213 protein-coding genes, 4 tRNA genes, 1 pseudogene and 2 riboswitches (2 of these 220 cut by a window edge) are annotated in these 225,334 nt (G+C 66.6%); of the genes and pseudogenes, 110 read left to right on the top strand and 108 right to left on the bottom strand.

The window, feature by feature from the left end; genetic code table 11:
- Both OLX02_RS11240 and OLX02_RS11245 read left to right on the top strand, forming a co-directional pair.
- On the top strand, window positions 1-160 hold the end of the coding sequence (locus OLX02_RS11240) for a calcium-binding protein (RefSeq protein ID WP_319641242.1). The gene continues 953 nt to the left of window position 1, outside the view; the window shows 160 of its 1,113 coding nt (coding positions 954-1,113); its start codon lies off the left edge, out of view; it ends in the stop codon at window positions 158-160.
- A gap of 78 nt (window positions 161-238) precedes the next feature.
- Window positions 239-691: a PaaI family thioesterase gene (locus tag OLX02_RS11245; protein ID WP_264422860.1), complete on the top strand. Its 453-nt coding sequence runs from the start codon at window positions 239-241 to the stop codon at window positions 689-691.
- Between the two features lie 13 nt (window positions 692-704).
- Here the strand turns inward: OLX02_RS11245 and OLX02_RS11250 are convergent, their stop codons facing one another.
- The 3 genes from OLX02_RS11250 to OLX02_RS11260 all read right to left on the bottom strand — a co-directional run bounded on the left by OLX02_RS11250 (window position 705) and on the right by OLX02_RS11260 (window position 3,805).
- The gene (locus OLX02_RS11250) at window positions 705-2,327 is read right to left on the bottom strand and encodes an NAD(P)/FAD-dependent oxidoreductase (RefSeq protein WP_264422862.1); all 1,623 of its coding nucleotides are present in this window, start codon (window positions 2,325-2,327) and stop codon (window positions 705-707) included.
- Between the two features lie 40 nt (window positions 2,328-2,367).
- Window positions 2,368-2,682 carry a PilZ domain-containing protein gene (locus tag OLX02_RS11255; protein WP_264422864.1) on the bottom strand — a complete coding sequence of 105 codons (315 nt, stop codon included), beginning with the start codon at window positions 2,680-2,682 and terminating at the stop codon, window positions 2,368-2,370.
- 79 nt (window positions 2,683-2,761) lie between these two features.
- Entirely contained in the window at window positions 2,762-3,805 is a 1,044-nt protein-coding gene (locus OLX02_RS11260) for an aldo/keto reductase (protein ID WP_264422866.1), read from the bottom strand.
- A gap of 133 nt (window positions 3,806-3,938) precedes the next feature.
- Between OLX02_RS11260 and OLX02_RS11265 the strand changes: the two genes are divergently transcribed.
- The gene (locus tag OLX02_RS11265) at window positions 3,939-5,156 is read left to right on the top strand and encodes a dipeptidase (protein WP_264422868.1); all 1,218 of its coding nucleotides are present in this window, start codon (window positions 3,939-3,941) and stop codon (window positions 5,154-5,156) included.
- A gap of 1 nt (window position 5,157) precedes the next feature.
- Here the strand turns inward: OLX02_RS11265 and OLX02_RS11270 are convergent, their stop codons facing one another.
- Together OLX02_RS11270 and OLX02_RS11275 are read right to left on the bottom strand one after the other, a co-directional pair.
- Window positions 5,158-6,633, bottom strand: coding sequence for an exopolyphosphatase (locus OLX02_RS11270; protein WP_264422869.1), 1,476 nt, complete (start codon window positions 6,631-6,633; stop codon window positions 5,158-5,160).
- A gap of 18 nt (window positions 6,634-6,651) precedes the next feature.
- A complete protein-coding gene (locus OLX02_RS11275) occupies window positions 6,652-8,832 on the bottom strand; it encodes an RNA degradosome polyphosphate kinase (RefSeq protein WP_264422871.1) in 2,181 nt (726 codons plus the stop codon).
- Window positions 8,833-8,976: 144 nt separating this feature from the next.
- On the opposite strand from OLX02_RS11275, the gene OLX02_RS11280 reads away from it, so the two are divergent.
- From OLX02_RS11280 to OLX02_RS11315, 8 genes are all read left to right on the top strand, one after another.
- Complete coding sequence (locus tag OLX02_RS11280) at window positions 8,977-9,156, top strand: hypothetical protein (RefSeq protein ID WP_264422873.1); 180 nt, start codon at window positions 8,977-8,979, stop codon at window positions 9,154-9,156.
- A gap of 346 nt (window positions 9,157-9,502) precedes the next feature.
- Window positions 9,503-10,531 (top strand): sulfate ABC transporter substrate-binding protein, encoded by a 1,029-nt coding sequence (locus OLX02_RS11285; RefSeq protein WP_264422875.1) that lies wholly within the window; start codon window positions 9,503-9,505, stop codon window positions 10,529-10,531.
- A 42-nt stretch (window positions 10,532-10,573) separates the two neighbouring features.
- Window positions 10,574-11,437: a sulfate ABC transporter permease subunit CysT gene (cysT, locus tag OLX02_RS11290; protein WP_264422877.1), complete on the top strand. Its 864-nt coding sequence runs from the start codon at window positions 10,574-10,576 to the stop codon at window positions 11,435-11,437.
- Window positions 11,434-12,270 (top strand): sulfate ABC transporter permease subunit CysW, encoded by an 837-nt coding sequence (cysW, locus tag OLX02_RS11295; RefSeq protein WP_264422879.1) that lies wholly within the window; start codon window positions 11,434-11,436, stop codon window positions 12,268-12,270. Before cysT ends, cysW begins: the two co-directional genes overlap by 4 nt.
- Complete coding sequence (locus OLX02_RS11300; RefSeq protein ID WP_264422881.1) at window positions 12,267-13,238, top strand: sulfate/molybdate ABC transporter ATP-binding protein; 972 nt, start codon at window positions 12,267-12,269, stop codon at window positions 13,236-13,238. The genes cysW and OLX02_RS11300 overlap by 4 nt, the downstream gene beginning before the upstream one ends.
- Window positions 13,239-13,285: 47 nt before the next feature.
- Window positions 13,286-13,462, top strand: a complete 177-nt coding sequence (locus tag OLX02_RS11305; protein WP_264422883.1) for a YezD family protein — start codon at window positions 13,286-13,288, stop codon at window positions 13,460-13,462.
- Between the two features lie 101 nt (window positions 13,463-13,563).
- A complete protein-coding gene (locus OLX02_RS11310) occupies window positions 13,564-16,020 on the top strand; it encodes a TonB-dependent receptor (protein ID WP_264422885.1) in 2,457 nt (818 codons plus the stop codon).
- 165 nt (window positions 16,021-16,185) lie between these two features.
- Window positions 16,186-17,388: a CHAD domain-containing protein gene (locus OLX02_RS11315; protein ID WP_264422887.1), complete on the top strand. Its 1,203-nt coding sequence runs from the start codon at window positions 16,186-16,188 to the stop codon at window positions 17,386-17,388.
- Between the two features lie 27 nt (window positions 17,389-17,415).
- On the opposite strand, the gene OLX02_RS11320 is transcribed toward OLX02_RS11315, so the two are convergent.
- Window positions 17,416-19,167 carry a cation:proton antiporter gene (locus tag OLX02_RS11320; RefSeq protein WP_264422889.1) on the bottom strand — a complete coding sequence of 584 codons (1,752 nt, stop codon included), beginning with the start codon at window positions 19,165-19,167 and terminating at the stop codon, window positions 17,416-17,418.
- A gap of 163 nt (window positions 19,168-19,330) precedes the next feature.
- On the opposite strand from OLX02_RS11320, the gene OLX02_RS11325 reads away from it, so the two are divergent.
- A complete protein-coding gene (locus OLX02_RS11325; RefSeq protein WP_264422891.1) occupies window positions 19,331-19,630 on the top strand; it encodes a hypothetical protein in 300 nt (99 codons plus the stop codon).
- 39 nt (window positions 19,631-19,669) lie between these two features.
- Here OLX02_RS11325 and OLX02_RS11330 read toward each other — a convergent pair whose 3' ends face one another.
- The 7 genes from OLX02_RS11330 to OLX02_RS11360 form a co-directional block, all read right to left on the bottom strand.
- The gene (locus tag OLX02_RS11330) at window positions 19,670-20,146 is read right to left on the bottom strand and encodes a PaaI family thioesterase (protein WP_264422893.1); all 477 of its coding nucleotides are present in this window, start codon (window positions 20,144-20,146) and stop codon (window positions 19,670-19,672) included.
- An 87-nt stretch (window positions 20,147-20,233) separates the two neighbouring features.
- Window positions 20,234-21,097 carry a TorF family putative porin gene (locus tag OLX02_RS11335; protein WP_413630195.1) on the bottom strand — a complete coding sequence of 288 codons (864 nt, stop codon included), beginning with the start codon at window positions 21,095-21,097 and terminating at the stop codon, window positions 20,234-20,236.
- Window positions 21,098-21,343: 246 nt separating this feature from the next.
- A complete protein-coding gene (locus OLX02_RS11340; protein ID WP_264422895.1) occupies window positions 21,344-22,876 on the bottom strand; it encodes a SulP family inorganic anion transporter in 1,533 nt (510 codons plus the stop codon).
- Window positions 22,873-23,568: a carbonic anhydrase gene (locus OLX02_RS11345; RefSeq protein ID WP_264422897.1), complete on the bottom strand. Its 696-nt coding sequence runs from the start codon at window positions 23,566-23,568 to the stop codon at window positions 22,873-22,875. Before OLX02_RS11345 ends, OLX02_RS11340 begins: the two co-directional genes overlap by 4 nt.
- A gap of 133 nt (window positions 23,569-23,701) precedes the next feature.
- Window positions 23,702-25,012: an ATP-binding protein gene (locus OLX02_RS11350; protein WP_264422900.1), complete on the bottom strand. Its 1,311-nt coding sequence runs from the start codon at window positions 25,010-25,012 to the stop codon at window positions 23,702-23,704.
- 10 nt (window positions 25,013-25,022) lie between these two features.
- Window positions 25,023-25,751, bottom strand: a complete 729-nt coding sequence (locus OLX02_RS11355; RefSeq protein ID WP_264422902.1) for a response regulator transcription factor — start codon at window positions 25,749-25,751, stop codon at window positions 25,023-25,025.
- Window positions 25,752-25,840: 89 nt separating this feature from the next.
- On the bottom strand, window positions 25,841-26,119 hold the full coding sequence (locus OLX02_RS11360; protein ID WP_264422904.1) for a hypothetical protein: 279 nt from the start codon (window positions 26,117-26,119) through the stop codon (window positions 25,841-25,843).
- Window positions 26,120-26,315: 196 nt separating this feature from the next.
- Between OLX02_RS11360 and OLX02_RS11365 the strand changes: the two genes are divergently transcribed.
- Window positions 26,316-27,464: a CaiB/BaiF CoA transferase family protein gene (locus tag OLX02_RS11365; RefSeq protein WP_264422905.1), complete on the top strand. Its 1,149-nt coding sequence runs from the start codon at window positions 26,316-26,318 to the stop codon at window positions 27,462-27,464.
- 99 nt (window positions 27,465-27,563) lie between these two features.
- On the opposite strand, the gene OLX02_RS11370 is transcribed toward OLX02_RS11365, so the two are convergent.
- Window positions 27,564-27,743, bottom strand: a complete 180-nt coding sequence (locus OLX02_RS11370) for a rubredoxin (protein ID WP_264422907.1) — start codon at window positions 27,741-27,743, stop codon at window positions 27,564-27,566.
- A gap of 16 nt (window positions 27,744-27,759) precedes the next feature.
- Window positions 27,760-29,028 carry a cytochrome P450 gene (locus OLX02_RS11375; RefSeq protein ID WP_264422908.1) on the bottom strand — a complete coding sequence of 423 codons (1,269 nt, stop codon included), beginning with the start codon at window positions 29,026-29,028 and terminating at the stop codon, window positions 27,760-27,762.
- An 84-nt stretch (window positions 29,029-29,112) separates the two neighbouring features.
- On the opposite strand from OLX02_RS11375, the gene OLX02_RS11380 reads away from it, so the two are divergent.
- Window positions 29,113-29,709 carry a TetR/AcrR family transcriptional regulator gene (locus OLX02_RS11380; RefSeq protein WP_264422911.1) on the top strand — a complete coding sequence of 199 codons (597 nt, stop codon included), beginning with the start codon at window positions 29,113-29,115 and terminating at the stop codon, window positions 29,707-29,709.
- 143 nt (window positions 29,710-29,852) lie between these two features.
- Window positions 29,853-30,890: a hypothetical protein gene (locus tag OLX02_RS11385; protein ID WP_264422913.1), complete on the top strand. Its 1,038-nt coding sequence runs from the start codon at window positions 29,853-29,855 to the stop codon at window positions 30,888-30,890.
- A 52-nt stretch (window positions 30,891-30,942) separates the two neighbouring features.
- Here the strand turns inward: OLX02_RS11385 and OLX02_RS11390 are convergent.
- A tRNA-Arg gene (locus OLX02_RS11390) sits at window positions 30,943-31,019 on the bottom strand.
- A gap of 61 nt (window positions 31,020-31,080) precedes the next feature.
- Between OLX02_RS11390 and OLX02_RS11395 the strand changes: the two genes are divergently transcribed.
- The gene (locus OLX02_RS11395; RefSeq protein ID WP_264422915.1) at window positions 31,081-31,884 is read left to right on the top strand and encodes a queuosine precursor transporter; all 804 of its coding nucleotides are present in this window, start codon (window positions 31,081-31,083) and stop codon (window positions 31,882-31,884) included.
- Between the two features lie 69 nt (window positions 31,885-31,953).
- Here OLX02_RS11395 and OLX02_RS11400 read toward each other — a convergent pair whose 3' ends face one another.
- Together OLX02_RS11400 and OLX02_RS11405 are read right to left on the bottom strand one after the other, a co-directional pair.
- Window positions 31,954-32,181, bottom strand: a complete 228-nt coding sequence (locus OLX02_RS11400; protein ID WP_264422917.1) for a PspC domain-containing protein — start codon at window positions 32,179-32,181, stop codon at window positions 31,954-31,956.
- The gene (locus tag OLX02_RS11405) at window positions 32,178-32,324 is read right to left on the bottom strand and encodes a hypothetical protein (RefSeq protein WP_264422919.1); all 147 of its coding nucleotides are present in this window, start codon (window positions 32,322-32,324) and stop codon (window positions 32,178-32,180) included. The genes OLX02_RS11400 and OLX02_RS11405 overlap by 4 nt, the downstream gene beginning before the upstream one ends.
- A gap of 482 nt (window positions 32,325-32,806) precedes the next feature.
- On the opposite strand from OLX02_RS11405, the gene rimP reads away from it, so the two are divergent.
- From rimP to infB, 4 genes are read left to right on the top strand one after another with little or no spacing between them, the layout of a single operon-like run.
- Complete coding sequence (rimP, locus tag OLX02_RS11410) at window positions 32,807-33,391, top strand: ribosome maturation protein RimP (protein WP_264422921.1); 585 nt, start codon at window positions 32,807-32,809, stop codon at window positions 33,389-33,391.
- A 3-nt stretch (window positions 33,392-33,394) separates the two neighbouring features.
- Window positions 33,395-35,041: a transcription termination factor NusA gene (gene nusA / locus OLX02_RS11415; RefSeq protein WP_264422923.1), complete on the top strand. Its 1,647-nt coding sequence runs from the start codon at window positions 33,395-33,397 to the stop codon at window positions 35,039-35,041.
- Window positions 35,022-35,759 carry a DUF448 domain-containing protein gene (locus tag OLX02_RS11420; RefSeq protein ID WP_264422926.1) on the top strand — a complete coding sequence of 246 codons (738 nt, stop codon included), beginning with the start codon at window positions 35,022-35,024 and terminating at the stop codon, window positions 35,757-35,759. Before nusA ends, OLX02_RS11420 begins: the two co-directional genes overlap by 20 nt.
- A 5-nt stretch (window positions 35,760-35,764) precedes the next feature.
- Window positions 35,765-38,395 carry a translation initiation factor IF-2 gene (gene infB / locus OLX02_RS11425; RefSeq protein ID WP_264422928.1) on the top strand — a complete coding sequence of 877 codons (2,631 nt, stop codon included), beginning with the start codon at window positions 35,765-35,767 and terminating at the stop codon, window positions 38,393-38,395.
- A 96-nt stretch (window positions 38,396-38,491) separates the two neighbouring features.
- Here the strand turns inward: infB and OLX02_RS11430 are convergent, their stop codons facing one another.
- Window positions 38,492-38,860: an RcnB family protein gene (locus tag OLX02_RS11430; protein ID WP_264422931.1), complete on the bottom strand. Its 369-nt coding sequence runs from the start codon at window positions 38,858-38,860 to the stop codon at window positions 38,492-38,494.
- Window positions 38,861-39,029: 169 nt separating this feature from the next.
- On the opposite strand from OLX02_RS11430, the gene OLX02_RS11435 reads away from it, so the two are divergent.
- From OLX02_RS11435 to pnp, 8 genes are all read left to right on the top strand, one after another.
- Window positions 39,030-39,566 carry a DUF1697 domain-containing protein gene (locus OLX02_RS11435; protein ID WP_264422933.1) on the top strand — a complete coding sequence of 179 codons (537 nt, stop codon included), beginning with the start codon at window positions 39,030-39,032 and terminating at the stop codon, window positions 39,564-39,566.
- Between the two features lies 1 nt (window position 39,567).
- Window positions 39,568-39,963 carry a 30S ribosome-binding factor RbfA gene (rbfA, locus tag OLX02_RS11440; protein ID WP_264422935.1) on the top strand — a complete coding sequence of 132 codons (396 nt, stop codon included), beginning with the start codon at window positions 39,568-39,570 and terminating at the stop codon, window positions 39,961-39,963.
- 18 nt (window positions 39,964-39,981) lie between these two features.
- Window positions 39,982-40,557 carry a thymidine kinase gene (locus OLX02_RS11445; protein ID WP_264422937.1) on the top strand — a complete coding sequence of 192 codons (576 nt, stop codon included), beginning with the start codon at window positions 39,982-39,984 and terminating at the stop codon, window positions 40,555-40,557.
- On the top strand, window positions 40,554-41,105 hold the full coding sequence (locus OLX02_RS11450) for a GNAT family N-acetyltransferase (protein ID WP_264422938.1): 552 nt from the start codon (window positions 40,554-40,556) through the stop codon (window positions 41,103-41,105). The genes OLX02_RS11445 and OLX02_RS11450 overlap by 4 nt, the downstream gene beginning before the upstream one ends.
- Complete coding sequence (locus OLX02_RS11455) at window positions 41,102-41,803, top strand: site-2 protease family protein (protein ID WP_264422940.1); 702 nt, start codon at window positions 41,102-41,104, stop codon at window positions 41,801-41,803. Before OLX02_RS11450 ends, OLX02_RS11455 begins: the two co-directional genes overlap by 4 nt.
- Window positions 41,804-41,805: 2 nt before the next feature.
- Window positions 41,806-42,720 carry a tRNA pseudouridine(55) synthase TruB gene (truB, locus tag OLX02_RS11460; RefSeq protein ID WP_264423272.1) on the top strand — a complete coding sequence of 305 codons (915 nt, stop codon included), beginning with the start codon at window positions 41,806-41,808 and terminating at the stop codon, window positions 42,718-42,720.
- Window positions 42,721-42,725: 5 nt separating this feature from the next.
- Window positions 42,726-42,995, top strand: a complete 270-nt coding sequence (gene rpsO, locus OLX02_RS11465) for a 30S ribosomal protein S15 (RefSeq protein WP_264422943.1) — start codon at window positions 42,726-42,728, stop codon at window positions 42,993-42,995.
- Window positions 42,996-43,160: 165 nt separating this feature from the next.
- Complete coding sequence (pnp, locus tag OLX02_RS11470) at window positions 43,161-45,464, top strand: polyribonucleotide nucleotidyltransferase (RefSeq protein WP_264422945.1); 2,304 nt, start codon at window positions 43,161-43,163, stop codon at window positions 45,462-45,464.
- Between the two features lie 116 nt (window positions 45,465-45,580).
- On the opposite strand, the gene OLX02_RS11475 is transcribed toward pnp, so the two are convergent.
- Window positions 45,581-47,011 (bottom strand): sigma-54-dependent transcriptional regulator, encoded by a 1,431-nt coding sequence (locus tag OLX02_RS11475; RefSeq protein ID WP_264422947.1) that lies wholly within the window; start codon window positions 47,009-47,011, stop codon window positions 45,581-45,583.
- 214 nt (window positions 47,012-47,225) lie between these two features.
- On the opposite strand from OLX02_RS11475, the gene OLX02_RS11480 reads away from it, so the two are divergent.
- The 14 genes from OLX02_RS11480 (at window position 47,226) to gcvPB (ending at window position 60,251) form a co-directional block, all read left to right on the top strand.
- Window positions 47,226-47,348: an aa3-type cytochrome c oxidase subunit IV gene (locus tag OLX02_RS11480; RefSeq protein WP_264422949.1), complete on the top strand. Its 123-nt coding sequence runs from the start codon at window positions 47,226-47,228 to the stop codon at window positions 47,346-47,348.
- Window positions 47,349-47,354: 6 nt separating this feature from the next.
- Window positions 47,355-48,485 carry an NAD(P) transhydrogenase subunit alpha gene (locus OLX02_RS11485; protein ID WP_264422951.1) on the top strand — a complete coding sequence of 377 codons (1,131 nt, stop codon included), beginning with the start codon at window positions 47,355-47,357 and terminating at the stop codon, window positions 48,483-48,485.
- Window positions 48,486-48,496: 11 nt separating this feature from the next.
- Window positions 48,497-48,781 carry an NAD(P) transhydrogenase subunit alpha gene (locus tag OLX02_RS11490; protein WP_264422953.1) on the top strand — a complete coding sequence of 95 codons (285 nt, stop codon included), beginning with the start codon at window positions 48,497-48,499 and terminating at the stop codon, window positions 48,779-48,781.
- Window positions 48,781-50,226, top strand: coding sequence for an NAD(P)(+) transhydrogenase (Re/Si-specific) subunit beta (locus OLX02_RS11495; protein ID WP_264422954.1), 1,446 nt, complete (start codon window positions 48,781-48,783; stop codon window positions 50,224-50,226). Before OLX02_RS11490 ends, OLX02_RS11495 begins: the two co-directional genes overlap by 1 nt.
- 13 nt (window positions 50,227-50,239) lie before the next feature.
- Window positions 50,240-50,563 carry a hypothetical protein gene (locus OLX02_RS11500; RefSeq protein ID WP_264422956.1) on the top strand — a complete coding sequence of 108 codons (324 nt, stop codon included), beginning with the start codon at window positions 50,240-50,242 and terminating at the stop codon, window positions 50,561-50,563.
- Window positions 50,564-50,612: 49 nt separating this feature from the next.
- Window positions 50,613-51,827 (top strand): parallel beta-helix domain-containing protein, encoded by a 1,215-nt coding sequence (locus tag OLX02_RS11505; protein ID WP_264422958.1) that lies wholly within the window; start codon window positions 50,613-50,615, stop codon window positions 51,825-51,827.
- Window positions 51,824-52,828, top strand: coding sequence for an SO2930 family diheme c-type cytochrome (locus OLX02_RS11510; RefSeq protein ID WP_264422960.1), 1,005 nt, complete (start codon window positions 51,824-51,826; stop codon window positions 52,826-52,828). Before OLX02_RS11505 ends, OLX02_RS11510 begins: the two co-directional genes overlap by 4 nt.
- Window positions 52,829-52,920: 92 nt before the next feature.
- On the top strand, window positions 52,921-53,613 hold the full coding sequence (locus OLX02_RS11515; protein WP_264422962.1) for an aspartate/glutamate racemase family protein: 693 nt from the start codon (window positions 52,921-52,923) through the stop codon (window positions 53,611-53,613).
- A complete protein-coding gene (locus OLX02_RS11520) occupies window positions 53,613-54,779 on the top strand; it encodes a deoxyguanosinetriphosphate triphosphohydrolase (RefSeq protein ID WP_264422964.1) in 1,167 nt (388 codons plus the stop codon). The genes OLX02_RS11515 and OLX02_RS11520 overlap by 1 nt, the downstream gene beginning before the upstream one ends.
- Window positions 54,772-55,446: an NAD(P)H-binding protein gene (locus OLX02_RS11525; RefSeq protein WP_264422966.1), complete on the top strand. Its 675-nt coding sequence runs from the start codon at window positions 54,772-54,774 to the stop codon at window positions 55,444-55,446. Before OLX02_RS11520 ends, OLX02_RS11525 begins: the two co-directional genes overlap by 8 nt.
- Before the next feature lie 74 nt (window positions 55,447-55,520).
- Window positions 55,521-55,638: riboswitch (glycine riboswitch) on the top strand.
- 1 nt (window position 55,639) lies between these two features.
- Window positions 55,640-55,759, top strand: a riboswitch (glycine riboswitch).
- A 53-nt stretch (window positions 55,760-55,812) separates the two neighbouring features.
- Entirely contained in the window at window positions 55,813-56,958 is a 1,146-nt protein-coding gene (gene gcvT, locus OLX02_RS11530; RefSeq protein WP_264423274.1) for a glycine cleavage system aminomethyltransferase GcvT, read from the top strand.
- Window positions 56,958-57,329, top strand: coding sequence for a glycine cleavage system protein GcvH (gcvH, locus tag OLX02_RS11535; protein ID WP_264422968.1), 372 nt, complete (start codon window positions 56,958-56,960; stop codon window positions 57,327-57,329). The genes gcvT and gcvH overlap by 1 nt, the downstream gene beginning before the upstream one ends.
- Window positions 57,330-57,333: 4 nt before the next feature.
- Entirely contained in the window at window positions 57,334-58,692 is a 1,359-nt protein-coding gene (gcvPA, locus tag OLX02_RS11540; RefSeq protein WP_264422970.1) for an aminomethyl-transferring glycine dehydrogenase subunit GcvPA, read from the top strand.
- Window positions 58,689-60,251, top strand: coding sequence for an aminomethyl-transferring glycine dehydrogenase subunit GcvPB (gcvPB, locus tag OLX02_RS11545; protein WP_264422972.1), 1,563 nt, complete (start codon window positions 58,689-58,691; stop codon window positions 60,249-60,251). The genes gcvPA and gcvPB overlap by 4 nt, the downstream gene beginning before the upstream one ends.
- An 80-nt stretch (window positions 60,252-60,331) precedes the next feature.
- Here the strand turns inward: gcvPB and OLX02_RS11550 are convergent, their stop codons facing one another.
- Window positions 60,332-60,469, bottom strand: coding sequence for an entericidin A/B family lipoprotein (locus OLX02_RS11550; protein WP_264422974.1), 138 nt, complete (start codon window positions 60,467-60,469; stop codon window positions 60,332-60,334).
- 166 nt (window positions 60,470-60,635) lie between these two features.
- Between OLX02_RS11550 and OLX02_RS11555 the strand changes: the two genes are divergently transcribed.
- Window positions 60,636-62,195 carry a long-chain-fatty-acid--CoA ligase gene (locus tag OLX02_RS11555; protein WP_264422976.1) on the top strand — a complete coding sequence of 520 codons (1,560 nt, stop codon included), beginning with the start codon at window positions 60,636-60,638 and terminating at the stop codon, window positions 62,193-62,195.
- Window positions 62,196-62,270: 75 nt separating this feature from the next.
- Here the strand turns inward: OLX02_RS11555 and OLX02_RS11560 are convergent, their stop codons facing one another.
- The 4 genes from OLX02_RS11560 to OLX02_RS11575 all read right to left on the bottom strand — a co-directional run bounded on the left by OLX02_RS11560 (window position 62,271) and on the right by OLX02_RS11575 (window position 67,664).
- Entirely contained in the window at window positions 62,271-63,167 is an 897-nt protein-coding gene (locus OLX02_RS11560; RefSeq protein ID WP_264422978.1) for a DMT family transporter, read from the bottom strand.
- 97 nt (window positions 63,168-63,264) lie between these two features.
- Window positions 63,265-64,809 (bottom strand): CpaF family protein, encoded by a 1,545-nt coding sequence (locus OLX02_RS11565; protein WP_264422980.1) that lies wholly within the window; start codon window positions 64,807-64,809, stop codon window positions 63,265-63,267.
- A gap of 172 nt (window positions 64,810-64,981) precedes the next feature.
- Entirely contained in the window at window positions 64,982-66,478 is a 1,497-nt protein-coding gene (locus tag OLX02_RS11570; RefSeq protein ID WP_264422982.1) for an MFS transporter, read from the bottom strand.
- A 151-nt stretch (window positions 66,479-66,629) separates the two neighbouring features.
- Entirely contained in the window at window positions 66,630-67,664 is a 1,035-nt protein-coding gene (locus OLX02_RS11575) for a LacI family DNA-binding transcriptional regulator (protein ID WP_264422984.1), read from the bottom strand.
- A 336-nt stretch (window positions 67,665-68,000) separates the two neighbouring features.
- Here OLX02_RS11575 and OLX02_RS11580 point away from each other — a divergent pair, with 336 nt between their 5' ends.
- From OLX02_RS11580 to OLX02_RS11635, 12 genes are all read left to right on the top strand, one after another.
- Complete coding sequence (locus tag OLX02_RS11580) at window positions 68,001-70,796, top strand: TonB-dependent receptor (protein WP_264422986.1); 2,796 nt, start codon at window positions 68,001-68,003, stop codon at window positions 70,794-70,796.
- Between the two features lie 93 nt (window positions 70,797-70,889).
- On the top strand, window positions 70,890-72,410 hold the full coding sequence (locus OLX02_RS11585) for a tryptophan halogenase family protein (RefSeq protein WP_264422988.1): 1,521 nt from the start codon (window positions 70,890-70,892) through the stop codon (window positions 72,408-72,410).
- Entirely contained in the window at window positions 72,407-74,230 is a 1,824-nt protein-coding gene (locus OLX02_RS11590; RefSeq protein WP_264422989.1) for an alpha-amylase family glycosyl hydrolase, read from the top strand. The genes OLX02_RS11585 and OLX02_RS11590 overlap by 4 nt, the downstream gene beginning before the upstream one ends.
- Complete coding sequence (locus OLX02_RS11595; protein ID WP_264422991.1) at window positions 74,227-75,858, top strand: alpha-amylase family glycosyl hydrolase; 1,632 nt, start codon at window positions 74,227-74,229, stop codon at window positions 75,856-75,858. Before OLX02_RS11590 ends, OLX02_RS11595 begins: the two co-directional genes overlap by 4 nt.
- Window positions 75,859-75,863: 5 nt before the next feature.
- Window positions 75,864-77,921 carry a glycoside hydrolase family 97 protein gene (locus OLX02_RS11600; RefSeq protein WP_264422993.1) on the top strand — a complete coding sequence of 686 codons (2,058 nt, stop codon included), beginning with the start codon at window positions 75,864-75,866 and terminating at the stop codon, window positions 77,919-77,921.
- 218 nt (window positions 77,922-78,139) lie between these two features.
- Entirely contained in the window at window positions 78,140-79,588 is a 1,449-nt protein-coding gene (zwf, locus tag OLX02_RS11605; RefSeq protein ID WP_264422995.1) for a glucose-6-phosphate dehydrogenase, read from the top strand.
- Window positions 79,581-80,204: a 6-phosphogluconolactonase gene (locus OLX02_RS11610; protein ID WP_264422997.1), complete on the top strand. Its 624-nt coding sequence runs from the start codon at window positions 79,581-79,583 to the stop codon at window positions 80,202-80,204. The genes zwf and OLX02_RS11610 overlap by 8 nt, the downstream gene beginning before the upstream one ends.
- The gene (gene edd / locus OLX02_RS11615) at window positions 80,204-82,024 is read left to right on the top strand and encodes a phosphogluconate dehydratase (protein ID WP_413630208.1); all 1,821 of its coding nucleotides are present in this window, start codon (window positions 80,204-80,206) and stop codon (window positions 82,022-82,024) included. Before OLX02_RS11610 ends, edd begins: the two co-directional genes overlap by 1 nt.
- A gap of 26 nt (window positions 82,025-82,050) precedes the next feature.
- Window positions 82,051-83,019, top strand: a complete 969-nt coding sequence (locus OLX02_RS11620; RefSeq protein WP_264423001.1) for a glucokinase — start codon at window positions 82,051-82,053, stop codon at window positions 83,017-83,019.
- Between the two features lie 100 nt (window positions 83,020-83,119).
- Complete coding sequence (locus OLX02_RS11625) at window positions 83,120-83,911, top strand: enoyl-CoA hydratase-related protein (RefSeq protein WP_264423003.1); 792 nt, start codon at window positions 83,120-83,122, stop codon at window positions 83,909-83,911.
- A 55-nt stretch (window positions 83,912-83,966) separates the two neighbouring features.
- Complete coding sequence (locus OLX02_RS11630; RefSeq protein ID WP_264423005.1) at window positions 83,967-84,338, top strand: tRNA-binding protein; 372 nt, start codon at window positions 83,967-83,969, stop codon at window positions 84,336-84,338.
- A gap of 40 nt (window positions 84,339-84,378) precedes the next feature.
- Window positions 84,379-84,819: a DUF488 family protein gene (locus OLX02_RS11635; RefSeq protein ID WP_264423007.1), complete on the top strand. Its 441-nt coding sequence runs from the start codon at window positions 84,379-84,381 to the stop codon at window positions 84,817-84,819.
- On the opposite strand, the gene aroB is transcribed toward OLX02_RS11635, so the two are convergent.
- Together aroB and OLX02_RS11645 are read right to left on the bottom strand one after the other, a co-directional pair.
- Window positions 84,816-85,922, bottom strand: coding sequence for a 3-dehydroquinate synthase (gene aroB, locus OLX02_RS11640; RefSeq protein ID WP_264423009.1), 1,107 nt, complete (start codon window positions 85,920-85,922; stop codon window positions 84,816-84,818). The genes OLX02_RS11635 and aroB overlap by 4 nt on opposite strands.
- On the bottom strand, window positions 85,913-86,518 hold the full coding sequence (locus tag OLX02_RS11645) for a shikimate kinase (RefSeq protein ID WP_264423011.1): 606 nt from the start codon (window positions 86,516-86,518) through the stop codon (window positions 85,913-85,915). The genes aroB and OLX02_RS11645 overlap by 10 nt, the downstream gene beginning before the upstream one ends.
- Before the next feature lie 99 nt (window positions 86,519-86,617).
- Between OLX02_RS11645 and OLX02_RS11650 the strand changes: the two genes are divergently transcribed.
- The 5 genes from OLX02_RS11650 to OLX02_RS11670 all read left to right on the top strand — a co-directional run bounded on the left by OLX02_RS11650 (window position 86,618) and on the right by OLX02_RS11670 (window position 92,052).
- Window positions 86,618-86,755 (top strand): hypothetical protein, encoded by a 138-nt coding sequence (locus OLX02_RS11650; RefSeq protein ID WP_264423013.1) that lies wholly within the window; start codon window positions 86,618-86,620, stop codon window positions 86,753-86,755.
- A complete protein-coding gene (locus OLX02_RS11655) occupies window positions 86,752-88,602 on the top strand; it encodes a hypothetical protein (RefSeq protein ID WP_264423015.1) in 1,851 nt (616 codons plus the stop codon). The genes OLX02_RS11650 and OLX02_RS11655 overlap by 4 nt, the downstream gene beginning before the upstream one ends.
- A gap of 7 nt (window positions 88,603-88,609) precedes the next feature.
- Window positions 88,610-89,491, top strand: coding sequence for a tyrosine recombinase (locus tag OLX02_RS11660; RefSeq protein ID WP_264423017.1), 882 nt, complete (start codon window positions 88,610-88,612; stop codon window positions 89,489-89,491).
- A 32-nt stretch (window positions 89,492-89,523) separates the two neighbouring features.
- A complete protein-coding gene (locus tag OLX02_RS11665; protein ID WP_264423019.1) occupies window positions 89,524-90,468 on the top strand; it encodes an acetyl-CoA carboxylase carboxyltransferase subunit alpha in 945 nt (314 codons plus the stop codon).
- Between the two features lie 114 nt (window positions 90,469-90,582).
- The gene (locus OLX02_RS11670; RefSeq protein ID WP_264423021.1) at window positions 90,583-92,052 is read left to right on the top strand and encodes a M48 family metalloprotease; all 1,470 of its coding nucleotides are present in this window, start codon (window positions 90,583-90,585) and stop codon (window positions 92,050-92,052) included.
- 102 nt (window positions 92,053-92,154) lie between these two features.
- Here OLX02_RS11670 and OLX02_RS11675 read toward each other — a convergent pair whose 3' ends face one another.
- From OLX02_RS11675 to OLX02_RS11685, 3 genes are all read right to left on the bottom strand, one after another.
- The gene (locus OLX02_RS11675) at window positions 92,155-92,325 is read right to left on the bottom strand and encodes a Flp family type IVb pilin (RefSeq protein WP_264423023.1); all 171 of its coding nucleotides are present in this window, start codon (window positions 92,323-92,325) and stop codon (window positions 92,155-92,157) included.
- A 481-nt stretch (window positions 92,326-92,806) separates the two neighbouring features.
- Window positions 92,807-92,977 (bottom strand): Flp family type IVb pilin, encoded by a 171-nt coding sequence (locus tag OLX02_RS11680; protein ID WP_264423023.1) that lies wholly within the window; start codon window positions 92,975-92,977, stop codon window positions 92,807-92,809.
- A 98-nt stretch (window positions 92,978-93,075) separates the two neighbouring features.
- Complete coding sequence (locus OLX02_RS11685; protein WP_264423025.1) at window positions 93,076-93,258, bottom strand: Flp family type IVb pilin; 183 nt, start codon at window positions 93,256-93,258, stop codon at window positions 93,076-93,078.
- A 96-nt stretch (window positions 93,259-93,354) separates the two neighbouring features.
- On the opposite strand from OLX02_RS11685, the gene OLX02_RS11690 reads away from it, so the two are divergent.
- The 5 genes from OLX02_RS11690 to OLX02_RS11710 all read left to right on the top strand — a co-directional run bounded on the left by OLX02_RS11690 (window position 93,355) and on the right by OLX02_RS11710 (window position 96,783).
- Window positions 93,355-93,756, top strand: coding sequence for a (deoxy)nucleoside triphosphate pyrophosphohydrolase (locus tag OLX02_RS11690; protein WP_264423027.1), 402 nt, complete (start codon window positions 93,355-93,357; stop codon window positions 93,754-93,756).
- Window positions 93,757-93,798: 42 nt separating this feature from the next.
- Window positions 93,799-93,875, top strand: a tRNA-Arg gene (locus OLX02_RS11695).
- A 62-nt stretch (window positions 93,876-93,937) separates the two neighbouring features.
- A tRNA-Arg gene (locus tag OLX02_RS11700) sits at window positions 93,938-94,014 on the top strand.
- 251 nt (window positions 94,015-94,265) lie between these two features.
- Entirely contained in the window at window positions 94,266-95,387 is a 1,122-nt protein-coding gene (gene pdhA, locus OLX02_RS11705; RefSeq protein WP_264423029.1) for a pyruvate dehydrogenase (acetyl-transferring) E1 component subunit alpha, read from the top strand.
- Between the two features lies 1 nt (window position 95,388).
- A complete protein-coding gene (locus OLX02_RS11710; protein ID WP_264423031.1) occupies window positions 95,389-96,783 on the top strand; it encodes a pyruvate dehydrogenase complex E1 component subunit beta in 1,395 nt (464 codons plus the stop codon).
- Between the two features lie 46 nt (window positions 96,784-96,829).
- Here OLX02_RS11710 and OLX02_RS11715 read toward each other — a convergent pair whose 3' ends face one another.
- The 6 genes from OLX02_RS11715 to OLX02_RS11740 all read right to left on the bottom strand — a co-directional run bounded on the left by OLX02_RS11715 (window position 96,830) and on the right by OLX02_RS11740 (window position 102,397).
- A complete protein-coding gene (locus tag OLX02_RS11715; protein WP_264423032.1) occupies window positions 96,830-97,504 on the bottom strand; it encodes a TadE/TadG family type IV pilus assembly protein in 675 nt (224 codons plus the stop codon).
- Window positions 97,501-98,097: a TadE/TadG family type IV pilus assembly protein gene (locus OLX02_RS11720; RefSeq protein ID WP_264423034.1), complete on the bottom strand. Its 597-nt coding sequence runs from the start codon at window positions 98,095-98,097 to the stop codon at window positions 97,501-97,503. Before OLX02_RS11720 ends, OLX02_RS11715 begins: the two co-directional genes overlap by 4 nt.
- On the bottom strand, window positions 98,094-100,049 hold the full coding sequence (locus OLX02_RS11725; RefSeq protein ID WP_264423036.1) for a pilus assembly protein: 1,956 nt from the start codon (window positions 100,047-100,049) through the stop codon (window positions 98,094-98,096). Before OLX02_RS11725 ends, OLX02_RS11720 begins: the two co-directional genes overlap by 4 nt.
- Before the next feature lie 112 nt (window positions 100,050-100,161).
- On the bottom strand, window positions 100,162-100,626 hold the full coding sequence (locus OLX02_RS11730; protein ID WP_264423038.1) for a TadE/TadG family type IV pilus assembly protein: 465 nt from the start codon (window positions 100,624-100,626) through the stop codon (window positions 100,162-100,164).
- The gene (locus OLX02_RS11735) at window positions 100,623-101,084 is read right to left on the bottom strand and encodes a TadE/TadG family type IV pilus assembly protein (protein WP_264423040.1); all 462 of its coding nucleotides are present in this window, start codon (window positions 101,082-101,084) and stop codon (window positions 100,623-100,625) included. Before OLX02_RS11735 ends, OLX02_RS11730 begins: the two co-directional genes overlap by 4 nt.
- Window positions 101,081-102,397 carry a TadE/TadG family type IV pilus assembly protein gene (locus OLX02_RS11740; RefSeq protein ID WP_264423042.1) on the bottom strand — a complete coding sequence of 439 codons (1,317 nt, stop codon included), beginning with the start codon at window positions 102,395-102,397 and terminating at the stop codon, window positions 101,081-101,083. Before OLX02_RS11740 ends, OLX02_RS11735 begins: the two co-directional genes overlap by 4 nt.
- Window positions 102,398-102,557: 160 nt before the next feature.
- Between OLX02_RS11740 and OLX02_RS11745 the strand changes: the two genes are divergently transcribed.
- Both OLX02_RS11745 and OLX02_RS11750 read left to right on the top strand, forming a co-directional pair.
- The gene (locus OLX02_RS11745) at window positions 102,558-103,184 is read left to right on the top strand and encodes a hypothetical protein (protein ID WP_264423044.1); all 627 of its coding nucleotides are present in this window, start codon (window positions 102,558-102,560) and stop codon (window positions 103,182-103,184) included.
- An 89-nt stretch (window positions 103,185-103,273) separates the two neighbouring features.
- Complete coding sequence (locus OLX02_RS11750) at window positions 103,274-103,744, top strand: hypothetical protein (protein ID WP_264423045.1); 471 nt, start codon at window positions 103,274-103,276, stop codon at window positions 103,742-103,744.
- 43 nt (window positions 103,745-103,787) lie between these two features.
- On the opposite strand, the gene trmFO is transcribed toward OLX02_RS11750, so the two are convergent.
- The gene (gene trmFO / locus OLX02_RS11755; RefSeq protein ID WP_264423047.1) at window positions 103,788-105,158 is read right to left on the bottom strand and encodes a methylenetetrahydrofolate--tRNA-(uracil(54)-C(5))-methyltransferase (FADH(2)-oxidizing) TrmFO; all 1,371 of its coding nucleotides are present in this window, start codon (window positions 105,156-105,158) and stop codon (window positions 103,788-103,790) included.
- Window positions 105,159-105,236: 78 nt separating this feature from the next.
- Here trmFO and OLX02_RS11760 point away from each other — a divergent pair, with 78 nt between their 5' ends.
- Window positions 105,237-105,893, top strand: coding sequence for a lysoplasmalogenase (locus OLX02_RS11760; protein ID WP_264423049.1), 657 nt, complete (start codon window positions 105,237-105,239; stop codon window positions 105,891-105,893).
- Window positions 105,894-105,902: 9 nt separating this feature from the next.
- On the opposite strand, the gene OLX02_RS11765 is transcribed toward OLX02_RS11760, so the two are convergent.
- Window positions 105,903-106,256: a DUF952 domain-containing protein gene (locus OLX02_RS11765; RefSeq protein WP_264423051.1), complete on the bottom strand. Its 354-nt coding sequence runs from the start codon at window positions 106,254-106,256 to the stop codon at window positions 105,903-105,905.
- The gene (gene gyrA, locus OLX02_RS11770) at window positions 106,253-109,015 is read right to left on the bottom strand and encodes a DNA gyrase subunit A (RefSeq protein WP_264423053.1); all 2,763 of its coding nucleotides are present in this window, start codon (window positions 109,013-109,015) and stop codon (window positions 106,253-106,255) included. Before gyrA ends, OLX02_RS11765 begins: the two co-directional genes overlap by 4 nt.
- A gap of 310 nt (window positions 109,016-109,325) precedes the next feature.
- Here gyrA and OLX02_RS11775 point away from each other — a divergent pair, with 310 nt between their 5' ends.
- Window positions 109,326-110,648 carry a hypothetical protein gene (locus OLX02_RS11775; protein WP_264423055.1) on the top strand — a complete coding sequence of 441 codons (1,323 nt, stop codon included), beginning with the start codon at window positions 109,326-109,328 and terminating at the stop codon, window positions 110,646-110,648.
- Window positions 110,649-110,753: 105 nt separating this feature from the next.
- Here the strand turns inward: OLX02_RS11775 and OLX02_RS11780 are convergent, their stop codons facing one another.
- Window positions 110,754-111,407: a carbonic anhydrase gene (locus OLX02_RS11780; protein WP_264423057.1), complete on the bottom strand. Its 654-nt coding sequence runs from the start codon at window positions 111,405-111,407 to the stop codon at window positions 110,754-110,756.
- A gap of 65 nt (window positions 111,408-111,472) precedes the next feature.
- On the opposite strand from OLX02_RS11780, the gene lipA reads away from it, so the two are divergent.
- On the top strand, window positions 111,473-112,432 hold the full coding sequence (lipA, locus tag OLX02_RS11785; RefSeq protein ID WP_264423058.1) for a lipoyl synthase: 960 nt from the start codon (window positions 111,473-111,475) through the stop codon (window positions 112,430-112,432).
- A gap of 7 nt (window positions 112,433-112,439) precedes the next feature.
- A complete protein-coding gene (locus OLX02_RS11790; RefSeq protein WP_264423060.1) occupies window positions 112,440-112,886 on the top strand; it encodes a type II toxin-antitoxin system RatA family toxin in 447 nt (148 codons plus the stop codon).
- A gap of 16 nt (window positions 112,887-112,902) precedes the next feature.
- Here OLX02_RS11790 and OLX02_RS11795 read toward each other — a convergent pair whose 3' ends face one another.
- Genes OLX02_RS11795 through OLX02_RS11805 form a run of 3 tightly spaced genes read right to left on the bottom strand, consistent with a single transcriptional unit; the run spans window position 112,903 to window position 115,172 of the window.
- Entirely contained in the window at window positions 112,903-113,424 is a 522-nt protein-coding gene (locus OLX02_RS11795; RefSeq protein WP_264423062.1) for a CinA family protein, read from the bottom strand.
- 15 nt (window positions 113,425-113,439) lie between these two features.
- On the bottom strand, window positions 113,440-113,979 hold the full coding sequence (locus OLX02_RS11800) for a hypothetical protein (RefSeq protein WP_264423064.1): 540 nt from the start codon (window positions 113,977-113,979) through the stop codon (window positions 113,440-113,442).
- Window positions 113,976-115,172: a bifunctional 2-C-methyl-D-erythritol 4-phosphate cytidylyltransferase/2-C-methyl-D-erythritol 2,4-cyclodiphosphate synthase gene (locus OLX02_RS11805; protein WP_264423066.1), complete on the bottom strand. Its 1,197-nt coding sequence runs from the start codon at window positions 115,170-115,172 to the stop codon at window positions 113,976-113,978. Before OLX02_RS11805 ends, OLX02_RS11800 begins: the two co-directional genes overlap by 4 nt.
- A 109-nt stretch (window positions 115,173-115,281) precedes the next feature.
- Between OLX02_RS11805 and dusB the strand changes: the two genes are divergently transcribed.
- The 7 genes from dusB (at window position 115,282) to hflX (ending at window position 124,820) form a co-directional block, all read left to right on the top strand.
- Window positions 115,282-116,319, top strand: a complete 1,038-nt coding sequence (dusB, locus tag OLX02_RS11810; protein WP_264423068.1) for a tRNA dihydrouridine synthase DusB — start codon at window positions 115,282-115,284, stop codon at window positions 116,317-116,319.
- A gap of 10 nt (window positions 116,320-116,329) precedes the next feature.
- Complete coding sequence (locus OLX02_RS11815; RefSeq protein WP_264423070.1) at window positions 116,330-117,484, top strand: two-component system sensor histidine kinase NtrB; 1,155 nt, start codon at window positions 116,330-116,332, stop codon at window positions 117,482-117,484.
- Complete coding sequence (locus OLX02_RS11820) at window positions 117,481-118,914, top strand: sigma-54-dependent transcriptional regulator (RefSeq protein WP_264423072.1); 1,434 nt, start codon at window positions 117,481-117,483, stop codon at window positions 118,912-118,914. The genes OLX02_RS11815 and OLX02_RS11820 overlap by 4 nt, the downstream gene beginning before the upstream one ends.
- Window positions 118,915-119,009: 95 nt before the next feature.
- Window positions 119,010-121,244, top strand: a complete 2,235-nt coding sequence (locus OLX02_RS11825) for an ATP-binding protein (protein ID WP_264423074.1) — start codon at window positions 119,010-119,012, stop codon at window positions 121,242-121,244.
- Between the two features lie 23 nt (window positions 121,245-121,267).
- Window positions 121,268-122,653 (top strand): sigma-54-dependent transcriptional regulator, encoded by a 1,386-nt coding sequence (locus tag OLX02_RS11830; RefSeq protein WP_264423076.1) that lies wholly within the window; start codon window positions 121,268-121,270, stop codon window positions 122,651-122,653.
- 222 nt (window positions 122,654-122,875) lie between these two features.
- Complete coding sequence (gene hfq, locus OLX02_RS11835) at window positions 122,876-123,460, top strand: RNA chaperone Hfq (protein ID WP_264423077.1); 585 nt, start codon at window positions 122,876-122,878, stop codon at window positions 123,458-123,460.
- A 10-nt stretch (window positions 123,461-123,470) separates the two neighbouring features.
- The gene (gene hflX / locus OLX02_RS11840) at window positions 123,471-124,820 is read left to right on the top strand and encodes a GTPase HflX (RefSeq protein WP_264423079.1); all 1,350 of its coding nucleotides are present in this window, start codon (window positions 123,471-123,473) and stop codon (window positions 124,818-124,820) included.
- Here hflX and mazG read toward each other — a convergent pair.
- The 10 genes and pseudogenes from mazG to OLX02_RS11890 all read right to left on the bottom strand — a co-directional run bounded on the left by mazG (window position 124,807) and on the right by OLX02_RS11890 (window position 133,829).
- Window positions 124,807-125,580, bottom strand: a complete 774-nt coding sequence (gene mazG, locus OLX02_RS11845) for a nucleoside triphosphate pyrophosphohydrolase (RefSeq protein ID WP_264423276.1) — start codon at window positions 125,578-125,580, stop codon at window positions 124,807-124,809. The two genes, hflX and mazG, sit on opposite strands and share 14 nt — an antisense overlap.
- 80 nt (window positions 125,581-125,660) lie before the next feature.
- Window positions 125,661-125,831, bottom strand: a complete 171-nt coding sequence (locus OLX02_RS11850) for a hypothetical protein (RefSeq protein ID WP_264423081.1) — start codon at window positions 125,829-125,831, stop codon at window positions 125,661-125,663.
- Complete coding sequence (locus OLX02_RS11855) at window positions 125,828-126,595, bottom strand: MBL fold metallo-hydrolase (RefSeq protein WP_264423082.1); 768 nt, start codon at window positions 126,593-126,595, stop codon at window positions 125,828-125,830. The genes OLX02_RS11850 and OLX02_RS11855 overlap by 4 nt, the downstream gene beginning before the upstream one ends.
- On the bottom strand, window positions 126,592-127,368 hold the full coding sequence (locus OLX02_RS11860) for a TatD family hydrolase (protein ID WP_264423084.1): 777 nt from the start codon (window positions 127,366-127,368) through the stop codon (window positions 126,592-126,594). Before OLX02_RS11860 ends, OLX02_RS11855 begins: the two co-directional genes overlap by 4 nt.
- Window positions 127,368-128,951: pseudogene (gene metG / locus OLX02_RS11865) on the bottom strand (methionine--tRNA ligase); the annotation flags it as partial. The gene OLX02_RS11860 and the pseudogene metG, both read right to left, overlap by 1 nt.
- 10 nt (window positions 128,952-128,961) lie before the next feature.
- On the bottom strand, window positions 128,962-129,927 hold the full coding sequence (locus tag OLX02_RS11870) for a DNA polymerase III subunit delta' (protein WP_264423086.1): 966 nt from the start codon (window positions 129,925-129,927) through the stop codon (window positions 128,962-128,964).
- A complete protein-coding gene (gene tmk, locus OLX02_RS11875) occupies window positions 129,924-130,547 on the bottom strand; it encodes a dTMP kinase (RefSeq protein ID WP_264423088.1) in 624 nt (207 codons plus the stop codon). Before tmk ends, OLX02_RS11870 begins: the two co-directional genes overlap by 4 nt.
- A gap of 8 nt (window positions 130,548-130,555) precedes the next feature.
- A complete protein-coding gene (locus OLX02_RS11880; RefSeq protein ID WP_264423090.1) occupies window positions 130,556-131,722 on the bottom strand; it encodes a D-alanyl-D-alanine carboxypeptidase family protein in 1,167 nt (388 codons plus the stop codon).
- Between the two features lie 48 nt (window positions 131,723-131,770).
- A complete protein-coding gene (locus OLX02_RS11885) occupies window positions 131,771-132,760 on the bottom strand; it encodes an SPOR domain-containing protein (RefSeq protein ID WP_264423092.1) in 990 nt (329 codons plus the stop codon).
- Window positions 132,744-133,829, bottom strand: coding sequence for a lytic transglycosylase domain-containing protein (locus tag OLX02_RS11890; RefSeq protein ID WP_413630216.1), 1,086 nt, complete (start codon window positions 133,827-133,829; stop codon window positions 132,744-132,746). Before OLX02_RS11890 ends, OLX02_RS11885 begins: the two co-directional genes overlap by 17 nt.
- A 96-nt stretch (window positions 133,830-133,925) precedes the next feature.
- On the opposite strand from OLX02_RS11890, the gene OLX02_RS11895 reads away from it, so the two are divergent.
- Window positions 133,926-134,015 (top strand) — tRNA-Ser (locus OLX02_RS11895).
- Window positions 134,016-134,384: 369 nt separating this feature from the next.
- On the opposite strand, the gene OLX02_RS11900 is transcribed toward OLX02_RS11895, so the two are convergent.
- The gene (locus OLX02_RS11900) at window positions 134,385-135,662 is read right to left on the bottom strand and encodes an HD-GYP domain-containing protein (RefSeq protein WP_264423095.1); all 1,278 of its coding nucleotides are present in this window, start codon (window positions 135,660-135,662) and stop codon (window positions 134,385-134,387) included.
- A gap of 96 nt (window positions 135,663-135,758) precedes the next feature.
- Window positions 135,759-136,523, bottom strand: a complete 765-nt coding sequence (locus OLX02_RS11905) for an IclR family transcriptional regulator (protein ID WP_319641245.1) — start codon at window positions 136,521-136,523, stop codon at window positions 135,759-135,761.
- A gap of 88 nt (window positions 136,524-136,611) precedes the next feature.
- Between OLX02_RS11905 and OLX02_RS11910 the strand changes: the two genes are divergently transcribed.
- The 6 genes from OLX02_RS11910 to OLX02_RS11935 are packed head-to-tail and all read left to right on the top strand — an operon-like array spanning window position 136,612 to window position 143,597.
- Window positions 136,612-137,529, top strand: coding sequence for an SDR family NAD(P)-dependent oxidoreductase (locus OLX02_RS11910; RefSeq protein WP_264423098.1), 918 nt, complete (start codon window positions 136,612-136,614; stop codon window positions 137,527-137,529).
- A 13-nt stretch (window positions 137,530-137,542) separates the two neighbouring features.
- Complete coding sequence (locus OLX02_RS11915) at window positions 137,543-138,724, top strand: acyl-CoA dehydrogenase family protein (protein ID WP_264423100.1); 1,182 nt, start codon at window positions 137,543-137,545, stop codon at window positions 138,722-138,724.
- A gap of 7 nt (window positions 138,725-138,731) precedes the next feature.
- A complete protein-coding gene (locus OLX02_RS11920; RefSeq protein ID WP_264423101.1) occupies window positions 138,732-139,940 on the top strand; it encodes a CoA transferase in 1,209 nt (402 codons plus the stop codon).
- A gap of 5 nt (window positions 139,941-139,945) precedes the next feature.
- A complete protein-coding gene (locus OLX02_RS11925) occupies window positions 139,946-141,157 on the top strand; it encodes an acetyl-CoA C-acetyltransferase (RefSeq protein WP_264423280.1) in 1,212 nt (403 codons plus the stop codon).
- Window positions 141,157-142,743: an acyl-CoA dehydrogenase family protein gene (locus OLX02_RS11930; RefSeq protein WP_264423103.1), complete on the top strand. Its 1,587-nt coding sequence runs from the start codon at window positions 141,157-141,159 to the stop codon at window positions 142,741-142,743. Before OLX02_RS11925 ends, OLX02_RS11930 begins: the two co-directional genes overlap by 1 nt.
- Window positions 142,743-143,597, top strand: a complete 855-nt coding sequence (locus tag OLX02_RS11935; RefSeq protein WP_264423104.1) for a MaoC family dehydratase N-terminal domain-containing protein — start codon at window positions 142,743-142,745, stop codon at window positions 143,595-143,597. Before OLX02_RS11930 ends, OLX02_RS11935 begins: the two co-directional genes overlap by 1 nt.
- 13 nt (window positions 143,598-143,610) lie before the next feature.
- Here OLX02_RS11935 and OLX02_RS11940 read toward each other — a convergent pair whose 3' ends face one another.
- Window positions 143,611-144,531 carry a LysR family transcriptional regulator gene (locus OLX02_RS11940; protein ID WP_264423106.1) on the bottom strand — a complete coding sequence of 307 codons (921 nt, stop codon included), beginning with the start codon at window positions 144,529-144,531 and terminating at the stop codon, window positions 143,611-143,613.
- Between the two features lie 125 nt (window positions 144,532-144,656).
- Here OLX02_RS11940 and OLX02_RS11945 point away from each other — a divergent pair, with 125 nt between their 5' ends.
- Both OLX02_RS11945 and OLX02_RS11950 read left to right on the top strand, forming a co-directional pair.
- Entirely contained in the window at window positions 144,657-145,355 is a 699-nt protein-coding gene (locus tag OLX02_RS11945; protein ID WP_264423108.1) for a pirin family protein, read from the top strand.
- Window positions 145,356-145,428: 73 nt separating this feature from the next.
- A complete protein-coding gene (locus tag OLX02_RS11950) occupies window positions 145,429-145,725 on the top strand; it encodes a hypothetical protein (protein ID WP_264423110.1) in 297 nt (98 codons plus the stop codon).
- Here the strand turns inward: OLX02_RS11950 and OLX02_RS11955 are convergent, their stop codons facing one another.
- Entirely contained in the window at window positions 145,726-146,559 is an 834-nt protein-coding gene (locus OLX02_RS11955) for an HWE histidine kinase domain-containing protein (protein ID WP_264423112.1), read from the bottom strand.
- 234 nt (window positions 146,560-146,793) lie between these two features.
- Complete coding sequence (locus tag OLX02_RS11960) at window positions 146,794-147,027, bottom strand: hypothetical protein (protein ID WP_264423114.1); 234 nt, start codon at window positions 147,025-147,027, stop codon at window positions 146,794-146,796.
- Between the two features lie 206 nt (window positions 147,028-147,233).
- Between OLX02_RS11960 and OLX02_RS11965 the strand changes: the two genes are divergently transcribed.
- The gene (locus tag OLX02_RS11965) at window positions 147,234-147,641 is read left to right on the top strand and encodes a PilZ domain-containing protein (protein WP_264423115.1); all 408 of its coding nucleotides are present in this window, start codon (window positions 147,234-147,236) and stop codon (window positions 147,639-147,641) included.
- A gap of 55 nt (window positions 147,642-147,696) precedes the next feature.
- A complete protein-coding gene (locus OLX02_RS11970; RefSeq protein WP_264423117.1) occupies window positions 147,697-148,080 on the top strand; it encodes a winged helix-turn-helix domain-containing protein in 384 nt (127 codons plus the stop codon).
- On the opposite strand, the gene fdhD is transcribed toward OLX02_RS11970, so the two are convergent.
- The 23 genes from fdhD to OLX02_RS12085 form a co-directional block, all read right to left on the bottom strand.
- Window positions 148,077-148,859, bottom strand: a complete 783-nt coding sequence (gene fdhD / locus OLX02_RS11975) for a formate dehydrogenase accessory sulfurtransferase FdhD (protein ID WP_264423119.1) — start codon at window positions 148,857-148,859, stop codon at window positions 148,077-148,079. The two genes, OLX02_RS11970 and fdhD, sit on opposite strands and share 4 nt — an antisense overlap.
- Window positions 148,849-149,061, bottom strand: coding sequence for a formate dehydrogenase subunit delta (locus OLX02_RS11980; protein ID WP_264423121.1), 213 nt, complete (start codon window positions 149,059-149,061; stop codon window positions 148,849-148,851). The genes fdhD and OLX02_RS11980 overlap by 11 nt, the downstream gene beginning before the upstream one ends.
- Entirely contained in the window at window positions 149,058-151,901 is a 2,844-nt protein-coding gene (gene fdhF, locus OLX02_RS11985) for a formate dehydrogenase subunit alpha (RefSeq protein WP_264423122.1), read from the bottom strand. The genes OLX02_RS11980 and fdhF overlap by 4 nt, the downstream gene beginning before the upstream one ends.
- Window positions 151,891-152,421 carry a molybdenum cofactor guanylyltransferase gene (locus OLX02_RS11990; protein WP_264423124.1) on the bottom strand — a complete coding sequence of 177 codons (531 nt, stop codon included), beginning with the start codon at window positions 152,419-152,421 and terminating at the stop codon, window positions 151,891-151,893. Before OLX02_RS11990 ends, fdhF begins: the two co-directional genes overlap by 11 nt.
- Complete coding sequence (locus tag OLX02_RS11995) at window positions 152,418-153,884, bottom strand: NADH-ubiquinone oxidoreductase-F iron-sulfur binding region domain-containing protein (RefSeq protein ID WP_264423126.1); 1,467 nt, start codon at window positions 153,882-153,884, stop codon at window positions 152,418-152,420. Before OLX02_RS11995 ends, OLX02_RS11990 begins: the two co-directional genes overlap by 4 nt.
- Window positions 153,881-154,294, bottom strand: coding sequence for an NAD(P)H-dependent oxidoreductase subunit E (locus OLX02_RS12000; protein WP_264423128.1), 414 nt, complete (start codon window positions 154,292-154,294; stop codon window positions 153,881-153,883). Before OLX02_RS12000 ends, OLX02_RS11995 begins: the two co-directional genes overlap by 4 nt.
- A 77-nt stretch (window positions 154,295-154,371) precedes the next feature.
- Window positions 154,372-155,205, bottom strand: a complete 834-nt coding sequence (gene fghA / locus OLX02_RS12005; protein ID WP_413630221.1) for an S-formylglutathione hydrolase — start codon at window positions 155,203-155,205, stop codon at window positions 154,372-154,374.
- 5 nt (window positions 155,206-155,210) lie between these two features.
- Window positions 155,211-156,323 carry an S-(hydroxymethyl)glutathione dehydrogenase/class III alcohol dehydrogenase gene (locus tag OLX02_RS12010; protein ID WP_264423130.1) on the bottom strand — a complete coding sequence of 371 codons (1,113 nt, stop codon included), beginning with the start codon at window positions 156,321-156,323 and terminating at the stop codon, window positions 155,211-155,213.
- 105 nt (window positions 156,324-156,428) lie between these two features.
- Entirely contained in the window at window positions 156,429-157,187 is a 759-nt protein-coding gene (locus OLX02_RS12015; RefSeq protein ID WP_264423132.1) for an SDR family NAD(P)-dependent oxidoreductase, read from the bottom strand.
- A gap of 73 nt (window positions 157,188-157,260) precedes the next feature.
- Window positions 157,261-159,684: a TonB-dependent receptor gene (locus tag OLX02_RS12020; protein ID WP_264423133.1), complete on the bottom strand. Its 2,424-nt coding sequence runs from the start codon at window positions 159,682-159,684 to the stop codon at window positions 157,261-157,263.
- A gap of 178 nt (window positions 159,685-159,862) precedes the next feature.
- A complete protein-coding gene (locus OLX02_RS12025) occupies window positions 159,863-160,558 on the bottom strand; it encodes a TetR/AcrR family transcriptional regulator (protein ID WP_264423134.1) in 696 nt (231 codons plus the stop codon).
- A gap of 89 nt (window positions 160,559-160,647) precedes the next feature.
- Entirely contained in the window at window positions 160,648-161,619 is a 972-nt protein-coding gene (locus OLX02_RS12030; protein ID WP_264423136.1) for an ABC transporter substrate-binding protein, read from the bottom strand.
- Window positions 161,594-164,194, bottom strand: a complete 2,601-nt coding sequence (locus tag OLX02_RS12035; protein WP_264423137.1) for a TonB-dependent receptor plug domain-containing protein — start codon at window positions 164,192-164,194, stop codon at window positions 161,594-161,596. The genes OLX02_RS12030 and OLX02_RS12035 overlap by 26 nt, the downstream gene beginning before the upstream one ends.
- 111 nt (window positions 164,195-164,305) lie before the next feature.
- Complete coding sequence (locus OLX02_RS12040) at window positions 164,306-165,238, bottom strand: ABC transporter substrate-binding protein (protein ID WP_264423139.1); 933 nt, start codon at window positions 165,236-165,238, stop codon at window positions 164,306-164,308.
- A 1-nt stretch (window position 165,239) separates the two neighbouring features.
- Entirely contained in the window at window positions 165,240-166,094 is an 855-nt protein-coding gene (locus OLX02_RS12045) for a TauD/TfdA dioxygenase family protein (RefSeq protein ID WP_264423141.1), read from the bottom strand.
- 17 nt (window positions 166,095-166,111) lie between these two features.
- The gene (locus OLX02_RS12050; RefSeq protein WP_413630223.1) at window positions 166,112-167,446 is read right to left on the bottom strand and encodes an LLM class flavin-dependent oxidoreductase; all 1,335 of its coding nucleotides are present in this window, start codon (window positions 167,444-167,446) and stop codon (window positions 166,112-166,114) included.
- An 87-nt stretch (window positions 167,447-167,533) separates the two neighbouring features.
- Window positions 167,534-168,859: a dicarboxylate/amino acid:cation symporter gene (locus OLX02_RS12055; RefSeq protein WP_264423143.1), complete on the bottom strand. Its 1,326-nt coding sequence runs from the start codon at window positions 168,857-168,859 to the stop codon at window positions 167,534-167,536.
- Between the two features lie 131 nt (window positions 168,860-168,990).
- A complete protein-coding gene (locus OLX02_RS12060; RefSeq protein WP_264423144.1) occupies window positions 168,991-169,803 on the bottom strand; it encodes a class II aldolase/adducin family protein in 813 nt (270 codons plus the stop codon).
- 14 nt (window positions 169,804-169,817) lie between these two features.
- Window positions 169,818-170,906 carry an LLM class flavin-dependent oxidoreductase gene (locus OLX02_RS12065; protein WP_264423145.1) on the bottom strand — a complete coding sequence of 363 codons (1,089 nt, stop codon included), beginning with the start codon at window positions 170,904-170,906 and terminating at the stop codon, window positions 169,818-169,820.
- A gap of 29 nt (window positions 170,907-170,935) precedes the next feature.
- Window positions 170,936-172,168 carry a rhodanese-like domain-containing protein gene (locus OLX02_RS12070; protein ID WP_264423147.1) on the bottom strand — a complete coding sequence of 411 codons (1,233 nt, stop codon included), beginning with the start codon at window positions 172,166-172,168 and terminating at the stop codon, window positions 170,936-170,938.
- On the bottom strand, window positions 172,165-172,788 hold the full coding sequence (locus OLX02_RS12075; RefSeq protein ID WP_264423149.1) for a cysteine dioxygenase: 624 nt from the start codon (window positions 172,786-172,788) through the stop codon (window positions 172,165-172,167). The genes OLX02_RS12070 and OLX02_RS12075 overlap by 4 nt, the downstream gene beginning before the upstream one ends.
- On the bottom strand, window positions 172,785-173,579 hold the full coding sequence (locus tag OLX02_RS12080) for an ABC transporter ATP-binding protein (RefSeq protein WP_264423150.1): 795 nt from the start codon (window positions 173,577-173,579) through the stop codon (window positions 172,785-172,787). The genes OLX02_RS12075 and OLX02_RS12080 overlap by 4 nt, the downstream gene beginning before the upstream one ends.
- 26 nt (window positions 173,580-173,605) lie before the next feature.
- Complete coding sequence (locus tag OLX02_RS12085) at window positions 173,606-174,376, bottom strand: ABC transporter permease (protein WP_264423151.1); 771 nt, start codon at window positions 174,374-174,376, stop codon at window positions 173,606-173,608.
- A gap of 301 nt (window positions 174,377-174,677) precedes the next feature.
- Between OLX02_RS12085 and OLX02_RS12090 the strand changes: the two genes are divergently transcribed.
- Entirely contained in the window at window positions 174,678-175,511 is an 834-nt protein-coding gene (locus tag OLX02_RS12090; RefSeq protein WP_264423153.1) for a LysR substrate-binding domain-containing protein, read from the top strand.
- A gap of 129 nt (window positions 175,512-175,640) precedes the next feature.
- Complete coding sequence (locus tag OLX02_RS12095) at window positions 175,641-176,306, top strand: peroxiredoxin-like family protein (protein WP_264423155.1); 666 nt, start codon at window positions 175,641-175,643, stop codon at window positions 176,304-176,306.
- A gap of 79 nt (window positions 176,307-176,385) precedes the next feature.
- Here the strand turns inward: OLX02_RS12095 and OLX02_RS12100 are convergent, their stop codons facing one another.
- From OLX02_RS12100 to OLX02_RS12110, 3 genes are read right to left on the bottom strand one after another with little or no spacing between them, the layout of a single operon-like run.
- A complete protein-coding gene (locus tag OLX02_RS12100) occupies window positions 176,386-177,336 on the bottom strand; it encodes an NAD(P)-dependent oxidoreductase (RefSeq protein WP_264423157.1) in 951 nt (316 codons plus the stop codon).
- Window positions 177,333-178,538, bottom strand: a complete 1,206-nt coding sequence (locus OLX02_RS12105) for an acyl-CoA dehydrogenase family protein (protein ID WP_264423159.1) — start codon at window positions 178,536-178,538, stop codon at window positions 177,333-177,335. The genes OLX02_RS12100 and OLX02_RS12105 overlap by 4 nt, the downstream gene beginning before the upstream one ends.
- A 2-nt stretch (window positions 178,539-178,540) precedes the next feature.
- Window positions 178,541-179,560: an ABC transporter substrate-binding protein gene (locus OLX02_RS12110; protein ID WP_264423162.1), complete on the bottom strand. Its 1,020-nt coding sequence runs from the start codon at window positions 179,558-179,560 to the stop codon at window positions 178,541-178,543.
- Window positions 179,561-179,803: 243 nt separating this feature from the next.
- Between OLX02_RS12110 and OLX02_RS12115 the strand changes: the two genes are divergently transcribed.
- Window positions 179,804-180,388 (top strand): nitroreductase family protein, encoded by a 585-nt coding sequence (locus tag OLX02_RS12115; protein WP_264423164.1) that lies wholly within the window; start codon window positions 179,804-179,806, stop codon window positions 180,386-180,388.
- Between the two features lie 37 nt (window positions 180,389-180,425).
- Here OLX02_RS12115 and epsC read toward each other — a convergent pair whose 3' ends face one another.
- The 5 genes from epsC to OLX02_RS12140 form a co-directional block, all read right to left on the bottom strand.
- Window positions 180,426-181,382 (bottom strand): serine O-acetyltransferase EpsC, encoded by a 957-nt coding sequence (epsC, locus tag OLX02_RS12120; protein ID WP_264423166.1) that lies wholly within the window; start codon window positions 181,380-181,382, stop codon window positions 180,426-180,428.
- A 97-nt stretch (window positions 181,383-181,479) separates the two neighbouring features.
- The gene (locus OLX02_RS12125; RefSeq protein ID WP_264423168.1) at window positions 181,480-181,980 is read right to left on the bottom strand and encodes a RidA family protein; all 501 of its coding nucleotides are present in this window, start codon (window positions 181,978-181,980) and stop codon (window positions 181,480-181,482) included.
- A 65-nt stretch (window positions 181,981-182,045) separates the two neighbouring features.
- A complete protein-coding gene (locus tag OLX02_RS12130) occupies window positions 182,046-184,607 on the bottom strand; it encodes a TonB-dependent receptor plug domain-containing protein (RefSeq protein ID WP_264423170.1) in 2,562 nt (853 codons plus the stop codon).
- 148 nt (window positions 184,608-184,755) lie between these two features.
- Window positions 184,756-186,153 (bottom strand): FAD/NAD(P)-binding protein, encoded by a 1,398-nt coding sequence (locus tag OLX02_RS12135; RefSeq protein WP_264423172.1) that lies wholly within the window; start codon window positions 186,151-186,153, stop codon window positions 184,756-184,758.
- 79 nt (window positions 186,154-186,232) lie between these two features.
- On the bottom strand, window positions 186,233-187,159 hold the full coding sequence (locus OLX02_RS12140; protein ID WP_264423174.1) for a LysR family transcriptional regulator: 927 nt from the start codon (window positions 187,157-187,159) through the stop codon (window positions 186,233-186,235).
- 207 nt (window positions 187,160-187,366) lie between these two features.
- On the opposite strand from OLX02_RS12140, the gene OLX02_RS12145 reads away from it, so the two are divergent.
- The 9 genes from OLX02_RS12145 (at window position 187,367) to mprF (ending at window position 196,476) form a co-directional block, all read left to right on the top strand.
- Window positions 187,367-189,241 carry an FUSC family protein gene (locus tag OLX02_RS12145; protein WP_264423175.1) on the top strand — a complete coding sequence of 625 codons (1,875 nt, stop codon included), beginning with the start codon at window positions 187,367-187,369 and terminating at the stop codon, window positions 189,239-189,241.
- On the top strand, window positions 189,238-189,450 hold the full coding sequence (locus tag OLX02_RS12150) for a DUF1656 domain-containing protein (RefSeq protein ID WP_264423177.1): 213 nt from the start codon (window positions 189,238-189,240) through the stop codon (window positions 189,448-189,450). Before OLX02_RS12145 ends, OLX02_RS12150 begins: the two co-directional genes overlap by 4 nt.
- Window positions 189,451-189,455: 5 nt before the next feature.
- Entirely contained in the window at window positions 189,456-190,427 is a 972-nt protein-coding gene (locus OLX02_RS12155; RefSeq protein ID WP_264423180.1) for an HlyD family secretion protein, read from the top strand.
- A complete protein-coding gene (locus tag OLX02_RS12160) occupies window positions 190,424-191,851 on the top strand; it encodes an efflux transporter outer membrane subunit (RefSeq protein ID WP_264423182.1) in 1,428 nt (475 codons plus the stop codon). The genes OLX02_RS12155 and OLX02_RS12160 overlap by 4 nt, the downstream gene beginning before the upstream one ends.
- A 66-nt stretch (window positions 191,852-191,917) precedes the next feature.
- Window positions 191,918-192,301, top strand: a complete 384-nt coding sequence (locus OLX02_RS12165) for a group III truncated hemoglobin (protein ID WP_264423184.1) — start codon at window positions 191,918-191,920, stop codon at window positions 192,299-192,301.
- A complete protein-coding gene (locus tag OLX02_RS12170; protein ID WP_264423186.1) occupies window positions 192,301-192,606 on the top strand; it encodes a DUF1971 domain-containing protein in 306 nt (101 codons plus the stop codon). The genes OLX02_RS12165 and OLX02_RS12170 overlap by 1 nt, the downstream gene beginning before the upstream one ends.
- A gap of 76 nt (window positions 192,607-192,682) precedes the next feature.
- Window positions 192,683-193,411 carry a virulence factor gene (locus OLX02_RS12175; RefSeq protein WP_264423188.1) on the top strand — a complete coding sequence of 243 codons (729 nt, stop codon included), beginning with the start codon at window positions 192,683-192,685 and terminating at the stop codon, window positions 193,409-193,411.
- 102 nt (window positions 193,412-193,513) lie between these two features.
- Window positions 193,514-193,864 carry a DUF2147 domain-containing protein gene (locus OLX02_RS12180; protein ID WP_264423190.1) on the top strand — a complete coding sequence of 117 codons (351 nt, stop codon included), beginning with the start codon at window positions 193,514-193,516 and terminating at the stop codon, window positions 193,862-193,864.
- Window positions 193,861-196,476 (top strand): bifunctional lysylphosphatidylglycerol flippase/synthetase MprF, encoded by a 2,616-nt coding sequence (mprF, locus tag OLX02_RS12185; protein ID WP_264423192.1) that lies wholly within the window; start codon window positions 193,861-193,863, stop codon window positions 196,474-196,476. Before OLX02_RS12180 ends, mprF begins: the two co-directional genes overlap by 4 nt.
- A gap of 14 nt (window positions 196,477-196,490) precedes the next feature.
- On the opposite strand, the gene OLX02_RS12190 is transcribed toward mprF, so the two are convergent.
- The 4 genes from OLX02_RS12190 to OLX02_RS12205 are packed head-to-tail and all read right to left on the bottom strand — an operon-like array spanning window position 196,491 to window position 198,466.
- Window positions 196,491-197,033: an rRNA large subunit pseudouridine synthase E gene (locus OLX02_RS12190; RefSeq protein WP_264423194.1), complete on the bottom strand. Its 543-nt coding sequence runs from the start codon at window positions 197,031-197,033 to the stop codon at window positions 196,491-196,493.
- 13 nt (window positions 197,034-197,046) lie between these two features.
- The gene (locus tag OLX02_RS12195) at window positions 197,047-197,421 is read right to left on the bottom strand and encodes a reverse transcriptase-like protein (RefSeq protein WP_264423195.1); all 375 of its coding nucleotides are present in this window, start codon (window positions 197,419-197,421) and stop codon (window positions 197,047-197,049) included.
- Window positions 197,418-198,107: a spermidine synthase gene (locus tag OLX02_RS12200; RefSeq protein WP_264423197.1), complete on the bottom strand. Its 690-nt coding sequence runs from the start codon at window positions 198,105-198,107 to the stop codon at window positions 197,418-197,420. Before OLX02_RS12200 ends, OLX02_RS12195 begins: the two co-directional genes overlap by 4 nt.
- Before the next feature lie 23 nt (window positions 198,108-198,130).
- Window positions 198,131-198,466: a DUF6481 family protein gene (locus OLX02_RS12205; RefSeq protein ID WP_264423199.1), complete on the bottom strand. Its 336-nt coding sequence runs from the start codon at window positions 198,464-198,466 to the stop codon at window positions 198,131-198,133.
- A 388-nt stretch (window positions 198,467-198,854) separates the two neighbouring features.
- Between OLX02_RS12205 and OLX02_RS12210 the strand changes: the two genes are divergently transcribed.
- Complete coding sequence (locus OLX02_RS12210; protein WP_264423201.1) at window positions 198,855-199,055, top strand: hypothetical protein; 201 nt, start codon at window positions 198,855-198,857, stop codon at window positions 199,053-199,055.
- Entirely contained in the window at window positions 199,052-199,282 is a 231-nt protein-coding gene (locus OLX02_RS12215) for a hypothetical protein (protein ID WP_264423203.1), read from the top strand. The genes OLX02_RS12210 and OLX02_RS12215 overlap by 4 nt, the downstream gene beginning before the upstream one ends.
- 50 nt (window positions 199,283-199,332) lie before the next feature.
- On the opposite strand, the gene OLX02_RS12220 is transcribed toward OLX02_RS12215, so the two are convergent.
- From OLX02_RS12220 to OLX02_RS12230, 3 genes are all read right to left on the bottom strand, one after another.
- Complete coding sequence (locus OLX02_RS12220) at window positions 199,333-202,374, bottom strand: hypothetical protein (protein ID WP_264423205.1); 3,042 nt, start codon at window positions 202,372-202,374, stop codon at window positions 199,333-199,335.
- Window positions 202,375-202,528: 154 nt separating this feature from the next.
- Entirely contained in the window at window positions 202,529-203,845 is a 1,317-nt protein-coding gene (locus OLX02_RS12225) for an Hsp70 family protein (RefSeq protein WP_264423207.1), read from the bottom strand.
- A 56-nt stretch (window positions 203,846-203,901) separates the two neighbouring features.
- Entirely contained in the window at window positions 203,902-204,774 is an 873-nt protein-coding gene (locus tag OLX02_RS12230) for a rhodanese-related sulfurtransferase (RefSeq protein WP_264423209.1), read from the bottom strand.
- A gap of 184 nt (window positions 204,775-204,958) precedes the next feature.
- On the opposite strand from OLX02_RS12230, the gene OLX02_RS12235 reads away from it, so the two are divergent.
- Both OLX02_RS12235 and OLX02_RS12240 read left to right on the top strand, forming a co-directional pair.
- The gene (locus OLX02_RS12235; protein WP_264423211.1) at window positions 204,959-205,981 is read left to right on the top strand and encodes a phosphotransferase family protein; all 1,023 of its coding nucleotides are present in this window, start codon (window positions 204,959-204,961) and stop codon (window positions 205,979-205,981) included.
- Window positions 205,978-206,397 (top strand): hypothetical protein, encoded by a 420-nt coding sequence (locus OLX02_RS12240; RefSeq protein WP_264423213.1) that lies wholly within the window; start codon window positions 205,978-205,980, stop codon window positions 206,395-206,397. Before OLX02_RS12235 ends, OLX02_RS12240 begins: the two co-directional genes overlap by 4 nt.
- 308 nt (window positions 206,398-206,705) lie before the next feature.
- On the opposite strand, the gene OLX02_RS12245 is transcribed toward OLX02_RS12240, so the two are convergent.
- The 5 genes from OLX02_RS12245 to OLX02_RS12265 all read right to left on the bottom strand — a co-directional run bounded on the left by OLX02_RS12245 (window position 206,706) and on the right by OLX02_RS12265 (window position 212,027).
- Complete coding sequence (locus tag OLX02_RS12245; RefSeq protein WP_264423215.1) at window positions 206,706-208,976, bottom strand: TonB-dependent receptor; 2,271 nt, start codon at window positions 208,974-208,976, stop codon at window positions 206,706-206,708.
- 83 nt (window positions 208,977-209,059) lie between these two features.
- The gene (locus tag OLX02_RS12250; RefSeq protein ID WP_264423217.1) at window positions 209,060-210,133 is read right to left on the bottom strand and encodes a zinc-binding dehydrogenase; all 1,074 of its coding nucleotides are present in this window, start codon (window positions 210,131-210,133) and stop codon (window positions 209,060-209,062) included.
- 75 nt (window positions 210,134-210,208) lie between these two features.
- Complete coding sequence (locus OLX02_RS12255; protein ID WP_264423219.1) at window positions 210,209-210,940, bottom strand: helix-turn-helix transcriptional regulator; 732 nt, start codon at window positions 210,938-210,940, stop codon at window positions 210,209-210,211.
- Window positions 210,941-211,132: 192 nt separating this feature from the next.
- Entirely contained in the window at window positions 211,133-211,849 is a 717-nt protein-coding gene (locus OLX02_RS12260; RefSeq protein WP_264423221.1) for a GntR family transcriptional regulator, read from the bottom strand.
- Between the two features lie 10 nt (window positions 211,850-211,859).
- Window positions 211,860-212,027: a hypothetical protein gene (locus OLX02_RS12265; protein WP_264423222.1), complete on the bottom strand. Its 168-nt coding sequence runs from the start codon at window positions 212,025-212,027 to the stop codon at window positions 211,860-211,862.
- A gap of 248 nt (window positions 212,028-212,275) precedes the next feature.
- Here OLX02_RS12265 and OLX02_RS12270 point away from each other — a divergent pair, with 248 nt between their 5' ends.
- A complete protein-coding gene (locus tag OLX02_RS12270) occupies window positions 212,276-212,614 on the top strand; it encodes a hypothetical protein (RefSeq protein ID WP_264423223.1) in 339 nt (112 codons plus the stop codon).
- Between the two features lie 138 nt (window positions 212,615-212,752).
- Here OLX02_RS12270 and OLX02_RS12275 read toward each other — a convergent pair whose 3' ends face one another.
- From OLX02_RS12275 to OLX02_RS12285, 3 genes are read right to left on the bottom strand one after another with little or no spacing between them, the layout of a single operon-like run.
- Entirely contained in the window at window positions 212,753-214,450 is a 1,698-nt protein-coding gene (locus tag OLX02_RS12275; RefSeq protein WP_264423224.1) for an N-acyl-D-amino-acid deacylase family protein, read from the bottom strand.
- Window positions 214,451-214,472: 22 nt separating this feature from the next.
- Complete coding sequence (locus OLX02_RS12280; RefSeq protein WP_264423225.1) at window positions 214,473-214,718, bottom strand: hypothetical protein; 246 nt, start codon at window positions 214,716-214,718, stop codon at window positions 214,473-214,475.
- Window positions 214,719-214,721: 3 nt separating this feature from the next.
- Window positions 214,722-214,955, bottom strand: coding sequence for a hypothetical protein (locus OLX02_RS12285; RefSeq protein ID WP_264423226.1), 234 nt, complete (start codon window positions 214,953-214,955; stop codon window positions 214,722-214,724).
- Between the two features lie 243 nt (window positions 214,956-215,198).
- Between OLX02_RS12285 and OLX02_RS12290 the strand changes: the two genes are divergently transcribed.
- Window positions 215,199-216,251, top strand: coding sequence for an NAD-dependent epimerase/dehydratase family protein (locus tag OLX02_RS12290; RefSeq protein WP_264423227.1), 1,053 nt, complete (start codon window positions 215,199-215,201; stop codon window positions 216,249-216,251).
- Between the two features lie 204 nt (window positions 216,252-216,455).
- On the opposite strand, the gene OLX02_RS12295 is transcribed toward OLX02_RS12290, so the two are convergent.
- The 3 genes from OLX02_RS12295 to OLX02_RS12305 form a co-directional block, all read right to left on the bottom strand.
- Entirely contained in the window at window positions 216,456-217,577 is a 1,122-nt protein-coding gene (locus OLX02_RS12295; RefSeq protein WP_264423228.1) for a hypothetical protein, read from the bottom strand.
- Between the two features lie 376 nt (window positions 217,578-217,953).
- Entirely contained in the window at window positions 217,954-219,489 is a 1,536-nt protein-coding gene (locus OLX02_RS12300) for a thiolase C-terminal domain-containing protein (RefSeq protein ID WP_264423229.1), read from the bottom strand.
- A gap of 249 nt (window positions 219,490-219,738) precedes the next feature.
- Window positions 219,739-220,533 carry a DUF2889 domain-containing protein gene (locus OLX02_RS12305; protein WP_264423231.1) on the bottom strand — a complete coding sequence of 265 codons (795 nt, stop codon included), beginning with the start codon at window positions 220,531-220,533 and terminating at the stop codon, window positions 219,739-219,741.
- A 203-nt stretch (window positions 220,534-220,736) separates the two neighbouring features.
- Here OLX02_RS12305 and OLX02_RS12310 point away from each other — a divergent pair, with 203 nt between their 5' ends.
- Window positions 220,737-222,116, top strand: coding sequence for a spinster family MFS transporter (locus tag OLX02_RS12310; RefSeq protein WP_264423233.1), 1,380 nt, complete (start codon window positions 220,737-220,739; stop codon window positions 222,114-222,116).
- Window positions 222,117-222,431: 315 nt separating this feature from the next.
- Here the strand turns inward: OLX02_RS12310 and OLX02_RS12315 are convergent, their stop codons facing one another.
- Window positions 222,432-223,508 carry a MaoC family dehydratase N-terminal domain-containing protein gene (locus tag OLX02_RS12315; protein WP_264423234.1) on the bottom strand — a complete coding sequence of 359 codons (1,077 nt, stop codon included), beginning with the start codon at window positions 223,506-223,508 and terminating at the stop codon, window positions 222,432-222,434.
- Window positions 223,509-223,762: 254 nt separating this feature from the next.
- Here OLX02_RS12315 and OLX02_RS12320 point away from each other — a divergent pair, with 254 nt between their 5' ends.
- Window positions 223,763-224,545 (top strand): SDR family NAD(P)-dependent oxidoreductase, encoded by a 783-nt coding sequence (locus tag OLX02_RS12320; RefSeq protein WP_264423235.1) that lies wholly within the window; start codon window positions 223,763-223,765, stop codon window positions 224,543-224,545.
- Between the two features lie 334 nt (window positions 224,546-224,879).
- Window positions 224,880-225,334 carry the beginning of a zinc-binding dehydrogenase gene (locus OLX02_RS12325; protein WP_264423236.1) on the top strand. Its footprint extends 646 nt past the window's final position, so 455 of the gene's 1,101 nt are visible here — the first part of the coding sequence; the start codon lies at window positions 224,880-224,882; the stop codon falls past the right edge of the window.

The following is a 225,334-nucleotide window of genomic DNA, read 5'->3' on the forward strand; positions in this document are numbered from 1 at the left end:
TCATCCGGCGGACAAGGCTGCGCAGCACCTGATCTATGACAGCACTTCCGGCGCGCTCTACTATGACCAGGACGGTGCGGGCGGGACCCGGGCCGTGCAGATCGCCACGCTGACCGATGCTCCGGCGCTGACCGCCGCCGATTTCCTGCTTATCGGGTGATAGTCCGGCGCTTGACAGGGCGCCGCAACTTCCTGCTTAGCCTATCCCGAAACAAGAATGGATCGGGAAGGGGAATTCATGGCGCGCGCGGACACCGCACCTGTGGAGATGCTGCAAACACTTGGTCTGCAACGGATCGTGGCGATGGAAGGGGGCCGGGCGGCGCTCGAATTTCTTGCCGGGATGCACATGTGCCATTCGGGAGGCGTGGTGCAGGGCGGCTTCGTCAGCGGCTGGATCGATGCTGCGATGGCGCACGCGATCATCGGGCTGCATCGAGACCAAGGCAACCACGACGTTGCGCCAATCTCGCTCGAACTGAAGATCAGTTTCTTCGCGCCCGCCCGGCCGGGCCTCGTCCGTGCGGAAGGCTGGATCGAGCAGGGCGGCAAATCGACCTGTTTTGCCGAAGGTCGCCTGCTGGACGCCGCGGGCAAAGTGCTCGCCAAGGCCAGTTCCACGATCAAGCTGCTGTCGAACGCCAAGATCGAAGCCGGCTCGCGCGCGGCGCTGTCAGCGCAAGGCGGCTGATCCTCGGGCTGCGTCAGCCGACCAGATCGAGCGCCAGCGCTTCGGCCACCCGGATGCCGTCGACCGCTGCGGACAGGATGCCCCCCGCGTATCCCGCGCCTTCGCCGGCCGGGTAAAGCCCCGCGGTGTTGAGGCTCTGCAGGTCAGCCCCCCGGGTGATCCGCACGGGGGAGGACGTGCGCGTCTCGACGCCGGTCAGGATCACGTCGGGGTGATCGTAGCCCGGCACCTGACGCCCGAACACCGGCAGCGCCTCGCGGAAGGACTGCATCACGTAGTCGGGCAGACACTGTGAAAGGTCGGTCAGGTGCACGCCGGGCTGGTACGAGGGCACGACCGAGCCGAAATCGCCGCTCGATGCCTGTCCCGCCAGCAGGTCGCCCAGCTTCTGGCCGGGTGCCTTGTAGTTCGATCCGCCTGCGGTGAAGGCCAGGCTTTCCCACTTGCGCTGGAATGCGATTCCCGCCAGCGGCCCGCCCGGATAGTCGCGGGCCGGGTCGATATCGACGACAAGGCCGGAGTTGGCGTTGAATTCGGCGCGGGAATACTGGCTCATGCCGTTGGTCACGACGCGGCCTTCTTCGCTGGTGGCGGCGACAACGCGGCCGCCCGGGCACATGCAGAAGCTGTAGACCGTCCGTCCGGTGGACTTCGCCTGGTGCGAGATGGAATAGGCAGCCGGCCCGAGGATCTTGTTGCCGGCGAAGGGGCCATAGCGCGCCGTGTCGATCCAGCTTTGCGGATGCTCGATGCGCACGCCGATGGCAAAGGGCTTCGCCTCGATATGCACGCCCCGGTCGTGGAGGACGTGGAAGGTATCGCGCGCCGAATGACCCACCGCCATCACCACATGGCTGGCAGGCAGGAACTCGCCGGTGGACAGGTGCAGGCCCTTGAGCTTGCGGGTGCCGCCCGTCTCCTCGATCTCGAAATCCTCAACCCGCGTCTGGAAGCGGTATTCGCCGCCCAGTTGCTCGATCGTCTCGCGGATCGACATGACCATGGTCACCAGCCTGAACGTGCCGATGTGGGGGTGCGCTTCGGTCAGGATGTCGTCGGGCGCGCCGGCCTTGACGAATTCGACCAGCACCTTGCGCCCAAGATGGCGCGGATCCTTGATCCGGCTGTAGAGCTTGCCGTCGGAAAAGGTGCCCGCGCCGCCTTCGCCGAACTGCACGTTGGATTCCGGGTTCAGCACCGAGCGGCGCCAAAGCCCCCACGTGTCCTTGGTCCGTTCGCGCACGGCCTTGCCGCGTTCGATAATGATCGGCTTCAGGCCCATCTGCGCCAGGATCAGCGCGGCAAGCAGACCGCACGGACCCGCGCCGATCACAACCGGGCGCTGCCCCTGCCAGCCTTCCGGCGCCATCACCGGGAACCTGTAGGCGGTGTCGGGAGAAGGGCGCAGATGCTGGTCGCCAGCATGTCGGGCGAGCACCGCCGCCTCGTCGCGCAGGGTCACGTCAATCGCATAGACCAGCTTGATAGCGGTCTTCTTGCGGGCATCGTTGCCGCGCTTGGCCACGGCATAGCGGACAAGGTCGCCCGGCTCGATCTCCAGCCGTTCGCAAATGGCGCGGTCGAGATCCTCGGGGGCGTGGTCGAGGGGGAGCTTGAGATCCGTCAGGCGAAGCATTGCTTGCCCCTACCCGGTGCGCCCGCGCATGGAAAGCCGCTCAGCGCTGCGCGCGGGCCACAATCGCGTCAAACACCGCGGGATGGAGCGGATCGGTGAACGCGCAGCCGGCGGTGAAGTCCTGGCACCATATCACGGTCGCGCGGCGCGGTTCGATGCCGGGCAGCGTCACCCACACGGTTTCGCCCACCGGCAACCGTTCGGCTCCGGAAAGGCGCAACCCCTCGACCGACAGGTCCAGCACATTGGCGCCCATACGGACCACCTTGCGCCGATATTGCACACGCACGTTGATGCGCCGCCGCTCGGAGCGGCGCTGAACGGTGAAGCGGTCGGGTACGGAAAGCAGGGACATTGCACCTCCGGCGCGCAAAAATGCGCCCCGGACACGATAGACTCCGGACTGCTGTCAATGCGTTAACGCACAAGGCTGCTTACGGGCACGGATCCGGCCAGGTGCGATAGGCCTGCTCGATGGCGTCGCGCACGTCCTTCTCCAGCACGAGATCGGCGGTGCCCAGCGCCACCTTGAGCTGCGCCATCGACGTCGCCCCGATGATGTTCGATGTCACGAACGGCTGCGCGGTGACGAACGCAATCGCCATTGCCGCAGGATCCAGCCCGAATGCGTGCGCGATCCCGACATAGCGCGCGACCGCCTCGTCGCGGTGGGGCGTTTCGTAGCGGGTGAACTGGCTCGCCACATCCATGCGCGAGCCCTTGGGAATGATCCCGCCCAGGTACTTGCCCGTCAGGTAGCCCGAGGCCAGCGGCGAATAGGCCAGCAGCCCCACGTCTTCACGCAGCGCGAATTCGGACAGGCCCACTTCGAACTGGCGGTTGAGCAGGTGGTACGCGTTCTGGATGCTGGCGACGCGCGGCTGCGCCTTCTCGCGCGAGAGGCGCAGGAATTCGGCGACGCCCCACGGCGTTTCGTTCGAGACCCCGAACGCGCGGATCTTGCCCGCCTTGACCAGATCGGCCAGCACGTCGAGCGTTTCCTCGATCGGGGTGGTATCGTCGGCGTCGTTCAGCCGGTTCAGGCCGCGTCCGCCGAACATCGGCACGGTGCGGTCGGGCCAGTGAAGCTGATAGAGATCGAGGTAGTCGGTCTTCAGCTTGGCAAGGCTGTCGTCGATGGCGATCTCGATGTTGCGACGGTCCAGGTGGTTGTTGCCGCCACGCAGCGGTTCGTAACGCGACGGGCCGGAGACCTTGCTGGCCAGCACGATCTGGTCGCGCTTGCCGTTCCTGGCGATCCAGGTGCCGATGTATTCCTCGGTCCGCCCGCGCGTCTCGCGCGTGTTGGGCGTCACCGGATACATCTCGGCGGTGTCGAGGAAGTTCACCCCTTGGTCGAGCGCATAGTCGATCTGTTCGTGCGCCTCCGCCTCGGTGTTCTGCGAACCCCAGGTCATCGTGCCAAGGCAGATAGCGCTCACGGAAATGTCGGTACGGCCAAGCTTGCGGTATTCCATCGGTGCAATGCTTCCTTCGTTGGGTCGGCGCTTCGGTATGGAGCGGGCGCGGCGGGCGCAATCCTGAAATCGTGGCTGACAAAGGCGAACAAGTCATTTGACAGGCTCCGCATGGTCGGGTGGACTTGGCGCCATGTCCCGTCGTCTCCGCACCTTGCTGCTGCTCGCCCCGGCCTTGCTCGCCATTCCTGCCGTTGTCGCACGCCCGGCGGCCCCATCCCCTGCGCATGAGCGGCTTCTCACGCTCGATACCCATCTGGATACGCCGGCATCACTGGCGTTTCCGGGCTGGTCGATCGCCGATCCGCACGCGGGCGATTACACGCAGGTCGATCTGCCGCGCATGAAGAAGGGCGGCCTCGATGGCGGCTTCTGGGCGATCTACACTCCGCAAGGCCCGCTCGATGCCGCGTCCACGCGCAAGGCCCGCGACTTTGCCCTGAAGCGGGCGGTGGCGATCCACGCGATGGTCGCTGCCAACCCCCGCGATTTCGCGCTAGCCGACAAGGCGGAAGATGCCGCGCGCATTGCCGCGCAGGGCAAGCGGGTGGTCTACCTTTCGATCGAGAACGCCTGGCCGCTGGGCGACGATCCCACGCTGCTCCAGTCGTTCCACGCGCTCGGCGTGCGCATCGCCGGCTTCGCGCATTTCCGCACCAACCAGTTCGCCGACAGTTCGACCGACAAGGCCAAGTGGGATGGCCTCAGCCCACTGGGCGTGCAGCTTCTGGCCGAGATGAACCGCCTGGGCGTGGTGCCCGATCTGTCCCACAGTTCGGATGCCGCGCTGGCCGATGCGCTGCGCCTGTCCAAAGCGCCGGTGATCCTGTCACACTCGGGCTGCAAGGCGGTCTACGACCACCCCCGCAACGTCAGCGACGACCAGCTGCGCGCACTGGCAGCGCAAGGCGGAGTCATCCAGATCAACTCGGTCTACCTGAAAAAGGGCGCGCCGAATCCGCAACGTGAAGCGGCGATGAAGGCGCTGGAGGAACATTTTCCCGAAGACGCCGCGCTCACCCCCGATGCCTACGCGCGGATGCTGGCCGAGCGGCACGAGATCGACCGTCGCTTTCCGCAGACCGACCGCGCCACGTTCGACGATTTCATGGCCAACCTGCTCCATGCGCTCAAGGTGGCGGGCACCGACCATGTCGGCATCGGCGCGGACTGGGACGGCGGCGGCGGGGTCGTCGGCATGGAAGACGTGACCGCGCTGCCGCGCATCACGGCGGCATTGCTCGCGGCCGGATACAGCGAGGCGGACGTGGCGAAGGTTTGGTCGGGCAATGTCCTGCGCGTGCTGGCCGCCGCCGAAGCGGAAGCTGCACGCGAGGCTGCGGGAAGCTAGTTCAGCGCACCACGGCCTTGAGGCCCATGTGCTGGGCCAGCGCCTTGAGATCGCGCTCCACCCCGTCGTTGACCAGCACCGCCAGATCCGGCGCCACCTCCAGCACGGCGGCGTTGCCTTCGATCCGCAGCGCGCTGCCCGTCAGGCCCTGTGCGCTGCATCCGCTCAGCCGGCGGCACAGCCGGGTGGCGAGGCCCCATGCCAGCGCCTCGCGCAAGTGGCCCTCGTCCGCGATGCGCGCGAGTTCGGGGGGCAGGTCGGTCTTGCCGTTGTTGCCCACCATCGCCGCGGCCAGCATCGCGCGTGCGCGTGCGCTCGCCCCGATCCAGCGCTTGCGAAGCGCCCAGTTGCGGGAAAGATCCGGGCGCAGATTCGGTTCGACCGTGGCCGAGGCGAGGCACAGCATCGTCGCCGCGAGCCTTAACCGCTCGCGCCGTTCGGAGACATCGCCCCGCGTGGCGCTGGCGGTCCAGCCCGCAACCATCGTCGCGGTGCCGGGCGAAACGCCTTCGTCACGCACGAAGTTGGAGACACCGGCCACAAGCGGGTCCTGCGTCCGCACGAACGCGGGCATGGAATCCCACAGCACCCCTTCGCGCAGGCCCCATGCGGAAAAGACCAGCTGCGAGGGCTGCAGGTTCTTGATCAGTGTTGCGATCAGCGCGGCGGCATCGGGCAACCCCGTCAGCCGCGATCCGGAAATGCCCTGCACCGGCGTCAGCATATCGCCTTTCATCCGGGCCAGCGCCTTCGCCAGCCGTTCGGCGGTGACTGCGTCGATCGCGAAACCATGCGGATCGTCGATCGGCCACTGCGTCTCGATCATGGCGTGGCGCGCGAAGGCCCGCAGCGAGCCGCCCACAAGGTAAAGCGTGCACCCCGGTTCGGCGCTCCACTGCGCCTTGTCCAGCGCCTTGCCCACGCGCTGGGCGAAGGCCGCATCGCCTCCGGCGCGCAGAGCGGGGAGGCGCAGCGTGCCCAGCGGCATCGAGACGCCGTGCGTGCAGCTTTCGCCGTCAATGTCGACCAGTTCCAGACTGCCGCCGCCAAGATCGCCGACCACGCCGCGCGCGCCGGGGAACGCCGCGATGACACCATGCGCGCTGGTCACTGCTTCCTGTTCGCCCGACAGCAGGCGCGGCGCAAAGCCGATCTCGCGCACTGCATCAAGGAACGCGGCGCCGTTTGTGGCATCGCGCGCTGCCGCAGTTGCCACCACGTCAACCTGATCCACGCCTTTCAGCCGCAGCAACGCGCGGTAGCGCGCCAGCGAGGCCAGCGCCATCGCGCTCGCCTTGCCGGACAGCAGGCCGTTTTCAGCCACGCCCTTGCCCAGCTTGGCGGTGACTTTCTCGTTGTGCAGCACTTCAGGCGCACGCAGTGGCCCGCCGTAGATGACGAGGCGAACGGTGTTGGAGCCGATGTCGATAATCGCCCGCGGCGGGACGACGGTGGGTTTCTTGCGGTTGCTGGGCATGATGCTTTCTGACCGCCCTCAGTCGGGCTTGGTCGTGGCGCCGCCGCGGCGCAGTGCGAGCTTGGGCACCTTGCGCCCCTTGGTCAGCGCGGCACCGCGACCCGAGAGCGACGGGTTGGTCATGAAATAGCGGTGCAGGTTGAACGGCTTGGGGCCAGGGTCCATGCGATGATACGTCCCATCGGGTTCGAGCCGCCAGCTTTGCTCCGTATCGAGCAGATTGGCCAGCATCACCTGATCGAGAACCTGATCGTGCACCGTCCGGTTCCGGATGGGGACAAGCACTTCGACCCGTCGATCGAGATTGCGGCTCATCCCGTCGGCCGAGGAAATGTAGACCCGCGCGCGCCGGTTGGGCATTTCCGCGCCGTTGCCAAAGGCCCAGACACGGCTGTGTTCAAGGAACCGGCCGATGATGGACTTCACGCTGATCCGTTCGGACAGGCCCGGCACGCCGGGACGCAGGCAGCAGATGCCGCGGATCACCAGCGTGATGTTCACGCCCGCCTCGCTCGCGGCATAGAGCCGGTTGATCAGCTGGCTGTCGGTCAACGAGTTGAGCTTGGCCCAGATCGAGGCGGGCTTGCCGGCCTTGGCAAAGGCGATCTCGCGCTCGATGCATTCATAGAGCGTCCGGCGCAGCCCCAGCGGCGAGAGCGAGAGCATCTCGGTGCGCTTGGGCTCGATGTAGCCGGTGATGAAATTGAACAGCTGCCCCGCATCGCGGCCAAAGCGCGGGTCGGCGGTGAAGAACGACAGGTCGGTATAGATGCGCGCGGTGATCGGGTGGTAATTGCCCGTGCCGAAGTGGCAATAGGTCCGGTAACCGTCGCCCTCGCGGCGCACCACCATGGAGACCTTGGCATGGGTCTTCCAGTCGACGAAGCCGTAGATCACCTGGACGCCGGCGCGTTCCAGCTGGCTGGCCCACATCAGGTTCTGTTCCTCGTCGAACCGGGCCTTCAGCTCGACCACCGCCGTCACCGACTTGCCGGCCTCGGCCGCCGCGATCAGCGCGGCGATCACGGCTGATTGCTTGCCCGCACGGTACAGCGTCTGCTTGATCGCCACCACGTCCGGGTCGGACGCGGCCTGGCGCAGGAAGTCGATCACCACCTCGAAACTCTCGTAGGGGTGGTGGATGATGATGTCCTTGTCGCGGATCGCGGCGAAGCAATCCCCGTCCTGTTCGCGCACGCGTTCGGGATAACGCGGGGAATAAGGCTCGAACTTCAGTTCGGGCCGCTCCTCCTCGACCACGGCGGCAAGCCCGGTCATGGAGAGCAGCCCCGGCGATTTCAGCACCAGCGCATGGTCGAGCCGCAGTTTCTCGCGCAGCATGTCTTCCGCGGCAGGATCGAAGTTTTCCTGCAATTGCAGCAGGATCACCTTGCCGCGGCGGCGGCGTTGGATCGCGGTGCGGAAGTGGCGGACAAGATCCTCGGCGTCTTCCTCGATTTCCATGTCGCTGTCGCGCAGCACGCGGAAGGTGCCGTGGCCATGGATGCGGAAGCCGGGAAACAGGCGCGATCCCTTGCGCCGGACAAGGTCCTCGATACCGATCCAGCACGCGGTGCCTTCGCCCGGCAGCCGCACGAAGCGGGGCAGGGCGGGCGGGATCAGGATCATCTCGCGCACTTCGGCGCCATCGGCGATGCGGACGAGCGAGAACAGCACGCCCGTGCCTTGGTTGGCGATGAACGGGAACGGATGCGCCGGGTCGATCGCCTGCGGGGTCAGCGCGGGCAGCACGTGCCGCTCGAAATATTCGCCCAGCCACTCGGCTTCGTGCCGTTCCAGCTTGCGATCGCCGATCAGGCGGATGCCCACCTCGTCAAGCTTGCCGGCAAGATCGGACAGGATCGCGTGCTGTTCGCGGACGAGGTCCTCGATCGCGCGATAGATCGTCTGGAGCTGCTGTCCGGCGGTCAGCCCGTCGATCGACGTTTCCACGATCTGGCTGCGCAGTTGCCCGGCCAGCCCGGCCACGCGCACCATCATGAATTCGTCAAGGTTGCTGCCCGAGATCGAAAGGAACCGCAGCCGCTCCAGTAGCGGATAGGTCTCGTTCTGCGCTTCGGCGAGCACGCGACGGTTGAATTCAAGCCAGCTCAATTCGCGATTGAAGTAGCGTTCCGTCGATGTCGAACTATCCGCGCCGGGGGCCGCCGATGCACCCGCGCTGCCATTCGTCCGCATCGAAACTGTCCTTGCCTTTCGTGATCCCTGACCGGGGCCATGGTGTGGTCATGTTACAATCAGATTGCAGCGCCCTTGAGTGCCAGCGTGCAGGGGCGCTTGGCAACCCCTGAAGGTCATCAGTTCACAGCGAGGACAACCGCAATGGCAATCATCGGCGCGCGCCGTCCGGCCGCACGCGTGGTGGTCGTTCTCGACATCGGCCACCTCTTCCGCCGTGGTCGGCAGCGGCTCTGCGGCGAGGGCAACAGCGATGGCGTGGCCGACTTCTGGATATGCATGACCGGTCAGCCTGCCTCGAAGGCAACCGACTGCGTGCTCTGATTCGTTCGAAATCCAATGCCGGCGGGGCCGGAACGGAGACGTTCCGGCCCCGTTTTCATGATGTGCGTGATGGTCGCGTGAAAACTCTACTCATTTCATCGAGATTATCGTTCGCTTCGTCGCCCGGCCATTATCTACAAATCAGGTTGAGTTAACCTCATGACACCGTGCCGAGGGTTCCCGATTCGGTGCGGCAATCGGGCGGATGGCGGGATCAGGGCCAGCGCATGGGTCCTGTCCCGTCATCCCGGCTCGAAAGCTGCACTTTAGCGGGGTACAGAACTCCTATAATGTCTACTCATATGATTGAGTATATCCCGTCGGCACCAACAGGGGAGTGCATACCATGAATCGCCGCGCCTTCGCCTCGGCTACCCTCGCTTTCGGTCTTGTTCTCGGGCCGGTTTTGGCGGGATGCTCGGGCAAGTCCGCCAACCCGAATGCGATCGAACTGACCAACGTGTCCTACGATCCCACTCGCGAGCTGTATCAGGCGATCAACCCCGCCTTCGCCGCCTACTGGAAGCAGAAGACCGGCAAGGACGTCACTTTCCGCATGAGCCATGGCGGTTCGGGCAAGCAGAGCCGCGCGATCATCGACGGGCTCGAAGCCGACGTCGCCACGCTCGCGCTCGCTTATGACATCGACGCCATCGCGCAGAAGGGCAAGCTGCTGCCCGCCGACTGGCAGAAGGCTCTGCCCGACAATTCCGCTCCCTATACCTCGACCATCGTGTTCCTTGTCCGCCAGGGCAATCCCAAGGGCATCAAGGACTGGGCCGATCTGGTGAAGCCGGGCGTCCAGGTCATCACGCCCAATCCCAAGACCAGCGGCGGCGCGCGCTGGAACTTCCTCGCTGCATGGGCCTATGGCAAGAAGGCGGGCGGTTCGGACGCGGCAGCCGAAGCCTATGTCAGGAAGCTGTTCGCCAACGTGCCGGTGCTGGACAGCGGCGCGCGCGGTGCCACCACCACCTTCGTCGAACGCGGCATCGGCGATGTGCTGATCTCGTGGGAGAACGAGGCCTTCCTCGCCGAAAAGGAACTCGGCAAGGGCAAGTTCCAGATCGTCGCTCCGTCGATCTCGATCCTTGCAGAGCCCCCGGTCGCTGTCGTCAGCGCAAATGCGAAGAAGCACGGCACCACCGAAGTCGCCGACGCCTACCTGCGCTATCTCTACACCCCCGAGGCGCAGACGGCGATCGCGCACAACTTCTACCGCCCGCGCGATCCCAAGGTCGCCGAGCAGTTCAAGTCGCAGTTCCCGGACATTCCGATGGTCACCGTCGACAAGGAATTCGGCGGCTGGGGCAAGGCGCAGAAGACCTTCTTCGATGACGGCGGCGTTTTCGACCGCATCTACACCAAGAAGTAAGCGCGCCCTTTCTCCACTCCGGATTCGAGCAGGCCACTGCAGATGTCGACGACAACCCTATCCCCGCCGCGTGCGGCCCGGCGCTGGCGCAAGCCATCCGTGCTGCCCGGCTTCGGGCTGACCTTCGGGTTCACGCTCGGCTGGCTTTCGCTGATCGTGCTGATCCCGATCGCGGCGATCTTCCTCAAGGCGGCCGGCATGGGCTGGAGCCACTTCCTGGAAGTCGGCTTCTCCTCGCGCGCGCTTTCCGCCTATCGCCTCAGCTTCGGCACCGCCGCGGCGGCAGGCCTGGTCAACGCGGTGTTCGGGCTGCTCGTCGCCTGGGTGCTGGTGCGCTATGTCTTTCCCGGCAAGGCCATCATCTCCGCACTGGTCGACCTGCCGTTCGCGCTGCCCACTGCGGTGGCCGGCATCGCGCTCACCGCGCTTTATGCGCCGAACGGCTGGGTCGGGCAGTTCCTCGATCCCCTGGGGATCAAGGTGGCCTTCACGCCGCTTGGCATCACCATTGCGCTGGTGTTCATCGGCCTGCCTTTCGTGGTTCGCTCGGTGGAGCCGGTGCTGGCCGATCTGGGCAAGGATGTGGAGGAAGCCGCCGCCACCCTGGGCGCGACCCGCTCGCAGACCTTCCTGCGCGTGATCTTTCCCGCCATCGCCCCGGCGCTGCTCACCGGCTTCGCCATGGCCTTCGCGCGCGGCGTCGGTGAATACGGCTCTGTGATCTTCATCTCGGGCAACATGCCCGGCAAGACGGAGATCGCGCCGCTGCTGATCGTCACCCAGCTGGAACAGTATGCCTATGAAGGCGCGACCGCGATTGCCGTGGTGATGATGCTCGTCTCGTTCACCATCCTGCTGGGCATCAATGCGGTGCAGGCGGCTGGCCGCAAGAGGATGGGGGCATGAAGCTGCGCGCCACCACCGAAGGGCGGCTGACCCAGTTCGCCCTCATCGCCATCGCGCTCGCGTTCCTGGGCTTCTTCCTGCTGCTGCCGCTTGTCGCGGTGTTCAGCGAGGCGCTGAAGCAGGGGGCAGGGGCCTTCATCGCCGCGATCGAAACGCCCGATGCCTGGGCTGCGATCAAGCTCACCCTGATGATCGCCGCGATCAGCGTTCCGCTCAATGTCGTCTTCGGCATTGCTGCGAGCTGGGCCATCACCAAGTTCAGCTTTCCGGGCAAGAGCCTGCTGATCACGTTGATCGACTTGCCGTTCTCGGTTTCGCCGGTCGTCTCGGGCCTGATCTTCGTGCTGCTGTTCGGCGCCAACGGGCTGTTCGGCGCGTGGCTGCAGGCGCATGACCTGAAGATCATCTTCGCGGTGCCGGGCATCGTGCTGGCAACGGTGTTCATCACGTTCCCGTTCGTGGCGCGCGAACTGATCCCGCTGATGATGGAACAGGGCAAGGACGACGAGGAAGCTGCGCTCTCGCTGGGCGCCAATGGCTGGCAGACGTTCTGGCACGTCACCTTGCCGAACATCCGCTGGGGCCTGCTCTACGGCGTGCTGCTGTGCAACGCCCGCGCGATGGGCGAATTCGGCGCGGTCTCGGTCGTCTCCGGTCACATCCGGGGCGAGACCAACACGATGCCGCTGCACGTCGAGATCCTCTACAACGAATACGACTTTGTCGGAGCCTTCGCCGTGGCCTCGCTGCTGGCTTGTCTCGCCCTGGTGACGCTCGTCGCCAAGAGCGTGCTCGAATGGCGCTTCGACCTCCACTCGGGAGCTTCCCATTGATCAAGGTCCAGAACATCACCAAGCGCTTTGGCGACTACGCCGCGCTTCACGGCATCGATCTGGAGATCGAGGACGGCGAATTCATCGCGCTGCTGGGGCCGTCCGGTTCGGGCAAGACCACTTTGCTGCGCATCATTGCCGGACTTGAATTCCAGGACAGTGGCGAGGTTTTCTTCAATGGCGACGACGTCTCCACCAAGAAGGTCGCGGACCGGCAGGTCGGCTTCGTGTTCCAGCAATACGCGCTGTTCCGCCACATGACCGTGGCCGAGAACGTTGCGTTCGGCCTCACCGTGAAGAAGCGCCGCGACCGTCCGTCGAAGGCGGCGATCAAGGAGCGGGCCGAGGAACTGCTGCGGCTGGTCCAGCTCGAAGGGCTGGGACAGCGCTATCCGGGCCAGCTTTCGGGCGGCCAGCGCCAGCGTGTCGCGCTCGCCCGAGCGCTCGCCATCGAGCCAAAGCTGCTGCTGCTCGACGAGCCGTTCGGCGCACTCGATGCCAAGGTCCGCAAGGATCTGCGCCGCTGGCTGCGCGATCTGCACAAGCAGATGGGCCTGACCTCGATCTTCGTCACACACGATCAGGAAGAGGCGCTGGAACTGGCCGACCGCGTCGTGGTCATGGACCACGGCAAGATCGAGCAGATCGGCACGCCTGAGGAAATCTACATGAACCCGGCCACGCCGTTCGTGTCGCACTTCGTCGGCGAAACGAACCGCATCGCCGGCAATGACGGCGAAATCCACTTCCGGCCGCACGATGTCGATGTCGTCACCGAAGGCGGTGAGGCGGTGCTGGTGGACAACGTGTTCCGCAAGGGCGGCTGGTGGCGCGTCGAAGGCGTGCTCGCCGAAGCCGGCCTGGTCGTCGAATTCGACGTCGATGCCGGGTTCCCGCAGCCTTCGCCGGGGGACACCATCCTGATCCGTCCCCGCCGTTCCCGCCTGTTCAATCCCGAGAAAGACTGATGTCAGACTCTCACTCCGCCCCCACTCTCGACCCAAGGAGCACAGCCATGAACACCTCCCCCGCTGCGCCCCGCAACGAGGCCGAGCGCCACCTGGACGAGTCCCTCGCCAGTGTGCGCGAAGCCCTTGCCGGCCTCCGCTACGGCAACGTCTCGCTGACCGTCCACGAAGGCCGCGTGGTGCAGATCGACGTCACCGAGAAGAAGCGCTTCAAGCCCAACTGAACCGGCCGCCATTGCGGCCCCCCTTTTCAACAACACCATAGTTCACACTGCCAACCGGACCACTGGAGGCGTCGTGACCCTGACCTGAAGGATCACTCAAGATGTCCCGTGTCCTCCTGCTTGCGGGGGCTGCGCCCGCTGCGCTGCTCGCCGTTTCCGTTCCCGCCTTCGCCGCTGACGCGCCGGTTGCCGATGCCGATCAGACCACGTCTGTCGGCACCGGCCAGTCCGACAGCGACACCATCCTCGTCACCGCCCGCCGCCGCCAGGAAACGGCGCAAGACGTGCCGCTGGCGATCTCGGTGGTCGGCGGGGATCACATCGATTCCACCGGCAGCTTCAACGTCGGCCGCCTCCAGCAGCTGACCCCGACGCTCCAGTTCTACAGCTCGAACCCGCGCAACACCTCGGTCAACATCCGCGGTATCGGCGCGCCGCTCGGCCTGACCAACGACGGCATCGAACAGGGCGTGGGCATCTACGTCGACGACGTCTATTTCGCCCGCGTCGCCTCCAGCACGTTCGACTTCCTCGACGTTGCGCAGATCGAAGTCCTGCGCGGTCCGCAGGGCACGCTCTATGGCAAGAACACCACCGCCGGCGCGATCAACATCACCACGCGCCAGCCCACGTTCGATTTCGAAGGCCGCGCTGAAGTCTCGGTAGGCAACCTCGGCTTCAAGCAGGCGAAGGCCGCCGTCTCCGGCCCGCTGTCGGACAAGCTCGCCGCACGCCTTGCGCTGTCGACCACGCACCGCGACGGCACGATCACCAACGTCGCCAACGGGCAGAAGGTGAACGAGCAGGACAACCTGGGCCTGCGCGGCCAGCTGCTGTTCCAGCCCAACGACAAGGCCAGCTTCACGCTCGCGGGCGATTTCAGCCGGCAGGATCCCTCGTGCTGCGTCCAGGTCTATGTGCGGACCGGTTCCACCCAGCGCTCGCTCGACCGCCAGTATGCCGCGCTTGCCGCTGCCCAGGGCTATGCCGTGCCCAGCACCAATGCGTTCGACCGGCTGACCGACGTGGACGTGCCGCTCGCAGCAAAGAACAAGATCGGCGGCGTCTCGCTGCGCGCCAAGATCGATACCGACATCGGCACGTTCACCTCGATCACCGCATGGCGCTTCTGGGACTGGAACCCGTCGAACGACCGTGACTTCCTCGGCCTGCCGATCACCACCAAGTCGAACAACCCGTCGAAGCAGGACCAGTACACGCAGGAGTTCCGCCTTACCGGGGAAACCGGCCGTCTCGGCTATGTGCTGGGCGCGTTCGGCTTCTACCAGAAGGTCCGCACCAACGGCATCCAGCAGCAGGGACCGGCGGCTTCGGCCTGGCTGATCAGGCCGTCCGATCCGCTGTCGAAGAACCCGGCAGTTCTGAACGGCCTCACCGCTACCAACGACATCAGCCTGAAGAACACCAGCGCAGCGCTGTTCGGCCAGTTCACCTACAAGGTGACCGACGCGTTCTCGATCCAGCCGGGCTTCCGCGTGAACTACGACAAGAAGGTCGGCGACTACAATTCGGTCGTCACCAACGGCGCGGGCCAGCTCGTGGTGTTCAAGACCGCGGCGCAGGGCGGCAACACGTCGATCGAAAAGGCCCAGCTCGCGGTGCTGGCGCCGCAGGCGTTCAACGTGAAGTTCTCCGACTGGAACTTCTCGTACGACGTCACCGCCTCATACGATCTGTCGTCCGACATTCACGCCTATGCGACCTACGCCAAGACCTTCAAGTCGGGCGGCGTGAACCTCAACGGCGTGCCGGCCGATACTGCGGGCGTGCCGCTGCTGGTGGCCGCCACGGTGAAGCCGGAATCGGTCAATCACTATGAAGCGGGCATCAAGACCCAGTTCTGGGACCGCAAGGCCACGCTGAACCTGTCGATCTTCCGCACCGACATCGGCAACTATCAGGCGCAGGTCACCAACGGCTCGCTCGGCGTGCTGCGCGGTTACCTCGCCAATGCCGAAAAGGTCCGCACGCAGGGCGTCGAGGTCGACTTCTCGGCGCGTCCGAGCGAGCGCTTCAACGTCTATGGCAACGGTGCCTACACCGACGCCAAGTATCGCAAGTTCGTCGATGCGCCGTGCCCGCCGGAATTGTCGGGCGGCACCACCGTCGCCGCCGGCCAGACCGCTGGCGCGGCCGGGGTTCCCGGCGGCCTCAGCCCGGAATCGTGCGACATTTCGGGCCAGCGCCTTCCCGGCGTGTCGAAGTGGTCGTTCTCCTACGGCGCGGAGGCCAATGCGCCGGTCTCGCTGCTGGGCAAGGATGGCCTCGTCTATGTCGGCTTCGACGGCAACTACCGCTCGGCGTTCTCGTCCAACCCGTCGCCTTCGGCCTATACCCAGGTCGATGGCTATGCCCTGTCGAACTTCCGCCTCGGCTTCCGCACAGATGCCGGGTTTGACATCTACGGCTGGGTCCGCAACGCATTCGACGTGCAATACTACGAACAGCTCGCCGTTGCCTCGGGCAACACCGGCCTGATCGTGGGCCAGCCCGGTGACCCGCGCACCTGGGGCTTCACGGTCAAGACCACGTTCTAAGCATCCACCCCGGCTGTCCGGGCACTCGAAAGGGCCGGCGGAGCGATCCGTCGGCCCTTCTTTTTCGCCCGCAACGAGCGCGAACGGGTGATGGACGCGTGGCCGCAAAGTCCTATCGTGCCGTGGCTGGGAGTCCGGTTGGGCCGGCGCGCGGCGGAGGCAGGAATGGCAGCAGGGCCGGGCAGGACCAAAATCACGTTCGCGGCGACAGGCGCGATGCTCACCGCACTGCGGGCATATCCCCGTCTGGCGGGCTCGGGCGAGGCCGCCGGGCTGGACAGGCGGCGCATCCATTCCGCCGGATCGACCATCGACGTGAGCTGCGGATCCTCCGCCACTTGCGAGCTGAAACTGGAACTGGTCGAAGGCCGCCCATCGGACCTCATCGCATTGGCACGCGCCCTGCCGATCGGTCCGGAATTGCAATGGGTCGCGCCCGGCAGTGCTGCAGCATCAACCGCGACGGTGCCTCCGGTCACGTCCGCGATGGACGTGGCCCGGGGTTTCCGCACGATCGCGTGGAATTGCCTCGAACACCTCATCGCCAACTATCCGGCGGTGATTGCTTCCGGCGATGCCGAAGCCGTCCACCAATCGCGCGTGGCGCTGCGGCGTCTGCGCGCGGCTTGCAGCCTGTTCGGCAAGGTCGTGGGCGACGAGGCCGCACCCGCCCTGCGGGCCGAAATGAAAGCCGTATCGGGCGTTCTGGGGGAGGCGCGGGATCTGCACGTGCTGCTGGACCGCACTACCGCCTGCGCGGATGACGCGGAGACGGCTGAAGTTCTGGCTGCGCTTGGTGCCCGGCGCGATGCCGCGACCCGGTCCGCGCAGGAGTTGGTGGCCAGCGCGCCGTTCCAGGAAATGCTGTTCGCGCTCGCCGCATGGATCGAGGACGGCGCGTGGCTGGCCCGTGCCCAAGAGACGGGCGGCACGGCGAATCTTCAGCGCTTCGCGGCGCACTTGCTGGCGCGGCGGCGGCGCAGGCTGCGCAAGGCAGGCCGCCGTCTGGCGCGATTGACGGTGGCGGAGCGGCACCGGCTGCGTATCAGCGCGAAGAAGCTGCGCTATGCGTCCGAATTCTTCGCCCCGCTGTTCCACGCCCGGGACACGATCAAGGATCGGCATCGTTTTGCACGCGATCTCCGTCGCTTGCAGGACAGCCTGGGCGAATTGAACGATGCGGCGATGATGCAGGCGCGGCATCCGGATCTGTTCACCGGGCCGGACAAGATCACGGCCGCCCGCCTGGCCGAGCGACTGGAAGGCATGGTCGCGCTCGATGAAACGAAGCAGCGCCGCTTGCTCAGGGGCGCGGGCCGGGCGCTGGAGGGCGTCAGCGACGCGCCGCCGTGGTGGAAGGCCGGATAAGCGTCAGCCGTCCTTGCCGGCCGGCTGCTACGTCTCGTTCACTTCCGTGATGATCCGGTCGCGCGCGGCGCGCACATCGCCGGCGGCGATCTGAAGGTCGAGCCGCTCGCGGTCCCGCGCGCGGAAGAAGTCCTCGGCGCGATTGATCGCTTCCTGGTTCAGCCCGAAGCCGTCGAGCGCCGCGCGGGCCATGACCACCGCCGATTCCATCACCTCGCGCACCACCAGCGTGGTCGGCGCATCGCGCAGGCGCACCAGCGCGCGCCGATCATAGGCGCGGACGTAGATCGCGGCCTGCGGGAAAGCCTCGTGCACCGCTTCGATCAGGTCGGCGCCAAGCTGGTCGCCGTCGAGACAGAACAGGATCATCTCGGCCTCGGCCGCGCCTGCCTGGCGCAGCATGTCCACGCGCGTGCCGTCGCCGAAATAGACCTTGGCCCCGAACTGCCCGGCAACGTCGATCATCTCCACGTCGGTGTCGATCAGCGTCACCGCTATGTCGCTGGCCAACATCATCTGGCCGACGGTCTGGCCGAAGCGACCATAGCCCACGATCAGGGCGCCTGCGCGCTCCCCGGTCGGGCCTTCGCGTTCCTGATCGGCGTCGGCTGGGGCTTCGCGGAAGCGCCGCGTGGCCATCATCAGGAACGGCGTGGTCGCCATCGACAGCGTGACCACCGCGCCAAACACGCTGGCCGCCTCGGGCGCGATCAGCAGCGCGTGCTGTGCCTGCGCGAACAGCACGAAGCCGAACTCGCCGCCCTGGCTCAGCAGCAGGCCCAGCGCCAGCGCCCCGCGCCACGGCATACCGAACAGCCGCGCGATCAGGAACATCACGCCCGCCTTCACCGCGATCAGCGCCGCCGCCATCGAAAGGACGAACACCGGGTCGCGGGCAATCGCGCCAAGGTCGAGCATCATCCCCACGGCGAGGAAGAACAGCCCCAGCAGGATCGAGCGGAACGGCTCGACATCGGCCTCCAGTTCGTGGCGATAGGGCGTATCGGCCAGCATGACCCCGGCGATGAACGCACCCAGCGCGGTCGAGAGGCCCAGCAGTTCCATCACCGCGGCAGAGGCCATGACCGTGAACAGCGCCGCCACGACGAACATCTCGCGCTCGCCCAGATTGCCGATCAGCCGGAACAGCGGCCGGATCAGGAAGCGCCCGGCCAGCACCAGCCCGGCGATCGCGCCCAGCGTTTCCAGGCCCAGCAGCCATCCCGGTGGTCCGCCTGCATCCGCCGGATTGCGGCTCATGGCGGTAATGATCGTGATCAGCGGAATGATCGAGAGATCCTGGAACAGCAGGATCGAGAACGCCCGTTCGCCAAAACGCGTCCGCAGCCGGCCCGAGGATTGCAGCATCGGCAGGACCTGCGCGGTGGACGACAGCGCCAGCGGCAGCCCCAGCGCAAGCGCGGCGGCGCCGCTGAACCCGGTGAACGCATAGATCACCCCGGCCACCGCCAGCCCGCAGGCAGTGACCTGCAAGGCGCCCAGCGCGAGAATGTCCTTCTTCATTCGCCACAGCCGTGCCGGATCGAGTTCCAGCCCGACGAGGAACAGCAGCAGCGTGATGCCCAGTTCGGCAATGCCCAGCTTCTGCTCGGCCTCGCCTACCAGGCCCAGCACCTGCGGGCCGACCACCGCGCCGGCCAGGAGATAGCCCAGCGTCGCGCCCAGTCCGAGCCGGCGGAACACCAGCACGAAGGCCAGCGCGAAGCCCAGCAACAGGAAGCCGTCGTGAAGAATGGAAGTCGAACCCGCGTTGCTCACTGGCCTGCTTTCTGATGCCGCCGCGGGGCGGCAGCGGGAAGGGGGACGATATGGCGCAGGGGCGTTCCGTCAACCCTCTGCCCAAATGATGTCAAGCGATAGGATTGGCGTTGACACCTCTGCCGGTTGCGCCAAGATCGGTGCCGATAACAAGGAGGATGCCATGTCCGTTGCAGGCACTTACGAATGCGTGACGAAAAGCCCCATGGGTGACCAGAAATCGACTTTCACCGTGAATGTCGCCGGCGACACCTTCACCGGCAGCAATTCCGGGCCGATGGGCACCGCCGAGGTCAGCGACGGCAAGGTCGATGGCAACAGCATCACCTGGACGATCAAGCTTACCTCGCCGATGCCGATGACGCTCGAAGGCAGCGCCACCGTCGATGGCGACGATTTCAATGGCCAGGTCAAGGCCGGCGCGTTCGGCACGTTCCCGATGGTGGGCAAGCGGGTCGCCTGAAGTTCCGGCGGCGTCCCCGCATCATCGGGGGCGCCGCATTCAGTGCGAGACGAACTTCGTTTTCACGCGCTTGATCGTGCCCGAAAAGGCGAGGACATTGCGGCCCTCGCACGTGATCATTCCGCGCGCGAAGATCAGGCCGCCGCCCTTGCGGACGATTTCGCCCTGCGCCAGCAGCGGGGTGCCTGCGGGTGCGCCGCTGACGAATTCCGAACTCATCGTCACCGTCACGCCGTGGACGACCTCGCCATCCTCGGCCGCGATCATGAACAGCGCGAAGTCGGCAAAGGTCATCAGGCAGCCGCCGTGCACCATGCCGTGGCCGTTGAGGCTCTTGGCCTCGGGCATGAAGCCGCAAAGGATGCGGCCCGTTTCATCGCGCTTGACGCTGAAGGGACCGGCCAGACCCTCGAACGGGTCTTCCGGGCGCCACTGCCACCACCCGGTGAAAGGTCCATCGGCGACCTGCCGCAAGTAGCCGCCGTCGAATGGAGGGGATGCTTCGTTGCTGCTCATCCCTGCCGGGTGCCGTGCGTCGGGGCCTCCGTCAACGTGAAAAAAGTCCCCCCGCCTCGCACGGGCGGGGGGACAGTCGCGTCAAGCTCAGAAGGCTGCGGTCACCGAGAACACCACCTGCGCCCCGGAGATCGGGGAGCCGTCCTTGGTCGAGGAGAAGTTGGGCTGGAGATAGGCCGACTGCGCGGTGGTGATGTCGGTATCGACATAAGCCACGCCCAGCGTCAGCGGACCGAGCGCGTAGTCGGCGCCGATCAGCCAATCCCAGTATTTGCCGGTGGGCGCCACGCTGGTGCCGTTGGGGCCAAGTCCGGCATTGCCGTCGGAATAACCGATGTGCGCCTTCACCGTCAGCGGCGTGTTCGGGATGCCGGCGCTGGCATCGCCCCACAGGTAGAGGTTGTCGGACTTGGCGCCCGGCTTGTCGGGCGTGCCGGTGCCATAGGACGCGCCGCTCAGATACCAGCGGCCAAGCGCTTCCTGCTTGGGCGCATAGGCAACGCCCGCCAGCAGGTTGACCGGGCCGGCGGTGCCGGACAGCTTGACGTAAGGCTCGGCGAAGTCGGTGATGTCGGCGCCGCCCGGGTACATGTACCACGTCAGGCCCACGTCGAGCGTGCCGCCGCCGACGGGGATCTTGTAGCCGCCGTAGATGTCCAGCTCCATGTTGGAACCGCCAAAAGTGCCCCAGCCCGCAAGGTTCGAGGCCCAGGTGCCGACATAGGCGCCGCTTTCGTGAGAGACGGTGAACCCGCCCTGGATCGCCATTTCCTCGTCGGTCTGCGACACCCCGCGGAAGCGGTAGTCGGAGACGAGCGCGGCGCTGCCCGAAACGGTGATCGGCTTGGTTTCTTCCTGCGCGAACGCGGGCGCCGCAAGGGGCGCACCGAGCGCGATGCCGAGCGTCATGGCGGTAAGGGTGATGCGGCGCGCGGCCAGACGGGTCTTCATGTTGGAACGTCCTCCCGGGATGTTGGGTGTCCGTTCCGCCTGCGTCCGTAGCGCGCGGCCTCTGTCACAAGGCGTGCCGCGTCGCGCCGGCCCTTTCGCTTCTATGCGCGCAGCGTGTCCGCTCTCTTGCCTGATCATGACGAAGTGTTGCCATGTTCGCATATGCAAAAAAATGGCCGGGCGGGCGTTCATGGGGTGAACGGCCGCCCGGCCAGCAGAGTGCCGGAAGGGGGTATTTCCGGCGCCTCAGGCGTGGGCCAGAGGCCTGAGGATGGGATCGGGGCCGGTCACGTGGACGCTGTTGCCGCGCTGGCGGTGGCGGTTCAGCCATTCGCCCAGTGTTTCCGCGGTCGTATGGTCCATCACCCGCAGGCCGTGCAGGTCGAGATGCACTTCCTTGTCGCGGTGGATGCGCTCCAGCACCGAAATGAGACGCGCCAGCCCAAGGAACGTCGCTGCGCCCTTCAGTTCGACGCGCGTGGTATCGGCCGTTTCCTTTTCGCCGACATGGAGGCGCAGGTTGCGCGCATGCGGCAGCAGTTCGACCAGCGACAACGCCAGGCCCACGAGCACGCCGGTCAGCAGGTCGGTCGCGACCACCAGCACGAAGGTCGCCGCCCAGATCAACGCGGGGAGGGGGCCATGGACCTTGAACAGGTGCCGCACATGCTTGAGGCTGACGAGCTTCCACCCGGTCACCACCAGCACGCCGCCCAGTGCGGCCATCGGCACTTCGCGCAGCAGCCAAGGCAGCAGGGCGACGAAACCGAGGATCCACGCGCCGTGGAGGATCGCCGAAAGCCGCGTGGCTGCCCCCGCCTGCACGTTGGCCGAAGAGCGCACGATCACGCCCGTCATCGGCAGTGCACCGAACACGCCGCACAGCAGGTTGCCCACGCCCTGCGCGCGCAGTTCCTTGTTGTAATCGGTGCGGACGCCGTCATGCATCCGGTCCACCGCGGCGGCCGACAGCAGCGTTTCCGCACTGGCGATGAAGGCGATGGCCAGCGCCGAGGCGATCAGCGCAGGATTGCCGAGCGGGGCAAAGAACCCGCCACTTGGCAGCGCAAAAGCCGCCGCGATCGATTCCGGCACGACGATGCGCGCGACGTCGAGCGAGAGCACCGATGCGGCCACGGTCGCCGCCACCACGCCCAGCAGCGCACCGGGCACCAGCGCGAGCTTCGCCGGACGCAGCTTTTCCCAGCCGATCATCGTGGCGATCGTCAGCAAGCCCAGCATCAGCGCCATTTCGGTCGAGCGGATATCCGAAGACAGCCCCAGCACCCGCGCCGGCATCGCGGCAAGGTTCTCGAGACCGCTGGACAGTGGCTTGCCATCGAACAGGATGTGGAACTGGCCGACCACGATCAGCGCGCCGATGCCGGCGAGCATACCGTGGACCACTGCCGGGGAGATCGCGCGGAACACGCCGCCCAGCTTGGCTACGCCGGCCACGAACTGGATCGCGCCGGCCAGCAGCAGCACAGGGCCGAGCGCGGACAAGCCGTTGTCGCGCACGAATTCGAACACGATCACCGCAAGGCCGGCGGCCGGGCCGCTCACCTGCAGCGGCGATCCCGCCAGCAGGCCGACGACGATCCCGCCGATAATGCCCGTAACCAGCCCCTTTTCGGGCGGGACGCCGGACGCGATCGCGATCCCCATGCACAGCGGCATGGCGACAAGGAACACGACGATCGAGGCGGTGAAATCGCGCAGCAGGAACCCCGGCGGCCCCTTGCCCGCTGTAATGTCGGTGGTGGCGGAGGTGGTCATTCCGCGGCCTCCGCGAGATCGGCATCGCGCGCGAAGCGCTGGGCGGCGTGCAGCGCGACGGGCAGGGGCGTGTCTTCACGCAGCGGCACGAACTGCCCCGTGTCACCGTCGAGGCCGAGCACCTGGCCCGCAGAGATATCGACGAACCAGCCGTGCAGCGCCATCTCGCCGCGCGCGATGGCTGCGGCGACCGAGGGGTGGGTGCGCAAGTGGGCGATCTGCGCGATCACGTTCTCCAGCGCGATGGCGCGCACGCGCTCCGCTCCTTCAAGGTGCGGCGAACAGCTCGACACGACGTATTCCGCCGCGGCGCCGTGGCGCAGCCAGGCGACCACGTTGGGCATGCCTTCGGGTGCTTCGGGGGCGGCCAGTGCCTTCATCGCACCGCAGTCCGAATGGCCGCAGACGATGATGTCGCGCACGCCCAGCGCCACCACGGCATATTCGACGGTGGAGGAAACGCCGCCGTTCATTGTGGCGTAGGACGGCACCATGTTGCCGGCGTTGCGGCACACGAACAGGTCGCCGGGCTGCGCCTGCATGATCTGTTCGGGGACGATGCGCGAATCCGCGCACGAGATCATCAGCGCCTTCGGCTCCTGGCCTTCGGAGGCCAGCTTGCCGAACAATTCGCTGCTGTTGGGGAACACGGTCTTCTCGAAGCTGAAGACCCGGCCGATCAGTTCGTTCACGAGTGTGTCTCCTATATCCTTGGGGATCAGGCGACCGCGGCTGAATACCGCGACTGCAAACGTAATCTAGGGCGCGTTACTTGTCTGTGTCGGGCGCGCCTGTAACGAAATATTTCGTTGCAAAGCGCTGATTTCAGACGATCGCACCGGGAAGGCGGATCATCACGGAAAGCCCGCCGCCGGGCCGATTGAGCAGATGCAGCGAACCGTTTTCCAGCTTCACCGCACGGCGCACGATGGGCAGGCCCAGCCCCATGCCGGGGGTATCGCGCGACCGCGCGTTGTCGAGCCGGACGAAGGGTTGCAGCACGTCGTCGAGCCGTCCTTCGGGAATGCCCGGTCCGTCATCCTCGACCATGACAACCGCATCACCCTCGGCGCGCGTCACCGAAACACGGACCCGTTCGCCATAGTGCAGGGCGTTGTCGATCAGGTTCGACAGGGCCCGGCGGATAGAAACCGAACGGACCATGATCTCCAGGCGATCGTCGCCAGAATATGTCGCGTCACGGCCGGAATCGACCGCGGTGTCGACCAGCGTGGCCGCCATCGCGGCAAGGTCGATCCGCTCGGGCGGGATGCGGCTGCCGCCGGTTTCGACGAAGGCTTGCAGGCTTTCCAGCAGGTTGCGCATCTCGGCGATGTCGCCGTCCATTTCCCCGCGCGTTTCCTCGTCGATCACGGCGTTCTCCAGGCGCAGCTGCAACCGGGCGAGGGGAGTCCGCAGGTCGTGGCCAATGGCGAGCATCGACTGGGTTCGCGCCAGCAGCGAGCGGTGGATGCGCTGCTGCATCTGGTTGAACGCGCGGATCAGCAGACGAACCTCGTCCGGGCCTTCCTCGTCCAGCGGCCGGGGCGCGCCCGACCCGACCCGGCGCGATGCTTCCACCAGACGTTCCAGCGGCCGCAGCGTGGCGTGGAACAACGCCCAGGCGAGCACCGCGAGCACCAGTGTCGGCAAAAGGTAGCTGACGATCCGCCCGGCGTTCAGCGTCCAGGCGCCGCTTGCGTTGGTTTCGAAGCGCAGCAGGCTGCGGTCCGTCAGCACCATCGATCCCGCGACGTTCCCGCCGCCGGGCAGCGAGCGCAACCCCAGTTGCAGATCGCCATGCGCCAGTTCGGGCGCGAATTCGAGAACCTGCCCGCGCAGCGTGACAAGCCCCAGCGATCCTGCGGCGCGGTTGTCGCGCTCTGACCATGTGATCGAAAAGCGCGGCGTGCTCAGGTCGCGGGCCACCTCCGGCCGATCCTTGGGTGCCGTGCGTTCGATGGCGCGGCTTGCCACCACCAGCGTTTCCGCGATCCGCGCCGCGTCGTCCTGCCGCAGCGCGAAAGCGCTCGCACGGTCGAACAGCAACGAATTCGTCGCGAAATCGATCAGCGCGACCAGCAGCAGGATCGCCAGCAGCCGTTCCGGCAGCCCGAACCGGCGCAGCATCTTCATGGGCGCGCCATCACGCGCGTTCGATCTCGGACTTGAACATATAACCGACACCGCGCACCGTGATGATCGGCGCGCTGCCGCCTGCCGAGGCCAGCTTGCGACGCAGGCGGCTGACCAGCACGTCCACGCTGCGATCCGAACTGTCGCCAAGCCGGGTGCGCGAAAGTTCGATCAGGCGTTCACGGCCCAGCACGCGCTGGGGCTGGCCCACGAACGTCGCCAGAAGATCGAACTCCGCGCCTGTCAGGTCGACCATCGCTCCGGTCGGCGAATGCAGTTCGCGCCGGGCCATCGAAAGCGTCCAGCCGTCGAAGCGGATTTCGCTGCCGCGCTTGCCTGCGGCTTCCGCGTTTTCGTCAGCGTTGCCGTTGCTTTCGGTCCGGCGCAGCACCGCGCCGATGCGCGCGACCAGCTCGCGCGAGCTGAACGGCTTGGCGAGGTAGTCGTCCGCGCCCAGTTCCAGCCCCAGCACGCGATCTTCCTCGCTCCCGCGCGCGGAAACGAAAATGATCGGCACGTCGCTCTGGCGGCGCAGTCGGCGGAACAGCTCGATACCGCTGGTGCCCGGCAGCATGATGTCCAGCACCACCAGGTCCGCCGGCTCGCTTTCCAGCGCCACCCACATCTCGGCGCCGGTGGCGGCGGTGCGCACGACATAGCCGTGCTCGCGCAGCGCCCGGGCCGTCAGGGTGCGCAGGGGGCCGTCGTCCTCGACAAGCACGATCGATGGGGCGAGCATGGGTCTCCAGCAGGTCGGAAGGAACAGTCAGGACGATTGATAGGTAGCACGTGGTCATCCATCAATCGGGATGACCACGTTTTGTCCAATCAGCGGCGGGCGGCGTCGCTCTGGGCTGCTTGCGCGCGCAGGGCAAGGGCGTCTGCATGGGGGTGCTCGCGGGTGCAGCCACGGTTCTTGCTGGGATCGGGATGGCAGAACTGGCGCGGGGCATCGGCGACGCGCTTGCCGGCTGCGGGAGCGCTCTGGTCTGCAAGACCGCTACCGCAATGCTGCGGGCGCGGGCCGCTCGGGTTGCAGGCCAGCGCGCCGGCATCGGCAGGCAGGGCAGGGCTGGAAAGGGCAAGCAGCAGGGCAGAGAGAATCATCGCGGGGCACTCCGGGTCGGTTGGGGTATCCGCGATGTGATGTTTCCGGCTTTTCCGGCGCTGTGCGCAATCGTGAGAAAGTGTTGCTCGGTGTGGGAATCGTGGCTGTGGGCAAACCACAAAGCCGATTGCCACCGCCGTGCGGAGCGTTTAATCGATCGATTAATCCTGCAAACCGCAAAAGCGAGGACATTTCATGGCCGGACCCAGGCTGCTCGAAGGGATGCGTGTCGTCGATCTTACCTCGATCGTGTTCGGTCCCTATGCGACCGAGACGCTGGCCGATCTCGGCGCGGAAGTGATCAAGGTCGAAAGCCCTACCGGCGATCTGTTCCGCTATGCCGGCAAGCCCGCCGCGACCATGGGCATGGGCGCCTGCCACATGAACCTCAACAAGGGCAAAAGCTCGGTCGCACTCGACCTGAAGAGCCCGGAAGGCAAGGCGGGGCTGGAAAAGCTCCTCGCCGATGCCGACGTGTTCATCCACAACGTGCGGCTGAAGGGCATCGAGCGGCTCGGTTTCGGGTATGAGGCGGTGAAGGCGATCAAGCCTGACATCGTCTATGTTCACTGCGTCGGCTTCGGCTCGGACGGGCCGTACCGCGATCTCCAGGCCTATGATGACGTGATCCAGGCCGCCACCGGCACCGCCACGCTGCTGCCGCGTGCGGACGGCAACCCGCGCCCGCGCTTCCTGCCCTCGCTGATCGCGGACAAGGTTGCGGGCCTGCACGGCGCCTATGCCACCCTGGCCGCGATCATCCACCGCCTGCGCACCGGCGAAGGACAGTTCGTCGAAGTGCCGATGTTCGAAGCCTTCACCCATTTCATGATGCTCGAACATCTCTACGGCAAGACGTTCGTGCCGCAGACCTATCCTGCCGGCTATCCGCGCCAGATCGATCCCGAACGCCAGCCTTTCCCCACGGCCGATGGGTGGATCAGCATCGTGCCCTACACCGACGAGACGACCGTGCTGCTGGCGAAGGTCATGGGCGCGGACGACGTGCTGGCGGACGACCGCTTTTCGACGCCGATGGCGCGGCTGACGAACATGACGGCGTTCTACGCCGAAGTGGGCAAGCGCACGCCCGCGAAGACCACCGCCGAATGGTGCGACATTTTTGCCGAGGCGCAGATTCCGGCGATGCCGGTCCGCGATCTGGAGGACATGACCGCCGACCCGCATCTCGAAGCCGTCGGCTTCTTCCAGCAGCGCGAGCATCCCACCGAAGGCGGCTACCTCCACATGCGCGCGCCGGTCACGTTCTCGGTCGGCCTGCCCGAAACCGGCCCCGCGCCGACCATCGGCCAGGACAACGCCGCGCTGCTCGGCAAGGGGTAAGGGGGCAACCCATCATCAAAAAAAGACCGACCGGAATCCCGGTCGGCCCATGGCAGCAAGGTGCCCCGGCGCGGGGAGAGGTCCGCGCCGGTGGCTCCGTCAGATTTCTTCCATGTCGTAGTCTTCCTTGCCCACGCCGCATTGCGGGCAATAGTAGTCCTCCGGCACGTCTTCCCACCGCGTCCCCGGGGCAATGCCCTCTTCGGGCAGGCCCAGTTCCTCGTCATAGACGAAGTTGCAGAAGCGGCAGCGGTACTTGCGATATGGGCGCTCGGACATCGTCGCGCTCCTTCGCTCAGGCGACCGTGAAGCGGATCGGCACGGTCTTGGGACCGCACACGAAGGTCGACTGGGTCAGCTTGGGCTCGCCCGCCAGGCTCACTTCGGAAAGGCGCGGCAGCAGTTCTTCCCAAAGGATACGCATTTCCATGCGCGCCAGATGCTGGCCAAGACACACGTGCGGACCCGAGCCGAAGGCGACGTGCTTGTGGATCGGGCGGTCGATCTTGAACGCGAACGGATCGTCGAACACGTCCTCGTCGCGGTTGGCGCTGTGGTAGGACAGCATGACCCAATCGCCCTTCTTCACCTGTTGGCCGGCGACTTCGGCGTCGGCGATCGCGGTGCGCATGAAGTGCTTGACCGGCGAGGCCCAGCGGATCGTCTCCTCGACGAAGCCGGTCATTGCTGACGGATCTTCCTTGAGCTGGCGCAGGACCTCGGGGTTCTGTGCCAGCGCCCACATCGCCGCGCCGGTGGTGTTGGCGGTGGTGTCATGGCCGGCCGTCGCGGCAATGATGTAATAGCCCATCATCTGGCGATGGGTCAGGTATTCGCCATCGATCTTGGCATTGGCGATCAGGCTGTTGATGCAGCTTTCCGGCTTGGTGCGGAAGGTCTTGGTCACTTCGCCGAAGTAGGCTTCCAGATCCAGCATGGTCTGCTGGAGCAGGTTCATGGCCTCTTCGCCGGTCACTTCCTTGCCGGTTCGGTTCATGTCCGGATCGTTCGGCCCGAACAGTTCCTGCGTCAGCTTGAGCATGAAAGGCTCGTGCTCTTCCGGCACGCCCAGCACCTTCATCACCACGCGCAGCGGGTAGAGGAAGGCGACGTCGCGGGCGAAATCGCATTCCGGCGCCTTGGCGATCATCGCATCGACGAACTCGCGCGCAATGCCCCGGATCTGCTCTTCCAGCGCCTTCAGTGCCTTGGGCGTGAACGCGGGGAAGGTGATGGCGCGAAGGTCCTTGTGCTCCTTGCCGTCGATCTGGACGAGCGAGCGGACCAGGTTCGGCTCGCCCGTCACCGCGTGGACAAAGGCGTTGGCGGCCTTGTCCGCCAGCGTGGCCGATCCGGCGCCGTTCAGGAAAACGTCGGCGCGCTTCTCGATCTCAAGCACATCGGCGTGGCGGGTGGCGACCCAGAACGGATCGAAGCCATCGGCTTCGGCCACCTCGAACGGCGCGTCCTTGCGCAGCGTGGTGAAGGCCGCATCGATCCGCGCGAGGTTGGCGTAGGCGCGGGGATCGACAATGGTGTTGGCAATTTCCTTGCTGATCGACATTTTTCCACTCCCATGGTTTGACCTGACAATGATGCAAACTTAGTATATGGTCAACCAGCAAGTTAAAAATACGACGGGGGAAATGTGAAGACGCGCAGAACGCAGGCGGAGCGCCGCCAGCAATCCGAGCAGGGCCTGCTCGTCGCCGCCGCGGAGGTCATCCTCGAACACGGCTACAACGGCGCAACCTTCGACAGGATCAGCGAGCGCGCGGGCTACAGTCGCGGCCTCGTCACGCTGCGCTTCGGGTCGAAGGACGGGCTGGTGGCCGCGATGATCGAGTTTCTCGGTTCCCGTCTCGAAGAAGCCTACGCCGACCGGCTCAAGGAGGCGCGCACCGGCCGGCAGAAGCTGGTCGATTTCGTCGACGTGTTCGTGCTGCGCCTGGAGGACGATCGGCTCGCCAATGCTTACTTTGTGCTGCTCGCCGGTGCTCTCGGCAATGTCCTGCCGCAGTCGCACTATTTCCTCGAACAGCATGAAGCGGTGAAGCTCCGTCTCGCCGCCTTCGTCCGCGAAGGAATGGAAGACGGCACGATCATGCCCGGCATCGATCCGGTGGTGGCGGCGACCGCTCTCGGCTGCTTCCAGCTCGGCCTTGCCATGCAGCACCTGCTCGATCCGCAGATGTCCGTGGGCGATATGCGGCAGTTCGTGCGCATCTTCGCCGGGCGGCACTGAGAGGGCCCGTCGCGAATTCATGCGTATTGAAACCGAACCGGTGCTTGTGACACGTTGTTGTCATCAAGTCGCCTCAAGGACCGGACCATTGCCAGCCTAGGGATCTTTGCGTAGATTTGGGCAGATCAGGCGGGGGAACAGGCGTGACTAGCAGCGACACTTTCCAGATCGGCGCAGCCGTTACCGCCCCGCAGAAGACGGGCGGGCGTCGTGGCCGGCGCATGGCAATGCACCTGATGCGTTTTGCATCGGTTCTGGTGGGCGCAGGCCTGCTGTTCCGTGTCGACGCCGCCGAACGCGCGGTATCGGCAGTCGAGGAAGACCGTTCGCCCGGCACCCTGCCATCCGCGCTGACCGCCCGCACGATGCCTCATCCGGCATTTGGCCGCGCGAACACGGCTGCCCCGATGGTCACTCACGCGGCGCCCGCAGCGATGGCCCACATCGTTCAGCCGTCGCCCGCGCCGTCATTCGCGCCCGGCCGTGGTCCCGCGCTTGGTGACGCCCTCCGCCCCGAGGCGGCGCTGATCGCGCAGGCGCACCGACGCACCGACGCGCCTGCGCCTGCCGCGCTTGCTGCGCCGCTTGGCACTTCGCCGCGCCTTCAGGCCCACGCCCCGCTCGCGTCCGCACTCGTGCCGATACCCGCCATGACTCCTGCCGCCGCTCCGGCAGCGCCCGTTGCTGCGCCCATGGCGCTTCCGGTCTCTCAGGCGCACCGCGCTGGCCTGCGTACGACGCCGGTGCCCAGCCACACCACCGATATCGAGGCGGAGATGCGCCGCCCTGCGTCGGCGTGGGACTATATGGAAAATGTCGCGCCGGAATACCGCGCCGCGCCCAGCGCCGCGCAGCCGCGCGTCGACCTCGCCCCGCGCCCGGCAGCACCCGCTTCCGCCCCGGTCGTTCACGCCGCGCAGGCTGCCGCCGCGCCCGTGGCAGCGCTGACGGTACCGTCGCTTGCACCCGAAATCGTTGCTCCGCAGGACAGTGGGGAAGCGGGGGCGGATGCTCAGGAATCGGCCTCGCTGCGCCCCGAAAACAATATCGCGCCGCGTGCCGTGCGCCGTGATGCGCTGGCCGAACTCGCCGCCCTGGCCGCGCGCACCAGCCCGACCAATCCGGTCGCCACGGCTTCGGCTCGCAATGCGGTGGATCGCTATCCCCAACCGCGCTTCTGAAGCGGGGCTTGTGAAGGCGAGGCGGCCGAAAGCCCATCCCCGGCGAGGTGATTGGCGCGCCCTACAGGAATCGAACCTGTGGCCTCAAGATTAGAAGTCTCGCGCTCTATCCAGCTGAGCTAAGGGCGCGCGCCGGCGTTCCCTTAAGCACGCTTTGCGCGCGCTGCAAACCGCGTTAGCAAGCAAGTCCATGAGCGATCCCCAATCCGATCTCACCCACCTCGCGCGAATCGGCGGTTCGGCCGGCGCGCGGCGCCACTTCCGCTATTTCGACTACATGATGGCGGCATTTGTCGCGATCCTGCTGCTGTCGAACCTGATCGGGGCGGCCAAGCTGGCCACGCTGGACGGAATAACCTTCGGCGCGGGCATCCTGTTTTTCCCGGTGTCCTATGTGCTGGGAGACGTGCTGACCGAGGTCTACGGCTACGCCAACGCGCGGCGCTGCGTGTGGATGGGCTTCTTCGCGATGCTGTTCATGGCGGTGATGAGCTTCGTGGTCGTCGCCATGCCGCCGTCGCCCGATTGGGGCTGTGCCTCCAGCGGCGATCCGCTGTTCGCCGATCTGGTGGCAAAAACGTCGGCGGGAACGGTGTGCCAGACCACCTATGTCTCGGTGTTCGGCAGCACCTGGCGGATCGTGCTCGCCTCGATCGCCGCGTTCTGGGCGGGCGAGTTCGTCAATTCCTTCGTGCTCGCCCGGATGAAAGTGCTCACCAACGGCAAGCATCTGTGGACCCGCACGATCGGCTCGACGATTTTCGGGCAGGCCGTGGACAGCGCGATCTTCTATCCCGTCGCTTTCCTCGGCACCTGGACGACGCAGGCGGTGCTGACGGTGATGGTCACCAACTGGGCGATGAAAGTGGCGTGGGAAGTGCTGCTGACGCCCGCGACCTATGCCGTGGTCGGTTTCCTCAAGCGGCGCGAAGGTGTGGACGTGTTCGATACCGACACCGATTTCTCGCCTTTCGCCAAGACGCGCTCGGTCTGAAGCGCTCCGGGTGGGCGGCTTGCCCCTCCCCGGACATGGGGGAGGGGCGGCGCGCAACCCGGCTCCAGATCAGTCGGCGATCAGGCCGATGGCCAGGTAGATCAGGATCAGCGATCCGAAGCCGATCAGCGTTCCGGCGATCCAGGCGACGCGGACGAACGTGACGTCGATGTCGAAATAGTCGGCGATGCCGGCGGACACGCCCATGATCTTGCCGCGCTGCTTGTTGAGGCGGAAACCGCGACGGGGGCTCTCGATCGGGCGCACCGACGATTCTTCAAAGCGCAGTTCGCTCATGCGACGTACTCCACGCTGGTGGCGACCGAGGTGGGCAGCTGCGACTGGGGCACCGAAACCGTGCCGGAGATCATCAGGGCCGAGAGCGCGAGCGCGGCGGCGGCGCTGACGATGTGGGCGGAAAGATTGCGGATGGCAGTCATGTCGAGATCCTTTCGGGTTGCGATGCTTTGGCCGAACCAGGTGTCCGGCCCGATGCACCCAGCTTTGCAGAACCCGTGCCAAACCGGCGGAATGGCGCATTTTCGCGCTTTGACCGGCCGCATCCTTCCCGTGAACGATGGATGAATGCTAAATATTGGCGATATTCACCGATGCTTTGGTAGAGCAATTTTCACACCCCTCCAACGCGGGGCGCGGCGCCGGAATCGGCACTGCACGGCGCGGAGGCGGGCAGGGAGCCGGTCGTTTCCCCCTTTTCGACAGGCGGCGGTGCGTGGGTCAGGATCGCCGCCGTTTCCGGAGCAATCCGGCGGCTCCCTGGCCCCGGCTTTCCGCTTGCAATTTCGGGAGGGTGTGCGTATTTGCCGCTCATCCCGACATTGTGAAGGCAAAGTCAGGGCTGGCGCCGAAAGGGGCCGGCACCAAACCCCTTTGCCTTTCCTGCCGGTGCTGTGGAGATTGCATGACGGATATTGCGCGGATCATCGAGGTTGTAGAGCCGGAGGCAAAGGCCCTTGGCTTCGATCTCGTGCGCGTCCGCTATTTCAAGGGCGGCGAGATCGGCGACGAGGAGCATACGCTCCAGATCATGGCCGAGCGCCCCGCTACCGGCCAGTTGGTGATCGAGGATTGCGCCGCGCTCTCGCGCCGCGTTTCCGATGCCTTCGACGCGCTCGAGGAAGCCGGCGACGTGCTGATCGAGGAGGCCTACCGGCTTGAAGTCAGCTCGCCCGGCATCGATCGTCCTCTGACCCGCCCGAAGGATTTCGCGGCGTGGACCGGCCACGAAACGCGGATCGAGCTGACCGAACTGCTGGACAACCGCAAGCGCTTCCGCGGTGATCTCATTGGCTTCGATGCCGAAACCCAGACCATTTCCATCGAGGATGACGGCACCGTCTACCACGTGCCGTTCGCCCTTGTTGCCAACGCCAAGCTGATCCTTACGGACAAGCTCATCGCCGCTTCCCGGCCGCTCGACACTTCCGGTGCAGAAGAAGAAGTTGTTGGCGGCGCGGACGAGAACCTCGAAGAACAGGAAGACTGACCCATGGCCAGTGCGATTTCCGCCAACCGCGCCGAACTGCTCGCGATCGCCAACTCGGTGGCCGCGGAGAAGATGATCGACAAGTCGATCGTCATCGAGGCGATGGAGGAAGCGATCCAGAAGTCGGCGCGCAACCGTTATGGCGCCGAAAACGACATTCGCGCCAAGCTCGATCCGCGCACCGGCGATCTTCGCCTGTGGCGCGTGGTCGAAGTGGTCGAGCACGTCGAGGACTACTTCAAGCAGGTCGATCTCAAGCAGGCTGAAAAGCTGCAGAAGGACGCCAAGATCGGCGACTTCATCGTCGATCCGCTGCCCCCGGTCGATCTCGGTCGCATCGACGCGCAGTCGGCCAAGCAGGTCATCTTCCAGAAGGTCCGCGACGCAGAGCGTGACCGTCAGTACGAAGAGTTCAAGGACCGCGCCGGCGAAGTCATCACCGGCGTGATCAAGTCGGTCGAATTCGGCCACGTGATCGTCAACCTCGGCCGCGCCGAAGGCGTCATCCGCCGCGACCAGCAGATCCCCCGCGAAGTGCCCCGCGTGGGTGAGCGCGTTCGCGCGCTGATCATGAAGGTGGAGCGCCAGAACCGCGGTCCGCAGATTTTCCTCAGCCGTGCGCACCCGGACTTCATGAAGAAGCTCTTCGCGCAGGAAGTGCCCGAAATCTACGACGGCATCATCGAGATCAAGGCCGCCGCTCGCGATCCGGGCAGCCGCGCCAAGATCGGCGTCATCAGCCGCGACGGCTCGATCGACCCCGTCGGCGCCTGCGTCGGCATGAAGGGCAGCCGTGTCCAGGCCGTGGTGCAGGAGCTTCAGGGCGAAAAGATCGACATCATCCCGTGGAGCGAGGACACCGCGACGTTCGTGGTCAACGCGCTTCAGCCGGCGACTGTCAGCCGCGTCGTGATCGATGAGGAAGAAAGCCGCATCGAAGTGGTCGTGCCCGATGACCAGCTGTCGCTCGCGATCGGCCGTCGCGGCCAGAACGTGCGCCTTGCCTCGTCGCTGACCGGTTCCGCCATCGACATCATGACCGAGGCCGAGGCTTCGGAGAAGCGCCAGAAGGAATTCTCCGAGCGCTCGAAGATGTTCGAGGAAGAACTCGACGTCGACGAGACCCTGTCGCAGCTGCTGGTCGCCGAAGGCTTCAGCGAGATGGAAGAAGTCGCCTACATCGACGTGGCCGAACTGGCCGCGATCGAAGGCTTCGACGAGGAGCTGGCCGAGGAACTCCAGAGCCGCGCCACCGAAGCGCTCGAACGCCGCGAAGAAGGGCAGCGCGAACAGCGCCGTGCGCTCGGGGTCGAAGATGCGCTCGCCGAACTGCCGCACATCACCGAAGCGATGCTCGTCACGCTCGGCAAGGCCGGCATCAAGACTCTCGACGATCTCGCCGATCTCGCGACCGACGAACTCATCGCCAAGAAGCGCGGTAGCGAACAGCGCCGCCGCAACAACAACAGCCCGGACAATCGCCGCGAACGCAGCGAACGTAGCGAGCGTCAGGAAGACAAGGGCGGTGTTCTTGGCGAATACGGCCTGAACGAAGAGCAGGGTAACGAGATCATCATGGCCGCCCGCGCGCACTGGTTCGACGACGAACCGCAAGCCGAGGAGGCCGCCCATGCGGAATCCTCGCAATGAGCCGCTAAGCGCCGCAAGGCCGAAGACACGCGCGGCGGGGGAAACCCCGCCGGAGCGCAAGTGCATCCTCACCGGTCGTCATGGCGACCGGGACGATCTCGTGCGCCTTGCCATTTCTCCCGAAGGACTGGTCCTGCCCGATCCGCTGGCGCGTGCGCCGGGGCGCGGTGCGTGGATCGGTATTTCGCGCGCCGACCTTGAAAAGGCGGCTGCCAATGGCAAACTTAAGGGTGCATTGGCGCGCGCATTCAAGGGCGCGCCCCTGACCATTCCCGAAGACCTCGGCCAGCGAACCGAATCCGGGCTGGTCCGCGCGCTTACCGATCGCCTCGGCATCGAACTGCGCGCCGGCAACATATTGCTCGGTACAGAGAAAATCGCGCAGGGCTGCCGCTCGGGCGCGGTCCGCTTTCTGGCGCACGCGTCGGATGCGGGCAGCGATGGACCGAACAAGCTCGCACAGGCCTGGCGCGTGGGCGAGCAAGCCGAAGGCTCCGGGCTGAAAGGCGTCATCTTGCCGCTGGACCGTGCGGCGCTGTCTGTGGCATTGGGCCGCGACAACGTCGTTCACCTGGGCATTACCGATGCCGCCGCGACAGAGCGAGTCGCTGGCCCGCTTCGGCGCCTGATGCGTTTTCTCGGGCACGAGACCGATGCCGCTGTCGAACCGGATTCCGGTGAGGCCGCGAACGACGATATTGATACGAAGGGCGAATAAGTTCGATGAGCGATAGCGACAAGAAGCCGACACTGGGCCGTAGGCCGCTGGGTCTGAAGACCTCGGTGGAGGCTGGAGAGGTCAAGCAGACCTTCAGCCACGGTCGCACCAACAAGGTGGTGGTCGAGGTCAAGCGACGCAAGCTGATGCCGCGTCCCGGCGAAACCGCGCCTGCCGCCGAAGCACCTCAGGCCGAGCCGCGCCCTGCCGCGCCGCCGGCTCCCGTCGCGCGTCCCACTCCGCCGCCGCCGCCGCCGGTCTCGCCCGCCGCTTCGCGCGAAACGCGTCAGGAGCTTCAGGCCCGTCTGCTGCGCGAAGCCGAGGAAGCCCGCCTCGCCGCGACCGAAGCCGCGAACCGCCGCGAGCAGGAAGACCGCCTGCGCGCGATCGAGGAAGAGCGTCGCCGCGCCGAAGAAAACCGAGCCCAGGAAGCTGGCAAGGCTGCTGAAGCAGCGAAAGCGCCCGAGCCTGTGGCCGCGCCCGAACCGGCACCGGTGGCAGAAGCGCCAGCACCCGCCGCCGAAGCGCCCAAGGCAGAGCCGGCCGCCGCCCCGGTCGAAGCGTCCGCCGAAGCCCCGGTCGAGGCCAAGGCTGCTGCGCCTGCGGAGGCCAAGCCCGCTGCCGCTCCGGCAGCGCCTGCGCCGCGCCGCTTCACGCCCGTTGCCCCGATCAAGCGTCCGGAACCGGCTGCCAAGAAGCCCGCGCACAACCCGCGCGACAAGAACGCCGGCGATCGCCGCCAGGCGGGCAAGCTGACCGTCACCAAGGCGCTCAACGAGGACGAGGGCGCGCGCGCCCGTTCGCTCGCCGCGCTGAAGCGTGCGCGTGAAAAGGAAAAGCGCGCCCACTTCGCCGGCCAGTCGCAGCCGCGCGAAAAGCAGGTGCGCGATGTGATCGTGCCTGATGCGATCACCGTGCAGGATCTCGCCAACCGCATGGCCGAAAAGGCCGCGGACCTGGTGAAGGCGCTGTTCAAGATGGGTATGATGGTCACCATCAACCAGACCATCGACCAGGACACTGCCGAACTGCTCGTCACCGAATTCGGCCATAACATCCAGCGCGTGAGCGACAGCGATGTCGATATCGACACCGCGGCCGACGTCGACGCCGAGGGCACGCTGAAGACGCGCCCGCCGGTCGTGACCATCATGGGCCACGTCGATCACGGCAAGACCTCGCTGCTCGACGCGCTGCGCGGCACCGACGTGGTGCGCGGCGAAGCTGGCGGCATCACGCAGCATATCGGCGCCTACCAGATCAAGACCAAGGGCGGTGACTTCATCACCTTCCTCGATACGCCGGGCCACGAAGCCTTCACCGAAATGCGTATGCGCGGTGCCAACGTCACCGACATCGTCATTCTGGTGGTCGCGGGCGACGACGGTCTGATGCCGCAGACGATTGAGGCGATCAACCACACCAAGGCCGCCGGCGTGCCGATGATCGTGGCGATCACCAAGGCCGACAAGCCGGAATTCAACCCGCAGAAGATCCGCGAGCGCCTGCTCGAGCACGAGATCCTCGTCGAGGCGATGTCGGGCGAGGTTCAGGACGTGGAAGTCTCCGCCAAGACCGGCGCCGGGCTCGACGACCTGATCGAGAAGATCCTGCTCCAGGCCGAACTGCTCGACCTGCGCGCCAACCCCGATCGCGCCGCCGAGGCGACCGTGATCGAGGCCAAGCTGGACAAGGGCAAGGGGCCGCTGGCCACCGTCCTCGTCAACCGCGGCACGCTCAAAGTGGGTGACATTCTCGTCGTCGGCACCCAGTCGGGCCGCGTTCGCGCCATGCTCGACGACAAGGGCCGTCAGGTGAAGTCCGCGCCGCCGTCGCTCCCGGTCGAAGTGCTCGGCATCGGCGGCGTGCCGATGGCCGGTGACACGCTCACCGTGGTCGAGAACGAGGCCCGCGCCCGCGAGGTCGCGACCTATCGCCAGGAGCTCGCCACCGCCAAGCGCACCACGACGGCGCCGGCCAGCCTCGAGAACATGTTCTCGGCGCTTGCCGCCAAGCAGTCGGTCATCGAATACCCCATCGTCATCAAGGCCGACGTGCAGGGTTCGACCGAAGCGATCGTCAACGCGCTCAACCGCATCTCGACCGACGAGATCAAGGTCCGCATCCTCACCTCTGGCGTGGGCGCGATCACCGAAAGCGACGTGACCCTGGCGCAGGCCAGCGGGGCGCCGATCGTCGGCTTCAACGTCCGTCCCAACGCCAAGGCGCGCGAGCTGATCGAGCGCAACAAGGTGCGGATGAAGTACTTCGACGTGATCTACCAGCTCACCGACGACATCCGTTCGGAAATGGCGGGCGAGCTGGGTCCGGAGCGCATCGAAACCGTCGTCGGCCGTGCCGAGGTCAAGGAAGTCTTCCCCGCGGGCAAGAAGGACAAGGCTGCCGGCCTGCTCGTCGTCGAGGGCTACATCCGCAAGGGCATCAACGCGCGTCTTACCCGCAACGATGTCATCGTCTCGCAGACGGTCATCCACTCGCTGCGCCGTTTCAAGGACGACGTCGCAGAAGTGCGCGCCGGGCTGGAATGCGGCGTGGTCTTGCAGGACACGAACGACATCAAGCCGGGCGATCACCTCGAAGTGTTCGAGGTCGAGGAACGCCAGCGCACCCTGTAAGGGGTCGCGGCAACGCCAACGAAAGAGGGGCGACCTGCACCAGCAGGCCGCCCCTTTTCATTGGTCGACAGGCGGCTCGGCCTGTCGCTCATGCGGTCAGAACAGGCCGCGCACCACCGAGCGCACCAGCCCGCTGCGCAGGCTTACCAGCAGCGCGTCATCGCCCGATCGCACCCAGTGATAACCGCGCGGCGGCGCGCTCAGGCGGTGGTAGCGGCGATATTCCACCACGCGGTAATGCGGCGCGCGGTTGGAGTGGAACCGTTGCCCCTGGCGGAACGGATTGGCGTGCGCGGCCACGCGTACGTCCGCCCCGTGGTTGCGCGAACCGGGGCGCACGTCGGCATGGGCCGCCCCGCGCACATCATTGCCGTGGTTGCCCGGATGATCGTTGCGCGCCAACGCCGGCGTCGCGGCGGGGAGGGCGAGGGCTAGGCCCAGGAAAGCGGCGGTCAGTTTCTTCATCATCATTCTCCGAACTGTACTGTCGGAGGTAGAACGATGCTGGACGCCGCCGGGTCCGCAGGAAAGTGTCCTCAAATGTCGCAGGCCCGGTACGGCGCAAGCCGAACCGCTTTGCGATTGGCGCGAATCTGGTAGGGCGAACGCGCATTTTGGCGAGGAACGGGAATACATGACACGCTATGTCGCCCTGCTCGGCTCGATCAACGTCGGCGGTAACCGGCTGACCATGGCCGATCTGCGCTGGGCGTTCGAGCGCGAGGGGCTGGAAGGGCTGGAAACGGTGATCGCCAGCGGCAACCTTCTGTTCGATTACGACGACCGCCCGCTCGAAGGATTGGAGGACCTGTTCGCGCATGTGATGCGCGACCGTTTTGATATCGACAGCTTCGTGGCGGTGCGCGACCGGGCCGCGATTGCCGAGGCGGTGGAAAGCAACCCCTTTTCCGGCGAAGGCGCCGGCGACCGCGTCCACACCATGTTCCTCGAACGCCAGCCCGATCCGGCCGCGTTCGAGAAGCTGGCCGCCGACCATGCGGGGCGCGGACCTGAAACCCTCGCAATTGGGAACCGGGCGCTCTATATCGATTTCGTCGATGGGGTCGCGGGCAGCCGCCTGACCAGCGCTTTCATCGAGCGGCGCCTTGGCTGCCGCGGCACCGCGCGCAACGTGCGTTCGATTGCCCGTATTCTTGCAAAGATGAGTTAAATTGGCCCGTCAACAGACCACTCCCGAAGCCCGTTCCGTCCGCCTGCTGAAGGTGGGCGAACAGGTGCGTCACGTCATTTCCGATCTGCTCACGCGCTCCGTCGTGCATGACGAGGTGCTTACCGGACACACCGTCTCCGTCACCGAAGTGCGGATGTCGCCCGATCTGCGGCACGCCACCGTCTTTGTGAAGGCGCTGCTGGGCCAGGACGAGGACATCGTCCTGAAAGCCCTGCGCACCCACACCGCATTCTTCCAGAAGGAAGTCGCGGGCAAGCTCAAGCTCAAGTTCGCAGCGAAGGTCAAGTTCCTCGCGGACGAGAGCTTCGACGTGGCAGGCCGGATCGACGCGCTGCTGTCCGATCCGCGCGTGGCGCGCGATCTGGCAGAGGACTGAGACCGGCCGCCGCCACCGATGGCCAAGCTCTATTTCTACTACGCCAGCATGAACGCGGGCAAATCCACCACGCTGCTTCAGGCGGACTTCAACTACCGCGAGCGCGGCATGGCGACCATGCTGTGGACCGCCGCGGTGGACGACCGTGCGGCCGAAGCGGCAATCGCCAGCCGGATCGGGCTGGGGGCCGACGCGCACCGCTTCGCTGCCGACACCGACCTGTGGGCGAAAGTCGGCGCGGCGCACGCGGTACAGCCGCTGGCCTGCGTGCTGGTGGACGAAGCGCAGTTCCTGACGAAAGCGCAAGTGTGGCAGCTCGCCCGGCTTGCCGACGAAGCGGGCATTCCCGTGCTGTGCTATGGGCTGCGCACCGATTTTCGTGGCGAGCTGTTCGAAGGTGCAGCGGCACTGCTCGGCATCGCGGATGCACTGACCGAGTTGAAAGCCGTCTGCCACTGCGGACGCAAGGCGACGATGAACCTGCGTGTCGATGCCGAAGGCGGAGCAGTGCGGGCCGGGGCGCAGACCGAGATCGGCGGCAACGACCGCTATGTGGCCTTGTGCCGCCCTCATTTCAGCGAGGCCATGCGGTGAACGACGCGGCTCTCTACGTTCCCCTGTCAGACGGAGATCTCTCGCTCGAACCGCTGGCCGAGGCGCACCGCGAAGCCTTGCGCGCCGCCTGCGCTCAGGATGCCCACATATGGGAGATCTATCCCACGTCGTGGGAAGGTGCGCATTTCGATCCGCAGTTCGATGCCGTGCTGGCCGGTGCGCCGCGCCGCCGGGCCTATGCCGTGTGCCACCAGGGCACGGTCGCCGGCATGACCGCATGGATCGAACAGGGGCAGCCGGGCTGGTCGATCGAGATCGGCAACAGCTACATCGTGCCCGCCTTGCGCGGCACCGGCTTCAACACACGCCTCAAGCACCTGATGATCGGCCATGCCTTCGCCTGCGGGCTGGAGCGCGTCGGCTTCAAGGTGGACGCGCGCAACACGCGCAGCCAGGCCGCCGTGCTCAAGCTGGGCGCGGTGCGCGAAGGCGTGCTGCGCCACGAACGCCGAACCTGGAACGGCCATGTGCGTGACACGGTGTCCTTCAGCATCCTGCGCCGCGAATGGAGCGCCCGCACCTCATGAACGCCACCATCTACGACGTTGCCACGCTCGTCCTGCCGCTGATCTTCGCGATCGTGTTCCACGAGGTCGCGCACGGTTGGGCGGCGCGTCTGCTCGGCGATCCGACTGCGTGGGAGCAGCGGCGGCTCAGCCTCAATCCGCTGCGCCATGTCGATCCTGTGGGCACCATCCTGCTGCCCGGCGCGCTCAAGCTGATGGGCCTGCCCGTGTTCGGCTGGGCCAAGCCGGTGCCGGTGAACTATGCGCGGCTCAACAATCCCAAGCGCGACATGGCGTTCGTCGGCGCGGCGGGACCGGTCTCGAACTTCGTGCTGGCGCTCCTCGCCGCGCTGGGGCTGGGGCTGCTGGTGCGTCTGATCGACGTGCGGGTGGAGCCCGGCCTGTGGGTCCGCTTCATCGCGGACAATCTCCAGAACTTCATCCTGCTCAATGTCTTCCTCGGCGTGTTCAACCTGATCCCGCTGCCGCCCTTCGACGGTTCGCGCATCCTGCGCGGGCTGCTGCCGATGGGCGGGGTCAGGGTGCTCGACCGCATCGAGCCCTATGGCATTCCGGTGTTCATGCTCGTCTTCATCGTGCTGCCGTGGCTGGTGCCGGGGCTGCATCTGGTTGACCGGCTGATCCTGCCGCCCGTGGGCTGGATGATCGAGCAGTACCAGCACGTCGCTTCGTGGGCCGCCGGACCGGAGCCGATCTGACCATGGTCGATGGCTGGATCATTCTCGACAAGCCGCTGGAGCTTGGCTCGACGCAGGGCGTCGCCGCGGTCAAGCGCAACCTGCGGCAGGCGGGTTACGGCAAGGTCAAGGTCGGGCACGGCGGCACGCTCGATCCGCTGGCCACCGGGGTGCTCCCGATCGCGGTGGGCGAGGCGACGAAGCTGGCCGGGCGGATGCTCGACGCGAGCAAGGAATACGCCTTCACCGTCCGCTTCGGCGAGGAGACCGACACTCTCGATCTGGAGGGCAAGGTGGTTGCGGTCAGCGACGTCCGGCCTTCGCTCGATGCCCTTCAGGCGGCGTTAGGTGCCTTTCAGGACACCATTGAACAGGTGCCGCCCGCCTATTCCGCACTGATGATCGACGGACAGCGCGCCTATGACCGCGCCCGCGCCGGAGAGGACGTGGAAATGCCCACGCGCACGGTCACGATCTATGCGCTTGTCCTTGAAGGCACCGAGGGACCGGGCGAGGCGCTCGAATCCGCGACCCTGCGCGCCCACGTGTCGAAGGGCACCTATATCCGCAGCCTCGCGCGGGATATCGCCCGCGCGCTGGGCAGCGTCGGCCACGTCACCATGCTGCGCCGCCTGCGCGCCGGGCCGTTCGGCTTGGAAAACGCGATTTCACTGGACAATCTCAACGATGTCGGTAAAGGCGCGCCCCTTGAACACGTAATCTTGCCGCTGGAGGCAGGGCTGGTCGACATCCCGGCTCTTGACCTTGATCCCGAGCAGGCGAGGGCGGTCCGACAGGGCCGCGTTCTAACGGGATTGCCCTGTAACGACGGGCTTTTCTGGGCGCGAAACGGCACTGTGCCGGTCGCGCTCGTTGAGCTTTCAGGCGGAAGCCTGACCGTGGTGCGGGGGTTCAACCTTCCGGATGTCGCGGAGTAAATAATATGTCGATCAGCGCTGAAAAGAAGCAGGAAGTCATTCAGGGCAATGCCCGCGCCGAGGGCGACACCGGTTCGCCGGAAGTCCAGGTCGCAATCCTGACCAGCCGCATTCAGACGCTGACCGAGCACTTCAAGAGCCACCACAAGGACAACCATTCCCGCCGTGGCCTGCTGATGATGGTGAACAAGCGCCGTTCGCTGCTCGACTACCTGAAGAAGAAGGATGTCGACCGGTACAACGCGCTGATCCAGAAGCTCGGTCTTCGCAAGTAACCAAGCGGAAGCGGCCCCATTGTGGGCCGCTTTTTGCATCGGGCCCGTCATGCAATTCGGCAGCGGACCCCTGGGGCCAGGAAAAATGCCCCGCACCGGACCGGGACGGTATCCCCGGCAGCAAACCCCGCGGAGCAATAGGGCGCGCGGGCTGAAGGAAACGAAATGTTCGACGTCAAAACCGTATCGCTGGAGTGGGGCGGAAAGACCCTCACTCTCGAAACCGGCCGCATTGCCCGTCAGGCCAATGGCGCGGTTCTCGCTACCTACGGTGAAACCGTGGTGCTGTGCGCAGTCACGGCCGCCAAGTCGGTGAAGGAAGGCCAGGACTTCTTCCCGCTGACCGTCCACTACCAGGAAAAGTTCTCGTCGGCCGGTCGTATCCCGGGCGGCTTCTTCAAGCGCGAGCGCGGCGCGACGGAAAAGGAAACGCTGGTTTCCCGCCTGATCGACCGCCCGGTTCGTCCGCTGTTCCCCGAAGGTTTCTACAACGAAATCAACGTCATCGCTCAGGTTCTGAGCTATGATGGCGAGACTGAGCCTGATGTCGTCGCGATGATCGCCGCCTCGGCCGCGCTGACGATCTCGGGCGTTCCGTTCATGGGCCCGATCGGCGCCGCGCGCGTCGGCTTCAAGGACGGCGAATACCAGCTCAACCCGTCGCTGTCGCAGGCCGCCGAAGGCCGCCTCGACCTCGTCGTGGCCGCGACCGACAACGCCGTGATGATGGTGGAATCGGAAGCCAAGGAGCTGACCGAAGACGAAATGCTGGGCGCCGTCATGTTCGCGCATGACGAGATCCGCAAGGTCGTCGGCGCGATCATCCAGCTGGCTGAAAAGGCCGCGAAGGAGCCTTGGGACGTCGACCTGTCGGACAACACCGCCGACATCAAGAAGAAGCTCAAGGACATCGTCGGCAAGGACGTTGCTGCCGCCTACAAGCTGACCGACAAGTCGGCCCGCTCGAACGCGCTCAACGAAGCCCGCGCCAAGGCGAAGGCCGCGTTCTCGGACGAGACCCCGCAGACCCAGATGGTCGCCATGAAGACCATGAAGAAGGTCGAGGCGGACATCGTGCGCACCGCCATCCTCAAGGACGGCCAGCGCATCGACGGTCGCACCACCACGCAGGTCCGCCCGATCGAATCGATCGTCGGCTTCCTGCCGCGCACGCATGGTTCGTCGCTGTTCACCCGCGGCGAGACGCAGGCGATCTGCACCACCACGCTGGGCACCAAGGACGCCGAGCAGATGATCGACGGTCTGGACGGTCTGTCCTACCAGCGCTTCATGCTGCACTACAACTTCCCGCCCTACTCGGTCGGTGAAGTGGGCCGCTTCGGCGCGCCGGGCCGCCGCGAAGTCGGCCACGGCAAGCTGGCATGGCGCGCCCTGAACCCGGTGCTGCCTTCGAAGGAAGACTTCCCCTACACGATCCGCGTGCTGTCCGACATCACCGAGTCCAACGGCTCGTCGTCGATGGCCACGGTGTGCGGCGGCTGCCTTTCGATGATGGACGCCGGCGTTCCGATCGAGCGTCCGGTTTCCGGCATCGCGATGGGCCTGATCCTTGAAGGCGACGAGTTCGCCGTTCTTTCGGACATCTTGGGCGACGAGGATCACCTCGGCGACATGGACTTCAAGGTGGCGGGCACTTCGGCCGGCATCACCACGATGCAGATGGACATCAAGATCGCGGGCATCACGCGCGAGATCATGGCGCAGGCGCTGCGTCAGGCGAGCGAAGGCCGCGCGCACATCCTGAACGAGATGACCAAGGCTCTGGGCTCTGCCCGTACCGAGCTGTCGGCTCACGCTCCGCGCATCGAGACGATCCAGATCGACAAGTCGAAGATCCGTGAAGTGATCGGCACCGGCGGCAAGGTCATCCGCGAGATCGTCGCGGAAACCGGCGCCAAGGTGGACATCGATGACGAAGGCCTGATCAAGATCTCGTCGTCCGACACCGCGCAGATCGAAGCCGCCAAGAAGTGGATCCTCGGCATCGTCGAGGAAGCCGAAGTCGGCAAGGTCTACGACGGCAAGGTCGTCAACATCGTCGATTTCGGCGCATTCGTGAACTTCATGGGTGGCAAGGACGGCCTCGTCCACGTCTCCGAAATGCGGAACGAGCGCGTCGAGAAGCCGACCGATGTGGTCAAGGAAGGCCAGGCCGTGAAGGTCAAGGTCCTCGAGATCGACCAGCGCGGCAAGGTTCGCCTGTCGATGCGCGTCGTCGACCAGGAAACCGGTGCAGAGCTGGAAGACACCCGTCCCGCCCGCGAACCGCGCAGCGACCGTGGCGATCGTGGCAGCGACCGTCGTGGCCCGCGCCGCGATGGCGACCGCGGCCCGCGCCGTGAAGGTGGCGACCGTGGTCCCCGCCGCGAAGGCGGCGATCGTGGCCCGCGCCGCGAAGATGGTCCGGCTCCCGACCACATGCCGGCGTTCCTCAAGTCCGACGACTGAGGACGGCCGACAGGTCTGAAACAGGAAAGGGCCCGCAGCGATGCGGGCCCTTTTCTTTTGGTCGATGTGCTGTTTGCCTGCCCGCCGGCCAAGGACCGCGCCGCCGACCGGGCAGTTCAGGCCGCGCGTTCGGGCGCGTTCTCGATGCCGAGTTCCGACAGCTTGCGATAGAGCGTCGAGCGACCGATGCCGAGGCGGCGCGCGACTTCGGTCATGCGGCCGCGATAATGGCCAATGGCAAGGCGGATCACGTCCGCCTCGATTTCCTCCAGCGGGCGCAGGTTGCCATCGGGCGTGAAAAGCATGACCCCGCCGCCTTCGCTGACCGGCGGGGCGGCGCGTGCCGTATCGCCCACCATCGACGAGAGATTGGGGAAATCCTGTGCGGTGAGCATCTCGCCGTCGCAGAACACCGCGGCGCGGAACAGCGTGGCCTGCAACTGGCGGACGTTGCCGGGCCAGTCGTAGGCACCGAGCAGCGCCAGCGCGCCATCGGTCACGCCCAACGGACGCAGGCCCGGCTGCTCGCCGATGCGCGCAAGGAAATGACGGGCCAGCGCAGGAATGTCGCCCGCGCGCTGGCGGAGCGGCGGCAAGTGGACGATCAGTCCGGCCAGCGCATCGGCCAGGCCGGTGTCGAACAGGTCCGCCTCGGCCAGATCGCGCAGCGCCGCGTTGCTGCAGAGCAGCAGGCGGACATCGACGCGGAAGCTGTGGCGCGCACCGATGGGCTGGACGTCGCCCCGGGCCAGGAATTCTGCAAGGCGTTGCTGCACGTGGGTGGGCAGGCGGTCGATCTCGTCGATCACCAGCGTGCCGCCATCGGCGTGCTGGAGCGCGCCGACGTGGCGCTCGAACGCGCCGGCGAAGGCACCCTTTTCATGCCCGAACAGCACCGATTCGATCTGGTTGGCGGGAATTCCCCCGGCATTGACGATCCGCAGCGGCGCCTTGGCGCGCGGGCTGGCCGCGTGCATCGCGCGCACCAGCATTTCCTTGCCGGTGCCGCTTTCGCCCTCGATCAGGACGGTGGTCTGCGTGCGGGCCGCCTTGGCCGCGATCGCCAGAGCAGCGCGGAAGGCCGGTGCCGCGCCGATCATCGAATCGAAATCGAGCGTGGTGTCGAACTTCTCGGTCAGCGGCTGCAATTCGGCATTCGGCACTTCGCGCGTGGTCGCGGCGCGCAGCGCCTGGAGCAGGCGATCGGGCGAGACCGGCTTGATCAGGTAATCGGTCGCCCCCGCGCGCATCGCTTCCACGGCGAGCAGCGGCGAGGAACTGGTGGTGAGCATCAGGATCGGCAGCGCGGGGCGGCGTGCCTTCAGTTCCGCGATCAGCGTGCAGGCATCGTCGCCCGGCACCCACTGGTCGAGGATGATCGCCCCCAGTTGCATTCCCTGCCGCGTGCCGAGCGTGGCGATCGCGGTTTCGGTGTCGCGGGCGATGATCGTGCGCCAGCCTTCGCGCGCGGCGAGAGCCGAGACGAGACGGCTTTGCGCCGGTTCGTCGTCGATCAGCATCAGCAGGCGATCTTCGGGTTCGGTCATGGTCTCCCGGACTTTCGCTACCAGCGTTCTTCCAACTGCACCCCGTCATTTGGACAGGCCCGGTCTTTTGAACAGGAGCCTGAATAGACGGTTCGGGTAAAGAGGCGATTAAGCGCAAGGCCCATGTTTACGTCCAAGCGAATGCTTGAGCGGGGAATAGGCTGCGGCTAGAGCAAGCGCGCGCGCACAAGCGCGTGCCTCAAGGGGTTTGAAAATGGCTTCTGCAAACGACATGAAGGCCGCAAATGCGACCTATGCCGGCTTCATCAACATGATCAAGTACTCGATCCCGGTGATTGCCGTGATCACCGCCTTTGTCGTCCTGATCATCCAGTAATCGCACGTGACAGGGGCAACGAAAATCGCCGTCCTCAAAGAGAGGGCGGAAGGGGAGAACCGGGTTTCGGCGACGCCGGAGACGGTGAAGAAGTTCATCGCTTTGGGCGCGTCGGTCCGGGTGGAAGCGGGGGCCGGTGCCGGTGCCTCGATTTCCGACGAGGACTATCGCACGGCCGGGGCCGAAGTGGTCGCTGATGGCGCTGCTTCGGGCGCGGACATCGTGCTGGGCGTGCAGGGTCCGGAAACGGACGTGCTGGCCGGTGCGAAGCCGGGCGCATGGGTCGTCGCCAGCCTCGATCCGTTTGGCAAGCGCGGGCGCATCGACGCCTATGCTTCCGCCGGATATGAAGCTTTGGCGATGGAGTTCATGCCGCGCATCACCCGTGCGCAGTCCATGGACATCCTGTCCTCGCAATCGAACCTGGCCGGTTACAAGGCCGTGATCGTTGCCGCTGACCTTTACGGTCGCGCGTTTCCGATGATGATGACCGCCGCGGGCACGGTTTCCGCCGCCAAGGCCTTCATCATGGGTGTGGGCGTGGCCGGCCTTCAGGCGATCGCCACCGCGCGTCGCCTGGGGGCGCAGGTTTCCGCCACCGACGTGCGCTCCGCCACCAAGGAGCAGATCCAGTCGCTCGGCGCCAAGCCGATCTTCGTGGAGAGCGTGAAGGGCATCGAGGGCGAAGGCGCCGGCGGTTATGCCACGGAAATGAGCGAGGAATACCAGAAGGCGCAGGCCGAGCTGGTATCGTCGCACATCGCCAAGCAGGACATCGTCATCACCACCGCGCTGATCCCGGGGCGCGCTGCGCCGCGCCTGATCACCGACGCGCAGATCGCCTCGATGAAGCCCGGTTCGGTCATTTTCGACCTTGCCGTGTCGCAGGGCGGCAACGTCGAAGGCTCGGTGGCCGATCAGGTCGTGGTCAAGCACGGCGTCAAGATCATCGGGTATTCCAATACCGCGACGCATCTCGCCGCCGACGCTTCGGCGCTGTTCAGCCGCAATCTCTACAACTTCCTCTCGGCCTTCTGGGACAAGGAACAGGGCAAGCCCGTTCTGGACGAGGAAATCGGCAACGCCATCCGCCTGACGCAGGGTGGCAAGGTCGTGAACGAACGACTGCTCGGCTGAGGGGGGCTGACATGGACTTCATTGCAATTCTCTCCATCTTCGTGATGGCCTGCTTCGTGGGCTATTACGTCGTGTGGTCGGTGACGCCGGCGCTGCACACGCCGCTGATGGCGGTCACCAACGCGATTTCTTCGGTCATCGTGGTCGGCGCGCTGGTCGCGTCGGCGGCTGAAGGTTCTGCCGTTTCCAAGTGGCTGGGCCTCGGCGCGGTCGTTCTGGCCAGCGTCAACATCTTCGGCGGCTTCGCCGTGACCGAGCGCATGCTCGCGATGTACAAGAAGAAGGAGCGCAAGTGATGAGCTTCGCACTCCTTTCCGAAGCCGCGGCAGATGCCGTGCACGCAGCCAGCCCCTGGGCGGCGCTCGCCTACCTGATTTCGGGCGTGCTGTTCATCCTCGCGCTGCGCGGGCTGTCCAGCCCTGCAACGAGCCGCGCGGGCAACCGTTACGGCATGGTCGGCATGACCATCGCGGTCGTGACCACGCTCTACACGCACTCCATTGCCAGCCTGCCCGAGATCATCGGCGCGCTGGCGATCGGCGGCGGCGTGGGCTTCGTCACCGCGCGCAAGATCAAGATGACCGACATGCCGCAGCTTGTGGCAGCGTTCCACTCGCTGGTCGGCCTTGCCGCCGTGCTGGTCGGCCTTGCCGCCTACCTCAACCCGGTGGCGTTCGGCATTGCCGGGGCTGACGGCGTGATCGAACCGCAGAGCCGGATCGAGATGGGCCTTGGCATTGCCATCGGTGCCATCACGTTCTCGGGCTCGGTCATCGCGTTCCTGAAGCTGGCGGGCAAGATGAGCGGTTCGCCGATCATGCTGCCAGGCCGCCATGTGCTCAACCTGGGCACGCTGGTCGCCATCGTCGGGCTGGTTGCCTGGTTCACGCAAGACCAGAGCCAGTGGGTGATCGCCACGATCACCGTGCTCAGCTTCATCATCGGCTTCCTGCTGATCATTCCGATCGGCGGCGCGGACATGCCGGTGGTCGTCTCGATGCTCAACTCGTATTCGGGCTGGGCCGCGGCGGCGATGGGCTTCACGCTGCACAACACCGCGATGATCATCACCGGCGCGCTGGTGGGTTCTTCGGGTGCGATCCTGTCGTACATCATGTGCAAGGCGATGAACCGCAGCTTCCTGTCGGTGATCGCGGGCGGTTTCGGCGCGGCGCCGGAAGCGGCCAGCGGCGGTGCCAAGGAGCAGCGTCCGTGGAAGCGCGGCTCTGCCGAAGACGCTGCCTACATGATGAAGGAAGCCGAAAACGTCATCATCATTCCGGGCTATGGCATGGCGGTGTCGCAGGCACAGCACGTGCTGCGCGAGATGGGCGACCAGCTCAAGGCGCACGGCGTGAACGTGAAGTATGCGATCCACCCCGTTGCCGGGCGTATGCCGGGCCACATGAACGTGCTGCTGGCCGAAGCCAACGTGCCCTACGATGAGGTCTTCGAACTGGAAGACATCAACGGCGAGTTCGCGCAGGCCGACGTGGCGTTCATCATCGGCGCCAACGACGTCGTCAATCCGGCGGCCAAGACCGACAAGTCCTCGCCGATCTACGGGATGCCCGTGTTCGACGTGGACAAGGCCAAGACGATCTTCTTCGTGAAGCGCTCGATGGGCGGCGTGGGCTATGCAGGCGTCGACAACGACGTGTTCTACATGGACCAGACCATGATGCTCCTCGCCGACGCCAAGAAGATGGTGGAGGACATCGTCAAGGCGCTTGCGCACTGATGGTATCCCATTGATGAAATACGCGAAATGGCCCGCCGCCGTGCTGTGCATGGCGCTGGCGGCGGGCTGCGTATCCAAGCTCGCAGAGGGCCGGGTTCGCTCGGCCCTCGTCGATTCCGGCCTGTCGGATGCCAATGCCGCGTGCATGGCGGAACGGATGACCGACCGGCTCTCGATCCTGCAATTGCGCAAGTTGCAGGCGCTCCAGGGGCCGAAACGCTCGCTGGCGGAGTGGACCCGCATGGTCCGGCGCGTCGACGATGCCGAACTGATCGGCGTGACGACCAGCGCGGCGGCGCTCTGCGCCATGGGGCTGGCCCCGGAGAAGCGCCGCTGATCGGCGGTTGACTTACACGGATGTAAGCGCATTCTCGGCACCCATGAGGATGCCAGAAAAGAACATCGCTGCGGCGGGGGCGCTTGTCCTTGCCGCTTTTTCCACATTTGCGAGCGCCAGGACCATCGCGGTCGCAGCGGGCGATGGCGCGCAGGCCCGCTTGCAGGAGGCGCTGATCGCCGCACAGCCGGGCGACACGGTCCAGCTTGGGGCAGGGCGCTACATGCTGGACGACGGGCTTTCCCTCGATGTGGACAACGTGACCGTCCGCGGCGCAGGCATGGAAGCCACCGTGCTCGACTTTTCCCGCCAGAAGGGCGCAGGCGAGGGGCTGCTGGTCACCTCCGACGACGTAACGTTGCGCGATTTCGCGGTCGAGGACGCGCATGGCGACGGCATCAAGTCCAAGGGTGCAGACCGCATCGTCTATCGCCGGGTGCGCGTGACATGGACCGGCGGGGCGAAAGAAACCAACGGCGCCTATGGCATCTATCCGGTCGAAAGCACCGGCGTGCTGATCGACGGCGCGATGGTGCGCGGCGCGTCGGACGCGGGCATCTATGTGGGCCAGAGCCGCGACATCACCGTGCGCCACTCGCTGGCGATGGGCAACGTCGCCGGGATCGAGATCGAGAACAGCCGCAACGCGCTGGTCACGGCCAACACCGTGACGGGCAATACCGGCGGGATCCTGGTGTTCGACCTGCCCGGCTTGCCCGTGATGGGCGGCGGCAATACCGTGATCGAGAAGAACCTCGTCATTGCCAACGACACGCCGAACTTCGCGCCCAAGGGCAATATCGTGGCCGGCGTGCCGCGCGGCACCGGCGTGATGATCATGGCCAACGACGGGGTGCTGATCGAGGGCAACACGCTCGAGGACAATCCCACAGCGCAAGTCATGGTCGTCGCCTATCCCAAGCCGTTCGAGGACAAACGTTACAACCCCTTTCCGCGTAACGTGACGGTGGGCGCCAACGCGGTGTCGGGCGGCGGAAACGATCCCCAGCTGCCGGGGGCCGCTGAACTGAAGGGCGCGTTCGGCGGTGCCCTGCCGCCAGTGCTGTGGGATGGTCTGGGCAAGCCGGGCGAGGCGCTGTCGGTCACGGGATCGCTGCCGGGCCTCTCGCTCAACCTGCCGGCGCAGGGCGCATCGCCCGAACTGGCCAGGCCGGCGCTGCTCAAGGCCGATGCACCGGTGCGCAAGGTGGACCGCAAGACCGTGGGCGCGCCCGCTGCGCTGGAGGCGCGGATCGCGCGATGAAGCGTCTGCTGCTTCTGGCGGCCGCCGCGCTGGCCTTGGCCGCCGCCAATGCGCCGGGCGCGGCCACGCCGGTCAGCGATGCGGCGATCCTGGGCGACAGCTTTCCGCAAACGCTGGGCGCCTTTGGCTTCTTCGCCGATGGCGCCGCGCAAAAGCCCGCACCGGGTGTGGTGCCTTATCGCCTGAACACGCCTCTGTGGTCCGATGGCGCGGAAAAGCTGCGCTTCCTCTACCTGCCGCCGGGCACCAAAGCGCTGGCGCGGGGCGAGGGCTTGCTGGACCTTCCGGTGGGGGCCGCGCTCATCAAGACCTTCGCCTTTCCGGTGAACGGCAAGCGGACCTTGATCGAAACGCGGGTCCTGCTGCACCGCGCCTCTGGCTGGGTCGCGCTGCCCTATCGCTGGAACGAGGCGCAGACCGAGGCGCGACTGGTGCTGGCGGGCGACCGGGTGACGCTGACGATACAGGGCGGGCAGGTCATCGACTATGCCGTGCCCAACAAGAACCAGTGCAAGGAGTGCCATGCGCTGTCCGGCGTCGTCACGCCGATCGGGCCGAAGGCGCGCAACCTCTCGGCCACCTGGCTGGGCACGCTTCAGCGCGCGGGCAAGCTCGATGCCGTGCCGGCGGTGGCGCAGCGCGTGCCTGTGTGGGAGGAGCGCGAGAAGGCGCCGCTGGCGCTCGCGGCCCGCGGCTATCTGGAGGCGAACTGCGCGCATTGCCACAATCCGCAAGGCTCGGCCTCGAACTCCGGGCTGGACCTGCGCTGGGAGCAGGACGACGCCTATCGCTACGGCGTGATGAAGCGCCCGGTTGCGGCAGGCCGCGGGGCTGGGACGTTCGAGTTCGACGTGGTGCCGGGCGAGCCGGCGCACTCGATCCTGCCCTACCGCATGGGCAGCACCGAGGGCGGGATCGCGATGCCCGAACTGGGCCGTTCGGTGATCGATCTGGCGGGATCGGACATCGTGACCCGGTGGATAGCCGCGATGAAGCGATGACCGCGCGCCTTCGGCCGCTGGACGCCCCGGATTTCCTTGCGTAAGGCCCGCCCCCACAGGGGACCGACCATAATCCCGCGGGAGAATACACGTTGCGCAAGATCGGCCTGATCGGCGGCATGAGCTGGGTTTCGACCCGCACCTATTACGACCACATCAACAAGCTGGTGCAGGCGCGCACGACAAGGCTCGCCAGCGCGCCCATGCTGATCGAGAACCTCGATTTCACCGACCTGGTCCGGCTGTCCACGCCCGAGCAGTGGGCCCACGCGGCGCAGGTGCTGGAGGACAGCGCCCGGCGTCTGGAGCAGGCGGGCGCCACCGCCATCCTGATCGGCGCCAATTCGATGCACAAGGTCTATGACCGCGTTGCCGGCGCGGTTTCGGTGCCGGTGATCCACATCGCCGATACCGTGGGCGCGCGAATGCAGGCGAACGGGGTGAAGACCGCCGCGCTGATCGGCTCGCGCAACGTCATGGTCGAAAGCTTCTACCGCAAGCGGCTGGTGGAACACGGCGTCACGCTGCTGCCGCCGGTGATGGACAACGTCGCCGAGATCGACCGCATCATCTACGAGGAACTGATGCAGGGCCGCGCCACCCGCTCGGCAGAACGCACGTTCAAGACCATGGTGACCACGATGGGGCAGGCGGGCGCACAAGCGGTGGTGCTGGGCTGTACCGAACTGGACATGGTGATCGATGTCGATGCCAATGTCCTGCCGATCTACGACGGCACCCGCATCCATGCCGAAGCGGCCGTGGACTGGATACTGAACGCCTGATGGAGCGCGCGCGGTACGCATCGGACCCGGCGCGGACGCGCGGGCGCGAGTTCGGGCTGGAGCCGGAGACGGCTCGCGGCCCCCGCACTGCGTTCCAGCGCGACCGCGACCGCATCATCCATTCGATTGCGTTCCGCCGCCTGCGCCACAAGACGCAGGTGTTCATCGCGCCCGATGGGGACCACTACCGCGTGCGGCTGACCCACAGCCTGGAGGTGGCGCAGATCGGCCGCGTGATCGCGCGCACGCTGGGACTGGACGAGGACCTGACCGAGGCGCTGTGCCTGGCGCACGACATCGGCCACCCCCCGTTCGGCCATGCCGGCGAGGACGCGCTGGAGGCGGCGATGGCCGGCCACGGCGGGTTCGATCACAACGCCAACACGCTGCGCGTGCTGATGCGGATGGAAAGCCCCTATTGCGGGCACGAAGGACTGAACCTTTCGTGGGAGATGCTGGAAGGCATCGCCAAGCACAACGGCCCGGTTTACGAGCCGACCTGGGCGCTGGCCGAACTCGATGCCGCGTTCCCGCTGGACCTTGCCAACCACGCCTCGCTGGAAGCGCAAGTCGCGGCGATTTCGGACGACATCGCCTATGACAACCACGACATCGACGATGGCCTGCGCGCCGGTTTCCTGACGCTCGACGACCTGATGGAGCTGCCGTCGATCCGCGACCAGTGGCGCCGCGTGGAAGATCGCTTTCCCGGCGCCCCGCGCGACCGGCTGCTGCGCGAACTGGTGCGCGGCCAGATCGGGCGCATGGTCAACGACGTGATCGCCGAAACGCAGGCGCGCGTGAAGGCGGCGGGCGTGGAAACGGTCGAGGACGTGCGTGCGGCCGGCCGTACGCTGGCGCATTTCTCCCCCGCGATGGCCGAGGAGGAGCGCGCGCTCAAGCGGTTCATGTACGACCGGCTCTACTATCACCCCGAACAGCTGGCGACCGCCGAGCGCGCGCGCGATGTGATCGCCCGCCTGTTCGAGGCCTATCGCGAAGATCCCGCGCAATTGCCCGATGGCTGGCGTGAGACGCTTCCGCCGGGCGAACCCGGCCGGAGCCGCCACATTGCGGATTTCATCGCGGGGATGACCGACCGCTACGCCGCCGACTGCCACGCACGGCTGTTCGGCACACCGCCGGAGGGCTTGCGCAATGTATGAGGTCCAGCGCGTGGTGCTGGTGGGCGCGACCGGCATGGTCGGGCAGCAGGTGATGGCCGCCGCCGTCGGACGCGAGGACATCCGCCTCACCGCCGTGGCGCGGCGCGAAGTGCCGCTGCCGCCGGGCGCGCGGATGGAAATGCTGCTGTCCGATACCAGCCACTGGCCGTACGCGATCGCGGTGGGCCGGCCGACCACGGTGGTGATCGCGCTCGGCACCACGATCAAGGCGGTGGGCGGCGACAAGGCCGCGTTCCGCGCGGTGGATCAGGAACTCGTGCTCATGTGCGCGCGCGCGGCGAAGGAAGCAGGGGCCCGGCAACTGATTGTGGTGTCCTCGGTCGGGGCGGCGCTGTCCTCGCGCAACTTCTATCTTTCGGTGAAGGGCGAGGTGGAGGACCAGCTGGCCAAGCTGCGTTTCGACCGGCTCGACATTCTGCGCCCCGGTCTGCTGCGCGGCCGCCGCGAAGGGCCGCTGCGGATGGGCGAACGGATCGCCATGGTCCTCAGCCCGGTGCTCGACCTGCTGATGCTCGGCGGCCTCGCCAGATATCGCTCGGCACGCGCCAGCGATCTGGCGCGGGTGGTCGTGAGGCTCGTCGGCGCGAGGCCCAATGGCCGTTTCGTCCACCACCACGACGAATTTCGCCGCCTGTTCCGCCGCTGAGCGACGCTGTTTCGACGGAAATTGCGCGTCGGGCGATTGACCGGCATTGCTGCATACGCGAAAAGGCCCGCGTCGCTGACCGCGCGGGAGAGTTCCTGCGATTCGGGCATCCTGCAAGGGGTGCCGGCTTCGCAGGACGCCGAAGGAGCAACCGCCCCGGAATCTCTCAGGCTTCAGGACCGCGAATGGTCAATAGCGACGCTCTGGAAAGTGCCGGCCCGGCAACGGGAAGGCCGCCGAAGGGGTAACCTTGTTCGGGCTGCATGGCCTGCGCGGGGGAAAGCTCTCAGGTTTCCGTGACAGAGGGGGCACCGAATGGTGCCACAATTGCGCGCGGAGTCCTGGTTAGTGAGCGATTTAAACGACATTCCTGCCGACGAGTTTGAAGACTCGGACGTGCCTGCCGGCCCGCTGCTGCTGCCGCTCGATGCGTGGCACCGTGCCAAGGGCGGCCGCATGGTCGACTTCGCGGGCTATTCCATGCCCGTGCAGTACGAAGGCATCATGGCCGAGCATCTGTGGACGCGCACGCACGCCGGCCTGTTCGACGTGTCGCACATGGGCCAGCTCTACATATCGGGCGAGGGCGTCGAAGCCGCGCTGGAAGCCGTGCTGCCCATCGACCTTTCCACGCTTCCGCTCGGCGGCGTGCGCTATTCGCTGCTGCTCGACGAGACCGGGGGCATCCTTGACGATCTCATGGTCACGCGCTGGGCCACGGGTTTCTACCTCGTGGTGAACGGTGCGACCAAGTGGGACGACATCGCCCACCTGCGCGAGCACCTGCCCGATGCGGTAACGATCAACCACCTCGATGAAAGCGCGCTGCTGGCGCTGCAAGGCCCGCAGGTGGCCGAAGCGCTGGCCCCGCTGGTCGAAGGCGAACAACCGCTTTCGGCGCTCTCGTTCATGCGCGGCGCGGCGTTCAAGCTGGGCGGCGTCGATGCGTGGATCAGCCGCTCGGGTTATACCGGTGAGGACGGTTTCGAAATCTCGATCCCGGCCGAAAGCGCCGCGGCCGTGGCCGATCTCATCGCCGCGCAGCCGCAGGTCCGCCCCATCGGGCTGGGCGCGCGCGATTCCCTCCGGCTCGAAGCGGGACTTCCGCTCTACGGCCACGACATGACCGCCGAGATGGAGCCGGTCGAGGCCGGCCTTGCGTTCGGCATCAACAAGCGCCGCCGCACCGAAGGCGGCTTCCCCGGCGCCGAGCGCGTGATCGAGGCGCTGATGGAAGGCCCGTCGCGCCGCCGCGTGGGCCTTGCCATCGAAGGCCGCATGGCCGCGCGCGAAGGCGCGCAGGTGCTGGTGGGCGAGACCCCGGTCGGCATCGTCACTTCGGGCGGCTTCTCGCCCAGCCTCGAACGGCCCATCGCCATGGCCTATGTCGAAGCACCGCATTCCGCCGAAGGCACGCGCCTGTTCATCGACGTGCGCGGGCGCAAGCTCGCCGCCACGATCGTGCCCATGCCCTTCGTCCCCCATCGCTACCATCGCAAAGGAGCCGCCTGATGCCCCGCTATTTCACCAAGGACCACGAGTGGATCGAGGTTGAGGGCGACACCGCCACCGTCGGGATCACCGACTATGCGCAGAGCCAGCTGGGCGACATCACCTTCGTCGAGCTGCCCGATGCCGGCGCCAGCGTGGGCAAGGGCGACAGCGCGTCTGTCGTGGACTCGGTGAAGGCGGCCAGCGACGTCTATGCCCCCGTCTCGGGCACCGTCACCGAAGGCAACGGCGCGCTCGAGGAAGAACCCGAGCTGGTCAATTCCGACGCCGAAGGCGCGGGCTGGCTGTGGCGCATGACCCTGTCCGACAGCGGCGAACTGGCCGACCTGATGGACGAGAACGCCTACAAGGCCTTCGTCGCGGAGCTTTGACCGGATGCGTTATCTTCCCCTGAACGATGCCGACCGCGCCGGAATGCTCGGCACGATCGGCGCGGCGAGCGTGGACGACCTGTTCGTCGACGTGCCGGCCGAAGCGCGTCTCGCCGGACCGGTGCCCGGCCTGCCGATGCACGCCAGCGAAATGGCGGTCGAACGCCACATGGCCCGCCTTTCGGCCGAGAGCCTGACCGCCGGCCAGGTGCCGTTCTTCCTCGGCGCGGGTGCCTATCGCCACCACGTTCCCGCCAGCGTCGATCACCTGATCCAGCGCGGCGAGTTCCTCACCGCCTACACGCCCTACCAGCCCGAAATCGCGCAGGGCACCTTGCAGGTGCTGTTCGAGTTCCAGACGCAGGTCGCCCGGCTGCTGGGCACCGATGTCGCCAATGCCTCGCTCTACGATGGATCGACGGCGTGCTGGGAAGCGGTGGCGATGGCCGGCCGCATTACCAAGCGCAAGACGGCGGTGCTCTCGGGCGGGCTTCATCCGCACTACGTCGAAACCGCGAAAACCATGGCGAAGTTCACCGGCGACACGCTGGTGACGCGCCTGCCCGAACTCTCGGCCGAAGCCGACGATGATGCGGTGATCGCCGCACTGGGCGCGGAAACCTCGTGCGTGGTGGTCCAGTATCCCGACGTTCTGGGCCGCATTCCGGACCTCGCGAAGATCGCCGCAGCCGCACAGGCCGTGGGGGCGCTGCTGATCGCGGTGGTGACCGAACCGGTCGCGCTCGGCCTGCTTGAAAGCCCCGGCGCGCTGGGCGCGGACATTGTCGTGGGCGAGGGCCAGGCGCTCGGCGTCGGCCTCCAGTTCGGCGGGCCGTATCTGGGCCTGTTCGGATGCCGCGAGAAGTATCTGCGCCAGATCCCCGGTCGCCTCTGCGGCGAGACGGTGGACGCGGACGGGCGGCGCGGCTTCGTGCTGACGCTGTCCACGCGCGAACAGCACATCCGCCGCGAGAAGGCGACCAGCAACATCTGCACGAACTCCGGGCTGTGCGCGCTGGCGTTCTCGATCCACCTCACGCTGCTGGGTGGCAAGGGGCTGGAACAGATGGCCAGGGCGAGCCACGCGCGCGCCGTCGCCACCGCGAAGCGGCTGGCGCAGGTGCCGGGCGTGTCCGTGGTCAACCGCGCCTATTTCAACGAATTCGTCGTCACCCTGCCGCGCGATGCCCGCACCGTGGTGCGCGAGCTGGCCGACCGGCAGGTGCTGGGCGGTGTTTCGCTCGGGCGGCTCTATCCGGGGGCGGATGGCCTTGGCGGCGGGCTGCTGGTCGCGGCCACCGAATGCACCACGGCGGAGGATATCGAGACCTTTGCCGCCGCGCTTGAGGAGGTGCTGGCATGAACGAGATCAATCGGTCGGGCTGGCGTCCCGCCATGGGCGAGGCTGGCGCTGCGGCGGACGGCATCGTCACCACCACCGGCAACCGCGGGCTTCAGCTTGAGGAAGGCCTGATCTTCGAGATCGGCAATCTCGACCACTGCGGCGTCGATTTCGACGACGATGACGGGGGGGAATCCCTGGAAGGCCTGCCGTTCCGCCGTTCGGCGCCGGTCGACCTGCCGGGTCTGTCCGAACCCGAAGCGGTGCGCCACTACACCCGCCTGTCGCGGCAGAACTATGCCATCGACCTCGGCCTGTTCCCGCTGGGCAGCTGCACGATGAAGCACAACCCGCGCCTTGATGAAAAGGTCGCGCGGATGCCCGGTTTTGCCGACGTCCACCCCTTGCAGCCGCAGCAGACGGTGCAGGGCGCGCTCAAGGTGATGGAAGAGCTGGCGCAGTGGCTCATCACGCTCACCGGCATGGCCGGCGTGGCGATGACGCCCAAGGCCGGCGCGCATGGCGAACTGTGCGGACTGCTGTGCATCCGCGCCGCTCTGGAAGCGCGCGGCGATGCGCGCGAGGTGATCCTGGTGCCCGAAAGCGCGCACGGCACCAATCCCGCGACGGCGGCCTTTGCCGGATACCGGGTGGAGAACATCCCGGCGACGGCAGATGGCCGGGTCGACGTGGCGGCGCTGACGGCGCGGCTCGGGCCGGACGTGGCCGGGGTGATGATCACCAACCCCAACACCTGCGGCCTGTTCGAGCGCGATCTCAAGACCATCGCCGACGCGGTCCACGCGGCGGGCGGGTTCGTCTATTGCGACGGCGCGAACTTCAACGCCATCGTCGGCCGGGTGCGCCCGGGCGATCTTGGCGTCGATGCGATGCACATCAACCTGCACAAGACCTTCTCCACCCCGCACGGCGGCGGTGGTCCGGGCTCAGGCCCGGTGGTGCTGTCGGAAGCGCTGGCGCCCTTCGCGCCGCTGCCGTTCACCACGCGGCTGGCCGATGGCTCGGTGCGGCTGATCGAGGAAGAGAACGCGGGCGAGGATCATCCGCAGGCGTTCGGGCGGATGTGCGCGTTCCATGGCCAGATGGGCATGTATTCGCGCGCGCTGGCCTATATCCTCAGCCACGGCGCGGACGGGCTCCGGCAGGTTTCGGGCGATGCCGTGCTCAACGCCAACTACGTTCTGCGCAGCCTCGAGGACGTGCTCGACGCGCCCTTCGGCGCCGCCGGACCGTGCATGCACGAAGCTCTGTTCAGCGATGACGGCTTTGCCGACGGGTTCTCGACGCTCGATCTTGCCAAGGGCCTGATCGACGAGGGCTACCACCCGATGACGGTCTATTTCCCGCTGGTGGTCCACGGCGCGATGCTGGTCGAACCGACCGAGACCGAAAGCAAGGGCGGCCTGGACCAGTTCATCGGCGCCATGCGCTCGCTGGCCGAAAGGGCGAAGGCGGGCGATCCGATGCTGAAGTCCGCGCCGCACCTCGCCCCGCGTCGACGGCTGGACGAGACGCTGGCCGCGCGCAAGCCGAAGCTGGTGTGGCCGAAGCAGGCCTGAAACCGGCCGGCTTCAAGCCTGAAATGACAAACCCCGCGCCGGTCGCCCGGCGCGGGGTTTTTCTTTGCCTTCAAAGCGGATCAGCGGCGGTGGATCGCATCCGAACCGGCCTGGCCCACCGACTGGATGTCACGGCCAGCACCCTTGACGGTGTTGCAGGCCGAAGCGCTCAGGACGAGGGTGCCCATCACGGCGGCAAAAAGCATCTTGCGTACCATCGGTTTTACTCCTTTAATCGCACAATTAAGAGCGGCGGCGAGGGAGGCAGGTTCGGCTTCCAGCGGTGACCGCTCTTGATCCATGTCGCGGATCTCGAGTTTCGACGAGGCAAGAACGATTGCGGCGCGCGCGGGTTCCGCCGACGCCGGGGAAGAGGACTGACTGATGAGTGAAACTGCCGATTTCCTGACGCTCGACGAGCATTTCCGGTTCTGGGCCAAGGACCGGCCTGATGCCATCGCGCAGGAACAGGGCGAGCGGCTGACCACCTATGCCGAGCTTGAGGTGATCTCGCGCCGGGTCGCGGCCTTCCTCGAATCGAAGGGCCTGAAGAAGGGCGACCGCATCGCCTGGATCGGCAAGAACGACGATCTCTACTTCCAGCTGCTGTTCGGCGCGGGCCGCGTCGGCGTGGTGATGGCGCCGATCGGCTGGCGACTGGCGCCGGCGGAAATGGCGTTCATCCTCAACGACACCGGAACCAAGCTGGCCGTCGCGGGCGAGGAATTCCTCGACATCGCGCAGGGGCTGAAGGCAACGTGCCCCGCGCTGGCGCACGTGCTGGGCGAAGCACAGGCGCGCGCCGAGATCATGGCCACGCCCCCCGCCGAAACGATCGAGGCGGCCGGGCCGGATGATGCCATGCTGCAACTCTACACTTCGGGCACCACGGGCAATCCGAAAGGCGCGGTGCTCTGCCACCGCAACATGTTCGGGCTGCGCCGCCCTTCGCTCGATGCCGGGCTGCCCTGGGCCGAATGGGACAAGGACGAGGCGATCCTCGTGTGCATGCCCTGCGCGCATATCGGGGGCACGGGCCTTGGCACGATGGCCTTCGGCGGCGGCGTGCGGGCGATCATCCATGCGGAATTCACCGCGGAAGGCGCGCTGACCGCCGTCGGGCAGGGAATCACCCGGTTCTTCATCGTGCCCGCGGCCTTGCAGATGCTGATCCAGCATCCGCTCGCGGCCAACACCGATTTCAGCAAGCTGAAGTACGTGATGTATGGCGCGGCGCCGATCCCGCTCGAACTGCTGCGCGAGGCGGTGCAGACCATTCCCAACGCCGGTTTCATGCAGTGCTACGGCATGACCGAGACGACCGGCACGGTGGTTTCGCTGGTGCCCGACGATCACGATCTCAATGGCTCACCCAAGATGCGCTCGGCCGGCCGCGCCAATCCCGGCGTGGAAGTGCGGATCGTGGATGCGCAGGGCAACGAAGTGCCGCGCGGCACGGTGGGCGAGATCGAGACGCGCAGCTCGAACAACATGCTCGGCTACTGGAACCTGCCCGAGGCGACGGCCAAGACGCTGAGCGCCGATGGCTGGGTCCGCACCGGCGATGCCGCCTACATGGATGACGAGGGCTACATCTACATCCAGGACCGCATCAAGGACATGATCATCTCGGGCGGTGAGAACGTCTATCCCGCCGAAGTGGAAAGCGCGATCTACGGTCACCCGGATGTTCTGGAAGTGGCCGTGATCGGCGTTCCCGATGCCAAGTGGGGCGAGGCGGTGAAGGCCGTCTGCGTGCCGAAGGAAGGCCATGTCGTCGATCCGGCGAACGTCATCGCCTGGGCGCGCGAACGCATTGCCGCGTTCAAGGTGCCCAAGTCGGTCGACGTGATCGACGCGCTGCCGCGCAATCCCACCGGCAAGGTCCTGCGCCGTTCGCTGCGCGATCCCTATTGGGAAGGCATGGATCGCCAAGTGAACTGAACGAACGAGTGAACTGAACGAACGCGTGAACTGATCGAAAGCGGGGACCGGGCGGGCCGACAAGGCCTGTCCGGTTCAGGCGTTCAGCAGGGCCATTCGCTGCCGCGTGAGCACCTGCTCGCGCCAGGCGATGACCAGCCCGGCTCCCACGATCAGCGGCGCGCCCAGCAGCGTGGTCGCGGGCGGCAGGTGGGCGAAGAACAGCACGCCCCACAGCGTGGCCCATCCGAACTGCGAATAGTCCATGACGATCACGCTGGCGACGCTGCCGAAGCGGAGCGCGGCGGTCATCAGGATCTGCGCGAACAGGCCGGTGATCCCGATGCCGAGGATCATCAGCCAGCCCGCCGCGTCATGGCTCGCGCCCGATTTCAGCAGGAACAGGGCCAGGAACGGCGCGCTCATCGCCGAGAACCAGAACACCACGGTCAGCGGTTCCTCGGTGCGGCCCAGATCACGCAGCTGGATCGACACGAGCGCCACCATGAAGGCCGCGCCGATGCCGACGGCCAGTCCCAGCAGCGGCAGGTGCGCCCGGTCCGGCCCGGCAATGACGACGATCCCTGCCAACCCCAGCAGAACCGCCGCCCAGCGCCACGGCCCGACGTGCTCCTTCAGCAGCAGCGCCGAAAGCACCACGGCAAAGATCGGCGCGGTAAAGCCCAGCACCGTCGATTCGGCGAGCGGCAGGATCTGGACCACGCCCAGCGTGAGGAACATTCCCGACGTGCCGATGAAGGCCCGGCGCGCATGGATCCACGGGCGTGCGGTCTTGAGCCGGCCCAGCTGGCCGCGTGCGGCGAGCCACCCGAAGATGCCCAGCGCGGGAATGAGCTGGCGCCAGAACATCGTCTCGGGAAGCCAGATCCCGCGCTCGCCGGTCAGCTTGACCAGCAGCAGCATGACCGACAGCATCAGCATGGCGCCAAGGCGCAGGCCAAGGGCCAGCATCGGTCTGTGGTAGGTAGGCATCGGCTGCGAGCCTTAGGGCAGGGACGGGCGCGATCAAGCCCCTTGCCGCGCCTCTGCCTGCGCACACCCCCGCAAGGCGGGGATGGGCATCAGCGGATTACAGGCACGCCTCGAGATAGGCCTGGTCGAACCCGAACTGGCGCGCCTTCTCCAGCGTGTAGGGGCGCAGGCCCGATGGGCGGAACTCGCCGATGATCTTGCCGTCCTCGGTTTCGTCCAGATACTCGAACTTGAACAGTTCCTGGGTCACGATCACGTCGCCTTCCATCCCGATCACCTCGGTGATGTTGGTCGTGCGGCGCGAACCGTCGCGCAGGCGCTTCACCTGCACGATGAGGTCGACCGATTCCGCGATCTGGCGGCTGATCGCTTCCTTCGGGATCTTGATGTCGCCCATCAGGATCATGTTTTCCATACGGCCCAGGCATTCGCGCGGGCTGTTGGCGTGGAGCGTGCACATCGAGCCATCGTGGCCGGTGTTCATCGCGGCCAGCAGGTCGAAGCACTCGGCGCCGCGGATTTCGCCCAGGATGATGCGGTCAGGACGCATACGCAGGGCGTTCTTCACAAGGTCGCCGATGGTGATGGCACCCTGGCCTTCCAGGTTCGGCGGGCGCGTTTCGAGCGGCAGCCAGTGGGGCTGTTGCAGGCGGAGTTCGGCGGCGTCCTCGATGGTCAGCACGCGCTCGCCGGGGTCGATCATCTTCGACATCGCGTTGAGCATGGTCGTCTTGCCCGAACCCGTACCGCCCGAGATGACGATGTTCATGCGGCACGCGCCGGCGATTTTCAGCGCCGTCGCCATCTTGTCCGACATTGAGCCGAAATCGCGCAGCATGTCGATCGTGATCGGCTTCTCGGAAAACTTACGAATCGAGATCGCCGTGCCGCGCAGCGACAGCGGGGGCACGATCACGTTGACGCGGCTGCCATCCTTGAGGCGGGCGTCGGCCAGCGGCGTGGTCTGGTCGACGCGGCGGCCGACCTGGTTGACGATGCGCTGTGCGATCTGGAACAGGTGGCTTTCGTCGCGGAAGCGGATCGGGGCGAGCACGAGCTTGCCCTTCTTTTCGATGTAGGTCTGCTCCGGTCCGTTGACCATGATGTCCGACACGTCGGGATCGTTGAGCAGCTCTTCCAGCGGACCGAAGCCGAGCAGTTCGTCGATCAGCACCTTTTCCAGCGCGAACTGCTCGCGACGGTTGAGCGTGACCTTCAGCTCAGCCAGCACTTCCATGATGATCGGGCGGAACTCTTCCGAGAGCTCTTCCTTGGTCAGCGTGGCGGCGGCTTCGGGATCGACACGTTCGAGCAGGCGCGGCAGCACCTGTTCCTTGATCTTGTGGACCGACGCTTCGAAGCCTTCGGCCTGATACTGGTTGTCGACCACGGCGTTGGCGCGGTCGGCCAGCCGGGTCATCGCGTCGGCCTTGAGCGTGGCGGCGTTCACCGGCTGGTCGCCCATGTCCATGGGGGGTAGCGGCGGGAACTGGTCGCCGCCGCCCAGCGGTACGGCGGCAGGTGCCGGCGTCGGGGTGGGGGCGGCATTCTCGCCGCCCTTCATCGGGCGGGCGACGCCGAAAGAGGGTCGCATCGCGGGGCTGCTGCCACCAAGTCCGGGTTTGCGGCCAAATGCGCTCATCAACAAACTTCCCGTGTTTCCAACCTTTGCGATGGCCTCGTTCTGGTCATCGCCACGTATCCGGACATGGTGAATAGAGCGGAAACCTTCAGACTTTCCTAAGACGAGCCCCAAGAAGCGAGAATGACGTCATTATCCCATGCCCTCCGCGCGCGAACCGCGCCGAGGCGTCTCAGGCCGCATCCTCGCGCACGCGCAGCGTGGCCAGCGCGGCGGCAACCATGACCAGTGCGGCCACGAGCATCGTCCACTTCGGCTCGGTCGGGAAGAAGCTGCGGATCACTCCGCCCATCACCGTCGCCACCATCAGCTGCGGGATGACGATGAAGAAATTGAACACCCCGATATAGATGCCGAACTTGCGCGGCGGCAGCACGCGGGTGAGGATCACGTAGGGCATTCCCAGGATCGAAGCCCAGGCCACGCCCATCAGCGCCATCGGCACCAGCAGCAGCATCTTGTCGCGGATCACCAGCATCAAGGCGAACGCCACCGCGCCCGCGAGCAGGCAGGCCATGTGCGTGCGCACGTTGCCGATTCGCGCCGCCAGCACCGGCAGCGCGAAAGCGGCGAGCGCGGCCACGCCGTTATAGAACGCGAACATCACGCCCACCCAGTCCGCGCCGGCGTTGTAAGCCGCGCTGGCGGTGTCGGTCGATCCGAACACGTAGCGGGTCACGACCGGCGTGGTGTAGATCCACAGGATGAACAGCGCGGTCCAGGTAAAGAACTGGGCGAGCGCCAGTTGCTTCATCTGCACCGGCATCTGCGCCAGATCGCTGACGATGTGGGCCAGCGCCCCGGTGCCCCGCCGCGCCCGGACAGCGACCTGCACCAGTCCGAATGCCGCCAGTCCGCCGCCCAGCACGAACAGCTGCTTGTCCAGCCCGGTCACCGCGACCAGCGCCAGAAGCACCGCGCCCGCCGCGATCCAGAACGGTCCCCGCGCGGGATATACCAGCGGCTCGTGCGTTTCGTCCTGAACGTCGCGCCCCTCGAAGCAGGCCATGTCCTCAGGGCTGTATTCCCGCACGCGCAGCACCGTCCAGCCAACGGCCAGCACGATGGCGAGCGCCCCCAGGTAGAAGCTGTAGCGCACCGACGGCGGCACGACGCCCGCGGGCGCGGTGTTGGCAATGCCGAGCGCGCTGAAGATGGCCGGGGCAAGGCTGCCCACGACTGCGCCGGCGCCGATGAACCACGTCTGGAGCGCGAAGCCCTGCGCGCGCTGACTGCTGGGTGTCATGTCGCCCACAAAAGCGCGAAATGGTTCCATCGCCACATTGAGCGATGCGTCGAGCAGCCACAGGAAAGCGGCGGCGAGCAGCAGCAGGCCGGTGTTGGGCAGACCCAGCAGCGCCAGACCGGCGAGCAGCGCGCCCGCGAGGAAATACGGCCTGCGCCGGCCAAAGCGCCCCCAGGTGCGGTCTGAATAATGGCCGATCAGCGGTTGCACGATCAGGCCGGTCACCGGTCCCGCGATCCACAGGAACGCCAGGTCATCGACACTGCTGCCGAGCGACTGGAAGATCCGGCTGACATTGGCGTTCTGCAGCCCGAACGCGATCTGGATGCCGAAATAGCCGAAGCTGATGTTCCACAGGCCCAGGAAGCTCTGGCGCGGCTTGGTCGCGGCGGGAACGGCTGATGTCGCGGGGCTTGCTGTCATGGGTCCTCTCGGCGGGGACAGGCGGCTTTGCGCACCTTTCGGGGGCCCCGGAACTGCCTTCGGGTCGCACGTTCGCGCGGTTGCGGCAATCGCATTGCATACGAATACGATGCGCGGCGCCACCGCGAAATGCAGCGCAAAAAAGCGGGAATCAGCCCCCTGTGCTGCCGCGCACGACCAGCCGCGTGGGAAGGACGGCAACGGGCAGGGGCTTATCCTCGGTCTGCGCCAGCACCGTCTCGACCAGTGCTGCGCCGGCCTGGCGCATATCCTGCATCACGGTGGTGAGCGGCGGGCTCGTAAGGCTCGCGGCGGGCAGATCGTCGAATCCCACCACCGCGACATCGCCGGGCACGTGCAGGCCCGCTTCGGCCAGCGCGCGCATCGCGCCGATGGCGATCAGGTCGCTGGCGGCAAAGATCGCATCGAACGGCTTCCCGCGCGAAAGCAGCGTCCGCGCCGCGTCATAACCGATCTGCTCGGACGAGATCGCATCGACGACAAGATCGGCGTCCTGCGCGATTCCCGCAGTTTCCAGCGCGCGGACAAGCCCTGCGTAGCGACGCTCGAATTCGGGATAGTGCGAATCCGCCTGCCCCAGGAAAGCGATGCTGCGCCGCCCCCGCGCCAGGAGATGCTCGCCCACCAGGCGTCCCGCGCCGAAATTGTCCGATCCCACGGTCGCGCCGATCATGCCGTCGTCCACCGATCCCCACCGCACGAAATGCGTGCCGCTGCGCACCAGCTGCCGCAACCGGCTCTCGTAGATGGTGTAGTCGCCGTATCCGAGCAGGATCAGTCCGTCGGCGCGGTGGCTTTCCTGGTATTTCTTGTGCCAGTCGTCATCCAGTTTCTGGAACGAGATCAGCAGGTCCAGCCCGTGCGCCGCGCATTGCCGCGTGATGGAGCCGAGCATCGACAGGAAGAACGGGTTGATGTTCGAATCGTCGGGCGTGGGGTCCTCGAAGAACAGCAGCGCCAGCGTGTTCGACCTCTGCGAGCGCAGCGACGACGCGTTCTTGTCCACCGTGTAGTCGAGCTGGCGGGCGATCGCCTCGATCTTCTGGCGGGTGGCGAGACTGACCGACTTGCTGCCCCGCAAGGCGCGGCTGACGGTCGGTTGCGACACACCGGCGAGATAGGCGATGTCGAAACTGGTCGGTTTGTTGGATGGCCTGCGGCCCATGCATCGACTCCCCCCGGCCAGTGTCGCCCCCAGCCTGGCCAGCAGCCTACGCGGATGGGCAACCCTCTGCAATCACGACCATAGTTGGTTCCATTTCGGTACCAACCGGTTAACCACGACGCCGCAAAACCGTTGCGAAAGTGCAGCACCTTCAATGGTTTGCGCCGCATCGGAATGCATAGTATACGTATGCTATATTCGCCTTCGACGATGATAGGCGTAGCTCCACGGACAACGGCCCACCGGCGCATTCTTTCCCGGCGGTCGTGACAAGCCGGCAACGCCGGACAGGGTTCAGGCCGGCCAACGGCCGGTTGGGGGAGTGAAACACAGATCATGGCACACCACGCATCTTCCGCGGGCCGCATCGGCAGCTCGCTTTTCGCGCTTTCGGTTGCGCTGCTCGCCGCGCCGTCGTTCGCACAGGACGCCGCTCCGCAGGCCGACACCGCTGCAGCCGCCGATGAAGGCGGCATCGTCGTCACCGGTATCCGCGCCTCGCTCAATGCCTCGGCTGCGATCAAGCGCACCACGCCGTCGATCGTCGAAGCGATTTCGGCCGAAGACATCGGCAAGCTGCCCGACGTCTCGATCGCAGACTCGCTGGCGCGCCTGCCGGGCGTGACCTCGCAGCGCCTCGAAGGCCGCGACCAGCGCCTGTCGATCCGCGGCCTTGGCCCGGATTTCTCGACCACGCTGCTCAACGGCCGCGAGCAGGTCACCGTCGGTGACAACCGCGGCGTCGAGTACGACCAGTATCCGTCGGAGTTCTTCAAGAACGTCGTCGTGCACAAGGCGGCCGATCCCTCGCTCGTCGCGGCGGGCATCGCCGGCACCGTCGACCTGCGGATGCTGCGCCCGCTGTCGCAGGCCGATCGCATCGTCTCGGTGCAGCTGCGCGGCCAGATGAACGGCCTCAAGAAGCTCAATCCCGATGGCAGCCGCTATGGCTACCGCGCCTCGGCCGCCTATGTCGACAAGTTCGCCGACGACACCTTCGGCATCGCCATCGGCGTCTCGGCCACCGATGCGCCCTCGCAGAACGAGCGCTACAACGCCTGGGGCTTCCCCAACTCGGTCGCGACCGGCGGTGCGCTGCTGCTTGGCGGCGCCAAGCCCTATGTCCAGTCGAACAAGCTGCAGCGCTACGGCGCGGTGGCCACGCTGGAATACCAGCCGAGCGACAACTTCCACTCGACGCTCGACCTGCTCTATTCGAAGTTCAAGGAAACGCAGCGCCTGCGCGGCATCGAATTCCCGATCGCGCCGGACTGGGGTTCGGGCGCCACGGTTGAGCCGGGCTACACGGTGAACAACGGCCTCGTCACCGATGCCACGGTCAGCGGCGTCCATGCCGTGCAGCGCAACGACTACAACAAGCGCGATGCCGACAACTTCTCGGTGGGCTGGAACAACGTCATCGGCCTGGGTGAGAAGACCCACCTGACGCTCGACGCCAGCTACAGCCACGCCAAGCGCACCGACTTCCTGCTCGAAACCTACACCGGCACGGGCTACGGCGCGACCGGCGCGTCGGACACGCTGCACATCTCGGCCAACCAGAACGGCACGTTCGATATCGTCCCGACGCTGGACTACTCCGACGCTTCGCAGTTCGGCATCACCGATCCGCGCGGCTGGGGCTATAACGGCACCACCGCGGTCGTGCAGGCGGGCTTCCTCAACCGTCCCAGCTTCAAGGACGACCTGCTCTCGCTGCGCGCCAGCCTGGACGGCGAATTCAACGCCGGCATCATCAAGGGCTGGGAAGTCGGCGGCAACTACAGCCACCGCAAGAAGACCTCGGCCTTCAAGTCCTACTTCCTGTGCCCCACCGGCACCGGCACCAACTGCACTGTCGCCAGCGGCACCACGCAGTTCGCGCCGATCCCGTCGGAAGCCATCGTCGGTTCGACGCCGCTGGGTTATCTCGGCGTGCCCGCGATGCTCGCGATCAACCCGCTCTATCTCTACAACAACAGCCTCCAGGGCGTTTACGACAACCGCCCGGTCTCGCTGGTGCGCGACAATTCGGTCACCGAAAAGGTGTGGACCGCCTACGCGATGCTCAAGCTCGACGGCAGCGTCGGTGGCCGCAACGTGACCGGTTCGATCGGCGTGCAGGCCGTGCACACCGACCAGAGCTCGGACGGTTCGATCTCGAACTTCTCGGGCGGCGTGGTCAGCATCTACCCGGCGACCGGCGGCGACAAGTACTGGCGCGTCCTGCCCAGCGCCAACGTGGCGATCGAGGTGGCCGATGCCAGCTACCTCAAGCTGGCGTCCTCGCTCACGATGGTGCGTCCGCGCCTCGATCAGGAGCGCGTGAACCAGGAATTCGGCATCGACCCGTCGAAGCTCGGTTCCAGCGATCCCGCGAACAGCGTGTTCAGCTCGAACGGTGGCAACTCGCGCCTGCGGCCCTACAAGTCGTTCAACGTCGACGCTTCGCTCGAACACTATTTCCCCAAGGGCGGCTACGTCTCGCTGGCGGGCTACTACAAGCGCCTGACCGACTACGTCGATCCGAGCGCCAGCTTCATCTATGACTTCAAGGATGCGGCCTCGTCGCTTTCGCCGGACCAGCAGGCCGCGCTCGGCACCACGCTGGGTCTGGTCAAGGCGCCGAACAACGGCGGCAAGGGCACGCTCAAGGGCGCGGAACTGACGCTGTCGCTGCCGTTCTCGCTGCTGTCGCCGTCGCTCGACGGGTTCGGCTTCTTCGGTTCGGGTTCCTACACCAAGAGCGAGATCGAGCTGGCCAGCAACCCTGGCTCCACGATCACCCTGCCGGGCCTGTCGGCCTGGGTGGCGAACGCCTCGGTCTATTATGAGAAGAACGGCTTCCAGCTGCGCGCCTCGTATCGCTACCGCTCGAAGTTCCTTGCCGAAGTCGCGGGTCTGTCGGCCAACCCGACCTACCGCACGGCCAAGGCGGAAGGCATCCTCGACGCACAGATCGGGTATGAATTCCAGGAAGGCTCGTCGCTCGCCGGCCTGTCGATCCTGCTTCAGGCGAAGAACCTCACCGACCGTCCGTTCATCACCTACCAGAACGACGATCCGCGCCAGGTGATCGACTACCAGCGCTACGGACGCGACTACTACATCGGCCTCAGCTACAAGTTCTGAGGTTCGGGTCGCAGGGCCGGGCGGGACACACAGAATGGTCCCGCCCGGCCACACCCGCCAGTATTCGGGGCCAGTTTAGCGGGGAGAGTTGCCGTGGGTGAGGCAGGACCGGTTTCCATCGTCATCGTCGGAGGCGGCACCGCAGGCTGGATGACCGCCGCCGCGTTCGGCCACTTCCTCGACCAGGGCTTTTCGGTCCGCCTGATCGAATCCGAGGCGATCGGCACGATCGGCGTGGGCGAAGCCACGATCCCCCAGATCCGGATGTTCAATCAGGCGCTCGGCATAGACGAGAATGCTTTCATCCGCGCCACGCAGGCGACCTTCAAACTCGGCATCGAGTTCGTCGACTGGCTGCGGCCGGGCAGCAGCTACATGCACGCTTTCGGCGACGTTGGCCGCGCGGTGGGCCTGTGCGGGTTCCATCACTACTGGTCGCGCGGGCGGCGGCTCGGCTTTGCCGGCCCCACGCACGATTACTGCCTGAACGACATCGCGGCCAAGCAGGACCGGATGCACCGGGGCGCCCCGCTCACCGCGCAGACCGTGCCGCAGATGCCGCACGCCTTCCATTTCGACGCCTCGCTCTATGCCGCCTTCCTGCGCGAATTCGCCGAAGCGCGCGGCGTGGTCCGCACCGAAGGCATGATCGACGAAGTCCAGCGCGACGGGCTGAGCGGCGACGTCACCGGCCTCCGCCTGCAATCGGGCGAGATCGTGACGGGCGACTGGTTCGTCGATTGCTCGGGCCTGCGCGCACTGCTGATCGGGCAGGCGCTCGGCTCAGGCTACCAGGACTGGACACACTGGCTGCCCTGCGACCGTGCGCTGGCCGTGCCGAGCGAACGTGTCGACCATTTCACGCCCTACACCCGCTCGACCGCGCACGCGGCGGGTTGGCAGTGGCGCATTCCGTTGCAGCATCGCACCGGCAATGGCCGCGTCTATTGCAGCGCCTTCACCAGCGACGACGAGGCGGCGGACAGCCTGCTGGCGCATCTCGACGCGCCCGCGCTCGACACGCCGCGCCCGATCCGTTTCACCACCGGCCGCCGGCAAGAAGCGTGGAAGCACAACGTGATCGCGGTGGGGCTTTCCAGCGGTTTCCTCGAACCCCTGGAATCGACCTCGATCCACCTGATCCAGTCCGCGATCTCGCGCATCCTCAAGTTCATGCCCGGCAAGCACCAGGTCCAGGCCGAGCGCGACGAATACAACCGCCAGTTCGTGTTCGAAATGGAGCGCATCCGCGATTTCATCGTGCTGCACTATGCCCTGAACGAGCGCGACGAGCCGTTCTGGCGCGCCTGCCGCGAGATGGAGCTTCCCGGCAGCCTTGCCGAACGGATCGCGCTGTTCCGCGAAGGCGGCCACATCTTCCGCGATGCCGACGAACTGTTCAGCGAAGTGGCATGGTTCCAGGTCATGGCCGGGCAGGGCATCACCCCCGCCAAGAGCCACGCCATGGCCGAAGCCATCCCCGAGGCGGACCTGAAAGCCTACCTCGAAACGCTGAACGCGCTCTATCTGCGCGAAGCCGCGCGCTACCCTTCGCACGCCGATTTCATCGCCCGGCACTGCGCCGCGCCCGCATTCCGGATGGCCGCCGCATGATCTTCCGTTCCCTCGCGCTCCCGGTCCTTCTGGCCGCGATCCCTCTCTCCGCACAGGCGCAGGAGTACCGGGAGCGCACCCCTGCGGGCGAAACGGTCTATTTCGTGCTGCCCGACCGCTTCGAGAACGGCGATCCGAAGAACGATCGGGGCGGGCTGAAGGGCGACCGGCTCAAGACCGGGTTCGATCCCGCGTCCAAGGGCTTCTACCACGGCGGCGACATCAAGGGCCTGATCGCCCGGCTCGATTACATCAAGGGCATGGGCACCACCGCGCTGTGGGTCGGCCCCGTGTTCAAGAACAAGCCGGTGCAGGGGCCGAAGGGCCAGGAAAGCGCGGGCTACCACGGCTACTGGATCACCGATTTCACCCAGGTCGATCCGCACTTCGGCACCAATGCCGGTTTCAAGGCGCTGGTCGATGCGGCGCACGCGCGCGGCATGAAGGTCTACATGGACATCATCGCCAACCACACCGCCGACGTGATCGAGTACCGCGAGGGCGCGGCAGACGGTTACAAGTATCGCGGCCGGGCCGACTATCCCTATTCGCGCTCCGGCGGGCTGGCCGGCAAGCCGATCAACCCCGGTTTCGCGGGCGACGAGGATTCCTCGCCCGCCAACTTCGCCCGGCTGATCGATCCTTCGTTCGCCTATACCCCCTATGTGCCCAAGGGCGAGGAACACGCGAAGGTTCCCGACTGGCTCAACGATCCCGCATTCTACCACAATCGCGGCAATTCGACCTTCACCGGCGAAAGCAGCCGCTTCGGCGATTTCGTGGGGCTGGACGACCTCTTCACCGAGAACCCGAAAGTGCGCGACGGCATGATCGCGATCTACGCGAAGTGGATCGAGGATTTCGGCGTCGACGGTTTCCGCATCGACACCGCGCGCCATGTCGATCCCGGCTTCTGGCGGGCGTTCATCCCGGCGATGCAGGAAACCGCCCGCAAGCGCGGCATTCCCCATTTCCACATCTTCGGCGAAGTGGCGCACGAAGGGCCGGACGCGGGCTATATCGCGCAATATACCCGCCGCGACGGCTATCCGGCCGTGCTCGATTTCGCGTTCCAGGGCGCGGTGCGCGCCGTGCTGGGGCAGGGCAAGGGCACCAGCGTGCTGGCCGAGATGTTCGACGGCGACGTGCTCTACGAAGGCGGCGAGGTGGCCGCGCTCGCGCTTCCCACGTTCCTCGGCAACCACGACATGGGCCGCTTCGCCACCCTTGTTCGTCAGGACCGCCCCGGCATCACCGATAAGGAGTTGCTAGACCGCGTGATGCAGGCCCACGTCATGCTCATGACGCTGCGCGGCTCCCCGGTGATCTACTACGGCGACGAGCAGGGCTTCGTCGGCGACGGCAACGACCAGGACGCGCGCGAGGACATGTTCGCCAGCAAGGTGGCGACCTACAACGACAACCATCTGCTCGGCTCGGACCGCACCACCGCCACCGAGAACTTCCGCGCCGATCACCCGCTCTACCGGCTGATCGCCGCGCTGGGCGCGCTCCGGGCGAAGCATCCCGCGCTCGTCGCCGGGCGGCAGGTGGTGCGCAGCTACAGCGAAGCGCCGGGCCTGTTCTCGGTCTCGCGCTTCGATCCCGCGACGGGCGCGGAATACCTCATCGCCTTCAACACCAGCGACCAGCCGATCCGCGCCGCGAGCGTGATCGGCACCGGCGCCGCAGGGCTGCAAAGCCTGTTCGGCGCCTGCCCGGCCAGCGTTTCCGCGCCGGGCTCGGTCATGCTCGATCTTCCCGCCTTCGGCAGCGTGGTCTGCCGTGCCGATCCCTCCCCGGAACACCAAGGTTCATGAAGCACCCCCAGACCGAAGACCTTGCCGTCCTGCAGGCCGACACCCCGTGGTGGCGCGGCGCGGCGATCTACCAGATCTATCCCCGCAGCTATGCGGATTCCAACGGCGACGGCGTGGGCGACCTGCCGGGCATCACCGGCCGGCTCGATCACGTGGCGCGGCTCGGCGCAGACGCGATCTGGATCTCGCCCTTCTTCAAGTCGCCGATGAACGATTTCGGCTATGACGTTTCGGACTATTGCGACGTCGATCCGATCTTCGGCACGCTGACGGACTTCGACGCGCTGGTGGCGCGGGCGCACGAACTGGGCCTCAAGGTCACCATCGACCAGGTCTATGCCCACACCTCCGACGAACACCCGTGGTTCGTGGAAAGCCGCCAGTCGAAGGACAATGCCAAGGCGGACTGGTATGTCTGGGCCGATCCCAAGCCCGATGGCTCGCCGCCGTCGAACTGGCAGTCGGTGTTCGGCGGCCCGGCATGGCGCTGGGACGCGCGGCGCTGCCAGTATTACCTGCACAATTTCCTGTCGAGCCAGCCCCAGGTCAACGCGCACAACCCGGCCGTGCAGCAGGCGCTGCTCGATGTCATGAAGTTCTGGCTGGACCGCGGCGTCGATGGCTTCCGCATCGATGCGCTCAACTTCCTGATGCATGATCCCACGCTGCGCGACAATCCGCCCGCGCCGGAGGACGGCCGCCGCCGCACGCGCCCCTTCGATTACCAGCTCAAGATCTACAACCAGTCGCACCCGGATATCGTCAAGTTCATCGAACGCATCCGCGCGCTGTGCGACGATTACGGCGCGGTGTTCACCGTGGCCGAAGTCGGCGGCGACTTGGCCGAAACCGAGATGAAGGCATTCACCGCCGGCAACACGCACCTGAACAGCGCCTACGGCTTCGACTTCCTCTATGCCGATGCGATCACCCCGGCCTTCGTCGAAAAGGCGCTGGCCCGCTGGCCCGATACGCCGGGGCTGGGCTGGCCGAGCTGGGCGTTCGAGAACCACGACGCCCCGCGCGCCGTCTCTCGCTGGAGCAAGCCCGAACACGCCGAGCGCTTCGTCCGCATGAAGGCCGTGCTGTTCGCCTCGCTGCGCGGCAACATCATCGTCTATCAGGGCGAGGAACTCGGCCTCTCGCAAGTCGAAATCCCCTTCGAACTGCTGCAAGACCCCGAAGCCATCGCCAACTGGCCGCTGACGCTTTCGCGCGACGGGGCTCGCACGCCGCTGCCGTGGCAGGTCCAGCACGAACAGGGCGGCTTCACCACGGCGACGCCGTGGCTGCCGGTGGGCGCGGAAAACCTGTCCCGCGCGGTCGATCGGCAGGAAACGGACCCCGCCTCGCTGCTCAACCTGACCCGGCTGCTGCTGCGCCTGCGCAAGGATTCGTCCGCGCTGCGCCTCGGCAGTTTCACCGTGCTCCACGCCGGCGAAACGGTGCTGGCGCTGCGCCGCGAACACGAGGGCCGGCAGGTCATCGGCGTGATCAACATGGGCGCAAGCGCGGCGAAATGGCCGGCCGGCATCCCTGAAACTGGCAAGGAAATGGTGTCGGTCAACGACGCCGCGATCGGATCGCTGCCGCCTTTCGGCGCGGTCCTGTTCGAACCGGAGGACTGAAAGACATGGCAAGCCTGTTCACCCGCGCCCTTCTGGCGCTGGCCCTTCCTGTTGCCTGCGTTCCCGCAGCCATGGCGCAGGATGCTCCCGCCACCGCCACGGCAGCATCGCCCGACGGCAGCCTCATCCTGACCGTCTCGACCAACAACGACGGCCGCCCCACGTGGTCGCTGTCGCGCAAGGGCAAGCTGCTGGTCGGCGCCTCCACGCTCGGCTTCATCCTCACCGATGCGCTGCCGCTCCAGCGCGGCTTCCGCATCGTCGGCTCGGACAAGGCTGCGGGCAAGGAAACCTGGGAGCAGCCCTGGGGCGAGCGCCGCTTCGTAACCGACAACCACAACGAACTGCTCGTCCGCTTCCAGCAGAGCGCCGACAACGGCAGCCGCCTGATGAATGTGCGCTTCCGCCTGTTCGACAACGGCTTTGGCCTGCGTTACGAGATGCCCGAGCAGCCCGGCCTCAAGACGATGCACATCGCCGAGGAACTGACCGAGTTCGCGGTGGCGCAGAACGGCACCGCATGGTGGATTCCCGGCGGCGAATGGAACCGCTACGAGCAGGTCTACCAGAAGACGCCGATCGACGGCGTTTCCACCGCGCACACGCCCATCACCATGAAGCTGGACGACGGAACGCACCTCGCGTTCCACGAAGCCGCGCTGGTCGATTATTCGGGAATGTGGCTGAAGCGGATCACGGGCACCACCTTCCGCTCCACGCTCTCGCCGTCCTCGCGCGGGCCGAAGGTGACGCGCGACCTGCCGTTCAACACCCCCTGGCGCACGATCCGCATCGCCGACAACGCCGCCGGCCTCGTCGAGAACGACCTCGAACTGAACCTCAACGAGCCGAACAAGATCGGCGACGTCAGCTGGTTCAAGCCAATGAAGTATATCGGCATCTGGTGGGGCATGATCCGCGGCGACTGGTCCTGGGCCGAAGGTCCGAAGCATGGCGCCACCACCGCGCGGACCAAGCAATACATGGACTTCGCGGCCAGGCATCACTTCGGCGGCGTGCTGGTCGAAGGCTGGGACAAGGGCTGGAACGGCAACTGGTTCGGCCACGGGCAGGATTTCAGCTTCACCGAGGCGGTGCCCGATTTCGACCTCAAGGCGGTAACCGCCTATGGGCGCAAGAAGGGCGTCGAACTGATCGGCCACAACGAGACCGGCGGCAACATTGCCAACTACGAAGCCCAGCTGGACGACGCGATGAAGCTCTACCACTCGCTGGGGATGCACGCGGTCAAGACCGGCTACGTGGCCGATGCGGGCGGGATCATCGCGCCCGGCGATGCCCCCGGCGAAACCCGCATGGAATACCATGACGGCCAGCGGCAGGTGCAGCACCACCTCAAGGTCGTGGAAACCGCCGCGAAGTATCAGATCGCGATCAATGCGCACGAGCCGGTGAAGGACACGGGCCTGCGCCGCACCTATCCCAACTGGATCGACCGCGAAGGCGCGCGCGGCATGGAATACAACGCCTGGGGCCAGTTCGCCAACGGGCCGGACCATGAACCCACGCTGGTCTATACCCGGATGCTGTCCGGCCCGATGGACTTCACGCCCGGCGTGCTGAGCCTCGAAGGCCACGACCACGTGCCGCTCGCGTCCACGCTGGCCAAGCAGCTGGGCCTCTATCTCGCGCTCTATTCTCCGATCCAGATGGCGGCGGACTTCATCGAGAACCTGGCCAAGTATCCCAAGGAGCTGGACTTCATCTCGAAGGTGCCGGCCGACTGGTCCGAAAGCCACCTGATCGCGGGTGAAGTGGGTGACTACGCGATCTTCGCGCGCAAGGACCGCAACAGCACCGACTGGTACGTCGGCGGGGTGAACGATGCAACGGCCCGCGACGTGACCCTGCCGCTCAATTTCCTCGAGCCCGGCAAGCGCTACACCGCAACCATCTACAAGGACGGCGAGGGCGCCACCTACGAAACCGACGCCCGCCACCGCATCGCCTATGAAACCCGCACGGTGAGCAAGGGGGACACGCTCAAGCTGTGGCTCGCCCCCGGCGGCGGCGCGGCCGTCCGGCTCCATCCGGCGAAGTGATTCCCGGCCCGGTTCGTCATTCCTGCGCAAGTGGAGGTGACGAACCGGGCGTCTTGGAACGCCCATTGCCCCGGCCGATACCGCAGTGCAAAAGTATGCACGCGGCCGGGCCCCCTCCTTGCATACTTATGCGTGCTGAACCCGCGCGAAATCGGTTCTAGGGCAGGGGGGACAAAAGGGCCGGGGCCGCACCCGGAACGATAGGGAGACCCGCGTCGATGGCCGAATCCAGCTGCTCCGCCCTGCTCCTGTTCGGAGCGACCGGCGATCTTTCCCGCAGGATGTTGCTGCCCTCGCTCTATGCCTTGCACGAGGACGGGCTGATCGACCCGACTCTGCGCATCGTGGGCACGGCCCGCTCCGAACACGACGATGCCGAATTCCGCGAATTCGCGCGGCAGGCGCTCGAAGAATTCCTGCCGGCGGACCGCAAGGACGACGCCAAGCTCGGCACTTTCCTCGACCGGCTCGAATACCAGACGCTCGATGCCTCCAACATCGACGGCTTCGGCGCGCTGGCCGAAAAGCTGGGCGATACCTCGTGCGGCCTCTCGATCTTCCTGTCGACCGCGCCCGCGCTGTTCGAGCCGACCATCGAAGGGCTGCGCCGCGCCGGGCTGGCCCATGGCCACGTGCGGATCGGCCTTGAAAAGCCGCTGGGCAACGATCTCGCCTCCAGCGCGCGGATCAACGATGCGGTCGCCGCCGGCTTCGAGGAGAAGCAGATCTTCCGCATCGACCATTATCTCGGCAAGGAAACCGTGCAGAACCTGATGGCGCTGCGCTTTGCCAACATGATGTTCGAGCCGTTGTGGAACAGCGCCGGGATCGACCACGTCCAGATCACGGTCAGCGAAACGGTCGGGCTCGAAGGGCGCAAGGGCTTCTACGACGATACCGGCGCGCTGCGCGACATGGTGCAGAACCATATGCTCCAGCTGCTCGCGCTCACTGCGATGGAACCGCCGAACGACTATGACGCCACCTCCATCCGCGACGAGAAGGTCAAGGTGCTGCGCGCCCTGCGTCCGGTGAAGGCCGAGGAAATGGTGCGCGGCCAGTACCGGCCGGGCGCGGTGAAGGGCGAAAGCGTCGGCGGCTATGTCGAGGACCTGGGCGAGGCCTCGGACACCGAGACCTTCGTTGCGATCAAGGCGCATATCGAGAACTGGCGCTGGCAGGGCGTGCCCTTCTACCTGCGCCACGGCAAGCGCATGGCCGAGCGGCGCAGCGAGATCGTCGTCGAATTCAAGCAGGTGCCGCACAACATCTTCTCCGAACGCGGCGGAAAGCTGCGCGCGAACCGTCTCGTCATCCGCCTCCAGCCAGAGGAATACGTGCGGCTTCAGGTCATGGCCAAGGAGCCGGGACTGGACCGCGGCGGCATCGTCCTGCGCGAGGTGAACCTTGACCTGTCGCTCACCACCGCGTTTGCCAAGGCGCGCAAGCGCATCGCCTACGAACGCCTGCTGCTCGATCTGATCGAGGGCGAACAGACTCTGTTCGTCCGCCGCGATGAAGTGGAAGCACAGTGGAAGTGGACCGACGCGATCCGCCAGGTCTGGGCCAGCGGCGACATGGAAGTGAAGCCCTATGCCGCCGGATCGTGGGGGCCGAATGCCGGCATCGCGCTGACCGAGCGGGACGGGAGAAGCTGGAATGACTGACGCCCCCGCCAGGGTGCGCTGGGCCGAGCCGGGCGATGCCGCGGCAGTCGCCGACCGCATCGCCGCCGAACTGGCGCAGCCCGGTCCCAAGCGCATCGCCTTCACCGGCGGCTCCACCCCGATCAAGGTGCTGGCGCTGCTGGCCGACCGCCCGCTCGACTGGTCGAAAGTCACCATCGCGCTCACCGACGACCGGCGCGTGCCCGACGATCACCCCGCGTCCAACTTCGGCAAGATCCACGCCGCGCTCGGCGCATCGGGCGCCCGGTTCGAGCGCCTGGTGGAAGGCATGGAGGTCGCCCCGTTCGATCTGGTCTGGCTGGGCATGGGCGAGGACGGCCACGTCGCCTCGCTGTTCCCGCACATGCAGGCGCTGGTGCGCCCCGGCCCGACGGTGATCGCCACCACGCCGATCCCGCTTCCACCCGAAGCGCCGTTCGACCGGCTCTCGCTCAACCGCAAGGCGCTGAAGGCGACGAAGGAGATCATCCTCGTCGTCACCGGCGCATCGAAGAAGGCGCTGCTGGACCGCGTGCTCGCCGGTTCCGACGCCTATCCCGTATCCGATTTCCTGCGCGGCTACGGCCCGCCCGTCACGATCTACTGGAGCGAATGATGGCCCTGAACCCGACCGTCGCCAAGGTGACCGAGCGCATCGTCCAGCGCTCGAAGGACAGCCGCGCCGCCTATCTGGACCTGATCGGCCGCCAGCGCGATGCCGGCGTCAACCGCCCGGTTCTGTCATGCGGCAACCTGGCCCACGGCTTTGCCGCGGCGGGCGAGGACAAGGCCGTGATCCGCACCGGCCAGGCGATGAACATCGGCATCGTCACCGCCTACAACGACATGCTCTCGGCGCATCAGCCCTATGGCCGCTACCCTGAACAGATCAAGGTCTTCGCGCGCGAGAAGGGCGCCACCGCGCAAGTCGCGGGCGGCGTTCCGGCGATGTGCGACGGGGTGACGCAGGGCCAGGATTCGATGGAACTGTCGCTGTTCAGCCGCGACACCATCGCCATGGGCGCCGCCGTCGCGCTCAGCCACGGCATGTTCGAGGCCTCGCTGCTGCTGGGCATCTGCGACAAGATCGTGCCCGGCCTGATGATCGGTTCCTTGCGCTTCGGCCATCTGCCCACGATCCTGATCCCGGCCGGACCGATGCCCTCGGGCCTCGCCAACAAGGAGAAGGTCCGCATCCGCCAGCTCTATGCCGAGGGCAAGGTGGGACGCGACGAACTGCTCGAAAGCGAGAGCGCCAGCTACCATTCGGCGGGCACCTGCACGTTCTACGGCACGGCCAATTCCAACCAGATGATGATGGAGATGATGGGCCTGCACATGCCCGGCTCCAGCTTCGTCCTGCCCGGCACCAAGCTGCGCCAGGAACTGACCCGCGCCGCCGTCCACCGCGCCACCGAAATCGGCTGGGCCGGCGACGATTATCGTCCGCTGGGCCGGTGCGTGGATGAAAAGGCCATCGTCAACGCCATCGTCGGCCTGCTCGCCACGGGCGGCTCGACCAACCACGTGATCCACCTGCCGGCGATCGCGCGCGCGGCGGGCGTGCAGATCGACTGGGACGACATGGACGAACTGTCGCGCGTCGTGCCGCTGATCGCCAGCGTCTATCCCAACGGCGCGGGCGATGTGAACTATTTCCACGCCGCCGGCGGGATGCCCTACGTGATCCGCGAACTGATCGGTTCCGGTCTGGCCCATGCCGATATCCTCACCGTCTATGGCGACGGGCTGGACGATGGCGCGCAGGAACCGGTGATGGACGGCGAGACGCTGCGCTGGAAGCCCGCCCCGCACAAGAGCGGCGATGACGCCATGCTGCGCCCCGTTGCCGCGCCGTTCCAGCCCGAAGGCGGCTTCCGCCTGCTCAAGGGCAACCTTGGCCGGGGCACGATCAAGCTGAGCGCGGTGGAGCGTTCGCGCTGGACCATCGAGGCGCCCTGCCGCGTGTTCTCCGACCAGAACGACGTGCTGGCCGCGTTCAAGGCAGGCGAGCTGGAACGCGATGTCGTGGTCGTCGTCCGCTTCCAGGGACCGGGCGCGAACGGCATGCCCGAACTTCACAAGCTGACCCCGCCGCTGGGCGTGTTGCAGGATCGCGGCTTCAAGGTCGCGCTCGTCACCGACGGGCGCATGTCGGGCGCCTCGGGCAAGGTGCCGGCCGCCATCCACGTCTCGCCCGAAGCGAAGCTGGGCGGCCCGCTGGCCAAGTTGCGGGACGGCGATGTCGTCCGCGTCTGTGCCGAGACAGGCGTGCTTGACACCGCTGTCAGTCCGGAGGAATGGGCAGCGCGCGAACACGCACCGGCACCGGCCGAGGCCATGGGAGTCGGGCGCGAACTGTTCGCATTGATGCGCCATCACACCGATCCCGCCGAACGCGGCGGATCGGCGATGCTGGCCGCGGCCGGTCTTTGACCGGCAGACGGAAGGGGTAGGGGACAATGCAACTCGTTGCCGTCGATATCGGCGGAACCCACGCGCGTTTCGCGTTGGCGGAAGTGGCCGAAGGCCGCGTCGTCTCGCTGGGCGATGCGATCACGCTCAAGACCGCCGAGCACGCAAGCTTCCAGCTCGCCTGGCAGGAATACGAACGCATCGTCGGCACGCCGCTTCCCCGCGCGACCGCCATTGCCGTTGCCGGGCCGGTCGGCGGCGAGATCATCAAGTTCACCAACAATCCGTGGATCATCCGCCCCGCGATGATTGCGGAAAAGCTGGGCGTCGACCGGTTCGTCGTGGTCAACGATTTTGCCGCCGTGGCGCACGCGGTGGCGCAGGCCGAACCCGCGCATTTCCAGCACCTTACCGGGCCTGACGAAGCGCTGCCCCAACACGGCACCGTCAGCATCGTCGGTCCCGGCACCGGGCTGGGCGTGGCGCAGCTGTGGCGCGACGGAGCGCGCTATCACGTGCAGCCGACCGAAGGCGGGCACATCGATTTCGCCCCGCTCGACGGGATCGAGGACGCAATCCTCGCCCGCCTGCGCAAGCGCCACCGCCGCGTTTCGGCCGAGCGCGTCGTCGCCGGCCCCGGCATCGTCGACATCTACGAAACGCTCGCCGTGATCGAAGGCCGCGCCTTCACCCCGCGTGAGGACAAGGAACTGTGGGCGCTCGGCACCTCGGGCGAGGACAGTCTCGCCGCCGCCGCCGTCGACCGCTTCTGCCTCTCGCTCGGCAGCGTCGCCGGCGATCTCGCGCTGGCGCATGGCGCATCGGCGCTGGTCATGGCCGGCGGCCTTGGGCTGCGCATCAAGGATACCCTGGTGCGCTCTGGTTTTGCCGACCGTTTCCGCGCCAAGGGCCGCTTCGAGGGGATGATGGCAGCGATGCCGGTGAAGCTCATCACCCATCCCCAGCCGGGCCTGTTCGGCGCCGCAGCCGCTTTCGCGCAGGCCCATCACGTTTGATTCCGAGTTGATGCCCGGTTGCGCTTGGCGCTTGCCAAGCGGCTTCGGGTGGCATAACCCTTCGAGTTAATCATTCGATTAAATCAGGAGAGGGTGCCCCATGGAATTCGAAACCATCCGCCTTGAGCGCGTCGGCGCGGTCGCCAGGATCGTGCTCAACCGTCCGGAGCGGCTCAACGCCTGCCCGCCGCACATGGCGGTAGAAATTGCCGATGCGCTGACGCTGATGGGCAAGGACACGCGCGCACTGGTCATCACGGGCGAGGGCCGTGCCTTCTGTTCGGGCGCAGACCTTGCCGCCCGCGGCGACCGTCCTTCGCCGATCACCGGCGGCGCGGGCAGCTACAAGGCTCTGACCGAAGCCTACAACCCGATGGTGGCGAAGCTGGCCAAGCTCAACGTGCCGATCATCACCGCGGTCAACGGCCCTGCGGCGGGCGTCGGCTGCTCGATCGCGCTTGCGGGCGATTTCGTCGTCGCCGGTCGCAGCGCCTATTTCCTCCAGGCTTTCGTCAACATCGGCCTCGTGCCCGATGGCGGTTCCAGCTGGATCCTGCCGCGCCTGATCGGCAAGGCCCGCGCCACCGAAATGATGATGCTGGGCGAGAAGATCGGCGCCGAAAAGGCCGAAAACTGGGGCATGATCTACAAGTGCGTCGATGACGACAAGCTTCAGGACGAAGCCATGGCGCTGGCCGAACGGCTCGCAAGGGGCCCGACCGTCGCGCTCGGCATGATGCGGCAGAACCTGCTCAAGGCGCTGGAATGCGACCTGTCGGGCGCCCTGCTCGCCGAAGCCGAAGGCCAGCTCAAGGCCGGCGACAGCGAGGACTCTCGCGAAGGCGTCCTCGCCTTCCTCGAAAAGCGCAAGACCAACTTCTCGGGCAAGTAAGCCCGTCCCGTAAAAGGCAATTGAAGCCGCGCGCGGGTCGTGGTCTGGATGCGCCATGCATCTCGACCACGATCCCGCCGCGCCTGCCGCCGATGCCATCGCTTTCGACGATTTCCTGAAAGTCGATATCCGCATCGGCACGGTGATTTCCGCCGAACCCTATCCCGAAGCGCGCAAGCCCAGCGTGAAGCTCCAGATCGATTTCGGCCCAGCCATCGGCGTGAAGAAAAGCAGCGCGCAGATCGCCGCGCTTTACGATCCCGCCGCGCTGGTCGGCCGGCAGGTGGCCGCCGTGGTCAACTTTCCCCCACGCCAGATCGGCAAGATGATCTCCGAAGTCCTGACGCTGGGCTTTGCCGATACCGAAGGCCGCGTGGTGCTGTTCGCACCGGACACCCCCGTGCCCAATGGCTCGCGCCTGTTCTGACGCCCTTGCAGCGGAGGGGCCGCATCCCCACCAAGGGATGATGGCACATCCCGCGATCTGGACCATCGGCTACGAACAGACCACCATGGCCGCGTTCATCGCCGCCTTGCAGGCCGCCGGGGTGGAGGTCGTGGCCGATGTGCGCGCGCTGCCGCTCTCGCGCCGGCCTGGCTTTTCCAAGTCCGCGCTGGCTGCCAACCTGGCCGAAGCCGGCATCGCCTACCGCCATTTCAAGGCACTGGGCACACCGCCCGATGGCCGCGCCGCCGCGCGCCGCCACGATCTTCCCGCTCTGGAGCAGATCTACGCCGGCCAGCTCGAACTCCCCGAGGCGATAGCCGCGGGCGCGCAGCTTGCCGATCTGGCCGCCACGCACCGCACCGCGCTGCTGTGTTATGAGCGGGAGGCCTGCGGCTGCCATCGCACCCTGCTGCGCAAGGCCGTGCTCCCCGGTTTCGAACCCGTCGATCTGGTGCCTTAGCGCGCCAGTTCGTCGTCGAGGAAGGCCGCCACGTGGTCCAGGTTCACGTCCTTCGCCAGGAAGGTCTGGCCGATCCCGCGCATCAGCAGGAAGGGCAGGGTGCCCGCGTCCATCTTCTTGTCGTGCAACATATGGTCGGCCAGCCGCCGCCCGTCGCAATCGAGCGCCAGCGCCGCCAGCGAGGCGGGCAGCCCCACCGCGCCGATATGGGCGGCCACGCGCTCCGCGTCCTGCCCGTTCATCAATCCCTGCCGCGCCGAAAAGCGCGCCGCCAGCACCATGCCCAGCGCCACGCCCTCGCCGTGGAGCAGCCGGTCGGAAAAGCCCGTCTCCGCCTCCAGCGCATGGCCGAAGGTGTGGCCAAGGTTGAGCAGCGCGCGCACCCCGGCGGTTTCCTTCTCGTCCGCCGCCACGATGCGCGCCTTGGCCGCCACGCTGCGGGCAATCGCCATTTCGCGCGCTTCCGCATCGCCGGCCAGCAGCTTGTGCCCGCTCGCCTCGCACCATTCGAAGAACGGCGCATCGTCGATCAGGCCATACTTGACCACTTCGGCATAGCCGGCGCGCGTGTCGCGCAGGGGCAGCGTGTCGAGCGCGAGCGGATCGGCCAGCACGAGCGAAGGCTGGTGGAACGCGCCGACCAGGTTCTTGCCCATCGGCGTGTTGATCGCGGTCTTGCCGCCCACGCTCGAATCGACCTGCGCCAGCAGCGTGGTCGGCATCTGGATGAAGCCGCAGCCGCGCTTGACCATGGATGCGGCAAAGCCCGTCAGGTCGCCGATCACCCCGCCGCCCAGCGCAATCACGTTGTCCTTGCGCTCCACTTCCTGCCCCAGCAGGAAATCGACCGTCTCGGCCAGGTACTGCCACGATTTGGTGCCTTCGCCCGCCGGCAGGATCAGCCATTCCGAGACGATCCCTTCCGCCGCCAGCGAAGCTTCGACCACCGCGCGCCAGTTGGCCGCGACATTGTGGTCGGTCACCACCGCCACGCTGTTCTTGCGGATGAAGGGCCGGCAATGGGGGCCCGCCTCGGCCAGAATCCCGGCCTCGATGCGGACTTCATACGGTGCGCCGGCGATGGCGACAGGGATTACAACCATGCGTCGATAGCCTTCAGGATCTTGTTCGCGGTGACGTGATGCGGCTGCTGGCCGCTGGTGATGTGAATGGCCGCCTGCTCGTAATGCGGGCGGCGCTCGTCGCGCAGGCGAGTCAGGATCTCGCGCGGGTCGCCCTGCTTCAGCAGCGGGCGGTTGTCCTTGCGCCCCACGCGCTCGATCAGCGTGTCCACGTCGCTGTCCAGCCAGACGGAGATCGCGCGGTCGAGGATCAGCCCCCGGGTCTGCGGATCGACGAATGCGCCGCCGCCCGTCGCCAGGATCTTGCGGTCCGCCGCAGAGCCTTCGCCGACAAGGCGCGCGATCACCCGCCGCTCGCCGTCGCGAAAATAAGGCTCGCCGAACTGTGCGAAGATTTCGGGGATGGTCATGTGCGCGGCGCGCTCGATCTCTTCGTCGGCATCGACGAAGGGCAGGTCCAGCATCGTGGCGAGCCGCCGGCCGACGGTGGTCTTGCCCACGCCCATCATGCCGACGAGCACGATCGGCCGGTCGATCCGGGCTGCGATCCGCGCCACGTCCGCCGGGTGGAGGCCGGCGATCGGGGCCGAAGGAGGGGGCGTCGCGTCGTGCTCCATTGCCGCGCCGCCTATACTTGCGCTACTGCCCAGCGCAAGCGCCGTGGCCATGCTCGATGGACACGGGGCAAAGGTTCGCGTCGCAGCCGGTGAGGTCGCGTGAAAAAACATTTGTGGGTGGCGGGTGTGGCACTGGCGGTGCTCGTCGCAGTTCTGGTGGTGGCATGGATCAAGGGCGGGACAAGACCGACAGGCTGGATCGAGGTGCCGGTGACCGGCCCGGTCGTCCGCCGATGATCCGCGCGCGTCACCTCTTGCTCGCCTGCGCGGCCATCGTCGGCGCAACCGGCATGGTTGCGGCGCAGGAATCGCTGCTGCCGCCCGGTTTCGACGACAAGCCCGCGCCCGCCGCGCCGCGCTCCGCCGCGCGTCCGGCCCCGGCGCCTGCATCCGCGCGTCCCGCACCGCAGGCGTCCGCGCCTGCTTCTTCCGCGACATCGACCCCGGTGGTCCAGCCCCTGCCGGCAGACACCGGCGCCCCCGTCGCTGCGGCGGCGCCCGAGCGCGATCCGCTGGCCGGAATCGATCCGGCGCTGATCGACCAACTGGTCGAAAAGGTTCGCCCCAAGTACGATATCCCGCCCGACGCCCAGCGCAGCCTCGCCCGCGTGGGCGTGCTGGCAGAGCAGGACGGCGGCTTTCCCGCCGTATCGTCGCACTATCTCAACGGCGCTTTCGTCGAAGGCGTGATCGGCCAGATGCGCGGGCCGCTCGTCTCGCGCTGGGGTCACATCCTGCTGCGCCGCGCGCTTGCCAGCCGGCTCGATACGCCGGTGGGCATGAACGGCGCGGACTGGGCCGCGCTGCGCGCCCAGCTCCTGCTGCGCATGGGAGAAGCCGACACCGCCCGCGCGCTGGTGCAGGAAGTGGACAGCGGCGTTTTCACCCGCAGCCTGGAAGATGCGGCGATGGCCGGCTTCCTCGCCACCGCCGATCCCGTGGGCCTGTGCCCCATCACCGCGCTCACCGCCGCCGGCCGTCCGGGCTGGGACTGGGAACTGGCGCGCGCGATCTGCACCGCGTTCACCGGCGACGGACCGCCCGCGATGGCCCAGCTTGACCGCGCGCTGCGCCGGGGCACAGGGCAGAAGATCGACATCCTGCTCGCGCAGAAGTTCGCCGGTGCCGCCGCCAATTCGCGCCGCGCGGTGACCATCGAGTGGAAGGACGTCGACGCGCTCACCCCGTGGCGCACGGGCATGTCGCTCGCCACCGGGCTGGAACCGCCCGAAGAGCTTCGCAAGAAGGCCGGCCCCGCCTACGCCTATCTCGCCGCCCGCGCGCCGATGCTGCCGCTGGCAGCGCGCGCCGAAGCAGCCGACCTCGCCGCTGGGACCGGCATTCTGTCCAGCGCGGCGATGGTCGACCTCTATTCGCAGATCGCCGCGATCGAGGACGGCGACGCCACCTGGTCACCGCTCGCCGCGCAGCTGCGCACGGCCTATGTCGCCCCGGACGAATCCGACCGCCTGGCCGCAATCAAGGGCCTGTGGGGCGATGGCGCCGATCCGGCCAAGTCCTATTCGCGCCTCGTGCTCACCGCCTACGCCGCGGCGCGCATGGTGCCCAACGAATCGCTCGCAGACGATGCCACGGGCCTCATCTCCTCGATGCTCACCGCCGGACTGGACCGCAACGCCATGCGCTGGGCGCCGTTCGTGCCGGCGGGCAGCGAGGGCTGGGGCCTGCTCGCGCTCGCTTCGCCCAACAAGCTGGCGGCGGTTGGCGCCGACACGCTCGATACCTTCCAGTCCAACGACAGCAGCAGCGGCGCCCTGCGCTCGCGTTTCCTGCTGGCGGGGCTGATGGGCCTCGGCCGGATCGACGCGGAGACGGCACGCACCTTCGCGGGCGAGCTCAAGGTCGATCTTGGCCGCCAGACACGCTGGACCCGCGCCATCGATTCGGCCGCGGAATCGAACAATCCCGCGCTCGTCGCGCTGCTCGCCGGATACGGGATGCAGGGTGCGAGCTGGGACAAGATGACCGCCGTCCATCTCTACCACATCGTCTCGGCGCTGCGCCGCGTCGGTCTCGACGGCGAAGCACGCATGATCGCGGCCGAGGCGGTCTCGCGCGTCTGACGGGACCGTGCCCGATGATGCCGTCGCCGCTTTTCTCGCCATGCTGGCGGCGGAACGCGGCGCGGCGGCCAACACGCTGGATGCCTATCGCCGCGACCTGAAAGGCGCGCGCGAGCAGATCGGCGACCTTGTGCGCGCGGACAAGGACGATCTCGCCCGGCTTGCCGCCGCCTGGCAGGATCTCGCGCCGTCCAGCGTCGCGCGCAAATCGTCGGCCCTGCGCCAGTTCTACACATTTCTCCAGGACGAGGGCCTGCGCGCGGACGATCCTTCCGCCGCCCTGCCGCGCCCCCGCGCGCGCCGTCCCTTGCCGCGCCTGCTCGATCACGCCGAAATCGCGCGGCTGTTCGCACTGGCCGAGGAGGATGCCGTGGGTGGTCGGCCAGAAGCGGTGCGGATGCTGGCGCTGCTCGAACTGCTCTACGGTTCCGGCCTGCGCGCCACCGAGCTTGTCTCGCTCCCGCTTGTCTCCGTTCCCCGCGACGTGCCGTTCCTGACCATCACCGGCAAGGGCGGGCAGCAGCGCATGGTGCCGGTGAGCGCGCGGGCAGGGCGTGCGCTCACCGCGTGGCTCGATGTGCGCCCCGGCGGCGGGCGCTTTGTCTTTCCCAGTCCGCGCGGCGGGCACCTGTCCCGCGTGCGCCTGTTCCAGCTGCTGCGCGATCTGGCCGGGCGAGCCGGGATCGATCCCGAAAAGGTCAGCCCCCACGTCCTGCGCCACGCCTTCGCCACGCACCTGCTCGAAGGCGGCGCTGACCTGCGCGTCCTGCAAACGCTGCTCGGCCATGCCGACATCGCCACCACGCAGATCTACACCCATGTCGATTCGGCGCGGCTGGTGGCGCTGGTGAATGCACGCCATCCCCTGAGAGATATCGCTCCCGGTTGACCGGAGCCGCGCGCGCCCGTAGCGCGGGAACCATGATTTCCTATCTCGAATTCGAAAAGCCGGTCGCCGCGCTCGAAGCCCGCATCGCCGAACTTCGTGACACGGCCGCCACTGGCGAACTCGACATCACGGCCGAGATCCGCCGCCTCGAAAGCAAGTCCGCCGAGCTGTTGGCCAGCACCTACCGTGCGCTGACGCCCTGGCAGAAGACGCAGGTCGCCCGCCACCCGGCGCGCCCGCACTTCAAGGACTATGTCGAAAAGGCCTTCACCGACTTCATGCCGCTCGGCGGCGATCGCCTCTATGGCGAAGATCAGGCCATCGTCGGCGGCTTCGCCACGCTGAACGGCCGCAAGGTCATGCTGATCGGCCACGAAAAGGGCAACGACACGCAAAGCCGCATCCGGCACAACTTCGGCATGGGCAAGCCCGAAGGCTACCGCAAGGCGGTCCGCCTGATGGAAATGGCCAGCCGCTTCGGCCTGCCGGTGGTCACGCTGGTCGATACTTCGGGCGCGTTCCCGGGGGTCGAGGCCGAGGAACGTGGCCAGGCGGAAGCCATCGCCCGCTCGACCGAGGCCTGCCTCGCGCTCGGCGTGCCGATGGTCGCGGCCATCGTGGGCGAGGGCGGATCGGGCGGCGCGGTGGCGCTGGCCAGCGCCGAACGCGTGCTGATGATGGAACACGCGGTCTATTCGGTCATCTCGCCCGAAGGCTGCGCCTCGATCCTGTGGCGCACGTCGGAAAAGGCACCCGAAGCGGCCGAGGCGATGAAAGTCACCGCGCAGGATCTGCTCGGCCTTGGCGTGATCGATCGCATCGTGCCCGAGCCGGTCGGCGGGGCTCACCGCGATCCCACCGCCGCCGCGCTGGCGCTCGGCAAGGCCATTGGCGAGGAACTGGACGGCCTTGCGGGCAAGGACGCACAAACGCTCCGCACCTTGCGCGCCGAACGCTTCCTGCGCATCGGCGCCTGATTCGGCGCGGCGGTCCGCCCCGAAAACGACGTCCATTGCGGTTCGGCACGCTGGTCTGCGGGAACCGCCTTTGGCACAGACGTGTTCGTTACGCGAAACGTCTGGGAGACCGCCATGCCACGCCGACTGACCACTCCGATTCGCGCGCTCGGCGCCGCCACACTGGCGCTCGCCGTCGGTGGAGCGCCCGTTGCCACTTCCGTCGGCGCGCAGCCGGTCCAGGCGATCAGCGCCGCGGACAAGCAGGAAGGGGCCAAGGCGCACCCGCAGCTGCTCCAGGAATTTGGCGGCGCGATCACCAGCCCGCAGGCCAGCTATGTCGAATCGGTCGGCAAGACGATCGCGGTCCAGTCCGGCCTCGGCAACGCGCGCAGCGATTTCACGGTCACGCTGCTCAATTCCCCGGTGAACAACGCCTTCGCCATCCCGGGCGGCTATGTCTACGTCACCCGCCAGCTCGTCACCCTGATGAACAACGAGGCGGAACTCGCCGGCGTGCTGGGGCATGAAGTCGGCCACGTCGCCGCGCGCCACGCCGCCAAGCGTGAAAGCGCATCGACGCGCAACGCCATCCTCGGCGTGCTCGGCACGGTCCTGTCGGGCGCGATCTTCGGCAATTCTGCCATCGGCCAGCTCGGCCAGAAGATTTTCTCGACCGGCAGCCAGCTCCTCACGCTCAAGTATTCGCGCACGCAGGAATCCGAGGCGGACACGCTCGGCATCACCTATCTGCGCCGCGCCGGCTACGATCCGCGCGCGATGTCGAGCGTGCTGCAAAGCCTCGCCAACCAGAACGCGCTCGATGCGCGGCTCAAGGGATCGACCGACCAGACGCCCGAATGGGCCAGCACGCACCCCGATCCCGCCTCGCGCGTGCGCACGGCGATGGCGCAGGCGAGCACCAACGCGCGTGGCATCACCAACCGCGATACCTTCCTCACCCGCGTGGACGGCCTGATGGTGGGCGATGATCCGAAACAGGGCGTGGTCGATGGCCGTTCGTTCGTCCACCCGGGCTTCCGCATGGCATTCTCGGCACCGGCCGGATACTATCTGGTCAACGGAACCAAGTCGGTCGCGGTCTCGGGCGGCGCGGGCAAGGGCGAGCTTTCGTCCGCGGCCTTCGACGGCAATCTCGACAATTACGTCCGCATCGTTTTCGCCGGCTTGGCCGAGCAGCGCATCGAACCCGATTCGATCCGCACCACCACGGTAAACGGCATTCCCGCCGCGTGGGGTTCCAAGCGCGTGACCAGCAACGGCAGCCCCGTGGACGTGGTCGTGTTCGCCTATGCCTGGGGGCCGCAGCAGGCCTTCCATTTCACCACGATCAGCCAGCCCGGACAGGCAGGGCAGTTCGACGCCATGTTCCAGTCGATGCGCCGGATCAGCGCGACCGAGGCGGGCGCGGTCAGGCCGCGGCGGCTCTCGGTCGTCACGGTGCGCTCTGGCGACACCCTGCAATCGCTGTCCAGCCGCATGGCCTATACCGACAGCAAGCTTGACCGCTTCCTCGTCCTCAATGGCCTCTCCGCCACGAGCCGCCCGGTGCCGGGCCAGAAGGTCAAGCTGGTCGTCTATTGAAGGCAACCGGGCGGGGCAGGGCGCTGTCCGTCCGCGTGCCGCGCACAAACGAAAACGGGCGGGGAAAACCCCGCCCGTTCGCTATCTCACTGCGTCAGGGGCTTAGTTGCCCTTGGCGACTTCCGTCGAGACCTTGTCGAAGGTGCCCGAGAGCGAACCACCCAGCGAGGTCATCGCGGTGATTGCAGCAACGGCGATGAGAGCGGCAATCAGGCCGTATTCGATCGCGGTGGCGCCGTCTTCGTTGGCGAACAGGTCACGGAAAAGCTTCATGGTCGGTCTCCTGTTGGTGTCTTCTTGTCCCGTCCCGCTCCTGTTTGTCCCCGGAGCGGGCATCTGCATTTCTACGCAGCAATCCTTAAGAACGAATTAGCGCCAGACCGCGCGGTTGCGAGGCGCCCCGTCAACGGAAAATTCATATAACGCATTGATATAATGACACATTTTTCGGAAAATTAGCGTGCCGATATGGCACTTGGGTTTGGTTCAAAATGCAGAAAGCCGCTGCGGCACTGCAAAAATGAATCGGGCGGACATTAAAAAACCCGCCGTGAAGCGGGCTGATTCGGCGGTGGGCCGTGGGCAGGTCGCTGTCGCTCTTGCATCGGGCACGCTGGCCATCGGCGCGCGCCCGCTTGCACGCATCCTGCGCCAGCTCCGGAAAAGTGGTCGGCGCCAGGGCAGGCGATTCAGGCGCGCAAACGAAAACGGGCGGGGAAACCCCGCCCGTTCGCTATCTCACTGCGTCAGGGGCTTAGTTGCCCTTGGCGACTTCCGTCGAGACCTTGTCGAAGGTGCCCGAGAGCGAACCACCCAGCGAGGTCATCGCGGTGATTGCAGCAACGGCGATGAGAGCGGCAATCAGGCCGTATTCGATCGCGGTGGCGCCGTCTTCGTTGGCGAACAGGTCACGGAAAAGCTTCATGGTCAGTCTCCTGTTGGTGTCTTCTTGTCCCGTCTCGCCCCAATTTTTGTCCCCGGAGCGAGCATTCGTAGTAATACGCAGCATTGCCTAAGAAGGGATTAATGCTGCCCCATGGCTTGGACGCCCTTGGCCTCGACGATATTCCAGAGACCGCCAGCACCGACCGCCATGGATTTCAGTCCGAAGATGACGAATGTGGAGAACACGGCCAGCAACAAGCCATATTCGATGGCCGTTGCCCCCACTTCGTCACGCAGCAATTTGCGCAAGGTCTGTTTCACCGTCTTATCCTGTGCATTTCGGCAATTTCACGTATTAAGACAGCAATGCTAACAAATCCTTGATCCTGTTCACAAAGCGCAAGTGGCTGTAATTTCATGATTCTAATGGTCGTTGCGCTCGCCCTGCTGGACGGGGAAGGGCGCGTACTGATGCAGCGACGCCCCGATGGTAAGGAACATGGCGGCTTGTGGGAGTTTCCCGGCGGCAAGATCGAGTCGCACGAGGATGCGGAAGAAGCCCTCGTGCGCGAGATCGCGGAAGAACTGGGCATCGCCATTGCGCCCGAAAACCTGTTCCCGCTAACCTTCGCCACGAGCGGGGCGGGGGCTGCCCGGCCGGTCGTGCTGCTGCTCTACACTTGCGACAACTGGCAGGGCGAACCCGTTGCGGAACCCGGTGCGGCCATCGTCTGGTGCGACCGCGCGTCGCTTGCCGAACTGCCCATGCCGCCTCTCGACGTGCCCCTCGCGGCAGCTGTCACAAAAATGCTGAAATGACTTGCCAACCCTGAATCGGCCTCCTAAAGGCGCGTCTCCCCGGCGCCCGTAGCTCAGCTGGATAGAGCATCAGACTACGAATCTGAGGGTCGGACGTTCGAATCGTTCCGGGCGCACCATTCTCTCCCAAGGGAGATTTGGTCGGGGAAATGGCCGCTGAAAGGCGGCATGAAATGGTAGTGCGCCCGTAGCTCAGCTGGATAGAGCATCAGACTACGAATCTGAGGGTCGGACGTTCGAATCGTTCCGGGCGCACCATTTCCTTCCATCCCGCCTTTGCCAGAGATCGTCCTTCCGCTGCGGCGGAACCGTGCGACATTCTCGCCTTGGTTGCACAATCCCGCAAAAAGAACCAAACCGGCACATAATCGGCCTTGGCTCCCGAATAGGTATCCGAAGCTGTGCGCGGGCGGGGCTCCGGCGTTGCGGAATGCGGCGCACAGGTCCTATAGGATCAGTGACTTTCGCAACCAATGCGAAGCGAGGCTGCCAGAAAAGGAAACCCAGACTTGGCAAAACCCGCCGGGCCGCGCGCCGCCCGAAATTCCACCTCCGCCAAGGCTGCCCCCGCGGTCAAGCCGAGCGAGGCCATCGCCGCCGAGGACGAAGCGACGTTCGCGCTTCGCAGCCTCCAGCAGGCCCATGCCAACAACAAGCGTTTCGACGCCACCGACGAACAGCTGCTCAAATTCTACGAGCAGATGGTGCTCATCCGCCGCTTCGAGGAAAAGGCCGGCCAGCTTTACGGCCTCGGCCTGATCGGCGGCTTCTGCCACCTCTATATCGGGCAGGAAGCGGTCGCGGTCGGCCTCCAGTCGGCGCTCAACGAAGGCCACGACAGCGTGATCACGGGATACCGCGATCACGGCCACATGCTCGCCTACGGCATCGACCCCAAGGTGATCATGGCCGAGCTGACCGGGCGCGGCGCAGGCATCAGCCGCGGCAAGGGCGGCTCGATGCATATGTTCAGCACCGATCACAAGTTCTACGGCGGCCACGGCATCGTGGGCGCGCAGGTGCCGCTCGGCGCCGGCCTTGCCTTCGCGCACAAGTATCGCGGCGATGGCGGCGTGTGCATGGCCTATTTCGGTGACGGCGCCTCCAACCAGGGCCAGGTCTACGAAACCTTCAACATGGCCGCGCTGTGGAAGCTGCCGATCATCTTCGTGGTCGAGAACAACGGCTATGCGATGGGCACCGCGGTCAAGCGCGGCTCGGCCGAAACGCATTTCTACCGCCGCGGCACCGCGTTCCGCATCCCCGGCATGGACGTGAACGGCATGGACGTTCTGGAAGTCCGCCAGGCCGCCGAAGTCGCGCTCGAATATGTGCGCGCCGGCAATGGCCCGGTGCTGATGGAGCTGAACACCTACCGCTATCGCGGTCACTCGATGTCCGATCCTGCCAAGTATCGCAGCCGCGAGGAAGTGCAGGAAATGCGTGACAAGCACGATCCGATCGAAGCCGCCAAGCAGGAACTGCTGAAGCGCGGGATCACCGAGGACCGGATCAAGGACATCGACAAGAAGATTCGCCAGAAGGTGGTCGAAGCCGCCGACTTCGCCGAAAGTTCGCCCGAGCCTGCGCCCGCCGAACTTTATACCGACGTGCTGGTGGAGAAGTATTGAGATGGCCATCGAACTGAAGATGCCCGCGCTCTCCCCGACGATGGAGGAGGGCACCCTCGCCAAGTGGCTGGTGAAGCCCGGCGACGAAGTGAAATCCGGCGACATCATCGCCGAGATCGAGACCGACAAGGCGACGATGGAATTCGAGGCGGTGGACGAAGGCACCGTGAGCGAACTGCTCGTGGCCGAAGGCACGGAAGGCGTGAAGGTCGGCACCGTGATCGCCACCATGCAGGGCGAGGACGAAGCCGCCGCCCCGGCTCCCGCGCCGACTCCGGCCCCCGCCGCCGAGCCGAAGGCCGAGGAAGCCGACGGCCCCGTCGGCACCGAGGCCAAGGCGAAGGCCGCCGCGGCCATCGCGCCCAAGAGCACCGCCAAGCCCGTTCGCGATTCCGAAGTGCCCGCCGGCACGCCGATGGTGTCCACCACCGTCCGTGAAGCGCTGCGCGACGCCATGGCCGAGGAAATGCGCAGCGACGATCGCATCTTCGTGATGGGCGAGGAAGTCGCCGAGTACCAGGGCGCCTACAAGGTGACCCAGGGACTGCTCGACGAGTTCGGGCCGAAGCGCGTGATCGACACGCCGATCACCGAATATGGCTTTGCCGGCATCGGCGCGGGCGCGGCGATGGGCGGCCTGCGTCCGATCGTCGAGTTCATGACGTTCAACTTCGCCATGCAGGCGATCGACCACATCATCAACTCCGCCGCCAAGACCAACTATATGTCCGGCGGCCAGATGCGCTGCCCGATCGTGTTCCGCGGTCCCAACGGCGCGGCCAGCCGCGTCGGCGCGCAGCACAGCCAGAACTACGGCCCGTGGTATGCCGCCGTGCCCGGCATCGTCGTCATCGCCCCTTATGACGCGGCCGACGCCAAGGGCCTGCTCAAGGCCGCGATCCGCAGCGAAGATCCGGTCGTGTTCCTCGAAAACGAGCTGGTCTACGGCAAGAGCTTCGACGTGCCGCAGATGGACGATTTCGTCCTGCCCATCGGCAAGGCGCGCATCGTCCGTCCGGGCAAGGACGTGACCATCGTGTCCTATTCGATCGGCGTCGGCTTCGCGCTCGAAGCGGCGGAGACGCTCGCCGCCGAAGGCATCGAGGCCGAAGTGATCGACCTGCGCACGCTGCGCCCGCTCGACAAGGCCACCGTGCTGGCCTCGCTCGCCAAGACCAACCGCATGGTCGTGGCCGAGGAAGGCTTCCCGGTCTGCTCGATCGCGTCGGAAATCATCGCCATCGCGATGGAGGAAGGCTTCGATCATCTCGACGCCCCGGTCCTGCGCGTCTGCGACGAGGACGTGCCGCTGCCTTATGCGGCCAATCTCGAAAAGGCTGCGCTGATCGACGCGGGCAAGATTGCCGCCGCCGTGCGCAAGGTCTGCTATCGCTGAACCCGGTGCGGGGGAGGGGCCGGCAACCGGCCTCTCCCCCAACCGATCAGGCCGTATAGGTGTTGCAGCCCGAAACCTTGTCCGGGCTGGCCGTGTTGCGCTGATAGATCTGCGTCAGGTCGCGGTCGTCGCGCACGTTGAACGCCGCCGTGGTCGAGATCACGCGCGTCTGCTTCGTGCCGGTGAACAGGTTCGAGATCAGCGGCTGGTAGTCGTAGCTCAGTTCCACGAAGATCACCGCGTCATCGACGCTGGCCTTGGCTTCCTCGCCTTTCGTGCCCATGCCCACCAGCGATCCGTCGGTACCCTTGCCTTCCGCGCCATAGGCGGACGTCACCTTCTTCACCCCGCGGCACCGCTGCCAGTGGATGTATTGCGTGCCCGTGGTGCCCGGCACCACTTCCAGGCTGCTCACGATCACGCGGCCATGATCGTAAAGGCCCAGCTTGCCGGCCTGCACAGACGCGCCCGCCAGCAGGTCGTTGATATCGGATTCGTAGATCTTGCGGTCGGCCAGCACCGACTGGTCGCCGATGCGCGATCCGTTATCCGCGATCTGCATGGCCAGCTGGGACATCCGCATGTTGACAAGCGCGAGGTGCGCGCACTCGGTGCCCCACATCCCCATCGTCAGCAGCAGCGGCATCGACAGCGCGAATTCCACCATGGCCACGCCGGACGTCGCGCGCCGCAGCCGCGCCAGCAGCTTGCGCGCGTTCACTTGCAGTACCCCACTTTGGCCGATGCCTCCTGCAACTTGAACGGCTGGTTGCGCAGCACGGTGCTTGCCGTCACCGAAACCGTCTTGGACAGTCCGATCAGGTTCGCCAGCGGGAACGCGCGGGGATAGCTCATCGTCACCTTGTAAAGCACCGCATCGCGCGCACCGCCCACGCCGTTGACGCCCCGGTCGGCGTCCCACGCACCATTGGCGTTGGCGTCCTCGAAAGGCTCGTTGGCATCGCACGCGCCGTTGTTGTTGGTGTCGGTGTAATCCTCGGCGGTGCCCACGTTGGTGAAATTGGCATAGGCCCGGCGCGAGAACGTCACCGTCGCCTTGGGCACCAGTTCGTGCACGCGCGTGGTGATCTTGCCGTCGATCGTGCCGGTCAGGCCGCTCGCGCTTTCCAGCGTCGATGCGCGCGCCGCCTGCTGCAGCGAACCCTGCAGCATCGTCGTCGCCCACATGTTGTAGCTGATGTCGAACACCCCCATCAGCGCGGTCATCAGCACCGGCAGGATCAGCGCGAACTCGACCACCGTCGCACCGTCGCGAGACCGGGCCAGCGCGGCAAGGCGCGGGAAGGCGCTCACTGCGAAAGCCTCAGGTCGCCGATCGAGCGGGCGATCTTCTCGAACGCGGCGCTCAGTTCGCCCGCGTTGGCGGCGGAGAAAAAGTGCCCCTGGCCCGCACACTCGGTCATGATCGGATTGAGGTCGGTGCCGAAGGCGATGAACCACACCGTGATGTTGCGGTTCCTCACCTGCTGGCACACGAACGAGAACCGCTTTTCGACGGTCTGCGTCAGGGTGAGGGCGGACGACGGACTCCACCGCCGCTTCGACAGCGGCTCCACGCCATACGCGCCATAGCTGAGATCATAGGACGAGGTCTGTCCGTCGGTCAGGAAGATCAGGTGGCGACTGGTGGGCCGGCTGGGGGAGGCATTGGCGTTCTCCGAAGCGAACAGCCCGGTGGGCGAAAGCAGCCGCCCGGCCCAGATCATGCCGATGTCGTGATAGGTGCTGCCACCCGCCTGAAGCCCGTTGATGTAGGTGGCCAGGTCGGCCGCGGTCCACGTCTGGAGCTTCTTGGCAGGCGCCGGGCACGCCGCGAACCCGGCGACGTAGGGCGCCACATATTCGGCCTGCGTCTTGACCTCCAGCGTCGAAAGCGCCCCGGTCCCGTTCCACAGCATCGCCCGGTCATAGATGATCGCCGGATACTGCGGCCGCCACTGCGTGGCCGGAGACCCTGCGGTGGGCACGCGGTCGATGTCGAGGTCGAGCGCCTTGGTCAGGTCCACATTGTCGTAGTCGGCGATCTCGTACGTCCCGCGTTCCTCGATGCAGCCGTTCGATCCGGTCCGCCATCCGCTGACGTCCTTGGTCACGTCCTTGTAGTCCCACTGGCTGCTGGTCGCCAGTTTCGGCTCGGTGATCGTGTCGTATTGCAGCGTATAGTTGGTGTAGGTCGTCTTGGTCGCGGTGCAGGTCGTGCCCGAAAGCGCGACCGTGGAATAGGTCGCCCCGTTATAGACCACCTGGATGGTCGAGACCGTGCGCGTACCCGCCGGCGGCCCCGTCACCGGGGTCGAGGTGGTCGAGATCGTCTTGGTCGTGTTCGACAGCGTATTCCCCGGCTGCGAACACGAATAGGTCTTCTTGAACGAATTGTAGGTCGCCGCCACGCTGTAGGCGCTGTCCCACGCCGTCCCCGAGATCAGGTTGGACGAGGTGTTGTAGGTATAGGTGCCCGATGCCGAGCCCGTGCCGATCAGCGTGCGCGAGGGATAGGTCCAGCTCGTCACCATCCAGTCGTTGCTCAGCAGCGGGCCGACGTTGACGTTGGTGGAATAGGGCACGAAGCCATAGCGCATGCGGCTGCCCGTCTGCTTGGCCGCTTCCATCGTCGTGAAGAAGTTCTTCACCACCGTTTTCAGGATCGCGATCTTGGGGCTGGTGTCGCCGCTGTTGGTCTCGTTCATCGATCCGGTGACGTCGAGCGCCATCATGATGTCGGTGTTCGGTGCATTGAGCTGCGCGGTGCAGGCCACCGACATCAGCGCCGGCTTGCGTCCGAAGAACTGCATGACCGCCATCGGCAAGGTGACGCTGGCGGTGCCGCTGATCGACTGGTCGTCGCTGATCACCATGGAGAACGCCCGGCCGGACGTGCCGTACATCGTCTTGCCGAAGTTCACGTTGAACAGCCGGTTGCCCTTGTCCGCCACGCGCGCGGTATCGGTCGAAGGGTTGAAGGCGGTGATCGTGCCCAGTTCCTTGCGCGCCGCCAGCACGCCCGCGTCGCAGGCCTGCTGCAAGCGCGACTGGACAAGGTAGATCCGCCCCACGTCCACGCCGCCGCCCACCAGCGCCAGCAGCGGCACCATCGATCCGGCCACGATCATCGCGGTGTTGCCCGCGCGGTCGCGGGCCAGCCGGCTCATGAAGCCACGCGGCTCGCGGGAGAGCGGGCGGGCGCCATCGCGCCGCACGATCAGCCGCAGGATGCGCGAGACAAGGGAGAAAAGACGAAGGATCACGCTGGCTGACTTATCCTGCTTCGGGAAAAATCCGGTGAATCCGCTTGGTTAATTTCTGATTTCGGACACACGCGGAACGTCCCGAAGTCCGGCATCAGGCGGCGGCCAATGGTTAAGTGCCGGCCGCCTTGATGAAGATCGCGCGCTTGTATTTCACGGTGAAGTTCACCGTCTGGGGGAAGACCCACACCGGCGCGGCAAAGCTCAGGTTCATGGTATATTCGGTGGCGCCCGTCACCCGCTGCGGACTGGCCTGCGCGACCGTGGCGGTCAGCGCTGCCGCTTTCAGGAAATAGGGGCGCGAAGTCGCCGTGGCGAGCGCGAGGTCGCGCATCTGCGCGGCGCTCAGGGTATTGCCCGCCTGGTTCTGCACCGTCACCTTGCGCTGCACGTCCGCCGCCGCGCTCGCCAGCGCGCTATAGGCCTGCATCACCATGGAGAACTGGAACACGGCGATCATCATCAGCACGAACAGCGGCCCCAGCAGCGCGAACTCGATCGCGGCAGTGCCCCCGCGCGAGCGGACGAGCCGGCGGGCGAAAGCGCGCGCGAAGGGGAGGCGGGCCGGGCGCCTCATGAAAGCTGGATGGTCCGCTTGAGAGTCATGGTCGAAGCCTTGCCCACGCCGAACTTGGTCCAGAACGGGGTGAAGGTGTCGGTCACGCTCACCTGGAGATACTTGGAAATCTCGCCGGTCACCGAACAATATCCCGGCAGCGACACGTATGTGGTATCGGTGCCGCAACGATAGACCGTGACGATCGCGATGTTCGCCACCGGAACGCTCGTGGTGGCCGAGATGATGCTTTTCAGCGTGGCGATCTTGGCATCGGTATCGGGGCTGGCCGCAAGCACGATCTGCACGCTTTCGCTGATCGACGCCTGCACGGCCGTCCGCCGCGCCACCATGCGCGTCACGTCCACCGTGCCCAGGCCCATCAGCGCCAGCAGCGGTGCGATGAAGGCGAACTCCACCACCACCGAGCCTTCGCCCGTGCCGGCCAGATGGCCCAGAAGGCGGCGCAGCCGGATCACGCGACCAGGATCACCTTGGGCGCGTCGGTGCCCACCGCAGTGCTGGTCTGCAGGCCCGGCGGGCAGAAGCTGGTCATGTTAACGTTGCCCTGGATCGAGATCATGTTGGCCGTGATCTGCAGGCAGCGGCTGGTCACGCGCGCGGTGCCGCCAAAGCTCATCGTGCTCTTGGGCAGGTAGATCGTGCCGTTGATGACCGAATCCGAGGTGCCGTTCAGCGTGGAGACGTTGCCCGCGCTGTTGCGGTCCTCCATGATCAGCATCCCTTCCAGCGCATTGGCCTGGCTGCTGCTCAGGCCCGATGCCAGCAGCTGCGCATTGGTCATCGCCGTCAGGTTCAGCGCCGCACCGCCGTTGATCTTGAAGTTGGCGCCGTTCTTCAGCACGATCATCACGCCGTTGGCGGTCACCACGTCCTGCGCGCGAATGGTGAAAGTGCCGCCATTGATCACATAGATGCCGGGGTTCATCACCGTGTTGCACGCGGTGCTGATCGACGTGTAGTTCCCCGGATTGATCGTCGCCGTCGTGACGCCGCCCGATTTCACGCAGGTATTGGCCGATCCGGTGGCCGTGGTCGTCGGCGCCGTCAGCGACTTGAACGGGTCGGACAGCGTGGTCATGTATTCCTTCACCACGTCGTCGGTATGCGTGTCGAACCAGTCGTCGATGCCGCCCGCCGCCATCAGGTAGTTCACGTCGATGGTCGGGTTGCCCGAAACGCGGATGGAATTGGTCGAATTGGACAGCGCGGCCAGTCCGCAGCCCGATTTCAGCACCGCGCTACCGCCGATGGTGATCGCGCCGTCGGCGGTCGGGTTGGTGGCGATGATGCAGCTGGTATAAGTCGCGCCCTTGGCGAAGCTCGCCTGCGCGGACACTTTCACCGTGGTGGACTTGCCCGTGACGAAGCCGAAGAAGGGCAGGGTGCGGGTGGCGGTCGCCGTAACCAGAATGGCGTTGGACGTGCCGCCGTTGTAGTTCACCAGCGCAACCGTGGGCGTCGCAGAGAAGGTCTTGGTGACCGCCAGGTTGGCGGTGTATTCCTGCTGGGCGTGCGTGGCATAGACATCCTTGACGATACCCTTCGCCAGCGACCACGCCCCGCCGATCGCCCCCTGGTCCGCCGCGTATTGCATCTCGCGCTTCCACAGGAACCATTGCGAGGTATCGATCGCGAATCCGGCGGCAGAAACCAGCACCGGCGTTGCCACCGCCATCAGCACGGTGGCATTTCCGCGGGTCGAACGGGCCAGTCGCTTGATGCTCACGGCGCGGCCAAGTGCCTTGCCGGAAAGGGATTTCCCGATCATGGAGCGAAACTTGCCGAGCATTTTCCCTGAGCCTTGCTTTGTTCAATGCGGTCGGGCCAGACTTTTGCCGTCCGTACCGTTACGGTTCGATAGTTAGGTTTTATCCAATCAACGGCGTTAAATTGCGGTTACCACCACGCAGGAAGTTTCAGTTTCCCCTATGTCCAGCCCAGAGAACCGCGCCATTCCGCGCGCTTTGCCCCCTCGTGAACACGCCCGCGCGCTGCTGACCCCGGTGGAGCGGCTCGCGGTGGCCTATGCCCCGGCCGCCGTGCGCGACTTGTGGACCGGACTGCTCGCGCTCGAACACCGGCTGGCCGATGCCGCCAGGGAAGGGCGCGATCCGATCATGATCCAGCTGCGCCTGGCATGGTGGCGCGACCGTTTCGATGCGCCCGCTGTCACGTGGCCCAAGGGCGAGCCACTGCTCGCGCTGCTGGCCCCGTGGGAGGCCGAACGCACCGCGCTGCGCGGTCTGGTCGATGGCTGGGAAGCGAAGAACGTGGGCGAGGATGGCGGCACCGAACTGGCGCGCACCCGGGTCGAGGCCTTGGCCGCGCTTGCCCGCCTCGCCGGCGTGGCGGAAAGGCACCAGCCTGCGTTACGTGACGCGGCGGGCGAATGGCACGGCACCGTTCCCGTTACGGCACGCACCGCGCCGCGCCTTCCGCGCAGCCTGCGCCCGCTGGTGATCCTGCGCGGGCTGGCGCTGCGGGAACGCGCGGGGCAGGCAGCGCCGCTGCGCCAGTTCGCCGCGCTGCTGCGGCTCGGCCTGCTGGGGCGGTGATCCGCTAAAATGGTGGGACTTCTACCTACCCGGCGGGCCGGCGTGCGATAGTATCGGCCGCCTCGCCAGGGGAAGGGGAAGGCTGCGCGGTGAACCGGATACTGATAGGTGCGCTCACCGCGCTGCTGCTTGTCGCGGCGGGGGTGTTCTGGTGGGAAGGCCGTGCCGCCACCGAACGCGCCGCCCCGGCGCCGTCGCTCGCGCTGGCCCCTGCGACCGAGAGCGCGGACGAGGAGGAATTGCCAGAGGCAGACCCCGGAGAAGCGGTCGGCCCCGCGCTGCCGCAGGCGAGCGAACAGAGCCGCGAACAGCGCCGCTTCGACCGGCTCGACAAGGACCGTGACAGCCGCATCACGCGTAACGAGATGCTCAGCCCCCGCGTGAAGGATTTTCGCAAGCTCGACGTAGACGGCAACAACCTCCTCACGTTCGAGGAGTGGGCCGCCACGTCGTCCAACCGCTTCAAGGCCGCCGACGCCAATGGCGATCTCTGGCTCAGCCGCGACGAATACGCCACGACCAAGGCCAAGGCGAAAAAGCCCGCCTGCAAGTGCCGCTAGCGCGCGGTCGGGTGAGGTCGGGTGCCCTTAGGTGCCGTTCAGGTCAGGGCAGGGCGGGCAGCCATTCCGCCAGGTCCGCCTTGCCCCGCGCGGTGTAGGCTTCCTTCCGCGACTTCTTCTTCACGGATGCGTCAACCGGCGGGAAAAGCCCGAAATTCACGTTCATCGGCTGATAGCTTTCGGCCTCCGCATCGCCTGTGATGTGCGACAGCAGCGCGCCCAGCGCGGTCGTGCGCGGCGGCGGCGTCCACTCCCGCCCGGCCACTTGCGCCGCCGTCATCAGGCCGGCCAGCATCCCCACCGAGGCGCTTTCGACGTAACCTTCGCATCCGGTGATCTGCCCGGCGAAACGGATGTGATCGGCGCTTTTCAGCCGCAGCTGCCGGTCGAGCAGCGTGGGCGAATTGAGGAAGGTGTTGCGGTGCAGCCCGCCCAGCCGCGCGAACTCGGCGTTCTCAAGTCCCGGAATTGTCCGGAAAATCCGCACCTGCTCGGCGTGCTTCAGCTTGGTCTGGAAGCCCACCATGTTCCACAGCGTGCCCAGCTTGTTGTCCTGCCGCAGCTGCACCACGGCATAGGGCCAGCGCCCTTGGGGAAACTCGGGACTGGCGGTGTGCGGATTGTCCAGCCCCACCGGCTTCATCGGCCCGAACCGCAGCGTGTCCTCCCCGCGTGAGGCCATCACCTCGACGGGCATACAGCCTTCAAAATACGGCGTATTTTCTTCCCACTCGCGGAACTCGGTCTTGTCCCCGTCGAGCAGCGCCTGCCGGAAGGCGACGTATTCGTCCTTCGTCATCGGGCAGTTGATATAGTCCCGCCCGTCGCCGCCCATGGCCAACGACGCCTCGGCGCCCTTGTCCCACCGGCTCGCCATCCACGCCACGTCCATGTTGATGGAATCGCGGTAGACGATGGGGGCGATGGCATCGAAGAAAGCCAGCGAATCCGCGCCCGTGGCCCCGCCGATGCTGGTCGCCAGCGCCGGAGCCGTCAGCGGCCCGGTGGCGACGATGGTCAGCCCGGCTTCAGGCAGCACGTCCACCCGCTCGCGCACGATCTCCAGCGTGGGCAGCGCGGCCAGCGCTTCCTCCACGGCGGCGGAAAACACTTCGCGATCGACGGCCAGCGCCGATCCGGCGGGCACCCGCGCCTTTTCGGCCGCGGTCATCAGCAGGCTGTCGCAGCAGCGCATCTCGTAGTGGAGCAAGCCCACCGCGTTCTTCTCGTCGTCGTCCGACCGGAACGAGTTGGAGCAGACCAGTTCGGCAAGGCCGGCACCCTGATGCGCCGGCGTCATGTCGCCGCCGCCGCGCATTTCCGAAAGCCGCACCCGGATCCCGCGCTTGGCAAGCTGCCACGCCGCTTCGCTCCCGGCCATGCCGCCGCCGATGATGTGTACCTGATGATCCATAGAGCCGCGCAATGGCATTGCATGGCAGGCGCGGCAACCCCATGAGGGGGCACGGGCACACCAGGCGAGGGGGGACGAATGCCGAAACGCGCGCTGGCCGAACGCAGGCCCTGGCTGGTGGCGAGCCTTGCCCTCGGCATCAGCTACTGGCTGCTCGATCACACACGGGTGCCGGGGATCTACGAAATCCTGTGGAAGGGCGGCGGCGTCGCTTTTCTTGCTGCCTATGCCTGGGCGCACCATCCGGCGAAGGACGCGCACCGCATTGCGGCGGTGATGGCGCTGGGCGCGATCGGCGACATGGTGCTGGAAATCGACTTCACCGGCGGCGCGCTAGCGTTCCTGCTCGGCCATCTCGCCGCCATCGCGCTCTATGTCCGCAACCGCCGCACCCACCCCAGCGCAAGCCAGAAGGCGCTGGGCGTGGCGACGTTGATCGGGGTGCCGCTGATTTCCTGGGGGCTGAGCGGATCGCCGCAAGTGGCGCTCTATGCGCTCGGGCTGGGCGGCATGGCGGCGGCCGCGTGGCTCAGCGCCTTCCCGCGCTACCGCGTCGGCCTGGGCGCGATGCTGTTCGCTGCCTCGGACCTGCTGATCTTCGCGCGGATGGGACCGCTCGCGGCCAGCCCCCTCCCGGGACTGCTGATCTGGCCGCTCTACTACTTCGGGCAGGTGATGATCTGCACCGGCGTGATCGGCGCGCTCAAGGCGCGCGGCGCTTTCCGGGCGGAGTAGGCGGCTTTCTCAGCCCGCCACCGGCAACACGATCGCACCGTTCTCGTCGCGGCGCAGCGGGCCATAGGCAATGGCGGCGTTCAGCGGGAGGTCGGCGTAGATGTGCGGAAACAGCTGACCGCCGCGCGAAGGCTCCCACTTCACCGCGTCACCCAGCACGTCGAGATCGACCGTCACGATATGCAGATCGTCCTGCCCGGCGAAATGCTTGTCCACCGTCTCGGCCAGCTGGGCGGCGGTCGAGAGGTGGATATAGCCATCCGCGAGGTCGACCGGCGCGCCCTTGAACGTGCCGGCTTCCTCCAGCTCCACCATCTGCGGAGCCGTCAGAACCTTGTAGGCGACCTGCGGTTGTTCGCTCATTCGCTACCTTCGTCCGTGACAGCGTCCGGGCCGGCGTCCGCGCCGGCATCCGTCACGACATCCGTGACGGCATCTTCCGCGCCATCATCTGCAAGACGCACGGCACTGACCACATGTTCCTCGCCGGAGACGTTGAACAGGCGCACGCCCGCAGAACCGCGGCCGATCACGCGCAGCGAAGCCAGCGGCAGGCGGATCAGCTTGGCCTGGTCGGTGACGAGCACGAGCTGGTCGGCCTGAACGGCCGGGAAGCTTGCCACCACCGGGCCGTTGCGCCCGATGTTGTCGATGTTGGTGATGCCCTGTCCGCCGCGACCGGTGCGGCGATATTCGTAGGCCGACGAAAGCTTGCCATAGCCGTTGGCGCAGACGGTCAGGATGAACTGTTCCTTCGCCGCCAGCTCGGCATAGCGGTCCGCGCTCATCACGGGCTCGCCTTCCTTCTCCGCCTTCCACGGGGCAAAGCGCAGGTAATCCTCGCGCTCGTCCTGATCCTTCACACCCACGCGGTGGAGGATCGACAGCGAGATCACCTCGTCGCCATCCTTCAGCGTCATGCCGCGCACGCCGGTTGAGGTCCGGCTCTGGAACTCGCGCACGTCGTCCGCCGGGAAGCGGATCGCCTTGCCGCCGCGGCTTGCCAGCAGCACGTCGTCGCCTTCGGACAGCAGCGCCACGCCGATCAGCCGGTCCTCGCTGCCTTCATCGAAGCGCATCGCGAACTTGCCGTTCGACGGGATATTGGCGAACAGGTCCATCGCGTTGCGGCGCACGTTGCCCTTGGCGGTGGCGAACATGACGTGGAGCTTGCCCCACTCGCCTTCGTCCTCGGGCAGCGGCAGCACGGCGGCGATCGTCTCGTCCTTGTCGAGCGCGGGCAGCAGGTTGACCACCGGGCGGCCGCGCGTGGCCGGCCCGCCTTCGGGCAGGCGCCACACCTTGAGGCGATAGACCTTGCCGGCGGTGGAGAAGAACAGCACCGGAGTGTGGGTGCTGGCGATGAACATCGTGCCGACGGCATCCTCTTCCTTCGTGGCCATGCCCGAGCGGCCCTTGCCGCCGCGTGCCTGTGCGCGGAAGGTCGAAAGCGGGGTGCGCTTGATATAGCCGTCGAGAGTCACGGTCACGACCATGTCCTCGCGCTCGATCAGGTCCTCGTCGTCGATGCCGTCTGCCGCCGGGGCGATCTGCGACACGCGCGGCGTGGCATAGGTGTCGCGCACCTGGACCAGTTCCTGCCGCATCACGTCATAGAGCTTCACCCGGTCGCCGAGGATGGCGAGGTATTCCTCGATCGCCTTGGCCAGCACGCCCAGTTCGTCGCCGATCTCGTCGCGGCCCAGCGCCGTCAGGCGATGCAGGCGCAGGTCGAGGATCGCGCGGACCTGCGTTTCGGACAGCTTGTAGGGCTTGCCCGAGCCGTCGTCGGCATCGTTCTCGATCGCTTCGACCAGTCGCAGGTAGGGCGCGATTTCGCCCACCGGCCATTCGCGCGCCAGCAGCGCGGCGCGCGCGACCACCGGGTTGGGCGAGCCGCGCACGATCCGCACCACTTCGTCCAGATTGGTCACCGCCACGACGAGGCCGAGCAAGATGTGCGCCCGGTCGCGCGCCTTGTTCAGCTCGAACTTGGTGCGGCGGGTGATCACTTCCTCGCGGAAGCCCACGAAGGATTCGATGATGTCCTTGAGGGTCAGCGTTTCCGGACGGCCGCCGCGGATGGCGAGCATGTTGGCCGGGAAGTTCGACTGCGCCGGCGTGTTGCGCCAGAGCTGGTTGAGCACGACTTCGGGCGTGGCATCGCGCTTGAGGTCGATGACCACGCGCACGCCTTCGCGGTTGGATTCGTCGCGGATGTCGGAAACGCCCTCGATCCGCTTGTCCTTGGCGGCTTCGGCGATTTTCTCGACCAGCCCCGACTTGCCGACCTGGTATGGGATCGAGGTCAACACGATCGAACGGCGATCGCCGCGACCTTCCTCGATCTTGTGCTTGGCCCGCATGATGATCGAGCCGCGACCTTCATGATAGGCCTTGCGCGCCCCGGCGGTGCCCAGGATCAGCGGCGCAGTGGGGAAATCGGGTCCGGGAATGATCTCGATCAGCTCGTCGATCGAGATCAGCGGGTTGTCCATGTAGGCAAGGCAGCCGTCGATCACTTCGCCCAGGTTGTGGGGCGGGATGTTGGTCGCCATGCCCACGGCGATGCCGCCGGCGCCATTGACCAGCAGGTTGGGGAAGCGCGCGGGCAGCACCGAAGGTTCGGAGCGCGAACCGTCGTAGTTGTCGACGAAATCGACGGTATCCTTGTCGAGATCGTCGAGCAGGAAGTTGCTGACGCGGGCAAGGCGCGCCTCGGTGTAACGCATCGAGGCCGGATCGTCCGGGTCCATCGAGCCGAAGTTGCCCTGGCCATCGACCAGCGGCACGCGCATCGACCAATCCTGCGCCATGCGGACGAGCGCGAAGTAGATCGCGCTGTCGCCATGCGGGTGGTAGTTGCCCATGACGTCGCCGACGATCTTGGCGCACTTGCGATAGGGCCGGCCGGCGACGAAGCCGCCTTCCTGGCAGGCAAACAGGATGCGGCGGTGAACCGGCTTCAACCCGTCGCGCACATCGGGCAGCGCGCGCGACACGATCACGCTCATCGCGTAATCGAGGTAGCTGGTCTTCATCTCGTCGACGATGTCGATCCGCTGGAATTCAGGTTCTCCGCCGGGGGCGGGGGGATCGATGATCTGGGTGTCGTCGCTCACGTTTTTCTGGCTTTTCGCTTATGATGTACCGGAGTGCATCCGGCCCTAGGCCATCTGAACGGGCAAGGCCAGCAATCCGCAGGCAAACAGCGGGTTTCCGGGCCAGTTTTCCACATATGCGGCAGGTTGCCTGAACGGCGGGACAAACCGCCGTTCAAAGCGGGTTCACCCGCCCACCTTTAGAAGCCGACCCCGTTGCAAAGGGTGCAATTCCGCGCCACTAGCGCAGGCGACCATGGTGAGAGGACGCAGGCCGCCGGGGGCATCCCCGCGGGCAGACCGGGTCCGGGTCGAACAGGAGAATTTGAAGATGCGGGGTTCTTTCGGGAATTTTGGCAAGACGACCGTGGCACGCGCGGCCCTGGCTCTTGCGCTGGCGACCGGGATCGCGGCTGGCGGGCTGGTTGCGGCACCGGCCGTGGCCAAGGAAGCCAAGGGTGGCGGCAACTCCAAGGAATTCGTGACCGCAGCCGGTCCGTTCCAGGCGGCGCTGAACAACGTGCAGGCGATGAAGGGCAAGTCCTCGGACGCCGAGGTCAAGGCCGCGGCGCAGGCGCTCGTGCCGCAGCTTGCGACCGTCGAAGCCGGGGTGAAGACCCCGTCCGACCGCCTGATCTTCGGTCAGTGGCAGCAGACCATCGGCGGCATCGCCGGTGACGCCTCGCTGACCCAGAAGGGCCTCCAGAACATGCTCGACAGCGGCCAGCTGCCGGCGGACAAGGTCAGCCTGGTCCAGTTCTTCCTCGGCGCCACGGCCTATCAGTCGAAGGACTATGCCACCGCCGCGAAGGTGCTCCAGCCGGTCGTCGCCGCCAACTACAGCGACAACGTCGCCGCAGAGATGCTGGCGGAAAGCCTTGCGCAGCAGGGCAATCCCAAGGGCGGGCTCGACGCGCTGAAGACCGCCATCGCCGCACGCAAGGCGGCCGGCGGCGAAGTGCCGCAGGACTGGTACACCCGCGCCAACCGCATCGCCTATTCGGCCAAGCTCGGCGCGGAAACGTCCGAATGGGCCACGCTGATGGTGCAGGCCTTCCCGACCCCCATCAACTGGCTGGGCGCCACGCAGCTGGTGCGCAACGCCAGCAGCTACACCAACCAGGAAACGCTCGACATGGGCCGCCTGATGGACCGTACGGGCGCGCTCAAGACCGACCCCAAGTACACCGAGCGTGAGTTCGTGGATTACATCCAGGCTGCCGACCCGCGTCGTCTGCCGGGCGAAGTGGTCCGCATCGGTGAGGCCGGCGTGGCCGCCGGCGCGCTCAAGACGAGCGACACCTTCGTGAGCGATGCGATGAGCCAGGCGCGCGGTCGTATCGCAGCGGACAAGGCTTCGCTGCCCGCGCTTGGCAAGGACGCCGCTTCGGCGCCCACCGGCGTGACCGCGCTGGCCGCCGCCGATGCCTACCTCTCCTATGGCGAATCCGCCAAGGCCGAGGAATTCTACAAGACGGCGCTCGCCAAGGGCGGCATCGACAAGGACCGCGCGCTGACCCGCCTCGGCATCGCACAGTCCGACCAGGCCAAGTATGCCGATGCCAAGGCCTCGTTCGCCCAGGTCACCGGCCTGCGCGCCTCGATGGCCAAGCTGTGGTCGATCTACGTCGACCAGAAGGCGGCGGGCAAGTAAGCCTGCCACGACTTTCCCGGACGGGAAAAGGAAAGGGCGGCCCCGCGAAGGGCCGCCCTTTTCGATTCGGTCACCGCTGCGGCTCGGCGCGGCGGGGAAGGGGGATTACTCGACCGGGCTGAAGTCGCCGGTGTCCTCGTCCAGAACGTGCAGCAGCCCGTCCGAGATGGCGAAGAACGCGCCGCGCAGCTTGAGCTGGCCCGCGCGCTCCTTGCTGCGGACGCACGGGAAGGTGCGCAGGTTCTGCAGGCTGACCTTGACGGCGGCCTGTTCCATCGCGCGTTCGGCCACGCGGCCGGTGGTGCCATGCTCATGCGCGACAGGTTCGCGCGCCGCGTCGAGCAGGCCGATCCAGTCGGCGATGAAGCCGCCTTCGCCCGGCTCAGCGCCCTTGAGGTCCTGCGTCAGCGCGGCCTTGCAGCCGCCGCACATCCCGTGGCCCATGACCACGATTTCCTTGACCTTGAGCACCTGCACCGCGAATTCCAGCGCCGCGGACACGCCGTGGTGGCCGGGATTGGTCTCGAACGGGGGGACCATCGCCGCCACGTTCCGCACGACGAACATCTCGCCCGGATCGGTGTCGAAGATCTGCGCCGGATCGACGCGGCTGTCCGAACAGGCGATCACCATCACCTGCGGCTCCTGACTCTCTCGCAGCTGTTGCCAGCGTTCGAGGCGGGGGGTCCAGCCATGTTCACGGAATCGGCGGTAGCCGGCGATGAGCTGCGAAAGCTCGGGGGATGTCGCGTCTGCCATGACAGCGCTAATGTGCGCTTCGATTGAGACTTTCAAGTGCGACGCGATGAGCCTATCTGGGCGCCATGACCGAAGTCGCTCCCCAGACCGCCGCCCAGAACGCCGCTATCGAGACTCGTCCCACCCGCCAGCGCAAGCCCGACTGGATCCGGGTGAAGGCGCCGACGAGCAAAGGCTATGGCGAAACGCGGGCCCTGATGCGCGGCCTCGGCCTCAACACCGTGTGCGAGGAAGCCGCCTGCCCCAACATCGGCGAGTGCTGGACCAAGAAGCACGCGACGGTGATGATCCTGGGCGACGTGTGCACGCGCGCCTGCGCCTTCTGCAACGTCAAGACCGGCATGCCGCGCGCCGTCGATCCGCTGGAGCCCGGCCACGTTGCCGAAGCCGCGGCGAAGATGGGGCTTGAGCACATCGTCATCACCTCGGTCGACCGCGACGACCTGCCCGACGGCGGCGCAAGCCAGTTCGTCAAGGTGATCCGCGCGCTGCGCGAGCAGACCCCGAACACCACGATCGAGATCCTGACGCCCGACTTCCGCAACAAGATGGAAGCCGCGGTCGAGTCGATCGTCGAAGCCGGGCCTGACGTCTACAACCACAATCTCGAAACCGTCCCCCGGCTCTACCCCACGATCCGCCCCGGCGCGCGGTATTACGCGTCGCTGCGCCTGCTGGAGCACGTCAAGCGGCTCGACCCGCGCATCTTCACCAAGTCCGGCGTGATGCTGGGGCTGGGCGAGGAGCGGCTCGAAGTGCACCAGGTGATGGACGACATGCGTTCGGCGCAGATCGATTTCCTCACCATGGGCCAGTATCTCCAGCCCACGCCCAGGCATGCCAAGGTGATGGAATTCGTCACGCCCAAGGCTTTCGACGCCTATGGCGCGATCGCGCGGGCCAAGGGGTTCCTCCAGGTGGCGGCCAGCCCGCTGACCCGGTCGAGCTATCACGCCGGCGACGATTTCAAGCAGATGCGCGCGGCCCGCGAGGCACAGCTCGCCAAGGCAGCCTCCAAGGGCTGACCCCGCCGTGCCGCATATTGCAGAACAGCGCCGTATGCCGTGGTCGGCAGAACAGATGTTCGACCTTGTGGCCGATGTGAAGCGCTACGCCGAATTCCTGCCCTGGGTGGTGGCCACGCGGATCAAGTCCGACAGCGAGGGCGAGATGATCGCCGATATGCTGGTCGGCTTCAACGCGCTGCGCGAGAAGTTCACGTCGCGCGTGCGCAAGGACCGCCCGCACGAGATCGTCGTCGAATACCTCGACGGTCCGATGAAAAGCCTGTCGAACAGCTGGAAGTTCGCGCCGGATGGCACCGGCGGCTGCGTGATCGACTTCTGCGTCGATTTCACCTTCCGCTCCGCCATCTTCGAAAAGCTGGCCGGGCAATACCTCGACCGCGCCTTTCGCAAGATGGTGACCGCGTTCGAGACGCGCGCGGAAAAGCTCTACGGCCTTCCGCAGACGACCTGACGGTCGCCCGCCGGCACTATTCCGCGTCGGTTACCGGCGGCAGCAGCAGTTCGAGCGCGCAGAGGGTGGCCTCGCGCCGCACTTGCGCGCGGGTCTGCGCGCCCTCGAAGAACTTCATCTCGGCATTGACCGCTTCCGGATCCTCGCCACGTTCGGCACGGGCAAACACCACGGTGCCCACCGGCTTGTTGTCGGACCCGCCGCCGGGACCGGCAACACCTGTGATCGCAACGGCCACATCGGCGCCCGAGAGCCGTAGCGCCCCCTGCGCCATCGACCAGGCCACGGCCACCGAAACCGCGCCAAACGTGTCGATCACGTCCATCGAAACGCCGAGCAGTTCGTGCTTGGCCTCGTTCGAGTAGGTGACGAAACCGCGATCGAGCACGGAGGAGCTGCCCGCAATCTCGGTCAGCGCGGCTGAAACCAGTCCGCCGGTGCAGCTTTCCGCCACCGCGACCTTGCGGCCGAGCGCGGCGTTTTCCTCGACCACGCGGCGCGCGAGTTCGGCGATGTCGGCGGGAAGGAGATGATCCATGGCTGGCTCTTTACGTCAGTTGGCGGGGCAAAGCGGCAGGTCGGACTTCTTGCCCGGCTTGGGCTTGTCGGCCATTGCGAGGATAAAAGTGAGCAGTTCCGCGGTGTTTTCCGGCGGCAGGGGAGAGAGCAGGCGGGTCGCCCGCTCGATGGCGACGCACTGGTCCGCCTTGATCCCCTCGGTCACCATCTGCGCCACCATGGCTTCGGCGAAGGGCTGGAGCGCGCTGTCGGGCAGCATCGCAATGGTGTCCTTCATCCGGTCGTCCCTGCCGTCACCGATCTTGAGCAGCGCGGCCTTGGCCATCGGCCACGAGCCGGGCTTGCGCACGGAGTAGCGCTCGACCAGCGCCGGCCCCTGCGTGGCGAAGTATCCTTGCGCCGAAAGGTTGGGGCGGCAGGTCTTGATCGCGCTGTCCATCACCACCGGGAGGGCATAGGTGACCATGGCGGTCAGTTCCGGCTGGGTGAGGCAATTCTGTGCCTGTGCCGCCTGCGCGCCGGTCATGCCCAGCAACGCGGCGCCGAGCGCAAGCTTGCGAAGGTTCTTTCTCATACCCGTTCTCCAAGCCCCGCTTTTTCAAGCCCTTTGGGGACAACGCTCGCCACCGCCTGCGCCGCAATGCCTTCGCCACGCCCGGTCAGACCAAGCCTTTCCGTGGTCGTTGCCTTCACGCTCACGCGGTCCGCGTCAACGCCCATGATGGCTGCCAGCCGTTCACGCATCGCCGCCTTGTGCGGACCGATCTTCGGAGCCTCGCAGATAATGGTTACGTCCACGTTGGCGATGTCGAAACCGCCCGCACGCACCAGCGAAACCGCGTGGGCCAGGAAACGATCCGAAGACGCGCCTTTCCACTGCGGGTCGGACGGGGGGAAGTGGTCGCCGATGTCACCCGCCGCGACCGCGCCGAGCAGCGCATCCACCAGCGCATGGATCGCGACGTCGGCGTCGCTGTGCCCGGACAGGCCCTTGCTGTGCGGCACCTTGATCCCGCAAAGCCAAAGGTCTTCGTCCTCGACCAGCCGATGCACGTCGAATCCCATGCCGGTGCGGGGCAGTGCAAAGCTCACGTCATCCTCCTCGAGGTCCGATGCGAAAGTGACCTTGCGCAGCCTTTCGTCACCCTGAACCAGCGCGACGGCCAGGCCTGCGGCTTCCGCCACTTGCGCATCGTCGCCCGCATCGGGCGATCCCGGCCAGGCGCGGTGCGCTGCCAGGATGGCGCCAAAACGGAACGCCTGCGGGGTCTGCACGCGATAAAGTTCGTCGCGGCTCACCGCCGCGCTGCGCAGGCCGCCGGCGCCGCGCACCACGCTGTCCACCACCGGCAGGACCGGGATCGCGCCGGGCTGTTCGTCCAGCGCCGCCAGAAGCCCGGCAATGACGTGTGCGGGCAGGTCGGGCCGCGCGGCATCGTGGATCAGCACCGCACCGGGCGCGTGGGGGCCAAGGCTTTCCAGCGCCGCGCGCACCGAAAGCTGGCGCGTCGCGCCGCCATGGACGAACGCCACGCCCGGCACGCCGGCCAGCACGCGGGCGGCTTCCTCGTCCCATCCTTCGGGAATCGCCACCACGATCGGCGCCGCGCCGGCCTTGGCCAGCGCCTCCACCGAATGGCGCAGCAGCGGCTTGCCGCGCCAGCGCGCGAACTGCTTGGGCACGGTGCCGCCCGCGCGCAGCCCTTTGCCGGCCGCGACGACGACAGCCGCGATAGGGGCGCCGGTTGTGGGGAGGGGCGGTGTCATGCCGGCGCGCCTCTACCAGCGTCTCGCGGGGGCAGGCAAGCGGACAAACCTTGCCCCCAATGGGACATTGGCGTAAGGGCTGCCTGTTTTTTAGGCAGTATCTCTCCCGATGACCCAGACTCCCGTTCCCCCCCGGCTGGCGCCGCTCACCGTCGGTCCCGTTGCCGTCGGATGCCCGGTGGTTCTCGCACCGATGACCGGCGTGACGGACATGCCGTTCCGCACGATGGTGCGCCGCTACGGTTCGGGGCTGAACGTCACCGAGATGATCGCCAGCCCGGCCGCGATCCGCGAGACGCGCCAGTCCATCCAGAAGGCGGCGTGGCATCCGATGGAGGAGCCGGTCTCGATGCAGCTGGTCGGCTGCGAGCCGGCACAGATGGGCGAGGCCGCGAAGCTCCAGGAAGACCGCGGCGCCGCCATCATCGACATCAACATGGGCTGCCCGGTGCGCAAGGTGGTGAACGGCGATGCCGGTTCGGCCCTGATGCGCGACATTCCGCTGGCCTCGGCGCTGATCGAGGCGACGGTGAAGGCCGTCTCGGTGCCCGTCACCGTCAAGATGCGGATGGGCTGGTGCCATGACAGCCTCAACGCGCCCGAACTCGCGCGCATCGCACAGGACATCGGCGCCAAGATGATCACCGTCCATGGCCGCACCCGCAACCAGATGTACAAGGGCAGCGCCGACTGGGCCTTCGTGCGGCGCGTGAAGGACGCCGTCGACATTCCGGTCATCGTCAATGGTGACATCTGCACCATCGACGATGTCGCCACCGCCATCGAACAGAGCGGCGCGGACGGCGTGATGATCGGTCGCGGCGCCTATGGCCGGCCCTGGCTGCTGGGGCAGGTCATGCATTGGCTGGAGACGGGCGAAGTGCGCCCCGATCCCACGCTGGCCGAACAATATGCGGTCATCGTAGAGCACTACAACGCGATGCTCGAGCATTATGGCACGATGACCGGGGTCAACATGGCGCGCAAGCACCTCGGCTGGTATACCAAGGGCCTGCCCGGTTCGGCCGAGTTCAGGAACCGCGTGAACTTCATCGACGATCCCAAGTCGGTGCTGGCCAATCTGGAAGCCTTCTATGGCCCGCTGCTCGACGCCGGCCATCCCGCCCCGCAACGTGCCGCCGCATGAGCCGGACCGCGTGAGCACAGCGGCCGAGCCGCGCAGGGCGGAAACGGCGCGTCCGGATCCCAAGCGCGTCGTGGCCAGCCTGCCGCTCGCCGTGTTCCTGCTCGCGCCCGACCTGACGGTCGCCTCGGTCAATCCCGCTGCCGAACAACTGGCCGGGCAGGGCGCGCGGCGTCTGGTCGGCCGGCGCGTGGACGAACTTTTCGCGTTCGATGAACCCCTGATCCTGGGCCGGCTGGCCGAAGGGGAAGCGCAGCTGTTTGCCCGCGACGCGCAAGTGCGCGTTTTTGGCCAGCCCGCCCGCCGGCTCGACGTCATGACGTCACCCGTCACCCATTCGCCCGGCTGGCAGCTGCTGCTGGTGCACGAGGCAATGGGCGTCGATGCGCTGTCGGGCGACGGCGGCGGGGCCGGCGCGGGGGAGGGCGTGGCCCTGCGCGCCCCCGAAGTGCTGGCGCACGAGATCAAGAACCCGCTCGCCGGCATTCGCGGGGCGGCGCAGTTGCTCGACCGCAAGCTGGAAGGCGCGGACAAGGCGCTGACCGGGCTCATCACCACCGAGGTCGACCGGATCGCCAAGCTGATCGACCAGATGCAGTCGCTTTCGCGCCGCAGCCAGGAACCGTCGGTCGAATGCAACCTGCACGAGGCGGTGCGCCACGCGCAGGCGATCATCACGGCCAGCAACCCCGGCGCGGTGACGATCGAGGAGGAGTTCGATCCCTCGCTGCCGCCGGTCATGGCCAATCCGGACGCGCTGGTGCAGGTCCTGCTCAACCTCATGACCAACGCGCGCGAGGCCTGCGAAGGGCGCAAGCCCGCACGGATCGCGGTGCGGACGCGCTTTGCGAGCGGAATCCAGCTGCACGCGGGGCCGGGCGGCAAGCCGCTGCGCCTGCCCATCGAACTGCGCGTCAGCGACAACGGCCCCGGCATCGCCCCCGCGCTGCGCGACCACATCTTCGAGCCGTTCGTCACCGCCAAGAAGAACGGGCAAGGGCTTGGCCTCGCTCTGGTGCAGAAGCTGGTGCGCGAAATGAACGGCCGCATCACGCACGACCGCGACGAGGCGACCGGCTGGACTCACTTCCGCCTGCACCTCCCCGTCGCCGGCTCGGTCAAGCCGGAGCACATGAAGCCAGAGCACAAGGACGCGCCGACGCCGTGAAACGCCACATCCTGCTCGTGGAAGACGACGCTTCGATCGCGATCGTCATCACCGCCGCGTTGGAAGCCGAGGGATTCGAGGTGGATCGCTGCGATTCGATCGCCGGCCGCGACCGCCTGCTCGCGCAGAAGGCGTTCGACCTGATGCTCACCGATGTCGTCCTGACCGACGGCGACGGCATCGAAAGCCTTGGCCGGGTGCGCGATTCCTACCCCCGGATGCAGGTCATCATCCTGTCCGCGCAGAACACGCTCGATACCGCCGTGCGCGCCAGCGATACCGGCGCCTTCGAATATTTCCCCAAGCCGTTCGATCTGGAGGAACTGGTCCGCACCGTGCGCCAGGCCATCGGCGCGGCAGACAGCGCGGACATGGCCGAAGGGCCGGAAGACGTGGCGCAAGGACTGCCGCTGGTCGGGCGCAGCCCGGCGATGCAGGCGGTCTACCGCATGATCACGCGCGTGCTGCGCAACGACCTGACGGTGCTGGTGCTGGGCGAATCCGGCACGGGCAAGGAGCTGGTGGCCGAAGCGATCCACCAGCTGGGCAAGCGCGCCAGCGGACCGTTCGTGGCCGTCAACACCGCCGCCATTCCCGCCGAGCTGATCGAGAGCGAGCTGTTCGGTCACGAGAAAGGCGCCTTCACCGGCGCGCACGCCCGCCACATCGGCAAGTTCGAACAGGCGAGCGGCGGCACGCTGTTCCTCGACGAAATCGGAGACATGCCGATGCAGGCGCAGACCCGCCTGCTGCGCGCGCTCCAGTCCGGCCGGATCCGGCGCGTGGGCGGAACCGAGGAAATCACGCTCGATTGCCGGATCATCGCGGCCACCAACCGCGATCTGGAGCCGATGATCGCCGCCGGGCAATTCCGCGAGGATCTCTATTACCGCATCGCGGTCGTGCCGATCGAACTCCCCCCGCTGCGCGAGCGCGCGGACGACATCGAGGCACTGTCGCGCCATTTCCTCGCGCGCGCCGCAAGCGAAGGCCTGCCCCGCCGCCAGCTTACCCCGGCCGGTGCCGCGCTGCTGGCCCGCCAGCCGTGGCGCGGCAACGTGCGCGAACTGCGCAACTTCATCTACCGGCTCGCGCTGCTGGCGCGTGACGACCTGATCGACGTGGCCACCATAGAGCCGCTGCTGGCCAGCGAAAGCGGCGTTGCGGCGCGGACCGAGGACGCGCCGGCATCGGCCGCCGATTTCGCCGCCGCGCTGTCGCACTGGCTGTCCGTGGCCAATCCCGCACCGGGCCGGCTCTATGACGAAGCACTGGCCGCGTTCGAGAAGCCGCTGCTGCTCCACGCGCTGGCGACGACAGGCGGCAACCAGCTGCGCGCGGCGCAGCTGCTGGGGATCAACCGCAACACCTTGCGCAAGCGGCTCGCCGAGCTGGACATCACGCCCGAAGACGCAGCCCCGCGTTCCTGACCACTTCGGCCGCGGAAACGACCGGGAACTTCTGCCGAAAGTCTCTTGCAATTTCGCAACAGGGGTGTTGTTGTAAGGCAACGATGGCTCTGGAGATGCGAAGTGAACCCCGGCGCTCGCCGCGATGGTGGCGCCGCCTGCTGGTCACGTTACGGCGGGCCAACGTCTTCCTTCTGCTTGAGATTACCGCGGCATCGCTGCTGGCGCTGACCATGTGGATCAGCTGGATGGCGGTGTCGTCCAACACCGCCGGCAACCAGTTGTTGCCCTCGCGCCTCACGTCCAGCCTGCTGATCGGCACGCTCGTGCCGGCGATGGCCTTGATCGTGCTGTTCGGGCGCCGGGCGGCGCTGCGCCGGGCGGCGCGCGGCGTGCTGGGCAGCAGCGGGCGGCTGCACGTGCGGCTCGTCTGGCTGTTCTCGCTGATCGCGGCCATCCCCACGCTGCTGGTGGTGGTCTTCGCGTCGCTGCTGTTCCAGTCGGGCGTGGAGTTCTGGTTTTCCGACAATTCGCGCGGGATGCTGGAAAACGCCAACAACCTCGCGCGCGGCTACTATGCCGACAAGCTGCGCGACGTCGGCAACGAGAGCGTGGCGATGGCGGGCGACCTGCGCGACTATATGGCGCAGGCGCCGATCACCAGCCAGGACTTCGCCGAAGGCTATTCGTGGCAGGTCATCAACCGCAAGCTCAACGAATCCGCGCTGATCGAGCGCGGGGCCGACGGCAGCTTGCGCACTGCCGCAATCGTCGATCCCAACTCCAACAACGATCGCCAGCGGGTGACGGCGGAAGAACTGCGCCGTATCGACGCGGGCGAAACGGTGGTCGTCAACGCCTCGGCCGAACGCATCGAGGCGGTCACGCCGGTAGACCGGACACGCGGCATCTTCCTCTACGTGGCGCGAAACTCAGACGCACTCGCGCTCAACCAATGGCAGCGCGCGCAGAGCGTGCTCAACGCCTACGACGTGCTCACCCGCCGCGCCCGCGCGCTCCAGCTGCGGTTCAACCTCGCCCTGTTCGGGATCAGCCTTTCGCTGGTCGCGCTGGCGGTGTGGGTGGCGCTGCGGTTCGCCGACCGGCAGGTGGCGCCGCTGGTCGAGCTGGTCTCGGCTGCCCGCAACGTCGGCAGCGGCAATTTCGCAATGCGCGTGGCGCAGGGCAGCGGCACCGACGAGGTTGGCCTGCTCGCCCGCGCCTTCAACCGCATGACCGCCCAGCTGGAAGGGCAGACACAGGCGCTGGTGAACGCCAATGCCCAGCTCGAAGTGCGCCGCGCCTTTATCGAAGCGGTGCTGGAATCGATCACCGCCGGCATCCTTTCGATCGACCGCCACGGTCACATCCGCCTGATCAACAGTTCGGCGCAAAAGCTGCTGCACGACCGGGATTCGCCGACGCTGGTGGGCACTATGCTGTCGGACGTAGCGCCCCAGCTGGCGCAGCTGGTGGCGACCGGTCAGGCCAGCGGCCTTGTCCACTATGCCAAGAACGGCGATCTGCTGACGCTGGCGGTGAAAGTCACGCACGATGCCAACGGCCACGTCGTCACGTTCGAGGACATTACGCGGCAATTGCTGGACCAGCGCCGCGCTGCCTGGTCGGACGTCGCGCGCCGCATCGCGCACGAGATCAAGAACCCGCTCACCCCGATCCAGCTCGCCACCGAGCGGCTCAAGCGCCGCTATCGCCGCCAGATCGAGACCGATCCCGAACTGTTCGAGGAACTGACCGCCACGATCATCCGGCAGGTGGGTGACCTGCGGAAGATGGTGGACGAGTTCTCGTCCTTCGCGCGGCTGCCCAAGCCGGTATTCCGCACCGAGGATGCCAGCGATCTCGTCCGGCAGGCGCTCTTCCTCCAGGAAGTCGCGCATACCGACATCGATTTCAGCTTCACCGGCGAGGGGCCGATGCCGATCGAGGCAGACCGCCACCAGTTCGGTCAGGCCATGACCAATGTGCTGAAAAACGCGGTCGAGGCAGTCGAACAACGGACCCGGGCCGAAGACATCGATTTTCGCGGGCGCATCGCCGTTACGCTGGGCGGTGACCGCACCAGCGTAACGGTGACGGTGTCGGACAACGGCATCGGCCTGCCCGCAGAGCGCGACCGCATCCTCGAACCGTACATGACCACGCGTGAAAAGGGCACCGGCCTCGGCCTCGCCATCGTCAACAAGATCGTCGAGGAACACGGCGGCGAGATGAATTTCACCTCCGTGCCGGAAGGGGGGACGCGCGTGACCATGCGCTTCGCCCGCGATCCGCTCGCCGCGCATCCCGGCGAAGCGGCCGACGCATCAATGCCGCACCAAGCCCCATGAACTGCAACCTTTAGGACCCCGCAATGGCACTCGACATCCTGATCGTCGACGATGAACGCGATATCCGCGAACTCGTGGCCGGCGTCCTCAGCGACGAAGGTTACGGCTGCCGCACCGCCGGCGACAGCACCGCGGCGCTGGCCGCGATCGACGAACGCCGGCCCAGCCTCGTTCTGCTCGACGTCTGGCTGCACGGCAGCCCGATGGACGGGCTGGAAGTGCTGGACGAGATCAAGAAGCGCGAGCCGGAACTGCCGGTGCTGATCTTTTCCGGGCACGGCAATATCGACACCGCCGTCTCGGCCATCAGCCGCGGCGCGATGGACTTCATCGAAAAGCCGTTCGAGGCGGAGCGCCTGCTGCTGCTGGTCGAGCGCGCGACCGAGACCGAGCGGCTGCGGCGCGAAAACCAGCAGTTGCGGCAGGGGTTCGTCACTGCGGACGAATTCACCGGCAACAGCTCGGCGGTCAACCAGGTGCGCGCCACGCTGAAGCGGGTCGCCAATACCGGCAGCCGGCTGCTCATCACCGGCCCGGCCGGTTCGGGCAAGGAAGTCGCCGCGCGGCTGCTCCATTCGTGGAGCCCGCGTGCGCAGAACGCCTTCGTCACGGTCAATTCGGCGCGGATCACCCCCGAACGCTTCGAGCAGGAACTGTTCGGCGAAGAGGCCGACGGCAAGCTGGTCCGCGCGGGCCTGCTGGAAATGGCCGATGGCGGTACGCTGTTCCTCGATGAAGTGGCCGATATGCCCCCATCCAGCCAGGCGCGCATACTGCGCGTCCTGACGGAGCAGTCCTTTGTCCGGGTCGGCGGGCACCGCCAGATCCGCGTGGATGTGCGCGTTGTCTCGTCCTCGTCACGCCCGCTGGAAAAGGAAATCGCCGACCGCAATTTCCGCGAGGATCTGTATTACCGGCTCAACGTCGTCCCGGTGAACATCCCCTCGCTGATCGAGCGCCGCGACGACATTCCCGCGCTGGTCGATCATTTCTTCACGCGCTACGCGACAGAGCAGGGCGTAACCCCGCCGGCCGTCACTCCCGAGGCGATGGCCGCGCTGCAAAGCTATGACTGGCCCGGCAACGTGCGCCAGCTGCGCAATGTGGTCGAACGCACGATCATTCTGGCGCCGCGCGAACGACTCCACCGGATCGAGGCTGACATGCTGCCTTCCGAGATCGTCAGCACCCAGCTCGGCGGGGATAGCAGCACCTCGGCGCTGATGGGGGTGCCCCTGCGCGAGGCGCGCGAGAACTTCGAGCGGGAATACCTCAAGGTGCAGATCCGGCGGTTTTCGGGCAACATTTCCAAGACTGCCAGCTTCATCGGCATGGAACGCTCGGCGCTGCACCGCAAACTCAAGCTGTTAGGCATGGCCGACCGGCGCGAGGACGAGGAAGACGCCTGACGCCTGACGCTCCCATCCGGGCCTGAAGCGCCGATCCGGACCGTTGCGGTCCGCCCTTTGCGGAACCCCTGGCCTAATTCCATGTTTACGGGCGAGGGATCGGGCAATACTATTGTCATCGAACCCGGCTGAAGTGGGTTCCGACCGGATTCGGGAGGAACTCGCCAGGCCAGATCGCGACGGCCCGGAAAAGGGCTGCGCCAATACGAAGGAGTCACGATAATGACCGGACGGACCCTCTCCGCGCGCCCGCGCGCCACGCCCGAAGCTGCACCCGAAGGCGAAACACCGCCCGTTGCAGCAGCCGCGCCGCCCGCTCCGACCGGAGGCAAGGGCCAGAACCTTCAGGACCTGTTCCTGAACCACCTGCGCAAGAACAAGATTCCCGTCACCATGTTCCTGGTGAAGGGCGTCAAGCTTCAGGGCATCGTGACCTGGTTCGACAATTTCTCGATCCTTCTGCGCCGCGACGGCCAGTCGCAGCTCGTCTACAAGCACGCGATCTCCACGATCATGCCGGGGCAGCAGCTTTCGGTCGCCCATTTCCAGGGCGGCAACGACGAAAACGCGCGCAAGCGCCTGCTCCAGGAAGTGTTCCTGTCGAGCGTGCGCGATGCCGGCGTTCAGGTGACGATGTTCCTCGTCAACGGCGTCATGCTCCAGGGCAAGGTCGCTGCCTATGACCTGTTCTGCATGCTGCTCGAGCGCGAGGGCTACGTCCAGCTTGCCTACAAGCACGCCGTTTCCACCATCCAGCCTGCCGGTCATGTCGATCTGTCGGGTGACTGGGATGGCGAGGGGGCCTGAGAACGGTTGAATGAGCACGTTTGAATTCGGGCGCAACGCGGAAGACCTTCAGGGTGAGGTCAGCCGCGGTGCGCGCGCCATCGTCGTCCTGCCCGATATCCGCAAGAAGGGCGGCGGCCTCGGCGAGGATGCCGACGTGCGGCTCGAGGAAGGCAAGGGCCTCGCCCGCGCCATCGGGATCGAGGTGGCGGACGCCTTCGTGCTCCCCATCCGCGCCGTCCGCCCGGCCACCCTCTTCGGCGAGGGCCAGGTCGAACGCATCGGCGTCGCCGTCGAGCAATCCGAGGCGGAACTGGTCATCGTCGACGGCTCGCTCTCCGCGATCCAGCAGCGCAACCTTGAAGAAAAACTCAAACGCAAAGTAATCGACCGCACCGGCCTGATTCTCGAAATTTTCGGCGAACGCGCCGCGACTGCCGAAGGGCGCCTTCAGGTGGAACTTGCCCACCTCGATTACCAGGCGGGCCGGCTCGTCCGTTCGTGGACCCACCTTGAGCGCCAGCGCGGCGGCTTCGGATTCCTGGGTGGACCGGGCGAAACCCAGATCGAGGCCGACCGGCGGATGATCCGCAGCCGCATGGCCAGACTGCGGCGCGAACTTGAACAAGTGCGGCGGACACGCGGGCTTCACCGCGAGCGGCGCCAGCGCGCGCCTTGGCCGATCATTGCGCTGGTCGGCTATACCAACGCCGGCAAATCCACGCTGTTCAACCGGCTCACCGGCGCAGACGTGATGGCCGAGGACCTGCTTTTCGCCACGCTCGACCCCACGATGCGCGCGATCCGGCTGCCCGGCGTCGAAAAGGCGATCCTGTCGGATACCGTCGGCTTCATTTCCGATCTTCCAACCCAGCTCGTCGCCGCGTTCCGCGCGACGCTCGAGGAAGTCACTGCTGCCGACGTCATCGTCCACGTCCGCGATATCTCCAACCCCGCCACCGCGCAGCAGAAGGCCGAAGTCGAGGAAATTCTCGCGGACCTGGGCGTGATCGGCGAGGAAGGCGCGTCGGTTCCGATCATCGAGGCGTGGAACAAGTGGGATCTCCTTTCGCCCGACGACCGCGCCATGCGGCGTGACCTGATCGCCCACGGTGTGCCGGATGTGCCCGTCGTGCCGATCTCCGCAGCGACGGGGGAAGGGGTGGCCGACCTGCTCGACCGACTGTCCGTGATGCTCACCGGCAGCGCGCAGGAACTGGAGCTGACGGTGCCTCTCAGTGACGGGCAGCGGCTCGCATGGCTTCATGCGCACGGCGATGTCTTGTCCGAACAGGAAGTGCAGAACGAGAACGGCCTGCCTAGCCTGCGTTTGACCGTGCGGCTCAGCCCCAAGGAACTCGGGCGCTTTACCCAGCTTTAGCAGCGCGTTCGGCGGCCTTGACCCGCTGCCAAAGCGCTTCCTGCTCAACGAGCGAAAGGCGGGCGAAACCCCCGCCGGCCAGCGCTTCCATCGCGCGGAACCGTCGCTCGAACTTCGCATTGGCGGCGCGCAGCGCGTCCTCCGGCGCAATGCCATGGCTGCGCACGACATTGACGGCGGAGAACAGAAGGTCGCCAGCCTCCTCCAGTCGTTCCGCATCCGTTCCTGCGGCGGCGAGTTCCTCCGCTTCTTCCGCCAACTTCTCCGCCGGCCCGGCCGTATCGGGCCAGTCGAAGCCCACGCGAGCCGCGCGCTTCTGCAACTTTTCGGCGCGCATCAATGCGGGAAGGGCCATGGCCACGCCGTCGAGCGCGCTGGTTGCGCCCTTGGCCGTGCGTTCGGCCTCCTTGGCGCGTTCCCAGCGCTCTTCGCGCGAATGGTCGCCGTGGTCCTGATCGCCAAAGATGTGCGGGTGACGTGCTTCCATCTTGTCGGCAATTGCTGCGGCCACGTCGGCAAACGCGAAATCACCGGATTCCTCAGCGATCCGGCAGTGAAACACGACCTGGAGCAGCAGGTCGCCAAGTTCCTCGCGCAGTGCGGACATGTCATCGCGCGCGATGGCGTCGGCGACTTCGTAGGCTTCCTCGATCGTGTACGGTGCGATCGTGGCGAACGTCTGCGCCTTGTCCCAGTCACAGCCACGTGCAGGATCGCGCAGAGTAGCCATGATCGTCAGAAGACGCGCGAGAGGGGTCATGTCCGGCAGGGCACCAGCAGCAGATTCGCGGTCCACGATCAACGATCCCTTAGTTTGATAATAATTATTATGTTAAATGGCTACCGACGAAACCCGGCAAAGGCCAAGCCAGCCAGGATTATCAACACGGCCCAGCCAGCTGCCATCATCAGCATCTTCTGCTTCGGTTGCCGCTTCAGGCGACCGTTCGACAAGACCAGCATCAGCGCCATCGCAATGCCGATGATGACGACGATGCGGTCCGCACTCACAGCTCGATTTCCATGCCGTCGTAACCCGGTTCGACGTGCGCCGGCGTCTCGTCACACAGCGCGCGATAGTCCATCGACTTGTCGAGATGTGTCAGCACGCCGCGACCGGCACGGCACGCCTCGACCAGTTCCAGCGCCATGCCCAGATGCGCATGCGTCGGATGCGGCTGCCGACGCAAGGAATCCACGACGAGCACGTCGACACGGTAGAAAAGATCCACCATTTCCGAATTTATCTCACTGAAATCAGTCGCATATCCGACCGACTTTCCACCTTGATCGAAGCGGAATGCCGTGGACTGCGCCGGTCCGTGAAGCATCTGGCAATGGCTGACACCAATTCCGGCGACCATGCGAACCCGGTCGAGATTGTCGAGGTTGCAGATCGTGGGATAGCCATGCTGGCCGGCGAAGACATAGCCGAAACGCTGGCGCAGGCGCCGCACGGTTTCATCGGCGGCATAGCCCGGGATCGGCGCCCCGCGGCCCATGCGCAGCGGGCGTAGATCGTCAATGCCGTGCGTATGATCGGCATGGTCGTGCGTCCACACGACGCCGTCGATGCGGTCGATACCGGTCGACAGCAACTGGTGACGCAGATCGGTAGGCGTATCTACCAGGATGCGCGCACCATCGCTGCCTTCAACCGCGATCGCTACGCGCGTGCGGCGGTTGCGCGGTTCCTCCGGATCGCACTGGCCCCAATCGTTGCCGATACGCGGCACACCGGTCGATGTACCGGACCCAAGAACGACCAGCTTCACGCGGCCGCTTTCGCAAACAGCTTGAAGAAGTTTGCCCCGGTCACTTCAGACAGGTTCTCAGGCGTGGTGCCACGCAGCCCAGCGACGAAGCGGAGCGTGTCCGCCACGAACGCCGGTTCGCAGGTCCGGCCGCGATGTGGCACGGGTGCGAGGAAGGGCGCGTCAGTTTCCACCAGCAGACGGTCTTCGGGTATTTCCGTAGCAAAGGCCTGCAAGTCCTTGGCACTCTTGAAAGTCACGATGCCTGACAGCGAGATCGTCAAGCCCAGCGCGATCATCGCACGGCCGAATTCGGGCGATGCCGTGAAGCAGTGGATGAGCGCCGGGAAAGCGCCCTTCCCCATTTCCTCGGTCAGGATGGACAGCGTGTCGTCCTCGGCATCGCGGGTGTGGATGATCAGCGGCAGTCCAGTTTCGCGGGCGACCGCGATATGCACCCGGAACAGGTCCTGCTGCACTTGCCTGTCCGAATGGTCGTAGAAATAGTCGAGGCCGGTCTCGCCGATGGCGATGACTTTGGGATCATCGGTTGCAGCGCGCAGCACCGTTGCGCCCAGATCGGCATGGCCGTCCGCCTCATGCGGATGAATTCCCACACTGGCCCAGATGTCCGGCGCGCTCCGGGCCGTGGCGACCACCGCATCCCACTCGCTCGCGCGGGTCGAGATGTTGAGGAAGCCCCGGACGCCGGCGGCGCGGGCGCGGTCCAGAACCTCGGCCTGGCCTTCGACCAGTCCCTTGTAGTTGAGATGGCAGTGCGAATCGATCAGCATCAGGCCGCGTCGTCCTCGGGCATTTCAAGGCGGGGGAATGCCGGGCTCGGCGCGCCAAGCCGCTCGCCGGTGGCCACGCGGCTCAGGAACCAGTCGCCATCGCCAAGATGCTCGATGCCGCGCCGGTGGGCCGGAACGCCCAACTGGTCCAGCACCTTGTTTGCGGCAGCCGGCACAACCGGCAGGATCGCAATGGTCAGGTCGCGGATCGCCATGAACAGAGAAAGCAGCACGGCACGCATCCGTTCCGGATCGGTCTTGCGCAGCGCCCACGGCGCCTGCTCGTCCACATAGGCGTTGCAGGCGAACACCGCCCGCATCCACGCATCGATGCCCGCCGAGAAGTTCAGCGCCTCGAACTCGCGCGGCAAGTCGTCGCGGCAGGCCTGGGCCACCGTCGCAAGGAGGGTGTCATCCGCGTCATTGCTCGCAAAAGTGCCAAGTTCACCATCCATGTTCTTGAAGATCATGGACAAGGTGCGCTGCACCAGGTTGCCGTAGCTGTTCGCCAGTTCGGCGTTGCAGCGGGTGACGATGGCTTCCGGCGAATAGGAGCCGTCCTGACCGAACGCCACTTCGCGCATCAGGAAATAGCGCAGAGGATCGACGCCGAAACGGCCCGCCAGATCCACCGGATCGGTCACGTTGCCGAGGCTCTTGGATTCCTTCTGTCCGCGATTGAGCAGGAAGCCGTGGCCGAACACCTGGCGCGGCAGCGGCAGGTTCGCGCTCATCAGGAAAGCCGGCCAGTAGATCGTGTGGAAACGGACGATGTCCTTTCCAATCAGGTGGAGATTTGCTGGCCAATACTTTGCAAAGGCGTCGGTTTCTTCCGGAAATCCCAGGCCCGTGAGATAGTTGGTCAGCGCGTCTACCCACACGTACATCACGTGGTTGTCGCTGCCCGGCACCTTCACGCCCCAGTCGAAGCTGGTGCGCGATACCGAGAGGTCACGCAGTCCCTGACCCACGAAGGCGGCCATCTCGTTGCGGCGGCTTTCCGGGCGGATGAAGTCCGGGTTGTCGCTATAGAGCGCCAGCAACTTCTCCCCATAGGCGGACAGGCGGAAGAACCACGATTCTTCCACGGTCCATTCCACGGGCGTGCCCTGCGGTGAGAGTTTGGCGCCCCCTTCCCCCGTGACGAGCTCGCTTTCGTCGTAGTAAGCCTCGTCGCGGACCGAATACCAGCCTTCGTAGCGATCGAGATAGAGGTCGCCATTGGCTTCCATCCGCCGCCAGATTTCCTGGGTCGCGGCATGGTGGCGTTCTTCCGTCGTCCGCAGGAACACGTCATAGTTGATATTCAGGGCAGCGCACATATCGATGAAATGCTGCGACATTTCATCGGCGAGTTCCTTAGGCGTCTTGCCCAGGTCGCGGGCCTTTTGGGCCATCTTCAGCCCGTGCTCGTCAGTGCCGGTCTGGAAGCGGACATCGCGGCCTTGCGACTTCTGGAACCGTGCGATCACGTCGGCGGCGATCGCTTCATAGGCGTGGCCGATGTGCGGCTTGCCATTGGGATAGGAAATAGCGGTGGTGATGTAGAACGGTTCGCCCATTTCGGCGTTCGCTTCCTTGGGAAAAAGTGCGCTAGGATGCGCTCTCCCTAGTGCGCGCGACCGATGCCAGCAACCCGCCGATTTCCAGCACGAGCAAGCCGGGATCGAAGTTGTAGGTTGGTGCCTGCCCGGCGAGCGTCACGAGCCTGGCGTGCGCCGCCACGATCCTGAGGCGCATGGGGTCGTCGGCGTGAGCCATGGCGTTCACCAGCACCATGCGGGCGGTTTCCAGCACGGCAAGCTGGCGATCCCGGTCCGGCCGCGCGCCCAGCGTGCCCGAAAGCTGCGCGCGCAGGGCGAAGTCCGCATCGCCAGACTGCACCAACCGGTTCATGACCGCATAGGTGGCACCAAGGTCCTGTTCGGCGAAGGACAGCGCCGCTCCCGGCGAGCCGGCGGCCACGGCGATCGCTGCCTCTCGGGTTGCTTCGTCCAGTTCGGGGGCGGCCGCGTCCAGCGCACGGGCGAGATCGGGCGGCGCCAGCGGGTGGAAGCGCACCACAAGGCACCGCGAGCGCACCGTGGGCAGCAGGCGCCCCAGCTGATGGACGACCAGCAGGAAGAACGTGCCCTGCGGCGGTTCCTCCAGGCTTTTCAGCAGCGCGTTGACCGCACCTTTCTCCAGTTCGTCGGCCGCGTCGATCACCACAGCGCGCCGCGCGCCCAGTGTGGGGCGCGTGACCAGACGGCGCTGCATCTCGCGCACCTGGTCGACCGAGATGTTGCGCTTCCGGAGGTAAGGGCGTCCCTCCTCCTTCTTCTTCGCCTCGTCGTCGTTGGCTGGCAGCGGCGACAGGAACAGGATGTCTGGATGATGTTCCGGCGAAGGCTGCTTCATGCCCGGCTCGGCGACCAGCTCGGCGGCGGCGGCACGGGCGAAGGTCGCCTTGCCCAGGCCTTCGCGCCCGGCGAGCAGCCAGGCATGGTGCATTCGCCCGCCGGCCATTGCCGCACGCCAGGCCGCCCATGGCTCCTCGTGGCCGACAAGATCGCTCATGCGCGGGCATCCAGCGCGGCGAGGACGCGGGCGTGCACTTCGGCCGGACTGCCTTGCGCTTCGATCCGCACGAAGCGGTCCGGCGCTTCCGCCGCGAACCGTTCGAAGGCAGCGGCAACGCGCGCGTGATAATCTGCCTCGCGGCCGCCGATCCGGTCAGCGCCGGCAGTGTCCCGCAAGGCGAGCCGGCGCGCCGCCACATCGGGGGCGAGCGTGAGCAACACCGCAACGTCGGGCAGCAGTCCCTCGCTGCCGATGGCGTGGAGCGTCAGCACGTCGGCATCGGACAGCCCGCCCCCGCCCCCCTGATAGGCCCGGCTCGAATCGAGGAAGCGGTCGCAGATGACGAAGGCACCGCGCGCGAGCGCCGGGCGGATCAGCTTGTCGACGTGATCGGCGCGGGCTGCGGCGAACAGCAGCGCTTCGGCGCGCGGCCCCCATCCGTCGCCTTCGGTGGAAAGCAGCAGCGCGCGGATCGCTTCGGCCCCGGCGGTGCCGCCAGGTTCGCGCGTCAGAACGACTTCGTGGTCGCGCGCCCGCAGCGCCTCGGCCAGAAGGCGTGCCTGGGTGGACTTGCCTGCCCCCTCCCCACCTTCGAAAGCGATGAAGCGTCCGTTCATGGCCGCCGTCACCGGCCGGTCAACGAGAAGAACCCGTCCCGCAGCCGCGCCAGCACGCCGCCGGCCGGCACGTCCGTGGCGGCGACGAGCGGCAGCGATTCCGGCGGCTGTCCGGGAACCCGCACCACCAGCGTGGCGACCTGCTGCCCCTTGGTCACGGGCGCCTTGACGGGTCCCTTGTAGCGCACGGCCATGGTGTAGCGGGCATCGGTTCCGGCGGGCAGCGTCAGCGCCAGATCATGCGGCGCGACCAGTCCCACGGCACGGTCCTCGCCCCCTTGCACCTGCGCTTCGCCGATGTGCGCGCCTTTCGCGAACAGCGGGCGCGAGGCCCACGCGGAGAAGCCCCATTCGATCAGCGCGCGCGATTGCTGGGCACGGTCGTTGGGCCGATCATAGCCGCCCACCACCATCATCAACCGCCGACCATCGCGCAGCACCGACCCGACGAAGCCGTAGCCCGCCTCGTTGGTGAAGCCGGTCTTGACGCCGTCGGCGCCGGGCGTGTTGCCATAGAGCGGGTTGTGGTTGTTCTGGGTGATGCCGTTCAGCGTCGCGCGTTCGTGGCCATAGAACGTGCGGTAAAGCTGCGGATGCCGGGTAATGATCGCGGTCGATACCTTGGCAAGGTCCGCCGCCGAGACATAAGTCTGCCCCTCGTCCATCCAGCCGTTGGGCGTGTTGTAATGCGTGTCCCGCATCCCGAGCTTGCGCGCCTCGGCATTCATCATGGCGGTGAAGGCGGGCACGGACCCCGCGACGCCCTCCGCCAGAACCACGCAGGCATCGTTCGCGGAAACGGTGACGATTCCCTCCAGCAGGTCGGCGACGGTAGTGTCGCTGTCGTTGCCCAGGAACATCGTGCTGCCCACGCCGTGCCACTTGCGGAAGGTGTCGGGATGCATGTGCAACTTCTGGTCGAGCTTCAGCCGGCCCTGCGCGATCAGTTCGAACGCGACGTAGCTCGTCATGATCTTGGTCAGCGACGCCGGCACGAAGCGCCGGTGCGACTGGCGCTCGAACAGCACGCGGCCGGAGTTCACGTCGATCAGCAAGGCGATCGGCGCGGTGATCTCGGGCAAGGCGGCAGGATCACGCGGGGCGGTGGGCGCGGCTGCACGTGCAGGCGCGGCTGCAAGCGCGAGAATCGTCAGAATGGCAATCGGTCGGTGCAAGCGGGATCCCCGTCGATGGCGGTCCTCGCAGGAAGCTGGCGCTTCGCCCTACCTGTCGGTCAGGACCCGGGCATCCGCATAGCCCGCCCGCCGCGCCTTCGCCAGCCCGGCGTCGGCATCGGCCTTGCCCGAGGCTGCGATGCGCACGCGCCAGAACTTGCCGGCTTCCGACACCGTGCCGCCGACCTGCCTCGCGGCCGTCTGGGCGCGCTCGCGGGTCGAGAATGCGCCCACCTGCACGTAGTGGGTGACCGGTCTGGCCGCGGGTTGGGCCGCGGCTTTCGGCGTGGGAGGCGTTGCCTTGGAGGCCGATGCCGAGCTGGGTGCCGCGGCGACAACCGGCTTGGACGGGCCGGGTTTCTCCCCCAGTTTTTCCACCGGTTTTTCCACAGGCTTGCCAACAATGCGCGGGCTAATCGCTGCCGGGCGCGTGCCCGGCAAAGCGGGCCTGGCCGTCCCTGCCGGCGAACCATCGAGCACCGCGACCGGCGCCGGCGCGATGCCCAGCTTGCGCTTCAGCGCGGCAAGAAGGCCGGGCGGCGTATCCATCCGTGCCGGTGCCAGCTGGCCTGTGCGCAGCAGCGCGCGCTCCTGCTCGGGCGGATTGACCCGGCGGACGCGCACGGCCGCTCGCACACCAGGCGCAAAGCCCAGTTGCGCCCGCGCCATCGGCGTCAATTCGAGCAGAGCGTCTCCGGTCGCAGGCCCCCTGCGGTCGATCCGCACGAGGATGGTCTTGCCCGAATCGAGGGCAGTCACTTCGACATACCCCGGATAGGGCAAAGTGCGATGACCGCCGCCGACACCAGGGCCATCGACTTCAACTGCATAGCCGACCGCGTCGTAGTTCCAGCTGTCGGACGGGGTATACGTCACACCGTCCACTACGAAAGGGTCGCCGATCGTCACCGGGTAGTCGCCCGCCGGCCCCAACCGATCGGCAGCCGGTGCGAGCGGCGTTTTGGAAAACGCAGCCCCTCCGCATCCGGCAAGCGCCAGCGCGGCGGAAAGGGCAACAAGGCTAGCGGCTGATTTCATCTGCAAGCAATCCCACGGACAGGGCGTAGAAGTTCGAGCAGTTATAATCGAGGATAACTCGATAATTTCCGGTTAGCAGATAGGCGGTCCGTCCTTGGCCATCGGGTTCGAGCAGCGTGGCGAGCACATCGTCGGCCAACAGGGAACCCGCCTGAGGCATCACGCCCAGCGCGCGCCATTCGCGCATCGTCTTCCACCCGGTGTGCCGCGCGAACACCTGCGGGCACCGCGGGCTGACCAGCGATGTGCCAAGCCGCGCCCGGTCAAGACCGGCCGGCACGTCCACCGCCACACCCCAGGGCTGGCCGGGGCGCCAGCCAGCATCGCGGAAGTAATTGGCGATCGAGGCCAGCGTATCGGCCTTGCTCGACCAGATGTCCGCCAGCCCGTCGCCGTCCGCATCCTGCGCCACGCGGAGGTAAACGCTGGGCAGAAACTGCGGATTGCCGAACGCCCCGGCCCAGCTGCCAACCAGCTTGTAACGCGGAACGCCGCGGTCGATCATCTTGAGCAGCGCCACGAACTCGTCGGCGAAAAGCTCGCGCCGCCGCCCTTCATAGGCCAGCGTCGCCAGCGACCGCGCCAGGTCGAAGTCGCCGGTATAGCGCCCATAGTTGCTCTCGTGCCCCCAGATCGCCAGCAGCACCTTGCCCGGCACGCCATAACGCTGCTCGATGGCTGCGATCCGGTCGGCATTGGCGGCATATTCGCGCTGGCCGCCCGCAATACGCGCCGCATCGACGTGGGTGCGGCGATAGGGCGCGAACATCGGAATCACCGCCGCCGGCCCACCGCCAGGTTGCGTGCGGTCGAGCGAGATCACCCGCGGGTTGAATGTCAGGGTCGATGTCACCCCGGAAATCGTCGCCCCGCGCACGCCTTCGGAGCGGGCCCGCGCGGCGAGCAACTGGAGGTAGCCCCGAAAACCCGCCTCCTCGTCGGATTGGACGCCATCTGCTTTTGCCCCATCTGTTTGTGCGAGGGCGATTGCGGGTTGAAAGGAAAGGGCCAGAGCGCCGGCGGCGAAGGCCGCGACGCGCCGAAAACGATGGCGCAAGAAGACTTTCATCCCGCCTGTTGTCGCACAGGCAAGGCCCGCTTGTGAATCCCCCGCGAACAATTCCCCTTTGCGACCGGTCCCGCCCCGGCTATCGGCCTGCCTCAAGGACAGGTGGCCGAGTGGTTTAAGGCAGCGGTCTTGAAAACCGCCGTGGGTGCAAGCTCACCGTGGGTTCGAATCCCACCCTGTCCGCCATTTCCTCAGGCACGGCACGGACCATGTAGCCAGTTTGTGCGCAGTCCCCACCGCCGGTTGGGACATGCGCTCCATCGGCGCGAGCCCCGCCCGGATATGCTGCACCGCACATAACCTCGTAGAAATGCGTGAACCTAAACTAATGGTTAGGCTCGAAACCCGCGCAATTGCGCCCGAATTCGTATGAGTGCAAAAAATGCAATGCCAGATGCTTCCTTCGCACTTGCACAAGAGGCGAGTCGGCGGCACATAGGACGGGCCTTTCAGGCATCCTCTCCCAAAACTTTCAGGGCCGCCTGGGCAACCGGGCGGCCCATTTTTTTGCCTCGCATCCGCGCAACGGCGAGCGGGAGGCGCCCTTCGCCCCGGTTATCCCGCGTCGCGAGCGGCGGCAGCCAGCAGCCGTTCGCGCAGGCCGGCGATGTCCGGCACGGCAATGTCCGCGCTACCCACGATCTCGTCCTCGCCATAGCAATGCGCCAGCGCGATCGTCTGTTGGCGTATCGGCTTTCCGGTTGCCAGCGAGTGGAACACGCGGACCGTGGGCCGCGCGCTGTCACTCGGGTCCTCGTCGACCACCATCGCCAACCGCTCCGATCGCAGGCGCACGAATGCCCCGATCGGATAGACGCCGACAGTATCGACGAAGTGATGCAGCACTTCCGGGTCCAGCGCCGGCCCCATCGCGGATAACCTGCGCAGCGCCTCCGCCGGATCCAGCCCAGGTTCACCCGGGGCGCCGCATATGAGGTTGTCGTAAAGGTCGCAGATCGCGGCCATGCGCGACAGCAGGTCGATGTCATCGCCGGCCAGCCCCTGGGGATAGCCACTGCCGTCGAGCGCCTCGTGATGGCGCAGGCACACGCGCAGCACCTGATCCGGAATGTCGCCCGCCGCCTTGAGCAACGCATGGCCCAGCAGAACGTGGCTATGGAGCAGTTCGGCGTCGAGTTGGCGATAATCTCCCTCGCTCGCCACCTGATCGACGGGCAGCTGGCCAACGCCGATATCCATCAGCAGACCCGCCATCCCCGCCTCGCGCATATCGAGTGGGGACAGTTTCATGGTGCGCGCCAGCGCGATCATCAGTGCGCTGACGGCCAGCGCATGGCGATAGACGTATTCGCTGTCCTGCCGGCAGCGCAGCAGGCCGTTGAACGCATAGAGGTTGCGCTGGACCGAAGCGTAGATGTCCTCGATCACCGGCTCGACATCGCTGGCCGCAACGGCCTTTCCCAGTCGCGCTTCGAGGAAAACGCGGCTCACCACCTTGCTCGCACGGGTAACCGCCTTTTGCGCGGTGCCGAATTCGCGGAACGTCGATTGCGGTGCGGTGGGATGGGCGGCGCGGAGCGGATGCGCGCGGGCCGGCAAAACCTGCACCGCTGCGCGCCGGGCCTGGCCGAAGCCCCGCAACATCGGCGCCAGCCTCGGGATTTCGCCGCCGCCGCGACCGGGGCGCACGTCTTTACCGCGCGAGGTATCGATGATGACCGCGGGCACGTCGCTCGCCTGGAGCGATTCGAGCACGCGTTCGTCTTCCAGCAGGAATCGCGATTTCCAGAAGGGATGCTTGAACCAGCTTCCTTCCAGTTTGTGGATGAACATCCCGAGTTCGATATCGCTCGTGTCGACGCGCTTCAGCATCTCTGGCCCATCTGCATGATGGAGCAGACCCTATCCGGACAAAGCTGCCCGGCCTTACCGTTCGGGATAAGGAAAAACCGCTATCCGGTGCCGACCTCAGTCCGCAAAGGCCGGGGCGTGGGCCAGTTCCACCAGCGCGCGGCCCAGCGCTTCGATTTCGCGGTCGCTGCGTGCGCCGGCGAACACCGATGCGGAAATGCAGAACTGGACGCGCGCGCCCTCCCCGCGCTGTCCCGGCACGGTCGTGCTGACCGAGCAGATGCCGGGATGGTTGAAGCCATCGTCGATGGCGTAGCCCGCGCTGGCGGCCCGCGCGATCTGTTCCACCCAGGCTGCCAGATCGATCGGCCGACGCCAGCGCACACGCGAATAACGGCGCACCAGTTCCTCGTGCCCCAGCCGCTCCGCTGCCGCCAGCGCGCGACCGGTAGACCCGCCGCCGATCGGCTGGCGCTGTCCCTCCACCATGTGGATGCGCGTCGTTTCCTCGCTTTCGCCCAGCGCCACGAGCGCCAGGCGCTCGCCCGAGACGACCTGCCACAGGCCGGTGGCGGTATCGTGTTCCCGCGCGAACCGGGTCAGCAGCGGCCGGACCCGCGCGATGCGCCGGGCCAGCCCGCCGCCGTCGAGTACCCCCGCCTCCGACCAGCCCTCGGTCAGGCGATATCGCTTTGCCGAAGATTCGCGCTCGACTGCGCCCTCGGCAACAAGCGTGCGCAGCAGGTTGAGCCCGCTGGAGGGCGAAAGCCCGGCTTCGCGGCCGACTTCGGACAGGGTCATGGCCCCGCGCTCTGCAAGGAGGCGAAGAATGGCGAAAGCCTGTGAAACCGAGCGAACCGGACCGGGCATGACACCGTGCATAGTTTCATGTGCATGAAAAGCAATTCGCGATGTTGAACTGTTTTAATTGGTCGGTTAGCGCAGGAGCACGGGAGAAGGAGAGACTCGCATGGCCGGCATTCTCGAAGGCAAGGTCGTCGCCGTGACTGGCGCAGGGCGAGGCATCGGGCGCGAGATCGCACTGCTTTGCGCACGCGAAGGCGCGGCGGTGGTGGTCAACGACCCCGGCGTGGCGCAAGCCGGCGATGGCGGCGATGCCGGGCCGGCCGACACCACCGTGGCCGACATCGTGGCAGCGGGCGGGCGCGCCTTGGCCAACCTTGCCAACGTGGCCGATCCCGCCGCGGCGGCCAGCATCGTCGAGGATGCGGTGCAACGCTTTGGCCGTATCGACGCGGTGGTGAACAACGCCGGCATCCTGCGCGACAGCATCTGGCACAAGATGAGCTACGAGGACTGGACCAGCGTCATCGACGTGAACCTGACCGGCGCTTTCAACGTGTCGAAAGCGGCAACACCCTATTTCCGCGAGCAGGGATCGGGCAGCTTCATCCATTTCACCTCGACCTCGGGCCTGATCGGCAACGTGGGCCAGGCCAACTATTCGGCGGCCAAGCTCGGTCTTGTCGCGCTGTCGCACTCGATCGCGCTCGACATGGCGCGCTGGGGTGTGCGCTCGAACTGCATCGCGCCTTTCGCGTGGAGCCGCATGACCGCCTCGATCCCCGCCGAGACGCCCGAGCAGAAGCTGCGCGTCGAGCGCATGAAGACGATGAGCGCGGACAAGATCGCGCCGCTGGTCGCCTACCTCGCCTCCGATGCGGCGAGCGCGGTCAACAACCAGATCTTCGCCGTGCGCAAGAACGAGATCCTGCTGTTCAACAAGCCGCGCCCGGTGCGCTCCATGGTGAAGCTGGAGGGCTGGACCCCGCAGGCCATCGCCGACGAACTGATCCCGGCGTTCAAACCCGCCATGGCCCGCGCCGACGAGGTTTCGGCGCACGTCTTCCCCTACGATCCCGTCTGAGGAGCCTGAAACGATGAGCACCCCCAACGCGGGCATGGACCCGGAAATCTTCGAGCAGTTCCACGAGCAGCTGAAGCGCTATGTGCGCGAGCGCCTGATCCCCGCCGAAGCGCAGGTGGTGGCCGAGGACAAGATCCCCGACGACATCCTGCAAGAGATGCGCGACATGGGCCTGTTCGGCCTGACCATGCCGGTGGAATACGGCGGCGCCGGCATGAACGTGTCGCAATATGTCGAGACGATTCACACGCTCAGCTATGCCCTGCCCGCCTACCGCTCGATCACTTCGATCAATCTCGGCATGGTGTGTTCGGCGATCAAGCTGAACGGCACAGACGAGCAGAAGGCCGAATGGCTGCCGCGCCTTGCAGCCGGTGAAATCGCCTCGTTCGGCCTGACCGAGCCGGGCTCGGGATCGGATTCCGCCGGACTTCAGACCACCGCCGTTCGTTCCGGCAACGGCTATGTCCTCAACGGCACCAAGCGTTACATCACCAATGCGCCTTTCGCGAAAGTGGCGCTGATCATGGCGCGCACCAGCAAGGAATCGCTCCCCAAGAACGCCCACGTCTCCGCCTTCCTCGTGCCGATGGACACCCCCGGCATCACCGTGGGCAAAAGCGACAAGAAGATGGGCCAGGCCGGCAGCCACATCGCCGACATCATCATGGAAGACGTCCATGTTCCCGGCGAAGCGCTGCTGGGCGGCGTGGAAGGCAAGGGCTTTGCCGTGGCCATGCAGAGCCTCGACAACGGGCGCCTTTCAGTGGGCGCGGCGGCGACGTCCTATGCCAAGCGCGCGCTGGACACGGCGGTGCGCTATGCCAACGAGCGCAAGGCGTTTGGCGAGCCGATCGCCAATTTCCAGCTGATCCAGGCCATGCTGGCCGATAGCCAGGCCGAAATCTACGCCGCGCAGTGCATGATGCGCGACGCCATCGCCAAGGCCGATGCGGGCCAGAAGGTGCTGATGGAAGCCGCCGCCTTCAAGATGTTCGCCAGCGAGATGTGCGGCCGCGTGACCGACCGCTGCGTGCAGATCCACGGCGGTGCGGGCTACCTTGCCGAATACGACGCCGAGCGCTTCTTCCGCGACAGCCGCATCTACCGCATCTACGAAGGCACCACGCAGATCATGCAGCTGGTGATCGCCAAGCAGATGCTGCGCAACTTCGCCGCCGGCATCGAAGGGTAACAGCGCCTTGTACGATCTCCTGAACGGACTTTCGGTGGTGGAGGCGTCGTCGTTCGTCGCCTCGCCCACCGCGGGGCTTTATTGCGCGCAAATGGGCGCGGAAGTGATCCGCGTCGATCAGATTGGCGGCGGGCCGGATTTCAAGCGCTGGCCGCTCGGGCCTTCGGGGGATTCGCTCTATTGGGAGAACCTCAACCGCGCGAAGAAGTCGGTCGCGCTGGATCTGGGCAAGCCCGAGGGGCGCGAGCTGCTTCAGGCGCTGGTGCGGGCCACCGGCCAGTTCATCACCAATTTTCCCGCCGAAGGTTTCCTTGGCCACGAATTGCTGGCGCAGGGACGTGCCGACCTGATCACCGTGCGCGTGATGGGCTCGGCCGATGGCAGTCCGGCGCTCGACTATACGGTCAACAATGCCGTCGGCTATCCCATGCTGACCGGGCCGGGGCCGGAACCGGTCAACCATGTGCTGCCGGCGTGGGATTTGCTGACCGGCGCCTATGCCGCATTCGCGCTGCTGGCGGCGCTGCGGCGGCGGGACGCGAGCGGGGTAGGTGGCGAGGTGCGCCTGCCGCTGTCCGATATCGCCATCGGCACGGTCGCCAATCTTGGCAGCCTGGCCGAAGTGCTGGTGGGCGGCGCGAACCGCCCGCGCATGGGCAATACGGTCTATGGCCTGTTCGGCCGCGATTTCGTGACCGCCGACGGCGTGCGGACGATGATCGTGGTGGTCACGCACCGCCAGTGGGCAAACCTGTTGAAAACCCTGGGGATGGAATCCGCCGTCGCGGCGGTGGAGGCAACGCGCGGCGTGTCCTTCGCCAAGGACGATGGCCTGCGCTTCGATCACCGCGATGCGCTGTTCCCGCTGTTCGAGGCCGCCATCGGCGCGCGCAGCCACGCCGATCTCGCCGCCGCGTTTGACGCCGCCGGCATCGTCCATTCGGCTTACCGCACCATGCTCGACGCCGCGCGCGATCCGGCGCTGGTCGATGAAAACCCCATCTTCGGGGAAAGCGCGAACCCCAGCGGCTGTGCCTACCCGGCCGCCGGCGCCTTCGCCACGCTGCCCGGACTGGAACGCGGGGAGCCGCGCCCTGCCCCGCTCAACGGCCAGCACAGCGAGGAAATCCTCGCTGACCGTCTCAAGCTATCCTCGGGTGAAATCGCCCGCCTGATCGACGCCGGCATTGTCGGCGTCGGACGAACCGGAGAATGACTGCCATGACCCTGCGCCGCGTCGCCATCGTCGCCCCGATCCGCACCGCCGTCGGCAAGTTCGGCGGCTCGCTTTCCAGCATGAACGCCGGCCAGCTTGGCGCGGTGATCCTCAAGGCGCTGATGGAGCGCACGAAGATCGACCCGGCCAAGGTTGACGACGTGATCTTCGCGCAAGGCTATGGCAGCGGCGAAGCGCCTGCCATTGGCCACTGGGCCTGGCTTGCCGCCGGGCTGCCGCTGGAAGTGCCGGGCTATCTGGTCGACCGCCGCTGCGGCTCGGGCCTGCAGGCGGTGGTGAATGCCGCGATGATGATCCAGACCGGCGCGGCCGACGTGGTCGTCGCGGGCGGCGTGGAATCGATGTCCAACGTCGAGCACTACACCACCGATCTGCGCAAGGGCGTGCGCATGGGCAACCTCACCATCCACGACCGCCTGACGCGCGGCCGCGTGATGTCGCAGCCGGTCGAGCGTTTCGGCGTGATCACCGGCATGATCGAGACGGCCGAAAACCTCGCCAAGGATTACGGCATCACCCGCGACGAGGCTGACGCCTATGCCGTCCGCTCGCACCAGCGCGCGACGGCCGCCTGGGAAAAGGGCTTGTTTGCCGACGAACTCGTCGCCGTGCCGGTGCCGCAGAAGAAGGGCGAGCCGAAGCTGTTCGACCACGACGAGGGCTACCGCCCCGACGCAACGCTGGAAACACTGGGCGCGCTGAAGCCGCTCGAAGGCGGCGTGGTGACGGCGGGCAACGCCAGCCAGCAGAACGATGCGGCCGCCGCCTGCCTGCTCGTGGCCGAGGACAAGCTGGAAGAGCTGGGCCTTGAACCCATCGCGTGGTTCCATTCGTGGGCGGCGGCGGGCTGCGAGCCGAGCCGCATGGGCATCGGCCCCGTGCCGGCGGTGGAGCGCCTGTTCGCGCGGACAGGCCTTTCGTGGAAGGACATCGACCTTGTCGAGCTGAACGAGGCGTTCGCGCCGCAAGTGCTCGCCTGCCTCAAGGGCTGGGGCTGGTCGAAGGACGACAGCCGCAACGAGATCCTCAACGTCAACGGTTCGGGCATCTCCCTCGGCCATCCGATCGGCGCCACCGGCGGGCGCATCCTGGCCAACCTGACCCGCGAGCTGGTTCGCAGGAATGGCCGCTATGGCATTGAAACCATGTGCATTGGTGGCGGACAGGGCATTGCCGCCGTGTTCGAGAGGGCGTGATGTTCGCAAACGAGCTGAAGGCCGCGCAGGCCTATCGCGCAGCGGCGCGCGCCGGACTGGCGGAACGTCTTTCCACGCGCAAGATCGACGAGGAGCAGCGCGCCGCACACGGCTTCGCGTGGGTGGCAACGAGCGTCGCCGCGCTGGAGGCGATCTCCGGGTGGCTGGAGCGGGGCGGCGGTGCGAACCCCGTCGATGTGCTGGTGGCGAAGCTCGCCTTTGCCGAGATCATCGGACAACTGGTGGGCGGTCTGGCGATGGGGCAGAACGAAATGTTCCGTCCCGCCGACCTCGGACTGGGCGCTGCGGCGCGTGACCTGAACGACACCTGCCGTGACCTGACCGACACCGACCATGCCGCGACGCGCGCCGAACTGGCGCAAAAACTGGCTGAGGGACACTGGCCGAGCGAGGCATTCCACGATGCCGAACTCGACGCCATCCGCGACCAGTTCCGCCGCTTCACCGACAGCGAGATCCTGCCCCACGCGCACAAGTGGCACCTCGCCAACGACCTGATCCCCGACGCCACGGTGCAGGCCATGGCGGACCTTGGCACTTTCGGCGTGTGCATTCCCGAAAGCTATGGCGGGCTGGGCCTGAACAAGCTGGTGATGTGCCTTGTGACCGAGGAACTGTCGCGCGGGTGGATCGGCGCCGGATCGCTCGGCACCCGGTCCGAGATCGCGGGCGAACTGATCGTTCTGGGCGGCACCGAAGCGCAGAAGGCGGACTGGTTGCCGCGCATCGCCAGCGGCGAAGTGCTGCCGACGGCGGTGTTCACCGAACCCGACACCGGATCGGACCTCGGCTCGCTGCAGACGCGGGCGCGGTTCGATGGCAGCGACTGGGTTATCGACGGCGCCAAGAACTGGATCACGCACGCCAGCCGGTCCGACATGATGACCCTGCTGGCGCGCACCCTGCCCGATGAAAAGGGCTATGCCGGCCTGTCGATGCTGCTGGTGCCCAAGCCGCGCGGCAGCGAGACGGAGCCGTTCCCCGCACAGGGCATGACCGGCAGCGAAATAGAAGTGCTGGGCTATCGCGGGATGCGCGAATATGCGCTCCAGTTCGATGCGATGAAGGCGCCCGCCGAGGCGCTGCTCGGCGGCGAGGAAGGCCAGGGATTCAAGCAGCTGATGCGCACGTTCGAGGGCGCCCGCATCCAGACCGCGGCGCGTGCCGTGGGCGTGGCCCGCCGGGCGCTGGAACTGGGGCTGGACTATGCGCTGAACCGCAAGCAGTTCGGCAAGGCGATCATCCATTTCCCCCGTGTTTCCGACAAGATCGCGATGAGCCTGGTCGATTTCGTGGTGGCGCGCGAGCTGACCTATGACGCGGCGCGGGCCAAGGATCTGGGCAAGCGCTGCGACATCGAGGCAGGCATGGCCAAGCTGCTGGCCGCGCGCACGGCCTGGTCCAACGCCGACGCGGCGCTTCAGGTTCACGGCGGCAACGGCTATGCCCTGGAATACGAGATCAGCCGCGTGCTGTGCGATGCGCGCATCCTCAACATCTTCGAGGGCGCGGCGGAAATCCAGGCGCAGGTGATCGCGCGCGGTCTGGTTGGCGGGAGGAACTGATGGGCGCGTGGGACGGCTGGATCGGGCGTGAGGACCGCAAGGCAGACCGGGTTTCTCCCGGCCTGCTGGCGCGCTGGTGTGCCACGCTCGACCGCGCCGCGCCCGATGGCTATGCGGTCCCGCAGGGGCTGCACTGGTGCCTGTGCCTGCCCGACGCAGCCACCGCCCTGCTCGGGCCGGACGGGCATCCCGCGCGCGACGAAAGCCCGGCCAGCTTCCTGCCGCCCGTGCCGCTGCCGCGCCGGATGTGGGCGGCGAGCAAGGTGGACTTCGTTTCGCCCATCGCCGCCGATGCGCTGATCGAGCGCGTTTCGCGCGTGGTTTCGGTGAAGGAGAAGCAGGGCGCTTCGGGGCCGCTGGTGTTCGTGGACGTGGAGCACGAGACGCTGGCCGATGACGCCCTGGCCGTGCGCGAGATGCAGTCGCTGGTCTATCGGGAAGCAGCACCCGCAGGCGCCGCGCCGGTTCCGCCGCTGCCGGGCCACGGCGCGTTCGATCCGGCGATCTGGGACGTCGTGCGCACGCTGACGCCGGGCGAGCCGCTGCTGTTCCGCTATTCCGCGCTGACCTTCAACAGCCACCGCATCCACTACGATCTGCCCTATGCCCAAGACGAGGAAGGCTATCGCGGGCTGGTCGTCCATGGACCGCTGATGGCCACGCTGCTGCTCGATCTTGCCCGGCGCGAACTGGGCGAGAATGCGCTGACCCAGTTCGCCTTCCGCGCGGTATCCCCCGCGATCTGCGGCGAGCCGCTGCATCTGGCCCTGCGGCGCGCGGAAGAGGAACTGGTTCTGGGGGCCTATGCCAACGACGGCCGGCAGATTGTGGCCGCCAGCGCGCGGGCGGAGTAGAACCGCGCCCGCCCTAGAGCGCCGGTAGCCCGGCCACTTCGGGGCAATCGCGGGTGGATGCGACAAACTGGTCCAGCAGCCATGACGCGGCGGGTCCGGGTGGCACATCACGGCGCCAGATACCCCAGAAGCGATAGGCGCCTTCGGTGCTGTCTGGCATGACTAGGCGGACCAGCGCGCCCGATTGCAGATCACCCTCGATCATCTGGAGCGGCATGTTGCCCCAACCCACGCCTTCGCGGAGCAGCGCATGCTTGGCGGACAGATCGGCGAGCCGCCAGGTCTTGGGGCTGACTACCGCGAAATCACGACCTTCGGTAAAGCGCGACCGGTCCGACAGCACGAGTTGGGTGTAATCCCGCCCCGCGCCGGGCGGGATCGGGTCCATCTGCGCGAGCGGGTGATCGGGCGCTGCCACGGGCACCATAAGCACGCCGCCGGCAGCTATCCGTTCCACCCCTTCGGTAATCGGACCGGACACGCCGACGATCGCCTTGCCATCGAGGACCATCGCGGTGACCGCACCCAGTGCCTCCACATGAAGGCGCAGCTGCACGGTGGGGAACTCCGCCGCGAAGGCGCGCAGCACGCGGCCGAGCCGCTCGGGCGGGAGCATGACATCGACCGCGACATCGATTTCAGCTTCCAGCCCGTCCAGCAGCCCCTTCACCTTGGCACGCAGCCCGTCCATCCCGGCGGAAATCGAGCGGGCCTCTGCCAGCAGGGCGCGGCCGGCGGTGGTCAGCACCGGCTTGCGCGTGCCTTCGCGGTCGAACAGCATCAGGCCGAGCTGGGCTTCCAGATTGGCGATGCCGTAACTGATGACCGAGACCGCGCGATTGAGCTTGCGCCCGGCGGCGGCGAAGCTGCCCGTGTCGACAATGGCCAGAAAGATGCGCAGCTGATCGAACGTGGGCGTGCCGAGACTGGCCATAGATCCTGCCTGTTCAACTTCATGGAACGTTCTGGCACATTTTATCGGCCTGAACAGAAAGGTGCGCAAGTCCTAAATGGGGAGCAACAGGAGCCGCACCGCGTTGCTCCGACAGGAGACGGACCATGATCGAACTTCGCCCCTTTGCCAGCCTTGGCGGTGAAAACCACGGCTGGCTGAATGCCAAGCACCACTTCTCGTTCGCCGGCTATCACGATCCGGCGCGCGTCCACTGGGGCAACCTACGCGTCTGGAACGACGACGTGATCGCCCCCGGCACCGGCTTTCCGCCGCATCCGCACCGCGACATGGAAATCATCACCTATGTTCGCGAAGGCGCGATCACCCACAAGGACAGCCTGGGCAACCACGGCCGCACCGAAGCAGGCGACGTGCAGGTGATGAGCGCGGGCACCGGCATCCGCCATTCGGAATACAACATGGAGGACGTGGCGACGACGCTGTTCCAGATCTGGATCATGCCGACGCGCGGCGGCGAAGCGCCCAGTTGGGGCACCAAGCCCTTCCCCCGTGGCGAACGGACGGGCCGCTTCGTGACGCTGGCCTCAGGCTATGCCGAGGATACCGACGCGCTGCCGATCCGCACCGATGCGCGGGTGGTGGCCGCCACCCTGAAGGCGGGCGAGACGGCGGAATACCCGCTGGGCGCGGCACGCAAGGGCTATCTCGTCCCCGCAACCGGCAAGGTGCGGATCGACGAGGTGACGGTGAACACGCGCGACGGCGCCGCGATCAGCGACGTGGAAGTGCTGCGGGTCACAGCGCTGGAGAACAGCGAGATCGTATTGGTCGACGCGGCCTGATGAAAGGTGGACGGGCGGACGTTCCTTCGGGACGCCCGCCCCGACACGGCCCGGGAGAATCGAGATGACGGCAATGGCAGTTCCCGACCTGAGCCCCGGCGAATGGCACGGCGTGAAAGCGGCGATGCGTGCCGTGGCTGACTGCGGCTGCACGGCAGCGGACGCCCCCGGGATGATCGGGCGCCTCATGGGGGCCATGCGTGGCGGGAAAGCGGCCAGCGTCGCCCTGCCCGATCACCTGCATCCCGTGCGCGCGTTCATTTGCGCCAACAGCCATCACCGGACACCGGGACCCGGCGTGGTCGATGCCCTGGCACAGCAGGGATTCAGCCGGGCGCAGATTGCTGCAATGGCTTTGCTGGCCGGATAATCAGGCGGCTGTCGCTTCCAGTCGGCAGCGCACTCCGTCGCGGTCGTAAGCCAGATCGACCTGCTCCAATGCGCCGTGCGCCTGAAGCAGGCGCGCACCGATGCCGCGCCGTGCGGGTGGGCGCACCGGCGGCCCTCCGCGTTCCTGCCACTCGAACCGCACGGTGCCGGTGGGCACGGGACGCCACGCGAGTGCGACCTGACCGCCATCGACCGACAAGGCGCCATATTTGGTGGCATTGGTCGCCAGTTCGTGCAGCGCCATCATCAGCGGCGTGACCGCGTTCTTGTGGACATGGCAGGGCTGGCCTTCGATGATGATCTGGCCTGAGCGGAACGGCCGCAGCGCCGCATCCACCAACTCGCGCACCTCGCACGAGGGAAGCGCACCGAAGCGCAGGAGTTCGTTCGAGCGGGCCAGCGCATCGAGCCGCCCGCTGAGAAGTGCATAGAATTCGGCGGGATCGGTGGCCTGCGAGGCGCGCGAGGCGAGCGCGCGCATCATCTGGAGCGCATTCTTGGCGCGGTGCTGAAGCTCGATGTTGAAAGCCTCCGCCTCTGTGGCGCGGTTCTCGTTCTCGATCACCACCTGCCGCAACATTTCGCCCGCGAGCACGAGAATGGCGATAGTCAGGGCGTAGAGCGCGAAGAACACGAAGCCGGTGCCCGCAATCGCGGCCCGGACGAAGAACACTTCGACCGCTACCGCCGCAAGCATGGCGGTCAGAATTGCATGCCGCCAATCAAGAAAGATCGCGGCCAGCAGGATCACCGGCGAAAAGGTGATGAACGGGAATCCATAGGCACCGCGATCGATCAGCCAACGGATCGACACGGCGAAGCCTATGCCGAATGCCACCCAGGCCAGACGAGCGGCCTCGCCCCGCTCATGCAGGATGCCGCGTCTGAAAAGGTTGCGGATGGCCTCAAACCATGCGCCCCCCCCAGCGAGTTTCTCGCGCTCGTCCACTGGACATACTCCCGGTCCAATGGGGCAGCATCCGGGAGATCAAGTCAAGGACGGAGCGTTGACCCGGCGCTGTCCATCCGAGCTATTACCACGCCCAAATCAGAGTATCGGCAGGAGCGTTCCATCGTCCTGAATCGCCATGATCGGGGCGTTGCGCGCTTCGGCGAGCGCAACCTGCAAGGACGAGAGGATGCCGGTGGCACCTTCGTCACGGTCGCAAGCAAAGTCGATCGACCGGCGAACCCAGTCGCGCACAGCGCCGTCCTCGCCAAGATCGACTTCGTGCAGGACGAAGTGTTCGCCGTGGTCCACGATGCGATAAGTCCAGGCCATGCGTGTGCGTTCCGGTATCTTGAGGAAAGGTGGCGTACGCCATTATAACCACCGGGCCGTCCGGCGCGTTCCCCAGAAGATGGTGCGGATTGGCGAATTCGAGCCTGCCTGACCAAAATTTAATGACTTGTGCCGCCTCGCTGGTGGCATGAAGAAGACCGTGAGAATGTCGTTCTCACTCGGTCGTCGCAAAAAATCAGGTTGTTATGTCGTTTATCGAACCGCTGCCGGAAAACGGCGCGAGCCAGCGCGAGCGGCGCACTGCCCGCATCATCCGCGCCACCCTGTTCACGCCGGGCGCGAGTGAACGTGACGTGGTAATCCGCAACATTTCGTCGCGCGGCATCGGCGCGACCTGCCGCAGCGTGGCGCCAGTGCGCGGCGAGCAGGCGACGCTGGTACTGCCCGGTGCGCTCACCGCAAGCGGCGTGGTTCGCTGGACGAACGGTCAGGCATTCGGCATCGAACTGGACGCGGACCTGGACATCGCGGCGCTGGAGCAGACTTTGCAGCGCAAGGTGGCCGAAGTGCCGGTGCATGGATCATGGAAGATCGAGGACCGACACCGGGTTCACACCCCGCGGGTCGATCCGACGCGGTTGCGGCGCATCTGAACACGCTGCCGGCCCGGGCTGGCCGAAACGCCGAGTGGCGGATAGGACAAGGGGCATGGCCCCTGCTGTTCCGCCCGCGCTCAAGATCAAGATCCAGCTGTTCTGCGGCGACGAGATCGCGATGGGGCCGGGCAAGGCCGACCTGATCGACGCGATTGCACGGACCGGCTCGATCTCTGCCGCGGCGCGGGCGCTGGGCATGAGCTATCGGAGGGCATGGCTGCTCGTTGATACGATGAACCGCTGCTTTGCCGCGCCGCTGGTGACGACCCTGCCCGGAGGTGCACCCGGAAGCGGCGCGCAAGTGAGTCCCCTCGGTGCAGAGGTGCTGGGCCACTACCGGGCCTTGCAGGCACAGGCCGCCGGGATCACCAATGGCGATGACGTGGCGGCCATCTCCAGGGCATTGCTGGACAGTCCTCGACCGGCAAAGTCCTAGCTTTCCAGCAGGCTGTCCGCGCGGGCGAGGCTGAGCAGGCGCAGGCCGTGCGCAGCTGCCTGTTCGACCGCGAGCGTCGAGGCGGCGGAAATCGTCACGAGCAGCGGGCAACCGGCGATGACCGCCTTCTGCACGAGTTCGAAGCTGCACCGCGCGGTCAGGACGATGAACCCCGTCGCGGGGGACTGCCCTTCCCGCGCCAGCGCGCCGAGCAGCTTGTCCAGCGCGTTGTGGCGACCGACATCCTCGCGCACCAGAACGATCGCACCATCGGGCGTGCAGAACGCGGCGGCGTGCGCTGCGCGGGTAGCGCGGCCGAGCGGCTGATAATCCGGCAGAGCGGCGACCGCGCGGAAGACTGCCGCATCCGGAACGTCGAGCCGTGCGGGGACGGAACGAAGCGGGCGCAGGACCTGCTCCAGGCTTTCGATGCCGCAGAGGCCGCAGCTTCCTTCGGCAAGGCGCAGGCGTGCACGGTCGAGCAAGGGGGCGCCGGCTTCGGCTGCCAATTGGACGCGGAGCATCCAGCCACCGGCGGGAACCGCGTGCGCTTCGGCGGACAGGAAATCGGCCGGGGATGCGATCAGTTGTTCGGACAGGCAGAAGCCCAGCGCGTAGTCGGTGAGATCGGCCGGTGTGCCCATCATCACCGCATAACCGATGCCGTTGATCTCGATGGCGATCGGCGCCTCGATCACCAGCGCGCGCTCGACCGGAGCGGCACGGCCATCGGCGAAACGCTCGGTCAGGCGCGCGGGGGCGGCGCCTTCAACCGGCATCGGGGGCAAGACTGCGCAGCGCCTGCTCGGCGGCGGGTTCCAGTCCCGTTGCGCCCGCCCGGGCCAGCGCGGCGATCATCGCGGGGTTCCAGAACGTGCGGATGTGCGAGGCGACGGCGGCAGCCGGGTCTGCCTGCTCCGCAAGATTGCGCGCAATCTGGTTGGCCATGTAGGCCAGTTTTTCAGGCGTGTGGCTGCTCATTCGGCGGGCTCGCGAGTGATGCGGCGGGCGCGGTGCGACAGGGCGTCATAGTCCTGCTGCCAGGCGCTGGGGCCGTTGGAAGGGGCGACCTGCACCGCGGTAACCTTGTATTCCGGGCAGTTGGTGGCCCAGTCGGAATAGTCGGTGGTGACGACGTTCGCCTGCGTTTCGGGATGGTGGAACGTGGTATAGACGACACCGGGGGCGACCCGGTCCGTCACCAGCGCGCGCAACGTGGTCTCGCCCGAACGACTGGCGAGTTTCACCCAGTCGCCCGAGGAAATACCCCGGTTCTCGGCATCGGCGGGATGGATTTCGAGCCGGTCTTCCTCATGCCAGACGACATTCGCGGTGCGACGCGTCTGCGCGCCGACGTTGTACTGGCTGAGGATGCGCCCGGTGGTGAGCAGCAGCGGAAAACGCGGGCCGGTGCGTTCGTCGGTCGGCACGTATTCGGTGACGACGAACTTGCCCTTGCCGCGGACGAAGCCATCGATGTGCATCACCGGCGTGCCGTGGGGCGCGGCATCGTTCACCGGCCATTGCAGCGAGCCTTCGGCCTCCAGCCGCGCATGGCTGACCCCGGCGAACGTGGGGGTCAGCCGCGCGATTTCGTCCATGATCTCGCGCGGGTGGGCATAGTTCCAGTCCAGCCCCATGGCGCGGGCGAGTTCCTGCGTGACCTGCCAGTCCTCGTAGCCGTTCAGTGGTTCCATCACCTTGCGCACCAGCTGGATGCGGCGCTCGGCATTGGTGAACGTGCCGTTCTTTTCGAGGAAGGTCGAGCCGGGCAGGAACACATGGGCGTAATTGGCCGTCTCGTTGAGGAACAGATCGTGGACGATCACGCATTCCATCGCGGCCAGCCCGGCGGCGACGTGCCGGGTATCGGGGTCGGACTGCAGAATGTCCTCGCCCTGGATATAGATCGCCTTGAACGTGCCGTCGGTGGCGGCATCGAGCATATTGGGGATGCGCAGGCCCGGCTCGGGATCGATCGCCACGCCCCATTCGCCTTCGAACAGCGCGCGCACGCCCGCGTCCGACACGTGGCGATAGCCCGAAAGTTCGTGCGGGAAGCTGCCCATGTCGCAAGCGCCCTGCACGTTGTTCTGGCCGCGCAGCGGGTTCACGCCAACGCCCGGGCGGCCGATGTTGCCGGTCGCCATCGCAAGGTTGGCGATGGCCATGACGGTGGATGACCCTTGCGAATGCTCGGTCACGCCCAGGCCGTAGTAAATCGCGCCATTGCCCCCGGTGGCATAGAGCCGCGCGGCGGCACGAAGCTCCGCCGGATCGACGCCGGTGACGGGCGCGAGAAATTCGGGGCTGTGCCGCGTCTCCGAGACGAAATCGGCCCAATGGGCATATTCGTCGGCATCGCAGCGTTCGCGGATGAAAGCCTGATCCGCCAGCCCTTCGGTGACGATGACGTGGGCCATCGCGGTCAGCACCGCCACGTTGGTGCCGGGACGCAGCGGCAGGTGATGGGTCGCGGCGTTGTGCGGGCTGCGCACAAGGTCGATCCGGCGCGGGTCGATCACGATGAGCTTCGCGCCCTGGCGCAGGCGGCGCTTCATGCGGCTGGCGAAGACCGGGTGTCCATCGGTGGGGTTGGCCCCGATCACGAGGATCACGTCCGCCTGCTCGACGCTGTCGAAATCCTGCGTGCCGGCGCTCGTGCCGAAAGTGGTCTTGAGGCCGTAGCCGGTGGGCGAGTGACAAACGCGGGCGCAGGTATCCACGTTGTTGTTGTGGAAGCCGGCGCGGACCAGCTTCTGGACGAGGAAAGTCTCCTCGTTGGTGCAGCGGCTGGAGGTGATGCCGCCCAGCGCCATGCGGCCGTATCTGGCGGCGATGCGCTTCAGCTCGGCCGCGGTGTGGGCAAGCGCTTCTTCCCAGCTGACCTCGCGCCAGGGTTGGTCGATGCTCTCGCGGATCATCGGCGAAAGCACGCGGTCCTGATGCTGGGCATAACCCCAGGCGAAGCGGCCCTTGACGCAGGAGTGCCCGTGGTTCGCCTTGCCGTCCTTCCACGGCACCATGCGGACGAGCTGTTCGCCGCGCATCTCGGCGCGGAATGTGCAGCCGACGCCGCAATAGGCGCAGGTGGTGACGACGCTGCGTTCGGGCTTGCCGATCTCCTTGACCGACTTCTCCTGCAAGGTCGCGGTAGGGCAGGCCTGCACGCAGGCGCCGCACGAGACGCATTCCGATCCGAGGAAATCGTCCGAGGCCAGCCCGGCGGATACCTTGCTGGCAAAGCCCCGGCCCTGGATGGTCAGCGCCAGTGTGCCCTGCACTTCATCGCAGGCGCGCACGCAGCGCGAGCAGGCGATGCATTTCGACGGATCGAAATCGAAGTAGGGGTTGGAGCCGTCCACCGGCTGGCCGAGGTGGCTGGCACCATCGAAGCCATAGCGCACATCGCGCAGGCCCACGGCGGCCGCCTGCTCCTGAAGCTCGCAATCGCCGTTCGCGCTGCACGTCAGGCAATCGAGCGGATGATCGGAAATGTAGAGCTCCATCACCCCGCGCCGCAGCGTTTGCAGGCGCGGGGTCTGGGTGTGGACCGCCATGCCTTCGGCAACGGGCGTGGTGCAGCTGGCGGGAGTGCCCCGCATTCCGTCGATCTCGACCAGGCAGAGCCGGCACGAACCGAAAGCTTCGAGGCTGTCGGTCGCGCATAGCCTGGGGATGGAACCGCCGGCCAGCGCGGCGGCGCGCATCACGCTGGTGCCGGGCGGCACGGTGATGGAGCGGCCGTCTATCGCCAGCGTGACGGTGGCCGCGCCGATGGCCGCCGGCGTGCCCAGATCGGCTTGCGGTTCATAACCCATCGCGGCGCTCCGCGGCAGCGAGGTCTTCGGGCGTGTTGATGTTGGCAGGGGGTGCGGTCAGCGTGACAGGCCGCGCGCCGATGGCTTCGGCAAAAGCGCGCATCGAATGGCGGCCCTCGCTTTCCAGCAGGGCATCGAGCGCCGCTGAGGCCGAGGCAGGCCACAGACCGATCACCGGCTGGTCCGCGCAATAGGCGGGCGCGGCGCCCAGTTCGGCCAGCGTCCCCTCGCCGATCCCCACACTGTCCACCGCACAGGTAAACACCGCGTCATATCCTGCATCCGCAGCGTGGTGGAGCGCGGCAGCGATGCCGCCCAGCGGTCCCATGTCGGCGCGGGGCCAATCGGGCAGCGTGGGCGCGGGCGCTTCCTCGCGCCCGACGACGACCACCGCGTCGCACAGCGCGGACATCGTATCCACCGCACGTTCCAGCAGCGATTGCCCCGCAAGTTCGGCCAGCGCCTTGTCGCTGCCGAAACGGGTGGCGCGTCCGCCGGCGAGAATGGCACCGAGGATCATGGCGTGGTCTCCGGGATGAGGCCAAAATGCTGGGGCCAGTGTTTCAGCGCGGAAAGAACGGGATAGGGCGTGAAACCGCCCAATGCGCAGAGCGAGCCGAAGCGCATCGTCTCGCACAAGTCTTCGAGCAGAGCCGCATCGCCCGCGGTGGGCGCGGCGCGCAGCCGGTCGATCAGTTCGACGCCGCGCGTGGAGCCGATCCGGCACGGCGTGCATTTGCCGCAGCTTTCCGCCGCGCAGAAGGCCATGGCGAAGCGGGCCATATCGCCCATGTCGACGCTGTCGTCGAACACCGTCAGCCCGGCATGGCCGATCAGGCCATCGGCGGCGGCGAAGCTCTCGTAGTCGATGGGGACGTGGAAATCGGACGGCGGATGATAGGCACCGAGCGGACCGCCGACCTGCACCGCGCGGATCGGTCGGCCCGATGCGGTGCCGCCGCCGATGGCCTCCACCAGTTCGCCCAGCGTGAGGCCGAAGCCCGCCTCGAACAGGCCGCCGTGGCGGACATTGCCGGCAAGCTGGATCGGCATGGTCCCGCGCGAGCGGCCGAAGCCCACGGCGGCGTAGGCTTCCGCTCCCTGCGCGAGGATGAACGGCACGGCGGCCAGCGTCAGCACGTTGTTGACCGCGGTGGGCTGGCCGAACAGTCCTTCGATCGCGGGCAGCGGCGGCTTGGCGCGCACTTCGCCGCGCTTGCCCTCGATGCTGTTGAGCAGCGCGGTTTCCTCGCCGCAGACATAGGCGCCCGCGCCTACGCGCACTTCGATCTCGAAGGGCGCGACCAGATCGGCGCTGGCGGCGATGGCGGCGTGCATCTTCGCGATGGCGTGCGGATATTCGCTGCGAATGTAGACGAAGGCCTTCTGCGCGCCGATGGCCAGCCCGGCGATGGCAAGCCCTTCGACCAGCATGAAGGGATCGCCCTCCATCACCATGCGGTCGGCGAAAGTGCCGCTGTCGCCCTCGTCGGCGTTGCAGACCACGTATTTTCGGTTGCCGAAGGCATTCGCCACGGTCTGCCACTTGATGCCGGTGGGGAAGCCCGCCCCGCCCCGGCCGCGCAGGCCCGATGCGGTGACACGCGCGATGATCTCGGCCGGGGACAGGCGCTCGGCGGCGCGCAGCCCGGCCCAGCCGCCGGCCGCGATGTAGTCGCCCATGTCGAGCGGGCGCGTCTTGCCCGCGCGGGCGAACGTGAAGCGCTGCTGCCGGGCGAGGAACGGGTGATCCTCGATGCAGCCGATGCCCTTGTCGCTGGTGCCGGCAAGGACGGCGGGCACGTCCTCCGGGGCGAGAGGACCAAAACCCTGCCCGGCTATGTCCGCCAAGGGTTCCAGCCAGTGCATTCCCCAGCTGGAGACGCGCTCCACCGTGCAGCCGGCCGCTTCAAACGCAGCGGCGACTTCGTCCGCGCCGCACGCGATGGCGAGGCTATCGTCGCTGATGCGGACGGTGATCACGTCGCAGCCTCCACCAGTGCGGCGAGCTTCGCGGCATCGAGCCGGGCATGGGGGCGCCCGGCCGCCAGCGCGGCCGGACCGGCGCTGCACAGGCCGAGGCAATAGACGGTTTCGATCCGGACCTGGTTCTGCGGCGGCAGCGCTGCAACCAACGCTTCGACGCCGCGCGCCTGGCAAGCTTCGGCACGGCAGAGCTTCACCACCGGGCGCGGATCGGGCTGAGTGCGGAAATCGTGGTAGAAGCTGACAACGCCGTGAACTTCGGCACGGCTGAGATTCAGGCCGTGGGCGATGGTGCGGATCGCCTCTTCGGAAACGTGACCCTGCGCCGCCTGCACATCATGGAGGATCGGCAGCAGCGGCCCTTCCCTGCCCGCGTGGGCGGCAACGATAGCGGCGACCAGGTCCATCACGTTCCTCTCCCCGTCATGATACGCCGCCCGCGCGGGAATGCCAGAGGTCAAGGCGCGGCGACCAAGCCTCGCGGTCAGGCCTTCAGCCGCGCCGCGTGCCAGCCGACATGCTCGGCCATGAAGGTGGAGATGAAGTAATAGGAATGATCGTAGCCCGGCTGCATCCGGATCGTGGCGGGCTGGCCCGCCTTCTCGCACGCGGCGGCAAGCAGGTGGGTCTTGAGCTGGCCTTCAAGGAAGCCGTCAGCCTCACCCTGATCGACCAGCAGGTCGGGCACGCGCGCGCCGTCCTCGATCAGCGCGCAGGCATCGTAGGCGCGCCACGTGGTCTTGTCCGGGCCAAGATATCCGCCGAGTGCCTTCTCGCCCCACGGACAATTCAGCGGGCTGACAATCGGCGAAAACGCGCTGACCGAGCGGAAGCGGTCCGGATTGCGCAAGGCCACGGTGAGCGCGCCGTGGCCGCCCATCGAATGGCCGGTGATGCCCTGCCGCGCCATGTCCGCGGGGAAATGCGCGGCGATCAGGTCGGGCAGTTCCTGCTCGACATAGCTGCGCATCCGGTAGTTCGCCGCCCACGGTGCCTGCACGGCATCGACGTAGAAACCCGCACCCTTGCCGAAATCGTAGGCCTCGTCGTCGGGCAGGTCATCGCCGCGCGGGCTTGTGTCGGGCGCGACGAAGATCACGCCGTGTTCGGCGCAGGCGGCGCGGTATTCGCCCTTTTCGGTGACGTTGGCGTGGGTGCAGGTCAGCCCCGAAAGATACCACAGCACCGGCAGCTTCGTGCCCGGCGCATGATCGGGCACGAAGACCGAGAAGGTCATCGGCGTGCCCGTTGCGGCAGACTGGTGCCTGTGGACCGATTGCGTGCCGCCGTGGCTTCGGTTGGCGCTGACCTGCTCCATGGGGATCAGAACACCACGACCGAGCGGATCGACTTGCCCGCGTGCATCAGGTCGAAGGCCTTGTTGATGTCTTCAAGGCCCATGACGTGGGTGATCATCGGGTCGATCTCGATCTTGCCGGCCATGTACATGTCGACGATCTTGGGCACGTCGGTGCGGCCCTTGGCCCCGCCGAACGCGGTGCCGCGCCAGTTGCGCCCCGTCACCAGCTGGAACGGGCGGGTGCTGATTTCCTTGCCCGCCTCTGCCACGCCGATGATGATCGAGGTGCCCCAACCGCGGTGGCAGGCTTCCAGCGCGGTGCGCATCACTTCGGTATTGCCGGTGGCGTCGAAGGTATAGTCTGCCCCGCCGTCGGTCAGCGCGACCACTGCGGCGACCACTTCCTCGCGGCTCATGCCCTTGGAATTGAGGAAATCGGTCATGCCGAACTTGCGGCCCCATTCCTCGCGGTCCGGGTTGATGTCCACGCCCACGATCCTGTTCGCGCCGGCGAGCCGCGCTCCCTGGATCACGTTCAGCCCGATGCCGCCGAGACCGAACACGACCACGTTGTCACCCACCTGGACCTTCGCGGTGTTGATGACCGCGCCCACGCCCGTGGTCACGCCGCAGCCGATATAGCAGCTGGTCTTGAACGGCGCGTCCTCGCGGATCTTGGCCACCGCGATTTCCGGCAGCACGGTGAAGTTCGAGAACGTGGAGCAGCCCATGTAGTGAAAGATGGTCTGGCCCTTGTAGGAAAAGCGGCTGGTGCCATCGGGCATCAGGCCCTGGCCCTGCGTGGCGCGGATCGCGGTGCACAGGTTGGTCTTGCCCGAAAGGCAGCTTTTGCACTGGCGGCATTCGGGGGTGTAGAGCGGGATGACGTGATCGCCGGGCTTCACGCTGGTGACGCCGGGACCGACTTCGCGCACGATCCCTGCGCCTTCATGGCCGAGGATCGAGGGGAAGATGCCTTCGCTGTCGAACCCGTCGAGCGTGTAGGCATCGGTGTGGCAGATGCCGGTGGCCATGATCTCGACCAGCACTTCGCCGGCCTTCGGGCCTTCGAGATCGACTTCGACGATCTCAAGCGGCTGCTTAGGGGCGAAAGCGACGGCGGCACGTGTCTTCATGCGATGGGACTCCCGGCTGGATGCGGCGCGCTTAGCACCGTTTCCGCCGAGGAATAAACGGCCCTGCGCGGCTGTCCACCACCGCGCAGGGCCGGCACCTGGATCTTATTGAGCGGTCAGCCCGCCATCGACCGCGAATTCGCCGCCGGTGACATACTTCGACGCCGGCGAGGCGAGGAAAGCGACCATTTCGGCGATGTCGTCGGGCTCGCCCATGCGGCCCATCGGGATCGAAGCATTGATCGCGTCGAACTGATCGGGATTATCCTTGATCGCGACCTGCTGCATATCGGTCCAGATCACGCCGGGGTGCACGGAGTTCACCCGGATACCGTCGCGCGCGCATTCCATCGCCAGCGACTTGGAATAGAGACGCACGCCGCCCTTGCTGGCCGCATAGGCCGAAGCGCCGGGGATGCCGACAAGGCCCGCCACCGACGAGATGTTGACGATCGAGCCCTGCCCCTTCGCGCGCATCGCGGGAAGCACGGCACGGCAGCCGAGGTAGACGCTGGTCAGGTTGACGTCGATCTGGCGCTGCCACTCTGCGGGTTCGAGATCCTGCGTCCAGCGGAGCACGGCGATACCGGCGTTGTTGACGAGAATGTCGGGCGCACCGGTTTCAGCGGTGATGGTGGCGAGCACTTCGGCCCAGCCTTCGGCGCTGGTCACGTCCTGCCGCAGTGCACGGGCGGAGAGACCTTCGGCGACCAGTTCAGCCGCACGCTCGGCGGCGGCGGTTTCCGAAAGATCGGTAAGCCAGACCTTCGCGCCCAGCCGCGCAAGCTTGCGCGCAGTGGCGAAACCGAGGCCGGCGGCGGAAGCGGCACCCGTGACGAGGGCGACCTGTCCTTCAAGGTTCATGCTGCAAAGTCCCGTTCTGAAACAAAAAAGCCCCCCGATGGACAGAGTCCACCGGGGGCGAGGGAGGAACGGATCAGAAGCGCGCGGTGACCTGGAACTGGACCGTGCGCGGCAGGTTCACGAAGCCGAGCGTGTCCGCCGGGCTGTTCGGCGCGTCGATTGCGCCGCCCACGATGAAGCGGTTGGTCAGGTTCTTGCCGATCACCGCGAACTCGTAACGGTCATCCTCGGTCTTGAGGCGGACCGAAGCGTCGAGCGCGACGAACTTTTCCTGCACCGAGTTGGGCTTGCCGAACGACGAGGCAAGGTACGAACCCGAGTAGCGGCTGTCGATCGAAAGGCCGGCTTTCAGGCCTTCCGACACCGGTGCTTCGTAGGAAACGCCCAGCGCGCCGGTCCAGTTCGGAGCGACTGCGGTCGGCGTGCCGCTCAGGTCCTGCGCCGGGGCGCCCTGGAACGACAGACCACCAGCGCCGCAGCCCTGGGCCACCGTCTGGCCGCCGTAGCACGGCGCGACGTAATCGGCGTAACGGGCGCGGTTGTAGTTCACCGAGCCATGGAGGTTGAACCCGGCCACGGCGCGCGGCGCGAATTCGAACTCCAGCTCGACACCCTTGGTGCGGGCGCGGCCGGCGTTCGTGGTGATGAACGCGAAGGTGGCGGCGTTGAAGAAGTCCACCTGCAGGTTCTTGTAGAGGTAGCTGTAGACCGCGGCGTTGAGGCGCAGCTGGTGATCGAACACCTCCGACTTGATGCCGAATTCAAAGCCGCCGGCCGTTTCCGGGTTGAAGGCAACGTCGCTGGTGACGGTACCCGCGCTGACGAAGCCCGAGTTCGAGAAGCCGCCCGACTTGTAGGCGGTCTTGTAGGCGCCATAGACGGTCACGTCGCGGGCTGGCTTCCAGGTCAGCGTGGCTTCTGGCGACCAGTTGTCCCACTTCTGGTTGGCCGAGATCGGCTTGCCCTGCGGGAAGAGACCCTGGAGCAGCACGTTGACATAGGGCTGCGTCAGGTAGCTGTCCTTGGTTTCGTGCGTGTAGCGCACGCCCGCGGCGGCTTCGAGGCCTTCGATCAGCTTCCAGTTGACCTGGCCATAGGCCGAGATCGTTTCGCCATCGGTTTCCGAGTGCTTGTAGTAGCCGAGGTATTCGTAGGCGGCCGGTGCGCTGCTGTCCGAAACGCCGCCGAACGAGCCGGTCTGGCGGTGGTCACGCTTGGTCTTCTGGTAGAGGACGCCGGTCATCAGGTTGACCGGGCCGTCGACCTTGGTCTGCGCGCGCAGTTCCGACGAGACGGCGTGCCACACCGAGTGCTCGGTCGAAGGCGCGGCCAGCGGATCGGGCGCCGAGACCATGGTGCAGTCGCAGGCCCACTGGTTGACGTTCTTGTTGTAGTTGTTGACCCAGGTCAGCGCGACCGCGCCAAGGTCATAGTCGACCGTGCCGGTGACGGCCCAGCTGCGGTAGCGATTGTAGAGACCGCCATCCTTGCGCGAATAGGGGTTGGTGCCGGCAAGGTCAGCCGGGAAGTTGTTCTGGTAGATGGCGAAGTCGTGGCTGCACTTCACCGCCGGGTTGATGCCGAAGGTGCCATCCGCGTTGCCGCAGGCATAGGGCACGTAGTTCCAGCTGTTGTTGTCGTTGTCGCTGACCGACGAGTTCGCCTTCAGCGTCATCGTCAGCTTGTCGTCGGGCTTGTACTGCAGCGTGACACGGCCGAGGAACTCGCGCTCGCCCGGATTGTCACCCTGATGGGCCGGAGCGAAGTGGCTGGTGGTGGTGCCGGTGGCGGCATCGTAGGTCGAATAGGTCTTGTCGATGCCGCGGTTGGCGAAATAGCCGCCGAACATCTTCGAGCCGCGCACCGCGATGCGGATGCCGAGCGTGTCGGACAGCGGCCCCGAAGCCATCGCTTCGCCGACCAGACCCTTGGCCTTCACTTCATAGCCGAGGCGCGCCATGAACTCGGGCGTCCGGGTCGGCTCGGCCGACTTGAGCGAGATCACGCCGGCGGTGGCGTTCTTGCCGAAGAACAGCGCCTGCGGACCCTTGAGCATTTCGACGCTCTGGAGGTCGAGGAAGCCTTCGTTGATGACGCGGCCCTGGCCGTAGTAGACGCCATCGAGGATCACCGCGACCGACTGTTCGATGCCGATCGAGCTCGACGACGAGCCGATGCCGCGCAGGGTGAGCTGCGCGCCCGAGCCGTTCGAGGCGCGGCCGATGGTGAACTGCGGGGTCTGCGTGGAGATCTTCTCCAGGCTGGTCATGTCGTACTTCTGGATCTGTTCCGCGCTGATCGCAGTGACCGCGACGGGAACGTCCTGAAGGTTTTCAACCTTGCGGCGGGCGGTGACGACGATCGATTCAAGACCGCCTTCCTGCGGGGCTTCCTGTGCACCTTCCTGCGCGAAGGCGACTGCCGAGAACTGCGGCAGGAGCGAACCGCCGGCCATCGCCGCGGCCAGAACGATCTTGAAATTGCGCTTGGTGTTCATTGCTGAGCTACCCCTGATCCTGTGTGGTGCGGGGCAGTCACGCGCGGCAGGAGCGATCCTGCCGAAAGTGCCTGAGATGCGATCCTGTCCCGCGTCCGCGGTGTCTTCCGCGGTTCGGGCCGAGCTGAACCACCACCGGCGGCGCCGGTCAAAGATAATTACAGCTTGCTGTAAAAAGTCACAGGTTGGACGGGAACTCGGTCAACACCGCCTGCGCGGTCTGCGGACGCAGAGGAAACTGGCTGAATTCCGCGACAAAATGGCGCATCCCAGCCTCTGTCGCATGAGGCAGCAAAGCTTGTAGGCATTGCCGCACCAGCCATGCCTCGAACTCGGCATCGGCCACTTCGCCCTTGGCCCAGAACACCACGCTGGACACCACGCCGAGTCGAATCGCGCGCACGACATCGCCGGGCGGCACCTTGTCCCCCAGCAGGCCGCCCGCGATCATCGCCGCAACGTCCGCGCCGACCCGTTCGGCGTAAAGCTGCTGCAAACCGACAAGTTCGGCGTGGTCGAGCAGCAGGAGGGCCATCGCGCGCGACAGCAGAGGCTCATCCAGCGTAGCCGTCGTCGCCTCGCGGCAGAATGCCCGCAAACGCTCCCACCCCGGCACCACGACCGTATCGGAGGCCGTCTCGAAGACCATCTCGCTTCGCGCGTTGGCCGCCAGCGCCACGAGCCGGTCCTTCGTCCCGAAGATGTTGTAGAGCGTCTTTTCGGCGGTGCCGCTGGCCCCGGCGATCGCACGCATCGTCACCGCATCGTACCCCTCGCGCGCCACCAGCGACTGAGCGGCAGCAAGAATGCGCCGGCGCCGTTCGAGCTGGCGCTCGGTCAAGGTGCGTTGAGGGGCGGAAACGAGGGACGTCATGCATCGCCCATGCCTCTGCTGCGCCGGGCTGCCAAGGCTCTTGTTGCGCGGCCCCGTCCCGGAAGGGGCAGCCGGACGCCGCCGAAACGCTAGCCCTTCACCAGATCGGGCGCGAGCAGATCGAACACTTTCACCCGCCGGGGGAGAACGCCGTAATCGAGAAACCGGTCTGCCGCCCTTTGGAGGTCGTTGGCGAAAGCGTCGTCCGGCGCAGTCAGTGCGGGCTGCTCGCGCGCGACCATCTTGCGGGCCAGACTGATATCCACCCCGGTCTGCCGGGCATAAATCTGCGCATAAGGTTCGGGATGGGCACGGCACCAGGCATTCGCCCGCTGCGCCCGCGCGAGGACATCGGCGATGGTGGCCTTCTTCTTCGGATCGGACAGCGCGGCCTCCGACACCGCGATCAGCGTATAACCCGGGCCGATGCCGCGACCGTCGCGCAGGATGCGCGCGCCGGCAGCTTCCGCCTTGGCCTGATAGATGCCGAAGATCGCCCACGCCTCGATCTGCCCCGAAGCGAAGGCGGATGCGGCGTCGTTCGGCAGCATGAAGCCGATTTTCACCGCCGAAGCCGGCACGCCCGCTTCGCGCAGCGCTTCCAGCAGCAGATAGTGCGAGATGCTGCCCCGCGCGCTCGACACGATCACCGATTTGCCCGCAAGATCGGCGACCGTACGGATCGGCGAACCGCCCGGCACGATGATCGCCATGCTTTCGGGCGCGCTGCGGGTCACGGCCGCGATCTTCAGCCGGCATCCTGCGGCGGCGGCAAGCACCACCGGAAGATCGCCGGCGGGAGCGGTATCCACCGCACCCGCGTTCAGGGCTTCCAGCAGCGGCGCGGCGCCGGGGAAATTGCCCCACGAAATGGGATAGCCGGCGCCTTCCAGCGCCCCCGCCGCCTCCAGCTTGGCCTGGAGCAGATGAACCTGGTCGCCCAGCACGACGCCATTCGTCTTGCCCCCGGCGCAGGCTGCCAGCCCCGGGAGAATCCCGAGGCTGGCGATGGTCCCTGCGAGGAAGCTGCGACGATCAGAAACTAACCGAGAGACGACCATAATAGTATCCACCATTGGGATTGAAGGGCGAAGGGCCGTAATAGCCCTGCCCGGTCTGCGGGCTGCCCGGGCCATTGGTTTCCGGCCGCACGTTGAACACGTTGGTCGCGCCCACCTGCACCGTGGCGAAAGGCGTGACCGCCGCGCTGATGCTGGCGTCGGTGATCCACTTCGCGCCGAAATCGCGGTCGTCCCCGGCGGCGGTGCGCTGGGTATACTTGCCATAGCGCGTGGTGGTGACCGCCAGCCCGAAGATGCCCTTGGTCCAGTTGGCCGAAAGCGCGAGCTTCGTATCGGGATTGATCACGGTCAGTTCACCCAACCGGTCCCCGCCGAAGAAGGCAGAACCCGCGCCGAGCAGCGAAGCACCGTTGGCCGCGAACAGCTGCGACGGAACAGTCGGTTCGCGGTCGATCTTGGTGTGGTTGTAGTTGAACGCGGCGCTCAGGTTGATCTGGCCGAAGGCGTCCAGCCCGTGATTCCAGTCGGCCACCACGTCGACGCCCGTGGTGGTGGTATCGGCCGCGTTGAAGAAGTATTCCACCTGCTGGATGCCGTTCAGGCCATTCGCGTTGAGAATGGCGGTGATGCCGCTGCCAAAGAGGCGGCCGCTGCGCTCGATGCGGTTCTTGATGTTGATGTAGTAGCCGTCGACCGTGACGTTGATCGCGCGGTTCGGCGTGAACACGAAGCCCAGCCCCGCATTCCAGCTCTTTTCCGCCTTCAGGTGCTGCGCGCCGAGGAGCTTGCCCACCAGCGAATCCGGCGTGACCAGCTTGGCCACGGTCGGCTGCGCTTCGGTCAGGCCGGTCGTCGGGTTGAGCACCAGCGCGGTGCGGCCATCGGTCTGCGCATAGGCAGCCTGAGTCAGCGACGGCGCACGGAAGCCGGTCCCGACGGTGCCGCGCAGCGCGAACGCCTTGCTGAACTCGAAGCGGGAATTGAGCTTCAGGCCCACCGGGCTGCCCGAGCCATCGCTGTAGTGCTCGGCCCGCACGGCGGCGCCGATGTACCAATTGTCGAGCGGGTAGATCCCGAGATCGACGTAGCCGGCATAGACGCGGCGCTTCGCGTCCGCCTGGTCCGCCGGCGAGAGCACGATGGCGGCCTGCACCACCGACGAGGCCAGCGTGCCGACGTTCCAGTCATACTGCTGGTCGCCCGGCTGGAAGATGTAGTTCGCGGTCTTCCACGCCAGTTCCTGCCCGGCGAAGGTCTGGAACCGATCGAGCCGGTATTCAGCGCCGAACGAGACCTGCACCGGACGGGCAAGGCCAAGATCGACCTCCCGCGTCACGTCAAGGTTGTGCGTCCATTCGGTGAAGCGGAAGTTCGCGAGATTGTCCCAGGACGTCGGGCTGGTCGGTCCCAGCGCGGGGCGGATCGAGAGCTTCGAGAACTGGCGGCTGCTGTTGCGCCCGAAGCTGCTCGATGCGTCGATCTTCCAGCCCGCCAGATCGCCCTTCACCCCGGCCACGACCTGCACGTCGCTTTCCGAGATGTTGTTCAGCGGATAATAGCCATCCGGGAAAAGTGCGGTGAAGTTGGCGTTGCCGTTGGGGCGGCGGAAGTTGTTGCCGATCTGCACGTCGCGGTGGCCGAAGGTGCCGAAGGTGTAGAACGTCCAGGCATCGTTGAACGGCAGTTCCGCGTTCCACGCACCGTTCCACGCCTTGACCTCGGGATCGCCGTTGTGCGCGCCGTCGAGATTCCACGTCGCGTTGCGGGCATTGGCGGCGCTGATGTTCGCCTGGACCTGCTCGGTGGTCAGGCCGCTCGTCGCGGCGACCTGTTCGACCGTGCGCCCGGAGGGCTTGCCATAGAGGTTGGTGTCGGTGGCCAGCAGGTTCCACCAGTTGCCGCCGCGCTTGCGATAATCGCCGCTGAAACGGACGAAGCCGTCGCCGATCTTCACGCCGTAGGAAAGCTGCGCCTTCCAGCTCTCGCGGTCGCCGCTGCCCAGGTACTGCTCGCCGTACTGGAAGCTGCCGTCGAAGCCCTCGCGGCGGTCAAGCTGGATGTTGACCACCCCGGCGATGGCATCGGTGCCATATTGCGCGGCTGCCGAATCCTTCAGCACTTCGATCCGGCCGATGGCGCTGTTGGGGATAAGGTCGAGGTCGACCGCGTTGACGCCGCTCGAATCCTGCGGGGTATTGGTCATGAACGCGCTGTTGTGGCGGCGCTTTCCGTTGACCAGCACCAGCGTATAAGCGGGGCTGAGGCCGCGGTTGCTGACGGGACGGACGACCGAGAACACGCCGGCGTGGGTAGAGGCGAAATTCATCGACGGAAGCAGCTTCGTCAGCGCCTCGCCGAATTCGGCCGCGCCGGTGCCCTTCAGCTTCTCGCCGCTCACCACGTCGATCGGTGCCGGGCTTTCCGCCACGGTGCGCTGCGGCCCGCCGCGAATGCCGGTGACGATGATCGCCGAAGCGCCGCTGTCATCGCTGCCTTCTGCGGCCGGAACGGCACCAGCAGGCGCGTCTTCGGCAGCGTGCGCCGCACCGAACGGCGCCAGCCCCAGCGCGGCAACGCTGGCCAGAAGAGTGATACGAAAGCCCCCGCGAACCATAATCTCTATCCTATTGGTTGAGTTTGTTGCGCCCTACCGGGCAGCCTCGGACCGAGCCAATGAGTTTGGCTCACCGCCGATGAGACTTGCGAATAAGCGCAGCCCACCCGATCAGATCGGCGCGAAGGCGTCCGTTATCGGTCGCCGCGTCGTGAATTCGCCGGCGTTGCGGAACGTATCCAGGATCACCTGCTGCCGGGCGATCAGGCCGGCGTCGATGGCGGCGCGGCGCCGACGGTTCTGCCGGACAGTCACCTGCGCAATCGGAAGCGGCAGGCCGGTTTCGCCCGAGAGGATGCGGGCATAGTCATCGACATGGGCATTGGCCCATTCGAGCGCCTTCGCCTCGCGCTGGAGGAAGTCCGCCAGGATCGCGCGCTTGCCGGCAATCGCGCTCTCGCTGGCGACATCGAAGCCAATGCCTGGCGAGAAGTCGCGGCCGTCCACCACGATCCGCGCGCCCTCCGCCATGGCCACCGCGGTGTAGGGCGCCCAGGTCGACCAGCCATCGATGGCCCCTGTCTGCAACGCGGCACGGGAATCGCTGGGATTGAGGAAGGTGAGCCGGACCGCGTCGGGCGGCAGGCCGGCGGCAGCAAGCGCGCGCAGCACGAGATAGTGCCCGATACTGCCGCGCGTCGTCGCCACGCGCTTGCCCACCAGATCGCGGATCGAGTGCACCGGGGAATTGCCGCTCACGACCAGGGCCAGCGCCCCAGCCTCTCGCGCCTCCGACTGGGTGGCTGCGACTGCGCGCGCCGGGCTGCCGCTCTGGTAGGCGAACTGGAACGGCGCGTCGCCGACCAGCCCCACGTCGACCGCATCGCTGCCCAGCGCTTCGAGCAGGTTCTGCGCGGCGGGGAAATCGGACCATTCGACCTTGTAGGGCGCGCCGTCGAGCGCTCGGGCCGCGAGCATCAGCGCCTTGGTGCCGCCCTTCTGGCTGCCCACGCGCAAGGTATCGGCCCCTCCCCCGCCCCGACCGCACGCGGCAAGGACGAGGAAGGCGCCGGACGTCAGGATGGCGTGACGTCGGGACAACATCTCAGAGATCGGCCCACAGGGGCTCGTCCTCGATCAAGATGCGGTGGAGTTCGCGCGGGAAATTGCCGTAGTTGCGCACCGCGTAATGCACCGCCGCGCGGTTGTCCCAGAACGCCACCGAGTTCTTGCGCCAGCTGAACCGCACCTGCAATTCGGGCCGCTTGTACTGGCGCAGGATCTCATCGAGCAGCGCCTTGCTCTCGGCCAGTTCGAGCCCCAGGATCTGCGGCTGCTGCGAGAAATTGACCCACAGGATCTTCTGTCCGGTTTCCCGGTGCGTGCGCACGATCGGATGCGCCACGATGGGATATTCGCGGCCCACCGCCTTCAGCGCTCCCAGGAAATTATGCGTGACGTGCAGCCCTTCCAGCCGCGCCTTCAGATCGTCGGACAGCGCGTCGTAGGCCAGGTTCGCATCGACCCACACCGTGTCTCCGCCCACTTCCGGCAGGGTGATGTCGCGCAGCACCGCGCCCCAGGTCGGAACAAGCCGCCAGCTGGTGTCGGTGTGATAGGCATCGCCCGAATCCAGCACCGCCTTGAAGCGTTCGCCATATTCGCGGTCGTCCACCGCCGCGATCGAATGAACCGGCGTGAGGTTGCTCTGATGCTTGGTCGTGGGGTGGGTATAGAGCGGGCCGAACTGCCCGGCGAAGGCTGCGTGCTGCTCGTTGGTGAGCGGCTGGTCGCGGAAGAAGATCACCTTGTATTTCAGCACGGCAGCGCGGATCGCCTCGCGCTGGGCGTCGGTGATCGGCTTCGAGATGTCGATGCCCGAAACTTCGGCGCCGATGGTGGGCTGGAGCGGCCTGATGTCGAGGCCGGCGGTTGCCGTGTCGATTGCTGTGGTGGCCATGGAACCTGCTCCTCGCCTCAAGCCGCGTCGCGCTGGAGGCGCGCGGCGGTGTTGCGGTTGACCGGAACGTCCAGGCCGAGCGTCTCGCGGAAGGTCGTGCCCGGATAGTCCGTCTTGTAGATCCCCCGCTGCTGGAGGATCGGCACGACGTGATCGACGAAGACTTCAAGCTGGCCGGGCAGGCTCTCGAACAGGTTGAACCCGTCCGAACCGCGCTGTTCGAGCCAGAGCTGGAAGCGGTCCGCGATCTGTTCGGGCGTGCCCACGAAGTTGCCGCGCGGCGTCGCATGGCGCAGCGCGATCTCGCGCAGCGTCAGCCCGTCGTCGGCCAGCGCCAGCACACGCGCCGACTGGCTCTGGTTCGACTTGAGCCCTTCGGCAGCGACGTCACGCGGGAACGGGGCGTCGGGATCGTAGACGCTGAAGTTGTGGTCGTTGAAGCTGCGGCCCAGCGAGCGCAATGCGTTCTCCAGATTCACCAGCGATGCCAGTTCGTGATACTTCGCCTCGGCCTCCTCCTCGGTCGAGCCGATCACCGGCCGCGCGCCGGGAACGATGAAGACCTTTTCCGGATCGCGGCCAAAGCCCTTCACGCGGGCCTTGAGGTCGGCATAGAACGCCTGCCCTTCGGCCAGATCGTCCTGATGGGTGAAGATCGCCTCGGCGTGTTTCGCGGCGAAGTTGCGGCCATCCTCGGATGAACCCGCCTGGAAGATCACAGGCTGCCCTTGCGCGCTGCGCGAGATGTTGAGCGGCCCCTTGACCGAGAGGAACTCGCCCTTGTGGTTCAGCTCGTGCAGCTTGTCGGCATCGAGGAACTGGCCGCTGTCCTTGTCGCGGACCAGCGCGTCGTCCTCCCAGCTGTCCCACAACCCCTTCGCCACATCGAGATATTCCTCGGCAAGGCGATAGCGGACGTCGTGCGCGAGATGCTCTTCCTTGCCGAAATTGGCCGCGCTGCCTTCCAGCCAGCTCGTCACCACGTTCCAGCCGGCACGCCCCCCGCTGAGATGGTCGAGCGAGGCGAACTGGCGGGCAAGGTTGTACGGCTCGGTGTAGGCCACGGTGGCCGTGCCGACGAGACCGATATGGTCGGTCACCGCCGCCAGCGCGGACAGGATGGTCAGCGGCTCGAAACGGTTGAGGTAGTGCGGGCTGGACCGCGCATTGATCGAGACGCTGTCGGCCACGAACAGGTAGTCGAACTTGCCCCGCTCCGCCACGAGCGCCTGCCGCTTGTAGAAGGCAAGGCTGGTGCTGGCATCGACCTGCGCGTCGGGATGGCGCCAGTCGTCCCAGCCGGGGCCAACGCCGTGAAGGATGAAACCGAGCCGCAGCTGGCGTTTGGACATGATACCCTCCTGAATGTCGTCAGGGGAAAGTGGCATCGCGCCGGCCCGCCAGCCATCGCGGATGGCTGATAGCAGTTCGAGTAATGCTCAAGCGGCCACGGGTTCTCCCGCATCGGCGGAATCGTAGGCGGCAAGGTCCAGTATCCCCTCGCGCCGGGCCACGATCACCGGCACCAGCGCCTGCCCCGCCACGTTGACCGCCGTGCGTCCCATGTCGAGGATCGGATCGATGGCCAGCAGCAGCCCCACGCCTTCGAGCGGCAGGCCGAGCGTGGACAGCGTGAGCGTGAGCATCACCGTCGCGCCTGTCACGCCCGCGGTCGCCGCCGAACCAAGTACCGAGACGAGCGCGATCAGCAGATAGTCGATCCCGCCCAGCGGGATATGGTAGAACTGCGCCACGAAAATCGCGGACAGCGCCGGATAGACCGCCGCGCAGCCGTCCATCTTGGTTGTCGCGCCCACCGGCACAGCGAACGCGGCATAGGCGGCGGGCACGCCCAGCCGGTCGGTCACCACCGCTTCGGTGACGGGCAGCGCCGCCACCGACGAGCGGGAGACGAAGGCCAGTTCGATCGCGGGCCAGGCCTTGCGGAAATAACGCGACGGCCTGAGGCCATGCGCCTTCAGCAGCAGCGGGTAGACGACGAAAAGCACGAGCCCGAGGCCAAGGTAGAGCGCCAGCGCGAAACGGCCGATACCGAACAGCGTGTCCCAGCCATACTTCACCACCGCGTTGCCGATCAGCCCTGCGGTGCCGATCGGCGCCAGCTTGACCACCCAGGCCAGCAGCTTGCGGATCACCGCCAGCAGCGTGTCGGCCCCCTTCAGGAACGCCTCTCCCGCCTCGCCGCTGCGCAGTGCAGCGAAGCCGAGCGCCAGCCCGATGACCACGAGTTGCAGGACGTTGAAGCTGAGCGAAGTCTTGGCCGCGTCGCCGTCCAGCTCTGTGCTGGCGGCCAGCGCGAGGAAGTTGGACGGGATCAGCCCTTTCAGGAAATCGAGCCAGCTGCCCACGCTATGCGGCGGCGCGGCGGCGCTCGCGGGCACGGCGGTGCCGACGCCGGGCTGGAAGACCAGCCCCAGCGCGATGCCGATGGACACCGCGATCAGCGCCGTGATGGCGAACCACAGCACCGTCTGCCCCGCCAGCCGCGCAGCGTTGTTGAGCGCCCGCAGCCGCCCGATGGAGGCGATGATTGCGGTCAGCACCAGCGGCGGCACCAGCGCCTTGAGCAACTGGACGAAGCTGGACCCGACCAACGCGAGCGTGACCGCCAGCCCATTTGGCTGGTCGGCCCCCGCCGGACCAAGCGCGCGGGCGACGAGGCCCAGCGCCAGCCCGGCCACCATGCCGAGCGCGATATGAAAGCCGAAGCGGGATTTGCGCGGTGAGGAGGAAGCGGAAGTCATCGGGCAGGATCGCCTTGCCGGTTGTCTGCGGGAACGGACCGAAACGCCAAGACCGGCCCATGCGCGTTACTGCGCAGGGCCGGCCGGGACGTCGGGCGGGAGGAGTGAGGGACCGCCTCGCCGTCTTTGGATCAGCTGTCGAAGCCCGGAAGCGTGCGGGCCACCTTGCGCAGCACCGCTTCCCAGGCGAGCTGGTCGTGCGGCTTGCGGCCTTCGCTGGCGACGGCAGCGCGCGGGCGCTGCTCCAGCTGGCGCAGCGCTTCGTCCTGCGCCTCCTGCGGGGCGATCAGCACGTGGTCGCGCCCACCCGCCAGTGCGGCGACTTGCGCCGAGCAGGCTTCTTCCAGCTGGTAGATGCCGCTCCATGCCTCGCCCGGGGTGCTGCCGAGCGCGAGCGTGCCGTGGTTGCGCAGCAGCATCAGCTTGCGGTCGCCAAGGTCGGCCTGAAGCCGCTCGCGTTCGTCGAGGTTGAGCGCGACGCCTTCATAGTCGTGATAGGCCAGTCGCGGGATGATGTAGAGCGCGCGCTGCGAAACCGGCAGCAATCCTTCGGCATGGGCCGAGGCGCCCATGCCGTCGCGGGTATGGAAATGCGCGATCCAGTGGGCATCCTCGCGCACGGCGTGGATCGCCGAATGGATCACGTATCCGGCATAGTTGATGCCATAGGCGCTTTCCCCGATCACGTTGCCGTCGAGGTCCACCTTGACCAGGCTCGACGCGGTGATCTCGTCGAAGGTCAGCCCGAACGGGTTGATCAGGAAGTGATGGTCCGGCCCCGGCACGCGCGCCGAGATGTGCGTGTAGAGGAAGTCGTCGTAATCGTGGATCGCCGCGATCCGGTAAAAGGCGGCAAGATCGACACGAACCTGCCATTCGGCTTCGCTGATGCCGTCGGGGCGGATTTCGTCAGAGACGCGCGGGCGTTCAAGAACAGTGGCCATGTGCGGGGTTCCTTTCAGCTTGCGAGTGCGACCGGACGGCCGTCGCGCTCGGCGACCCTGGCCTTCACCAGCGGGATCAGGTGTTCACCATAAGCGATTGAATCGGCGAGCGGATCGAAACCACGAATGAGGAAGTGATCGATGCCGATGTCATAGTATTCGAGCATCGCGTCGGCGACCTGCTCGGGCGTGCCGACCAGGCCGGTGCTGTTGCCCTGCGCGCCGGTCAGCGCGGCAACGCCGGTCCAGAGCCGGCCATCGCGGCGATTGGTGGCAGCGGTTTCCAGCAGGCGGAGCGAACCGGCGTTCGGCGGGCGGTGGCCGCTGGTGGGCAGGCCCGCCGCTTCACGCGCGGCGCGCACCTGATCCTCGATCTCGCCGGCCTTCTTCCACGCCGCTTCCTCGGTATCCGCGATCACCGGGCGCAGCGAGAGCGAGAAGCCGGGCGAACGGCCATAGCGCGCCGCCGACTGGCGCACCTGGCGCAGCGAGTCCCCCACCTGCTCCAGCGTTTCGCCCCACAGCGCGTAGACGTCCGCGTGACGCCCGGCGACGTCGATCGCTTCGGGCGAGGAGCCGCCGAAGAACACCGGAAGGTTGTCCGGCTTCACCGCGCTGAAGCCCTGGCGCACTTCGTAGAAGCGGCCCTTGTGGTCGAACGGGCGCGCGGCGGTCCATTCCTGCTTCACGATGTCGAGGTATTCGTCGGTGCGGGCGTAGCGCTGGGCCTTGTCCGGCCCCACATCGCCGTCGCGCGCCATTTCCTCGTCCGCCCCGCCGGTGATGATGTGGACCGCGATGCGCCCGCCCGAAAGCTGGTCCAGCGTGGCAAGCTGGCGCGCCGCCAGCGTGGGCTGCGTGAAGCCGGGCCGGTGCGCGACGAGGAAGCCGAGCGTCTCGGTGATCGCGGCGGCGTGGGCTGCGACGATCTGGCTTTCCGGGGTGTTCGAGCCGAACGGGATCAGCACGCGGTCGAAGCCGCCCTTTTCCTGCGCCCGGGCCGCCGCGTCGACATAGTCGCGGTCGAGGATGCGGCTGCGCGCACCCGCGTGGATTTCGGAACTGTTGTTGAAGCCGATGTATCCGATGAACTTGACGGGCATGGCGATGACCCTTTCTGGATCGCGTGTGTTCAGATGACGAAGAAGCCGTGGGTGCCGTCGCGGCGGAGCTGCTCGACGAGGCCGAATTCCCAATCGAGGTAGGCCTGCATCGCGGCGGCGGCGTTGTCGGTGCCCTCGTAGGGGCGCTTGTAGCGGCCCTCGGGACCACGCGGCGCCGGGGCGCCGTCGCTGCCGGTTTCGAGCGCGGGGCCCTGCGGCCATTCAACCACCGCGACCTCCCAGCCGAGCTGGGCAAGCCACGAGGCAGTCATGTCCGCGCGCGGCCCCAGATCGTCGGCCAGCACGATGCGTGCGCCGCGCACCGGGGCGAAATGATCGGTTTCCTGTACCAGCTGCCCGCCCTGGGCATTGCGGAAGCCCGGCAGGTGGCCTGCGGCGAAGTCTTCCGGCAGCCGCACGTCGTATCGGTAGAGCGTGCGCGCCGCGTCGGCTTGAAGATGGGCCAGCTCATCCAGCGTGATGCGGCGGACGCCCGCGCGATAGGCAACGTCGCGCGCCTTCTCGCGCGCTTCGTCAACGAACTCGCCGTCGGGACGCGGCGCGCGGCGCTGCTGGCCGGTCTCCAGCCCCTGCCCCGCCAGCGTCCAGCCGATCGTGCCGTTGCGCAGCGCATAGATGCGGTTGGGCAGCCCCGCGTTGATCAGCGACTGCGTGCCGATGATGCTGCGCGTGCGGCCGGCGCAGTTGACGATGATCGTGGTGTCGGGATCGGGGGCCACCGCCCGCGCGCGCAGCACCAGCTCGGCGCCGGGCGTGCTCACCCCGCCGGGAATGCTCATCGTGGCGTATTCGTCGAACCGGCGCGCATCGAGAATGGCGATGTCAGCCTTTTCGTCGATCAGCGCCTGCACGTCGGGCGCGGGCAGCGACGGCGTGTGGCGACGATGCTCGACCAGTTCGCCGAACGCCTTGGAGTAGCTGTTGACGTCCTCGAACAGTTCGAAACCCGCAGCGCGCCAGCCGTCCAGCCCGCCCTCGAGCACATCGTTGTGGCTGAACCCCAGCGCACGCAATTGCGCGGCAGCCGGCTCGGCCAAGCCCTCGCCGGCATCGTAGACGACCACGCGGGCGTCGCTGCGCGGAATGCGCCAGCGCGCCTCGGCCTCGATCCGGCGCGCCGGGATCTGCGCGGCAAACAACGGGTGGCCTCGCGCGAAATCTGCCTCCTCGCGCACGTCGATCAGCGCGATTTCCTCGCGCGCGAGCAGAGCCTTGCGAATATCGTGAGCGGTCGTGGTCATGAGCGGGTCGATCGGTCCCAGAGGTTGGGCACGGCGGTGTTGGCGTAGCCGGAGACGAAGCGCTTGGCCTTGCCATCAAGGGCATACGTCGCGCGTTCGACCGCGCCGATGTTCGCGCCGTAGACGTGAATGGAAATCGAGGGATGCCGGGATTCGGCATTGGAAACGCGGTGGATGTCGCCGATGCGCGGGCTGACCGCCTCGACTTCGCCTTCATGCAGCACCTCGGCCGGCCCGGCCGCGCGGAGGCTGCCATCGGGCTGGCGCTCGAAGCGTTCGGACAGTTCGCTGCCGCGCAGCACGCCGACCAGGCCCCAGGTGCGGTGATCGTGGATCGGCGTGCCCTGCCCCGGCCCCCACACGAACGACACGACGCTGAAGCGCTCGCGGCTGTCGCAATGGAGCAGGTATTGCCGGTAACGATCCGGATCGGGCTGCGCGTATTCGACCGGCAGCCAGTCATCCTGGGAGACGAGCCGCGACAGCAGCTTGGAGCCGCTTTCGAGGATTTCGCGCTCGTCGCGGGTGCTGGCCAGCAGCTCGGCGAAGCTGGTGACGAAACCGCGCAGGCGCGCGATCCCGGCACCCGCCACCGCCGGCGGAGCGGTGAGCGCGTTCATGCCGGAATTCCGTGCGGAAAGGGTATCACGCCATCCGCCCGGGCGGTGCCGTCCAGGATCTGGAGGAACTTTTCGCGATAGGGGCGCGCCAGTTCGCCGCGCTCGCCGCGCGGAATGGAGATCCGGTCCTGCGCCGCAATGCGCCCTTCGTCGAGCACGAGGATGCGATCGGCCAGCGCCACCGCCTCGTCCACGTCATGCGTGACCATCAGCACCGCAGGGCGATGCGCACGCCACAGGTCGAGCACCAGATCGTGCATCCTGATCCGCGTCAGCGCGTCCAGCGCAGCGAAAGGCTCGTCCAGCAGCAGCAGGCTCGGCTCGCGCACCAGGGCACGCGCCAGCGCCACGCGCTGCGCCTCGCCGCCGGACAGCGTCAGCGGCCAGGCGTCCATGCGGTGGCCCAGGCCCACTTCGCGCAGCGCGGCTTCGGCGCGCTGGCGCACGTCAGGCCCCCGCAGGCCGAGCGCGACATTGCGCCACACCTTCTTCCACGGCAGCAGGCGCGCATCCTGAAACACCACGGCGCGCGAGGTGGGCACGGTCACGTCCTGCCCGTCGGTGCCGTCCAGTCCTGCCAGCGTGCGCAGCAGCGTGGTCTTGCCCGAACCGGAGCGCCCCAGCAGCGCAACGAATTCACCGGGCGCAATGTCGAGGTTGAGATCGTGGATGATCGTGTTTTCGCCGAAGCGGCGGGTGAAGCCGCGCAGCCGGACGACCGGGGGCTCGCCGTGGAGCGGGGCAAGGCCCACCGGCGCGGCATCGGAGAGGAAGTTGAGACGTGCGTCCATGTCGTTTCTCCGCAAGAATGCTGGGGTCAGGCTTCGACCAGGCTGGGGCGCCAGACGAGGGCGCGGCGCTCGACGGTGCGGACCAGCCAGTCGGCGGCAAGGCCCAGAACGGCGTAGACCATGAGGCAGACAACGATGATGTCGGTCCGCATGAAGTCACGGGCATTGTTGATGAGGTAGCCCAGCCCCGCCGAAGCGTTGATCTGCTCGGCCACCACCAGCACCAGGATCGAGATCGACAGCGAATAACGCAGGCCCACCAGCAGCGACGGAAGCGCGCCAGGCAGGATCACGTGCCACACCTGCTCGGCACGGCTGAGGCCGAAGCTGCGCGCCCCTTCGAGCAGGCGCAGGTCCACGCCCCGGATGCCGCTGTAGAGGTTGAGATAGACCGGGAACATCGACGCGAAGGCGATCAGCGCCACCTTGGGCGTCTCGCCGATGCCGAACCACACAATGAACAGCGGCGTCAGCGCCAGCGTGGGAATGGTGCGCTTGATCTGCATGAGCGGGTCGATCGCCGCTTCGCCCTTGCGCGAAAGGCCTGCGGTCAGCGCGAGGACAACGCCGACGATAACGCCGATGGCAAGCCCGGTCAGCGCGCGGCCGAACGAAACGGCGAGATTGGACGGGAGTTCGCCCGAAACGACCATCCCGAACAATGTGCCCGCGACTTCGGACGGGGCGGCCAGCGTGCGCTCCGGAATGACGCCGGTGCGCGAGCCGGCCTCCCACGCTGCGAGCAGCGCCAGGGGGCTGAACCAACGGCTGTTAACGATCTTGCCGACGACGGACATATGCGATTCCCGCTTCTGGGAGGAAGGTGCACAAAGTCCGGATTAAACTCTACCAACGCAATTGAGTATTGTTCACGACCTATCAGGAAGCCTCATAACCCGCGGTCCTGCGTGGGTTCCTGGCGGCAGACCGTGCCCCGACCGGGCCATTGCGAGGGGAATGCCCGCAGGAACGGTTTGCTTTACAGGTGTAAATGTCTACTATTTTGATTGATAAACTGAGATGCCCTAGACGGCATTCTCCATTTGCCGGCGGACCACCGCAGCAAGATCCCACCCTTCCTCTACCGATGGTGCCATCATGCCGGTCAATCTGCCGACCAATCTCCTCCGCAGTTTCGTTGCGATCGTCGACACGGGCTCGATGCTCAACGCATCGGAAAAGGTGTTCGTTACGCAATCCGCGCTGAGCCTTCAGATCAAGCGGCTGGAAGAGCTGCTCCAGCAATCGCTGTTCCATCGCGACGGCCGGCGCCTGACGCTGACGTCCGCCGGAGAACTGATGCTCGATTATTCACGCAAGGTGCTGACGCTCCACGACGAAGCGGTGGCCGCTGTCACTGCGGGCCAGTTCTCCGGGCCGGCGCGGATCGGCATGGTTCAGGACTTTGCCGAGATGCTGTTGTCGGGAATGCTCGCCCAGTTCGCCGAACTCCACCCCGAAGCGCAGATCTATTCGCGCATTGCGGGAACGGCGGACCTGCTCGGTCTGCTGGAGCGCCGCCAGCTCGACATCGTGCTCGGCTTCGCCGCACCCAACGATCCGGCCGCGGTCGCGCAGGCGCCGATGGCCTGGTATGGCGACCCTGCGCTGGCGAGCCGCGAGACGATCCCGCTCGCCGTGCTCGAACAGCCGTGCCGGTTTCGCGAAGCCGCGATCCGCGCGCTGGAGGACGCGGGCCGCAGCTTCCGCATCACGGTCGAAACGCCCAATCTCACCACGTTGCGCGCCGCCGTGCAGGCGGGACTTGGCGTCACCTGCCGGACGCACCTGTTCCTGCGCGACGAACCGATCAAGGACGCGGGGCTGCCGGCCCTTCCGCAGGTGTCGTGCATCCTCCAGACGGCCAATGCGCTCGACACCGCGACCCAGCGTCTGGCCGACCTGACACGGGAAACCGTCGCCGCGCTCTGACCGTTCGTTCGGCCAGCCTTCGGGCTGTCGTATGACAAACACTCATCGCCGCCGCCGCGCTTCTCGTTATCGGGGGCGCGGCGCTCGTCCTACCGCTGATCATCCCTAGACAGCGAAAGGACGACCCCGATGACCACGAGGAGCCTGGCCGACCGATTTGCCGAGCTTCAGGCCGAGCGCGAACGCACCTGGCCGGCCGAGCAGCTTGCCAAGAACACGGCACAGCGCCGCGTTCTGGTCGAGCGCTTCAACCGCGAAGAGCGCCCCGGTGCCGGCGACCGGATCGATCCGTTCACGCTGATCGATGCAGACGGCAACCAAGTTTCCAGCCAGCAGATTCTCGCGAACGGGCCGGTGGTGCTGGTGTTCTTCCGCTTCGGCGGCTGCCCGGCGTGCAACATCGCGCTGCCCTATTACGACGAGACGCTGTGGCCTGCCCTTACCGCCGCCGGCGTTCCGCTGCTGGCCGTGAGCGCGCAGATCCCCGTCGACAAGGGACCGACCGAACGCCACGGACTGCGGTTCCCGACCTATTCCGATCCCGACTACACGCTGGGCCGGCGCCTGGGGCTGACTTTCCTGCCCGAAGACCAGCCCCCAGTGCAGCCCGGCCAGCCGTGGATCGGCGCCACGCTCGGCACGCACAGCTACGAAATCACCGAGCCTGCGGTAATCGTGATCGAGCCGGACCACACCATCCGCTTCATCGACGCCAGCCCCGACTGGCTCACCCGGACCGAGGCCGAAGCTGTGCTGGCCCACGTGCCCGAAGCCGCGACCGCGCCAGTGGCCTGAACGACACCTAAAGGCACCTGAAGACACACGAAGGGGGCGAGCCGCGCAGCTCGCCCCCTTTTCCGTCCCTCGAAACGGATCAATATCCGCGGTCGCGCAGCACCACGTCGGTGGGCTTCTGTCCGCTGGCGAAGCGGGTCAGGTCCCCCAGGATCTTGGTGAGCAACTTACCCCGCGCAAGGGTGTAGTTGGACGAAATGTGGGGTGTGAGCCTCACCCTGGGATGCACATAGAGCGGGTGCCCTTCGGGCAGCGGCTCGGGATCGGTCACGTCGAGCGTGGCGAAGGCGAGGCGGCCGGAATCGAGCGCTTCCAGCAGCGCCTCCTGATCGACCACCGACCCGCGCGCAACGTTGATGAGGTGCGCGCCGGGCTTGATCCGGGCCAACAGGTCCCGGCCCAGCAGGTGCCGTGTTTCGGGCGTGGCGGGCACCGCCACCACGATATGATCCGCCTCGCGCACCACATCGGCCACGTGATCGCGCAATTCCACGCCGATCATGCCGAGCGCCCCGGCCGAGCTGCGCCGGACGGCGAGCACGCGCGCGCCGAGCGCGGCGGCGCGGCGGGCGACGGCGGTGCCGATGGCGCCGAGGCCGATCACGCCCACGGTGCTGCCATTGACCTGGCCCAGCGGGCGATAGAGCCATTCGGCCGGCGAATGGACCGCCGCTTCGGCAAGGTCCTTGGCCTGCCGGTAGATCGCGGCGATGACATAGTCCGCGATCTCCTCCGAAGCGGTGCCGCGCGCGCACGACACGATCGGCGCATCAAGCAGCCACGACGGATAGAAATCGATGCCCACCGAAGCGCTGCACACCCAGCGCAGGCGGCCGGGCCACAGCCCCGGCGGCGCGGCACTGCGCGCCTCGCGCCAGCTGGGCGTGGGCCGCACCACCAGCACGTCGGCCTCGCGCGCGACGCGCCAGGGTTCATCGTCCGGCACGGCCATCACCTTGGGCCGCGCCGGGTGACGCGCGATTTCCTCGTTCATCGCGCCTTCGAGCTGGCTGGCGACGACGATGGTCATTGCGCCGCCCCTTCGCTCAGCGCCGCGCGCCCGGCCGCGACCAGCACGGTATCGGCTTGGGGCGAATGGATGCGGCTGCACAGCACGTCGCGATAGTGACGTTCGAGCGGGTTGCGGCGGCTGATGCCGGGATTGCCGGTCAGTTCCAGCCCGATCTCGACTGCGCGAATGGCATTGGCATTGGCGACGTGCTTGACCAGATTGGCCTGCACCCCATCGGGCACCCGGCCCGCGTCCGCCGCCGCGGCGGCCTGATCAATCAGCACGCGGTTGGCCAGCAGCAGCCCCTCGATCTCGCCCACCTTTTCCTGCACGCGCGGCAGGCTCGCCAGCGGCGCGCCAAGGTTCGCCGGCACGCGGTCGTTGAGATAGCGCACCAGCCAGTCGCGCGCGGCCTGCGCCACGCCGTCATAGATCGTCGCGATGGCGAACGCGTTCCACAGCCCGGCACGGTTGTCGTCGCCGGGGCGCGGCGCCCATTCCTCGGGAGAGCGCACATCGACCGCGTGGTCGCCCGGCGTCGGCGTGTCGGCAAAGACGACCCGGTGGCTGACCGTGGCCCGCATTCCAAGGTGGTCCCATTCCGGCTCGATGGTGATCCCCGCGCTGTCCGGGCGGACCAGGAACGTGCCGACGCGCGGGGTTTCCTCGTCGGTGCGCGCCCAGACGGCGAACCAGTCGAGGCCGCTCGATCCGGTGGAATAGATCTTTTCCCCGCTGATCGACCAGCCATCGGCGGTGCGGCGCGCGATGGTCTTGGGCAGGCCGCCGCGCACAGGGGTGCCAAGTTCCGGCTCCACCCGGAAGGTGCCGATCAGGCCCCTGCCCTGCGCGGCTTCCTGCGCGAGACCTTCGTACAGCGCGCGGTTCCAGCGCTTGTTCTTGTCCGGCGCGGCGTGGAAGGCATAAGTCATGAACAGGATCAGCGCGGTCGAAGGTTCACCCTTGGCCACCGCGCCCAGCACTTTCAGAGCATCGACGAAACCGGCCCCGCCGCCGCCGAGCCGCGGTTCTACGGTCAGCCCGATCAGGCCCTCGCGCGCCAGGACATCGAACGCCTCGCGCGGGAAGCGCGGGGTGCGGTCATAGTCCTCGGCCAGTTCGGCAAGCTCGGCCGTCAGCGCGGCAAGCCGCGCGTCGGACAGCGCCGGAAGCGCGGCGGCAAGCGGGGCAACGGGAGAAGCGATGGGCACGCTGGCCATGGTCAGGCCTCCTTGAGCACGTGATTGAACGTGGTGTTCCACAGGGGACGAACATCGACGCGGCGGGGCAACAGGCCCGCGCCGGTGAAGACATCGGCGACTTCCTGCTGCGAGCGGATCGCCTCCTCGCTCACCGGGCGCAGGCTGAAATTGTCGCTCTTGCGGCGAAACTGGTCCTCGACATCGGCAACCGGCACGCCGATCTCCTTCGCCACGATCCGCGCCCATTCGGGCTGGTTGGCCGCCGCCCAGGCATAGCCCTTGCGCGTGAGGCGCAAGTAACGGCCGATCCAGTCGGCCCGCACCGGGTCGGCAATCGCATCGTTGTGCGCGGTGATGATGTAGTTGCCCGAAAGAAAGCCCAGCGCGGTGGAAAGGATGCGCGCGCCATCGTTGGCCACCGCCCGCTGGATGGGAAAGCCGTAGATCGCCCAGGCATCGAGCGCCCCGTGCGAGAAAGCCGCCGCGCCGTCGGCCACGCTCATGGCCACCGGGGTGATGTCGGCCCAGCTAAGACCCACCGACTTCAGCATCTTGATGAGAAAGTACTGCGTGGTCGTGGCGCGCACATAGCCCACGCGCTTGCCCTTGAGATCGGCAAGGCTGGCGATGCGCGATCCCTTGGGAACAAGCACGACCTGGTTGTTCACGTCGCCGTGATAGACCCCGATCTCGCGGAAGCTCTGGACGGTGGAGGCGGCGGCGAACACGGGCGGAATCTCGCTCATGCCGCCAAAATCGAGCGCGCCCGAATTGAGCGCCTCGACCACCAGATGACCGGATTCGAACTCGGACCAGGCGACCGGAAAATCGGGAGTCAGGCCCGCCGCGGCGAACAGCAGCCGATTATCCGCCTCGCCCTTGCCGGTGATCGATACCCGCAAGGCCTCTGCCTTGCCCGCCCGGGCACCGCACCCCGCGAGCAGGGCCGCGCCGCCGAGCGCGGCGGCACCGCACAACAGGCCGCGACGCGAAATGCCGGAAACAGAAGCCGTCCTTGCGGAAGGCACGGGGTCGATCATCTGCGAAGCTCGCTCGTCTGCCCGCCGGCACAACCGCCGACTTCTCAACCATATTGATAGAGATTCGGCACGGCAAACAAGAATATCCTTCTCGCTTATGAACTTCGCCAATGCGACCAATGCCCGCGCCAAAACGTATCGCCATCACTCATGGCCTCATGAGTGATCCTCGTTTGGTGCAGGCACCGCCGGCCACATAGCGCTGGCGCCAAAGTTCATCCGTTTTCTGAGGAGTCCCGTTCAATGACCCGCACCACCGACCGTGCCGTCTCCCCGCAGTTCCTGGCCCGATGGTCGCCGCGCGCATTCGACGGGTCAGCGGTCGACGAGGGCGACCTGCTGACGCTGTTCGATGCCGCGCGCTGGGCGCCTTCGGCCTACAATTACCAGCCGTGGCGCTTCGTTTGGGCACAGCGCGACGATGCGGGCTGGAACGACCTGCTGGGTCTGCTGCTGCCGTTCAACGCGGCCTGGGCGCGTGAGGCCGGGGCGCTGGTGTTCGTGCTGTCGGACCGCCAGATCCTCGCGCCCGGCGCCAGCGAGCCGCAGGAAGCGACGACCGCCAGCTTCGATGCCGGCGCCGCATGGGCATTGCTGGCGCTTCAGGCCGAAACGCTGGGGCTGGCGACTCATGCCATGGCCGGTTTCGACCATGCCCGGGCGCCGGAAGTGCTGGGCGCGGGCGACCGTTTCAAGGTGGAAGCGGCCATTGCCATCGGTCGGCGCGGCGACAAGGCGCAGCTGCCCGAAACCCTGCAGGCACGCGAAGTGCCCAGCCCGCGCAAGGACGTGCACGAGTTCGCCTTCGCCGCCCGCCTGCCGGGCTGACGCGCCCACCGGACTGACGTCAGCTCCGGCGCTGACGTCAGTCGAAGGGGTCGGCGGCCTCGATGCTGATGCTCGGCTGCGTCTGCCGCACCCGGCTTCCGGGCGGCACAGAGCGGGTGAGCCAGACATTTCCGCCGATCACCGATCCCTTGCCGATTGTGATCCGCCCCAGCACGGTGGCGCCGGCATAGATCGTGACGTCATCCTCGATGATCGGATGGCGCGGCTCATCCTTGATCAGCCGACCTTGCTCGTCGGTGCTGAAGCTGCGCGCGCCCAGCGTGACGGCCTGGTAGATCCGCACCCGGTCTCCGATGATCGCGGTCTGGCCGATGACCACGCCGGTGCCATGATCGATGAAAAAGCTCTCGCCGATCCGGGCGCCGGGGTGAATGTCGATCCCGGTGCGCGAATGCGCGATCTCGGCAATGATCCGCGCGACGAGCGGGGCGCCCAGGACATAGAGTTCGTGCGCGATGCGGTGGTGGATCACCGCGGTGACGCAAGGGTAGCACAGCAGCACTTCGTCCACGCTGCGCGCCGCCGGGTCGCCATCGTAGGCGGCCTCCAGATCGGTATCGAGCAGGCGGCGGATTTCCGGCAGGCGGCGGGCCAGCTCGTCGGCGATGGCCGTCACCGCGCGTTCGATGGCCGGGGAGCCGCGTTCGGGACGGCTGTAATGCAGTTCCATCCGCACTTGCGCCGCCAGAAGCGGCAGCGCCGACTGGAGGCTGGCGCGGACGAAAGCGTCCTCGTTCTCCACGGCGAGGTCGGGCGGTCCGAGCCGCAATGGGAACAGCGCCGCGGCAAGCACGTCGATGATCCGCGACACCGCGTGGCGCGAGGGAAAGCCCAGCGCGCCGAACTCGGCATGGCGGTCCTGCTCGCCCCTCCACGCATCGCGCACGGCGCGCAAGGACGCGACCACGGGCTCAAGATCGAACGGCGCATCCTCATTCGCGGCCTGCTCGTTCGCGGCTTGCGGCTCCCCCACTACGGCTCCCCTTTCGGCGCGCTCCCATGCACGAAAAAGCGCGCCTGTCGCTTGAGGAATCGCAATATGATGTCAAGCGCGCGTCAAGGTGCGCGCCTCATTTGGCGCGGGCGGCGGTCGCCTCGATCTCGACCAGGAAGCCGGGGCTGACCAGCGCGGCGACCTGCACCGTCGAGCGCGCCACCTTGTTAGGCTGCGTAGCGGTTCCGAAGAACTGCCCATAGGCTTCTGAAAATCCTGCGAAGTCCAGCTTTCCACCCTTTGCCGGATCGCCTGCGAGAAACACCGTGAGCTTGACCACGTCGGACAGCGAATAGCCCTGCTCCTTGAGCAGCGCTTCGATCTTGCGGAACACGCCGATCGACTGGGTGCGGGTGTCGCCATAGGCGGCGGGGCTTGCCGGATCGGCGGCGGCATCGACCACCGGGGGCACCTGCCCGCTGAGGTACAGCGTTTCTGCGCCGGCCGGAACGGTCACGCCCGACAGGATCGGCGCGTTGGCCGCGGGCGCAGGGTGGCGGACGATGGTGCCGGCGGCGGCAGCGGGCGTGGCCAGGCCCGCCAGCAGCACGAACGGGAGAAATGCACTTCTTTTCATGATGATATCCTTTGATGCTGACAGGAAATCGGGGCGGCGAACGCACGCCGCCCCGGAGGAAAGCGTCAGAACTTCACCGACACGCGGCCGTAGTAGTAGCCGCCGTTGATGCCATAGGGCGACAGCGTGATCGGCGCGTCGATCACCACGCCGCCCGTGACAGGCGAGGTCGTGCCCGGAATGAACGGCACGTTGGGCGGGCGCTTGTCGAACAGGTTGTTCGCGCCAATCGCCAGCGTGACCGTGTCATTCACGGTCGCGCGCGCCTCAAGATCGACAATGAACGCAGCGGGGACGCGCTGGTCGTAGTAGGTACCGCCGTTGGGCGACGCGCGGTTGCTGGTCACGCCGTAGAGCGTGCCGCGCAAGGTGGCCCCGAACGCGCCGGCCGAGACGTCCGCGCCGCTCACCAGCTTGACGCGCGGCGACGCGGTTTCGAGGTTCGACAGTGCGGTCTGGTCGAACAGCGCGATCGGACCCGAAGCGCCGGCAGGGGTCAGGCTGGCGGGCGCGGCGCGGACGCGGGTGATGCGCGTTTCGTTCCAGGTGCCGGAAAGCGTCCAGTTGATCTTGCCCCACTCGAATTCGGTGAGATAGCTGGCCACCAGATCGACGCCGCGGGTGCGGGTGTCCGCGCCGTTGGTGAAGATGTTGATGCCGGTGAGGCTGACCGTGGGATCGAGCACGTTGCCATTCGCGGCAATGGCCTTGGTCACCACCGGGAAGTTGACCGCGCCGCCCGAACCGAAGATCGATCCGGTGCCAAGAATGCGGTCCTTGACCTTGACCTGGAAGGCATCGAGCGTGACCGTAAGGCGCGGTGCAGGCCGGAACACGAAGCCCAGGCTGTAGTTGGTCGAGGTTTCCGGCCGCAGGTTCTGGAACCCGATCAGCTTCGCCGCCGCCGAGTTGGCGGGCAGCTGGATGAAGGCCGAGGTCGGCGAGACGTTCGTTGCCGAATAGTAGCCTTCCGCCAGCGTGGGAGCGCGGAAACCGGTCGAAACCGTGCCGCGCACCGCCACCGCCTCGCTGAAATCGTAGCGGCCGGTGGCCTTCCACGTCGCCTTCGAGCCGAAGTCCGAATAGTGCTCGTAACGGACTGCGCCGTCGAGGCTGAAGCCCTTCACCGGCTCCAGCGCCACGTCGACATAGGCCGAGGCGTTGTTGCGGCTGTGGCTGCCCGCGTCCGACGGACGGAAGCCGGGATAGGACTGGCCGCCCTCCTTGTAGATCGAGCCGGCATCACCCGCGCCGATCTCGTAGACGTTCTTCTTGTATTCGCCGCCGAAGGCCAGCGTGACGGGGCTGGCAAGACCGGCCTCGAACGTCTTGGTGAAATCGGCGTTGAGCGTCCACTCGGTGTTGCGGAACAGCCCGTCGTAGAAGTCCGTGGGCGAGAAGTGGGTGTCGATGAACAGCGAGCGATTGGCGGAATCGAGCGTGTAGATCAGGTTCTTGTCCTGCCCCCAGGTGCCCGAGAGATCGAACGTGAACCCGCCGAGATCGCCGCGCACGCCGCCGGTGATCGAGTAGTCATCCTCACGCAGGCCGATGCGCGGCACGAAGCCGTTGGACGGGGTGTCGCCGCCCGGATCGAACACGATCGAACCCGGCGCGCCCAGGGTGCCCGCCACGCCCAGCACCGACGAAGCGACGATGCGATCGGGCAGGCGCACGTTCTCGCGCGCGCTGGCGATGCGCTTCGACCAGCTGCCGAAGCTGTAGGCCGTGACGCCGCCGCCCAGATCGTAGCCGAAGTTGTACTGGAGGTTGGTCAGGTTGGAGTGGGCATCGCCCATGATCGGATTGACATAAGGAAAGCCGGGGATGTTCTTGTAAAGCGACTGCTTTGCGGGACTGAGGCTGGACAGGAGGTTGCCCGAGGCGTCGGTCACGCGCAGGTCCAGCCCGCCCACCTGGGTGAAATCGTGGTAGCGGTGGAACAGCGAGAGGTTGAGGAAGCCGGCCTTGCCCACCTTGACACCAAGGTTGGCGGAAGCGCCCAGCGTCTCGCCGCCGGTCTTGTAGTTCTGGCCGGCCGTGGCCTGGAACTCGCCGCCTTCGGCATCGTCCTTGAGGATGATGTTGATGACGCCGGCAATCGCGTCCGAGCCGTATTGCGCCGCGGCGCCCTGCTCCAGCACTTCGATCCGCTTGATCGCGATGGGCGCGATCAGATCAAGGTCCGCTGCCGCCGAACCCTGGTAGGGACCGCCGACGACCGACAGGTTGGCCGTGCCATGCCGGCGCTTGCCGTTGACGAGGACCAGCGTGTGGTTGGGGCTGAGACCGCGCAGGCGGGCGGAAAGCGTGAGGTTCGCGGCATCGCCGCCGAACGGCTGGGCGCTGAACGAAGGCACCAGCTGGGTCAGCACCTGGTTGAGATTGGGCTGGCCGACCTTTGACAGCGCGGTATCGTCGAGCACCTTGATCGGCGTGGGGCTGTCGGCCTGGGTAAGGCCGGAGACGCGCGTACCGGTGACGATGATGGCGCTGCCCGCGCCGCCATCGGCGTCGGCGGCAGCTTCCGGAGCCGCGGTCGGGGACTGGGCAGATACGGGCGAGACGGCGAGCGGGACAAGCGCGAGCGCGGTACCTGCACGGACGAGATGACGAATGCGGATCATGTTCCCCCCTAGGATCGACGGCTGTTGCCGTGACGGTTCGGCAGCTGCGCCTGAACCGGCGAAAGGCAGGGGTAACGAGAATCTCTACTTAATTAATCGAGTTATCATTATCGTCTTGCAAGTTATCGTCATGATGAGAAATGTTCGCTTACACCGTTGAGCGATGGCAATGTCTGGGCGCAGCCTGGGTTGCTGCCAGCACGCGGGCCAGATCCCACACCTGATGGCGGATATCGGGCACGGCTACGATTTCCCATGCCGCGCCGCGCGTCAGGGGGCCGACGGCATGCAGCGCGCGGTGCGGCGTGCCTGCGGCGTCGCGCACCCGCCACGCGGAATCCACGTCCAGCCCGAGGCGGTGGGTATCGCTGCGCGCCATGCCGCGTTCGAGCAGGCGGCGCAGGAGCCGGTCCGGCCCCTGCGCGATATCCCCTTCCGGCCCGACGCAGGCGATGGCTCGCGCCACCTCCAGCACTTCATCCTGCCCCGTCCCTCGCGGCCGCCAGATGACCGACAGTCCACCGGCTGCGGGTTCGGCAGACCGCAGGCGCCCACCAAGAAAACGCAGCCGCCCTTCCCGTTCGAGCCCGGCGATGCGCGCGGCAACCGTGGGGGCGAGGCGGTGGCGATGGACATCCCACCACGGGCGGAGATGGCGCAGGATCCGCGCCTGCCCGGCCGTGTCATGGGCCTGCCACAGCGCGCGGGTGTGTGGCCGAAGCTCGTCCACCGCGACGCGCCAGCCCACCTCCCGCGCGCGCTGCCGCACGCTGCGGACCAGCGCGCTGCCCAGTTGCGCCGGACAGGGCACGCGCCGGATCGGCACCACCGCGACATCGTGGCTGCGCGGCCGCAAACCCCGGCGGGAAAGCGCATGGATGACGCCGCGATGCCCCGCGCGATCGAGCGAGAGGATAACGTCGACGGCGGAAAGGCCGGTGCCGACCAACAGCACCGGGGCATCGGGCGCCAGACCGTCAATCGCGCCCGGCTGCCAGGGATCGGCCACGGCGAGCGCCGGCGGCAGGCCGGCCAGCGGCGCGGGCAGGCGCGGCGGCAGGTTGCCCTGCGCCAGCACCACCGAACGGCCATGGATGTGGCGGCCATCCGCCAGCACGACGGACTGCACGGCGTTGCCGATCAGCACATCGATCGCGTGGCCCGTGCAGATCCGGAGGAGACGCCCCGCCCGGCCCAAAGCATCGAGCAGCAGCGAGCGCAGGTATTGCCCATAGGCAAGGCGCGGCACGAAACGATGGGCCTGGTCGTTGGTGGAAAATCCCATCCAGCGCAGGAAGTGCGCCGGATCGTCGGGAAAGGCGCTCATGTTGGCAGCGCGGACATTGAGCAGATGCTCGGGCCGGGCGGTGCCGAATGCCAGCCCTTTTGCCAGTCCGGCCTGATCGCGTTCCACCAGCACGACCGCCTGCCCCTGCCGAACGAGATTGATCGCCAGCAGCGTGCCGGAGAACCCCGCGCCGATGATGATGACGGGAAGATCAGAAATGACGGGAGGTTCCGGAGACGAAACCGCAACGGACGACATGACGCGGAACAAGCTCCTGCAAACGTCCGTCATTTTAGCCGCGCCGCGCGGCGCTGTCGCTTGAATGCCCCTCAAGCCCTTATGAGCGCTGGTCACCCCCGACGTGGTCGGCGGGCGCCTGCTGCTGCGCCAGTTCGCGCATGATGCTGCTGCGCGCGTGGGCGATGCGAGGGTGGCGCAAGGCGCTGGGCTGGCAGACGATGAAGTAGGAATTGATGGGCAGCGAGACCGGCGCGGGGATCTCGGCCAGGTCGCCGCGCTCGATCTGCGCGCGGCACAGATAGTCAGGCAACGCGGTCCAGCCGAAGCCCTGTTCCAGCATCCGGCGCAGCCCGCGCAAATCCTGCCCGATCAGCGCAGGGATCACCGGGCGGGTGGTCAGCCGGTTCTGGGCCAGCCATTCATCGACCAGCAGCCGCTCGAAGTGGTAGGCCAGCACCGGCTCGGCCGCGAGTGCTTCGGCCAGATCCGGCCCCGCCATGATCCGCTGCGCGACAGCCGGCGAAGCCACCGCGCGGATCGCCTGCTCATAGACGCATTCGCTGCGCAGGCGGCGGTCCTCGAACGGATAGGCTGACAGGCCGAGATCGTAGTGCCCTTCGGCCAGATTGTGGCGGATCTCCTCGCGGTCGCCCGTCTGGAGGCGGATATGCATCCCTTCGCGCAGCAGAGGAAGCAGGCGCGGGGCGAGCACTTCGGCGAGGAAATCGCCGTGGCCGATGATCCGCACTCCCCCGGTCATGTCGGTGGAGCGGGCGCGGGCGGCGGCCAGCGCGGCTTCGGCCACGTCGAGCCCGTCACCGAGGTTGGCGGCGAGATCCTCCGCGGCGGCGGTCGGCATCACGCCGCGCGCGTGGCGCTCGAATAGCGGACGCCCGACGGCCGACTCGAGCGCGGCGATATGCTGCGACACCGCCGGCTGCGTGAGCGAGAGGTTGCGCGCCGCCCCGCTGATCGACCGCTGGCGGAAAACCTCGATGAAAGTGCGCAAATGCTGGAGCGACATGGTGCATGCCATAATGGATTTTATGGGCGCCCTCCACTACACTTGTTTTCGCGCGCAGGGCCAAGGCGATAGGATGGACAATCACTTCCCTTTCCATGCCTCGATGATGCTGACGATCTCCATGATCGGGCGGCCACGCGCTGCCCTTCCCTTTCCGGTCCGCTCCTCGTCAGCGAGAGTCGCGCGCCGCGCGTCGGGGAGGCGTGCGTGAGCGTCCTCACGCTGGATTCGCTGGCCTATTCGGCCAAGTGCATGGTCGCGGCCATCGCGGCGCTGGGGATCAGCCTCGCCATCGGGCTGCCCATGCCGTTCTGGGCCATGACCACGGCCTATCTCATCAGCAGCCCGCTTTCGGGCGCGACCCGGTCGAAGGCGATCTATCGCTTCCTCGGCACGCTGATCGGCGCGGCGGTGGCGGTCGCGCTGGTTCCGATGCTGGTCGGCTGGCCGGAACTGCTGAGCATCGCGCTGGCGCTGTGGGTGGGCGGATGCCTCGCCGTGTCCCTGCTCGACCGCTCGCCGCGCTCCTACGTGCTGATGCTGGCGGGCTATACGGCCACGCTGATCGCGTTTCCCAGCGTGGAGCGGCCCGAGGCGATCTTCGACCTTGCCGCCGCGCGCGTGACCGAGATCGGGCTGGGCATCGCCTGCTCTACGGTTGTCCACAGCGTGTTCTGGCCGCGATCGGTGGCCGATGTGCTCGGTCCCCGGCTGCGTTCGTGGCTGGCGGACGCGCGGACCTGGCGCGACGATATCGTCACGGGCGTGCGCCCGCCCGCGACCGACCACGACCGCCACCGCCTCGCCTCCGACGCGGTGGAATGTGCGCTGCTGGCAACGCATGTGCCGTTCGACACCTCGCACTGGCGCGAGGCGAGCGGCACGGTCCAGGCCCTGCTGCGCCGGATGCTGCTGCTGCTGCCGCTGCTGTCGGGGCTTGGCGATCGCCGTGCGGCGCTGGAGAACGCAGAGGGCGCGTGGTCCGGGCTGCTGCAGGAAAGCTATGATGTCCGCGCGGCTGAATCCGCGGCGGCGCTGGACGAGTGCGACCGGTTGCTGGACCATCTGGATCATCTGGAAGGCCCCTCTCCGCTGCCGGCGGGCGAACTGGGTCGCGGCATCAAGCTGCACGCAGATCCCGGCATGGCGCTGCTGTCCGGCGCATCGGCGGCCCTCTCGATCGGCCTGTGCTGCATCATCTGGATTGCCACCGGCTGGGCCGACGGCGCCACGGCGGCGGCGATGATCGGGATTTTCTGCTGCCTGTTCGCCGCGCTCGACAATCCGGTGCCGGCGATCCTGCGCTTTGGCGCGGCGATCATCGCGGGCATTCCGCTGGCGGCGGTCTATCTCTTCGCGATCCTGCCGGCGATCGACGGCTTCGTACCGCTGGCGCTGGTGCTTTCGGTGCCGCTGCTCGTCATCGGGCTGTTCGTGAGCCATCCGCGCCACGCCCAGCCGGCTGTCGCCATGGTCATGGGATTTTGCAGCGCAATGGCGATTCAAGAGACTTACTCGGCAGACTTCGCGCGGTTTCTCAACACCAACCTTGGCCAGATCGTGGCAGTGGTGCTGGCCGCGGGCGTCACCGCAGGCCTGCGCACGATCGGCAGCGAGGCGGCGATCACCCGGCTCAACCGGCGGTTGATGAACGCCATCGCCGGACTTGCCAGCGCACGGACGCCGCCGGACCGCGATGCGACGCTGAGCCGCGCAACTGATCGCCTGGCACTGATCTCGGAACGGCTGGGCAGCGATTCCGGCCCGGCCGAGACGGGCCTGCGCGAAGTCCGGATCGCGCTCAACGTGGTCAGCATCCAGCACTTGCGTTTCGCCGCCGACCGCCGGCTGGGGCTGGCACTGGCGCGCGTGCTGCGCGATCTGGCGCGCTGGTTTGGCGCGCACGCGAAAGGCGAACCGCCTGACCGGCTGCTGGGCCGCCTCGATGCCGCGCTGCGCCTGACGCTGGGCGGCGAACCGGCTGGCGAAGCGACGCGGGCCGAAGGACGCGCCGCGCTCGTCGCCCTGCGCCGCAACCTGTTCCCGCAAGCCCTTCCCTTTGTTCCGGAGCCGGGCCGATGAATACCGAATATACCTTCGGCGACGTGTTCGTCGCGGCGCCGCCGGTCAATGCCGGGATAGCGCTGCTGATTGCGCTGGTGCTGCACCGCTTGCTGGTGGCGATCCGCTTCTATCGCTGGGTCTGGCACCCTGTATTGTTCGACACCGCGATGTTCGTCGCCATCTGGGCGCTGATGACGACCTGGCCGCTGCCCTTTCTTCACGGATGACCCCCATGACCACCTCGTTCCTTCCCGCACCCAAGCAGATGATCCGGCTAGCCACGACAGGCGCGCTGGTCCTCGCCGCGCTGATCGGCGGCAAGGCGCTCATCACCTATTACGAATCCGATCCGTGGACGCGCGATGGCCGCGTGCGGGCGGATATCGTGCAGGTGGCGCCCGACGTGGCAGGGCTGGTCACGCAGGTCTACGTGACGCACGACCAGAAGGTGCACCGGGGCGACGTGCTGTTCGAGATCGACCCCTCTCGCTACAAGCTCGCGCTGCAGCAGGCGACGACGCAGATCGACGAGGCCCAGGCCAGCGCCGCCTCCGCCCGCGCCGCCGCGATGCGCGCGATGGCCAAGCTGGCCGAGGCGCGGCGAGAGGCATCGCGCAACCGCGGCCTGGGCGATCTGGTGGCCGCCGAGACGACCGAGCAGAGCGAGACCAGCGTCGCCGAGGGCCAGGCCGCACTGGCTGAAGCGCGCGCCGCGCAGGAATCAGCCGCCGCCAAGCTGGAAGTTGCCCGCGATGCCCGCAACCTGGCCTTGCTGAACCTGTCGCGCACCCGCGTGGTCGCGCCGATCGACGGTACGCTGTCGGATATGCCGCTGCGGGTGGGCAACTACGTCAGCCCCGGCAACCCGGTGATGGCGCTGATCGACATCGCCAGCCTGCGCGTGGAAGGCTATTTCGAGGAGACCAAGCTGCCGCGCGTCCACATCGGGCAGGCCGCGACCGTCCGCCTGATGGGCGAGAAGAAGGCGCTTACCGGCCATGTCGTGTCGATCGCAGCGGCAATCGAGGACCATGATCGCAGCGCCACCAAGAACCTGCTGCCCGCGATCAACCCCACCTTCAGCTGGGTCCGCCTTGCGCAGCGCATCCCCGTGCGCATCAAGCTGGACAATCCACCGGCAGACATCGCCCTGATCGCGGGGCGCACCGGCTCCGTGTCGCTGACCATGGACGACAAGCGGTGAGCGGGCCGAGCTTCCTGCGCGCCGCGTTGACCGGCGTCGCCACGATGGCCCTTGCTGCCTGCACCGTGGGGCCGGACTATCATCTGCCGCAAAAGGCGGCAGTGAACCTGCCCGCCGCGAACGGCCCGCTTGGCCAGGAGCCGGGGCCGCGCTCCGGGCTGACCCGCCCGGACGACCTGCCGCCGCGCTGGTGGCACATGTACGACGACCCGGTGCTCGACCAGCTCGAGGAACAGGCGCTGGCGGGGAACACCGAACTGCGCGTGGCAGCGGCCAATCTCGCCCGCGCGCAATCGATGACCCGCGCGGCGGAAGGCGCCAACGAGCCGGAATTCAGCGTCGAGGCGGCAGCGCAGCGCGCGCGGCTTTCCGGAGAATCCTTCTTGCTGCCGGAATCGCTGCCCGTGGCCAACCTGGGCCATGTCGGCGTGGAGATGAGCTACCAGCTCGACCTGTTCGGGCGCGTCCGCCGCTCGGTGGAAGCCGCGCGTGCCGACGAGGAGACCGACGAGGCGCTGATGGGCGCGGTCAAGGTCACGCTGGCGGCCGAAGTGGCGCGGGCCTACCTCGCCCATTGCGGCGCGCAGGAAGGTGGCGACCTCGCCGAAGCCGCGCTCAAGGTGCAGGAGCGCATCGCGGACAGCGCGCGGCGGCTGGCGGCGGCCGGGCGCACAAGCACGATCGAAGTGACCGCGGCGGAAGGCCGCGTGGCGCAGGCGCGGGCGGAGATACCGCTTCACGCCGCCCGGTCGCGCGCGGCGCTCTATCGGCTCGCCTTCCTGATGGGACGCGCTCCTGCCGATTTCCCCCGCGAAGCGCTGGCGTGCCGGCGCCTGCCGATGATCGCCCGGCCGCTGCCCGTGGGCGACGGCGCGGCGCTGCTGGCGCGGCGGCCGGACGTGCGCGCCGCCGAACGGCAGCTGGCGGCGGCCACCGCGCGCATCGGCGTCGCCACCGCCGATCTTTACCCGCACATCGGCTTCGGCATCTCCGCCGGATCCACCGGGTTCCTTGCGGACATCGGCAAGGCGGCGGCCAACAGCTGGGGCATCGGATCGCTGATCCAGTGGGCGTTCCCCGGTGCCGGCGCGCGCGAACGGGTGCGCGCGGCTCATGCCGACACCGACCGGGCACTGGCCCGCTTCGACGGCGTGGTACTGGGCGCGCTGCGCGAGACCGAGACCGCGTTGTCCTCGTACCAGCACGATCACGACCGCGCGCTGGCGCTGGCGGACGCGCGCGATGCCGAGGAGCGCGCCGCCGAGGAGCAGAAGCGGCTCCACGATGCCGGCCGGGCGCCGGTGCAGGCCGATCTGGGCGGACAATTCGCCCTGGTCGCCGCGCGTGCGCGCGAACTGGCCGGGCGCGAGGCCGTGGCGCAGGACCAGGTCACGCTGTTCCTCGCCCTGGGCGGAGGATGGTAGGCCGCGCAAGTGTTGCGAAGCGGCGGTAGCAGGGCCATATCCGGCCCAGTAGAGGAGCGTTCCGCCGTGCCCGATGCAGAAATCAGCGAAGTCGACATTGCCCGCCTAGTCCCCGCGTTCTACGCGCGCGTCCGGCAAGATCCGGTCTTGGGGCCGATCTTCGACGGCGCGATCCACGATTGGCCCGAACATCTTGGAAAGTTGCAGGATTTCTGGTCATCGGTGATGCTCTCCAGCGGGCGCTACAAAGGCCAGCCGATGGTCGCGCATGTCCGCCAGGAAACGCACATGACCGCCGGGAACTTCGGCCGCTGGCTGGAGCTGTGGCGCGAGACCACCGAGGAATTGCTCGGCCCCGACAAGGCGCAGGCGTTCCAGGCCAAGGCCGACCGCATTGCCGAAAGCCTGCAACTGGGGGTGCAGTTCCACCGCAATCGGCGCGCGGCGTGATGGCGGCGCTTCCATCAGGCGCGCAGCCCTACAAGCGCACCCCCACATTCACGGAAGACAGCGTGCCCGCGGGCCTGCTCAAGGATCATTCGACCAAGGACGGGACGTGGGGCCTGATCCGGGTGGAAGAAGGCCGGCTGCGCTATATCATCACCGATCCGCGCCGGGCGGCCGACGAACGCGTGCTGGAACCGGGCGGTGATCCGGGACTGGTCGAACCGACCATCCTGCACCGTGTCGAGCCGATCGGGAGCGTCCGCTTCCACGTCGAGTTCCTGCGCGAGGACAACACGGGCGAGGAATAGGCGGCGGGCCGTCCATGACAGCAAGTTAATCCGGCTCTCACCACCGGGACAGCTGGCGCTGCGTAGAAACGGCATCATGGCCGTCCGCCCATCCCACCGGAAACTGTTCGCGTTGATCGCGGCCCTGCCGATCCTGGCCTTCGCCACGATGGCTGTCGGCGGCTATTTCGACCGGGACGCCGTTCGCTACCTTGATCCCACGACGCCGCGTACCACCGATCTGGTGGCGGTGTACCTTTCGGGCGACATGGGGCTGGACGTGGGCGCGGGCGAAGGCGCCGTCGCGGCCTTGCGCGGGCGCGGAATCCCCGTGCTCGCGGTCAATTCCTCGGCGCTGTTCGGCATCGGGCGTGATCGGGCCTATGTCGATGCCCTGGTCGCCGATGCGGCGGCGCAGGCCGTGGCGCGCAGCGGCGCCAGCCGGGTCGCGCTGATCGGCAATTCCTTCGGCGCCGACGTGCTTGGCACCGGCATCGGCACCCTGCCCGCCGACTTGCGCGCCCGGATCGCATCGGTGGTGCTGGTGGTGCCGGGAACCACCGTGTTCTTCCACGCCAATCCCAGCGGCCTGTTCTATCAGGGGCGGCCCGACAGCGACCCCCGCCGAACCGCACGCCTGCTGCGCGGCCTGCCGGTGACCTGCATCTACGGCAGCCGCGAGGACGAAAGCCTGTGCCGCGCGCCCGAACTGGCCCGGGCGCGCCGCGTCGCGATCGACGACGGGCACCTGATGCTGCGGCATTACGATGCGCTGGCGAGCGCCATCGCCGACGCAGCGCTCGCTCCCCCCGGCCCGATGCTCTGACGTCCTGCAACGCTCGATCGTCTGCCTGAGCAAACCGAAAGTCGCCTGCCCGTGCCCCTTTCCGCCCCTCTTCTCCCGGTCCTCGCCCTTGCGGCGGCGGCGATGTCGCCTGCCGCAGATCCGCTATGCGGTGCATGGCGGAACGAAGACGGCTCGGTATCGGTGCGCGTGGATCCGTGCGGCGGCAAGCTGTGCGGCACGGTCACCAGCGCATCGGCCACTGCGATGGCGGATGCACGGGATGGCGGCACCGAGCACCTGATCGGCACGCCACTGCTCGAAGGATACCGCCGCGACGGGCGAAACCACTGGAGCGGCACGGTGTTCGTGCCCGACCTGGGCCATCGCTTTTCGTCGCACATCGTCATGCTCGATCACAACCACGCGCGCATAGCCGGGTGCCTGATCAGCCATTTCCTCTGCCAGTCGCAGCTCTGGCAACGCCAGCCATGACCCCGGCCGCCGATCATTTTGCGGATTGGGTCGCCGCTCCCGGCTGGCGACCGGTATGGCGCACGCTTGCCGTTGCCGTGCCGGGAGCACTGGTGGCCGCGTTCCTCTGGCACGTCGGTGCCCGCCTGGCGCACGAGATCAGCCCGGCCGCAGCGCTGGCCGCGTTGCGCGGGCTGGCGTGGCAGCACCTTGCGCTGGCAATCGCGCTGACCGCCGCGAGCTATCTGCTGCTGACCTTCTACGACCGGCTGGCACAGCGCCTGCTGGGCGTGCGCGTGCCCATCAACGTGACGATGCGCGCGGCTTTCACCAGCTATGCCCTGTCGCACACGCTGGGCTTCGGCGCGCTGACCGGCGGATCCGCGCGGCTGCGCATCTATGGTCGGGCGGGCGTGCCGGCGGCGACGGTCGCCAAGATCGTGGTCATCGCGGGCGTTTCGTTCTGGATCGGCGTGGCGGTGGCGACGGGTGCGGCGATGCTCTCCATGCGGACGGCGCTGGCCTTCGGCGGGCTGAAGATCACTCCGCACGCGGCGCACGCGGCTGGCCTTGCGGTGCTGGCGGCGGTGATGTGCCTTATCGCGGCAACCGCCCTGCGCCCGGCAGCCATGGCGCGGCTGTTCCGGCTGGTGGAAGCGCCCGGCCCGTCCAGCGTGATCGCGCTGGCGCTCGTCTCCACGGCCGACCTCGCCTGTTCAAGCCTTGCGCTCTATGTGCTGCTGCCCCACGCCGAGTGGCACTTCGCGCGCTTCATGCTGGCCTATGCGATGGGCATCACCCTAGGCCTGGTCACACACGTTCCGGGTGGCATCGGCGTGTTCGAGGCCGTCATCCTCGCCGCGCTGGGGGCCACCGACGCCGGCACGGCCGGCACGGTCCTGGCGGCGTTGCTCGCTTACCGCGTGATCTATTATTTCCTGCCGCTCGTCATCGCGCTGCTGCTCAACGGTGCGATCGAGACGGCACCGGCGGTGCGGCCCGGCGCGCGCCTGTTCATGCGGCTGACCGGACCTGCCCGCCGGCTTGCGCTGGCGCTCAGCCCCGCGTTCTTCGGCGCGATGAGCTTTGCCGGCGGACTGGTGCTGCTGCTGTCGGGCGCGCTGCCCGCCGAACACGCGCGGCTGCACGATCTGGTCAACCTGCTGCCCTTGCCTTTCATCGAGACCTCGCACCTCGCCGCCAGCCTTGTCGGTACCGGTCTGCTGCTGGTCGCCCCCGCGCTTGCCGCGCGGCTCGCCAGCGGGATGCGCGCGGCGCGAGTGCTGTTCTTCCTCGGCGCCATGTTCTCGCTCGCCAAGGGGCTGGATTTCGAGGAAGCCGCCGTCATGCTGGGCATGGCCACGCTGCTGCAACTGGCTGCACCGGCATTCTACCGGGGGCGGACGGGCGCCTTTTCCACGCACAACCTGCCCTGGCTGATCGCGGCGGCGATTGCGGTGATGGTGGCGACTGGCATCGGCACCACGTTCTACAACGCCGATCACTTCCGCTCGGACCTGTGGTGGCATTTCGCGCTCTACGGCGACGGATCACGCGCGCTGCGGGCCAGTTTCGGCGCCAGCGTGCTCGTGACCGCCTTCGCCATGCGCGAATGGATGACCCGGCCGCGCGCGATCGGCGGACAGACGGTGCTCCCGGCCGATGTGGCAGCGCGGGCGATGGCCGCCGCGCCCCGCAGCGACGCCGCGCTCGCCTTCACCGGCGACAAGCGGTTCCTGATCGGCGCTGCGGGTGACAGTTTCCTGATGTTCCGTCCGCAGGGGCGCACCTGGGTGGTGATGGGCGATCCGGTGGGGCCGCGCGCGCGATGGAGCGAACTGGTGTGGGATCTGCGCCGGCTCGCCGATCTGAGCAACGCGCTGCTCTGCTTCTATCAGGCGAGCGAGGCCATGCTGCCGGTACTGGTCGAACTCGGCCTGTCGACGATGAAATACGGTGAGGAAGCGATCGTCGATCCGCAAGCCTTCACCCTTCAGGGCAGCCGCATGAAGGGGCTTCGCAACAGCCACGCGCGCGCGGTCCGCGAGGGGCTGTCGCTGATGGTGGTGCCACGGGTGGACGTGCCGCGCTGGCTGCCGTTGCTCGCGCCCATCTCCGACGGCTGGCTGGCTGCGCAGAACGCGCAGGAAAAGGGTTTCAGCCTGGGCCGGTTCGATCCGCTCTACCTGACCCGGTTCGACATGGCGGTGGTGATGCGCGGCGGAGCGCCGGTCGCCTTCGCCAACCTGTGGCGCTCGGGCGACGGCGCGGAAATGTCGGTGGACCTGATGCGCCAGTCGGAGGCGGCGCCGCCAGGGACGATGGACTTCCTGCTGGTCGAGCTGATCCTGCTGGCCGGACGGCAGGGCTGCAGCCGCTTCAACCTGGGCCTTGCCCCGCTTTCAGGACTGCCGGGCGGACGGCTCGCACCGTTCTGGGCGCGGCTGGCGCGGGTCGCCTACGACCTTGGCGGCGCGCTTTACAACTTCGCGGGCCTGCGTTTCTACAAGCAGAAGTTCATGCCCGCGTGGGAAAGCCGCTATGTCGCCTGCCCGCAGGGACCGGCCGGTTTCTTCGCGGTGGGGGCGGTGATTGCCCTGGTCTCCGGCGGCGGCTCGAACGGGCGCGCCTGACGAGAAAGGCGGCCTCAGTCGGCGATGCGGTATTCGCCCGGGGCCAGCCCCTCCAGCGTCCAGTCCCCGATGCGCCAGCGCACCAGCCGCAACGTGGGCAAGCCGACAGCGGCAGTCATCCGGCGCACCTGGCGGTTGCGCCCTTCACGGATCGTCAGACTGATCCAGTGATCGGGCACGCTCTTGCGGAACCGCACCGGCGGATCGCGCGGCCACAGTTCCGGAGGGTCGATGCACTCGGCCTCAGCCGGCAGCGTCAGCCCGTCGTTCAGGCGCACGCCTTGCCGCAACTGCCGAAGCGCGGCTTCCTGCGGGGCGCCTTCCACCTGCACGAGGTAGGTCTTGGGCATCTTGAAACGCGGGTCGGCAATGCGGGCCTGCAACCGGCCGTCGTCGGTCAGCAGCAGCAGCCCTTCGCTGTCCCGATCAAGTCGGCCCGCCGGATAGACACCCGGCACATCGATGTAGGCGGACAGGGTCGGACGCGCCGTCTGCGTGCCGCTGTCGGTGAACTGCGACAGGACGCCGTAGGGTTTGTTGAAGAGGATCAACGACACACCCTGCCCTCCATCACAGCCCGGCGCGCAGCCGCTCCAGCGCGATGCCGGCCAGATTCTGCGCGCGGCCGATACGCCGCACGCGGACGCGCGCGAACCCGGCGGCGAGCGCGCGGAACTGGGCAAGGTAGGCGTGGAAGCGCTCGTCCCGGCACTTGGCGGTGCCGTTCGCCTGCCCCACGATCAGCGCGGAATCGCCCAGCAGGGTCACGTCCGAATGCCCGCCCTCGCGCGCGATCGTCGCAGCGTGGATCAGCGCCAGCCATTCGGCATCGCTGTTGTCGCCCAGCCCCAGATCGGCGCAATGGTGCGCCTTTCCGGAGGCGAACACCATCGTCTCCAACGGGCCGGGATTGGGCCGGCAGCCACCGTCGAAGTAGATCTTCACGCTGTGCCGATGGCGCCAGGCTTGCGCGCAAACCAGATGTGATGGTGCGCGCCTTCGCCGTCGTGACCCTCGCGGACCGTCACCTCTTCCACGTCGAAACGGGCATCACGCAGGCGCTGGAGAAACGCCGCGCTGGGTTCGGCGGACCAGACGGCCAGGATTCCATCCGGCCTGAGCGCCGCCATGGCGGCCTCCAGTCCTTCGGGACCATAAAGCTGGTCGTTGGCCCGGCGGACGAGGCCATCGGGCCCATTGTCCACATCGAGCAGGATCGCATCGTAGGCCTCACGCGCCGAGGCGATCAGCATGGCGACGTCTTCGTCCACCACCACCACGCGGGGATCGTCCAGGCATCCCGCCGTCAGGTGGCGCATCGGACCATGCGCCCACGCGATGATCTCGGGCACGATTTCCGCCACGGTGAGCCCCGCGTCCTCACCCAGCACCGCCAGTGCGGCGCGCAGGGTGAAGCCCAGGCCATAGCCGCCGACCAGCCACTGGGGGTCGGTCCGCTTGCCGAGCCGTTCGCAGGTCATCGTCGCCAGCGCTTCTTCCGAAGCGCTGACACGCGTGCTCATCAGCTCGTTGTGCTTGAGAAAGATCGTGAACTCGTCCCCGCGCTGCATCAGGCGCATTTCTACGCCATCGGGCGCGTGGGCGGTGCCGATCAGTTCGTGCCCGGTCAACGGGGCCTCAGCCGGTGCGCTGTTTATTTGCGGCGTGCCTTGCGCGCGGCATACCGCGCATCACGGGCAGCCTTGCGCTCGGCCTCGGTCAGTTCGGGCTTTGCCGCCTGGGCCTTGGCCGCTTCCTCGCGCTCCAGCGCCTTCGCCTGCTGTGCGGCGCGCTTCGCCTCGCGTTCGGCCAGCGCGGCCTCTCGCTTCGCCGCAAGCGCTGCTTCGCGTTCCGCAGCCTTGGCGGCACGCTCGGCCTGGACAGCGGGATCGAGCGCGGGCTTGGCCTGCAAACGGGCAAGCGCCTTTTCGCGAGCCTTCGCCGCGGCGGCAACCCTGTCCTCGAAGCCCGGTTCCTTGTATCCTGCCATCAATTCCTATCCAAATAGTGCAAAGCCTGGCCATCGGGGGCCGGCCCGTCGCGGATTGCCACGCAATGTTCCGCGACGTTCGTGTGCCAGCTGACGAACGATCCGCAGCACGGGCAATCCGCATGGGGGACCGTGCCTGAAATCGCCCGTTGTGTTACGGCCGGCGCGAAATGCGCCATAGTCCTTGCGGGTGGGTTGTCAAAGCAATCCTCCCGCAGTCGCGGATAGCAAGCGAATATGACGATTGGCCCGCGCCGTCGATCAAGGGGCTGGTCGCCCTTGAAAAACTCGCGGAAATCCTTATATTGCGCCTATCGCTGGCAGTAGCCTTGCACGCCAGCGCCTGAGAGACAAATCGCGCTCCCGCACATCGCGCAGGAGAGCGTCCTTGGATCTTAATCAACTTCTTTTCCAGCATCAGGCAGCATTGCTGCAACGTGGTGCCCAAGGGCCGAAGGATACGCCGTTCCTCTCGTGCGATCTGGTCCGCCACTATCACAAGCGGATCGCACGACTGCGCGAAGAGCTTGGCGTTGCGCCCTACCCCGACTGCTCGGGCAACATCGCTCATGGGATGGCCCCGGCATGACCCGGGCCATCAACCTCGCGCTCCCGGAAGAGCGGGTCCAGACCCTGTGCGGCCAGAAGGGCGTCAAGATCAGCGCCATCGAGAGCCTGCCCTCGGGCGGCACCCATCTGGTGTGCCGGACCATCGAAGGCGCGGACGAAATCCGGCGACTGCTCCAGAAGCACCTCATTGCCGGCCCCGTGCGACGTTTCGCATTCTACCGGGCGCCTCCCTCCAAATATTTCTGAACGCCGGGCGGTTACCGGGCGGCGCGGCAAACGCTGGGCCGCCGAACCACCTATGCCATGAAGAGATAGTCGGCGACGGCCGTGTTCGCCGCCCCTTCGAGCGTCGCGATGAGCGTCAGTTCGCTGGCGGAGACCTGCGCGTTGCCGTCGGCCGAACGGAACAGGTAGAGCGCCGAGCTGGCCCCGTCGTCGACCACGAACACCGCGGTCCGGTCGGTGGCGATGGCGGTGCTGGCCGAACCGATCGCGGCTGCGGCCGCATCCTTGCCCAGCGTGGCCAAGTCCGTGGTGAAGATCACCAGTTCCGCGCTCCCGGCAAAGCCGCCGGGCGCTCCGCGCACTGCCGATCCTTCGACCAGAAGGTCGCCGTCACCGGTCCGCAGACTACTTTGCGAGATGCCGATCCTGTCGGTACCCGACGCAAAGTCGGTGACGTGGTCGCTGCCGACCTGGGAATTGAACACAAAGCGATCCGCGCCGTTGCCGCCCGTCAGGGTATCGCTTCCTGCACCTCCATTGATGGTATCGTTGGCACCCTTGCCGTCTATCCGGTCGTCGCCGGCGTAGCCGCTGAGCGTATTCATGGCATCGTTGCCGGTGATGACATTGGCAGCGCTGTTGCCCCCGCCGGCGATGACGGCGTTGAGCGTGTACTGCGCGGATGCCAGCGTCAGATTTTCCAGCCCGGCACCCAGTGTCCAGTCCCACAGGCTGATGACGGTATCGACGCCATCGGTCCCTGATTCCGAAATGACGTCGGTGTTGCGGTCGACCACATAGGTATCGTCGCCATTACCGCCCGTCAGGACGTCCGACCCCACCCCGCCATCAAGCCGGTCGTTGCCCGACCCGCCGTTCAGCCGATCGTTGCCGGCGCCCCCCGATATGGAATCGTTGCCGGCATAGCCGGTCATGCTGTTGTCGAGCACATTGCCGACAAGCACGTTGTCGCGGCCGTTGCCGTTCCCCATGGTCGCCGTCGTGCCCACCAGCGTCAGGTTTTCGAGCAGGCTGCCAAGCGTCCAGTTCACCGAACTGATGACGGTGTCGATGTCCGTCGCGGTGCTCTCGACGATGACATCGGCGCTGGAATCGACCACGTAGGTATCCGCACCGGCACCGCCGCTCAGAACGTCGTTGCCCATTCCCCCGTCGAGCCGGTTCGCTCCCGAATTGCCCGTCAGCCGGTCGTTGAAATCCGACCCGACAAGATTTTCGATCCGCGTCAGCGTATCATTGCCAAAGCCGGTCGCCTGCGCAGCCGTGATCGCAAGGCTGACCGTGACCGCCGCCCCGGCATTGGCGTAATTTGCGGTATCGATGCCCGCGCCGCCGTCGATCCGGTTGGCGCCGGCATTGCCGGTAATCACGTTGTCCAGCCCGTTGCCCGTGCCGCTGATGCCGACTGTCCCCGTCAGCACGAGGTTTTCCACATTGGCGCTCAGCCTGTAGCTGATCGAGGCACGGACCGTATCAATCCCCTCCCCGGCAGCTTCCACGACCTTGTCGGCACGCGCGAGAACGTATGTGTCGTCGCCCTGGCCACCCACCAGCGTGTCGGTGAGCAGCGGATTGGCGGCGCGAAACACGTCTCCGAAACCGCCATTGCCGTCGGTCGCCGCCAGGTTGCTGGCCCCGCTCTCGAACACGATCCAGTCGCCGCCCGACGAGATTTTGGCATGGCCGCTGGCTCCGTTCGCGGCGCCGCCGCTGGCAGTGCGCGATACCAGCGCGATCGCACCGGTCTGGAGATCCTTGACGAACACATCGGCATATCCGTTGGTATCGTTGGCCACCAGCGCATCCGACCCACTGGTGAACACCACCCAGCGCCCATCGTCCGAGATCGAGGCATCGCCGCTGGAAACGCCGACACCGACGCCTTTCGCGGTCGAGGAGACCAGTTGCAGGGTCTCGTCGAATACATTGTAGGCGTAGACATCCGTGCCGTTCGACGTGTCGGCCGCCACAAGATTGCGGCCCGTCTCGAACACCACGATCAATTTGCCATCGTTGTAGGACACGTCCGGATTGAACGCTCCATTGTCAGGATTGGAAACGGGAACCAGATGATCGGTCAGGTTGACCGTGCCAACGAGCTGATTCCACACGAAGATGTCGCTGTATCCGTTGGTGTCTCCGCTCAGATTACTCGCGTCGCTCTGGAACACCACGAATTCGCCGTCTGCGGAGATCTTGGCGTTGATGCTCTCGCCATTGCCATCCGTACCGCCCAGGCTTGTGGAAAGGCGTCTTGTCGTGCCGGTCTCGAGATCCTTGAGGAAAACATCGGTCTGGCTGGTCGATCCGCCAGCCGCATAAGTGGAGGTGTCGCTCTCGAACACCACGTAGCGCCCGGTCGCCGATATGTCCGGATTGAGCGCGCGCCCGTTGCCGGCAAGCACCCCGTCGGTGCCGGTCGAGGCGCGCACGATGACGTTGCTTTGCGTGTCCGCCACATAGATGTCGTAGAGCGCGCCGCTATACGGACCGCTGACAAGATTGCTCGAAGCGCTCGAAAACGCGACATAGCGGCCATCGGCCGAGATCACCGGTGATCCCGCGCCCGATCCGCCCACGACGCCAGCGGCATTGCGATGCTCATTCGCCGGCGTTCCCCTGGCGATGTTCTTGACGACGATGCCTTCGCCGCCGCCAGTCCCGAATTGCGCCCAGTCGCCCTCGAACGCCACGAAATTGCCATCGGCGCTGATCGACGGGCGGGAACTGGCCACCGGCGAACCCGTGCTGCCCTTGCGCGAAACGTGGTTGAGCGGGGCCAACGCGACATTGCCGAACAGCACGTCATTCCCGTAGCCCGCGAATACCCTGTCCGCGCCGCCCAATCCCCAGAGGTTGTCCCAGCCGCCGTTGTCGCCCGCGTCCGTACGAATTTCGTTTCCGTAGGCATCGCGGACAAGGCTGGAGGTGCCATCGCCGAATTGCACGCTGCCCGAATTGCGGAAGTCCAGGTTCGCGACCGAGAGTGCCCCGGCCGAAATGCCATCCAGCCAGACCGTCTTTCCCGCGATGGTCAGCCCCAGATCATCGCCAACACGCGAAACCTGCAAGTCCGGCGCGAGCGAGTACAACGAGTCAAACCGCAGCACGTCGGCGAGATGGGAAAATTATCGGGGATCGCCGTTTTTCGGTCAATCTCTAGCTGGCGCGGTTCTTATATTAATTTATCTCGATAAAATAATGATCTAGCCTTTAATCCCAGACATTGTCCGATCCTGCACAGGCCTACGCGTCTGGCGTTACCGTCCATTCCGCAAGGTCCGGGGCATCGCCGATCAGCGCCAGGCCATGGGCGATCGAGGTCAGTTCGTTCCCGCTGTCGATCCGGCTCTCGCCGAACCGCCCCTCGAACAGCCGGCGGACCGCGGGGATCAGCGACGAACCGCCGGTCAGGAACACGCGGTCGATCTGCTCGGGCCGCAACCCAGCGCTGGCGAGCGCGGCATCGACGGTTTCTTCGATCTGGCGAAGGTCGGGCGCGATCCAGCTTTCAAATTCGGCGCGCGAAACTTCCGCCTCGATCGAAAGGTCGGGGCTTTGGAAGCTGAAGCCGGCGTGCGTCTCGCTGGAAAGGCCGCGCTTCAGCTTGCCCACCGCCTCATAGAGCGGATAGCCCAGCTCGTTCTCGACCACCGCGATCATCCGCCCGATCGATGCCGGATCGGATGCGCTGTGCTGCAGCCGCGCCAGTTCCGCCAGCGTTCGCCGGTTGCGCATCAGCGCCAGCCGCGACCAGTCGCCGAAATCGGTGAAGTGGCCGTCGGGGATTTCGAGCACCTTGTCGAACGAGCGATAGGTGCCGCCCTTGCCCAGCATGGGCAGGACCAGCCGGTCCATGATGCGGAAATCGAACCTGTCGCCGGCGATGCCGATGCCCGCGGACCCAAGCGGCACGCAGCGCCGCGTGGCGCCGGGCGCATCGACGCGCACGATCGAGAAGTCGCTCGTGCCGCCGCCGAAATCCGCGACGAGCAGCGTTGCCGGCTGATCGAGCCGCGAGGCATAGCCATAGGCCGCCCCCAGCGGCTCGTAGACATAGTGCACTTCGCGGCCGAGGGCGCCGAACATCGCGTCGTAGCGGGTGCGCGCCAGCGCTTCATCGGGCCGGGAACCGACGAACCGCACCGGCCGCCCCACCACGACACGCTCGGGCAGCTGTCGCAGGGCTTCGCCGCCGTGGGCCAGCACATGGTCGAGGAATATCCGCCCCAGTTCCTCGAAGCGCAGCCGCTTCTCGAACACGGTCGCGTGTTCGAAGGCGGGGTTCGCCGCGACCGACTTGAACGATTGCAGGAAGCGGCTGCCTTGCGGAAAGTCGAGGAACTCCGCGATGGCCCAGGGACCAGCCTCGTGCGCCAGCCCGTTCCGCACGCCGCCATCCTGCCAGAAGCACAGCGCGGTTCGGAAAACCGAAGCGGTCCCGTCGGGGGCAGCGAAGTCGGCCAGTTGCACCGTGCCGTCTTCCGCCGCGAGCGCGACGACCGAATTGGTGGTGCCAAAGTCGATCCCGACCGTGCGGGGTGAGGGAAGCCCGGCTGGCATGACGTGCAATTCCTTCTGATCGAAAGCGGCGCGCGCCTATGACAGCACCCCGGCGTTCACGCAACCGCCGGAGGCTCGGCGTCCTCGTCCGCACGGCATGAAGGACACCCCACGCCGGGCTCATAGAGCGGCGAGGCAGCATCCTTCGGACTGACCGGGTGGCCGCACGCCTGGCAAAGCACGTGCGTACCCTGCACCAGACCGTGGCCGATGGCCACCCGCTCGTCGAACACGAAGCATTCGCCCTGCCAAAGGCTCTGCGGCTCAGGCACCTTTTCCAGATAGGCCAGGATGCCGCCCTTCAGATGGAACACCTCGTCCACGCCCTCCTGCTTGAGGAAGGCCGTCGATTTCTCGCACCGGATTCCGCCGGTGCAGAACATCGCCACCCTGGGCGCCTTGCCCGTGCCGAGCAGCCTTTCGCGCTCGCGCCGGAACCAGCCGGGAAATTCGCGGAAGGTGCGGGTGTGTGGATCAATCGCGCCAGCGAAAGTGCCGATCGCCACTTCATAATCGTTGCGCGTGTCGATCAGGATCGTGTCGGGGTCGGAAATCAGCGCGTTCCAATCCTCCGGGGCGACATAGGTGCCCACGCTGGCGCGCGGATCGATGTCCGGCTCGCCCATGGTGACGATCTCGCGCTTGAGCCGCACTTTCATGCGGCCGAACGGCATCTCGGCCGCGGTCGAGAACTTCACGTCCAGCCCGGCACAGCCCGGCAGCGCGCGGATATGATCGAGCACCGCGTGGATGCCGCCACTTTCCCCGGCGATGGTTCCGTTGATCCCCTCGGCCGCGAGCAGCAGCGTGCCCTTGACGCCTTGCGCCTCGCACAATCGCAGCAATGGCTCACGCACGGCGGCGCAATCCGCGATGGGGGCGAACTGGTAGAGGGCGGCAACGCACAGCCCCTGCGGATCGGATGTCACGCCGGGTCACTCCTTTGGATCTGGGGATCGCTTGCCGCGCGCCTTAGTGCGGAACGCCGCCAGACGCAAAGCCGCCGCCAGCGTGACTGGTATCCGTCCCTTTTGGCAGCCGCGTTCGCGGGCATTGTGCTGCTTCGGCATTGCGAATGCCGGCGCGGCAATGACCGCAGGGAGAGAACGGACGATGCGTGACCTGACTGACCGGTCGCTGACAAGCTATCTGGGCAAAAAGATGCCCGGCTGGCGCGACGTGGGCGTAGCGGGACTGCACCGCCTGCCGATGGGCGCATCGCGCGAAACCTTCCGCTTCGATCTCACTTACACCGACGAGACGGGGCCGCATTCGCTCCAGGTCATCCTGCGCCGCGATCCGCCAGCCTCGAACGTCGACAGCGACCGCCGCCACGAATACGAGGCCTATCGCGCGATCCATGGGCACGGCATCCCCGTGCCGCGCATGATCCTGCTGGAGGAAGACGCCAGCCACTTCGACGGCGCGATCTCGCTGGCGGAGGACCTGCGCGGATATCACAACAGCGAATACCAGTTCCAGGACCCGGCATGGGCAGACCGCCTGCCCCACCTCGCGCGTGAGATGTGGACCACCATGGGCCGCCTCGCCGCCGTGCCGGTGGAGGACCTCGACCTGTCGTTCACGCGCCCCGCCACGCGCGAAAACACCGCGCAGCAGGAGCTGGACTACTGGGTCGCCTCGCTCGATAGCCACGACATCGGCCCCGAACCGATCATCCGCGCCGCGATCCGCAAGCTGCGCCGCTGGTACCCGGTGGCGACCAAGCTGGCCCTCGTCCACGGCGATTTCCGCGCGGGCAACTTCCTCTATGACGATGCGGGCGACCTGAAGGCCGTGCTCGACTGGGAAATGGCCCATTGCGGCGATCCGCTCGAAGACCTCGCCTGGTCGATGACCCGTACCTTCTGCTTCGGCAAGAACGACCTGCGCTCTGGCCTCGCCACACGCGAAGAAGCCATCCGCCTGTGGGAGGAAGGCAGCGGCATGAAAGCCGACCCGGACGCGCTCGCGTGGTGGGAACTTTTCATCTGCGTGAAGGCGCAGGCGATCTGGAACGCGGGCACCCACGTCTGGGCGACCGGACAGGGTCGCGAGATCATCCACGCCTATGCCGCCTGGTGGCTGCGCAACGCGCAGGACAAGGCCGCCCTCGAACTGATGGGGAAGCTGTGAAGCCCGACATCTCTCTCGCGGTGGCCGAACTGGCCAACCGCCTGCGCACGGACCTGCTGGCCGAACTGACCGGCTTTCGCGCCAACGTCGCCGCCATGGGCGCGGCCATGCTCGACATGGTGGCTGACGAATGGGACGGTGCGACGGCCCGCCTCGTCCGCGAAAACCGCGCCTTTCGCGCGCTGCTGGACCAAGGTGCGGCGATTTACGGCTCCCCGGCCCCCGGCGGCGATGACGAGGATCTGCGCGTGTCCGCCCTCTCTTGCGAGAATGACCGTCTGCGCGGCCTCATCACGGACCTGATGGCGCGGCTCGAGGATGATGAAAGCGCACCCGCCCAAACCCTGCTCGACGCAATCTGGGCCGAACTCGCCCGCACCGTCAGCGAACGCCGGATTGCCTCCGCCAACTTCTGACAAGCCCTGCTCCCTCGAAGCGCCGGGGATCCGCCAGGATCTCCGGCGTTTTGCATTTGCGCACTTCTTCCGCCTGAATCATCAGGCTTGAGGGGATGGAACCACGACCAGGCTCGTGCCGTGATTTTGGGCTATAGCTGGAAGCCGCACCGCCTGCCCAATCTCTTGATGCCCGCAAAGGCGTCGCTTCCGGAAAGTCCGCTTTCCAACGCCGCCATCACCATTCCGTCCCTTCGCCGCCTCGCCAAAACACGAAGGGCGCCGGTGGTTTCCCACCGACGCCCTTGCGCGTTGACCGCCCCTCTCGGTCAGAAACGGTAGGCGAACGAACCGCCGAACTGGCGCGGCGGCGCGGCGACGAGGTAGTCGTAACCGAACGCGCCACGCAGGTCCAAGCCGTCGGCGAAGGTCTTGCGGTTGAACAGGTTGTTCACCCACAGGCGCACCGTGTACTTGTCGGTGTCGTAGCTGAGCTGCGCGTTGACCTTGGCATTCGGCCCCTGCGCGAGACGGCCGTTGCCGTTCAGCTTGTTGTACGGCGTGAAGTACGACAGGCTGGAGTAGACGAACGAGGGCGTGAAGTTGAACGCGCCGTTGCCGTACTTGGCCAGTTCCCAGTCGATCTTGCCCGAGGCCTGGAAGCGCGGGGCATAGGGCACGCGCTGGCCGGCGATGCTGCCGAACAGCAGCTGCGCCTGCTGGTACTTCGCATCAAGGAACGAACCGTTGGCGCTGATGCGGAAGGTGCTCGACGGCGCGAGCGAGGCTTCGAATTCCACGCCCTTGATCTTCGACTTGTCGACGTTGGCCAGCAGCGTCTGCGCGCCGTCGGTCTCGTTGATCTGCTGGTTGCGGTACTTCATCAGGAAGGCCGAAACCGACAGGGTCAGCATGTTGTCGATGAAGCGCCCCTTGGCGCCCACTTCATAGGCGTCGACCTTTTCCGGCTTGGTCGTGTTGATCGGCGCGCTGAAGCACTGGCCGCAATAGGCCGCGCTGCGATAGCCGCGGCTGTAGCTGGCATAAAGCATCTGACCGTTGTCGAAGGTGTAGTTGAGCGCCAGACGCCCGGTCAGCGCGCTCGACCGCAGCGGAAGCGTCGGACCGGACACGACCTTGCCGCTGGCCGCATCGTAGCTGCCATGGATGTAGAAGCTGGTGTCGATCGGGAAGATGTCGGTGCTGCGATCCCCCGTGTAGCCGGCCGACGGCGCGATGGACGAGGCATAGTTCTCGTAGCTGGAACGGTCCCAGGTATAGCGCAGGCCCAGCGTGACGCCGAAGTGGTTGTTGAACTTCTGGTCGGCCTGGGCGAACACTGCGCTCGACTTGCGGATCTGATCGTAGAACTGGTGGATCATGGCCGCGCCATCGAACAACCAGTAGTACGAATTCGACGCATCCTTGTCGTAACCGTAGTAGCCACCCGCCTGGATGTTCGTGTCACCCTGCGCATAAGTCAGGCGGACTTCCTGGTTGAACATCTTGAAGCGGTTGCCGTAGAGCGTATCGAGCGGCTGCGTCAGCACGGCCGAGGTCAGGCCGGTGCCTTCCTGCGTGAACTCCTGCTGGGCATGGTCGTACGAGGTCAGAGACGTCAGCGAGAGCGTGTCCGACAGGTCGTACTTGACCGTCAGCTCGACACCTTCGGCGCGGACATAGCTGTGGCCCAGACGCTTGGAGTCCGTTTCGAAGAAGGTCATTCCCTTCTCGTTGCGGCCGGTGTCGAGCACGGGGTTGCGGTCGTTCTCACCCGTGCCGAGGTTGAACACGCCCGCCTGGGTGGGGTTCGAGCGCCCGTAGGTGCCCTTCAGCGTCACCGTCAGGTCGTCGGTCGGCTTCAGCAGCAGGATCGCGCGGGCGGCGAAGAAATCGGTCGAGTTGGCGTCCGCTTCACCCTGCGCGATGTTCTTGATGTAGCCATCGCCGTGGCCATAGTTGAACGAAACGCGCAGGCCCGCCTTGCCTTCGGACAGCGTGGTGTCGAGCGCGCCCGAGGCGGTGAAGGTGTTGTAATTGGCGTAACCCACCTGGAAGTTGCCGCCCATGCCCGAAAGCGAGGGCTTCTTCGACAGGAAGTTGATCGCGCCGCCGGTGGTGTTGCGGCCATAGAGCGTGCCCTGCGGACCGCGCAGCACTTCGACGCGTTCGAGATCGAACAGCTGGAGGCCATGCACCGCGCGCGCGGCGATGTAGGCGTCGTCGAAGTAGATGCCGACCGGCGAGGCCTGGTTCGGGTTGTGCTCGTTCGCGACGCCGATGCCGCGGATCGTGAAGTTGGGCTGGCTGTCGCCGTAGGGGCTGTTGACCTGAAGCGAAGGCACCATGCCGGTCATCTGCGCGGTATTGGTGATGCCCCGCTTGGTCAGATCGTCCTGCGACAGCGCGGTCACGGCGACCGGCACCTTGAGGATGGATTCAGCGCGGCGCTGGGCGGTGACGATGATCTCGCCCGGGGCGGCAGACGCCTGCCCTTCGGCCTGCGGCTCTGCCTGCGCATGAGCAAGGCCCGGTGCAGCGAGCGCGGTGGTCAGGGCCAGCGATGACAGCAGGCGGCTGGAAATGCGATTCTTTCTCATGGTTTTCCCCTCCCGGACGCTTTTCGGTCCCAGTCTTGTTCATCTATCCCGCGGCAAGGCGCGAAAGGAGTGACGCCTATCCGTCAATCCAGCAGCCCTGCGGGCTTCACCAATGCCTTGATCGCCCCGCTACCACCGGCCAGCGCCGCGAAAGCGCTGTCGATGCCCGCCAGATCGACACGCGTGGTGACGAGCGGCGCAAGCCGTTCCGGATCGTCGAGGATCATGCGGAAAGCGGCTGCGAATTCCTCGTTCGAGTAGGCGAAGACGAAGCGCAGCGTCAGGCCCTTCTGGATGAGGAATGCAGGCTCAAGCCCGTCCAGCTCCATGCAGGTGCCCACCACCACGATGGTCGCCCCCACCGGCGCCTGCTGCGCCAGCGCCATGATCATGCCCGGCTTGCCCACGCATTCGAACAGCACCGCGCGGCTGCGCCGGCGGAGCGCCGGATCGACCGCCATCGCCGCGGAAAGGCCCTGCGGCAGGCCAAGATCGTCCCACCATGCCCCGGCCGTGCCCGCGCCGGGGCTGACGACGGTATCCGCCCCCATCGCCTCGGCCATGCGTGCACGCGCGGGGTTCGGCTCGACCGCCAGGACGGGACCGTGACCCAGTGCCTTCAGCCGGGCAATCACGAACAGTCCCACCGGGCCGCAGCCGAACACGGCGCAAGCGGTATCCTCGTCCACGCCGCCTTCGGCGACGGCATGGACCGCGACGGCCAGAGGCTCGGTCAGCGCCGCGATGTCGGTGGGCACATCATCTGGCACGCGCAGGCACGATTCCTGCGACACCAGCATCCGTTCAGCGAAGGCGCCGGGATAGGAATTGGAATAGCCCAGCAGAACGATGCCTTCCGGGCCGTTGAGGAACGGCGGCGAAACAATGCGATCGCCCGCCTTCAGTCCCGCGCCGGATTCGAGCACCTCGGCGCAGAACTCGTGCCCCATGACGACCGGACGCGACGGGTCCATGAAGCCCCGAAAACCGGCGCGATGGAGCAGGTCACACAAGTGGCCGGCATGATCCTTGGCATGTAGATCGCTGCCGCAAATCCCGCAGGCGAGCGGCTTGACGACGATTTCACCCGATCGCGGACGCGGCTCCGCCACCTCCTCGATCGTCAACTTGCCCGCGTTCAGCACCGCCGCCTTCATCGCCCGCTCCCTTCCCTCGTGATCGAAGGAGGGTAGGCCTTGGCTCGCCCGCGGAAACGGACAGGTTTCCGCTAATCAGTGGACCTGGCGCGACAGCTGCGCGACGAGCGCTGCCCGGCTGTGAATGCCCAGCTTGCGATACATCCGGCGCAAGTGGTTCTCCACCGTGAACTCCGAGATCGCCAGCTGGTAGGCGACCTGCTTGTTCTGCTTCCCCTCGCAGATCAGCGCGGCAATCTGGCTTTCACGGCGGGAGAGTGAAGCCTCGGCTCCCGGCCTTCCGCTGGCGCAGGGCAGCGCGGACCGGAGCGCGATCTGCCCCGCCGAGTGCGTCAGAAGGTCTTCGAACAGATGGCTGACGACCATGTCGGAAAGGTCGCGCAGCCGCCGTTCCAGCAGCCCGATGGGCACGGCAGGGCGCTGCGGCGACCGGCTGGTGCAGTGCGTGCCGACGATCAGCGAAAGTCGCGAGGTGACCCGGCGCGACAGTGCGCCGACCACGCCGATGTCGTGCTGCGCCAGGAACGCGCGGTAATCATCCGATTCGTCGGCCAGCGCGTCTATGCGCGGATCACCCCAGCGGATGAACTGCGTCTCACAGGTGCTGGTACGGGCGAACGGGTCGGCCATGAAAACGCCGCGCGCGGCATAAGTGTGCTGCGCTTCCCCGCTCACGCCGAAGTGGTGAACGTAGGAAAGACGTGCCTGTTCAGCGCTTTGGTCGACGAAGAAAACCGACGCAGTGTCGAGCCCGCAATCGGCAACGAGCTGGTCGGTGAAGCCGGCGATGTCCCGGATCGAGTACATGGGTCCTCTCCTCGTGCCACCCTCTCTTTGCCGGAGGGCAGGCCTTGGAAGGAGACCCTAGCCAAACCGTCATTTTCGTCAAACAATTTCATCCCACAAAACAATGCGCAGCAGGTAGCGCGTCGCTGAAAACGGCGGCCGGCTCCATCGGATGAACGACGGGATTTCGTGCGTGACGCGCCTCAAACGCCTTCAGCTGTAGCTTGCGGTAAATGCTTGTTCCGGAAGAACATCTACGGTTGCGCGCGTGCCGATGAAATGCTTGCGCACGGCCTTTTCCGCACGATCCGGGTCGCGTGCGATGACCGTCTCCGCGATCCGCGCATAGCCATTGGCATGGCGCTTCTGCTGTTCGCGGGTCTGCACCTTGTCGAACTGCGCGCGGAACAGGTCGGTCCGGGTCAGCGGGATCACCCGGCCAAGCTCGGTATTTCCGCCCATCGCGATCAGCAGGTCGTAGAAGCGACGCCGGTTTTCAAGATAGCTCGCGATCTGGGCTCCCGCGCCGCGGCGGCCGAGATCGTGCCCGATCAGGCGCAGTGTCTCCATCTGCTCGTCCGTGCCGCCGTGCCGCGCCGCCAGCCGCGCCGCCAGCGCGCAAAGCGGCTCCAACACGTCCAGCAGGTCATGCACGGCCTTGCGATCGAGCGCGGAGATGAATGCGCCGCGAAAACGGGTGAGTGTAACGATACCATCGGCCGCGAGGTGCTTCAGTCCCTCGCGCAGCGACCCGCGGCTGACGCCGAAGCGGCGCGTCAGGTCCGCTTCGACCAGATGCTGGCCGGGCACCATCTGGCCCGCCCGGATGCAATAGATGATACCGTCGGCCAGCCTCTGGATCGTATCCTTTGGCAGCGCAGCGGCCGCGCTTTCGCCCTGGTTCTCGGTGATCGCTTCCGCTCGGTTCACGCGCCCTCCCCTAAATGCACGCTTCCGCGCCCGCAGACACGGGCCCGGATAGCGCCGCTTCGCCGAAGATTCCGGCAATGGAAGCGCCATGCGTTCCAGTGAATGGCCCCGCTCCATCGATGCCATCGTCGTCGAGGATCAGGATGCGCTTGCCAGCGATGGTGTCGATGCCGCTCATGCCCGTTCCTCTCAGACGTCGGAAATTGCATCCCGTCGTCCGCTTTGTCGGACGAAAAAACCCGATGATATACTGACAGAAATTCGTCAGTCGTCTCTACCCTCGTGTTGCGACAGCCACGCCGTCTGGTTCGGGGCATGATCCAATGAAATGCACGGCGAACGAGCGGATATGGCCAGCGGAGTGGCAATGCTGACCGCACCCGCTATGAGGCGGGCAGCGCTCGTTCAAGCAAGTCAGGTAGACGCATGGCCCGCAAGCATTCCAAGCATGATCCGTATGGCGACTTGCATCGGGAGGAGGAGCCTCCTGCGCCACCGGTGCCCTGCTGGCTCTGTGGACGGCCCACAGGCGCGACCATCGTGTGGCACCACCCGGTGCCCAAGAGCCGGGGTGGACGCGATGTCGTCCCCATGCATCCCATTTGCCAGCAGACGCTGATCGCCAATTTCACCAATTCCGAACTGCAGCGCCATGGGATGGATGTGGAAGGTCTGCTGGCCAATCCTTCCGTGCGCAAATTTGTCGACTGGGTGGCCAAAAAGGACCCTGATTTCACCGCGACCACGGCCAAGAAGCAGCGCTGACCAGATTGCAACCAAGCCGACTGCGTGGCGGAGTACGCGCAAAATGCGCGCCCCCCGCCCGGTGGTGATGCCGTGGTTGGGACTCATCGATAGACGGCGTGCGCCCAACCATCAGATCATCAGAGCGCCCTGCCCTGCTTAGGCGGCCACAAGCTCGGCCGCCACATCGACGGCGCCCGGAACGATGACCCCGCGCGCATCTGCCGAATACCCTTCGGCAGCGGTCCACGCCACGCCGCCGCCCACGATCACGGTGTCGACGCCGTGCGCATCGCGGACGTAACGGCTGCCGTCGCCGGGCACGTCCTGCACGAAGACTTCCTCGCCCCGATCGATCGCTGCCGGATCGAACACGACGATATCGGCGACAAGGCCCTTTTGCAGCAAGCCGCGATCGGGGATGCCCCAGATGGCGGCGGTGTCGGACGTCACCTTCTTCACCGCTTCCTCGATCGTCAGCATGCCGGCGCCGCGGACGAAGTGGCCGAACAGGTAGCCGGTGTCGCCATAAGTCGAGAACGAAAGGATATGCGCACCGCCGTCGCTGGCGCCGATGTGGACGCGGGGATGCTTCAGCAGCCCGCCCACCTTGTCGTCCTGGTTATGGCCCATGCCCTCGGCGATGAAATGCGCGTCGAGCCTCTCCTCCACCGACAGGTCGATCATCGCTTTGAGCGGCGTGACACCGCGCATCTGTCCGATTTCGGTGAGCGTCTTGCCCACATACTGCTGGTTGGCCGCGCTTGCCACCTGGCGCAGCCGCAGGGCAGCCCAGAGCGGCATCTGCGACGTCGCCTCGGCGATCAGCCTGGCGCGGCTTTCCGGGTTGCTGAATGCCTCCACGATCTCGTCCGGCGAGCCGAACCGCATCACGTTGTACCAGCCCGGCAGGCGAATGAAGATCAGGCTCGGCACCGCAAAGGTGAAGCTGATGTCGATCGGGCGCGTCTGCACCTGCGGCCAGACCCGCGCGCCGCGCGCAAACTGTTCATCGACCCGTGCCATCACCCGTTCGACCGCGTCCACGTTGTCCGCACTGACGAACAGCGGCGAAAACGTGGTGGGAATCGAATGCTTGAGCGACAGCTCCGCCAACTGGTCCAGCCGGGCGATGGTGAGATCGGGATCGTAGAACTCGGGCACGATCTGAAGCACGCGGCCATATTCGCTCAGCACGCTGGCCAGCGCATCGACTTCGCCGGCATCGGCATAGCGGCTGGGCACAGGCTTCAGCGTCTCGTCCATGTCGACATAGCTGGTGGAAAGACCGATCGCGCCGGCATCGAGGCATTCGCGCAGCAGATCCTGCATCGCGGCGATCTCGTCCGGGGTGGCCGTGCGCTCCATCGCCGCTTCGCCCATCACCCACAACCGCAGCACGCTGTGCCCGACCAACTGGCCGACGTTGATCGCCAGCCCCTTGCGAATGCGCGCCAGGTATTCGGAGAAGCTCTCCCAATCCCACACCACGCCTTCCCTGAAGGCCTTGAGCGGCATTTCCTCGATCTGGTTGAACATGCCGACCAGCTTCATCCGGTGCTCGGCCTTGAGCGGGGCCAGCGACAGCGAGCAATTGCCCGAAACGATGGTGGTGACGCCGTGCGACAGCGCGGGCTTGGCATAGCCGTCCCACAGCAACTGCGCGTCGAAATGGGTGTGCGGATCAATGAAGCCGGGCGCGACGATCTTGCCGGCGGCGTCGATCTCGCGGGCCCCGCCCTGCTCGATACGGCCGATCTTCGCGATGCGACCGCCCTGCACCGCGACATCGGCGGCATAGGCAGGCATTCCGGAGCCATCGACGACCCGTCCGTTGCGGATTACCAGATCATACATCTCAATCTCTCCCGGTATTTTTCTATGCTGCTTTTTCGGCGAAGCGGCTGGACGAGGCGATCAGCGCATCGCGCACCTTCTCCCAGCCAACGCCGATCAACTGTTCCGCCGCGCTGACCCCGCAAGAGGACAGCAGCGTGCGGGCGGCGAATTCGTCCAGCGTCACCAGCGACTGCCCGCCATTGGCGAACATGAGCGTGACGAGCAGTTCGGCCTCGCCATCATGCGCGGCGGCAATGCGAACCTGGCTGACCGTGGCGCCCGGCACGGTTCAGGCGCGCGGCGGTTCGACGAAGATCACGTCGCTGGGCAGGATCGGGTTGTCTCCGCGCAGGCGGCCCACCCCGCCGGCAGCCCGCATGAAAACATGCAGGTTCCAGCTTTGCAGCATCCCAACAGCATCGGCTTCTGCCGTCCTGGGAAGTTCGCGGCGGGCAATCGATTCCCAACTGTCACCACCCTGTGGCAAAATCGATTTCCGAACGGTGGAAAGTTCCGGAGCCATCGCGTTCACATCCTCTGACCGTTATTGTTTCTTGTGATGTCCTTCCGGACAATCCGTTCCGCTTATCGCCTGATATATGATGCATATTTCATAGCTGCGGGCAAACGGAAAGGCCTGCCAACGCAAAACCGCCGGTCCGATTGCCCTGATCGCGGGCTGCAGCGACGGAATCCCGTCCCTATGACGGGCACGCCACGCCGTGCAAAATGCCGGGACAGGCAATCAAAAGGCTGGAGCGACGACATGAAATTGCTGGTGATGGGCGGCAACCGCTACATCGGGTTGCAGCTCGTCCATGAACTGGTGGAGCAAGGCCACGATGTGACCGTGCTCAACAGCCATGAAGCGTCGCTGCCGCCCGGGGTGCACCGACTGCACGGCCAGCGGCACGATCCGGGCACGCTCGAACGCCTGCTGCTGCCGCTGCGCGACAGCTTCGACGCAGTGTTCGACAATACCGCCTACACCCCCGACCATCTCGAGCCGATGATCGAGATTTTCCGTGGGCGGGTGCAGCATTTCATCTTCACCAGTTCGATCGCGGTCTATGAAATGGCGGCTGCCCAGCCCATCGACGAAGGCTGCCTCGTAGGCCGCGATGCCGACACTGCGCTCTACGGTGCCTATGCCGCAGGCAAGGTGCATTGCGAGGAACGGTTGGCACGCGAACACGCCGCCAACGGCTTTCCCTTCACCGCGCTGCGCGTCACCCATTCGTGCGGACCGATGAGCCCCGCCGTCACGCGCGAGCCGGGCACCTTCATGCGCCTGGAGCTCGGCCGCCCGCTGCTCATCGCCGGAAAGGTGGAGGCGATGGTGCACTTCATCCACACCCGCGACGTAGCCCGCGCGCTGGTCGCGGTGCTGGGCAAGCCCCATACTGCGGGCCAGATCTACAATGTGGCGGGCAAACAGTTTTCCAGCATCGTCAACTACATGCGTCTGATGGCCGCGGCCGTGGGCGTCGAACCCGAAATCGTGATGATGCCAGACGACCTGCCCGCCCATATGCGCTCGCCGATCGTCCACTGGCTCGAAGCGAGCCGGGGCAGCATGGTTTTCTCGATCGAAAAGGCCAAGGCTGATCTGAACTGGGAGCCAAAGTTCTCGCTCGCCGAGGCGTTGGCGGATTCCTACGCCTGGTTCCGGAACGGCGGCCGCGAAAAGTACGAATACGACTTTTCGCAGGACGACGAGATCCTCGCCGAAATCGCGCGGCATGGGGGCGTTTCGGCAAGCGACGGCCCGGATCGCACGGTGTTCCGCGCGCAGCTCGATACGCTCAGGAACATGTGACGCTGCGTGACGCCGTCCTCCTCCATGACTTCCGGCTCGCCCTCCCCGTCCTCAAGTGCCTGCGTCGGCCTTCCGCCGAAGTGACGCTGTGCTCGTTTGCGTCCATCCCGCTTCCCACTCTCTCCTGCCCATCCTGAGGGCAAAACTCGAAGGCCGGCCTCCCTCTCAGGAGACCGGCCTTTTCTTTGTCGACGGGCGTGACCCTCAGAGCGGGTCGAGGAAGCCCTTCATGCCATAACGGGTGTGTGGGCCAACGATGTACTGCTCCAGCGCGCCCACGCCCACCTTGTCGCCGCAGGTTGCGCGCACCACGTGCTGTACGTGCATGAATTGCGGCGCGTTGATATCGATCTCGTTGATATTCCAGCTCTCCAGCGTCCACGCTTCCTCGCCCTTGTAGAAGCCGTGTCCCCACTCGGGATGGTTATAGCCGGTGCCATACATGTGATAGCGCAGCAGCGGTTCGAGGACGAAGGTCTCCTTCCGCCCGTCGGGATAGATCGTGTCGATTTCCGCCCTGCTGATCATGCGCGTGCCGGGTGTGAATTCGAGCCGGTGATCACCGCAGACCGCCTCGGCCACCTGGCGCTCATCCAGCGTGTCGAAATCGCTGTTCATGTCGAATGTCTTGAAAACCTGCGCAAACTCCTTCCAGCGCCTGGAATCCTCGTATTCGTGCTGGCCCCAGTGGGTGCAGCGATCATCCCAGTGGATGGGCGCCCACAGCCAGAAGAACTGGCTCGGCATATCGCGCGAAACGCCGCGCTCGGGCTCGCCCGTCCAGCGCCAGCCCCACGAGCGATCCTTGGTGCCGAAGGTGGTCTTGGGGCTGATCTCGGTGCGCTTCCCATTGACCTCGATCCAGCCTTCCCAGCGGCCGAACTGGCTGAAGCGCTTCATCTGCGCCACGGTGCGGACACCCTGCTTCATATGGTCCGCCGGCTCCTCGTGGGCCACCGTGCTGGCGTGGAAATAGAGATCGCAGGCAAAACCGGTGTCGTTCGGCTCCACCATCACGCGCACCGTCTTCATCGGCTCGACGATCTCGTGGCGCATTGGCCCGGCGAACAGGTCGGTGCGATCCCCGCGCAAGTGGCGCGAGGCGCGGAACGAATCCTGCGTGCCGTCCTTGCGAACGATCGAAACCGCGCCGTCCATCACCTCGCGGTTGGGATAGGCGGCGAAGGCGACCCCGATGTAGAATTCTCCATCGAAATCATAACCATTGTACCAGTACCGAGCATACATATTACGCTCGCTGGAGAACATGTAGGATAGCGGCTCCGCCGTCTGGTGCACTGGATAATCATCGTATTTGATCAGCATTGCCGTCTCCCGCAGAAATCGCGTTCCGGAGGCCAGCACGCGGCCCCGCCATCACCGCTTTTCCTCCCGGCGCGACGTTCCCCCAAGCGACGGATACCCGTCCATCGCCCGGCCTGACCGGCAGCCCAAGCCATCCGATCCGCGCAGATGCCGGGACAGGTTCACAACAGGCGCTATTCCTCCTCTAGCCGAACGAGATCAGCCGAGGGCTATTCGGCAAGCGGGTCGAAGTTTGCGAAAACCCCGATGGCGCCCTCCAGATCCATGGAGGGCACAGGGCGCCGGGCGGTCTGTTCGCGTCTCTTCGCCAGAGACCAGCACCGCGGCAAGATCATACGTCTGCCAGAACGGCGCTGGCCGGCTTGAATTGCGGCTGTCAGTTCAGCTTGACGATCAGGCTGACGATGTCCTCGGCCACCAGTTGCACATCCCGGCCGATGATTTCCTCTGCTTCGGCCCGTTGCAGGATTTCAGGATCACGGATGCGGGCATAGCATCGGCTGCCGTCGGGAAGATCGCAAATCGCGGCGCCGTGCGTCGGATTACCGCTGCGGTCATGCATCACGGTGTAAGTGACCACCCGTGCCGGCCCTGACGCGCCATCGGTGATGGGGCATTGCGCGATGGCGTCCAGTTCGCGCTGGATCGCGGCCTGATCGATGTGGCGCAGGTCCTGTGGCGGCGGTGCGGCGGCATAGATTGCGAAAACGTGGTTGGACATCATCATGCCAACGCCGCTGACCAGCCCCTTGCCATCGGGATCGGCACGCAGCCGCTCGGCAAGGGCGGTGATCGACGTCAGCATGTAGCTGCTGCCGGGGCCGCCGCCATAGGGCAGCCCCCCAGTGAGCGTCACCGCATCCCCGCCGCGATCGCCAATCCCCAGCGCATCGCGCCCGAAGTTCACGGCTGAGGTGAAGCAGCTGTAAAGATCCACATGATCGATATCGGCGGCGGTCACGCCTGCGGCCTCCAGAGTGGCCGATGCGGCTGCGGCCATTGCCGGCGAACGGGCCAGATCCTTGCGCACGGCGATGGCCACCGGGTCTTCAGCATAACACGATGTCCAGGGATAGACGCGGTTTTCGCGCGCGATGTCGTGCGCGTTAGCCCAGCCTTCGGTGGCGATGAGCAAGCCGGCGGCCATGTCCACATCGATGATCGCCACCATCGACTTGGCATAAGGATAGGCGATCATGCGGTTGCTGGGCACGGCGTCGACCAGTTCATCCGCCGTGCGCTCGGCCTGAAACCACGCATGGGGATTGCGTGCGGCCACGCGGGTCATCCCGGCCAGGGTCTCGCCCAGTTCGGCGCGATAGGCTTCGGGCGACGTGCCGCGGGCGGCGCGCCGGGCAAGGTCGCGCATGGCAAAGCCGTAAACCGCGCCCACGCCCTCGGTCAGGCCAATGGCGGCTTCGCCGGGATGCTGGTGCGCATCGAGATCGAAGGCGTACTGCGGGCCGTCCGGGTGGGGGAAACTCCAGTCCGGCGCCTCGCCGCGCATCCTGAAATGGCGCACGGTTGCCAAGGCCTCGGCTCCGCAAATCAGCCCGACCTCCGCCTCGCCGCTGGTCAGGGCCTTGCACAGCTTGTTGACCATGCTCTGCCCTGCGGTTCCGCTGGGGGCGCTCACCTCGCGGACGTTAGGGGACGCGTCGAGGCGCTGGGCCAGCCGCATGACCGGATCATCGTAACGCCATGACATGCAATCGGTGACCAGCACGGCATCGAGTTCGCGCAGGGTGGCAGGAGGCAGGCCTGCATCGCCAGCGGCCGCGCGTGCCACGTCCTCCCACATCTGCAGCGGTTCCTTGCCCGGCAGCGCGGCGCGTTGGCCGGTGATCCGGGCGACGCCGATGATGACGGGGGTGCGGGGATCAATGGCCGATGTGGGCGCGGTCGAGGGCATCTTGTCATCCAATCGTCTGGTTCGGACCTGCGGGAAGATCGTCGAATTCGCACAAGGCTTCTTCTGTATGTTCGCCAACGGCAGGCGCGCGGTGGCAACCGGCGTGCGGTTGTTCCACTTCGATTACCTTCACCCCTGCCAGAGGGCCGTGCTGCATCGCCATTTTCGCTGGCCCGATGCGGGTAAAAGACGGTGCTACAGGCAGCGGCTTATCATTGCGCGAAACCCGGCTTGCCTGGGTATGCAACCTTATTCGAACCGCAGCAGCCGTTCGGGATGGTCGGAAAAATCGCGAAACATGCCCTCGGTCGATACGGCATCGTCAAGGCGTTCGGGAGCATAGCCGTAGCACACGCCTTCGACCATCTTGCGGAACGCGGGGTCCTGCCGCCCGGACGGCGATGCGAACTGGCGCGCGGCAACCACGAAGAAGCCCTTGTGCAGGACAAGGCAGTCCTCCATCTCCTGGTCCGACAGGCCCGCCTCATCGACCGCCCATCGCAGGAAGCCGCCGCGCATGGCGCGCCCGGCATAGCGGGCGGGCGCAACGATGACGTTGTTCTCCACCGTCCAGTCCAGCACCTCTTCGCCATTGCGGCGCAACGTGCCGCGGGCGGGGCCAGACACGGCATCGGGAATGTCTATCTCGAACAGCCAGTCCACATTGCCGCGCCGGCAGTGGCGCAGGGCCATCCACGCGAGGTCCAGCATATGGGTGCAATTGTGCCTCGCCCGGCCGCCTGCAAAGAAATCCCCCGTGGAAATGCCGATGTCCATGCCCACCAGTTCGGCCAGCGGCGCGGCTGCACCGGCGCAATGGGTCAGCGAATAGCGCTGAAATTCGGATTCAACGGCTGTCACCTTCACGCCATCGTGAAAAAGGCTGCAAAACATGGCATGGCGATGATCTTCCAGCGCGGCATCCACCCGGCCGTCCCGACCGCGCAACAGGATCGAGCGCCGGCTTGTCCCCTTGCCCCAGCACTCCGCGATGGCGAATCCGGCCATACCGGCGGAAGTAGCCGCGTCGGCAGATTTCGTCATGATTTGGCCTTCCCCGTGCAGATCTGTCAGCCGGCGATATAGCCAGCCTTTCCGCTTGCGGGAGGGCGCGGCGAGCCCATGCACTTGCAGCGCATGTCACATATCAGCCAGAGGCAAATGCACGGCGCATCCGCGGTTGGGCTTTGCCCGGTTGCATGAAATGAAGGCTGTTCGTTCAGCCTGGAACCAGCCGCAACCGCATCATGCACGATACGACATCCCGTTCCTCATGTTCATCCCCCGCAGTCAAGCCGACAAGGCCGTGGCTGGCACTGGGCCTGTTGTTGCTGGCCTATACGATCAGCTTCGTCGACCGCACCGCCGTCAGCGTGGTGCAGGAAAAGCTGAAGTTCGAACTGGGGCTGACGGACTGGCACCTTGGCCTGATGATCGGCCCGGCCTTTGCCATCGTCTATTCGCTGGCCGGGCTGCCGATGGCGCGATTGGCCGAACGGCGGAACCGCGCGCGATTGCTGGCCGGCTGCCTTGCCGTGTGGTCGCTGATGGTCATGGCCTGCGGCATGGGGCGAAACTTTGTGGAACTGTTCCTTGCGCGCATGGGCGTGGGCATTGGCGAGGCGGGCGGGAACCCGGCTTCGCACTCGCTGATCGCCGACCTGTTTCCGGCGAACCGGCGGGCGCGGGCCATCGCCATCTATACTCTGGGCGCGCCCATCGGTTCGTTCCTTGGCGCGGCGCTGGTCGGGTGGATGGCGCAGGCGCTGGGCTGGCGGCATACCTTCCTGTTGCTGGGCGTGCCGGGCGTGGTCTGTGCGCTGCTGGTCTGGCGGCTGATGCCCAGCCCGCCACGCGGCGGTTTAGATATCGGCCTTGCGGATGAAAAGGCCGGGCAGGACACGGGCAACAGCGTGCCGCCCCTTGGCGCAGTCCTGCGCGACTTGCTGGGGCGGCCCGCGTTCCGTCATCTGGTCTGGGGTGGCTCGCTGGTCGTGCTGGTGGGCTATGGCGTGCCCGCGTTCCTTCCCGCCTACCTGACGCGGCAATTTCACCTGCCGCTGGCCGAAGTTGGCCTGATCGCGGGTCTGGTGAATGGCGTTGCGGCAGGCATCGGCACGATCCTTGGCGGGATTGCGGGCGATCGCTGGGGCGCATCGGACGCCCGTCGCCTCGCGCTGATTCCGGCCTTCATGGTGCTGCCTGCTGCCCCACTTCTGGTCGGCGGCTTGCTGTCGGGTTCTCTCTGGGTGGCCGTGGCCGGCACGTTTCTGGGCAACATGGCGATCTGCGGTTATATCGCGCCGGCCTTTGCACAGGTACACCGCATGGCAACGACGCGAAGCCGGGCAACGGTGACGGCGGTGTACTATCTCATCACCAACCTTGTCGGTCTGGGGCTGGGGCCGCCGATCATCGGCGCCATCAGCGACACCCGCGCGCGCCAGATGATGGGCCTTGACGCGGCCGCATTCCAGAGCTTGTGCCTGCCGCTGAAAGGGACGCCGGGCGCCGGTTGCGGCGAGGCGTTGGCCGGGGGCATGACAACGGCGCTGGCCGTGATCAGCCTTTTGCCGCTGGTAGCCGTTGTCCATTTCCTGATCGCGGCGCGCAAAGTGCGCGCGTAACCGGCAAAAAAGGGCCGGAACGATCACGGATGACATTGCAGCACGGCCATCGCTCCGGCCGCGTGACTCACGCCTCGGCGAGAAGGCCGGGCGTGAGAGCCTGTGGTCTTTGCCGACCACGGACCAATCGGTCATCGCGTGCACGACAGTCTCCAGCGGCAGGCAGCGTTCCTTGCGGTCACGCGCACAGTGGGACCGCATGAACGTAGGATAGCCTGCATCGCGCGGTGGGCAAACGCCCGGCCCATGCGCGGCTGCGCGTGGCGGTGCGAAAGGTTGCCTGCACCTTCGCCGAAACAGCGGAACGGGGCCGGCTCAGCCCGCGCCGTAGCAGAAGAGGGTCATCGTCACGGTACGCACCAGTTCGTCGTGCTGGTTGAACAGCGTGTTTTCGCCCGTCACGAAATAGCCATCGCCCATGCGGGTCCGTCGCCGGGGGCTGCAGCCGGCAAGCCGTTGTTCGGTGCGCAGGGTATCGCCAACGCGCAGCGGCCTGAAAAAGCCATAGTTGGCTTGCGTAACGACGGCGTTGGGACAGTCGGGCGGTGGGAACGGCACACCGCCGCGCAGGATGTTGTGCCGCAGCGCGGTCATCAGTTCCATGCCATGCAGCCCCTGGCGCACGGCATCGGGCGGCACCGCGCCCGGTTTGCGACAGCCCAGCCCCACGTTCAACGCCGCGCCCGCGCCGTAGAACGTGCCGGTTGGCGGGGCCACGATCGTGCCAAAGGGCGATCCCGCAGCATGGCTTTCGTCCCAATAGAGCGGATTCCAGTCTTCCAGCGCTTCGCACCACATGTGCACGTCGCTTTGCAGCAAGGGCGTGCCCGGTTCGCGATCGCCCTCGCGCACATGGCCCAGCAAGGCGCGGGCGAAATCGGGCATGTCGTCGTTGGGGGCGACCGTTTCCTGCACGCCGCCTTCCCGCGCGGGCGCTGGCATCCGTCCAGTGGTGGACGGCATCTCGATGGTGGCGGTGGCGCGGGCCGCGCTCGGCTCGGTGCCGGTTGCGATATTGAGATCGACGATATCGACCAGAAAGCTGCCGTCCGCGCCGCGATACTTGCGCCCCACCCGTCCCGTCACACGCAGGATGTCGTCGCGCAGGCACTGCGCGCCCATGTGGAAGGTCAGCGAATGCAGCAGCGTTGCCGGGCCAGACCAGTCGGTGATCAGGCGCGTGAACAGGCCGCCCACGTGCGTCGTGGAAATAAAAGCGTCCTTGGCAGCCACGGCCCGCGCGTATTTCGCGTCGTGGTGGACGTAATCGTAAAGACCCGTTGCCCTTACGAACGCGATCAGCCGGATCAGGCTTAATTCGTAATCGAAGCCCGGAAGAACTTCGCCTTCGGCCACGTCTTCCCAGCACACAAAGGGATACGTTTTTTCCATGGTTCCAGCTTTCCGCGATATTTTTCGCCTTATCCGTGGCTGGCGCGTGCATGGCAATCTGGGACGGCGGGCGAAAACGGCTGAAAAGCCGGTGGCACGTGCTGATGCGTGATGTCGAGCTTGCCTGCAGTTGCAAACGCCGGCCGGAGACGTGCCCTGCCCTTCACAAAGTTGCGCCGGCGTGAGGAGTTCAACCCGCAACAGGTGACCGGGACTTTCCACGAATGTCCGGCGCCAAAGGGAGAGAACCTGCCATGCCCATCCGACCGACCACCGAACTGTTCGGCCTTGCCGGCCAGTCGGCCATCGTCACCGCCGCCGGCCAAGGCCTTGGCCGGCAGATCGCGCTGCGGCTGGCAAATGCCGGAGCCGCCGTGATCGTCACCCATCGCCGCATCGACGGCGCCCGCCAAGTGGCGGACGAGATCATCGCGGCCGGTGGCAAGGCACTGGCCCTTGAATTGGACGTGTCCCATGTGCATCAGGCCGCCGCAACGGTGGCCGCCGCGCGCGAATGGGCAGGCTCGCTCCACGCACTCGTCAACTGTGCGGGGGGGATGCATCCGTTCACGCCGTTCCTGGAAGTGGCCGAACAGACGTTCGACGATACGCTGGCCCGCAATTTCAAGGGCGCCTATTTCCTCAGCCAGGCGTTCGCGCGCGCACTGGTGGCCGATGAGCGGTCGGGGCGCATCGTCAACATCGCCAGCACGGCCGCCTTCAAGCCCGATTTCCAGCTGGCGGCCTACAATGCGTCGAAAGCCGCGCTGATTTCGTTCACGCATTCGGTCGCCGTGGAACTGGCGCCGCACCGCATCCTCGTCAACGCGGTCGTGCCCGGCCCGGTGCGCACCACCAATACCGAATGGATTTACGACGATCCTACATGGCAGGCCGCGTTGGCCAAGGCCATTCCGCTGGGCGCGCCCGCCGATCCCGACGATGTTGCCGCCGCCGTGCTGTTCATGGTTTCGGCCGCATCAGGCCATGTCACCGGCAGCACGCTGACGGTCGATGGCGGGTTCATGTGGAAGTGACCGGACGGCATGGGCACTGAACGAATCGCCCCTTTGCGCCGTCTGCGGCTGCGGACGCGCCTGCGGAAACGCCGCCAGACCGGTGGCCATCACCCGCCGCAAAGCCGCGCCCGGTGCGATCGGGCCTCGATCTTGTCTGTGCAGGATAAAGCATCGTTCACGCATCACTTACAGACAAGTTGGCGCTCTCTTCAGGGCTAGGCGCGGCTTAGTAAAGGCTCGCACCGGTGATATTGATGCAGGCATCGAGCGCAGAGAGCTTGCTGGCCGGGACCTTGCGGGAAACCCATCGAATTTCGGCCAATGAAACAATAATTTGGGTCAGGAACACGACATGCCCATCATATCGCGCGCGGCGATTGCCATGGCGCCCAACCAGCCGTTGATCCTCGACAAGATCAAGGTCGACGAGCCGGGGGAAGGCGAAGTTCTGGTCGAGATCAAGGTGACCGGGCTGTGCCATACAGACTTGTCTGCCATCGAGGGCAAGATGTCTTCGCTGGTGCATTTCCCCGGCGTTCCCGGCCACGAGGCCGGCGGCGTGGTGGTCGAGGTGGGGCCGGGCGTGACGAGCCTTGCCGTGGGTGACCACGTCATTCCCTATATCTGCACGGAATGCGGGCATTGCGATTTCTGTCATTCGCCCAAGACGAACCTGTGCACGGAGATGTTCACCGGGCACGACCTGAAGACGCGCGCTGAATACAACGGCGTGCGCCTGCACTCCTTCCACGATCTTGGCACGTTCTCCAACTTTGGCGTCTATCGCGAAATCAGCCTTGCCAAAGT

It is taken from the genome of Novosphingobium sp. KCTC 2891 (assembly GCF_025938155.1).
Lineage (GTDB): Bacteria > Pseudomonadota > Alphaproteobacteria > Sphingomonadales > Sphingomonadaceae > Novosphingobium.

Excerpts from the sequence above, each read along its gene's own strand:
- OLX02_RS11620 (WP_264423001.1), top strand. The coding sequence starts at position 82,051 with ATGCAACTCGTTGCCGTCGATATCGGCGGAACCCACGCGCGTTTCGCG.
- nusA (WP_264422923.1), top strand. The coding sequence starts at position 33,395 with ATGGCCAGTGCGATTTCCGCCAACCGCGCCGAACTGCTCGCGATCGCC.
- OLX02_RS11520 (WP_264422964.1), top strand. The coding sequence starts at position 53,613 with ATGGAGCGCGCGCGGTACGCATCGGACCCGGCGCGGACGCGCGGGCGC.
- cysW (WP_264422879.1), top strand. The coding sequence starts at position 11,434 with ATGAAGCTGCGCGCCACCACCGAAGGGCGGCTGACCCAGTTCGCCCTC.
- OLX02_RS11645 (WP_264423011.1), bottom strand. The coding sequence starts at position 86,518 with ATGGAGCACGACGCGACGCCCCCTCCTTCGGCCCCGATCGCCGGCCTC.
- OLX02_RS12015 (WP_264423132.1), bottom strand. The coding sequence starts at position 157,187 with ATGAACCTTGAAGGACAGGTCGCCCTCGTCACGGGTGCCGCTTCCGCC.
- OLX02_RS11325 (WP_264422891.1), top strand. The coding sequence starts at position 19,331 with ATGTCCGTTGCAGGCACTTACGAATGCGTGACGAAAAGCCCCATGGGT.
- OLX02_RS11330 (WP_264422893.1), bottom strand. The coding sequence starts at position 20,146 with ATGAGCAGCAACGAAGCATCCCCTCCATTCGACGGCGGCTACTTGCGG.
- OLX02_RS11335 (WP_413630195.1), bottom strand. The coding sequence starts at position 21,097 with ATGAAGACCCGTCTGGCCGCGCGCCGCATCACCCTTACCGCCATGACG.
- gcvPB (WP_264422972.1), top strand. The coding sequence starts at position 58,689 with ATGAACGAGATCAATCGGTCGGGCTGGCGTCCCGCCATGGGCGAGGCT.
- OLX02_RS11960 (WP_264423114.1), bottom strand. The coding sequence starts at position 147,027 with ATGGCCTGGACTTATCGCATCGTGGACCACGGCGAACACTTCGTCCTG.
- OLX02_RS11945 (WP_264423108.1), top strand. The coding sequence starts at position 144,657 with ATGATCGAACTTCGCCCCTTTGCCAGCCTTGGCGGTGAAAACCACGGC.
- OLX02_RS11265 (WP_264422868.1), top strand. The coding sequence starts at position 3,939 with ATGTCCCGTCGTCTCCGCACCTTGCTGCTGCTCGCCCCGGCCTTGCTC.
- OLX02_RS11710 (WP_264423031.1), top strand. The coding sequence starts at position 95,389 with ATGGCCATCGAACTGAAGATGCCCGCGCTCTCCCCGACGATGGAGGAG.
- OLX02_RS11400 (WP_264422917.1), bottom strand. The coding sequence starts at position 32,181 with ATGAGCGAACTGCGCTTTGAAGAATCGTCGGTGCGCCCGATCGAGAGC.
- OLX02_RS12010 (WP_264423130.1), bottom strand. The coding sequence starts at position 156,323 with ATGAAGACACGTGCCGCCGTCGCTTTCGCCCCTAAGCAGCCGCTTGAG.
- OLX02_RS12140 (WP_264423174.1), bottom strand. The coding sequence starts at position 187,159 with ATGTCGCTCCAGCATTTGCGCACTTTCATCGAGGTTTTCCGCCAGCGG.
- OLX02_RS11990 (WP_264423124.1), bottom strand. The coding sequence starts at position 152,421 with ATGATCCTCGGTGCCATTCTCGCCGGCGGACGCGCCACCCGTTTCGGC.
- OLX02_RS12180 (WP_264423190.1), top strand. The coding sequence starts at position 193,514 with ATGTCGCCTGCCGCAGATCCGCTATGCGGTGCATGGCGGAACGAAGAC.
- OLX02_RS11495 (WP_264422954.1), top strand. The coding sequence starts at position 48,781 with ATGAGCTTCGCACTCCTTTCCGAAGCCGCGGCAGATGCCGTGCACGCA.
- OLX02_RS12050 (WP_413630223.1), bottom strand. The coding sequence starts at position 167,446 with ATGTCCAAACGCCAGCTGCGGCTCGGTTTCATCCTTCACGGCGTTGGC.
- mazG (WP_264423276.1), bottom strand. The coding sequence starts at position 125,580 with ATGACCCCTCTCGCGCGTCTTCTGACGATCATGGCTACTCTGCGCGAT.
- OLX02_RS12205 (WP_264423199.1), bottom strand. The coding sequence starts at position 198,466 with ATGGCAGGATACAAGGAACCGGGCTTCGAGGACAGGGTTGCCGCCGCG.
- OLX02_RS11250 (WP_264422862.1), bottom strand. The coding sequence starts at position 2,327 with ATGCTTCGCCTGACGGATCTCAAGCTCCCCCTCGACCACGCCCCCGAG.
- OLX02_RS11745 (WP_264423044.1), top strand. The coding sequence starts at position 102,558 with ATGTCCAGCCCAGAGAACCGCGCCATTCCGCGCGCTTTGCCCCCTCGT.
- OLX02_RS11670 (WP_264423021.1), top strand. The coding sequence starts at position 90,583 with ATGCCACGCCGACTGACCACTCCGATTCGCGCGCTCGGCGCCGCCACA.
- OLX02_RS12125 (WP_264423168.1), bottom strand. The coding sequence starts at position 181,980 with ATGAAAAGAAGTGCATTTCTCCCGTTCGTGCTGCTGGCGGGCCTGGCC.
- OLX02_RS12100 (WP_264423157.1), bottom strand. The coding sequence starts at position 177,336 with ATGACCATCGTCGTCGCCAGCCAGCTCGAAGGCGCGATGAACGAGGAA.
- OLX02_RS12275 (WP_264423224.1), bottom strand. The coding sequence starts at position 214,450 with ATGTATGATCTGGTAATCCGCAACGGACGGGTCGTCGATGGCTCCGGA.
- lipA (WP_264423058.1), top strand. The coding sequence starts at position 111,473 with ATGACCGAAGTCGCTCCCCAGACCGCCGCCCAGAACGCCGCTATCGAG.
- mprF (WP_264423192.1), top strand. The coding sequence starts at position 193,861 with ATGACCCCGGCCGCCGATCATTTTGCGGATTGGGTCGCCGCTCCCGGC.
- OLX02_RS11950 (WP_264423110.1), top strand. The coding sequence starts at position 145,429 with ATGGCAGTTCCCGACCTGAGCCCCGGCGAATGGCACGGCGTGAAAGCG.
- OLX02_RS11405 (WP_264422919.1), bottom strand. The coding sequence starts at position 32,324 with ATGACTGCCATCCGCAATCTTTCCGCCCACATCGTCAGCGCCGCCGCC.
- OLX02_RS11260 (WP_264422866.1), bottom strand. The coding sequence starts at position 3,805 with ATGGAATACCGCAAGCTTGGCCGTACCGACATTTCCGTGAGCGCTATC.
- OLX02_RS11430 (WP_264422931.1), bottom strand. The coding sequence starts at position 38,860 with ATGAAGAAACTGACCGCCGCTTTCCTGGGCCTAGCCCTCGCCCTCCCC.
- truB (WP_264423272.1), top strand. The coding sequence starts at position 41,806 with ATGGTCGATGGCTGGATCATTCTCGACAAGCCGCTGGAGCTTGGCTCG.
- OLX02_RS12320 (WP_264423235.1), top strand. The coding sequence starts at position 223,763 with ATGCCCATCCGACCGACCACCGAACTGTTCGGCCTTGCCGGCCAGTCG.
- OLX02_RS11575 (WP_264422984.1), bottom strand. The coding sequence starts at position 67,664 with ATGGGCCGCAGGCCATCCAACAAACCGACCAGTTTCGACATCGCCTAT.
- OLX02_RS12020 (WP_264423133.1), bottom strand. The coding sequence starts at position 159,684 with ATGAACACCAAGCGCAATTTCAAGATCGTTCTGGCCGCGGCGATGGCC.
- fdhF (WP_264423122.1), bottom strand. The coding sequence starts at position 151,901 with ATGGGTTATGAACCGCAAGCCGATCTGGGCACGCCGGCGGCCATCGGC.
- OLX02_RS12030 (WP_264423136.1), bottom strand. The coding sequence starts at position 161,619 with ATGGTCGTCTCTCGGTTAGTTTCTGATCGTCGCAGCTTCCTCGCAGGG.
- OLX02_RS12310 (WP_264423233.1), top strand. The coding sequence starts at position 220,737 with ATGCACGATACGACATCCCGTTCCTCATGTTCATCCCCCGCAGTCAAG.
- OLX02_RS11690 (WP_264423027.1), top strand. The coding sequence starts at position 93,355 with ATGATTCTAATGGTCGTTGCGCTCGCCCTGCTGGACGGGGAAGGGCGC.
- OLX02_RS12295 (WP_264423228.1), bottom strand. The coding sequence starts at position 217,577 with ATGCTGATCAAATACGATGATTATCCAGTGCACCAGACGGCGGAGCCG.
- OLX02_RS12055 (WP_264423143.1), bottom strand. The coding sequence starts at position 168,859 with ATGACTTCCGCTTCCTCCTCACCGCGCAAATCCCGCTTCGGCTTTCAT.
- OLX02_RS11580 (WP_264422986.1), top strand. The coding sequence starts at position 68,001 with ATGGCACACCACGCATCTTCCGCGGGCCGCATCGGCAGCTCGCTTTTC.
- OLX02_RS11795 (WP_264423062.1), bottom strand. The coding sequence starts at position 113,424 with ATGGATCATCTCCTTCCCGCCGACATCGCCGAACTCGCGCGCCGCGTG.
- OLX02_RS11270 (WP_264422869.1), bottom strand. The coding sequence starts at position 6,633 with ATGCCCAGCAACCGCAAGAAACCCACCGTCGTCCCGCCGCGGGCGATT.
- OLX02_RS11900 (WP_264423095.1), bottom strand. The coding sequence starts at position 135,662 with ATGCTGAAGCGCGTCGACACGAGCGATATCGAACTCGGGATGTTCATC.
- OLX02_RS11475 (WP_264422947.1), bottom strand. The coding sequence starts at position 47,011 with ATGACCGAACCCGAAGATCGCCTGCTGATGCTGATCGACGACGAACCG.
- OLX02_RS11935 (WP_264423104.1), top strand. The coding sequence starts at position 142,743 with ATGGGCGCGTGGGACGGCTGGATCGGGCGTGAGGACCGCAAGGCAGAC.
- pnp (WP_264422945.1), top strand. The coding sequence starts at position 43,161 with ATGTTCGACGTCAAAACCGTATCGCTGGAGTGGGGCGGAAAGACCCTC.
- OLX02_RS12235 (WP_264423211.1), top strand. The coding sequence starts at position 204,959 with ATGCGTGACCTGACTGACCGGTCGCTGACAAGCTATCTGGGCAAAAAG.
- OLX02_RS11910 (WP_264423098.1), top strand. The coding sequence starts at position 136,612 with ATGGCCGGCATTCTCGAAGGCAAGGTCGTCGCCGTGACTGGCGCAGGG.
- OLX02_RS11255 (WP_264422864.1), bottom strand. The coding sequence starts at position 2,682 with ATGTCCCTGCTTTCCGTACCCGACCGCTTCACCGTTCAGCGCCGCTCC.
- OLX02_RS11550 (WP_264422974.1), bottom strand. The coding sequence starts at position 60,469 with ATGGTACGCAAGATGCTTTTTGCCGCCGTGATGGGCACCCTCGTCCTG.
- OLX02_RS11765 (WP_264423051.1), bottom strand. The coding sequence starts at position 106,256 with ATGAGCGAACAACCGCAGGTCGCCTACAAGGTTCTGACGGCTCCGCAG.
- OLX02_RS12225 (WP_264423207.1), bottom strand. The coding sequence starts at position 203,845 with ATGCCAGCCGGGCTTCCCTCACCCCGCACGGTCGGGATCGACTTTGGC.
- OLX02_RS11860 (WP_264423084.1), bottom strand. The coding sequence starts at position 127,368 with ATGCTGATCGATTCGCACTGCCATCTCAACTACAAGGGACTGGTCGAA.
- OLX02_RS11375 (WP_264422908.1), bottom strand. The coding sequence starts at position 29,028 with ATGTCGATCAGCAAGGAAATTGCCAACACCATTGTCGATCCCCGCGCC.
- OLX02_RS11775 (WP_264423055.1), top strand. The coding sequence starts at position 109,326 with ATGCGGGGTTCTTTCGGGAATTTTGGCAAGACGACCGTGGCACGCGCG.
- OLX02_RS12095 (WP_264423155.1), top strand. The coding sequence starts at position 175,641 with ATGACCACGAGGAGCCTGGCCGACCGATTTGCCGAGCTTCAGGCCGAG.
- OLX02_RS11510 (WP_264422960.1), top strand. The coding sequence starts at position 51,824 with ATGAAGCGTCTGCTGCTTCTGGCGGCCGCCGCGCTGGCCTTGGCCGCC.
- OLX02_RS11925 (WP_264423280.1), top strand. The coding sequence starts at position 139,946 with ATGACCCTGCGCCGCGTCGCCATCGTCGCCCCGATCCGCACCGCCGTC.
- OLX02_RS11730 (WP_264423038.1), bottom strand. The coding sequence starts at position 100,626 with ATGAGGCGCCCGGCCCGCCTCCCCTTCGCGCGCGCTTTCGCCCGCCGG.
- OLX02_RS11830 (WP_264423076.1), top strand. The coding sequence starts at position 121,268 with ATGGCACTCGACATCCTGATCGTCGACGATGAACGCGATATCCGCGAA.
- OLX02_RS11680 (WP_264423023.1), bottom strand. The coding sequence starts at position 92,977 with ATGAAGCTTTTCCGTGACCTGTTCGCCAACGAAGACGGCGCCACCGCG.
- trmFO (WP_264423047.1), bottom strand. The coding sequence starts at position 105,158 with ATGGATCATCAGGTACACATCATCGGCGGCGGCATGGCCGGGAGCGAA.
- OLX02_RS11480 (WP_264422949.1), top strand. The coding sequence starts at position 47,226 with ATGGCTTCTGCAAACGACATGAAGGCCGCAAATGCGACCTATGCCGGC.
- OLX02_RS11285 (WP_264422875.1), top strand. The coding sequence starts at position 9,503 with ATGAATCGCCGCGCCTTCGCCTCGGCTACCCTCGCTTTCGGTCTTGTT.
- OLX02_RS12135 (WP_264423172.1), bottom strand. The coding sequence starts at position 186,153 with ATGTCGTCCGTTGCGGTTTCGTCTCCGGAACCTCCCGTCATTTCTGAT.
- OLX02_RS11930 (WP_264423103.1), top strand. The coding sequence starts at position 141,157 with ATGTTCGCAAACGAGCTGAAGGCCGCGCAGGCCTATCGCGCAGCGGCG.
- OLX02_RS12250 (WP_264423217.1), bottom strand. The coding sequence starts at position 210,133 with ATGAAGGCGGCGGTGCTGAACGCGGGCAAGTTGACGATCGAGGAGGTG.
- OLX02_RS12300 (WP_264423229.1), bottom strand. The coding sequence starts at position 219,489 with ATGCCCTCGACCGCGCCCACATCGGCCATTGATCCCCGCACCCCCGTC.
- zwf (WP_264422995.1), top strand. The coding sequence starts at position 78,140 with ATGGCCGAATCCAGCTGCTCCGCCCTGCTCCTGTTCGGAGCGACCGGC.
- OLX02_RS11280 (WP_264422873.1), top strand. The coding sequence starts at position 8,977 with ATGGCAATCATCGGCGCGCGCCGTCCGGCCGCACGCGTGGTGGTCGTT.
- OLX02_RS12290 (WP_264423227.1), top strand. The coding sequence starts at position 215,199 with ATGAAATTGCTGGTGATGGGCGGCAACCGCTACATCGGGTTGCAGCTC.
- OLX02_RS12060 (WP_264423144.1), bottom strand. The coding sequence starts at position 169,803 with ATGGCCACTGTTCTTGAACGCCCGCGCGTCTCTGACGAAATCCGCCCC.
- OLX02_RS12025 (WP_264423134.1), bottom strand. The coding sequence starts at position 160,558 with ATGACGTCCCTCGTTTCCGCCCCTCAACGCACCTTGACCGAGCGCCAG.
- OLX02_RS11420 (WP_264422926.1), top strand. The coding sequence starts at position 35,022 with ATGCGGAATCCTCGCAATGAGCCGCTAAGCGCCGCAAGGCCGAAGACA.
- OLX02_RS11490 (WP_264422953.1), top strand. The coding sequence starts at position 48,497 with ATGGACTTCATTGCAATTCTCTCCATCTTCGTGATGGCCTGCTTCGTG.
- OLX02_RS11360 (WP_264422904.1), bottom strand. The coding sequence starts at position 26,119 with ATGATTCTCTCTGCCCTGCTGCTTGCCCTTTCCAGCCCTGCCCTGCCT.
- OLX02_RS11825 (WP_264423074.1), top strand. The coding sequence starts at position 119,010 with ATGCGAAGTGAACCCCGGCGCTCGCCGCGATGGTGGCGCCGCCTGCTG.
- cysT (WP_264422877.1), top strand. The coding sequence starts at position 10,574 with ATGTCGACGACAACCCTATCCCCGCCGCGTGCGGCCCGGCGCTGGCGC.
- OLX02_RS11445 (WP_264422937.1), top strand. The coding sequence starts at position 39,982 with ATGGCCAAGCTCTATTTCTACTACGCCAGCATGAACGCGGGCAAATCC.
- OLX02_RS12075 (WP_264423149.1), bottom strand. The coding sequence starts at position 172,788 with ATGAACGCGCTCACCGCTCCGCCGGCGGTGGCGGGTGCCGGGATCGCG.
- OLX02_RS11500 (WP_264422956.1), top strand. The coding sequence starts at position 50,240 with ATGAAATACGCGAAATGGCCCGCCGCCGTGCTGTGCATGGCGCTGGCG.
- OLX02_RS11350 (WP_264422900.1), bottom strand. The coding sequence starts at position 25,012 with ATGAAGATGCTGCGCCGGTTCGGGCTGCCGGAACGGCTGCTGGCGATC.
- OLX02_RS11905 (WP_319641245.1), bottom strand. The coding sequence starts at position 136,523 with ATGCACGGTGTCATGCCCGGTCCGGTTCGCTCGGTTTCACAGGCTTTC.
- OLX02_RS12110 (WP_264423162.1), bottom strand. The coding sequence starts at position 179,560 with ATGATCGACCCCGTGCCTTCCGCAAGGACGGCTTCTGTTTCCGGCATT.
- OLX02_RS11560 (WP_264422978.1), bottom strand. The coding sequence starts at position 63,167 with ATGCCTACCTACCACAGACCGATGCTGGCCCTTGGCCTGCGCCTTGGC.
- OLX02_RS11760 (WP_264423049.1), top strand. The coding sequence starts at position 105,237 with ATGCCGAAACGCGCGCTGGCCGAACGCAGGCCCTGGCTGGTGGCGAGC.
- gcvH (WP_264422968.1), top strand. The coding sequence starts at position 56,958 with ATGCCCCGCTATTTCACCAAGGACCACGAGTGGATCGAGGTTGAGGGC.
- OLX02_RS11355 (WP_264422902.1), bottom strand. The coding sequence starts at position 25,751 with ATGCTCGCCCCATCGATCGTGCTTGTCGAGGACGACGGCCCCCTGCGC.
- OLX02_RS12090 (WP_264423153.1), top strand. The coding sequence starts at position 174,678 with ATGCCGGTCAATCTGCCGACCAATCTCCTCCGCAGTTTCGTTGCGATC.
- OLX02_RS11595 (WP_264422991.1), top strand. The coding sequence starts at position 74,227 with ATGAAGCACCCCCAGACCGAAGACCTTGCCGTCCTGCAGGCCGACACC.
- OLX02_RS11635 (WP_264423007.1), top strand. The coding sequence starts at position 84,379 with ATGGCACATCCCGCGATCTGGACCATCGGCTACGAACAGACCACCATG.
- OLX02_RS11315 (WP_264422887.1), top strand. The coding sequence starts at position 16,186 with ATGGCAGCAGGGCCGGGCAGGACCAAAATCACGTTCGCGGCGACAGGC.
- OLX02_RS12170 (WP_264423186.1), top strand. The coding sequence starts at position 192,301 with ATGGCGGCGCTTCCATCAGGCGCGCAGCCCTACAAGCGCACCCCCACA.
- OLX02_RS11675 (WP_264423023.1), bottom strand. The coding sequence starts at position 92,325 with ATGAAGCTTTTCCGTGACCTGTTCGCCAACGAAGACGGCGCCACCGCG.
- OLX02_RS12150 (WP_264423177.1), top strand. The coding sequence starts at position 189,238 with ATGAATACCGAATATACCTTCGGCGACGTGTTCGTCGCGGCGCCGCCG.
- OLX02_RS11630 (WP_264423005.1), top strand. The coding sequence starts at position 83,967 with ATGCATCTCGACCACGATCCCGCCGCGCCTGCCGCCGATGCCATCGCT.
- OLX02_RS11600 (WP_264422993.1), top strand. The coding sequence starts at position 75,864 with ATGGCAAGCCTGTTCACCCGCGCCCTTCTGGCGCTGGCCCTTCCTGTT.
- OLX02_RS11980 (WP_264423121.1), bottom strand. The coding sequence starts at position 149,061 with ATGAGCAGCCACACGCCTGAAAAACTGGCCTACATGGCCAACCAGATT.
- OLX02_RS11890 (WP_413630216.1), bottom strand. The coding sequence starts at position 133,829 with ATGAAAGTCTTCTTGCGCCATCGTTTTCGGCGCGTCGCGGCCTTCGCC.
- OLX02_RS12130 (WP_264423170.1), bottom strand. The coding sequence starts at position 184,607 with ATGATCCGCATTCGTCATCTCGTCCGTGCAGGTACCGCGCTCGCGCTT.
- rimP (WP_264422921.1), top strand. The coding sequence starts at position 32,807 with ATGACGGATATTGCGCGGATCATCGAGGTTGTAGAGCCGGAGGCAAAG.
- OLX02_RS11870 (WP_264423086.1), bottom strand. The coding sequence starts at position 129,927 with ATGAGCGATCTTGTCGGCCACGAGGAGCCATGGGCGGCCTGGCGTGCG.
- OLX02_RS12155 (WP_264423180.1), top strand. The coding sequence starts at position 189,456 with ATGACCACCTCGTTCCTTCCCGCACCCAAGCAGATGATCCGGCTAGCC.
- OLX02_RS11525 (WP_264422966.1), top strand. The coding sequence starts at position 54,772 with ATGTATGAGGTCCAGCGCGTGGTGCTGGTGGGCGCGACCGGCATGGTC.
- OLX02_RS11275 (WP_264422871.1), bottom strand. The coding sequence starts at position 8,832 with ATGCGGACGAATGGCAGCGCGGGTGCATCGGCGGCCCCCGGCGCGGAT.
- OLX02_RS12315 (WP_264423234.1), bottom strand. The coding sequence starts at position 223,508 with ATGGAAAAAACGTATCCCTTTGTGTGCTGGGAAGACGTGGCCGAAGGC.
- OLX02_RS12265 (WP_264423222.1), bottom strand. The coding sequence starts at position 212,027 with ATGAGCGGCATCGACACCATCGCTGGCAAGCGCATCCTGATCCTCGAC.
- fghA (WP_413630221.1), bottom strand. The coding sequence starts at position 155,205 with ATGGAGCAGGTCAGCGCCAACCGAAGCCACGGCGGCACGCAATCGGTC.
- OLX02_RS12045 (WP_264423141.1), bottom strand. The coding sequence starts at position 166,094 with ATGGCCACCACAGCAATCGACACGGCAACCGCCGGCCTCGACATCAGG.
- OLX02_RS11655 (WP_264423015.1), top strand. The coding sequence starts at position 86,752 with ATGATCCGCGCGCGTCACCTCTTGCTCGCCTGCGCGGCCATCGTCGGC.
- OLX02_RS12270 (WP_264423223.1), top strand. The coding sequence starts at position 212,276 with ATGGCCCGCAAGCATTCCAAGCATGATCCGTATGGCGACTTGCATCGG.
- fdhD (WP_264423119.1), bottom strand. The coding sequence starts at position 148,859 with ATGCCGGTTGAAGGCGCCGCCCCCGCGCGCCTGACCGAGCGTTTCGCC.
- OLX02_RS11590 (WP_264422989.1), top strand. The coding sequence starts at position 72,407 with ATGATCTTCCGTTCCCTCGCGCTCCCGGTCCTTCTGGCCGCGATCCCT.
- OLX02_RS12285 (WP_264423226.1), bottom strand. The coding sequence starts at position 214,955 with ATGGCTCCGGAACTTTCCACCGTTCGGAAATCGATTTTGCCACAGGGT.
- OLX02_RS11940 (WP_264423106.1), bottom strand. The coding sequence starts at position 144,531 with ATGGCCAGTCTCGGCACGCCCACGTTCGATCAGCTGCGCATCTTTCTG.
- hflX (WP_264423079.1), top strand. The coding sequence starts at position 123,471 with ATGAGCACGTTTGAATTCGGGCGCAACGCGGAAGACCTTCAGGGTGAG.
- OLX02_RS12115 (WP_264423164.1), top strand. The coding sequence starts at position 179,804 with ATGACCCGCACCACCGACCGTGCCGTCTCCCCGCAGTTCCTGGCCCGA.
- OLX02_RS11370 (WP_264422907.1), bottom strand. The coding sequence starts at position 27,743 with ATGTCCGAGCGCCCATATCGCAAGTACCGCTGCCGCTTCTGCAACTTC.
- OLX02_RS11310 (WP_264422885.1), top strand. The coding sequence starts at position 13,564 with ATGTCCCGTGTCCTCCTGCTTGCGGGGGCTGCGCCCGCTGCGCTGCTC.
- gcvPA (WP_264422970.1), top strand. The coding sequence starts at position 57,334 with ATGCGTTATCTTCCCCTGAACGATGCCGACCGCGCCGGAATGCTCGGC.
- OLX02_RS11970 (WP_264423117.1), top strand. The coding sequence starts at position 147,697 with ATGGCCCCTGCTGTTCCGCCCGCGCTCAAGATCAAGATCCAGCTGTTC.
- OLX02_RS11455 (WP_264422940.1), top strand. The coding sequence starts at position 41,102 with ATGAACGCCACCATCTACGACGTTGCCACGCTCGTCCTGCCGCTGATC.
- OLX02_RS12105 (WP_264423159.1), bottom strand. The coding sequence starts at position 178,538 with ATGGCCAGCGTGCCCATCGCTTCTCCCGTTGCCCCGCTTGCCGCCGCG.
- OLX02_RS11885 (WP_264423092.1), bottom strand. The coding sequence starts at position 132,760 with ATGAAATCAGCCGCTAGCCTTGTTGCCCTTTCCGCCGCGCTGGCGCTT.
- OLX02_RS11805 (WP_264423066.1), bottom strand. The coding sequence starts at position 115,172 with ATGACACCGCCCCTCCCCACAACCGGCGCCCCTATCGCGGCTGTCGTC.
- OLX02_RS11565 (WP_264422980.1), bottom strand. The coding sequence starts at position 64,809 with ATGAGCGCATTTGGCCGCAAACCCGGACTTGGTGGCAGCAGCCCCGCG.
- edd (WP_413630208.1), top strand. The coding sequence starts at position 80,204 with ATGGCCCTGAACCCGACCGTCGCCAAGGTGACCGAGCGCATCGTCCAG.
- OLX02_RS12175 (WP_264423188.1), top strand. The coding sequence starts at position 192,683 with ATGGCCGTCCGCCCATCCCACCGGAAACTGTTCGCGTTGATCGCGGCC.
- OLX02_RS11435 (WP_264422933.1), top strand. The coding sequence starts at position 39,030 with ATGACACGCTATGTCGCCCTGCTCGGCTCGATCAACGTCGGCGGTAAC.
- OLX02_RS11570 (WP_264422982.1), bottom strand. The coding sequence starts at position 66,478 with ATGACAGCAAGCCCCGCGACATCAGCCGTTCCCGCCGCGACCAAGCCG.
- aroB (WP_264423009.1), bottom strand. The coding sequence starts at position 85,922 with ATGGTTGTAATCCCTGTCGCCATCGCCGGCGCACCGTATGAAGTCCGC.
- hfq (WP_264423077.1), top strand. The coding sequence starts at position 122,876 with ATGACCGGACGGACCCTCTCCGCGCGCCCGCGCGCCACGCCCGAAGCT.
- tmk (WP_264423088.1), bottom strand. The coding sequence starts at position 130,547 with ATGAACGGACGCTTCATCGCTTTCGAAGGTGGGGAGGGGGCAGGCAAG.
- OLX02_RS11365 (WP_264422905.1), top strand. The coding sequence starts at position 26,316 with ATGGCCGGACCCAGGCTGCTCGAAGGGATGCGTGTCGTCGATCTTACC.
- OLX02_RS11915 (WP_264423100.1), top strand. The coding sequence starts at position 137,543 with ATGAGCACCCCCAACGCGGGCATGGACCCGGAAATCTTCGAGCAGTTC.
- OLX02_RS11245 (WP_264422860.1), top strand. The coding sequence starts at position 239 with ATGGCGCGCGCGGACACCGCACCTGTGGAGATGCTGCAAACACTTGGT.
- OLX02_RS12065 (WP_264423145.1), bottom strand. The coding sequence starts at position 170,906 with ATGCCCGTCAAGTTCATCGGATACATCGGCTTCAACAACAGTTCCGAA.
- OLX02_RS12245 (WP_264423215.1), bottom strand. The coding sequence starts at position 208,976 with ATGAGAAAGAATCGCATTTCCAGCCGCCTGCTGTCATCGCTGGCCCTG.
- infB (WP_264422928.1), top strand. The coding sequence starts at position 35,765 with ATGAGCGATAGCGACAAGAAGCCGACACTGGGCCGTAGGCCGCTGGGT.
- OLX02_RS11395 (WP_264422915.1), top strand. The coding sequence starts at position 31,081 with ATGAGCGATCCCCAATCCGATCTCACCCACCTCGCGCGAATCGGCGGT.
- dusB (WP_264423068.1), top strand. The coding sequence starts at position 115,282 with ATGACCCAGACTCCCGTTCCCCCCCGGCTGGCGCCGCTCACCGTCGGT.
- OLX02_RS12255 (WP_264423219.1), bottom strand. The coding sequence starts at position 210,940 with ATGTACTCGATCCGGGACATCGCCGGCTTCACCGACCAGCTCGTTGCC.
- OLX02_RS12040 (WP_264423139.1), bottom strand. The coding sequence starts at position 165,238 with ATGTTGTCCCGACGTCACGCCATCCTGACGTCCGGCGCCTTCCTCGTC.
- OLX02_RS11740 (WP_264423042.1), bottom strand. The coding sequence starts at position 102,397 with ATGATCGGGAAATCCCTTTCCGGCAAGGCACTTGGCCGCGCCGTGAGC.
- OLX02_RS12085 (WP_264423151.1), bottom strand. The coding sequence starts at position 174,376 with ATGTCCGTCGTCGGCAAGATCGTTAACAGCCGTTGGTTCAGCCCCCTG.
- OLX02_RS11800 (WP_264423064.1), bottom strand. The coding sequence starts at position 113,979 with ATGAGAAAGAACCTTCGCAAGCTTGCGCTCGGCGCCGCGTTGCTGGGC.
- OLX02_RS12080 (WP_264423150.1), bottom strand. The coding sequence starts at position 173,579 with ATGGACGCACGTCTCAACTTCCTCTCCGATGCCGCGCCGGTGGGCCTT.
- OLX02_RS11780 (WP_264423057.1), bottom strand. The coding sequence starts at position 111,407 with ATGGCAGACGCGACATCCCCCGAGCTTTCGCAGCTCATCGCCGGCTAC.
- OLX02_RS12070 (WP_264423147.1), bottom strand. The coding sequence starts at position 172,168 with ATGACCACGACCGCTCACGATATTCGCAAGGCTCTGCTCGCGCGCGAG.
- OLX02_RS12000 (WP_264423128.1), bottom strand. The coding sequence starts at position 154,294 with ATGGACCTGGTCGCCGCTATCGTTGCCGCCCACGCGGGCAGGGAAGGG.
- rpsO (WP_264422943.1), top strand. The coding sequence starts at position 42,726 with ATGTCGATCAGCGCTGAAAAGAAGCAGGAAGTCATTCAGGGCAATGCC.
- OLX02_RS11505 (WP_264422958.1), top strand. The coding sequence starts at position 50,613 with ATGCCAGAAAAGAACATCGCTGCGGCGGGGGCGCTTGTCCTTGCCGCT.
- OLX02_RS12035 (WP_264423137.1), bottom strand. The coding sequence starts at position 164,194 with ATGGTTCGCGGGGGCTTTCGTATCACTCTTCTGGCCAGCGTTGCCGCG.
- OLX02_RS11610 (WP_264422997.1), top strand. The coding sequence starts at position 79,581 with ATGACTGACGCCCCCGCCAGGGTGCGCTGGGCCGAGCCGGGCGATGCC.
- OLX02_RS11305 (WP_264422883.1), top strand. The coding sequence starts at position 13,286 with ATGAACACCTCCCCCGCTGCGCCCCGCAACGAGGCCGAGCGCCACCTG.
- OLX02_RS11340 (WP_264422895.1), bottom strand. The coding sequence starts at position 22,876 with ATGACCACCTCCGCCACCACCGACATTACAGCGGGCAAGGGGCCGCCG.
- OLX02_RS12305 (WP_264423231.1), bottom strand. The coding sequence starts at position 220,533 with ATGACGAAATCTGCCGACGCGGCTACTTCCGCCGGTATGGCCGGATTC.
- OLX02_RS11965 (WP_264423115.1), top strand. The coding sequence starts at position 147,234 with ATGTCGTTTATCGAACCGCTGCCGGAAAACGGCGCGAGCCAGCGCGAG.
- OLX02_RS12215 (WP_264423203.1), top strand. The coding sequence starts at position 199,052 with ATGACCCGGGCCATCAACCTCGCGCTCCCGGAAGAGCGGGTCCAGACC.
- OLX02_RS11665 (WP_264423019.1), top strand. The coding sequence starts at position 89,524 with ATGATTTCCTATCTCGAATTCGAAAAGCCGGTCGCCGCGCTCGAAGCC.
- OLX02_RS11625 (WP_264423003.1), top strand. The coding sequence starts at position 83,120 with ATGGAATTCGAAACCATCCGCCTTGAGCGCGTCGGCGCGGTCGCCAGG.
- OLX02_RS11555 (WP_264422976.1), top strand. The coding sequence starts at position 60,636 with ATGAGTGAAACTGCCGATTTCCTGACGCTCGACGAGCATTTCCGGTTC.